Here is a 225,568-nt window from a genome sequence, read left to right on the forward strand (position 1 = left end):
GCCTTGTAGATGCTGCCTTGGGTCAGTTCCATTGCATCTGTCAGGTCGCCGATCGAGGTGGCGTGATAGCCACGCTCACAAAACACCCGAACGGCTTTATCGAGAGCTTCGTCCACGTCGAACTCACGCGGTCGGCCGGGGCCTCGGGAAGCGGATGATGGTACGGCGTTCGACATTACTCCTTATAGAAAATGAACGTTTCCAAATCAAGGGCTTTGAGCAGGTAAAGCGCCAAGCTTTCGGTCCTTTCCAAACGGCCAGCACGCCGATACGACTGTTCCCTGACGCGGGGGCGCCCTGTTCGGTCAATCATTGGCGGCGGGTCCGTCAGCTCGAACCACTATGACCCGACTTATCGGCGCGTTCGCCCCAGCCGCCTTTGCATCAAGTCGCCCCGATTGGATGGCGGAAGCCCTGATGATCAATTGTCTCAAACGATCCGTTGCGATGATATGGGGCCTTTCCGCGATCATGCTTGGCGTTACGCCCGCGCAATCACAGACGCTGCCCGATGATTTCGTGTTCCTGCGCGATATCGATCCCTCGATCCAGCAGGACATCCGCTATGCCGGCGTCAACAATTTCGTCGGCCGCAAGCTCAGCGGCTATGATAGCGCGGAATGCGTGGTGAAACGCGCGGTCGGCCTCGCACTGCAAAAGGTGCAGCGCGAACTGATGGCGCAAAACCTGTCGCTGAAAATGCTGGATTGCTATCGCCCGGCGCGGGCGTCGCGCGACATGGTGGCATGGGCGCGCGACGGCAACGAGACACCTGCGCAGAAGCGTTACAATCCATCCTTCAGCAAGGCGGATCTGTTCAAGCTCGGCTATATCGCCGAGCGCTCCGGCCACTCCACCGGCGCGGCGCTCGATCTGACGCTGGTCGATCTGCGCGCGCCGGCGTCGCCGGCATTCGATCCGAACAAAGCCTATGCAAGCTGCATCGCACCGGAAGCACAGCGCGCGCCGGAGGCCAGCGTCGACATGGGCACGGGTTACGATTGCTCCGATGCGAAGGCGCATACCGGATCGCGCGCGATTTCACCTGCGCAGCGGCGCTGGCGGGATCTCCTGACGTCGGCGATGGGCAGGCAGGGCTTTGTGAATTATTCCAAGGAATGGTGGCACTTCTCGCTGCCGGGCGTCGGCGCCACTGCGTATAATTTTCCGATCAAGCGCTGATCCGCAGGGCGGATGAGGCGAAGGCGTAATTCGCCGAGCGACGTCGGACGGTTCCTTGATCTCCTTTTCCCAACTAGGTTCCGCATCGTCTTTGCACCGAAATTGAGGGCGACATGACCAAGACAGCTCAGCTACTCAGCCCTCAGCATAACTTTGCGGTGGTGCAACTGCCGCAACGCCAGTTCCCAGGAGTCGTGATTCAGGGGGACACGCTGAACGGTTTGGTCGGGCAATTGGCTCGAATGAAATCGCTGTTGGCAGCAGGCGATCTTCAGGAACTTGCCAGCGAAATCGATGATATGAGTGATTTGCTGGCCAGTGCGTTGACGTCCTACACATTGACTTGCGCCAATAACTCGATCGGAACTCCCGTTTGGATCGACATCATGTGCCGCAGCAAGCGTTAGGGCCGATTAGCCGAAGGCGTAATCCGCCGTCTAACCATCGGCTGGCTCAATGCGCTGTGCTATTCCGCCCTACGTCTTTCTCCGCAATGACGTGAAATTCCGGCCGATCCGGCGTAAAATGATTCGCAATACCGCCCCTAGCCGGAACTGATTCATGACCGACGCCACCTCTGCCATTCATGCGGTGCTCAACCAGTCGCCACCATTCGAGGGCGTCAATCTGTTCGAGCTGGACCGGCCGCTCGTGGAAGCGGTTGCGATGAATGAGGGCTCGTTCGCCTATGTCGACCACGCCGAATTCGGTCAGCTGTGGGGCTCGGCCGAGATGGCGCAACGCGCGCGGCTGGCCAATGAGAATACGCCGAAGCTGCGGACTTTCGATGCGCGCGGCAACCGGCGTGACGAGGTCGAGTTTCATCCGGCCTATCATGAATTGATGGCACAGAGCGTTGCGGCAGGAATTCACAATTCGACATGGACGCGTGACGGCAAGTCCGCGCGCGGTGCGTCCGAAGTGGCGCGTGCGGCGAAATTCTACATGGCGGCGCAAGTCGAGACCGGACATCTCTGTCCGATCACCATGACGCGCGCTGCCGTAGGGGCATTGGCTTCGCAGCCGGATGTGCTGGCACAGGTGATGCCGATCATTGCCAGCCGCGATTACGATCCGAGCTTTGCGCCTTGGTCCGCCAAGCGCGGCATGACGCTGGGCATGGGGATGACCGAGCGGCAGGGCGGCACGGATGTGCGGACCAACATGACGCGCGCGGTGCGCGACGGCGATGCGTATCGGATCAGCGGCCACAAGTGGTTCATGTCGGCGCCGATGTGCGACGCGTTTCTGGTGCTGGCGCAGGCCGAGGACGGGTTGAGCTGTTTCTTCATGCCGCGGTTCAGGCCGGATGGTTCGCTCAATGCGCTGAACTTCCAGCGCCTGAAGGACAAGCTCGGCAATCGCTCCAATGCATCGTCGGAGGTCGAGTTCAACGATGCCTATGCGCTGCGCGTCGGCGAGGAAGGCAAGGGCATCCGCACCATCATCCAGATGGTGCAGCTGACGCGGCAGGATTGCGCCACAGCATCGGCCGGATTGATGCGCTCGGGTCTGGTCCACGCGCTGCATCACGCCAGGCATCGCAGCGTGTTCCAGAAGCATCTTGCCGATCAGCCGATGATGCAAAGTGTGCTTGCCGACATGGCCCTGCATGTCGAGGCCTCCACCGCGCTGGTGATGCGGCTGTGCCGTGCGTTCGATGTGGCACCGGAGGATGCGTCCGAGGCGGCCTATATGCGTTTCCTGACGCCGGTGGTGAAATACTGGGTCTGCAAATCGGCGCCGGGCTTCCTTTATGAGGCCATGGAATGCATGGGCGGTAACGGTTACGTCGAGGAGGGCATTCTGGCGCGGCATTATCGTGAGGCGCCGGTCAATGCGATCTGGGAAGGCTCCGGCAATGTGATGTGTCTCGATGTGCTGCGGGCGCTGTCGCGCGAAGGTGACGCATCGACCGCGGTGCTGCAGGACCTGATGCTGGAGACGCGAGGACTGCCCGGCGCGGCCGACACTGCTGCCTTCATCATTCGCACCTTGCTGCGGCCCGACAGCGAGCGTGTTGCGCGGCAGGCGGTGGAATTGCTGGCGTTGCTGGCGGCCTGCGCCGCGCTGAACATGGTGCATCCGCCCCATGCTGAATTGTTTGCGCGGACACGCCTCGATGGTGCGCGCAACGCGATCTACGGCACTGCTGCATTGACCGAAGCTCAGGGCCGGGGACTGCTCGAGCGGGCGTTGCCGCAGTGAGTGCGCTGGAGACGCCGATCACGCCCGCCGCATCGTCAGACCTGCCGCCCGCGACGAAGCCGCCGCGGGTCTGGAAATTCTGGGGCACCAGCCTCTGGGGGCTGTTCGCTTTTGCAGCGATGTTCGTCGGTCAGTTGACCGTCGTCGCCTATTACCTGCTGTTCAAGGATGCGCCACTCGACGCGACGCTGCTGATCAAGGCCATGAGCAGCGGCACGACCATCGCAGCATCGGTCATTATGGGGCTTCCGGCCGTGTGTCTGGCGCTGTGGCTGGCGACGCGCATGGCGCGGCAATCCTTTGCCGACTATCTGGGGCTACGCGGCACGTCCTGGAAAAACTACGTCATCGGCACGGTGGCGCTGATCGCGCTGGTCGGCGCCTGGGAGCTGGTCGCAAAAGGCATGGGGCGCGATTCCGCGCCGACTTTCATGCTGGAAGTGCTGAAGTCGGCCCGTGCCGACGGCGCGCTGTGGCTGCTCGTGATCGCATTCTGCGTCGGCGCGCCGATGACCGAAGAGTTCTTCGCGCGTGGCTTTCTCTATCGCGGCTGGTCGGAATCGTTCTTGCGGCCGTTTGGCGCCATCGTGGCGTCATCGCTGGTCTGGACGGCGATGCATCTGCAATACGATTGGTTCTTCTTCGTCGAGATTTTCACCATCGGCCTGCTGTTCGGCTATATGCGCTATCGTAGCCACTCGACATGGCTGACGATCTTTCTGCATGGCCTCAACAATCTGGCGGCGACTGTTCAGACGCTGCTCATCGCGAACGGTGTGATATCGCCGTAGCTATTCTGCCAGCGCAATGAATACGGGCATGGTCAGGACCGCCAGCGTGGTTTGGACGGTCAGGATCTGCGCCAACAGAGGCGCGTCGCCGCCCATCTGCCGCGCCAGAATATAGCCGTTCGAGGCCGAGGGCACCGACGCGCAGCAGACGACCACCGCGAGGTTGGCACCGGACAGGCCGAAGGCGATGCCGAGGCCCATGGCGATCAGCGGCATCACGGCGAGTTTCAAGACGACTGTCAGTGCTGCAGCCATGCCGGGCTTGTGCAGGCCTTCGAGTTGAAGGCCGGCGCCGACAATGAGCAGACCCATCGCCAGCGAACAGCGCCCGAGTGCATCGAGAAACTCGTGGGCGGGCCTGGGAACTGGCAATCCGGTCACGTTGATCGCGAGGCCGATCACGCAGGCCCAGATCAGCGGGTTCCTGGCGATGGTCAGCAGCAGCGCCGGCCACGCCATCCGTTGCGGCGAGGCGTAATGCGCGAGCACCCAGACGGCCAGAATATTCAGCAGCGGGATCATCGCCACCATGGCGACGGAGGCCAGCGTGATGCCAAGGTCGCCCCACAGATTGCCGGCGACGGACAATGCCACGAAGGTCTGCCAACGCGTGGCGCCCTGAAACAGCGACGTGAAGGCCGGCCCGTCGAGCCCGATGGCCCGTGCCAGCAACGGGCGCAGCGCCAGACACAGCGCGGACATCAGGACAACGGAGAGCAGCAGCGCACCGCCAACGCCGGCGATCGGCACCGACGCCAGATTAGCCCGCGCCAGCGTATCGACCAGCAGGGCGGGGAACAGCACGTAATAGACGAGCTGTTCCAGCCCGACCCATTCGATGTTCTGTTTCAGCAGCAGGCGCCGCAGCGCGTAGCCGAGCACGATCAGCAGGAAGACCGGGACGAGAGCGGCAAATACCGTCAGCATGGGGTCAACGAATATCCGGCGTGCGCAGCAAGGCGGCGAGGCGATCTAGCGCGCCCTGAAGAATGAAGATCGCGGCATGTTCGTCGATGACCTTGGCGCGTTTGGCGCGGCTGACATCATTGGCGATCAGTTCGCGCTCGACCGCAGATGTGGAGAGCCGCTCGTCCCAGAAGGCGATTGGCAATTCAGTCAGTTTCGAGAAGTTGCGCGCGAAGGCACGGGTCGATTGTGCCCGCGGGCCTTCGCTGCCGTCCATATTGATGGGCAGGCCAAGCACGAAGCCACAGATGTTGCGCTCGCCGGCCAGCTTGATCAGGCGCGCAGCATCCGCCTTGAAAGCGGTGCGCTCGACAGTCTCAATGCCGGTGGCGAGGCGACGGTCCGGATCGGACACCGCGACGCCGATGGTCTTGGTGCCGAGATCGAGACCGATCAGCGCGCCACGGGCGGGCAGATGTGCGGCGGCTTCGACGAGGGGAAGGATGACTGCAGGCATGGCCCCGCATAACACGCGGAGCCATCAGATCAAACGCTGCGCCGCAATTATCGGGGCGGACGGCGGCTGCGCCATTCCTCGGCGGTCATTTCCCAGATTTCCGAGGGCCAACGGCCGGAGACGTAATCGCGATCCTCGGAGGCGATCACGCGCATGCCGGACGTTTCGGAAATCCGGCGCGATGCGGTGTTGGCGATGGCCTTGATGACGCGCAACACAGGCCGCTGCAGGGTGTCGAACCAGTAATCGGTCACGGCGTCGCTGGCCTCGGTCATCAGCCCTTGTCCGTGCCAGGCGGGATCGAGCCAGAAGCCGCGGTTTTCGTCACTGCTGTCTCTGACATTGATCATACCGATCAGCTGATCCGGTGCGGTCTTCAGGCGGATCGACCAGTGCCATTCGGTGCCACGCTCCATACCTGGCAGCACGACATCGCGCAGGAAAGTGAAGGCGCCATCAGCCGGGTAGGGCCATGGCACGCGGCTGGCCAGGAAACGCACCACCTCCATCTGCGGGAAAAGCCTTTGCACGGCATCGGCATCATCCAGGCTCAGCGGGCGCAGGATCAGGCGCGGCGTCGTCAGCTCGGGAATGGCAGCGGTCATCGGTCGCGTTTCACATCGGTGGTGATTTGCGGCAAGGTAGCATCGTTCCCGCGTTTCTGCGTCTTACGTCACGAGCCCGATCTATGGACGCCCTCAGCCTGTTTGGATTGTTTGCAGTCAGCGCCATGCTGGTCTGTTACGCGCTGGAAGCGCGCAGTCCGTGGTTCACGCTGGCCTTTGCCGGCGCCTGCGGGCTCGGATCGCTCTATGGCTTCCTGCAGGGCGCCTGGCCGTTCGGGCTGGTGGAGGCGATCTGGGCCGGCGTGGCGCTGCGCAAGTGGATGCTCATCCCCCGCGCAACCGCATAGCTCGCGCGGGTGCGGCCGTGTTAGCCTGAGCATGGCTCGGCAATGATGCGCGTGCCATTTCCTCACGTTTGTCTCAAGATCGTCACTGCTTTGCCGCTGGATTCAGAGGCATTGCCGCAAGATTGTCGCAAGAATCCGGAGATCCCCCATGTGGCCCGACCGCCGACTGATCGACCTTTTCGGCACCGAATTTCCCATCGTGCAGGCGCCGATGGCCGGCGTGCAGGATGCCGACATCATGATCGGCGCAGCGGAGGGCGGCGCGCTGGCCTCGCTGCCATGCGCGATGATCTCGCCGGAGAAAGCCCGCGAGCAGATCAATATCGTGCGCCAGCGCGTCTCCGCGCCGGTCAACATGAATTACTTCTGCCACACGGCGGTGGACGCTGATCCGGCGCGCGAGGCCAACTGGCGCAAGCGGCTGTCGTCCTATTACACCGAATTCGGGCTCGATCCGAATGCAGACATCAATGCAGCCAACCGCGCGCCGTTTGACGAGGCGATGTGCGCGCTGGTGGAAGAGCTGAAGCCGAAAGTGGTCAGCTTTCACTTCGGGTTGCCGGACCCGGCGCTCTTGAAGCGCATCAAGGCAGCCGGCTGTCGGGTCATCGCCTCTGCGACCATCGTCAAGGAAGCCGTCTGGCTCGAAGAGCGTGGCGTCGACGCGGTCATCGCGCAGGGCGCGGAGGCTGGCGGTCATCGCGGCATGTTCCTGACCGAGGATATCGCAACCCAGCCCGGCCTGTTCGCGCTGCTGCCGCAGGTGGTCGATGCGGTAAAGGTGCCGGTGATCGCGGCGGGCGGCATCGCCGATGGGCGCGGAATCGCGGCAGCCTTTGCGCTCGGCGCGGCCGGTGTGCAGATTGGTACCGCCTATCTGCGTACGCCGGAATCCAAGGTGAACGGGCCGGGTCGTGCAGCCCTGGCCGGGGCGTCGGATGCCTCCACAGTCATCACCAATGTCATGACCGGCCGTCCGGCCCGGGGCGTCATCAACCGCGTGATGCGCGAGGTCGGGCCGGTCTCGCCCGATGCGCCGGCGTTCCCGCATTCGGCGACCGCGCTGGGGCCGCTGAAAGCCGCTGCCGAGAAGCTCGGACGGACCGATTTTACCAATCTCTGGGCCGGGCAATCGGTCGGAATGGGCAGCGAACGGCCTGCGGCAGAGCTGACGCGGTCGCTGGCGGCGGCCGCATTGGCGCGGATGGCTGAATTGCGGGGCTAGGGCGCCAAACAGGGCGGAGGCGTCCGCCGGTTGCGGCGCGAAACCTCCGTCTGCTATACGGCGGGCAGATTTCGCCTTGAGGCCTATATAGATGTCAGTCGACGCCGCCACCGTTCGCCGGATCGCGCACCTTGCGCGGATCGCGGTCACAGACGCCGAGGTTCCTCATCTGCAGGGCGAGCTGAACGCAATGCTGGCTTTCGTGGAGCAGCTGCAGGAAGTGAATGTCGATGGCATCGAGCCGATGACCTCGGTGATGCCGATGGAAATGAAGAAGCGCGCCGATGTCGTCACTGACGGCGAGATCGTCGACGCGGTGACGGCGAATGCGCCGGAGTCCGAAGATCATTTCTTCCTGGTGCCGAAAGTCGTCGAGTAATCGACACAGGAGACGGCCATGTGCCTGCTTTGCGACGATGAAAAGTCCTATCAGCTCTATATGGACTACCTCGACGAGATGGAGCGTCAGGGGAAGGTCAAGGACGTCGACGCGGCGATGGATGCCATCCTCGACAAGGTTCAGGCTGCTCAGGAAGCCGAGGACAAGCTCCGCCGCAGCTCGTTCAAAAAAGACGCACCTGAAAACGACAAGACGCTCTCTCCCTTCTTCTGCAGCCCGGTCAATAAATAGATGACAGATCTGACGTCGCTGACACTCGCCGAGGCGCGTGACGGCCTTGCGACCAAATCCTTCACGTCAGTTGAACTGACCGATGCGCATCTCAAGGCGATGGAAGCCGCGCGCGTGCTGAACGCCTATGTGCTGGAGACGCCGGAACAGGCACGCGCCATGGCGCAGGCGGCCGACGCGAAACTCGCCAAGGGCGAGGGCGGCTGGCTCGGGGGCGTGCCGCTGGGCATCAAGGATCTGTTCGCGACCAAGGACGTGCGCACCACCGCATGTTCGAAGATCCTCGGCAATTTCGTGCCGTCTTACGAGTCGACCGTGACCGCGCAGCTGTGGCGTGACGGTGCGGTTATGCTCGGCAAGCTCAACAATGACGAATTCGCGATGGGCTCGGCGAACGAAACCTCGTTCTTTGGTCCGGTGATCAATCCGTGGCGCCGCGAAGGCTCCGACGCCAATCTGGTGCCGGGCGGCTCGTCCGGTGGTTCGGCTTCGGCCGTTGCCGCAGGTCTTTGCCTTGGCGCCACCGCGACCGACACCGGCGGTTCGATCCGCCAGCCCGCGGCGTTCGCCGGCATCGTCGGCATGAAGCCGACCTATGGCCGCTGCTCGCGCTGGGGCACGGTCGCTTTCGCGTCCTCGCTCGACCAGGCCGGCCCGATTGCGCGCACCGTGCGCGATACCGCGATCCTGATGCGCTCGATGGCCGGCTACGATCCGAAAGACTCGACGTCCGTGGACCGCGACGTGCCTGACTACGAGGCGGCGATCGGCAAGTCCGTGAAGGGCATGAAGATCGGCATTCCCAAGGAGTATCGCATCGATGGCATGCCGGCCGAGATCGAAAAGCTTTGGTCGGAAGGCGCTGCGCAGCTCAAGGCCGCCGGTGCCGAACTCGTCGACGTGTCGTTGCCGCACACCAAATACGCGCTGCCGGCCTATTACATCGTGGCGCCCGCCGAAGCCTCGTCGAACCTCGCGCGCTATGACGGCGTGCGCTACGGCTTGCGCGTGCCCGGCCGCGGCATCAACGACATGTATGAAAATACCCGCGCTGAAGGCTTTGGTGCGGAAGTGCGCCGCCGCGTCATGATCGGGACTTACGTTCTCTCGGCCGGCTATTACGACGCCTATTATCTGCGCGCGCAGAAGGTGCGTACGCTGATCAAGCGCGACTTCGAGGAGTGCTTCGCCAAGGGCATTCACGCCATCCTGACGCCGGCGACGCCGTCGGCGGCATTCGGCATCGGCGAAAAGGGCGGCGCCGATCCGATCGAGATGTATCTCAACGACATCTTCACTGTGACGGTGAACATGGCCGGCCTGCCGGGCATCGCGGTTCCCGCCGGCAAGGATGCGCAGGGATTGCCGCTCGGATTGCAGCTGATCGGCCGTCCGTTCGATGAGGAGACGCTGTTCTCGCTCGGCGAAACCATCGAGCAGGCATCGGGGCGTTTCACGCCGCCCAAGTGGTGGGCCTGACATCATCTGCCTGGAGCTCTTGTGTGGCGCGTTTTCTTTACGCGAACCAGCAGCCACCTCGCTTGAGAACGCTTTAGGGTGTTGCGCGTTTGACGTTGCGTTTTGCGGTGCACTTGGTCATGGTTTGTCCATGAGCATGGACCGTGCATGAGCACCGACGACGGGCTTCCGCCTTCCCAACAGGTCGACCAGATTCTGGGTTCCCCGAAGCTTGCAAAGGCGATCGAGAACGATCGCTACAAGCATCTGCTGGATCATGTTCCCGTTGCGCTCGCCATCTCGCGCGGCTTGGGCAGCGAACAGCAGGTTGTCTACATCAACAGGGCCTTCGAGCAACTGATGGCAATGGCGCCGGCCGATGTCGAAGGCCAGAGCTGGACCTGCCTCGACGGCTTTCTCAACGAAGACAATCAGAGCCAGACACTCGGCGAGGCGATCCGCGACGGCGAGGATTTCATCGGCGTGTTCCGGCCGTCGCTACCGCTGGAACGGCTGGTGATCGTGCAAGCCTATGCCTCGGTGATCGAGAGCGACGACGGCATCGAGAATTTCCGGATAGCTGCTCTTGTCGATGTCGGCGGCCGCGAGCGTGCGCAGATCGAGCAATTCGAAAACCAGATACGCGACCGCGACATGCTGATGCGCGAGCTGCAGCACCGGGTGAAGAACAATCTGCAGCTCATCACGGCGCTGGTGCGGCTCGAAGCCCGCTCGGCGGCAGAAGGCGAGGCGGTGGCGCTCGCGCGGCTCGCCAGCCGTATCGATGCGCTGACGGTTTTGTACCGGACGCTGTCCGACGAGAATGCCGCAGCCGATATCGATCTCGGACAGTATCTCGCCGATATCGCCAATGCGGTGATGGCTGCCAGCGCGACGGCGGATATCACGCTCGACCTGCAGGTCGGCTATTGCCCGATGTCGATCAATATCGCGATGCCGGCGGGACTGTTGGTCAACGAGATGCTGACCAACGCGCTGAAATATGCCTTCATCGGCCGTGCCGGCGGTCAGATCAAACTGATCTGCAAGCTGGAAGGCGGCCACGTCACGGTGGTTGTCGCCGATGACGGCATCGGCCTTGGTGAAGGCCAGGAGTGGCCGTCGCCGCGCAAGCTTGGCGCGCTGATCCTGCAGACGCTCAAGGAGAATGCGCCGAACGTGAAGTTCAATGCCGAGAGCATTCGCGGGCAGGGCAGCTGGTTCACGCTGGTATTTGATGCCGCACCGGGCAGTCAGCCGAACTGAGGATTGGGGCCGCGCCATTTTGGCGCGCACCTTGTTTCACCATTCATTAGCCACGTTGCTGGCGCGATTGGTGCCGGATCGTCAGTTTGCATCGAATTGCAACGCTTTACGGTAATATCTGATTGAGATTCCGGATTGGGGACCGTCCGGACGCGGTCCGTGCCGTTTGGTGCGGCCGTCTTGTGGGATCGGTAGAGAAGTGATGAGTGCGTTGCGTTCGATCGGTGTCGTGGTCACGACCTGTGCGCTGCTGCTGGGCTGTACGTCGGTCTACAACCTTCCCGCCAACGTGCCGCTGGCCGGCGCCTCCCTCGATCCCAATCTCGACGCCGTTTTCAAGGATGCTGCCGAGCAGGACGACCTGCTGATCGGATTTTCGTTCTCCGGCGGCGGCACTCGCGCCGCGGCATTCTCGTTTGGCGTGCTGGAGGAGCTTGGCAGCATCCGCATGCGCGGTGCATCCGACACCATGCTGGAACGCATCGATTTTCTGTCCGGCGTCTCCGGCGGATCGGTGACCGCCGCCTATTTCGGCCTCAAGAAGCGCGCGGCGCTGTCGGACTTCCGTGAACGTTTCCTGCTGCAGAATGCCGAGGCCGGACTGACCACACAGTTGTCGCTAGGTACTATCGGCCGTGCCTTGGGCGGCGGCATCAATGACTCCAAGGGCTTCACCAGTTGGCTCGACGCCAACCTGTTCCAAAATGCGACTTTTGGCAGCCTGCGAAATAGCGGTTCGCCACGGGTCTGGATCAACGCCTCGGATATCTATAACCGCGTGCCGTTCGTGTTCGACAACACGGCCTTCGCCGCGATCTGCAGCGATCTCAGCAAGTATCCGCTGTCGGGCGCCGTGGCTGCGTCGGCCGCGGTGCCGCTCGCCTTTGCGCCGGCCGTGGTGCAGGCCTTCCCCGGCACATGCAACGAGCCGCTGCCGGCTTGGGTCGCGCGCGCAGCCGCGAACCGCAATGCGTCGCCGATGTTGAGTGCCTATTCCAAGGCAGTGATGCGTTACCGCGACGGCGCGGTGCCTTACATCAAGCTGATGGATGGCGGCCTGGTCGACAATTACGGCGTCTCTGCGCTGACCATCGTGCGCGAATCCTCCGAGACACCCTATGGCCCGATGACACCGCAGCAGGCGGTCCGGCTGCGCCGCGGGATATTTATGGTGGTGGATTCCAAAGTCGGTCTCTCCGGCAACTGGATCAATACGGTGGAAGGGCCTGAAGGCGTCGATCTGATCAAGGCTGCGGTGGACACCACTATGGATGCGAGCATCGGCTCCAGCTACACCGCATTCGACCGAACCATGAAGGACTGGCAATCGTCGCTGATCAAGTGGCGCTGCGGTCTGTCGGCGGCAGAGCGTGCCCGTTATGGCGCGCGGCCCGGCTGGCGCTGCACCGATCTGCAGCTCTTCGTCGGCCGGCTCGGCTTCGATCAGCTAGATCCGGCGCGTGCCGCAGTGCTCGAAGCCGTTCCGACGCGTTTCCAGCTGCCGCAGGGGCAGGTCGATGACTTGATCCTCGCCGGTCGCGAGACCTTGCGTGCCAGCTCCGTGTTCAGGGCCTTCGCTTCGGGCATCTGATCGGATAGGGGCAAATGCCCTGGAAGCGACGCTGGAAAGCCTCACTGGGGGTTTTCCCGCGCCCGCGGTCGCGGTAGAAACCGCTCCATGAACGCACCTGTCAAACCTTCGAAGCTCATCAAGGGCGCCACCGGCGACTGGGAAATGGTCATCGGTCTGGAGATCCACGCCCAGGTCAATTCTCACGCCAAGCTGTTCTCCGGTTCGTCCACGGAGTTCGGTGGCGCGCCAAACAGCCATGTGTCCCTCGTCGATGCGGCGATGCCGGGCATGCTGCCGGTCATCAACGAGGAATGCGTGAAGCAGGCCGTCCGCACCGGGCTCGGCCTGAAAGCGCAGATCAACCGGCGCTCGACCTTCGACCGCAAGAACTACTTCTATCCGGACCTGCCGCAGGGCTACCAGATCAGCCAGTACAAGTCGCCGATCGTCGGCGAGGGCGAGGTCACGATCGAACTGTCCGACGGGGAGACCATTACCGTCGGCATCGAGCGCCTGCATCTCGAACAGGATGCCGGCAAGCTGGTGCATGACCGCAATCCGTCGAGCACCTCGGTCGATCTCAACCGTTCCGGCGTCGCGCTGATGGAGATCGTCTCCAAGCCGGACATGCGTTCATCCGAGCAGGCGCAGGCCTATGTGTCGAAGCTGCGCACCATCCTGCGCTATCTCGGCACCTGCGACGGCGACATGGAGAAGGGCAACCTGCGCGCCGACTGCAACGTCTCGGTCCGCAAGCCCGGTGATGCGCTTGGCACCCGCTGCGAGATCAAGAACGTCAATTCGATCCGCTTCATCGGCCAAGCCATCGACTATGAAGCCCGGCGCCAGATCGGAATCCTCGAGGATGGCGGGGTGATCGATCAGGAGACGCGGCTCTACGATCCCAACAAGGGTGAGACCCGGTCGATGCGCTCCAAGGAAGAGGCGCATGACTACCGCTATTTCCCGGATCCCGACCTGCTGCCGCTGGAATTCAGCGAAGAGTATGTCGCCGCGCTGAAGGCCGAACTGCCGGAACTGCCGGACGAGAAGAAGGCGCGTTTCATCAGCGCGTTCGGCCTGTCGCCCTATGATGCCAGCGTGCTCGTCACTGAGCGCGAGAGCGCTGAGTTCTTCGAGACGACGCTCGCCGGGCTTGCCGACAAGGCGCGCGACGGCAAGCTCGCCGCCAACTGGGTGATCAATGAGCTGTTCGGGCGCCTCAACAAGGAAGGCCAGGACATCTCGTCGTCACCGGTGTCGGCGGCGCAGATGGCCGCCATCGTCGACCTGATCGGCGCAGGCGTGATCTCCGGCAAGATCGCCAAGGATCTGTTCGAGATCGTCTGGACGGAAGGCGGTGATCCGCGCGCGCTCGTCGAAGAGCGCGGCATGAAGCAGGTGACGGACACTGGCGCCATCGAGAAGGTGGTCGACGACATCATCGCAGCCAATCCGGACAAGGTCACGCAGGCGCAGGCGAAGCCTGCGCTGATGGGCTGGTTCGTCGGCCAGGTGATGAAGTCCTCGGGCGGTAAAGCCAATCCGCAGGTCGTCAACGACCTCCTCAAGAGCAAGCTCGGCATCTGACGATCGCTATTCGATCACGACGGCGCCGCCTCGCGCGGCGCCGTTTTCGTTTTGGTGGACCTCGCTGGCGCGTCGTAACCTGCGCGATGAACGGTCGCGCGCGCGGAATCAGATCGCGAATCGGCGTGGTGTCAGCCGACAAAAAGTGCGGTTGTGGCCAGCACCGATAAGTCGCGAACGCGTTTTCTGAAAAAATATTTTCATTGCCAAAAATACCGACTCAGAGTCCCTCGCGCCCGTTTTCAGCGCCCGACTCACGCGTGGGAGCGGCAAAAGTTTGTGTAGTTGTTTGATAGTACGAATTGCGGGCGCCCGGAAAAAATAAGTACTTTCTGCAATCTTGACATTTGTGGACGCAGCGTTTCCGGGCGTTTCTCGCGTCGCCTCGCGTGCCGGATTTCAAGTTGTGACTGGGCCCGTGGGGGAAGTGGCGCGTTGCGCTCATCAACACTTCCTTAAGCGGGAGACTGTTCTTTTGAAATCGTTGGTGTATTCGGGATGAAGTGCATTTCGATTCCCGAGTGCACGCAGCGATCAAGTCATCTCTTTATTGGAGGGCAACATGGCCAAGAAAGCTACGAAGAAGGCAGTCAAGAAGACCGTCAAGAAGGCAGCGAAGAGCGCTGTGAAGAAGACCGCGAAGAAGACCAAGAAGGTCGCCAAGAAGAAGTAACTTCTTCTGCGATCCTGCCGGCGGCAACGCCGGCGACGTCACAAGGGCCTCGGCGACGATTTGCTTCTCGAAGCGGATGTTGAGCGCAGCCCTGGTTGACGAAAGAGGGTGTCGGCGAGACATCAGGTCAAACGGCTGGATCGTGACCCGGGCAGAGCTTGCTCTTCCCGAGAACCGGTCCGGCAAAGAAGCCGGTCATTCCGTGATTGGCGTTCTTTATTCGGTGCGGATCATTGGTCCGCAATTTCATCGGTGGCTTCGGCCACATGAGATTTGATCCTGACGTGTTGCCGACGCCCTCGTTTTGCCGGTGCGGTTCATCCCCGGCGCCTGAATTCCCTAATCCCGAAAATCTTTCGTTTGCTCAAGGTGATAATGGTGCGCCGGCTCTTCTGCTAGAGTGTGCCGATGCTGCTGTTTCGCCCTTTTGAACCCCGCGACCTTGCGGCGCTCTATGCGATATCGCTCGCTACCGGCCACGCAGGTGGTGACGCGTCCCATCTCTACGAGGACGGCCAGCTCGTCGGCCACATCTACTCAGCCCCGTACGCCTCGCTCCAGCCGGATCTTGCTTTTGTCGTGGAGGACGACGACGGCGTTGGTGGTTTTGTGGTCGGCACGATCGATACGGTGATCTGGGAAAGCCGGCTTGAGCAGGTTTGGTGGCCAGGTCTGCGCCGACGATACGCCTATCCCAGCAGCGCGCCGGAAGGCTGGACGATCGATGAGCGGCGTCATGCTATGATCCATCATCCGGAGCACGCGCCAGCTGATGTTGTGCGCGACTATCCAGCGCATGTTCATCTCAACCTTCTGCCACGACTGCGGCGCCGGGGTGTGGGCGTCAGGTTGCTTGCCGTGTGGCTGGAGCTCGCGAGCACGCGGGATGCCAAGGGCATTCACGTGGGGGTCAATCACGCGAATGCGGCAGCGCTGATATTTTGGAAGCGACAAGGATTCCTTCCATTAGCCACAGCGAGCGAGACGTCACGCACCATCTGGATGGGGCGCCGCATCACTGGCTAGCGGCCATTATTGGCTGGGGCAGGTGCCTGCCTGTTCGCAGCCCTTAACGTCCATCGTCATCGACGCTGCTGCGATGGTTACGGCATCACCAAGCGGCAGGGTAAACCGAATTCCGCGAAAATGCAGAAAACCCGCATAAATACTGGGTTTCTGGCCGCGGACGGGCCGATTCAGACTTCGGCTCTTCAGATTTCGTTCATCCCGATACTTAAACTGCTCTTCAAATTTGATCGGTCATATTGATCCCAACAAGCCGGCAAACGGCGGTTGGGATTGCATCAAATCACGGACGGGAGCCGCGCTCGGTTGGGGGCGGCAAAAGCAAAAAAAGGAATGACCGATGTTTCAGGGACAGATCGATTTTGAAGCTGCGATGCCGATCGCAGAGACCGCCATCCAGGACGTGCTGTTCGAGCGCGGTCTGTACTGGGCCTCGGGCCGCTCGGGGATCGTGGACCTCGTCGCCGCGCACAAGTGGTTCAACCTCGCTGCCCTCAAGGGCCGGGTCGATGCCATTCCGATGCGCCGCGAAGTGGCCGAGATGATGTCGGATGTCGAGATCGCTGCCGCGCAGCGTGATGCCCGCGCCTGGCTGTCGACGATCCACTAATCCGACTGCGCGTTTTCGCGGTGGTTCGGCAGGCGCGATGCCCGCCGGGGAAGCGCGATGAGCCGCTACTTCTTGACGATGGTGAAGATGCCGTCGGTTTCCGGCTCCGCCACATAGCGGTTGTCCGGCGTCGAGAAGCGGATGCGCAGTTTGCGGGTCGCGTCGGCAAAGCCGATCGTCCATCCTTCATAGAGCCGCCACGCCGCGATTTCGTCCATGAGGGGGAATGTCTTGGCGCAGTCCTTGGCGACGTCGATCTGTGAGCCGCCGATGGTGCTTTCGCTCTTCAAAACGACGCGGCAGCGTTTCCTGCCCTTGACGTCCTGCAGCTCCCAGGCTCCGTAGATATCCTTGAGCATCGCCGGATCGGCCTCCTTGAGGTCCATCAGCTTGAGGGTCTGCCCCGATGCGGCAGATGAGATCGTCATCCCGGCGGCAATCACGGCGGCCCATTTCATATCGCGCACTCCCTCGCATGTTTCCAAATGTACCGTAGCCACGTCACGGCCTTGTTACGAGTATCGCGGTTGTAACCGGCATGTGCGTCCCAATGTCTGTCTCGTCGCTTGCACAGCGGGGCCGATAGGCCGCGCGACAAAAAAGGACAATGCCATGTCGACGAAGAAACTCACGCTCCCATCGATTATCCGCGCCGGCGGCCTTGCGACGCTGGTGGGTATTGCCATCGGCGCCGCCCAGCCTGCAGTTGCTGCATCGGCCCCCGTATATCCGCAATCGATCAGCGCGCCCGCTGCTGTCACATCCACCGATATCAGTGCGGCACGCAAGAACCGGCAGGTGAGGCGCACATCTCCGCGTGATGCCTATGGCAGCTATGTCGGCGGAGGCAGCTATATGGGTGGGGCAGGCGGTGTATCGCAGTCCTATCCCGGCTACGGCTACGGCGTTGGAGATAATTCGCGGAACCAGACCTGGTAGCGCCGTTATCCACGATGTGATGACCCGGCGGCGACCGCGAGCGTCGTCTGGGGAGGGGCTGCATGCCGTCGTGGAAGGTGACGACGGATCGCGAACGGCGATGATGAGCAATATTGCTCAATGCCGGACAACAAGCACCCCAGAACAGCAGAATATACGACTGCCTGCGATCTGGCGCTGCACCTACAGGGGACGGTTTCCGATGCCCCTGCGGTCTCTATGGATCTCCAAAGCTTTAGTTAGACAGGGCGCCGAAAAATCCGAGGGGTAGGCGCCACAACGGCGCTGTTGACCCTTTACGGACAGTCTGGCCACAAGCAATGATCGCATTGGCCGACACGGATGTCTGACACATGTTCACCCTCTACTATGCCGCGCACACATGTTCGCTCGCCTCGCACATCGCGCTGGAAGACGCCGGGGCGAAGTACGAACTGAAGCGGATCAACTTCAGCAAAAATGAGCAGCAGTCACCCGCCTATCTCGCGGTCAACGCAAAGGGGCGGGTTCCGGCAATGGTGACGCCACATGGCGTTCTGACTGAAACGCCAGCCATGCTGGCATTCATCGCGCAAAGCTTCCCGCAGGCGCACCTCGCGCCGCTGAGCGATCCATTTGCGTTTGCCCAGTTGCAGTCATTCAACAGCTATCTTTGCTCGACCCTTCATATCGCTCACGCCCATCGCATGCGGGGCTATCGGTGGGCGGACGAACCGTCTTCGTTTGCGGACATGCAGCGCAAAGTCCCGCAATCCGTCGGGGGCTGCTTCAAGCTGATCGAGAGCGGGATGCTGACAGGCCCCTGGGTGATGGGCGAGACCTATACGATTGCCGATCCGTATTTATTCACGCTGTCGCAGTGGATCGAGGCAGATGGCGTCGATCCGGCAAGTATTCCGCGCGTCATGGAACATCGGTCCCGCATGGCGGCACGTCCCAACGTGAAGAAAGCCATTGCCGAAGAGCTTGCTGAGTGATCGACGCCGCGCGGCGCGAGCCCCGGATTGACTATCGTCCCGGAGGCGGCACCACATCTGGCGACTTTGTACGATCGAACTGTGGCCACTGGCTGGAGACATCAGGTAGAGCGATTTCCTTGCCGGTCATGCGCTCAATGGTGATCGCATAGAGGGTTATCGCATCGAGGCGTGGAAAGAAGCCCTTCGGTTGGCCCAGGTCGCTTCTCATACTTATCCATGAGCTTTTCAAAGAAGCGCTGTTTGATCGCACGGTCTTCGACGATATCTGCCAGACCAAACGCAATGACGCTTCGATACGAAATCGATGCATCGCACTCGAAGCGACCATAAGCGTAGACTTGCCCAGGCTCATCGACCTCAAAGCAAACACGTCTGTTCTGTTCTACATTGATACGCAGATGACCGCGCGCGCCTGCATTGTGAACGAATATCTTGTCGTCCATCCACACATATAACAGCGGCAGACAATAGGGATATCCATCTGCGCCCACCGTCGCGAGGCGACCGCAAAACCCACGGTCCAATGTCTCGCGTGTGCGCTCGTCGGTCATGACCAGGTCTTTTCGCCGAAGATCCGGAGGTGCGCTCATCTGTACTCCCCAACCAAGCTGCCGATCTCGCCGGTGCATTGCAGCGCTTACGCGAGGTAATCACCTACGTTGATCAGAGCGCGAACGCAAATAAATGCGTGCGGGGGGCGCCTGATCGGGAATGGCTCGCTGCCAATCCTGCGACTCGTAAGGCCGCGTTGGAGTATCGGCGCAAGCAGGTGGAGGCAAAGCGATGCGCTTGATTCGTCTGTACGACGCTCGGCTGGTGCAGCGAGCCAGCATCAAGCTAGCGCAGAGGGCGTCGGGAATCTTTCTTTAAGGATTGCCGGGCATCATTCGCTCAAGCGGAGAGTTTGAGTACCGCTAGCAGGTAGAGACCCGCCGGAGCGACCCGGCGGGTTTTCTTTAAAGGCCCAGTCTTGGCGCCGCTAAAGCCAGGCCTCGTGTAGTAGCAGTTGCGGCGGAAAGCCGAGCAGCCCGCGCGCGCAAGATGCGTGTCGCCTCGTTCGTCCGAGCGCAGTGCGGTCAGTCGTTCTCTCCACACCTGTAGTGCTTCGGGCGTCAATCCGGTCCAATGTGTGATTTCGCCAGTGACCTTGAGCGGTGCGCTGCTGCGATACGACCGAGTGGGGTTGCCGGGAAATTTCTTGTCGGTCACGTTCGGGTCGTTCTCGAATGTCCCGGTCGGCTCTACGAGATAAACACGCGGGACTGCGCCGCTTCCGGTGAGTTCCGCCGCGATTTCAGCGGCAAGCCCGGGACCGTCCACAATGGCAGTGAAGTAGATGTGGTTCATCACCACTTCAGGACGATAGTTCGACCGGTATCCTGCGGTGAGGAAATCACCCACGCGCAAATCCGCGATTGTACCGTGAAAGAATGGTCCCACGTCCAGCACTTCGGTCATCGTCCTTATCTTGTGAGTCTGCTTCTGGTCAGTGAGCTAAGGGTGCCAACGTCCGTGACGAGGTCGATAGCTGTCGTCGCTGATCTTCAAGACATATCAGACTGCAGCGTAGAAATGGCGGTGATTGGCGGGGCTTATGGCCGCTTGGTGACGATGCGCGCAAATGAGGCAATGGCGAGTGTGCATTGAAATGTGCGCGGATAAGCGAACTCTCAGAGAAATTCACAAATTTCAATGTGATACCAGCCAGCGCTGGAATTTTCCGGGGTTTTGAAGTGCGCCCCAAGCTCATTTTCTGGGTGTAGCTAACTAAGCGGTACCAAATCTGCGTCGGCGGTGTGTGCTTTCTGTTCAACCAGAGCCAAATGGCATTCTTCGATAGGCTGACTCGACATTCCTTTGCCGCCTTGCGAGAGTTGATGCAACCGCGTTCAGGAGCGTGTCTGACTGGATAGTGATGCAAGATCGAGGTGACCCAGTGAGCACCGATCAATCATCCCCGCTTCGACCGCCGCGGCATTCGTTGTTCGTAAAATACTTCGTCACGCTGCTTATCGCTGTTGTAGTCCCGCTATTACTAGGTGCGGCGAGTGAGGCCTGGTTCGGTTACCGCGGTCAACGGGCCGCCCTCAACGAACTGTTGCAGGCCGAGTCACGCTCGGCCACCGAACGTATCCAGACTTTCATTGATGGTATTCGCGATCAGCTTTACTGGGTCGTCCAGTTGCCTTGGATGGATGGCGACGAGGAGCGCCATCGCGTTGATGCTTTACGCTTATTGCGTCAAGTTCCAGCGATATCTTCGATTACATTGGTTGACGGAATGGATAGAGAGCGCGCCTTCATCTCCCGACTGGATGTGAACCGCATAGGGCTCGGCGCCTCCATGGCGTCCGACCCGGCAGTAAAGGGCGCCCACGCCAATAAGGTCTGGTTCGGGCCCGTGCGATATGAGCGTGATTCCGAGCCCTATATGACCATCGCGGTGGCTGGCAATCGTGCTGCCGCCGGAATCGCCATTGCCGACATCAACCTGAAATTGATCCAGGAGGTGATTGCCGCAATTAAGATCGGCGTGACTGGCCATGCCTTCGTAATCGACGATTCAGGCCGGCTGATCGCTCATCCAGATATCAGCCAAGTGCTGCGCGGCAACGCCGCCTCCGAGGGCTTGGGATCGTTAAAGGCCGCCGTGACTGCAGCAAAGGGAGCCGCAGTGGTCAGCAGCGATGCCGATGGCAGGTCGGCGATTGCCACCTCGGCCAGAACAGCAAGTGTCGATTGGACAGTGATCGCGCAGCAACCAGTGACAGAAGCTTTCGCACCGATTCGCGCCGCTCTATGGCGCTCGCTCGCGCTGCTGGTTGTTGGCATGCTCTTCGCGATATCTCTCGCCTGGTGGTTGGCTCGTCGTATGTCTGGACCAATCCGTCAGCTTGAGGACGGCGTGCAACGCATTGGCGCGGGCCAATTCGAGCACCGGATCGAGATGTCTAGTGGTGATGAGCTAGAACAACTCGCCAATCGGTTCAACGATATGGCGGGAGAACTCGCGGCCTCAAAGGAAAAGTCCGAACGCATCAATCGGTTGAAGCGATTTCTGGCCCCTCAAGTGGCAGAGCTTGTCGACGATCCGGGGAACCAGGGATTGCTCGACGGACAGCGTCGCGAAGTGGTTGCCATCTTTGGCGACCTGCGAGGTTTCACGGCGTTTTCGGCTCACGCCGACCCTGAGATTATTATGGGCGTGCTTAGTGAATACTATGCGGCACTGGGATCGGTGATCAGCCGACACCAAGCGACGCTCACGGGCTTCGCCGGAGACGGATTAATGGTCTTGGTCAATGCGCCCATAGAGTGTGATGAACCCGCGCTGCGTGGTGTTCGTTTGGCTATCGATATGCAGGCGGCCGTGCAGGCGCTCATCGCTGGCTGGCGCGTCGCGGGGCACACAATCGGTTTCGGCGTCGGAATCGCGATGGGCCAGGCGACGGTGGGTACCGTTGGCTACGAAGGCCGGATCGAGTACACGGCGATCGGTAGCGTCATCAACCTAGCGTCACGCCTGTGCGGTTTGGCAGGTGACGCCCAGATTCTACTCGATCCGATTCTTGCGGGCGCAGTAGGAGGAGCCATCGAGGTCAACAGTATCGGTGAGCGGTCTATCAAGGGGTACGACAGGCCGGTCGGCGTTTTTGCGGTATCATGACGTCCGGCAAAACAATTCCGCTATGGGGCATTCGCGACGAAGCGCGATGTTCGCGCTACGTCCGCTCCGCGTTTGATAGCGCCCACATCGCGCAAGCGTCGATACGCCCCAAAATGCAAAGAGCGAAAATAGCCAGGTCATTCAATGACCCTATCAGCTCGAAGGATGACCTCTTCCGGTATCGACAAGTTCAGCAATTTTGCAGTCTTGAGGTTAAGTACCAGCTCGAACTTGGTCGGTCGTTCGACTGGCATACCAGCGGGGGCCGCGCCCTTGAATATTCCAGCTACATACTGCGCTGAGCGCCTGAACATGATCGATAAGCTTGGACCGTAACTTGCTAACGCACCGGCATCAACAAACTCGCTGATTTGATAGATTGCGGGGATTGGAACGGCGTTGGCCAGATCGACAATCTTCAGCCGAATTGGATCGGCTAGCACGAACACAACGTCACACAGTTCGTTTCCGATATCCTGAAACGCTCGCTCCAGATCGGCTGGAGTTGGCGCAACAATGGGAACGGTTGATAATCCAACGGTGTGCGCGGCTGCGCGCGACACCTCGTACAGTCCTGCGTGGGTAGGATTTGACGACATCAAGACCGCGATCTTTCTAGCAGACGGAAGAATAGTGCTGATTACATCCAAAATCTTGGTAGTGGTGTCGCCGTACATGTTGGCTAAACCGGTTATATTGCCTCCGGGCTGAGCAAAGCTTTTCACAAAACCGGACCCAATGGGATCGGTCGCTGGTGTCATCACAATCGGAATGGTCGTCGTTGCTCGCTGCGCGGCGGCTATCGCTGGTGTTGCAATGACGACAAGCACATCGGGACGAAGTGCGATGAGTTCGCTGACCAACGCAGGCAAGCGGTCATTTTGTCCCTCAGCTTGTCGCTTGTCGATAATGAGGTTTTTGCCTTCGACATAACCGAGAGTGTTCAACTCTTGTCTGAATACTTCAAACAGTTTGAGGTCGGGGCCAACTATGAAGCCGGGCGTTAGATACCCAATTCGCCAAGTTTTCCCTTGTTGTGACCATCCCAACTCCGGCCAAGCGACAGCAACACCCGCAAGAGTAGCAATGAACTCTCGTCGTCTCATGAGCTTTGCCTCAGGCACAGCCAACGGTCATGTGACAGCTTCACGTGAGACCCGCATATTTCGCTGACATCAGTTGCGAGCTTACGTTAGGTACTGGAATGCGGCTGACTGCCTTATCCAACCCCAAACCAAGATTGCCTGCAAGCAGTAACGCAACGTGACGAACTCGCGGCTCCGTCCGATCACCGAGCCTTGGACGACTTGTCGTAAGGCGTGCTGCTGTGAGACTTGACTGCGTTCCAAGGGGACGCCGCGTTTTTGTTCTGCCGATAACGAACAAGGCCAACGGATGGTCGGTGCGGGTCCGAATCAATGACCGCGGCCCGTTTCACCAAGGGGCGATGCATCGACCTGTCTCGAGTGGCACCCGAACGGCTACACCGACAGTGGCGTCACCCGCAGCCAAGAGCATTGGGCCTGTGGCAACACTGACGAGCGAGAGGGCGACGGCTGCGCTGACGATCGGGAGGGCGATGAGCTGCAGCACGGTGGCGAGGGCGTCACTGAAAACGACGAGCCGTCACTGTGCGGGATCCACGCCGACGGACTCGCCAGCGGCGACCGTAACCTGGAGTACGACCTTGGCAGCTTCGACAGGATGATGGATCAAACGAAGTCGACACAAGTCGGCAACCGGCACTGGGATGCTGGCGACTTTCCAGTGTCGGGCGGCGAATACGACAGCAGGCCGATGTCCTAACCGCGCACGGCACTCAAGCCGACCGGTCGAAGGTTGACCGTCATTGCAATCTTCGGCAACTCCGCCCCGCTGGCATCGTCGGCGGGCCCGAACCGAGTTTAGCTTCTCGTTGGACGACTTTTTGCGGTTTTCTTTTTAGCTAAACGAGGCGTACCTTGTGCGGGTACTGTGTTTCTGTGGGCTCGCATCGCGATCCTCAGTTGGTTTTCCGATTGCTCAATAGCGTCATTCAATCGCAGAATTTGCCCGAGTATCCTCGACGCCTCTAGCGCCCAGTCGGTTGAAGAGGGGCGCGAGGCGTAGTTGTGAAGAAAACGGCGAACGCTCTGCCGCACACTTATCTTGCCGTTAGCGATTTCTTCGAAAGATCTCATATCCGCAATTGTCAGCCTCTGTGATCTCTCGAAACGTCGATTTCGAAGAAAGCTAAGTGCGTCCTCAATACGCGGGGCTCGAACGTCGTCGTAGATCTCGACGAGTTCGCTTACGAGATCGTCATCAACGGAGGCGCCATCTGAAATCTGCCGCAAAAATTCGAGTAGATCTGACGGAAAAAAGTATATCTGCCGCAATGATTGTATGGCTTGTTCAATCAAAACTCGGTCTTGACGATCGTTGAAATCCAGGACCGAGACAAGTTTTGTAAAAAACTGAAGGCCTTTAAGTACGCCCGTTTCAAGCATGCTCGCTCCTCAACGCTCTAAAGAAAAGATAGGATAAAATTTAAGACCAGAAGTAGCCGCCCTTCCGGGTGCGGACATTCTCAACAAGTCGCTGTTCTGGATCGATATTGCTCGATCTTCGCTGTTGAAACGTCATGCGGATAGCAAAGCGGTGCTGCACCGCCGGGGCCGGAGTAGGCGCTCCACGATACACACGAGCGACCATTGCACATTCGATCGTCAGGATAGGCGCATAGTCGCCCGCCTGCGTGATAGGCGCTCCGACTGGCCGCGACGAGGATGGCCGCGATCGCTGCGAGAACTGCCTCTGTGGCACGCTTCTTCTCTACCATCGGGAGCTGCCTTGGAGGCGCGCTTGGTGTGGGGGCCGAAGGCGCCGTCGGTGGCGCCAAGGAGAGTGGCTGTTGCGTCTGTATTGCCTTCGTTACCGCAGGCGAGGGGGCCGCAGAGGGCGAGGAAGGCTTTGCGACGGGAGCGGGCGGGGTGATCAGCGCGACCGGGGCCGAATACGGAGCTGCTGGCACCGAAGGCTTTGGCGCGTCGTTCCGACCAAGCATGGAGGCGCCGACAATAGCGACGCTGACCAATGCAATGATTCCCTTGTCCACGTTTGCCCGCGTTTCACGTCAGTGAAGCATAGGGTGCAACCTCAGGGAATAGCCGCTCGAATGGAGTAGATCAGAGTGTGCATTGAAGTGTGCGCTGATAGACTGGATTTTGATAAAATCTAGCGATTTCAATGCATTAGAAGGGGTGATGGCGGAGCCGGAGGGATTCGAACCCTCGATACCCTTGAGAGGTATGCCGCTTTAGCAAAGCGGTGCCTTCAGCCACTCGGCCACAGCTCCATCATCGCTGCATATGCCCGACACCGCCGCCAGCCGCAAGCGCCAGTTCGCAGTCTGCAGCGCATGTTCGCAGAAATCGGACACGTCTGATGTCGATGTGTCTTTATGATCTTCAGATGCCGCGCCCGCCTGTGGTGCATTTGCGCTGGGAAAATGGCCCCCGAGGCCGTTTATCGATTGCCATCCGCCGTTGAGCGCTTGTCGGAGTTTATCGCTCCGGCAGAGCGAGGCGATTCGGCCGATGGACCAGGAAAGTCGACCAGCTACGCCGGATGCGGGTATGGATGTGTTTCCACCCGTTACAGGATGCGTCGGTGCTCTGAAATGCGGCACCAGAAATTCATTTGTTAAAACAGTTATTTGCTGGGAATGCGCGTTCACGAGTCCGTGTGATTTAAGCAACACAGCCCGGGAAACGGCCGAATGGAGGCCGCTTTGAGGCGTTCCATTGTTGCGAAGCGAGAAACCTTAGGAGATGGTCTCGGTGCGACGGAGGGGGGCATCCCGAGGTCGTCCCGTAAGGTGGTTCGTCCTGAACCTCGTCGGCACGCTTTGTGCGACGGGTTTTGAGATTCGGAGCGTTTGCGGGTTGTCAGGGATTAAGGGGACTTGTCTTCAGGGTGGCCTCCACCCCGTTGCAGAACCTTCCCTAAAGCAACTTGGAGGTTTACATGAAGACGATTAAGGGCCTTATTCTCGGCTCGACGGCAGCTCTGCTCGCCGTTGGCGGAGCTCAGGCAGCCGATCTTCCCGTCAAGGCCAAAGCGGTCGAATACGTGAAGATTTGCTCCCTCTACGGCGCGGGTTTCTACTACATCCCGGGCACCGATACCTGCATCAAGATCGGCGGCGCGATCCGTATCGACACCTCGTTCAATGCGAACGCATACGACACGCCGTTCTATCAGGGTGGCGCAGGTGGCAATAATCTTTGGACCAAGGATTATTTCGTCAGCCGCGAACGTATCAACCTGACCACCGATACGCGCACCGCCACCGAATACGGTGTCGTTCGTACCTATGCGAACATGCAGTTCGACTTCTCGCAGAACCGTGAATCGATCGCTGGCGGCTTCACCGAAGTCGACTTCGCCTTCATCCAGTTCGCAGGCTTCACCTTCGGTAAGGCTGTCTCGCAGTTCGACCCGCAGTGGGCTCTCTCGAAGCCATACATCTCGTCGGGCTTCCTGAACGGTTCGAACAACTCGACCGGTCTTCCGCAGATCGCCTACACCGCTTCGTTCGGTAACGGCGTCTCGGCCACGATCTCGCTCGAAAATGCTTCGCCCTACCGCAATGCAGGCCTCTGGAACACCAGCACCTTCATCGTTGGACCGGGCGCAGGTTCGTTCACCGGTACGTTCTACGGTACCAACTCGAACACCTTCCTGGGCAACGCCATCGGTGGCAACCATATTCCTGACGTTGTCGGCAACATCCGCCTCGACCAGGCTTGGGGCACGCTGCACTTCGGCGCTGCGATGCACGCTGCTACCCCGACCCTCTACTCGAGCAGCAACGAAACGCTCGGCCACGCTGACGACAAGTATGGCTTCGCAGTCAACGGTGCGGTTGAATTCAAGAACCTGCCCACCGGCGCTGGTGACAGCCTGAAGCTCGAAGCAACCTACGCTCAGGGCGCTGCCAAGTACGTCTTCGGTGGTACCAACGATTCGGCCGGCGGCGGTCGTTACGCGAAGGTTGATGGCAACACCATCGGCTTCGGTTACGTGCTCGACGGCGTTTACGCCACCAATGGTCAGATCACGCAGAGCGAAGCATGGTCGGTCGCTGGCTTCTACGAGCACTACTGGAACCCGGCATGGCGCACGTCGCTGTTCGGCAGCTACAGCAGCATCACCTACGGTGATGGCAATGCTCAGATGCTCGCTGCTTTCCAGGGCCTCACCGCTGGTGGCCCGGGTGCAAGCACCTCGTCGGCAGCAGCAGCTCGCGCTGGTACTTTCGTCGGCACCGGCAACTTCGACTTCGCGATTGCCCAGATCGGTACCCGTACCGCCTGGACCCCCGTCAAGAACCTGACCCTGTCGGCTGAATTCACCTACAGCCGCCTCGAACAGAACCTCAACGGCACCTACACCACCGCTACTGGCGGCATGAGTGGCAAGCCGGCTAATACGGTCCTGAACACGAGCAACCAGAACCTCTACAACGGTTCGGTTCAGATCCTGCGCTCGTTCTGATCTTGACCGCCTAACGGCGATCAACATCTGCAAGCAAAAGACCCCCGGCAGGAAACTGCCGGGGGTTTTTGCTTGCATGGATGACGTTGAGCGCGACGTCGCGCCCCCGCTGCGTCATCGCGAGGTCGCCCGGGCTTCTCGCAATGACGGCGGTGAGTTCGTGCTGTTGTTGCGTGCTATTCGACGCTGCTGCTGGCACCGCGATGCAGGTCGGCCTCGATCTGCAGTCGTGAGCCGCCACCGAAGCGTGCGCGATAGACCTGCAGGTTTTCCATGATGCGCTGGACGTAGTTGCGCGTTTCCGAGAACGGAATCGACTCGACCCAGTCGACCGGATCGACCTTCGGGTCACGTGGATCACCGTAACGTTCGATCCATTTGCGCACGCTGCCGCGGCCAGCGTTGTAACCGGCGAAGGTCATGATGTAGGAGCCGCGATAGTCTTCGAGCAGGCCACCGAGTTCGGCGGCGCCCAGCGTAGCATTGTAGACCGAGTCGCCCTTGAGGCGCGCGAGGTCATAGGTGCCACCGTGTCGCTTGGTGACGTATTGCGCCGCGCTTGGCGTCACCTGCATCAGACCATAGGCCTGGGCCGGCGACACGACGGCCGGATTGAAGGCGCTTTCCTGCCGTGCGATCGCATAGACCACGGCAGACTCGACTTCAGGTCCGATCGGGCGATAGCTCGGAATGCCCGTTGTCGGATAGGCATAGTGATCGAAGGGCAGGCCGCGATTGAGCGCTGCCTTGCCGACCAGCAATGTGCCGCGGGCATCCTTGTTCTGTTGCGCCAGCTCGGCAAGGCCGAGCACGGCTTCCGGATCGCCGTTCTCGCCGACATCGGCGAAGATCGGGATGGCGACTTCGCGCTCGTCCATGGCGTAGAGCAGTTGCACCGCGCGGACGATTTCCAGTCGATCGAGCCCACGCGCGCGGGCGGTCAATGCACCGCTGATGTCGAGCTGCTGCAGGCCGAGCTTCGCGCGCGCGAGCTGGCCGTAATAGCTGGTGGATTGCTCTGCTGCGCGCGTATAGGCGGCACGGGCTTCCTGGCTGCGGCCTGCGGCTTCTGCAGCACGGCCCTGCCAGTAACCGGCGCGGGCGAGAGCTGTCGGATTGACGCTGCCGACGCCGATACGTGCGAAGTGCTGTGCGGCGGTCGCGGGATCTTTCAGGAAGCGCAGCGCGATCCAGCCGGCGGTGAATTCCTGCTCGGTCTTGTAGATATCGCGCGCGGGCAGGGCAGCATCGCGTGCCACGAGATAGGCCGAGCGGTGTTCGCCGACGTCGAGCAACTTGCGCGCCGTGAGACGTCGCTCGATCCACCATTCGTCAAGATTGTGCAGGCGCTGCGGTTCGCGCGGCGCTGCGATCATCAGCCGCGCTGCTTCGCCGAATTTCTCTTCGCGGCGCAGCTGCTGAATGCGGCTGAACATATAGCCGGGATCGCTGTGCAGCTCCGAGGGTACCGCAGCGAGCAATGCGTTGGCGTTCGATGCCTTCTTGGTGACGCCAATGCGTGCACGGGCGAGCGCCATCTGCGCGCCGCCGAGGCGCTTGGCGGAGCGTAGTGCGGCATCTGAATCGCTGCCATAGAGCAGCATGTCCATGCGCGCCTTGTGATCACCGGGTGTGATCAGCGGACCGAACATGTCGATGGCCATGCTCTCGGTATCGCCCGATATCGGATCGCTGCGCCATGCATCACGGATCAGCCGCTCCGCGCCGGCGCGGTCGCCGCGCGCGAGCAGCGACTTGGCCAACGCGAATTTGCCCTTGGCGGAAATCGGCTTCTCGCTCTCGAAATAAGACTGGATCGCGGAGTCGTCGCGCTTGTCGTCCCACAGCGCCGCTTCGATGCGGCGTCGCAGGAAAGTCTGCGACGGCCAGCTCGGATTGGCGGCGACGAAAGCGCGGTAGCGCTCGACCGACGCGCCATTGTCGTCGCTGCGCAGATAGATCCATTCGCCGAGCTTGCGTGCCACCGGATCGCCAATCGTTTGCACGACCTGCGCGGCTTCCGAACCCTTGCGCTTGCGGATCAGCTCGATGACGTTTTCGAGCGTTTCGGCATCCGCCTGTGGGGTGGACGTTGTCGCCGCGACGGCCGCGCGGGCGACCGGCTTCTTGGCAGCCGGGGGAATGGCCGCGTGCTGGCGGGTGGCAGGCTGGATCGCAGGGGCCGGGCTTGCTGCATCCGGTGCAAGCGGCTTCGCCGGGGCAGCTACGGCCGTGGGGGCCTGTGCGGCACTGCGCGCAATGGGGCGCGCTTTCGGCAATGGAACCTTGGTGGCCGCCCAGGCCTCGACGGCCAGCACCGATACCCCGACCGCCAGCGCCAGACCGGAGCCCAAGGTCGTCCGCCGCGCAGTCGTGGTGAGGAGCAGGTGCTTCACGGCATTCCCTCGCGGCGAATCAGACAATCGCGCGCATTCCCATGATGTATTTGATTGAAACGGTGACCAAATCGTCAATTTCTGTAACCGCTTGCTCCTCTCTGCCCGGCCACGGCGGCGAAATCACGGCCAAACAGCCGGTAAACCGCGCTGAAACCGCTTCGGGCGGTCTTTCGCAGCAGCCGCAGACTCGATAAGACTTGCAGTTCAATCAATTGGTTCAAGCAGACGGCTAAAGCCGCATCGCGTTCGGAGCAGACCATGGCAGCCACCAAGACGAATTTCCGGGGGTCTTACGCAGCTCTGGTCACGCCGTTCAAAGACGGTGCGCTGGACGAGGCAGGCTTTCGCGCGCTCGTCAGCTGGCAGATTGCCGAGGGCAGCAACGGTCTCGTTCCTGTCGGCACCACGGGTGAGAGCCCGACGCTGAGCCACGAAGAGCATTACAAGGTCGTCGAATGGTGCATCGACGAAGCCAAGGGCCGCGTGCCGGTGATTGCCGGCGCGGGGTCCAATTCCACCAAGGAGGCGGTGTCGCTGGCGAAGCATGCCGAGAAGGCAGGCGCCGATGCCGTGCTGGTGGTGACGCCGTATTACAACAAGCCCACGCAAGAGGGCATGTATCAGCACTTCAAGGCGGTGAACGATGCGATCGGCATTCCGATCATCATCTACAATATTCCGCCGCGGTCGGTGGTCGATATGTCCGTCGACACCATGGCGCGCCTGTATGAGCTGAAGAACATTGCCGGCGTGAAGGATGCGACCGCGGATCTCGCGCGCGTGTCCAAGCAGCGTCACGCGATGGGACCGGATTTCATCCAGATGTCCGGCGAAGACATGACTGCGCTGGCCTATATGGCGGCCGGCGGGCACGGCTGTATTTCGGTGACGGCGAATGTTGCGCCGAAGCTGTGTGCCGAGCTGATGTCGCTGGTGCTCAAGGGCGACTATGCCGGTGCGCTCAAGGTCCAGGATCGCCTGACGCCGCTGCATGACACGATTTTCAAGGAGCCCGGCCTCGCCGGCGCCAAGCACGGTCTCGCACTGCTGGGCCGCATCAAGGAAGAAGTACGTCTGCCGCTGATGACGGTGACGCCGCCCACGGGCAAGGTGATCCGCGACGCCATGGTCTTCGCGGGCCTCATCAATTAGGCATCTGCGTCAACCGGATGTTAGGTGACCTTGGCTGCGTCATCTCTCCTTATTTGTAAGCGCGTACGGGTCGTTCGTTGAAAACAAAGAGGAATTGCAGATGCTGAAGGAATTTCGCGATTTCGCGATGAAGGGCAATGTGGTCGATCTCGCCGTCGGTGTGATCATCGGCGCAGCCTTCGGTGCGATTGTCTCGTCGATGGTGGCCGACGTCATCATGCCGATCATCGGTGCGATCACCGGCGGTCTCGATTTCTCGAATTATTTCACGGGTCTCTCGAAATCCGTTACGGCAACCAATCTGGCCGACGCCAAGAAGCAGGGCGCCGTGCTGGCCTGGGGCAGCTTCCTGACCCTGACGCTGAACTTCATCATTGTCGCCTTTGTTCTCTTCTTGGTCATCCGCTTCATGAACCAGCTGAAGCGCAACGATGCCGCCAAGCCGGCTGAACCGCCGAAGCCGACCCGCGAAGAAGAACTGCTGACCGAGATCCGCGATCTGCTCAAGAAGGCCTGAGCCCAAAGCTTGGGTCGGGCGTTCGCGGCACCTATATTCGGTCAGCACGCTGAAAGTATTGAACGATGGCCGAGAAGAACGAACGCCCGATCAAGGTGATTGCTGAAAACCGTAAGGCGCGGTTCAATTTTGCCGTCGAGGATACGGTCGAGGCGGGTATCGCCTTGACCGGGACCGAGGTGAAGTCGATCCGCAACGGCAAGAGCACCATTGCTGAGTCCTATGCCGATCCCAAGGACGGCGAGATCTGGCTGATCAACTGCAACATCCCTGAGTATCTGCAGGCCAATCGCTTCAATCACGAGCCGAAGCGGCCGCGTAAACTGCTGCTGCATCGCAAGCAGATCAACAAGCTGATGGGCGCGGTAGAACGCCAGGGCATGACCCTTGTGCCATTGAAGATGTACTTCAACGAGCGCGGCCGCGTTAAGCTGCAGCTGGCGCTGGCCAAGGGCAAGCAGCTGCACGACAAGCGTGCGAGCGAGAAGGACCGCGACTGGGGTCGCGAGAAGGGGCGTTTGCTCCGCGCGAGAGGCTGAGGCTGGGCGTCGCCCATCCCCGCAAACAAGAGGATGAGATGACGCAAGGCAACCTGCTCGAAGTCGACTGGAGCAAGATTCCGGCACCGGAAGACGACGGCGCCGCCAATCATCTGACCGGCATGACCATCCCGCCGGTCAGCCTGCGCGCTACCAACGATACCGCGGTGACGCTCTCCGAACTCGCCGGCCGCACCGTGGTGTTCGGCTATCCGCGCACAGGTGAGCCCGGCAAGATCGGGCTGGTCGATGACTGGGACATGATCCCCGGCGCGCGTGGCTGCACACCGCAAACCTGTTCGTTCCGAGATTTGTTTGCAGAGTTGAAGGTTGCTGGCGCAAAGCATGTGTTCGGTCTGTCGACGCAGAGCAACGCCTATCAGACCGAAATGGCCGGGCGCCTTCATCTACCGTTTCCGGTGTTGTCCGACGAGCAACTTGAGCTGAGCGATGCGCTCAGCCTGCCGACCATGGATGTTGCCGATCAAACGATGATCAACCGCCTGGCCATGATCATCGACGACGGCAAGATCACCCATGTGTTCTATCCGGTGTTTCCACCGGACCGGAATGCGGGCGATGTGCTGGAGTGGTTGAAGGCCAATCCGGTTTAGGCCTACGCTAAATCCGCCTTCACCCGTGCGAACACCGCCCGAAACATCTCCGGCGTCAGCACCCGCGTGTTCGTGTTGTAGCGCGAGCAGTGATAGCTGTCGTAGAGCTTGAAGCGGCCGACATCGTGGACGGCGCCGTGCGCAAAGGGCGCTGTCACGGCGCGAATGCCGAGCGTCCTCAGCATCGTGTCGTGGGCGACGCGGCCCAGCAGCACGATGGCGCGCAATCGCGGCATGGTGTCCATCGTGGCAATCAGGAACGGCCGGCAGGTGGTGATCTCGACCGGCAGAGGCTTGTTCTGGGGCGGTACGCAGCGCACGGCATTGGTGATCCGGCAATCCTGCAGCATGAGCCCGTCATCAGGACGCGCTTCATAGGTGCCGGAAGCAAAGCCGAAATCCAGCAAAGTCTCGTAGAGCAGATCGCCAGCATAGTCGCCGGTAAAGGGACGCCCGGTACGATTGGCACCCTGCACGCCGGGGGCGAGGCCCACGATCAGCAGCGCAGCATCGGAGGTGCCGAACGACGGCACGGGGCCGTTATAGCCGCCAGGATCCTTCTCGCGCACCGCCATACGGTAGTCGACGAGACGTGGGCAAAGAGGACAATCGCGCCCTGGGTCGGTGGGAGTACCGGCGGAAATCGCGGATGCGACCACCGCCGGCTGTTGTCTGCTGAGTTGTGTCTTAGTCTTCGAAATCTTCATCGCCTCGTGGCGCCATGGTGGTCGCGCGCTGCAGGAATTGCGGCGTCTGGTGACGCGGCTCGCGCGGAGCAGGGCGCTCTGCCGGATCGCGGCCGAGCTTGCTCTGCAGTTCCATGAGATCGGTAAACACGTCTGCCTGCCGGCGCAACTCGTCGGCGATCATGGGCGGCTGGCTCGAGATGGTGGAGACGACGGTGACGCGGACGCCGCGACGCTGCACGGCTTCGACAAGGGAGCGGAAGTCGCCGTCACCCGAAAACAGCACGATCTGGTCGACATGTTCGGCCAGTTCCATGGCATCGACGGCGAGCTCGATGTCCATATTGCCCTTCACCTTGCGTCGGCCGGACGCATCGATGAATTCCTTGGTGGCCTTGGTTACCACCGTATAGCCGTTGTAATCGAGCCAATCGATCAACGGCCGAATCGACGAGTATTCCTGATCCTCGATAATGGCCGTGTAATAGAAAGCCCGGACAAGGGTACCGCGGCTCTGAAATTCCTTGAGGAGGCGCTTGTAGTCGATGTCGAAGCCGAGGGTCTTGGCGGTGGCGTAGAGGTTGGCGCCGTCGATGAAGAGTGCGATCTTGTTAGATGTGAGGGACATCAAGTTTTCTCATGTGGTTTGTTGTTGTTAGCGTTTTTGGCGCGACTTCGTCGTTGCGCATTTGAATCACATTTGTCGTCCGCTCTTCGTCGGATCGGCCTTATTGACGCCACGCAATCAGCTGGTCTGGAACTGCCCGAATATGCCGATCCATCTGCCCTTGCAATGAAGCCTTTTGGTGTCGAGATATCCGCTTCTGGCCAGATGGTGCCACCGCTTCTGCGGCTTTTTCGAGGGTACCATAGTGCGGCAGAAAACCAAGCCAAGAAGGGCCTAATTCCAAATTGGTCCTTGCGAATGCCGCAAAGCCCCTATACCTACGGCACTTAATCATCATATTCGGTCCCACAACAAACGGAGCGACATTTTATGGCGCGCGTAACCGTCGAAGATTGCATCGATAAGGTCGACAACCGGTTCGACCTGGTGTTGCTGGCAGCACACCGGGCACGAATGATCTCGTCCGGTTCACAACTTACGATTGATCGCGACAACGACAAGAATCCTGTTGTTTCGCTGCGCGAAATCGCTGATCAGACCATTTCCCCGGAAGATCTCCGTGAGGAACTGGTCCATTCGCTGCAGAAGTTCGTGGAAGTCGACGAGCCAGAACCGGATACGATTCCGCTGATCGGTTCCGCCGGCGCCAGCGTCGATGCCGACGATACCGAAGTGGCCGTCGAGCGCATGACCGAAGAAGAGCTCCTCAAGGGTCTCGAAGGCCTCGCTCCGCCGGAAGAGCAGCCCGAAGAAGACGAGTAAAGCGATACACACGGTCTTTTGCTTAACCGTTTTGATTATCAGTCATCACAAAGGCCCGGACATGCGTCCGGGCCTTTGCTTTTGCAGTCCGTTTCGGGGCAAACTTAAAGTGAAGAATCCGGGTCGCTGCTGACCCGATCGAACGAGGCTAGGATGGCGACTTCGCGCCGTAATAAACGGCAGATGCAGGCTGCGAACGACACGGTCGCCGCGGTCTCGCCAGTTTCGCCTGAAGCACTGTCCGCAGAGACGCCAGCTCCGGCCAAGGTGCCGCGGACGTCCCGTGTCCGGATGATGCGGCAATACGATCTGGTGGACCGCGTCCGGGCCTATAACCCGAATACCGACGAGGATTTGCTCAACCGCGCCTATGTCTATGCCATGGTTGCCCATGGCGAGCAGACGCGGGCCTCGGGCGACCCGTATTTCTCCCACCCGCTGGAAGTGGCGGCGATCCTCACCGACCTGAAGCTCGACGACGCCACCATCGTGGCGGCGCTGCTGCACGACACGATCGAGGACACCGAGGCCACCCGGACCGAAATCGACAAGCTGTTCGGCGCCGAGATCGGCGCGCTGGTCGAGGGCCTGACCAAGCTGAAGCGGCTCGAACTGGTGTCGCGCGAAGCCAAGCAGGCCGAGAACCTGCGCAAGCTGCTGCTGGCGATCGCCGACGACGTCCGGGTCCTGCTGATCAAGCTCGCGGATCGTCTGCACAATATGCGGACGATGGAGTTCATGCCGCCGGCCTCGCGCCGCCGCATCGCCGAGGAAACCCTCGACATCTATGCGCCGCTGGCCGGCCGCATGGGTATGCAGGCGATGCGCGAGGAGCTCGAGGAACTGTCCTTCAAGGTGCTCGACCCCGATGCCTATCTGGTGGTGATGCAGCGCCTGGACTCGCTGACCGAGCGCAATCAGAACCTCATCGATATGATCGAGAGCCATCTCTCCACGAAGTTGGAGAAGAACGGCATCGCGGCGCGGGTGACCGGGCGGCGCAAGAAGCCGTTTTCGATCTGGACCAAGATGAAGCGCAAGTCGGTGGGCTTCGAGCAGCTGTCGGACATCTACGGTTTCCGCGTGGTGCTGAAGGACATGGAGGCGTGTTACCGCGCACTCGGTGTGGTGCACACGACCTGGCCCGTGGTGCCCGGCCGCTTCAAGGATTACATCTCGACGCCGAAGCAGAACGATTATCGTTCGATCCATACCACGGTGATCGGCCCCGGCAACCAGCGCGTCGAACTGCAGATCCGCACCGAGGAGATGAACAGCATCGCCGAATACGGCATCGCGGCGCATGCGTTCTACAAGGACGGCATCGGTTCGCCGACCGAAATGCTCAAGCGCGAATCCAACGCGTTTTCGTGGCTGCGCCACACCATCGGCATTCTTTCGGAGAGCACCAATCCGGAAGAATTCCTGGAGCACACCAAGCTCGAATTGTTCCACGACCAGGTGTTCTGCTTTACGCCGAAGGGCAAGCTGATCGCGCTGCCGCGCAACGCCAATGTGGTCGACTTCGCCTATGCCGTGCATACCGACGTCGGCAACAGTGCGGTGGGTTGCAAGATCAACGGCAAATTCGCGCCGCTGTCGTCCGAATTGCAGAATGGCGACGAGGTCGAAGTATTGACCTCGGCCGCACAGCAGGCGCCGCCATCCGCCTGGGAGGGCCTTGCAGTCACAGGCAAAGCGCGCGCCGCCATCCGCCGTGCGACGCGAACGGCGGTCCGTGATCAATATGCCAGCCTTGGCCGCCGCATCGTCGAGCGGCTGTTCGTGCGCGCCAAGATGGAATATTCGGATGACCAGTTGAAGGGCGCGCTACCGCGTCTGGCGCGCACGTCTATCGACGACGTGATGGCCTCGGTCGGCCGCGGCGAACTCCGCGCCGCCGACGTCGCGCGGGCAATGTATCCCGACTACAAGGAAGAGCGCATCGGCCGCTTCTCGGCCAACAACAAGAAGTCGACGGCGGACAAGGTCAGAACGCCCGATGGCGCGACACGCTTCACCTCGATCATTTCGATCGGCGGCGTCAATTCCGACCTGCCGGTGAAATTCGCTCCGAACGGTGGCGCCGTGCCGGGCGACCGCATCGTCGGCATCGTCACGCCCGGCGAGGGCATCACGATCTATCCGATCCAGTCACCGGCTTTGAAAGACTTCGAGGAAGAGCCGGAGCGTTGGGTCGATGTGCGCTGGGATATTGATGAATCCTCGCCGCAGCGTTTCCCGGCCAGACTCTTTTTGCAGAATGTCAACGAGCCCGGCAGTCTGGCGCAGATCGCTCAGGTCATCGCCGACCATGACGGCAATATCGACAATATCAGCATGCATCGCCGCTCGCCCGATTTTACCGAACAGACTATCGATCTCGGTGTCTACGACCTCAAACATCTCAGCGCGATCATCAATCAGTTGCGCGCCAAGGCCGTTGTCGCCAAGGTCGAACGCGTCAATGGGTAGCGTCTTTCCTTAAGGTCTTCTGGAATTCCGTCATGTCCTCATCCTCGCTGCGCCTCGGCGTCAACATCGATCACGTCGCGACCCTGCGCAATGCGCGGGGCGGCAAGCACCCGGATCCCGTCCGCGCTGCGCTGGAAGCCATTTCCGCGGGCGCTGATGGCATCACGGCGCATCTGCGAGAGGATCGTCGCCACATCCGCGACGCGGATATGGAGCGCCTGAAGGCGGAGATCTCCAAGCCGCTGAATTTCGAAATGGCGGCGACGCCGGACATGGTGCGGATCGCGCTGGCGGTGAAGCCTCATGCCGTCTGTCTGGTGCCGGAGCGGCGTGAGGAGCTGACCACCGAAGGCGGCCTCGATGTGGTCGGCCAGCGTGAATCGCTGGAGCCGTCGATCGCGCGCTTCACTGAAGCCGGCATACGGGTGTCGCTGTTCATTGCGGCTGATCCCAAGCAGATCGAAATGGCGGCCAAACTGAAGGCCCCCGTGATCGAACTCCACACGGGCGCCTGGTGCGACGCGATCACCGATGGCGATACGGCCAAAGCCGCCAGCGAATGGCAGCGCATTGTCGCCGGCGCCAGGCTGGCGAAATCCGCAGGCCTGGAAGTGCATGCCGGCCATGGCCTCGATTATGCCACCGCCGAGACGATCTCGGCACTGCCCGAAATCATGGAGCTGAACATCGGCTACTATATGATCGGCGAGGCACTGTTCATTGGCCTGTCCGATACGGTGCGTCTGATGCGCGCGGCGATGGATCGCGGGCGGATGCAGTCCAAGAGCGCGTCATGATCATCGGCATCGGTTCGGATCTGATCGACATTACGCGCGTCGCCAAGGTGATCGAACGCCATGGCGACCGTTTTCTCGATCGCATCTTCACCGAGGCCGAGCGCGCGAAGGCGCAGCGCCGCGCCAAGAGCGAGAGGATGGTGGTCGCGACCTATGCCAAGCGTTTCGCCGCCAAGGAGGCGTGCTCCAAGGCGCTGGGGACCGGCATCCGGCAAGGGGTCTGGTGGCGGGATATGGGGGTCATCAACCTGCCGGGTGGCAAACCCTCCATGAAACTCACCGGCGGTGCGCTGGTCCGGCTGCAGGCCATGTTACCGCCGGGGCATGACGCCCAGATCGATCTGTCGATCACGGACGATTGGCCACTGGCGCAGGCTTTCGTCATAATTTCGGCCGTCCCGTCGCCCAAATCCTGAGGCAAGCCGTGAGGGCAGGCTGGCAGCCGCACCTGAAGCGGTGCGATCGCAAGCCAGCAGGCCAAACTGGCGGGACGTGGCTTTTCGGGGCGTTCATTGCACCGTTACCAACAACCGTTTAAACCTGCCAGGATACCGAACCGACGCCAATTCTCGCTGACGCCGCTCATGGCATTTGCAGGACTTTGCCGTAATTATATGAATCTAATGCATTTTTCGTGCCGGGCGTAATGCCGCCTTGCCCCAAAATGCTACCAGCCGCGCGGCGACGCTGCGGGAATCGGGAAAGCGATGAGCGTGACATCCGGGACCAAGACTGAAAGCGGCGTCGGCGAGACCATCCGCGTTGTCATCAACGCATTGCTGATCGCGCTGGTGATCCGGACCTTCCTGTTCCAGCCTTTCAACATCCCGTCGGGCTCCATGAAGGCCACGTTGCTGGTCGGCGATTACCTGTTCGTCTCGAAATATTCCTACGGCTACAGCCACTATTCGATTCCGCTGTCGCCGAACATCTTCTCCGGCCGCGTCTTTGGCTCCGAGCCGTCGCGTGGTGACGTCGTGGTGTTCCGTCTGCCGAAGGACGACTCCACCGACTACATCAAGCGCGTGATCGGGCTGCCCGGCGACCGCGTCCAGATGAAAGAGGGGCTGCTCTACATCAACGAGAAGCCTGTGCAGCGCGAGCGCATGAGCGACTTCGTCGGCGAGGATCCGTGCGGCTCCGACGCCACGGCGCGCGTGAAGCGCTGGAAGGAAACGCTGCCAAACAATGTGACCTATGAAACGCTCGATTGCGTCGATAATGGTTTCTACGACAACACCAATGTCTACACCGTGCCGCCCGGCAACTTCTTCATGATGGGCGACAACCGCGACAATTCCACGGATAGCCGCGTGCTGTCGGCCGTCGGCTATGTGCCGTTCGAGAATCTCGTCGGCCGTGCGCAAATGATCTTCTTCTCGATCGCTGAAGGCGAACATGCTTGGCAGATCTGGCGCTGGCCGACCGCTGTGCGCTGGAATCGAATTTTTTCCATCGTGCGATGACCGACGACTCCAACAATCCCATCGATACCGCGCCGAAAACCGACGAGTTGAGCCCGACCACCGAGGCTACGCCGGAGACGGCGGCTGCTCGCAAGAAGAAGTCGCGCGCGGCAGCCAAGGCGGCCGCCGCCGAGATTGAAACGCGGATCGGTCACAGCTTCAAGGACCCGCTGCTTCTGGCGACCGCCTTCACCCATGTGTCGGCCTTGAAGTCGCAGCGCAGCCGGACCGAGAGCTATCAGCGCCTTGAATTTCTGGGCGACCACGTGCTTGGCCTCGTTGTCTCCGACATGCTGTTTCGCGCTTTCCCGAATGCGGATGAAGGCGAGTTGTCCAAGCGGCTCGCCGATCTCGTCCGCAAGGAAGCATGCGCCGATGTTGCGCGGTTGCTGGGTCTGCTCGAGGGGATCAAGCTCGGCACCGTCGGCGCAGGCGCCGGTCAGCGGTTGCGCAAGTCGGTCCTCGGCGATATCTGCGAAGCTGTGATCGGCGCGATCTTCCTCGATGGTGGCTATCCGGCTGCGGAAAGTTTTGTGCAGCGCAATTGGACCGAACGCATGCGCAAGCCGGTGCGTCCGCTGCGTGATCCGAAGACGGTGCTGCAGGAATGGGCCCAGGGCCGCGGTCTGCCGACACCGGCCTATCGGGAGGTCGAACGCTCGGGTCCGCACCACGATCCGCATTTCAAGATCGAGGTGGATGTGAAGGGTTTTGCACCGGCCGAAGGCGAGGGTGGCAGCAAGCGCGCCGCCGAGAAGGCCGCGGCGCAGGCAATGATTGCGCGTGAAGGCGTCAGCAGTGGCGGCAATGAAGGATAATGTCGTGAACGATGCTGAACCAGATCATGAGTCCGAAGGGACGCCCGTTGAAACCCGTTGCGGTTTCGTTGCGCTGATCGGCGCGCCCAATGTCGGCAAGTCGACGCTGGTCAATGCGCTGGTCGGCTCCAAAGTCACGATCGTCTCACGCAAGGTGCAGACCACGCGTGCGCTGATCCGCGGCATCGTCATCGAGAACCACGCCCAGATCATTCTGGTCGATACGCCCGGCATCTTCCTGCCGAAGCGACGTCTCGACCGGGCGATGGTCAAGACGGCATGGAGCGGCGCGCACGATGCCGACGTCGTCTGCGTGCTGCTTGATGCCAAAGCGGGCATCAATGAAGAAGCCGACGCAATCTTCGCGCAGCTCGCGAGCGTCAATCACCCGAAGATCCTCGTCATCAACAAGGTGGATATCGTCTCCAAGGAGAAGCTGCTGAAGCTGGCGCAGATGGCCAATGAGCGGCTGAAGTTCGAAGAGACCTTCATGATCTCGGCGATGACCGGTGACGGCGTCGACGACCTGCGCCGCAGGCTCGCAGCTGATGTGCCCGCCGGCCCGTATCACTATCCCGAAGATCAGATGTCGGACGCGCCGATGCGCCATCTCGCGGCGGAAATCACCCGCGAAAAGATCTTCCGTCAGTTGCATCAGGAACTGCCGTATCAATCGACGGTGGAGACTGATAGCTGGACCGAGCGCAAGGACAAGTCGGTCCGCATCGAGCAGACGATTTTCGTCGAGCGCGAAAGCCAGCGCAAGATCGTGCTCGGCAAGGGCGGTGCGACGATCAAGCAGATCGGTGCGGACTCGCGCAGGGAGCTGACCGAGATCGTGGGCGCGCCCGTGCATCTGTTCCTGTTCGTGAAGGTGCGCGAGAACTGGGGCGACGATCCCAATCGTTATCGCGAAATGGGCCTCGAATTTCCTCACGAGTGATCGAGGAGCGATGATGGAAGTGCAACCCACACGATGACCGCTCCCGCCAACCTTCCGAAGAACGTTTTCTGTTTCGAAGTGCTGCTCTACATGTCGCTGATCCTCGACGCGCTGTCGATCGCGTTTCAGGATCGCACGCCGGACCTGACGATGTCCGAGAGCACCATCATGGCAGCGAACTTCGTCGCCGCCTGCATGCTGTTGTTCTTCGTCTGGCTCGTTCGGCTCGCCGCCTATCGCCGCAAGGGCTGGCCGCGCTGGGTGCTGGTGGTGTCGCTGGCCTTTTCGGTATTGTCGCTGTTCCAGGTGCTTGGCATCTACGGGCTGCAGTTCGACAGCGCGATCGAGATCGTGTCATGCATCCTGACCGGGCTCGGGCTGTATTGCGCTTTCACCGGCGACGCGAAAACGTGGTTCAAGGCCTGATCGCATTTACTGCGGCGGCTGCCGAATTCCTGTAAACTACCCCCATGGAATGGACCGATGAAGGCATCATCCTTGGCGTGCGGCGGCATGGCGAATCCAGCGCCATCGTCGAACTGCTGACGCGTAGCCATGGCCGTCATCTCGGCCTGGTGCGCGGTGGTGCGGGGTCAAAGATGCGACCGCTGCTGCAGCCCGGCAATAGCGTGCAGGCGATATGGCGGGCGCGGCTGGACGAGCAGCTCGGCTATTACCTGATGGAAGGCACCTTGATGCGTGCCGCGACGCTGCTGGGCTCGTCTCATGCTGTCTATGGCATCACTCATCTCGCCTCGCTGGCGCGGCTGTTGCCGGAGCGCGATCCGCATGAAGACATCTACGAGACGCTGGAGCGCATCCTGGATGACTTCGATGATGTCGGCGAAGCCGCGCTCCATGTGATCCGGTTCGAGCTGGCGATGCTGACCGAACTCGGCTTCGGTCTCGATCTGGAAAATTGCGCCGCCACCGGCGTGACCTCTGACCTGATTTACGTGTCACCCAAATCTGGCAACGCAGTGTCCCGGACCGCGGGGGAACCGTATCGCGACCGGCTGATGCGGCTGCCGTCATTCCTGCGTGAGAGTGAAGACGGCCAAAACAGTATCTCCGACCGCGACTTGCAGGACGGCTTCGACCTGACCGGGCGCTTTCTGCTCCGCAATGTGCTGGAACCGCGCGGGCAAGGCCATTCCGACGCCCGCGAAGGGTTCATCAACGCGGTGACGCGGCACCTCGCGCGAATCTCATCGTCCTGAGGCAAGTTCGACATTGGCGAATGCCGGATTCGCGTCTATGTTCCGCGCATTGCGGGTTGATAGGAATATCGCATCCAGATGCTGGTTCGTCTGACCAGAGTGCAACGGCTGAGAGCAGGGTGGTTCGTCGCCCTGGTCTATCTGTTGTGCGTGCTGGCGCCGACGATCTCCCTTGCCTTGCCGGGACAGCACCAGGTTGCGCCGTGTCTGACCGGCGAAAGTCATATGACCGGCATGGTTCATGTGAACAGCAGCACGTCGGCGCACATGTATGGGGATGGTCACGCGCACGATCATTCTGTCGCGCACGCATCAGCCGCACACGTTGATGGTGACCGCGCATTGACGGCGATCGACGATGCCTCCGGTTCGCACAAGGTCCCGCACTCACCGAACGGTCCATGCTGCGGACTGATGTGCGTCTCCGCGCTGCCGGCAGTGCTGACTGACATCGTGACTCCCTCGGAGCCGACGGTCCTTCGTATCACCGAAGGCTATCGCGTGGTCACCGACAGTGCGCCCGTCCGGCTCTACCGCCCCCCTATTTCCTGATCTGATCGTATCGACGCGGTGCCGCGCCCGTTAAGGGCACGCGCACCTGTGATCCATCGTCATTTCAGGAAAATAACATGCTTGCGCAGCTTGGGGCGAAGCTCGCCGCCGTTTGTTCGGTGGCCGGGAAACTATTCGATATCAAATTGGGAATCCTTGCAGCGACGACCGCTGCCGGTATGGCGCTCGGTGGCTGCATGCCAACGACCGTACCGTTGGCCGGCGCCGACCCGGCAGATCCCGGCGCCAGGGTCGCTGGTGTCGGCTATCGCTCCACGGTGGCTCCTTACAGCAGCCTTCGGCCGGTTGCCCCGTCGTCATGGCGCGAGCAGAACGACCGCGTCGTTCCTGTGCCGAAATCTGGCCGGTAGGGGCACGTCATGTTCAACAAGCATCACATGTCGCTCACGCATGCGCATCAATTCGGTTCAAGGTCTGCCGCGGGCATCACGCTGCTGTCGGCGCTGCTGCTGGCGGGATGTGCATCGTTCTCGCCGGATCGCGGTATGGGCGTCGTCGCGGGCGTCGCAAGCGAGACCATCAACAAGGACGTGATTGCGATCCGAACACCGGATGACGCTCAGCGTGCCGATGCGACCGTCAAAGCCCTGCTGCGGCGGCCATTGACAGTCGACAGCTCGGTGCAGATCGCGCTCCTCAGCAATCGCGGCCTGCAGGCTGCGTATAATGAACTGGCGCTTGCGGAAACGGATCTCGTCGGCGACAGCCTGCCGCCCAATCCGACATTCTCGATCTCGCGCATTTCCGGGAACGGAGCGCTGGAGATCGAGCGACAGGTCGTCGGCGATATTCTCGCGCTGGCGACACTGCCGTTCCGATCCGAGATCGCCCGTCAGCGATTCCAGAAGGCGCAATTGCGTGCCGCAGAAGAGACGCTGCGGCTGGCCGCTGACGTCAGGCGCACCTACTACCGCGCCGTCGCTGCCAACGAACTTGTCGGCCTGCTGACGGACGCCAAGTCGACAGCGGAATCCACGGCGCAACTCGCGCAGAAGCTGGGTGAAACCGGGTCGCTGAACAAGCTCGATCAAGCGCGCGAGCAGGTATTCTACGCAGAGACGACCGCCGATCTCGCAACGCTCCGCCAGGAGGCCACGAGTTCGCGCGAGAGCCTGATCCGTCTGCTCGGTCTCTGGGGCGCCGATATCGGCATCAGGCTGCCGCAGAAGCTTCCGGTGCTGCCGCGTCAGCCGCTGTCGCTGCCGGGGATCGAAGTCGATGCCGTCGCACATCGTATTGACCTGCAGATCGCCCGCATTGAACTCGCCGCTCTCGCCAAGTCGCTGAACCTCACCGAAGCAAGCCGGTTCGTGACGTTGCTCGACGTCGCCGGCATCGACCGCAAGACGCGTGATCCGGAGGGAGCACCGTTCCGCGAGCGCGGCTTCGACGTGCAGTTTCAGATTCCGATCTTTGACGGTGGTGAAGTGCGCGTTCGACAGGCCGCAGAAACCTATAATCAGGCCTTCAACCTGTTGACCGAGAAGGCGGTGAATATCCGCTCCGAAGCGCGCGATGCCTTCAGGGTCTATCGCTCGACCTACGATATCGCCGGTCATTACCAGCGCGAGGTGTTGCCGCTGCGCAAGATCATCTCCGATGAGATGCAATTGCGCTTCAGCAGCATGCAGGTCGACGTATTCGCGCTGTTGACCGAGGCTCGTCAACGCATCGCAGCTTTGCGTGCAGCCATTGAAGCCAAACGCAATTTCTGGCTCGCGCAGTCTGAACTGCAGACCGCCATTAATGGCGGTGGTCGTGGCGAGTCCCAATCCGAAACGAAATCCGCGACGACCGCTCAGGCGACGAGCGGAGGAGGGCACTGAAATGGAGAAAACCATGTTGTCCCGACGAAATTTTCTCGGTACCGCCACGGCGCTTGCCAGCGCTGCTGCGGTGACCGGCCGCGTGCAGGCGGCGAGTATTCCCGAAGCACCCATAATGGACAAAGTGACGATGCAGCCGCCGCTGCATCCGTCGAGCGGGCCCGACTACAATCCGGTGGTTACGCTCAACGGCTGGACCTTGCCGTGGCGTATGAATGGCGACTGGAAGGAGTTCCATCTGGTCGCCGAGCCTGTCGAGCGCGAATTCGCCGACGGCATGAAGGCCTATCTCTGGGGCTATAATGGCCAGTCGCCCGGGCCGACGATCGAAACCGTCGAAGGCGACAAGGTTCGCATCTTCGTCACCAACAAACTGCCGGAACATACGACCGTGCATTGGCACGGCGTGATCCTGCCGAGTGGCATGGACGGCGTTGGCGGGCTGAGCCAGCCGCATATCAAGCCTGGCAAGACCTTCGTCTACGAATTCGAGATGAAGCATAGCGGCACGTTCATGTATCACCCGCATTCGGACGAGATGGTCCAGATGGCGATGGGCATGATGGGGATGATGGTCGTGCATCCCCGCGACAAGAGTTTCCGGCCTGTCGATCGCGATTTCGTCTTCATCATGAGCAGCTATCTCATCGATCCCGGCACCTATCTGCCGAAGGTCAACGAGATGACCGACTTCAACATGTGGGCATGGAACAGTCGCGTCTTTCCTGGCATCGATCCGTTGCCGGTTCGGCTCGGCGATCGCGTGCGGATACGGGTCGGCAATCTGACGATGACCAATCATCCGATCCATCTGCACGGTCACAAGTTCGCGGTCAGTTGCACGGATGGCGGATGGGTGCCTGACAGCGCGCAATGGCCGGAAGTCACCACTGACGTGCCGGTGGGCGCGATCCGCGCATTCGACTTTGTCGCCGACAATCCCGGCGATTGGGCGTTCCACTGCCACAAGTCGCATCACACCATGAATGCGATGGGTCACGACGTCAGGAACCTGATCGGCGTCTCCAAAAAGGATCTGGCGAAGGCAGTCGGCAAGCTCGCACCGGATGCGATGGTGATGGGATCCACAGGCGGCGCCATGGGCGAGATGGAGATGCCGGCGCCGGACAACACACTGCCGATGATGACGGGATCAGGTCAGTTCGGTCCGATCGAGATGGGCGGCATGTTCAGCGTCATGAAGGTGCGGGACGGACTCGCGCGCGACGATTACCGCGATCCCGGTCCTTACGATTTCCCGAAGGGCACGGTCGCATATGAGATCGAGGCGCCGCAGGGCGAAGCTCCACGACAGACGAGCGTGAAGGACAAGCCCATCAAAGGCCAGGGATCAAAGCCGATGGACATGAAGAAGGGCATGAAAATGAAGGGAATGTAAGGGACCGAACTACACATCGTCATCACAGACAACAAGCAACATGGAAACTGAAATGAACAAGACCCGGAAATACATTGGTCGCGGCCTCATGCTGGCCGCGATGTCTTACTCGGCCGCTGCTGCGGCCCACGACAAGCACGGAGGATATTCGGCTGGCGAACCCGGCGATCCCAAGAAGCCGGCGCGCGAGATCGTCGTCAGCATGAACGAGATGGATTATTCGCCTGCGGTTATTGAGGTCAAACGCGGCGAACAGATTCGCTTCGTGATCCGTAACGCGGGGACTGAAGCACATGAATTTCTGCTGGCGACCACGGCAGAGAATCTGAAGCACGGCGAAGCGATGAAGAAAAACCCCGACATGGAGCATGACGAGCCCAACGGCTTGCGTCTTGCGGCCAAGAAGTCCGGCGAAATCCTGTGGAAGTTCTCGAAGGCAGGGACGTTCGAATATTCGTGCCTGATCCCGACGCATCGTGAATTGGGGATGACCGGCAAGGTCATCGTGAAATAGCGCGATGCAAACAGCTCAATCTGAAGCAAAGGAATGCATGATGAAGACCAATGGATTTGTCGCGCTTGTAGCGTTTGTCGCGCTCTCAATGTTCGGCGTCGTGGCGGCCGCGCAGGATGCTGCCGTGCGCGGGGAAGTGAAGAAAATCGATGAAGCGGCGGGCAAGATCACGCTGAAGCACGGTCCAATCAAGAGCCTCGATATGGACGAGGGCATGACCATGGTGTTTCGCGTCAAGGACCCGGCAATGCTGAAATCGGTCAAGGTGGGCGACAAGGTGAAATTCGATGCCGGTCGCGTCGATGGTCAGATCGTCGTGACCTCTATCCAGAAAGCCAAATAGTCTCCGGAAGAGGGCGTCCAGGCGGAGCCTGGAGCCGCCATCCATCGAATCGCCTAATGGCTGTCGGAACAACATGGGCGGCCTCTCTTTACGGGAGGGCGCCCCGATATCGATGGAACTTGATCGGTGGCGCGAGATTCATTTCTTGCCCGATTCGCCGGGAGGCGCTAACCCCTCGCCATGGGAAAAAGACTGATTCCGCCGGAGCCGGCTGAAATTCACGAAGTGCAGCTGCGGGACGCGCTCGAGGAGCGCTATCTTGCTTACGCGCTATCCACGATCATGCACCGGGCGCTGCCGGATGCGCGGGACGGTTTGAAGCCGGTGCATCGCCGCATCCTCTATGGCATGCGCCTGCTGCGGCTCGATCCGGGCACGCCGTTCAAGAAATCCGCCAAGATCGTCGGCGACGTGATGGGCTCGTTCCATCCGCATGGCGACCAGTCGATCTACGACGCGCTGGTGCGCCTCGCGCAGGACTTCTCGTCGCGCTATCCGCTGGTCGACGGCCAGGGCAATTTCGGCAATATCGACGGCGATAGCGCTGCGGCCTATCGTTACACTGAAGCCCGCATGACCGACGTGGCGCGGTTGCTGCTCGAAGGCATCGACGAGGACGCGGTCGAGCTGCGCCCGAACTACGACGGCCAGACCAAAGAGCCCGCCGTGCTGCCGGGCGGTTTCCCGAACCTGTTGGCCAATGGCGCGCAGGGCATCGCGGTCGGCATGGCCACCTCGATCCCGCCGCACAATGTCGCCGAACTTTGCGACGCCGCGCTTCATCTGATCGACAAGCCCGACGCCAAATCGAAATCGCTGATGCGCTGGGTGAAGGGACCGGATTTCCCGACCGGCGGCATCATCGTCGATTCCAAGGAGAGCATTGCCGAGGCCTATACGACAGGGCGCGGTTCGTTCCGCACGCGCGCCAAGTGGCACGTTGAAGAGGGCGCGCGAGGTGCCTGGAATGTCGTCGTCACCGAGATTCCCTGGCTGGTGCAGAAGTCGCGGCTGATCGAGAAGATCGCCGAACTGCTCAACGACAAGAAGCTGCCGCTCATCGGCGATATCCGCGACGAGTCCGCCGAGGATATCCGCGTCGTCATCGAGCCGAAGACGCGCAACGTCGATGCCGGTCTGGTGATGGAGTCGCTGTTCAAGCTCACCGAGCTCGAGAGCAAGATTCCGCTGAATCTCAACGTGCTGGTAAAGGGCCGCATCCCCAAGGTGCTTGGCCTTGCCGAATGTCTGCGCGAATGGCTCGACCATCTGCGCGACGTGCTGTTGCGTCGCTCCAACTATCGCAAGGGCCAAATCGAGCATCGCCTCGAAGTGCTCGGCGGTTACCTGATCGCCTATCTCAACATCGACGAGGTGATCCGGATCATTCGCACCGAGGATGAGCCAAAGCCCGCACTGATGAAGGCATTCAGCCTCACCGAGCTGCAGGCCGAGTCGATCCTCAACATGCGGCTGCGCTCGTTGCGCAAGCTCGAAGAGTTCGAGATCCGGAAAGAGGACAAGGAGCTCCGCGCGGAGCTGAAGGCCATCCTCGCGACGCTGAAGTCCGAGACCGAGCAGTGGGCCAAGGTCGGCGAGCAGGTTCGCAAGGTGCGCGACATTTTCGGCCCCAAAACACCGCTCGGTAAACGCCGCACCGTGTTCGCGGATGCGCCGGAGCACGATCTCGCAGCGCTCGAAGAGTCGCTGGTCGAGCGGGAGCCCGTCACGGTCGTGATTTCCGAGAAGGGGTGGGTCCGCACGTTGAAGGGCCAAGTGGCAGATCTCTCCAACCTGACCTTCAAGACCGACGACAAGCTCGACAAGGCGTTCTTCGCCGAGACCACTTCGAAGCTGATGTTGCTCGCCACCAATGGCCGGTTCTATTCGCTCGACGTGTCGAAGCTGCCGGGCGGTCGCGGCCATGGCGAGCCGATCCGCCTGTTCATCGATATGGAAGGCGACGCCGCCATCGTCTCGATGTTCGTGCACAAGGGCGGCCGCAAGTTCCTGATCGCTAGCCACGACGGTCAGGGCTTCCTCGTCAACGAGGACGACTGCGTCGGCACCACCCGCAAGGGCAAGCAGGTGCTGAATGTCGAGATGCCGAATGAGGCGCGTGTGCTGACGGTGGTCGGCGAGGGCAGCGATCAGGTCGCGGTCATCGGCACCAACCACAAGATGGTGATCTTCCCGCTCGATCAGGTGCCCGAAATGGCGCGCGGCCGCGGCGTGCGTCTGCAGAAATACACGAGCGCGGGCTTGTCGGATGTCGCCACCTTCGTGGCCAAGGAAGGCCTGACCTGGAAGGATTCGTCCGACCGCGAGCATCGTCTGACCTGGAAAGAACTGGCCGACTGGCGCGGCAACCGTGCGGACGCCGGCCGTCTCGCGACCGGCCTACCGAAGTCGAACAAGTTCGGCCGGGTGATCGAGTAAGCATCGCGTCCCTAACTCTCAACATGTCGTCCTCGCGAACGCGGGGACGACATACAGAGCGTGCCGCGACGACACGCCTATCCCAGCGCCTCTTCGGTAACCCGGCTCGCCAGCACCTTGTCGATGCGGCGGCCATCGAGGTCCATGACCTCGAAACGCCAAGCGTGCGAGACGATCTCGTCGCCGACATCGGGGATCTTGCCGAATTCCTGCAACAGAAATCCTGCAAAGGTTTGATAGGGGCGCGACTGCACGGGCAGCTCGATGCCGAGCAGGGCGGCGAATTCAACCGCGGGCATCCAGCCCGAGATCAGATACGAGCCGTCCTCACGCTTGTGGAAGGCGACTTCTGCGGGACCTTCCTCGGTGTGGAAGGCGCCGACGATGGATTCCAGAATATCCGCCGACGTCACGACACCCTGGAACACGCCGTATTCGTCATGCACGAGGCCGATATGGAATGGCGAGTCACGCAGGATCGCCACCACGTCGCGCGCATCGACCGTGTCGGGAATGACCGGCGCCTCGCGCACCAGCGCACGGATGTCCGGCGTCTTGCCGCTCAAATACACATCGAGCAGGTCCTTGGCCTGCACAATGCCGATGGCGGAATCGCCGTCGCCGTCGAACACCGCAAAACGCGAATGCGAGCTGCCCGCGAGTTCGGCCTGAATGGTCTCGATAGGATCGGCAAGATCGATCATCGCCACTTCATGGCGCGGTGTCATCACGGCGCCGACGGGCAGGTCGCCGAGGCGCATCACGCCCGCGATCATTTCCTTCTCGCCGGGCTCCAATACGCCAGCAGTCTCCGCTTCAGTCACGAGCGTACGGATTTCGTCTTCGCTGACCTTCTCCTCAGCTTCGCCGCGCTGGCCGAGCAAAAACAGGATCGCCTTGCCGGAGCGGTCAAGCAGCCACACCAGAGGCAACGAGATTTTTGCGAGCAGTACCATGGCCGGCGCAACGCGCACGGCCACGGCTTCGGGATCGCGCAGCGCGATCTGCTTCGGCACAAGCTCACCGATGATCAGCGAGGCGTAAGTAATGATCGATACGACGATGCCGACGCCGAGCGTATCGGCGAGGCCTTTTGATACGCCAAGGTCAAGCAACAGTAGCGTGAGACGCTGACCTAGTGTCGCCCCGGAGAAGGCACCGGACAAGACGCCGATCAGCGTGATGCCGATTTGCACGGTGGAGAGGAACTTGCCCGGATCGGACGCCAGCGCCAGGGCGCGGCGTGAGCCTGTCACGCCTTTTTCGACCAAGGCGGCGAGGCGGGCAGGACGGGAGGATACGATCGCCAGCTCCGACATTGCGAGCAGGCCATTGACGACGATCAGGATCGCAACGATCCCGAGTTCGAGAGATAACACGCTTGTTCCTTCTGGGTGATGGGCAGGTATCATAGTCGATCTGCTGCTCTGGCGCCATGGCCGAGCATGTAGCGCGACACATGGGCTCAGACCCCTTGAAACTGAAATCGCTCGGCAGGCGACATCGAGTGTCACGACGTATTTGCTGAAGCAATCCGAGATGGTATTCTGACGCGTCGCGAGTTTGTTAGCAGAGACAGTTGTTGCCGGACGGGTGTGCCGATGACGTTCTCAGGTCGCCTGCTTCGACAATTTGATCGAAATCACGTTCAAATATCGCGCGTGTCGCCGGTTTAGGCGTCGTCGTTTGGCGGCGTTGATGTCAATGCGGCCTCTGCTGCGGACAAGCCGCTGCCCGCTGCCGATGCATTGGCTCTGACCGCGACGTCGTCGAATTTCCAGCAGGCAGTGCCACCCAAACGACCGCTGAGATGACCCGCACGTCATGCGCTGTCGTCGCGCGATGTGACCGAAAAGACGCCCGCATCACGATGATGCGACCATCGCGTGACGTTTGATTACCCCTTCGGATAGGTCGGTTGCAGCCGCATGGTACTTGCAGTGACGCGGCTCGATATTATTTCGCTTGATGTCGAATTGATATAGCGCATGATGGCTGGAACATCGGGTGTCGTGGCAGGGGGCTGGTTTTGAGGACTTCAATCAGTTTGTCTCGGTTATGTGTCGCCGGAAATGCCCTTGCGTCGTGTCTGTCGATCGTCGTCCCCGTTCTGGCGCTTCTTCTGCTCGCTGGCTGCGGCAAGAAGGAAGAGGCCGCGGCGCCGCCGGCGCCACCGGTCACGGTTGCCAATCCCGTCAAGCGAATGACAACTGACTGGGATGAATTCACCGGTCGCTTCGATGCGGTCGACCAAGTGCAGGTGCGTGCGCGGGTCACGGGCTTCATCACCAAGGTGACCTTTGTCGACGGCGCCGTCGTCAAGACCGGCGATGTGCTCTACGAGATCGATCCGCGGCAATACGAGGCGACGGCAGAGCAGGCGCAGGGGCAGCTCGACGATGCCAAGGCCAAGGTCGTTCTGGCAGAGAAAGAACTTGAGCGCGCCACAACGCTGATCAAGACTCAGGCGATCTCCGAAAACATCGTCGATCAGCGAAACCAGCAGCTCGCGGCGGCGCAGGCTGCGGTTTTGCAGGCCGAAGGCGCCTTGAAACTGGCCAAGCTCAATCTCGAATATACCAAGGTTGTTGCGCCTATCGATGGTCGCGTCAGCCGGCATCTGATCAGCGTTGGCAATCTCGTGCAGGGCAGCGACAGCGGTGCGACGGTGCTGACCTCGATCGTGTCGATGGCGCCGATCTATCTGTATTTCGACATGGACGAGTCGATCTATCAGCGGAACAGCCGGCTGTGGTTCGAGGGCAGGCGACCAAGTTCGCGGGATACGCCCAATCCGGTGCAGATAACACTGACCGGTGATACCAAGCCGTCGCGCGAAGGCAAGATGGACTTCCTCGACAATCGCCTCGATGTCGGCACTGGCACGCTCCGCGGCCGCGCCATCGTTGAAAATAAAGACCTCTCGATTCTGCCCGGCCAGTTCGCTCGCCTGCGTGTCATCGCCAGCGGCGAATATGACGCGCTGCTAGTGCCCGACACGGCTATTGCGACCGATCAGTCGCGCAAGATCGTGATGGTGGTGAAGGCCGACGACACGGTTGAAGCGCGACCGGTGGTTCTGGGGCCGCTCGATGACGGGTTGCGGGTCATCAGAGAGGGTCTGAAACCCGATGATCGGGTGATCGTTGACGGGCTGCAGCGGGCGCGGATCGGCGCCAAGGTGTCGCCAAAAATGGCGGACGCCAAGCCTGCTACTCCAGCTGCCGGCGCCAAGCCATGAATCTGGGCAGCCTGTCCGTCAATCGCCCGATCCTTGCGATGGTTCTGTCCATCGTGCTGATCATCGTCGGTGCGCTCGCTTACACCACGTTGCCGGTGTCGGAATATCCGGAAGTCGCGCCGCCCACTGTCGTGATCACAACGCAGTATCCGGGTGCGTCCGCGCAGACCGTATCCGAGACGGTGGCGACGCCGATCGAGCAGGAGATCAACGGCGTCGAGGACATGCTGTATCTGTACAGCCAGGCGACCTCGAACGGCCAGCTCAACATCACCGTCACTTTCAAACTCGGCACTGATCTCGATAAGGCGCAGGTGCTGGTGCAGAACCGCGTCGCTATCGCCCAGCCGCGTCTGCCTGAGGAAGTCCAGCGCAACGGTGTCGTGACCCGCAAGAACAGCCCCGACCTGATGATGGTCGTGTTCATGCTGTCGCCCGACGACACCTACGACCAGCTCTATATCTCCAACTATGCGCTGCGCCAGGTGCGGGACCAGTTGTTGAGGCTCAATGGTGTCGGCGATATCCAGATATTCGGTGCACGTGACTACTCGATGAGGCTGTGGCTCGATCCTGACAAGATCGCCAATCTCGGCATGACCGCGGGCGACGTCATCACCGCCATCCGCGCGCAAAACATCCAGATCGCCGGTGGCCAGATCGCGGAGCCGCCGATCTCCGACCGTGCCTTCTCGCCGAACCTGACCTTTACCGGTCGTCTCAAGGATCAGTCCGAATTCGGCAACATCGTCATCAAGGCCGGCAGCGACGGCCGTACTGTGCGATTGCACGACGTTGCGCGGATCGAACTTGGCGCGCTGTCCTACGCGACCAACAGTTTCCTTCTGAAAAAGCCGGCGGTGGCGCTCGCGGTCTCGCAGCGACCGGGATCGAATGCGCTCTCCACGGCGAAAGCCATCTCCGATACGATGGTCAAGCTGAAAGCCGATTTCCCGAAAGGTCTCGAATATAATATCGGTTATAATCCGACTGAATTCATCGCACAGTCCGTCAGCGAGCTGATCAAGACGATCTACGAGGCCATGGTGCTGGTCGTGATCGTCGTGCTGGTGTTCCTGCAGGGCTGGCGGCCGGCGATCATCCCCATCATCGCCATCCCGGTGTCGCTGGTGGGTACCTTCGCGGTCATGGCGGCGCTCGGCTTTTCGATCAACAATTTGACGCTGTTCGGGTTGGTGCTCGCTGTCGGTATCGTGGTCGACGACGCCATTGTCGTGGTGGAGAATGTCGAACGGCATCTCGCCGAAGGAAAGACCCGACGTGACGCGGCACTGCTGACCATGAACGAGGTCGGCGGTGCGCTGATCTCGATTGCGTTGGTGCTGTGCGCGGTGTTCGTGCCGACGGCGTTTATCGGCGGAATCTCCGGCCAGTTCTTCCAGCAATTCGCCGTCACCATCGCAGTGGCCACGGCGATCTCCTGCTTCTGTTCGCTGACCTTGTCGCCGGCTTTGGCCTCGATGATCCTCGAACAGCATCACGAGAAGAAGCCGCCCCCAAGCTGGAACGTGGTGGCGCGTGGCTGGAACGCGTTCACCGGTTTGTTCAATCGCGGCTTCGACCGGCTGTCGCACGCCTATGGTACCGCGGCCGGTTTTGTGATCCATCATCTGGCGCTGATGCTCGTCGTCTACGCAGCCCTGATCGGCACGGCTGGCTGGCTGATTTATGCGACGCCGCAGGGCTTCATTCCCGCACAGGATCGCGGCTATGTCATCGTCGTCGTGCAATTGCCGGGCGCGGCATCGCTCAGTCGCACCACGGAGATCGTGCGGCAGATCGAGCGCATTGCGCTTGAAGTCCCGGGCGTCGTCCGCGTGCCGTCTTTCGCCGGCTTCAACGGTGCCACGCGCACGCAGGCCTCAAATGCGGCGGCGTTGTTCCCTGTATTTGACGATGCGGAGGAGCGCGCCAAACATGGGAACACCGCGGCCAAGATCACGGCCGAATTGCGCAAGCGGTTGGCCGCTATCGAAGGCGCGGTGGTGATCGTGGTGCCGCCACCCGCGGTGCCGGGCATCGGTACCGGTGGTGGCTTCGCCATGCGCATTCTCGACAATCAGGGCAGAGGCCCTGATCTCCTCGAGAAGGCGACCGACGAACTTGTGAATGCCGCGCGCAAGGCGCCGGGCCTCACTGCGGTGTTCTCCCCTTTCAGTGCGAACACGCCGCAAGTGTTCGTCGAGATCGACCGCCAGAAGGCACAGATGCTCAACGTGCCCGTTCAGAACGTCAATGAGGCGATTCAAACCTATTTCGGTTCGGCCTATGTCAACGACTTCAATATCCTTGGCCGCACCTATCACGTCACGGCGCAGGCCGATCTGCCGTTCCGCAAGGAGCGGTCTGATCTGGCGCGGATGCAGACCCGCAATGCCGATGGCAACATGGTGCTGCTGGGCAGTGTGGTGAACTTCAGGGACACGGCAGGCCCCGACCGCGTGCCGCGCTATAACCTTTATTCCGCTTCTGAAATCCAGGGTGATACGCTGCCCGGCGTCAGCTCGACGACGGCACTCAATACCATGAAGAGGCTCGCCGACGAGACGCTGCCGAGCGGCTTCACCTTTGAATGGACCGATCTGTCCTATCAGCAGGTGACCGGCGGCAATGCGGGCCTCTACGTATTCCCCATCTGCGTGCTGTTCGTCTATCTCGTTCTGGCTGCGCAATACGGCAGTTGGTCGCTGCCCTTTGCGGTCATCCTGATCGTGCCGATGTGCCTGTTTGCGGCAACCATCGGCGTGCGGATCATGGGGCAGGACATCAATATCCTCACCCAGATCGGCTTCGTCGTGCTAGTGGGACTGGCGGCAAAGAATGCGATCCTGATCGTCGAGTTTGCCCGCGATATCGAGCAGGAAGGCCGCGAGCAGCTCGAAGCCGTGATTGAGGCTTGTCGCCTTCGTATCCGCCCGATCCTGATGACGTCCTTTGCTTTCATTCTCGGCGTGCTGCCGCTGGTGATCTCGTCGGGGTCAGGCTCGGAGATGCGTCAGGCGGTTGGTGTCGCAGTGTTCTTCGGCATGATCGGCGTCACGATCTTCGGCCTCGTTTTCACGCCGGTCTTCTACATCCTCATCCGGCGCCTGTTCCCCGGCTCCGTCGAGATCCACGCCAAGGAGCAAGGCGCGCATGGTTAAAGCGCCGCAGGATGGGTTTCGCAAAGGCTCAACCCATCCTACAAGTGTCTCATGGAAACTGCCGCACGCATTGAACTGATGAGCTGGCTGGTCGGCGAGGGTCTGACCGGCCTTCCCGAAAACGACCTGATCCGTGGCTTCTGCGAGCGCTGCCGTGCCGGCGGCATCGATGTATCCCGTGGCCTCGTCTTCATTGACACGCTGCATCCGATCTTCGAGGGCCGCGGCTTCCGCTGGAACGACACGGCCAGCAACGAGAGCGACGTGTTCGAATACGGCTCGACCGAGATCGGCGAGGCCGCCGCGAACTGGCGACGATCGGTGTTCTTCCACATGTTGGAGGAGGGGCACGACGAATTGCGGCTCGATTTGCACGCGCCCGGGATCGCCGACCGCTTCTCGATGGTCAGCAGTTTGCAGGAAGGCGGTCACCGCCACGGCGCCGTGTTCCTGCACAAATTCGGCGAGGCCGGCTCGATGGGGCAGATGGATTGCCTCTATTCGTATTGGGCTACGCGTCATGAAGACGGGTTCGACGAGCGCCAGATGTCGGCGCTGCGCGAACTGGTGCCGATGCTCGGTCTCGCCATTAAGTCGGGAGCCCAGATGGAGATCGCGCGCACGCTTGGCCGCGTCTATCTCGGCCGCGATGCCGCCGAACAGGTTCTCCGCGGCAAGATCGCGCGAGGCATCACCGAGCGTATCAATGCGGTGTTGTGGTTTTCCGACCTGCGCAACTCCACGGGGATCAGCGAGGCGATCGGACCGGACGAAATCATCCCGTTCTTGAATGACTATGCCGAAGCCTCGATCGCAGCGATCCATGATGTCGGCGGCGACGTGCTCAAACTTATCGGCGACGGCATTCTGGCGATGTTCACCGGCGACGACATGGTGAAGGCGAAGCGCAACGCCTTGCGCGCCGAACATCAGTTCCGCAAGAATATCGATAAGCTGAATGCGAAACGGTCGGCCGCGAACCGGCCGGTGACCACGGCCTATGTTGGTCTGCATGAGGGAGAGGTGTTTTACGGCAATATCGGCAGCGACGAGCGGCTCGATTTCACCGTGGTCGGCCCGTCAGTCAACGAGGTGAGCCGCATCGCGTCCATGTGCTCGTCAGTTGATCGGCCGCTGCTGACCTCGTCTGCGTTCCAGGCCGGGCTCGATGGCGCCGGTCGCAAGTATTTGGTCTCCACTGGCCGCTATGCCTTGCGCGGCATCGGCCGCGCGCAAGATCTCTACACGTTGGATCCCGAGATCGACAGCGACGAGGTCGTGCGCGGCGGCTATGAGCGCTATTTGGCGCGTTAGCTGACCGTAGTGGTTGGCTGGCGCATCGCGTAGAGTACGATAGCGATCAGGCAGGCTGCACCGAGAACGATGCCGAGCGCCAATGCGGCCTGCGGCACGATAGTGGCCGACAGGGATACGCCGATCGCGGCCCCCATCATCTGCCAGAAGCCGAGCAATGCCGAGGCGGCGCCGGCATGGGTGCCGAACGGCGACAACGCCTGCGCCGTGCCGAGCGGATTGACCACGCCCATACCCATCAGGAACACGCAGGTCGCGGCGATGAAAGTGACGACGTTGCCGTGAAAGTAGGCGGTCGCGAGCACCGCAATGCCGCCGACGAAGGCGATCAGCAGTCCATATCGAATGGCACGATCCAGTCCGAAGCGGGGGGCGAGGCGGGCGGCCAGCATGCCGGAGCCGAACACGACCAGCACGGTGCCAGCAAAGAACAGCCCGAGCGCGATCGGTGTGAAGCTGTAGCCCTCAATGAGAACGCGAGGTGCTGCGGAGAAGATCGAGAACAGCCCACCCATGATCAGGCCAACCGTGGCGGCCGGGATCAGGAAATGGCGGTTCACCGAAAGTTTGAGATAGGTTGCGCTGACGGCGAGCGGATTGAGCGGGATGCGCGTCGTGTTGTGGGTTTCGCCGAGCACCAGGATATAGCTGAGCGCCGACAACACAGCGAACGCGCCGACGAAAACAAATTCTGAACGCCATCCGAAAAAATAATCGAGTCCGCCGCCGAGCAGCGGCGAAAAGCCAGGGGCTGCGGCCTGCGCGATCATCACCAAGGTGAGTGCGCGTGCCAGTGCTGCGCCGCTGAACAGATCGCGGGCGATTGCGCGCGAAAGAACCGAAGTTGAACAGGCACCCACGGCCTGGATGGCGCGGCCGATCAGCAGCGAAGGAAGATCAGTCGAGACGCCGCACCAGATGCTGCCGATCATGAAGATAGCGAAACCGGCCAGAACCGGCATGCGACGCCCGTAACGGTCGGAGATTGGCCCGACCAGCAACTGGCCAAACGCGAAGACCAGCAAAAACACAGTGATCGATGCCGTGACGGCGGGCGTCGTCACCTTCAACGATACAGCCATCTGCGGCAGCGATGGCAGCAGAATGTTGGTAGCCAGGGTGCCCATTGAGGCCAGCCCCGCGAGGACCGCGATCTGCAGCGCGCTGGAGGATGCTTCCTGCGGCGTGGTGTCTGCCATGGCGTCTGCCGTGCGGTCGGTCATATGATGATCCTCATTTTATAAATGATGTACATCATATAAAGCGAGCTGCAAAGAGCAGGGCAGTCATGCGGTATTCCGGGAGGACGTAAGTGCCACCGCCGTGTTCGGCGGTGTTCGGGGCTGATGGATCAGTTGCCGTACAGGTAATTCGGCAGCCACAGCGTCAGGCCGGGCCAAATATACATCAGCACCATGCAGATGATGACGATGAGCATATAGGGCATCATGCCGGAGAATATCTGGTTCAGCGTCACATGCGATGGCGCGACGCCCTTCAGATAGAAGGCGGACATCGCGACGGGCGGCGACAGGAAGGCGGCCTGCAAGTTCACGAAGACGAGCACGCCCCACAGGATCGGGTCGATGCCGAAATGCTTCAGCATCGGCAGGAAGATCGGCACGAAGATCACGATGATCTCGGTCCATTCCAGCGGCCAGCCGAGAATGAAGATGATCGCCTGTGACAGGATCATGAACTGGACTGGCGTCAGGTTCAGCGACAGTACCCAGCTTTCCAGCAGCGCCTGTCCGCCGAGAATGGCGAATACCGCGGAAAAGAGCGCCGAGCCGACGAACAGCCAACACACCATAGAGGTGGTCTTGGCGGTCAGGAACACGGCTTCCTTGGTGCGCTTCCAATCCAGCGTCCGGGCCTGGAAGGCGAGCAGGAACGCGCCGGCGGCACCGACGGCGGCGGATTCCGTTGCCGTCGTGATGCCGAGCAGGATCACGGCCAATACAATAGCGGTCAGAATGCCGAGCGGCATGACGGACGATGTCAGCAGCCGCAGCACCTCGAACTGCGCGGCGCCCATGGTCCAGTAATAATAGAACAGCATCAGTGCGATGATGGCCGCTGTGAAGGCGAAGTAGGTATAGAATTCCGGCGGCGGTCCGGCATCGACCGGCGCATTCGTCGGACTGTTTTGCAGATCGGCATTGCCCATCTGCTGCAGCACTTCCGGTTCGCTCTCTTTCGCCGAGCCGGACTGGGCGGTGCCGAGTTCCTCCAGTTTTTCTTCTTCGGGTGCAGCCGTGCCGGCATCGCTGGACTGAACCCGCTCCGTAATCGTGGCGGGCGCGGGGGCGTCGGGCTGCGGATGGATGACGACATACCACCACGCGGCCCAGAGCGTGGTCAGCGCCAGGACCAGCGGCACCAAAGCAAAGCCGAGATTCTTCAAGATCGTCGTGTAGCTGATCCGCGCGCCGTCCATGGTCAGCGCCATGGCGCGCGACGGTGCCACGGCAGCCGTCAGCAGGGCCGGCAGCATTTTGTGCGAATAGGCTTGCTGCAGATCGGCGATCCACGGTCGAACGGGCACGCGTGTTTCGCTCTCGGGCAGCTTCGGCGCGATCTTCGGGTTAATGAGCGCCCAGCCGATGATGTAGACGAGATAGAGGAAGGCTAGAAAGAAGCCCGGAAACATCGCGGCGGCATAGAGCTTCACGACAGACTGTCCGGCGACGGCGGCATAGACGATGATCATCACCGAGGGCGGGATCAGGATGCCCAGCGTGCCGCCGGCCGTGATCACGCCGGACGCCAGCTTGACGTCATAGCCGGCCTTCAGCATCGGGTTGAAGGCGATCACGCCCATCAGTACGACGACAGCGCCGACGAGGCCCGAGGCGATGCCCCAGAATGTGCAGACGATCAGCGTCGCCACCGCCAGCGAGGCTGGGACGCGGCGGAAGGCGAGCTGGATCGAATAGAACATCTTGTCGACCAGCGCGCCGCGTTCCATCACATAGCCCATCAATACGAAGAGCGGGATGGAGATCAGGACGTCGTTGGTCATGGCGCCATAGGTGCGTTGGACCATCAGATCGAAGATGTGGTTGTCGGCCCAGGATTCGCCTGCGCGGTAATAGGCGAAGAAGCCGAAGAACATGCCGAGACCCATCAGCGTGAAAGCCGTGGGGAAGCCCAGCATGATGACGACAACGATGAGGCCGAGCATCAGGAGGCCGAGTGCAGGATCGCTCATTTCTGCGTCTCCCCACCCATGCCGCGCTGGCGTGCGCTTTCCTCGATCTCCTGCGCCTGTGCGATGGCATTCCTGCGCACGTCATCATCGACGTGTTCGCTATGCGCGAGTTGCTCCTCGACGACATCGATTTCGGACACGTCCTTGAGCCGGCTCGGCCACGCGCCTGTCTTCAAGCAAATAGCGGCGCGGGTGATTTCGGCCATGCCCTGCAACAACAGCAACGCGCCGGCCAGCGGGATCATCGCCTTGAAATGATAGACGGGCGGTCCGTCCGCCGTGACGTTGGAATGCTCGCGGATGCGCCAGCTGTCGCCAGCATAGTCCCAGCCCGCATAGACCAGCGCGGCAATGCCAGGCAGGAAGAACACGATGTAGAGAACGAGGTCGAGCGAGGCCTGCGTGCGCGGCCGCATCGAGCTGTATAGAAAGTCGCCGCGGACATGGCCGTTCTGCGCCAGCGTATAGGCGCCACACAGCATGAACAGCGTGCCATAGAGCATGTTCGACGCGTCAAAGATCCATGCCGTCGGCATGTTCAGCATGTAACGCTTGAACACTTCGGCGCAGACGAGGCCCATCAATCCCAAAATGAGCCAGGCCGCGGCCTTGCCGGTGAATGTGCTGATACCGTCAATGGAATGCAGGAAGCGCTCGGCAGTCATTTCATGGAGGCCAGTCTACAGGATATGTGGAGGTCGGCGATATCAGGCAACAGCAAAGCATCATCCGGGAGAAGGATCCCGGATGATGCAGGGTGCGTGTGCCTGATGGCGTCAGGTCTTCTTCTTCGCGTTCGGGCCAAAGTAATGATTATAGGCCATGCGGCGATTCACGACCGTGTCCTGCTCCCACTGCGTGGCGCGCTTGGCGAAGGCCTGCTGGGACTCGGAGATTTCCTTGAAGAGGGGATTTTCGGCCGACTTCTTGGCGACGACCTCGTCATAGACTTCGAGCTGCTTCTGCAGGATCGAGTCCGGCGTCTTGTAGAATTTGACCTTGTCCTTGCTCTGCATCTCCGCATAATCCTGCGAATAGCGGTCGATGGCCTTCCACGACATCTCCTGACCAGCGGCATCGGCGGCGCCCGCGATGATCGCCCGCAGCTTCTCGGGCAGGGCGTCATATTTGGTCTTGTTGAACAGGATTTCGAACTGCTCGGCGTTCTGGTGATAGCTCTGCAGCATGCAGGTCTTGGATACGTCGGGGAATCCGAGGATGCGGTCCGACGAAGCGTTGTTGAACTCGGCTGCATCGAGCAGGCCGCGATCCATCGCCGAGACGATTTCTCCCCCGGGCAATGCGTTCACTGCAGCACCAAGGCCGGTAAACACATCGATGGAAATGCCGACGGTGCGGAATTTCACACCCTTGAGATCGTCGGCCTTGGTCACTGGCTTCTTGAACCAGCCAAGCGGCTGCGTCGGCATCGGTCCGTATGGCAGGGATACGACATTGGCGCCGATCGACGCATAGAGCTTGGCCAGTAGCTCTTTTCCGCCACCATATTTATGCCAGGCCAGCAGCATGTTGGCGTCCATCGCATAGGCCGGGCCGGAGCCCCACAGGGCCAGCGCGGTCTGCTTTCCGTAGTGATAGACCATCACGCCATGGCCGCCGTCGAGCGTGCCTTTGGAGACCGCATCGAGCAGGCCGAAAGCCGGGACTACGGCGCCGGCCGGAAGCACCTCGATCTTGAGGTCGCCGCCGGTCATGTCGTTGACCTTCTTGGCGTAGTCGAGCGCGTATTCGTGGAAGATGTCCTTGGCCGGCCAGGTGCTCTGCCAGCGCATGCTGATCGGGCCCTGCGCCTGGGCGATTGCCGGTGCTGCTATGCTTGCGGCTGCGCCGGCTGTGGCGACTTTCAGAAAGCGGCGCCGAGACGGAGTCCTGTCCTTGGATGAAGCCATTGTGTTCTCCCCGAATGGTCGTCCTTTTGCGGACTGACCTTGTTGATTAGTGACAAGACAAAGGCTTGCTTGCAGCTTTGGCAAGAAAGTTCGCTTTGCTGCGACGCTTCGACGCGGCGTAACTACACTAACTATCCGTGCTGCGGTGCGGGGAGATCGTGAGCGCGTGCGAACTACAGATGAACTACACCAAGCCTGTTAGACTTTCGTCGGAACCCATCCGGTCACATCGCCGACCATGTCCGGCTGCCGTTCCAGCGTCACTGCGGGCGAAGTCAGGATCACCACGGCCTGCCAGGCGAAACCCGCGACGGCGAGATAGAGGCACGCCTCCGCGTGATAGAGCCCGCCGATAACGGCAGCGACGCCGGTTCCGATCGGACGGGCGCTGTAGCTCAGGATGTTGATCGCGGAGACGCGCCCGAGCAGGCTCGGCGGCGTTACCGACTGTCGCAACGTCGCCGTGGAGATCACCCACAGGATCGGGCCGACACCGAGCAGGAAGAAGCTGAGGCCAGCCAAAGCCGGCGAAGGGATCCATGTGGTCAATGCCATCACGACGGAGGCGACGAAGCCCGTGACGGGGCCAAGCGCAATCACCGTGCCGAACGGCAGCCGCTTCATCACGCGCGTCGCCAGCAGGGCGCCGATCACCATGCCGACGCCATACATTGCGAGTGTCACGCCGACGCCGGAGGCGGAGAGGCCTAGATGGCGAACCGCGTATGGCACGAATACCGCCAGCACCATGAAGGACGCGGCGCTGAAGATGAACTGCGTGATGAAGACCGGCCGCAAATACTGGTGATAACAGACGAAGGACAGACCTTCGGCGATATCCTGCATCGGCTTGCGTTGTTGGATGGTTGTGCGTGGGGGCTCGTGGATGCCCGATAGCAAGGCGACAGCGATGATCGACAGTGCTGCGGCGAAGCCAAAGGCAGGCGCGGCGCCAGTGAAGCCAACGAGCGCGCCGCCGATGGCGGGACCACTTGCAAAGGCCACGGTGCGCGCGAGTTCGATCCGCGCATTCGCCGCGCCAAGCAATTGCGGCACGACAAGCGATGGCACAAGCGACGGCGCGGCGACGCTGTAGACCACGGTGCCGCACACCGCGACGAAGCCGAGCAAAGCGAGCAGCGGCATCGTCAGCGCGCCGAACCAGATCAGCCCCAGCGTCAGCAACAGTGCGATCGCGCGCAGTGCCTCAGCTCCGGCCATCAGGGTGCGGCGCGACATGCGATCGGCTAGCAGGCCGGCGGGAATGGCGAACAGCACGAAGGGCAGGGTCAGCGCGGTCTGCAGCAATCCGGTCTGGCCTTCGCCGACGCCGAGCAACAGCACCGCGACGATCGGCGCCGCCGCCAGCGCGATCTGCTCGGCCGACTGCGCCGCGAGGTTCGACCAGGCGAGGCGGTTGAAGGTCGGGGGTAATCGGTCGGTAGGCGATTGGGTCATGGCGCTTCCTGGATTTGAAATCATCATCTCTGCTGCGGCTCAGCGCAGCCACCCGTTAACTGACAAGATGGCCCTGGTGATGAGGGCCGTCCGGCCTTCGGTTTACAGAACCGCTGCTCTGGCTGAGTTCGGTCGCTGTCGTGACAGGGCAGCGCTCTAACCAACCTGCCCAGATGCACTTGCAAATGAGTTGCAATAAGCGTGAATATCGGCCATCTTGCCGAAATGGATGCCAAATCGCCCGCTATAGCCGCCGAGCCGCTTGTGAACACCTCAAATGACGCCGTTGACCAGCCGGGCTGGCGTTCGAGCCGGGGAGATCCGTCGCTCGCGGGCATGTTCGGCTCGATCCGGACGGTCAAAAACGGCTCGTTCTGGCGCAAGCTGCTGGCGTTCATGGGCCCGGGTTACCTCGTCGCCGTCGGCTATATGGACCCCGGCAACTGGGCGACGTCGCTCGCTGGCGGCTCGAAGTTCGGTTACGCGCTGCTGACGGTGGCGCTGATCTCCAATTTGATGGCCATCGTACTGCAGTCGCTCTGCGCGCGCCTTGGCGTGGGTGCGGGGCGTGATCTGGCGCAGGCTTGCCGCGATTCCTATCCACGCGCGGTGTCATGGGCGCTGTGGCTGTCGGCGGAGATTGCGATCACCGCGACGGATTTGGCCGAAGTCATCGGCACCGCGATCGGCCTCAACCTGCTGTTCGGTATCCCGCTCGAGATCGGCGTCATCATCACGGCGCTCGACGTGTTCCTGATCCTGGCTTTGCAGGCATTCGGCTTTCGTTGGATCGAGGCCTTCGTGGTGGCGCTGCTCGGCGTCATCGCGGCGTGTTTTGCGATCCAGATTGCCATGGCTGATCCCGATTGGGGCGCGGTGATCCGCGGCTTTGCGCCGACGACCGAGATCGTCGCCAACAAGGAAATGCTCTTCCTGGCGCTCGGTATCCTCGGCGCAACGGTGATGCCGCATAATCTCTATCTGCATTCCGGCCTCGTGCAGACCCGCGGCTATGGCGAGAGTCTTTCCGAGAAGAAAGAGGCGATCAAGCTCGCGACGATCGATTCCACGATCGCGCTTTGTCTTGCGCTCACCATCAATGCATCGATCCTGATCCTGGCAGCCGCGACATTCAACAAGACCGGCAAGACCGACGTCGCCGAACTCGATCAGGCGCATGCGTTTCTGGCGCCCTTGCTGGGCTCAAGCCTCGCACCGACCTTGTTTGCCATCGCGCTGTTATGTTGTGGTCTGAACTCGACGATCACGGCAACGCTGGCGGGCCAGATCGTGATGGAAGGCTTCATCAATCTGCGCCTGGCGCCGTGGCTCCGCCGCATGATCACGCGGATGATCGCCATCGTCCCGGCCGTCGTTGTCACCATCTGGTACGGCGAGAAGGGAACAGGCCAGCTTCTGATCCTCAGTCAGGTGGTGCTCAGCCTGCAACTGCCATTTGCTGTCGTACCGCTGGTGCTGTTCACGGCGAGCCGCAGCAAGATGGGTCCGTTCGTCGCGCCGCGCTGGATCACAGCGCTTGCTGCGCTCACGGCGGTCGTCATCATCGTGCTGAATGCGAAGCTGGTGGTGGATTTCTTCGCGGGCGGCTAATCCTGCGGCTCGGGCATCGTCTCGCCCGTCGCGTCCACGCGCAGCCAGCCTGATGGCGCCAGCCGCTGCTGCGGCAGATAGCGGCCCTTGTAGTCCATCTTCTTGGAGCCATCGATCCAGTAGCCGAGATAGACGTAAGGCAGGCCGAGCCGCCTGGCGCGGGCGATATGGTCGAGGATCATGAAGGTGCCGAGCGAACGGCTTTCCTCGCCGGGCTCGAAGAACGAATAGACCATCGACAGCCCATCGCTGAGCACATCGGTCAGCGCGACCGCAAGCAGGTCCTCGCCGCGGCCGGTGATACCGGTGTCGGGACCGCGGCGGCGATATTCGATGATGCGGGTCTCGACATGCGAGTCTTCCACCATCATGGCGTAATCGAGCACGGTCATGTCGGCCATGCCGCCATGGCGATGGCGCTGGTCGAGATAGGCGCGGAACACCGAATACTGTTCGGAGGTCGGCACCGCGTTGCGCTGCTCGCCGATCACGTCGGCATTGCGCGCCATGATCTTGCGGAAGTTGCGCGACGGCTTGAACTCGTTGGCGATGACGCGGACGGAGACGCAGGCGCGGCATTGGTCGCAGGCCGGGCGGTAGGCGATCGACTGGCTGCGCCGGAAACCGCCATGGGTGAGCAGGTCGTTGAGATCGCCGGCCTTGTCGCCGACCAGATGGGTGAAAACTTTCCGTTCGTGCCGGCCCGGCAGATAGGGACACGGCGACGGCGCCGTCAGGTAGAATTGCGGAGTGTCGCGGGAGTGCTGGGTCACGGGTTGCCGTCGGTCTCCGAAGCAGTTTGGTGTAGCATCGCGCCAGCCGGGCAAACGGTCAATCGCTTTGCCCGGCCAAGTTGGCGTCATTCGCGGCTGTTAGTAGGCGCGGCCGGGCGGCTGGGCGTAAGCGGCGCGGACCACGGAATTATTCACCACCACGGTTCCCAGCACGAGGTCGTGCAGCAACTGACGGCGGCCGTTGAGCAGGCCGACCACCAGCACCAGCGGCGTGAGCAGCGACACCGAGGCCCAGAACAAGACCGCGTGTGCGGCGCCGAGTACGAAGTAGCCGGGCGTGCCTGAGAAGGTGCGCATCTGCAGGTCCATCATCCTCATGCCGACGGTGGCCGAATGCGGCCCGCCCAGCGACATGCCGTAATAGACGACCGGCCAGATCACCGTCGCCGGTGAGATCAGCCAGAATAGCGCCCAGCCGAGGCCGAGGGTGACGACGCCGAATACTGCGATGAAGATCACCGCGAGCACGATCGGAATCGACAGCACTACGAGATCGATCAGGAAGGCGACGACGCGCCGCATCAACACGCCGCGGAACAAATCCGGCTGCGCATAGGGGTCGAAGGCATGGGCGCGGGGCGGGGTACCGGCACTGCGCCAGGTGTCGCCTTGCCAGCTTCCGTTGTTAGGGCCGCCAGCATTCGGGCCGGTATCAGACATGACGCATCCCTCCGTTTGCATCCTCACGGTCCATCACATGGATATCACCAGACCGCGCAACAAGTGCGCGGAATCGTTACAGACTGTCCATGACGTAAATCAGGCGTGGATGTAAATCAGGCCAGGGCCGAGCGCGGATGCGCTCAGCGCGCAGCCTTGATGCGTTCCGCGGCATGCGGCGCGAAATAGGTCAGCACGCCATCGGCGCCGGCGCGCTTGAAGCCGAGCAGGCTTTCCATGATGGCGCGGTCGCCATCGATCCAGCCGTTGTTCGCAGCGGCCATGATCATCGCGTATTCGCCGGACACCTGATAGGCGAAGGTCGGAACCGCGAACGTGTCCTTCACGCGGCGCACAATATCCAGATAGGGCATGCCCGGCTTGACCATGACCATGTCGGCGCCTTCGGCGAGATCGAGTTCGACCTCGCGCAGCGCCTCGTCGGAATTGGCGCTGTCCATCTGATAGGTACGCTTGTCGCCAGTCAGCGTCTTGGCCGAGCCAATGGCGTCGCGGAACGGTCCGTAGAAGGCCGAGGCATATTTCGCGGCATAGGCCATGATCTGCACGTCGAGGAATCCCGCTTCGTCCAGCGCCTCGCGGATCGCACCGACACGGCCGTCCATCATGTCCGATGGCGCAATGATATCGCAGCCGGCTTCGGCCTGGACCAGCGCCTGCTGGACCAGCACGGCGACGGTCTCGTCGTTGAGGATCTTGCCGTTCTGGATCAGCCCGTCATGACCGTGGCTTGTGAACGGATCGAGTGCCACGTCGCAGAGCACGCCGAGATCCGGAAACTCCTTTTTGATGGCGCGGACGGACTGGCAAACCAGATTGTTGGTGTTGCAGGCCTCGGTGCCCATCTCGTCGCGCAGCGACGGGTCGGTATAGGGAAACAGCGCGATGCAGGGGATGTCCAGCTTCATGGCGCGCTCGGCATCACGCACCGCCTGATCGACACTGAGGCGCTCCACGCCGGGCATCGAGGCGATCGGGGCGCGCTGGTTGTCGCCGTCGATCACGAACAGCGGCCAGATCAGATCGTCGGTGGTCAGCACGTTCTCGCGCACCAGCCGGCGGGCCCATTCGGACTTGCGGTTGCGGCGGGGGCGGGTGGTCAGGCCGAGAGAAGGGGTATCGTAAGCGGTCGGGCGGGGGGCGTGGTCGCGCAATTCGATAGGGCGCCCGAACTTGATTGCCATAATACCGTCTCTCCCGCGGGCCTTCGTGCGGTCGAAAGCCCCTTAAATTTGACCTGTTCTAAGTCTAGCATCTTGATGTCCCGGCGTCACCGCGATCATGCACGTCGTGCACGCATGACGTATTGGGCTGGGTCATTGATTTTGCAGGCCCAAAGGCTCACAAAAAGCCCCCATGAATCGCCTGAACCGTCACCTTAACGTCCAGTTCCCACCCGTGAGATCGCATTCGCATGTCTGAGCAGATGCCGCGCGACCTCGGGTCGAGAGACCCCACGTCGCGGGACCATGCCATGTCGGTTGCGGCGATCTCGTCCGGACGCATCGAATCCGACGAGAACATCTGGACCCGGCGTCTGGTCCTGTTCCTGCGCGTGATGGCCGTCGTCTCGATGATGCAGGGCCTCTATCACTGGGCGCAAGTCACCGGCTTTGTTGGCACCGAGGATGAGGCCTTCGAGGTCCAGACCATGGGCTGGCAGACCGCCACGGTCTATTTCGCCGTCATCGAACTGGTGAGCGCCGTCGGCCTCTGGCTCGCGACGCCGTGGGGCGCTGTTGTCTGGCTGACGACCGTGGTGTCCATGGCGGTCATCGAGCTGATGTTTCCGACCATCTATGGCGGCAACCTTCTGATCGTCGGCGTGCAGGCTGCGTTTCTCGCGGGCTACCTTGCGCTGGCATGGATGGCGGCGCGCGAACGGCCGCCATAGGCTCAAGACGTCAAGCAGAAGCCTCGCAGAAGGCCCTGTATTCAGGGAGGTCATTTTGAACCAGCTTTATTCCGGCGGCACCGCCGGCAGCATCATTGTCAGCGCCATTGCCCGCTATGGCGACCGGCCCGCGCTCGCGGACGGCAATGTCCGCTGGAGCTACCGCGAATTCGGCGACGTGGTCGCGCGCTTTATCAGCCTGTTCCGCAGCCTTGGCCTGAAGAAGGGCGATGCGCTGTCCATTCTCTCCGGCAACCGCGCCGAGAGCTGGGCCGCGATTTCCGCCGCTGCCGTGATGGGCCTGCGCTACACGCCGCTGCATCCGATGGCCGCTGAGGACGATCACGCCTTCATTCTTGAGGACGCCGAGATCTCCGCGCTGATCGTGGAGGCCGGAAAATTCGCCGCGCGCGGCCTCGCGCTGCGCGGCCGCGTGCCGGGCCTGAAACACCTGCTGTCCTTCGGCGCGCTCGATGGCGCGCGCGATCTCCTGGCCGAGCTGCCGAACGTCACGCCGGCGCCGCTGGTCGACGAGAGCAGCACCGGCGATATCTGCTGGCTGGCTTATACCGGCGGCACCACGGGCCGTTCCAAGGGCGTGATGCTGCCGCATCGCGTGATCGTGGCGATGGCGCTGGCGATCTATGCGGACTGGGACTGGCCGGCCGATATCCGCTATCTCGCCGCGACACCGATCAGCCACGCTGCCGGCATCACGCTGTTTCCGGTGATGCTGCGCGGCGGCTTCGCGCGGCTGGTGCAGGGCTTCGATGCGGAGACCTATTGCCGCGTGGTGCATGAGGAGAAGATTACCGCGACCTTCCTGGTGCCGACTCTGATCTATGCGCTGATCGACGCTCCGGATTTGCGCGCCAAATACGACATGTCGTCATTGCAGATGATCGTTTATGGCGCGGCGCCGATGTCGCCGGACCGGCTGCGCGAGGGCGTCGGCATTTTCGGCCAAGTGTTCGTGCAGCTCTACGGCCAGACCGAAGCGCCGCAGATCATCACCACCATGCGCAAGATCGATCACGACGACAGCAAGCCTGGCCGTCTCGGTTCCTGCGGCCGCGCCAATCCGATGGTCGAGGTCAAATTGTTCGACGCCGAGATGCGCGAAGTTGCGACAGGGGAGCCCGGCGAGATCTGCGTGCGCGGCTCGCTGGTGATGGATGGTTACTGGAAACGGCCGGACGCCACCGAAGACGCGTTCCGCGGTGGCTGGCTGCACACCGGCGATGTCGCCGTGAAGGATGCGGACGGCTTCTTCTATATCGTCGATCGCACCAAGGACATGATCATCTCCGGTGGTTTCAACATCTATCCGCGTGAAGTCGAAGATGCCTTGATGGCGCATCATGCGGTGGCGTCTGCCGCGGTGATCGGCATTCCCGATGCGAAGTGGGGCGAGGCGGTGAAAGCCTTTGTCGTGCTGAAAGCCGGCGCGAATAATTCCGCGGAGGAACTGCAGGCGCATGTGAAAGACAAGCGCGGCGCGCCGTGGTCGCCGAAGACCATCGATTTCGTCAGCGAGATCCCCGTGACGGGCCTCGGCAAGATCGATCGCAAGGCTTTGCGCGCGCCATATTGGGAAGGACGAACGCGCGGAGTTGCGTAAAATTGTCGAATTAATTTTCGGGGCGTTGGCGGTAAGACTTCAGTCACCCTAACGCCCCGGTTATGAGTCTTACGCGAGTGTTTCGAATTTTACGCAAGCTGTTCCGCTATGTGACAGATCGGGCGGACAAAGCTGGAACATGGGCTCTGCAGCGTGAATCAAACCTTGCGAAAACCCCTTGTTTCACCGGCTTAATCTCAGATTCACTGTCTCAAATTCATGATCTCTTTATTGTCTTATTTAAGCGGTTCTTCAAACGCGCCCCCTTAAGTTGGCCCTATCAGACGGGACACAAGTTTCGTCGAATAAGTCGATAAAAACGACAACAGGGGTAGTGTCATGATGAAGACCGTTGCGACGGTGGAAAGCGTCGATCTCGTTCCGGGCCAGGCGCCGGTTCAGCCGCTTTATCTGGAAGCCTTGACGTTGGTGGAGCGTCTGCATCGTCGTCTGCTCGACGTCATCAAGGACGAATTCGATCGTCGCGGTCGCGCTGATATCAATTCGGTGCAGGCACTGCTGCTCTACAATATCGGCGACAAGGAACTGACCGCCGGCGAGCTGCGCACCCGCGGTTACTATCTCGGCTCCAACGTGTCCTATAACCTGAAGAAGCTCGTCGAACTCGGCTTCCTCGATCATCAGCGCTCGCGCGTTGATCGTCGCTCGGTTCGCATTCGTCTGACGGCGCAGGGCCAGGAAATCCGCCACATCGTCGACGCGCTGTATCAGAAGCACGTCAAGACGGTCGAGCAGGTCGGCGGCATCTCCAACGAGGAATTCGCGACCCTCAACAAGTCGCTGCATCGCCTCGAGCGCTTCTGGACCGACCAGATCCTGTATCGTCTCTGAGAATTCTGAAGGGAGAGGTCAAGGCGCATCTGCGGGGAATGCACCTCCGCAAGGTGTTCCGGTCATCAAGGCCGGTCACGCGTCTCCCTTCCATGTTGCCTTCATCATCAACACGCCGGCCAACGGCGGATGTCTCCACTTTCATCGGCCCTGCTGGAAACGGCGGGCCGATTTGTCTTTGGGCAGTATGCGGATCGAAGATATTGCCGATCCTCCCGGCTAGGTGAATGCATCGTTTGCAGAGAAATCCCGAACAGGTGAGGGCAAGGACCATGCCCTCGGAAATGCCAGTTTGAGGAGAGAACGGCTTTGCCGGAAGCAGGGGCTTAATTTCGAGCAGCACTCATCGGAAAAGCCGCTCGCTCATCCATACAGCGCGCGACGCTTCTGAGAATTAATGGTCCTGAAGCCGATCCATTGCGCGTCACGGCAACAGCATGTTGTCCGTAAGAGCTGGTTAGCCGAAAGGCCCGATTCGCCTTCACCTAAAAATTTCTTGTGACTACAGGCCAACTCTAGGTAGTGTGGACGATTATCGTTTGTGGGGGCGAACATGGTGCCATCTGATGTAGATGCAGCGGTAATTGCCGCAAACTCCAGAGATGTTATCGAACAGAACTGTGGCTCTAATGATGTTCTGGGTCACGAGTTCTGGGAAGTATGGGTCAAGGACCAGTTTGGACAAATGGCTACCCGCTTTGTCGAGGTAGAGGGTGACAAAGTCGTACGTGTTTATCCAGTATTTGAGCAGCTCGTTTTTAGACTTAACACTCTTCATGGCGAAGCCCAGCTGCGGCGAGAAATCGCCAAGCGAGAGCACGAATTGAAGCGGATAACCGTTTTGGGAAGCCTGATTTGCGCCTTTGGCGGCTTTGCAGCGACGCTCGGTATGTTCATTTACCTCACGGTGCAGGGTGGAGAAAATGCTTTTTGGCCATCAATAATCATGGCCGCGAGTGTGGTCGTAACCTGCGGGACATACCTTTTTGGAAAATTCGTGATGGTTGATCCCGCAGCCCTGGGCGGCATACCAAACAGGTGCACAGCGGGAGTAACTCCAGTTTAGAAGGGAGTGCACCTCTCCAGAATACTCCGGCCCTAAACTCCGCTGTGTCGTCGTCGTGTATTTCCTTGATCAACAACACGCTGGCTAGCGGCGATGCTTCGGCCTCGACCAGCCCGCTGGCAACGGCAAGCTGACTTGCTATTCCGCTCTTGAAATTGCTTCTCCCTGATGGAACCAGTTCCATTCTTGCGGCTTATCGCTTCGTCAGAAGGGATCAAGCCATGCTGATCGAACGCGGTCTGAAAGTGATGAATGTCGAGGCGGTGGGCGACGCCTATGCCATCGCTGCGAACTACCTGCGCAAGTCCGGCGCGATCCCCGATACTTATCTCACCAACGATCGGCTGCTCGAAATCATCGTCCGGATGTTTCATCGCGGCGAAGACAACAAGCTTCGCCTTGCAAACAGAGCGATCGCGCAATTCCAGGCTGCACGGGCTGAAGCCGCGTAGCCGGTTTTCTGATGTCCAACGGGGAAAATGACGACATGCAGATTGCCATCGACCGCATCATGCACACCTATGACCTGATGATGAGCCGCACCCAGGCGGCATCGGACGAAGCTCGCACCAAGGTGACCGATTACGTGCAGTCGCTGTTCGATGGTGGCGAGAAAGATCCGCACCGGCTGACGGTGTTCGGATTGACCTATTTGCGTGAGCTTGATGGCAGCAACGATCCGGTGAAGGCTGGATTTACCGGGCTTTGAAGGCTTCGTCGCCATAGGGTGGGGCGAGACAAGCCCGCGCATGACGGCGTTTGGTTTGAGCGCGCGCGTCACGTGATTTCCAATTCAACTGTCAAACAGCCACGGCTCCTCAGACATGCGTCATCACCCCCATTGTTTGCGGCGCGGGGGCGCCGTCGTGTTTCGCATTCCCCCCCCCTGAAAGAGGGCGTGCGGAACGCCGGGTGCCCGTTGCACCCTTGGGCCTGATGCGAATGCGGTCTTCCGCAATTGTGAGTGCATCAGGACTTTCGGAAGCGTCAGGCAAGTGCCCAGCGTTCCGCCTGCGGTGTTTTCGGTTGCTTGCGCGTTGCCATGGCGAACGATCCGATCACCAAAATTACAGTCCCAGGGCGAATGGGACAGGGTGCCTCAAGCGAGTAAGCCGAACGCGTTTTGACTTGGTCGTCCGTCACACTGTCCAGGGATCTTTCCATCTCAAGGTCGGCCGTCTCCTTGCCAGTGGCAGTGCTGGCGCAGATCCGTCCTGCCCGAAGACAGACGCCACCCATGAACCGCGTGACGCCGCATCTCCGGCGTCCACCGCATCCCACCCCGCGAACGTGACGATCGCGATCGCCCCTCTCGGTGGGGCAGGACGAAGGGGAATATAATCAAGAAAGGGATGTTGTCAACGGAAGATAGGAAAAAATGTTTAGCGACGTTATCTCGCCGCCCCACACTCGTCATTCCGGGGCGGGACCGGCGCCGGAGGCGACGGGACCGAACCCGGAATCTCAGCGTGGGAGTCTCCGTAGAGCCAAACACTCCGGGATTCCGGGTTCGCACTACAGCGGCTCCGCCGCTTTCGTACGCCCCGGAATGACGAGCGGCGCGCGCGGCGCGTTCATCCTACGCGTGCTCATCGAAGCGCTGTCATTGCGGCCTGCAACCTCGAACTATCGCTCCACAAGATGCGCGCGCGAGACGGCAGGTTCAAACCGATCGGCGAAATACTGCGTTTCGTTGGCCACCCGTCCTTCGTGGAACTCCATGATGCTCACCGCGTAGGAGGGTATGCCGTCATAGGTCAGGATGAATTCGGTGACCCATAATTCGCCGCTGCCGACAATCCGCCGAACCGTAAAACGTTTCTCGTTTGGCTGGACAAGTCGGCTCATCTGAATGTTGTGCCGACCGCGGATGCGTTCCCCCGATTGGGGATAATAAAGCATCGCATCCTCATGGTAGATGTCATGTTCGATATCGAAATCGTTCGCGTCCGATGCAGTCCAATGACGCTCCAGGGCGGCCCGTACATCGTCCATCTCAACCTCCTGCGATAGGCCTCAGGTTGGCGGCTTGGCTTGGTGCAGAGGGGAAGGGGACCGAACCTCTCCACAATTGCAGTCAGTCGCCTTTCCGGCAAACTAACATGGAAAAGCCCTCGGGGATTCTCTTGTTCGCTGTATCATCGCGATTGATGGGGTTTCCGAGCAATAATCCTCGCAGAATACTCTCACGCCGACGGCCTGCAGATAGGGCCAGGGACAATTATTACCAAGGAAACGCCCATGCTCACGCTTCATCATCTCAACGACTCGCGCTCGCAGCGGATCATCTGGCTGCTGGAAGAACTCGGCGCGCCCTATGATCTGACAACCTATCAGCGCGATGCGCAGACGCGGCTGGCGCCACCGGAGCTGGAAGCGGTGCATCCACTCGGAAAGTCGCCTGTGATCGTCGATGGCGATGTGACCATCGCGGAGTCCGCAGCGGTCGTCGACTACGTCATCCGCCGTTATGGCAAGGGCGCGATGCGGCCCTCGGAGGGAAGCGCGGAGTACGAGGCCTATCTCGAATGGCTGCATTATGCCGAGGGCTCGGCGATGCTGCCGCTGATGCTCAATCTCTACGTGTCTCGCCTGAAGGAGGCCGGGGCGCCGCTGCAGCCGCGGATCGACAGCGAAATGGCTCGGCATCTCGGCTATGCCGACCGTGCCCTGAAGGGGCGGCAGTTCTTCGTTGGCGATAGCCTGACCGGCGCGGACATCCAGATGAGCTTCGTGGCCGAGGTCGCCGGCAGCTTCAACCGGCTGGCGGCTTATCCCGACCTGGCCGCCTGGATCGGCCGGATGCATGTCCGCCCGGCGTTCCAGCGCAGCGTCGAGAAGGGCGGGGCATACCGGCTGGCGAAATAGGGGATTCGGCTTCACTAAGGCGATCGGCATGTGCAATCGCCGCATTTGCCGCTGCTGCCTAAATATCGCGCCCCGAAGCGCAAAACCTTGGCCCCGCCAGCCAGATATGGTATTCGGGGCACCGTTTCCTGATCGCCACTCGTGACCGTCCGCACGCTGAATGAAGGCCGCGGCGGTGGAGATATTGCCCTATGACCACTTCGGCCAAAACCGGCTCCGCGCCCGACTCGTTCTTCTCCGCCACGCTTGCTCAGGCCGATCCTGAGATTGCCGAGGCGATCAAGGGTGAACTCGGTCGCCAGCGTCACGAGATCGAGTTGATCGCGTCGGAAAACATCGTCAGCAAGGCGGTGATGGAAGCGCAGGGCTCGGTGATGACCAACAAATATGCCGAGGGCTATCCGGGCGCGCGCTATTACGGCGGCTGCGAATTCGTCGACGTCGCCGAGACGCTGGCGATCGAGCGTGCCAAGAAGCTGTTCGGCGCTCAGTTCGCCAATGTGCAGCCCAATTCCGGCAGCCAGATGAACCAGGCGGTGTTCCTGGCGCTGCTGCAGCCGGGCGATACCTTCATGGGTCTCGACCTCGCAGCCGGCGGCCATCTCACCCACGGCTCGCCCGTCAACATGTCCGGTAAGTGGTTCAAGCCGGTGCACTACACCGTGCGCAAGGACGACCAGCTGCTCGACATGGACGCGATCGCCAAGCAGGCCGAAGAAGTGAAGCCGAAGCTGATCATCGCCGGCGGCTCGGCCTATTCGCGGAGCTGGGACTTCAAGCGCTTCCGCGAGATCGCCGACAGCGTGGGCGCGTATCTGCTGGTCGACATGGCGCATTTCGCAGGCCTCGTCGCCGGTGGCGTCCATGCCTCGCCGGTGCCGCATGCCCATGTCACCACGACGACGACGCACAAGTCGCTGCGCGGTCCGCGCGGCGGCCTGATCCTCACCAATGACGAGGCGCTGCACAAGAAGCTGAACTCGGCGATCTTCCCGGGTCTGCAGGGCGGCCCGCTGATGCATGTCATCGCGGCGAAGGCCGTGGCCTTCAAGGAAGCGCTGCAGCCGGACTTCAAGGTCTATGCGAAGAATGTCGTCGAGAACGCCAAGGCACTCGCCGAGACGCTGCGCGCGCAGGGCTACGACATTGTCTCGGGCGGCACCGATAACCATCTGATGCTCGTTGACCTCCGGCCGAAGGGCCTGAAGGGCAACGTCTCGGAGAAGGCGCTGGTTCGCGCCGGCATCACCTGCAACAAGAACGGCGTGCCGTTCGATCCGGAAAAGCCGTGGATCACCTCGGGTATCCGTCTCGGCACGCCCGCCGCGACCACGCGCGGTTTCGGCATTGCAGAATTCAAGGCAACCGGCGAGATGATCGCCGAAGTGCTGAGCGCGGTGGCGCAGTCCGGCGACGGCAGCGCGCCGCTGGTCGAAGCGGCCGTGAAGGACAAGGTCAAGGCGCTGACGGATCGTTTCCCGATCTATCAGTAAAGCCTGCTACCAAGTGGAGGCCTGCGCGGTCAGAAGGTCGCGCAGGAACGGATCTTTGGAAGGTTGTTGGGAATGCGCTGTCCGAACTGCAATAGCCTCGATACGCAGGTGAAGGACTCGCGTCCCGCGGAAGATTCCGCCGTGATCCGCAGGCGGCGCGTCTGCGTCACCTGTAATTTCCGCTTCACCACCTTCGAGCGCGTGCAGCTGCGCGAGCTCACGGTGATCAAGCGCAACGGCCGCCGGGTGCCGTTCGATCGCGACAAGCTGGTGCGCTCGCTCTCGATCAGCCTGCGCAAGCGGCCGGTCGATCCGGAGCGGGTGGAGACCATGGTCTCGGCCATTGTGCGCGAACTGGAAAGCGGCGGCGAGGCGGAGATTTCGTCGGAGACCATCGGCGAGATCGTGATGGAGCATCTGCGCGGGCTCGACGATGTCGCCTATGTGCGCTTCGCCTCGGTCTATCGCAACTTTCGCGAGGCCAAGGATTTCGAGGCGGTGCTCGGTGAGTTGAATTCCGAGGATGACGACCGGCCGGTGGTCGTCCGAAAATGATCTTCCGGATCCTGGAAGATCAATACGCGCAGAAATCTGCTGATGCCAAAGCAACCGACCTGCGCTTCATGCAGCTGGCGCTGACGCTCGGCCGGCGCGGGCAGGGCCGGACCTGGCCCAATCCCGCGGTCGGGGCGGTCATCGTGAAGGACGGTGTGATCATCGGCCGTGGCTGGACCCAGCCCGGCGGTCGTCCCCATGCCGAGCCGGTGGCGCTCGCGCGGGCCGGCGAAGCGGCACGCGGCGCGACGCTCTATGTGACGCTGGAGCCATGCTCGCATTTCGGCAAGTCGCCGCCTTGCGCGGACGCCATCGTCGCTGCGGGCATCGCGCGCGTGGTGGCTGCCATCGAGGATCCCAATCCGGAGGTTGCGGGGCAGGGCCATGCGCGGCTGCGCGCAGCGGGCATCAGGGTCGATGTCGGCCTGTGTGCCGAGCAAGCTGCGCGCGACCACGCCGGGCATTTCCGCCGCGTGCGCGACAAGCGTCCGCATGTTGTGTTGAAGCTGGCAGTGTCGCCGGACGACAAGATCGCCGCGGCCGGTCACAGGCCCGTCGCCGTCACCGGCGAGATGGTGCGGTCGCGCGTGCATCTGCTCCGTGCGCAATGCGACGCCGTGCTGGTCGGCATGGGCACGGTCATTGCTGACGATCCTGAACTGACCTGTCGCTTGCCAGGCATGATGAAGCGCTCGCCGGTGCGCGTGGTGCTCGACCGTGCGCTGCGCATGTCCGGTAACAGCAAGCTTGTGCATTCGGCGCGCATAACGCCGCTCTGGGTGATGACCTCCAGCCTGTCGGAAGCGCCCGCCGCGATGGCGCTGGGCGCTGCCGGCACGCAGGTGCTGCGCGTGCCGACCACGATCGCGCCGCCGCCAGGGCTGGATTTGCTCGCCGTGCTGCATAGTTTGTCGGAGAAGGGCATTACGAAGCTGCTGGTCGAAGGCGGATCGAAAGTCGCGTCGTCTTTCGTGGCTGCGGGTCTCGTCGACGAGGTCTGGCTGTTTCGCGGCCCCAAGGAGATCGGCGAGGGTGGCATCGCCGCGCTGGATGCATTGCCGCTATCGGCGATCACCGGGTCGCCTGACTTCGTGCAGCGTGCTAGCGAGACCATCGAGAATGACACCCTGACCATCTACGAAAGAAGCTAATGTTCACCGGCATTGTCACCGATATCGGCGAGATCGAGAGCCTGCAGCAAATCGCACAGGGCCAGTTGCACCGGCTGCGGATTCTCTGCGACTACGACCAGACCACCATTGCCGATGGTGCGTCGATCGCCTGCAACGGCGTCTGCCTCACGGTGGTCGGCTCCGGTGTCGCCAGCGGCAAAACCTGGTTCGACGTGGACGCCGCTGCCGAGACGCTGGGCATGACCACGGCGAAGCACTGGAAGGTGGGCAGCCGGCTCAACCTCGAGCGCGCGCTGAAGATCGGCGATGAACTCGGCGGCCATATTGTCGCCGGCCATGCCGATGGCATCGCGACCATCGTGTCGCGTGAGAACCTGCCGGACATGGCGCGGATCACCTTCCGCACCACGCGCGAGTTGGCACGGTTCATCGCCACCAAGGGCTCGATCACGCTGGATGGCGTGTCGCTGACGGTGAATACCGTCGATGACGTGCAATTCGCCGTGCTGATCATTCCGCACACGCTGAGCGTCACCACGCTGGGCAAGGCGTGGAATGAAGGCAGCGAGGTCAATATCGAGGTCGACCTGATGGCCCGCTATGCGGCGCGGCTGAGTGAAATGAAATAATTCGAGGCTCGATCAGCCCCTATCAGCCCTTGGCATATGGCGCCGCTGCGCCTAAAACCCTGCGCAATCAACCAATTCTCGCAAATTTGACGGAATACCGATGGCAGACGCGCGACGCGCTCATTTGCAGGACCAGACCGATATCACGGGCGCGCGCGTCCTGATCGTCGAGGCGCGGTTCTATGACGACATTCAGGATGCGTTGCTGGAAGGCGCGATCGTTGAGCTGAAGGCGGCTGGCGTGACCTTTGACGTGCTGACGGTACCCGGCGCACTGGAAATTCCTTCGACCATCGCGATTGCGGTCGATGCTGCCGCGAAAAGCGGCAAGCCTTATGAAGCGGCAATCGCGCTCGGCTGCGTGGTACGTGGTGAGACGTTTCATTTCGAGATCGTCTCGATGGAGTCGTCGCGCGGGTTGATGGATCTGTCGGTCGATCTGCGTCTGCCTCTCGGCAACGGGATCATCACCGTGGATACCGACGAGCAGGCCTGGGCGCGTGCGCGCGCCGGTGAATTGAACAAGGGCGGCGATGCGGCCCGTGCGGCACTGTCCGTGCTGCGCATCAAGCGCCGTCTGGCGAAGGCCTGAGCCGATGTCTGAGAAGAAAACGGCTGACAAGAAATCGTCCGACAAGAAAGCCGACCTCAAGAAGCCGGTCCCCAAGGGTGATCGCAAGGCCAACCGCCGCGGTGCCGCGCGTCTCGCCGCGGTGCAGGCGCTGTATCAGATGGATGTGGGCGGCGCTGGCATCAACGACGTCTTCGCCGAGTTCGAGAGTTTCTGGCTCGGCAGCGAGATCGAGGGTGACCAGTATCTCCCCGCCGAAGAGGCGTTCTTCCGCGATGTCGTGTCCGGCGTGGTGCGCGACCAGAACAAGCTCGATCCGCTGATCGACGAGGCGCTCTCCAGGGGCTGGCCACTGCAGCGTATCGAGGCGATCCTGCGCGCGGTGATGCGCGCGGGCGCCTATGAGCTGGAACATCGCAAGGACATTCCAGCGCGTGTCGTGGTGTCGGAATATGTCGACGTCGCGCATGCCTTTGTCGAAGGCGACGAGACCGGCATGGTCAATGCGGTGCTCGACCAGATCGCCCGGCAATTCCGCGCGGAAGAGTTTTCGCGCGCAGGACACTGACCATGTCAGCCGGGTCCAACGCATCCGGCGAAGACTCCCTGATCGCGCGCTACTTCAAGCCATTGGTGCGCGATCCCGGCGCGTTCGGCCTGACCGACGACGCCGCGGTGCTGAAGGCTGACGGCGAGGACATCGTCGTCAATACCGACGCCATTGTCGAAGGCGTGCATTTTCTCCCTAACGATCCCCCGGACACCATCGCGCGCAAGGCGTTGCGGGTGAACCTGTCAGACCTTGCCGCCAAGGGCGCGGTGCCGGCCGGCTTTGTGCTGACGCTGGCGCTGCGGACACATGATGAGGCTTGGCTCACCGAATTCGCGCGTGGACTTGGCGAAGACATCGCGACATTCGGCTGCGCGCTGCTTGGCGGCGATACAGTCTCGACGCCGGGGCCGCTGATGGTCTCAGTCACCGCCTTCGGACGCGTTCCGGTGGGCAAGATGGTCCGGCGTCACGGCGCGGCAGCGGGGGACCGCGTCGTCGTGAGTGGCACGATCGGCGATGCCGCGCTTGGCCTGGCGGTGCTGAAGAGTGGCGCGGTGGCCACGGCGCTGGCTGATGACAACAACGCGCGTGACGCGCTCGTGACACGCTATCGGGTGCCGCAGCCGCGCAACGCGCTGGCATTGGCGGTGCGCGATTTCGCGACGGCGTCGATGGATGTCTCCGACGGATTGGCCGGCGATCTCGCCAAGCTCTGCGCCGTTTCGGGGGTGTCCGCTGTCATCGATGCATCGGCTATTCCGCTGTCGGATCCGGCGGCAGCACTGCTGGATCGCGGCGTGATCGGTCTTGAAGCGGTTGTTGCCGGCGGCGACGACTACGAAGTCCTCTGCACCATCCCCGAGAATCGCACGACCGGTTTCGTGCAGGCCGCGCAACAGGCGGGCGTGCGGGTCGCGGTCATCGGGGCGATTGTTGCAGGTGCGTCATCGCCGCGCTTCGTCGACCAGGCGGGCAGGGACATCGTGTTGAAGCGCCTGTCCTACAGTCACTTCTGAGACTTTAGTACAGGTCGCTCAGGCCGAGGCGATCTCCCCTATATCTCCTCCAAAATTCCCGCTTTAGTCGCGTGACCGGCGTTGCACGCCGATACCGATTTTGCCATGCTCATCAAACGAGAGGCCGTCCTCACGTGCTGGGCAGGCCTCCTTTTTATGCGCCAAATAACAAGGCGCCGGGCAGGAAGGACTGAGGCAGATTCCATGACAGCATTGTGGGTGATCGTGCTCTGCGGGGCACTGTCGATCGTTTACGCGATCTGGGCGACGAGTTCTGTGTTGAAGGCCGATGCGGGTAACGCACGGATGCAGGAAATTGCAGAGGCTGTGCGGGAGGGCGCACAGGCCTATCTGAAGCGACAATATCTCACCATCGGCATCGTTGGCGTCGTGATCTTCGCGCTGCTGGCTTACTTCCTCGGCATGCTCGTTGCCTTCGGCTTCCTGATCGGTGCCGTGTTGTCGGGCGCAGCCGGCTTCATCGGCATGAACGTCTCGGTGCGCGCCAATGTCCGTACCGCGCAGGCGGCGACGATCTCGCTGGCCGGTGGCCTCGAACTCGCCTTCAAAGCCGGTGCCATCACCGGCATGCTGGTGGCGGGTCTGGCGCTGCTCGGTGTTACCATCTACTTCGCTTATCTCACGCACTTCCTGGGCCTCGCTGCCAACAGCCGCACCGTGATCGATGCGCTGGTGGCACTCGGCTTCGGCGCGTCGCTGATCTCGATCTTCGCGCGTCTCGGCGGCGGCATCTTCACAAAGGGCGCTGACGTCGGCGGTGATCTCGTCGGCAAGGTCGAAGCCGGCATTCCCGAGGACGATCCGCGCAACCCGGCAACGATCGCCGACAATGTGGGCGACAATGTCGGCGACTGCGCCGGCATGGCCGCCGACCTGTTCGAGACCTATGCGGTGACCGCGGTCGCCACCATGGTTCTGGCCGCGATCTTCTTCGCGAGTTCGCCATTGCTGGTCAACATGATGACGCTGCCGCTCGCCATTGGCGGCATCTGCATCCTGACCTCGATTGCCGGCACGTTCTTCGTCAAGCTCGGTGCCAGCCAGTCGATCATGGGCGCGCTGTATAAGGGCCTGATCGCCACCGGCGTGTTGTCACTGTTCGGCGTTGCCGCCGTGATCTACTGGCTGATCGGTTTCGGTCCGCTGGCAGGCGTGAAGTATACGGGTCTGGCGCTGTTCGAATGCGGCGTCGCCGGCCTCGTCGTCACGGCGCTGATCATCGTGATCACCGAATACTACACCGGCACCGACTATCGGCCGGTGAAGTCCATTGCGCAGTCGTCGGTCACCGGTCACGGCACCAATGTGATCCAGGGTCTGGCGATCTCGATGGAGTCGACAGCGGGTCCTGCGATCGTCATTATCGCCGGCATTCTCGTCACCTACAGCCTCGCGGGTCTGTTCGGTATCGCGATTGCCACCACGACGATGCTTGCGCTGGCCGGCATGATCGTAGCGCTCGATGCCTTCGGTCCGGTCACCGACAATGCCGGCGGCATTGCCGAAATGGCTGGTCTGCCGAAGGAAGTCCGCAAGGCCACCGACGCGCTCGACGCGGTGGGCAACACCACCAAGGCGGTCACCAAGGGGTATGCCATCGGTTCGGCGGGCCTGGGCGCACTGGTGCTGTTCGCGGCTTACAATGAAGACCTCAAATTCTTCATCGCCAATGCCGCGAAGTATCCGTACTTCAAAGATGTGCTGCCGGACTTCTCGCTGAACAATCCCTATGTGGTGGTCGGTCTGCTGTTCGGCGGCCTGCTGCCATATCTGTTTGGCGCGATGGGCATGACGGCCGTTGGCCGCGCGGCCAGCGCCATTGTCGAGGAAGTGCGTCGTCAGTTCCGCGAGAAGCCGGGCATCATGCAGGGCACCGACAAGCCGGATTACGGCCGCGCGGTGGATCTGCTGACCAAGGCAGCGATCAAGGAAATGATCATCCCGTCGCTGCTTCCGGTGCTGTCGCCCATCGTGGTGTACTTCATCATCTACACGATTGCCGGCGGCGGCGCGGTCGGCAAGTCGGCGGCATTCTCCGCGGTCGGCGCCATGCTGCTCGGCGTGATTGTCACGGGTCTGTTCGTGGCGATCTCGATGACCTCGGGCGGCGGCGCCTGGGACAATGCCAAGAAGTATATCGAGGACGGCCACTTCGGCGGCAAGGGCTCCGATGCTCATAAGGCTGCGGTGACCGGCGACACCGTCGGCGATCCCTACAAGGACACGGCAGGTCCCGCGGTGAACCCGATGATCAAGATCACCAACATCGTGGCGCTGTTGTTGCTGGCGATCCTGGCGCACTAGACGGCCACGATGCCGAATGCAAAAATCCCGCGGCGCAAGCCGCGGGATTTTTCGTCGTCCGTTTGATCAGGTAGGACCACATGCAGCCGTTGCCCCATGGTCGGGTTCGTTTTCGTCACTGTTTCGCAGCCATCGCGCTGTTTGTTGCTTGCGGCGCACCGGCCTCTGCGGCCGAACAATGCCCGGTCTCCGAGGCCGCTATCACGAAAGCGGGCGGTTTTCCCCAGGCTGTCACCGCTGCCATGAACACCGAGTTCAGCTGCGAAGGTGCATACCGGATCCTCGAACTCTGCCAGCTCGGCTCGTCCGGCGATAATGCGCTGTCCGACATTGTGCTGTCGAAATGCGAGCCGCGCTTCCTGCCCAAGGCAGTTGCCGCCACGAAGGCTGCCTATGAGAAGGCACGCGCCAAGTGCAACAAGATCGCGGAGAAGAACGAGGGTTCGATGTATCAGGGGCAGGCTGCCGTCTGCATCGCGCGCTCCGGGCGGGATTTCGCGCGGAAATACGGGACGAAGAGCTAGGGGTACTGTCGGCCACGGCGCGTTAGCGTAGACGACACAGAAAAGCCCCGCGATGTGATCGCGGGGCTTTTTGTTGGCATGGTCCGGCTTACGCCGCCTTGCTCTTCCTGCCGTCCTGGATCGCCTGCCAGATGCGCTCGGAGGTCAAGGGCATGTCGATATGGGTGACGCCGTAGTCGCTGAGCGCATCGACGACCGCATTGACGATGGTGCAGAGCGAGCCGGCGCAGCCGGCTTCGCCGCAGCCTTTGGTGCCCAGCGGGTTGGTGGTTGCAGGCGAGGGATGATCGCCGACCAGCATCAGCGGAATGTCGCCGGCGCGGGGCATCGCATAGTCCATGAAGGAGCCGGTGATCGGCTGGCCCGAGGCGTCGTAGCTGACTTTCTCCATCAGCGCCTGGCCGATGCCCTGGGCGACGCCACCATGCAACTGGCCGGCGACGATCATCGGATTGACGATGGTGCCGAAGTCGTTGACCGCGGCGTAATTGACGATGGTCAGCACGCCGGTGTCGGGATCGATCTCGACTTCGGCAACATGACAGCCGTTCGGGAAGGTCGAAGGCACATCCGATGAGGTGTGGTCGACGTCGAGCGAGGAGGGCACGCCGTCCGGCATCTTGCCCTCGCGCACACGCTGCGACAGTTCCATGATGTCGATGGAGCGGTCGGTGCCGGCAATGGTGAAACGGCCGGCCTTGAATTCGATATCGGCTTCGGAGGCTTCCATCAGATGCGCGGCCGCGACCTTGCCCTTGGTGATGACGAGGTCCGAGGCTTCGACGATGGCCTGGCCCGATGCGGTGATCGAGCGCGAGCCGCCGGTGCCGTTGCCCATGCGGACGAGATCGCTGTCGTTCTGCTCGAGCCGGATGGCGTCGAACGGCACGCCAAGCTGCGCCGACAGCACCTGTGCGAAAGGCGTGGCGTGGCCCTGGCCATAATCCAGCGTGCCGGTGGTCAGCGTCACGGTGCCGTCTTCGCCAAACGTAAGTTTACCGAGCTCGCCCGATGGCGGCGCGGTGACTTCGAGATAGGAGCCGACAGCGATGCCGCGCAGCTTGCCGTTTTTACGGCTGTCCTTCTTGCGCTTGGCGAAGCCCGCATGATCGGAAATTTCCAGCGCCTTGTCGAACACGCCCTGGAAGTCGCCGCTGTCATAGGTGACGCCGGAGGCTGCCGCGAAGGGTAGCTGCGACGGCTTGATGAAGTTACGCTTGCGCAGTGTGAAGCGGTCGATGCCCATCTCGTCGGCTGCGCGGTCGATCAGCCGCTCCATGAAGTAGTTGGCTTCGGGGCGGCCGGCGCCGCGATAGGCGCCCATCAGCGTGGTGTTGGTGAGCACGCATTTGATGTCCACCGACAGTAGCGGCGTCTTGTAGACGCTGGCGAGGTTCTTGCCGGTATTGAGCGACAGCGGGCTTGGCGACACGCCGGTGATATAGGCGCCGAGATTGCCGTAGCCTTTCAGGCGCACGGCGAGGAACTTGCCGTCCTTGTCGAGGGCGAGTTCGGCATGGATGTCCTGAGCGCGGCCGTGGCTGTCGGAGAGGAAGCTGGAGGAGCGCTCGTCGAGCCATTTCACCGGCTTGCCCAGTTCCTTCGCGGCATGCAGCAGACAGATATATTCGGGATAGCTGATGTTCTTCATGCCGAACGATCCGCCGACATTGCCGGTGAGGATACGGACCTTGTCCGGCGCGACGTTGAGCTGCTTGGCCAGCGTATTGCGGTTGCCGGCGACGCCCTGGGTTGGGACCTGGATCACGTAGCGGCTGCCGGATTTTTCGTAAGTCGCGAGCGCGCAGCGTGGTTCCATCGAGACCACCGCGACGCGCGTGTTCTCGATGTCGAGCTTCGTGACATGTGCAGCAGAGGCGAATGCGGCTTCCACAGCTGCGGTGTCGCCATAGTGATAGTCGAGCGCGACATTGTTCGGGATGTGATCGTAGAGAACAGGCGCGCCGGGCCTGGTGGCGGCCTCGCAATCGGTGACGGCGGGCAGGGCGTCGATGTCGAGGACGACGGCTTCGGCAGCATCGCGTGCCTGCGCTGCGGTCTCCGCCACGACGAAGGCGACGGGATCGCCGACGTAGCGCACCTTGTCGGTCATCAAAGCATGGCGATTGGTCTGGAACAGTGGGGTGCCGTCCTGGCTCTTGAGCGGCAAGCCGCAGGTGAAGGGGCCATAATTGGCGGCTTCGAGATCCCGGCCGGTCCAGACGCCACGGACACCGGGCATCGCCTTGGTGGCCTCGGTGTCGATGCCGCGGATCACCCCATGGGCATGGGGACTGCGGACGATCCAGGCATAAAGCTGGCCGGGCAGGTTCATATCGTCGGTGTATTTACCTTTGCCACGGACGAGGGTGTCATCTTCCTTGCGCCGCACCGGCTGGCCGACCCCGTATTTCTGCATGGTGATGGCGTTGTCGACGGGCGAGCCGGTAAAATCTTGCATGGTGAATCCGTCAAATGTGGATGATTTCAGGATTTGGCGCGGTCTGGCGCCTCTGCGGCCCCCCTCAGATAAGGCAGCGTTAGCTGTACGACAACGCACGATTGGGCATGGGGCTGCGCCAAGGTTGCGCTGATCCTGTGCCCTGCTAAACTTTCCGTGAAAGAATATTTCCATCTCGGCCGGAGCGGTCGCGGAAAGACAGATTGAATGGATGATGACACGCGGCTTCGCGGCGGCCATGAAGTGGACAACGCTCGGCCGGGCGAGGGTGTGCAGGGATTGGTTGCTGCAATGGCCGACGGCGCGCGCGAAGCCGCATGCGCCAACACCTATGCCGCGCTCGATCTCGGAACCAATAATTGTCGCCTGCTGATCGCCTGTCCCACGGGCGACAGTTTTCGCGTGGTCGATTCGTTTTCACGGATCATCCGGCTGGGCGAGGGCGTCTCGACATCCGGCGTGATCAGCGACGCCGCGATTGCCCGGGCGATCTCGGCACTCAGCATCTGCCGCGACAAGATTCGTGCCCGCGACGCGCAGCGGCTGCGGCTGATCGCAACGGAAGCCTGCCGGGCAGCATCTAATTCGGATGCTTTTCTCAATCAGGTGGCGCGCGAGACCGGCATCACGCTGGAGATCATCGACCGCGAGACCGAAGCGGCCCTGGCCGTGATCGGCTGCTCGCCGCTGATCGATCCGCAGGGCCGCGGCGCCATCCTGTTTGATATCGGCGGCGGCTCGTCGGAACTGGTGCGCATCGAGCGTGATCCCACCGATCCCTTGGGCAAACCGCTGATCAAGGCGTGGATGTCGATCCCGCTTGGCGTCGTGACGCTGGCTGAAAAATTCGGCGGCAAGCACGTGACCCGGGACAGCTACACGCAGATGATCGCGGAGGTCGCCAGACATGTGGCGCCGTTCGCCGCCGAACATGCCGGCGATCTCGACGGCATGCATATGCTCGGCACCTCGGGCACAGTGACCACGCTGGCCGGCGTCTATCAGGGCCTTGCGCGCTACGATCGCCGCCGCATCGACGGCATCTGGCTCAGCAATGCCGAGCTCGACGAGACCATCGCCAGGCTGCTCGACATGACCTATGCGGAACGTGCCGCCAACCAGTGTATCGGCCCGGACCGCGCCGATCTCGTCCTGTGCGGCTGCGCCATTCTGGACGCTATCCGTAACGCGTTCCCGCTGCCGCGGTTGCGCGTGGCGGATCGGGGGCTGCGGGAGGGCATGCTGGTGGAAATGATGCGCGAGGACGGCGCGATCCGCGCCTCCTGAGCCTGATTTCCCCGATTCAGAGCGATATTCGGGTTTCCCGTCATGCCGTGCTAAGGGAGACGCGAATAGCTGAAAGCAAGCACGAGACCATGGCCAAAGACACCACCGGACGCCTGCGGATCCAGGTCAAGAGCGCCGGCAGAATGAAACTGTCGTCGAAGCTCTGGCTCGACCGCCAGCTCAATGACCCCTATGTGCAGCAGGCCAAGAAGGACGGCCTGCGCTCGCGCGCGGCCTACAAGATCATCGAGATCGACGACAAGTACCGCTTCCTCAAGCCCGGCCTGTCGGTGGTCGATCTCGGCGCTGCGCCCGGCGGCTGGAGCCAGATCGCGGCGCGGCGCGTCGGCTCGGCCGAGGGCAAAGGGCAGGTGGTCGCCATTGATCTGCTGGAAATGCCGGAGATCGTCGGCGTGACCTTCGCCCAGATGGACTTTCTCGACAATGATGCGCCCGACAGATTGAAGGCGATGATGGGCGGTCTCGCCGATGTGGTGATGTCCGACATGGCGGCCAACACCACCGGTCATCGTAAGACCGATCAGTTGCGCATCGTCGGCCTCGTCGAAGATGCTGCGGCCTTCGCCGCCGACGTGCTCAAGCCTGGCGGCACCTTCGTCGCCAAGGTGTTCCAGAGCGGCGCCGACGCCACGCTGATGACCCAGCTGAAGCGTGACTTCGCGACGGTGAAACATGTGAAGCCGGCCGCGAGCCGCAAGGACTCGTCGGAGCGCTATGTGCTGGCGATGGGCTTTCGCGGCGTGGCAGGTGATCACCGGCTTGGTGAACACGACAACTGATCGGGCAGTTGTTCACTTCGTGCTCTCGCATTTCGGCGACAGCATCGGCACGTTTGGCCATGACCAGTTTCGCCACGATCCATCACGCTCGACACAGGCCGGCGGTGGTTTAACGGGTGCCGGATCGGTCTGCTCTTTGGCGTCCTGCGCGGTCACCTGCTCAACGGGCGCGGGCTTCGGCGGAAAGCGCCTGTTCACGTAGCCGAATGAGATGACGCCGGCGATGATCGTGAGGACGATCGTCGCGATGCCGATGACCCATTGCGAGCGCGTCACAACTCACCCCAGCTTTTGATCCCTGGCATCCGCGGTGCCTTCGCTGGCCGCCTTGACGGCGGCTTTTGCCTCGCCCTTGCGGCTGGCGATATCGATCACCTTGCGGCCGGAGATTTCATGGCCGGCGTCGTCCGGCATCTGCCAGAAGAACCAGGCCGAGGCTGCCGAGATCACGGACACCACGAGGAAGGCCGGCGCAAAATCGGCCGCGGACAATTCGGTCATGCCGCGCATCAGCATGGTGGATTCCACCGAGAACGCACCGATCGCGACGCCGGCGGAGATCGACAGCTGCTGGTTGACGCTGACCAGCGTGGTGGCGCGGCTCATCTGTGCCGTCTCCACTTCGGCATAGGCAACCGTGTTGATGGCGGTGAATTCGAGCGAGCGGAAGAAGCCGCCGACCACCAGGATAATCAGGATCAGCATCAGCGGCGTGGTCACCGTGAACAGTGCGCAGGCGGCGAGGAACACCGAACTCACCACGGCGTTGACGGTCATCACATTACGGAAGCCGAAGGCGCGGATGATGCGCGCCGCGAGCGTCTTCATGCCCATCGCGCCCACCGCCGAGCCGAAGGTCACCATGCCCGACTGAAACGGCGACAGGCCGAAGCCGACCTGCATCAACAGCGGCAGCAGGAACGGCAATGCGCCGATGCCGAGCCGGAACAGAAAGCCGCCGATGATGGCGGCGCGCAAGGTCACCAGCCGCATCAGCGAGAAATCCAGCACCGGGGATGCCGTGCGCCGGGCGTGGATCACATAGAGGGTCATCGACACCGTGCCGATGCCGACCAGTGCGGCGACGATTGGCCACGGCAGCAGATTAAGGCCCGCGACCGAGAGGCCGAATGCGATTCCGGCGAGGCCGACGCCGGCCAGCACCAGACCCAGCAGATCGAAGCGCTCCGGATCCTCCGAGCGGATCGGATCGATGAAGCGCAGCGCCAGATAGATGCCGAGGCAGCCGATCGGAAGGTTGATCAGGAAGATCCAGTGCCAGGAGAAGTAGGTGGTGATGAAACCGCCCAGCGGCGGTCCGATCACCGGGCCGATCAGTGCCGGCACCGTCATCCACGCCATGGCACTGACGAGCGCGCTCTTGTCGATGGAACGCAGGAGCACGAGGCGTCCCACCGGCGTCATCATGGCGCCGCCGAGGCCCTGGATGATGCGGGCGATGACGAAATGCGTGACCGATTGCGACAGTGCGCAGCCGATCGAGCCGATCATGAACACGCCAATAGCGATGGAGAAAACAGCGCGTGCGCCGAAGCGGTCGGCGGTCCAGCCGGATGCCGGAATGAAAACCGCGAGCGAGAGCAGATAGGAGGTGATCGCCAGTTTCAGCGTCAGCGGGCTGGTACCGATATCGGCGGCGATGGCCGGCAGTGACGTCGCGATTACCGTGGAGTCCATGTTTTCCATGAACAAAGCGGATGCGACGATCAGCGGGATCAGGCGTTCTTTGGTCATGAAATGATTGACGATTCTTATGAGTGCCCAAGCTGCGGGCGCTTTAACATCCTGCCGAAGCGCGGGCTATTGTGTGAAGCCGAATACCTCCTAAATCATCCGTGACTGCGCCCGCCCGGCTGAAGGCCGAAAACGCCTAAAATGCCTGTGCATGGCTGCCAAACGCTTTGATTTCGTACAGCAGCATGCTATCGACCACCGCCAATCCTACTTATGGGTTCAGATTCGACGACGGTGTCCTGCACCGCCGTCGAATTGGTGCATCCAGAGGTTTCTACCGCGATCCCGAGGTCGCCGCATGGAGTTGGCAATGGCAGTCGTTCAGAAGATCCGCGAAGCTTACACGTTCGATGACGTTCTGCTGAAGCCCGGCCTGTCGGACATCCTGCCTTCCGACGCCGATATCCGCTCCCACGCCACCCGTGCCATTCCGCTCAATATTCCGATCATCGCCTCGGCGATGGATACCGTCACCGAGGCCCGCATGGCGATTGCCATGGCGCAGGCCGGCGGTCTCGGCGTGATCCACCGCAACTTCGATCCGGAAGGCCAGGCCGCGCAGGTTCGGCAGGTCAAGAAGTACGAATCCGGCATGGTGGTAAATCCGCTCACCATCGGTCCCGACGCCAAGCTGGCCGAAGCGCTGGCGCTGATGAGCGAGCACGGCTTCTCCGGCATTCCCGTCGTCACCGGCGCGAGCAAGGACGTTCCCGGCAAGCTGGTCGGTATTCTCACCAATCGCGACGTGCGCTTCGCCAGCAATCCGAACCAGAAAATTTCCGAACTGATGACGCACGAGAATCTCGTGACTGTGCGTGAAGGCGTCAGCCAGGATGAAGCCAAGCGCATGCTGCACAAGCATCGCATCGAGAAGCTGCTCGTCGTCGACGATCAGTATCGTTGCGTTGGCCTGATCACCGTGAAGGACATGGACAAGGCCGTCGCGCATCCGCTGGCCAGCAAGGATGCGCAGGGCCGTCTGCGCGTAGCTGCCGCAACCACTGTGGGCGAGGGCGGTTTCGAGCGCACCGAGCGTCTGATCGATGCGGGCGTCGATGTCGTCGTCGTCGACACCGCGCATGGCCATTCGATGCGCGTACTGGAAGCCGTGACGCGCATCAAGAAGATTTCGAACTCCGTGCAGGTGATTGCCGGCAATATCGCCACCACCGAAGGTGCGCAGGCGCTGATCGATGCGGGCGCGGATGCGATCAAGGTCGGCATCGGTCCGGGCTCGATCTGCACCACGCGCATTGTCGCCGGCGTTGGCGTGCCGCAGCTCACCGCGATCATGGATGCGGTGGAAGCCGCGAAGAAGCACAACATTCCGATCATTGCCGACGGCGGCATCAAATTCTCGGGCGATCTCGCCAAGGCGCTCGCTGCCGGTGCCGACATCGCGATGGTCGGCTCGTTGCTCGCGGGCACCGACGAGACCCCCGGCGAAGTGTTCCTGTGGCAGGGCCGTTCCTACAAGGCCTATCGCGGCATGGGCTCGGTGGGCGCCATGGCGCGCGGCTCGGCGGATCGCTACTTCCAACAGGACATCAAGGATACGCTGAAGCTGGTGCCGGAAGGCATTGAGGGCCAGGTGCCCTATAAGGGCCCGGTGGCCAATGTGATGCATCAGCTTGCCGGTGGCCTGCGCGCCGCCATGGGCTATGTGGGCGCCAAGACGCTGACCGAATTCCACGACAAGGCAGAATTCGTCCGCATCACCAGCGCCGGACTGCGCGAAAGCCACGTGCATGACGTGACGATTACCCGCGAAAGCCCGAATTACCCGGGCGGTGCTTAACTATACCGGGCAGTATTGCGGTGCCACATAGGCATCGCTGCCTAAATTGAGCCCCACAGATCGGCGAAAACGCGCTATTGTTCGCGCGTCACGTGCGCTGTCGGCCATGGATGTCCCGATATGGATTTCCAGGGCCGGACGAACCCGGCGGCGGAGCTTGGCTCCGCGTCGCGTTGTGATGCTCATTTTCGACAATGACCTCGTCACGCGTCGAAGTAACACCCGCAGAAAAGAACGTTGGATACTATGGCCATTGAATGGACGGACGAACGCATTGCGGCTCTCGACACTGCGCAACTGAAAAACCTGCGTGAGAACGCCACACGCCGCGAGGTCACGGCGCTGGTTGAGCTTTGCACCACCGAGCTCGCCAAGCGTAATGCCGACAAGCCGCGCAGGATCGGCCAGCCGCGCAGCGAGGCCAAGCAGTTCGAGCACGACATGTCGGCGGAACTCGCCACCGTCGGCAAGGCAATGGCCGAGAAATACGATCTCTCCGAAGCGACCGCCAAGGCGAAGTCCGAAGGCGTGAAGGGCTTCAAGGCGCACAAGCTGCTCGGCTCCGATGGCCATGCCAAGCTCGGCGGCATGCAGCGCGACGGCTCGGTCGCCGTCGATCGCTACATCTCCTATCGCCGCGGCACGGATATCGCGTCGCTCAGTGTGTTCCTGCTCAAGGACCAGCCGATCGAGACGCATGAGTTTCAGGTGATCGCACCGCTGACGATGCTCGACGGTGGCAAGCCGGTGGCTGAAATCCGCCCGACGGCAACGGCGGCGCAGAAGCAGTCGGCCGATGGCGGTCTGTCCTTCAAGGATCTCGACAGTGCAGCTGCAGCATTCGACAAGGTGCTGGCGAAACTCACCGCCTGATATTTGCCGGTTTACGTTTTGAATGCGGCGCGCGATCATCGCGCGCCGCATTTTTTTGCGATCAAGAACAACAAACGGAGAAGTCCCATGTCAGCAGCCAAACGCGTCGTTCTCGCATCGCGTCCGCACGGCGAGCCCGGCCCATCGAATTTCCGCGTTGAGGATTATGCCGTGCCGACGCCAGGCGCAGGCGAGGTGCTGCTGCGCACGATCTGGCTGTCGCTCGATCCCTATATGCGTGGGCGCATGAGTGACGGCCCGTCCTATGCCGCGCCGGTGCCGGTGGATGGCGTGATGGAAGGCGGCACCGTGTGCGAGGTGATCGCCTCGAACAATCCGGGTTTTGCCAAGGGCGATATCGTGCTGGCCCATGCCGGCTGGCAGACCCATGCGATCTCCGACGGCAAGGGCCTGCGCAAGCTCGATCCGAAACTGGCGCCGATCTCGACCGCCGTCGGCATTCTCGGCATGCCGGGCATGACCGCCTATACCGGCCTGCTTGCCATTGGAAATCCGCAGGCCGGCGAAACCGTGGTCGTGGCCGCGGCGTCAGGTGCTGTGGGCTCTGCAGTCGGCCAGATAGCGAAGATCAAGGGCGCGCGTGCCATCGGTATCGCGGGCGGTGCCGACAAGTGCCGCTATGTGAAGGAAGAACTCGGCTTCGACGAGTGCCTCGATCATCGCGATCCGGATTTTCCGGCGAAGCTCAAGGCCGCGTGCCCCAACGGCATCGATGTGTATTTCGAGAATGTCGGCGGCGCCGTGTTCGAGGCGGTGTTTCCGCTGCTGAACTTCTTCGCGCGCATTCCGGTATGCGGACTGATCGCACAGTACAACGATACGACGTCAGAGGCGCCCAAATGGGCCGGCGCGATGATGCGCAACGTGCTCACCAAACGCCTCAACTTCCGCGGCTTTATCGTGCGCGACTTCGCATCGATGCATGGCGATTTCCTGCGCGACATGTCGCAATGGGTGCGCGAGGGCAAGGTGAAGTACAAGGAACACGTCACTGAAGGTCTCGACAATGCACCGACGGCGTTCATGGGGCTGCTCAAAGGCGCGAACTTCGGCAAGCAGCTCGTGCGGGTCGGCGCGGACAAGGCGTAAGGCGGATACGCCTTCAAGCTGTCATCACTGCGGGCGCACTGTGCCGTCCGCATTGATGACGGTGAACAGATCGATGTCGGTCTGGCCCGGTGCGCGGCTGTGACGAACTTTAAAGCCGCTGGGCTGGAAACTGTATTCGACGAGCCCGACCTCCTTGACACCGATCGTCTCCTGCTTGTCCTCGGGACGAATGATGAAACTGCTCGAGGGCGCCCAGATGTGCCTGACGCCGCGCCATGTGTAGTCGCGCCGCTGGTGGACGTGACCGCAGGCGACGAGCCGCAGATCGACAGGGTCAAGCAGATCGATGAGACGGCGGCGCGCTGGCATCGGGACATAGCGGATCGACGTCGCGGCTAGTTCCGGATCGTCCGGGCTATTCAGAAATAGCGGTTTGTGGATGAACAGCGCCAGCGGTCGTCCGTTCAGACCCGCCAGTTGCGAGGCGAGCCAGTCGAACTGCTCCTCTTCGCAGGCGAGCCCGCTATTCATGATCAACGAGTTCAGACCGATGAAACACCAGCCAGCCGCGTTGAAGCGCCAGTGGTCGTGTCCAAAGACCGAAACGAATGCCTGCCGGCTTGGCTCGGAAATCAGTTGGGATGGCGGCGGGGCGACCAGAGTCGAGTTGTCGCCGATGTCGTGATTGCCCGGCAGATAGCGGCAGGCGACGGGAAGGGCGTCATGCTGTGATCTGGCGAAGGCCAGGTCATCGGGATGGCCCGGGCCATCGAAGGCAAGATCGCCACTATTGATGACGAGGTCCGGCTTTGCCGCGTCGATGAACGCGCTGACGCGCTGGAAATTCGAGACGAATTGCGGAAAGCGGGCGCCGAGATGTGTATCGGTGATCTGGATCAGGCGGAATTCGGACATGGCGGGAACTCCTCTAAAGGGGAGTTTAACCGTTCCGGATGTCAGCCGGATGGCTCGCGCGGCCGAAAGTCAGATCACGCGATACCTGATCGCATAGCCATCCTCGGTGCGGGTTGGCTTGCCCGCACGGGCTGAGGCGATCACCTGATCCACCAGATGCCACGGGCTGAATTCAGCCGAGTGACTCGGGCTTGCGGCCAGCCGCAGCTTGAAGATCAGCGGTGCTTCGCCGGGCACGTTCACGATCATCACACGCTGCGCAGTGCGAAATTTCAGCGGCACCGTGCCCTTGAGAATGCTCTCGCCCTTGCTCGTGAAAGTCGGGCCTTCGCTGATGGCGGCGAGCGCCTGGTTGCGGTCGGTATGCAATTCGATCTGCGTGGCTTCCGCGATGATCTTCGCCGCGACCGCGTCGGGCAGGCGGATTTCGAATTCGACGGCGGGTCGGGTCGGATTGATGCCGAGATAGCCCAGTGCCGTGTGGCGCATGTCGGTGGCGGCGAAGGCGAGGAGGCCCAGCACGGCCAGCGCCGCGACGCCGTGGTGGACCACATCATGGACCGAGCGATACCGGGCCCGGAAATAGAGATTCAGCAGGATGGCCACCGCGAGCGCCGCGGCGGCGCCGGCCAGCGCCGACATCGTGAGGCCGGCCCAGCTGTCCGGGTCGCCGGGCGTCAGCATCGCAAAGAGGGCATCGAGATAGGCCATGGCAGGGCTCACGGGCAGAACTCTTGAGGCTGGCGCGCCGCCGGGCAGCGCCTGCAAATGGGTGTCGAAGGCGGCCCAGCGGGTTCAATGGAACCTGCATGGAACCGATATGGAACTCTTGGGCCGGTTAATCGTCATGTTCCAAGGGGCGGGTCTGTAGCGCGAGCGGGGTGCCGCGCGGCTCTGAATTCCCGGGCTGAGGAAATTTCGATGTCGATTCAATGGGTTTTGTTGCCGGTCTTTGTGTTGGTGGCCATCACGCTGGGCGCCTTTTTCTGGACAGGGCGGCGCGGCGGCGTGTTAAGCCGCAACGATGCCGGCGACCTGCCGAATACCGCTCCGCAGCTCGATCTGCTGTTCTATGCGCTGATCGCCATCGGCTTGCCGCTTCGCAAGATCGATCTGGTGCTGGTCTGCCTGTCCTGGGTGTTCGTGATCGCCCGGTTCGTGGGCGCTGGATTTGTCGCCAATAGCCGGGGATCGCAGGCCTGGCTCGCCAGCGCGCTTGTGTTGTTGGCGATGTGGTTCTACTTCGCGCTACGGATGCTTCTCCTGATCTGATCGGGGGTGGCGTCGCGCCTCTCTCCGTTGAAAGATTGCCATGACTCCCGCCGCACGCCTCTCCGCCGCGATCGAAGTGATCGAGGTCATCGACACCCAGCGTGTCCCCGCCGCCAAGGCGCTGAAGGAATGGGGCACCGCGCACCGCTTCGCCGGCTCCGGCGACCGGGCCGGGATTTCCGGGTTGGTCTGGGACGTGCTGCGGCGACGCGCCTCCAGTGCCTGGATCATGGACGACGACACGTCGCGGGCGCGGTTGCTCGGCATGCTCAAGGCCGAGCGCAGGATGGATGTCGATACGATTGCCGCGCTCTGTGACGGCAGCGGTTTTGCGCCGGCGCCGCTGTCTGACGCGGAGCGCTCGGCGCTGGCGTCGCGCACTGTCGCGGATGCACCGGCGCATATTGCCGGCGATTATCCGGAATGGCTCGATGGCCAGCTTGCCGATGTGTTCGGCGACGATCGCGTGGCGGAAGCCACCGCCATGGCCAGCCGCGCGCCGCTCGACCTGCGCGTCAACACGCTGAAGGCCAAGCGCGACAAGGTGCTGGGCTCGCTGCGCCATCTCGGCGCCACCGAGACGCCGTGGTCGCCGCTGGGGCTGCGGATCGAGCTCGGTGCCGATGCGCGCAATCCCGGCATCCATGCCGAGGAGGATTTCATCAAGGGTGGCATCGAAGTGCAGGACGAGGGTTCGCAGCTTGCGGCCCTGCTGTCCGGCGCCAAGCCGGGCGAGCAGGTGATCGACCTCTGCGCCGGGGCCGGCGGCAAGACGCTGGCGCTGGCGGCGATGATGCAGGGCAAGGGCCGGCTGATCGCCACCGATGCCGACAAGCGCCAGCTGGCACCGATCCACGAGCGGCTGTCGCGCGCCGGCATCCACAATGCCGATATCCGCACGCCCAAGGGCCCGGACGATACGCTCAGCGACATCCACAACTCCGCAGACCTCGTGCTGATCGACGCGCCATGCACCGGCACCGGCACCTGGCGTCGCAATCCCGACGCCAAATGGCGGATGCGGCCGGGCGCCCTCGAGGTCCGGATCAAGGACCAGGCCGAGGTCCTCGACCGTGCGGTGGCGCTGGTGAAGCCGGGCGGCCGGATCGCTTATGTGACCTGTTCGGTACTTCCCCAGGAAAACCGCGACCAGATCCGCGCCTTTACCGCCCGACAGCCGGAGTTTTCGGTGGTCCCGCCGGCGCAGGTGATGTCGGTGCTGTGGGACAAGGCCGAGGATTTCGCGGCGGCGACGTATCAGAGCCCCGAGGGCTTGCTGATGACCCCGCGGCGGACCGGAACGGATGGGTTTTTCGTGTCGGTCATGACACGCAAAAAGGCATAGTTTTCGGCAGGACAATGCGAATTCCGGCATTGCGAGGCCGGCATGAGTCGCGTAATTCCTCGCTATGACAGCCCCCAGCAAAACATCCGTTTCGCCCGCCGATCCGTCACCCAATGTGGCCGCGGCGCATGACAAGATTCTGATCGTCGATTTCGGCTCTCAGGTGACGCAGCTGATCGCGCGGCGCGTCCGCGAGGAGGGTGTCTATTCCGAGATCGTGCCGTTCAACAAGGCTGAGGCCGCCTTCGCCGAGATGAAGCCGAAGGCCGTGATCCTGTCCGGCGGTCCCGCTTCAGTGCTTGACGATAACGCACCGTCCGCGCCGCTGTCGATCCTCACCGCCGGCGTTCCGGTACTCGGCATCTGCTACGGCGAACAGACCATGGCGCAGCAGCTCGGCGGCACCGTCGAAGCTGGGCACCATCGCGAATTCGGCCGCGCCGCCATCGAGATCACCGACACCTGCGCACTGTTCGACGGTGTGTGGGAAGTGGGCGGCAAATACGATGTCTGGATGAGTCATGGCGACCGCGTCACCAAGATGCCCGACGGCTTTCGCGCGGTCGCGAAAGCTCCGGGCTCGCCGATCTCGATCATCGCTGACGATGTCCGCAAGTTCTATGCGATGCAGTTCCACCCGGAAGTCGCGCATACGCCCGACGGCGCAAAGCTCATCCGTAACTTCGTCCGCAACATCGCCGGCTTCACCGGCGACTGGACCATGCGCGCCTTCCGCGAGGAAGCGATCGAGAAGATCCGCGCGCAGGTCGGCAAGGGCCGGGTGATCTGCGGTCTGTCAGGCGGCGTCGACAGCGCAGTGGCTGCCGTGCTGATCCATGAAGCGATCGGCGACCAGCTCACTTGCGTGTTCGTCGATCACGGCATGCTGCGCAAGGACGAGGGCAAGACCGTCGTCGACATGTTCCGCGGCCACTACAATATCCCGCTCGTGCATGTGGATGCAGCGAAGACATTTTTGGGCGAGCTCGAAGGCGTCACCGATCCCGAAGTGAAGCGCAAGACCATCGGCCGGCTGTTCATCGACGTGTTCGATGCGGAAGCGAAGAAAATCGGCGGCGCGGATTTCCTCGCGCAGGGTACGCTGTATCCCGACGTGATCGAGAGCGTCTCCTTCACCGGCGGTCCGTCAGTGACCATCAAGTCGCATCACAATGTCGGCGGGCTTCCCGCGCGCATGAACATGAAACTGGTCGAGCCGCTGCGCGAGCTGTTCAAGGACGAGGTGCGCGACCTAGGCCGCGAACTCGGTCTGCCCGACATCTTCGTCGGCCGCCATCCGTTCCCCGGACCAGGTCTCGCGATCCGCTGCCCCGGCGAGATCACGCGTGAGAAGCTCGACATCCTCAGGGAAGCCGACGCCGTCTATATCGACCAGATCCGCAAGGCCGGCCTCTACGACACCATCTGGCAGGCCTTTGCCGTGCTGCTGCCGGTGAAGACCGTCGGCGTGATGGGCGACGGCCGCACCTATGAATACGTCGTCGGCCTGCGCGCCGTGACCTCCACCGACGGCATGACCGCCGACTTCTATGCTTTCGACATGAAGTTCCTCGGCGAAACCGGGACGCGCATCATCAACGAGGTGAAGGGCGTCAATCGCGTGGTGTATGATATCACGAGCAAGCCGCCTGGGACGATCGAGTGGGAGTGATTCACGTCCGGCAAGCCGGGTAAGCGGTGGTTACCATCACCCCGGTCCGGGAAGCATGCCTGCGGTCCAAGTTCGGCCGTTGAACCCTGAATTTAAAGGGCTATTTTTACCGCAATGCAGTATCTTGTCAGTCGGCTGGGATTGACGTACTCGAAGCCGAATTCGCCTTTAGACCGGTTTTAACAATAACGGTTGGTGGCGCTGCGTTTCAGCGTCAACCACCTCATGACGTTGGGATGACGATGAGCCTCTATTCAGATTACCTCGCTGAGATCGAAAGCCGGAAAGCTCAGAACCTCGCTCCCAAGCCGATCGACGACGGCGCGCTCACCGGCGAAATCATCGCCCTCATCAAGGACAATGGCAGCGAATACCGCGCCGATGCCCTGAAATTCTTCATCTACAACACGCTGCCGGGCACCACGAGCGCCGCGGGCGTGAAGGCGGCCTTCCTGAAGGAGATCATCCTCGGCAAGGCGATCGTCCCTGAAATTACCCCGACCTTCGCGCTGGAACTACTGTCGCACATGAAGGGCGGCCCCTCGATCGGCGTGCTGCTCGACGTGACGCTCGGCAATGATGCCGGGCTGGCGAAGCAGGCTGGTGAAGTTCTGAAGACCCAGTTCTTCCTCTACGATGCCGACATGTTCCGGCTGCGCGATGCTTTCAAGGCAGGGAATGCCGTCGCCAAGGGCGTGCTCGAGAGCTATGCCAAGGCCGAGTTCTTCACCAAGCTCCCAGACGTCACGGACGAGATCAAGGTCGTGACCTATGTCGCCGCCGAAGGCGATATCTCGACCGACCTTCTGTCACCCGGCAACCAGGCGCATTCGCGCTCGGACCGTGAGCTGCACGGCCAGTGCATGATGACGCCGCAGGCGCAGCAGGAAATCGTGGCGCTGCAGAAGCAGCACCCCGACAAGCGCGTGATGATGATCGCCGAAAAGGGCACGATGGGCGTGGGCTCGTCGCGCATGTCGGGCGTCAACAACGTGGCGCTGTGGACCGGCAAGCAGTCCAGCCCTTATGTGCCCTTCGTCAACTTCGCGCCGATCGTCGCGGGCACCAATGGCATCTCGCCGATTTTTGCGACCACCGTCGACGTCACCGGCGGCATCGGCGTCAATCTCAAGAACTGGGTCAAGAAACTCGACGCGGACGGCAAGCCGATCCTGAACAACGACGGAAACCCGGTCCTCGAGCAGAAATTTGCGGTCGACACCGGCACCGTCCTGACGCTCGATGCCAAGGGCAAGAAGCTGCGCGACGAGAACGGCAAGGAACTGGTCGATGTCGCTGCCGCCTTCACGCCGCAGAAGATGGAGTTCATGAAGGCCGGCAGCTCCTATGCCATCGTGTTCGGCAAGAAGCTGCAGACCTTCGCCGCCGAAACGCTGGGCGTCGAGCCGACACCGGTGTTCGCGCCGAACAAGGAGATCTCGGTCGATGGCCAGGGCCTGACCGCGGTCGAGAAGATCTTCAACCGCAACGCCGTGGGCGTGCTCGGCGGCAAGGTGCTGCATGCGGGCTCGGACGTGCGCGTCAAGGTCAACATCGTCGGCTCGCAGGACACGACCGGCCTGATGACCGCGCAGGAGCTGGAAGCGATGGCGGCCACCGTCATCTCGCCGATCGTCGATGGCGCCTATCAGTCGGGCTGCCACACGGCGTCGGTGTGGGACAAGAAGGCGCAGGTCAACATTCCGAAGCTGATGAGCTTCATGAACAATTTCGGTGTGATCACCGCGCGCGATCCCAAGGGCAGCTACCATGCGATGACCGACGTCATCCACAAGGTGCTTAACGACATCACCGTCGATGACTGGGCGATCATCATCGGCGGCGACAGCCACACCCGCATGTCCAAGGGCGTGGCTTTCGGTGCCGATTCCGGCACCGTGGCGCTCGCGCTGGCGACCGGCGAGGCGACGATGCCGATCCCGCAATCGGTCAAGGTGACGTTCAAGGGTGCAATGCAGCCGCATATGGACTTCCGCGACGTGGTCCATGCGACCCAGGCGCAGATGCTCAAGCAATGCGGCGACAACGTTTTCCAGGGCCGGATCATCGAGGTCCATCTCGGCACGCTGCTCGCCGACCAGGCCTTCACCTTCACCGACTGGACGGCCGAGATGAAGGCCAAGGCGTCGATCTGCATTTCGCAGGACGACACGCTGATCGAGTCGCTGGAGATCGCCAAGTCGCGCATCCAGATCATGATCGACAAGGGCATGGAGAATGCGGGGGGCACGCTGAAGGGCCTGATCGCCAAGGCGGATGCGCGCATCGCTGAAATCCGCTCGGGCGAGAAGCCGGCACTGACCCCCGACGCCAATGCGAAATACTTCGCCGAAGTCGTCGTTGATCTCGATATCATCGACGAGCCGATGATCGCCGATCCCGACGTGAACAACGCCGATGTGTCCAGGCGCTACACCCACGACACGATCCGTCCGATTTCTTATTACGGCGGCACCAAGAAGGTGGACCTCGGCTTCGTGGGCTCGTGCATGGTGCACAAGGGCGACATGAAGATCGTCGCCCAGATGCTCAAGAACATCGAGAAGGCCGAAGGCAAGGTCGCGTTCAACGCGCCGCTGGTTGTCGCAGCACCCACCTACAACATCATCGACGAGTTGAAGGCCGAGGGTGACTGGGAAATCCTGCAGAAGTATTCCGGCTTCGAATTCGACGATGTGAAGCCGAAGACCGCGAACCGCACCTCATACGAGAACATCCTGTATCTCGAGCGTCCGGGCTGCAATCTGTGCATGGGCAACCAGGAAAAGGCGGAGAAGGGCGATACCGTTCTCGCCACCTCGACCCGTCTGTTCCAGGGCCGCGTCGTGGAAGACACCGCCGAGAAGAAGGGTGAATCGCTTCTCGCCTCGACCCCGGTCGTGGTGCTGTCGGCGATCCTTGGTCGCACGCCGAGCGCCGAGGAATATAAGGCCGCCGTCGAAGGCATCGACCTGACCAAGTTCGCCCCGCCGAAGACTGCTTCGATGGGGGCCTCCGTCTTTTACTAGGGCGGAGAACCAGAGCCGTTCAAAAATCGGCGTTGGCAGGTGAACACCTGCCGCGCCGCGGGGCTGGTAGGCGAGCGGGCATCCTGTACGAGGCCGATACCGTTTGTATCGACTATATCCGCAAGGTGGGCCTTTACGACGCCAACTGGCTGGCCTTTGCCATGCTGCTGCCGGTGAAGACCGTCGGCGTGATGGCGACGGCTGCACCGGCGCGCAACCTAGCGTGAGAACACTGCAGCGAGGGAGACTGCGATCTCCTTCACCTGCGTCGCCGCGAGATCGCGAGACTGGGTGTGCCGTTCGTCGCCAAATTCCTGATACTCAACGGCGATAGTTTCGATCGCGTCCTGGGCGACCCCTAGATAGCGAGCACATGTGGCGATGTGGGGGTCCAGATGATTCCAGCCGCCCCGTAAGCCGTTCGCGGCAAAGCCGAACTCACCACGTGCGCTCAATACGACAAGTCTCTTGCCCGACAGAACGGGCTCTAGCGGCCAGTCACCGCGACTCAGATCGAATGAAAATGTCCGGCCAACGCGCACGACCTGATCGAACCATGCCTTGAGAGCGCTGGGCATGCCGTAATTGTACATTGGCGTGCCCAAGACGAGGATGTCCGCCGCCGACAGTTCGTCAATCGCAGCGTCCGACCATGAAAGCCTGTCGCGCATGGCCATGTCTCGCTGTTCTGCGGGAGTGAACGCAGCAGCAATCCACTCCTCGGTTACATGCGGTGGAGGATCGATCGCCAAGTCTCGGCGGATGACTTGGTCATCAGGTCTTGCTGCAAGCCATGTGTCGATAAAGGTCTGCGAGAGGGTACGGCTGATGGAACGGCTGCGGCGCGCACTGGCGTCGAGGTGTAAGATTGAAGGCATGAGTTTATATTATCCATGTTGGCTACAACCAACTATGCATGCCCTTTAAATAGCTCACAAAGTCGAATACATCACGCGATAGATGAGTTATGCTCATCTATAAAAGGTGAGATGGATGACAGGTCGACTACCGCCATTGAGCGCGCTTCGCGCCTTTGAAGCTGCGGCACGCCACAGCAGCTTCAAGCGCGCCGCCGCGGAGCTTGGCGTCACTCCGACGGCAATCAGTCATCACATTCGGTTGCTGGAGGCGGATGTCGGCAAGCAATTGTTCTTGCGCCAGGCGAGGACCGTCGCATTGACGGCTGATGGAGACAATCTTTTCCGGCCGTTGACCGAAGCCTTCAGGTCGATGGGGGAAGCTGTAGTCGCCGTGCGACGGCGTCCGGCCCGTAAAATTGCGACGCTGTCCGCCACGTCAGCATTTACAGCGCGGCTGCTTCTGCCGCACGTTTCAGCGTTCCGCGATCTCAATGAAGGCTGGGATCTTCGCCTGCTCGCGAGCGACCAGCCCGTTAATTTGGAGGCTCGCGAAGCTGATGCCGCTATCCGATACGGCGCGGAATCTTCTTCAGAGCTTACATCGCTTCCTCTACTGGCGGACAAATACGCGCCGGTGTGCAGCCCAAAGCTGGATCTGCGGAGACCAGAAGACCTTGCGCGAGCTTCGCTCATTCATTTTGATTGGCGGTTCGCGTCTAAGAAGCGGACGTTGCCGACATGGCGGCTGTGGGCTGCGCGCGCAGGGGTAAGTTCAATAGACCCCGAGAGTGGGATTGCTTTCAACGACGAAAGCGCAGCGATTCAAGCCGCCGTTGCGGGACAAGGCGTTGGCTTGTTGAGTTTGACGCTCGTCGAGGCAGAGTTAGCCTCGCGCACTCTCGTGCAGCCATTCGGACCTTCCCTCGACGGCCGACGTTATGATTTGGTTTTTCCAACCCACGCCGAATCCTCGCCTGCCGTGGTCGCTCTGCATCGTTGGCTTGTCAGCAGCCTGACACTGAATGCTGCGGCGGCTCTAAGCCGGTAAGGCGCACCGTCAAGTGATCATGGTGACGCACAACGGACAACTGACGGTTCGGTTGACGGGAGTCCTCAAGGTAGCGAAAATTCTTACGCAAGAAAATCAACAGGTTGCCGTCGATGAGAACAATCGAATGAAGTGACGGGGCAAACGGCTGTTCCAAAAATGGCATCTCTGACATAACTCCGCAGCAATCTGCATTCCGCTCACATTCTGGCCTGAGAGGGTCCCGATGCGCGCCTGCCTTGTCCGCCTGCTGTCTGTTCTTGGTCTCCTTGCTTCAGCTTCCCTTGCGATGGCGCAGAGCATGCCTGCCGACGCGCCGAATGCGCGCGATCATGCCGTGCTCAGCCGTTATGCCGGATCGTGGCTCGTCGCCCAGGATGTGAAGAACTTCGATCAGGTCGGCATTCCCTCCGGAGACACTGACGTCGTCAAGCTTGAGGGGCGGGTGACGCGGCTGTTCTATCTCGCGCCCGCCGGCAAGGCGGTGCTCGAAGTGCAGCGCAACTATGAGCAGGCGCTTGAGCGCGCCGGTGCATCGAAGCTGGATGCGTGTGCCGACGACTGCGGTCGGCGGAATTTCAAACCGCTGCGCGACCTGCCTGGCAATCCGCAGCTGGCCAAGGTGTCGCTGGAAGGCTGGACCCCGATCACGCTGTTGCAGCAATGGCAGGAGACCGGCGGCGAGCGCTATTGGTACGGAACGTTGAATGCATCCGGCACCATGCTGCATGTGGCGGTCCTCTCAGCGAAGCCTGGCACCATCGCGCTTGCCAGTAAGTACATCGCCACAGTCGTGGAGATCGTCGAACCGAAGGCGATGGATAGCGGCAAGGTGACTGTGGATGCGGCAGCGCTCGCAAAGGGCCTGCAGGCTGAGGGTAGGGTGGCCCTCTACGGACTGTTCTTCGACACCGGTAAGGCGACCATCAAGCCCGAGTCCAAACCGCAACTCGACGAGATGGTGCGCGTGCTGCAAGCCAATGCCGGCGCAAACGTGTTCATCGTCGGCCATACCGACAATCAGGGTACGCTGGATGCGAACCTCGCGCTGTCGAAGGCGCGCGCGCAGGCGGTGATCGATGACCTGACGCGCAGCTACAAGATCGATGGCAAGCGCCTGTCCGCATCCGGCGTGGCGAACTACGCGCCGCTTGCCAGCAATGCCAATGAAAATGGCCGCGCCCGCAACCGCCGCGTCGAGATGGTGTTGCAATAGGTCTGTAAAACCGCCGGCCCGAGGTGTTCGTTGGGCGGTGCCATTCCCCGGATCCGCTTAGCGATACGCCGCCCTGGCGTGATCACACGTGAAAATGCGACATGCTGCGGCTGTATCTCTCTCCTCTCAGGCGTCCAGGAAGGTTAGGCAATGGGCGACGAACGTCTCGGCGTACTGGAACAACGCACCGTGCCCCGAGTCCGGGTACAGGATCAGCTGCGCGTTCTTCATTGCCTTGAACATATTGTACGCATTGATGCTGGGAAACATCGTGTCGTCGCTGCCGTGCACGATAAGCGCAGGCTGCCCTATGGCGCGGAGCGTCGCCTCGCCCTCGTCTTTACGCGCGCACCAGCCGATGATCGCCTTGGCCTGAGGCTCGCTAACATCGTTGCCGCTGTCCGGATCGCGACCTTGCCTGCGCGCCGTTGCGCGAGCGACGAAGGCGCGTCCGGCGCGCTGGCTCGCTTCCGAAGACGTGAAGAATAGCGGCAGTCGCACATCTGGTGCGCCGCGCGAAAAGGCTTCCTCCACCACGGCCAGTAGATGTTCCTCGCCACCGCGCGGCGCGGCGCCGGCGACGATGACCTTGCGGATCAGGCTGGGTTGCCGCACGGCGAGCACCTGGGCGAGCATGCCGCCAAGCGAGAAACCGAGCAGATCCACCTGCTCAAGGCCGAGCCTGCTGATGAATGTCTCGGCGTCCGACGCCATCTGTTCCACCGTGTCGGGCGTCGTGCCGGTCGAGGTGCCCACGCCGAGATTGTTAAAGACGATGACCGGCCGCGTTGCCGCCAGAGCGTTCACCACCGCCGGGTCCCAGGAATCGATGGTCCCGGTGAAGTGCTGCAACAGAACGAGCGTCGTTCCGGTAGTGGGGCCAAGACGCCTGAACGCGAAGCGTGTATCGCCCATGTCGAGGTATTCGGTTTTTGTCGTTTCGAGTGACATGATAGGTCCTTTGTGAGGTGCGAAGTCTGGCGGCGAAGTTGCTTCGGGAATGTCGACCGCGGATCTACATGGTGAGGACGATGCGGTGGCGGGGCTACTATTGCGTCAGTTCAAGCCGTCCCGGTGCGACAGGCCGAATAGCGATGTATTTTGTCGATTGGCTCGACATGGCAGCTCCGTTAAAAATCCGCGAGAGAGCTACCAGCCAGCTCCCGGAACCGACAGGACGTAGATGCCATCATTCAGGCCATGGAGATGGCGGAACATGACCGGCACACCTATTTGAGGTTGCGCGTAGCCGTCGTGGAGAAAGCATGAAGATTGGTCTGGTTCTTTGCCCGAGTTTTCAACCCATCTGCTTCGGGGCAGTCGCAGCGTTCGATGTGGCCAACAAGCAAGCCGGGAAGAAGCTGTACGACACGCGTGTCCTCTCGGAAGAGGGAGGGCTAGTCGCTTCGTCGTCGGGCATGCAGGTTATGACGGACGCTTTCGGCGAAGAGTCCTACGACACCTTGATCGTTGCTGCAGGGCTCGAGATTCCGACGTCGTCGCCTGGGCTGGTCCGGCTTCTTCGGGCGGCTGCCCGCGACGCACGACGCGTCGCGGGCATCTGCCTGGGCTCGTTTGTTCTCGGAGACGCCGGATTGCTAAACGGCCGACGCGCAACGACGCATTGGCGCTATGCACGGGCGTTGCAGGACCGGTTTCCCAGCTGCCGTGTCGACATGGACAAGATCTTTCTCGCGGATGGTCCGATCTGGACGTCTGCAGGCATGACGGCGGGAACGGACCTCGTCGTCGGCATCATCGAGCGCGACCACGGCTCCGAGGTCGCCCGTTCGGTCGCGAAGGGCATGGTCATGTACCATCGACGTTCCGGCGGGCAGTCCCAGCACTCGACCTTGCTCGATCTGAGCGCGAACGAAGACAGGGTTCAGCGCGCGCTGAACTACGCGCGCCAGAACCTTGCTGAAAGCCTGACGATCGACGATCTGGCGCGTGCCGCAAGCCTCAGTCCCCGGCAGTTCACCCGATTGTTCCGGTCGGAAACCGGCACGACGCCGGCGAAGGCAGTCGAAGCATTGAGGGTCGAGGCCGCAAGGCTCTTGCTGGAACAGAGCCGACAGCCGATAGAGGTGATCGCCCGCGAGGTGGGGTTCGCGAACAGGGAGCGGATGCGCCTGGCGTTCACCCGCGTGCACGGCGAGGTTCCCAGAGCCATCCGCAATGACGCCGGTCCCCTCGCCACGCTGTAGCGGCGATGTCTAGCTGAGCCGGATGTTGGAGAGATCGATCGAAACAACAAGTGGATCAGTGTTGAAGCTGCCGTCCGGTTGACGGGCAAAAATCCGCCGCTTCGTCGGGAATTTAATGCCGGAGACCTCTTGGTAATCCGCGATGAAGTGCGCGCCGGGCGTGTCCCCAGCGATCTCGACGTCATAATCGTGGCGCTTCAGCAGCCCATCGCCGTCGAAGTAAAGAGTCTGTACCGCGCTGTGCGTGGCGATCTCCGTGGGAAAACGGACAGCAAGACGGCGCCAGTCCCCGCTATCGGTCTGCCAGGGCTCCAGCTCTTCCGTCTCGACGCCGGGCCAGGCGAGCAGAAACGGCATTGTTAGATAGGTCCACATGGCGCAGCCGGCGAAGTAGGCAAGCTGCAGTTCTGTCCATGGGGTTTGCAGCGTATGGCCGGAGAAGCTTGCGCGCGGCTGAACTAGTTCTTCGAGAACGCTGCCGTCACTGGCTTCCAGGACCACGCGATCGGGGGCGAAGCGCGAGCGCCGACTACCTGCGCCGAACGGGGCATGCGATGCCCATTCCGTCTTGAGACCCACCGTGACGGTGGTGCGCTCGAGGGTTTGTGGATGTCCTTTCAAAGGCCATAAGACGCCTCCCTGCACCAGGTCGGCGGAGACCTGCTCGAACTGCCGCCAGCGCTGGAGGCCTCCATGAGCTTCGATGGCAAGTTCTTTAAGTCGTGTCATGATGTGCTTCCAGTGGGGCCGCGCGAAATGGCGAGGCTTCTGTTGCTGGAGGCTACGCGGTTGGTCGCGCCCGCTGAACGCCGTAGATGCCTTGATTTCGGCCACGGCCTTCAAGCTGACGAGGTCCTGCGATCTCTGGCGGTCGAGGGTACTTTGGAGGGCTCTCGGGGGAAATGGAGCGGGAGAAATAGAGGGAAACTCTGAAGGCTGGGCGTCCGCTAGCGAGCGAGGGGCCAATCTCACCGTCCATACGGCTGCTGCCCGCGAGAAAAATGCCCGCATGTGTCGGGAAGCCCGCCCGTCATGCGTCCTCGGGAGACGAAGAGCCGAGAGAGACGATGCGGAAGACTATCGTCGTGACCCATGTCACGCTGGATAGCGTCATGTATTCGCCGGGAGTCTGCCTATGAACCCTACCATTACCGCCTTTGAACGGTCGCCCGATCGCGGCAGGGGATTGGCCCGGGACATGCGCGTTCGCTGGGCGCTCGAAGAAGTGGGGCAGCCTTACGACGTTCGACTTCTTTCGTTCGATGAGATGAAGGGACCTCCGCATCAGGCGCGTCATCCTTTCGGGCAGATTCCGACCTACGAGGAAGGGGATCTTGTCCTGTTCGAGTCAGGAGCGATCGTGTTCCATATCGCAGAGGGCCATGCAGGCCTGCTGCCAGATGATGCGAACGCCCGGGCACGGGCAGTCACGTGGATGTTTGCCGCACTCAATACGGTCGAACCGCCGATCGTCGATCTCCTCATCGTCACGCTCCTGGAACGCGACAAGACCTGGTATGAGCAGCGTCTGGCGATGGTCAAGGACCGCATCCGCGGGCGGCTGGGCGAACTTTCCAAGCACCTTGGCAATGCCGACTGGCTCGACGGTGCGTTCAGTGCCGGTGACCTGCTGATGGTGTCGGTGCTACTCAGGTTGGGGGCGTCCGGCCTACTGGATGAATATCCCAACCTCTTCGCCTATGTCGCCCGCGGCGAAGCCCGGCCTGCCTACAAGCGCGCTTTCGCCGCTCAATTGGCGGTTTTCACCGCTGCGTCGGGCGGCTGACAGGAATCCCTCAGGGCGGCTTTCTAGGACCGCTACGGCGGCGCCGGCCGGTTTATCGAATTTACTTCCCGCGGCGCTATAAAATAGTTGAACAATCGTTCCTGAATTGCTATCTCGCCGGTTATGGCCAGACCACGGGAATTCGACACGGACGCCGCGCTCGACGACGCGATCAATGTCTTTAGCGGACATGGATATGAGGGCAGTTCGGCCCAGATGCTCGTCGATGCAATGGGGATCGGGCGACAGAGCCTTTACGCAGCCTTTGGCGACAAGTGGCAGCTTTATTGCGCCGCCGTACGTCGCTATGGAATGGGCGAATGTGCTGCACATATCGACGCGCTCCGAAGCGGACCGCGCGCAATCGACGGCATCGGCGCGATGTTGCGCCGTGTCGTGAAAACAGCCGATCGGCCGTGTCTTGGCGTTGGCTCGATCTATGAATTCGGCGTGTCCGAATCCGACCTCCAGGAGATCAATGGACTGCTGGCGAAAAGCTTGCGAGCTGCCATCGCAGCGCGCATTCGCGATGCGCAGTGTGAAGGCGATGTCGCTGCTGGTCTCGACCCGGAAGCAACCTCGGAATTTCTGATCGCGAACATCGCCGGCATTCGCGTCGCGGGACGGGGCGGCGCTGCACGCGCGGCTCTGGCAAGGCTGTCCGACATGGCCATGAGGGCGCTGCGATAGTCCCTTTTTTTGGAAAATTCAGGAACGAACGTTCAACAAAGGAGCAAGTGATGAGGGCTGTTGTGATGACCGGAACGGGCGGTCGCGAGGTGCTGGACTATGTCGAACGTCCGTCGCCTCTCGCTGGACCGGGCGAGGCATTGGTCGAGGTTGCCTTTGCGGGGGTGAACTTCATGGACATCGGCGTGCGCCAGGGCATGGCCTGGACTGAGGTTCCGAATCCCAAGATTTTGGGGGTCGAGGGTATGGGGCGCGTGCTGGCGGTCGGGGATGGTGTCGATGGCATCAGGCCCGGCCAGCGTGTCGCCTGGGTTTATGCGCCGGGAAGTTATGCGGAGCGGATCGCGATCCCTGTCACGTCGCTGGTACCGGTCTCTGACGCGATCGATGATCGCACCGCTGCGTCGGTGATGATGCAGGGGCTCACTGCCAGCCATTTCGCCACGGACTTCTATCCGCTGCAGCGCGGCGACATCGCTTTCGTCCATGCGGCGGCGGGCGGCGTGGGGCTGCTGCTGACCCAGATCATCAAATTGCGCGGCGGCCATGTCATCGGACGTGTGTCGTCGCAGGAGAAGGTCGCTGCAGCTAGGGAGGCTGGCGCCGACCATGTGATCATCGATACTGAAGGCCGGTTCGCCGAGGAGACCCTACGCCTGACCGATGGTCAGGGCGTGCACGTCGTCTATGATGGTTCCGGGCCGACGACCTTCCAGGGCTCGCTCGATGTGCTGCGTCGGTCGGGTACGTTCTGCTGGTATGGCCCGGTGCTTGGTGGGCCGGGACCGCTCGACATCATGAGCCTGCCGAAGAGCATCAAGATCGGCTATGCGACCTTCTTCGATCATATCCACACGCCCGAACTGCTGCGCGCGCGTTCGGAGGGGCTGTTCAACTGGATCGCGACGGGAGAGCTCAAGCTCCACATCGGCGGAGAGTACCGCCTAGCGGACGCAGCGAAGGCTCACGCTGACATGGAAAACCGCAAGACGACCGGCAAGCTGCTGCTGGTCCCATGAAGCCCGAGTATCGGGTTTTGTGGCTCGGCTGAAGTGTTCGGGGCACATACGTCAGTCCGGGCTGATATGCGTCAGTCCGGGCTGACTGCATTGAGCGAACTTGCGACATGCAGTTGCCGAATGCAGCCCGGCTGTTGTGTTTGATGTGTCCGGCCACCTCGCATGTTACGACCAACTTACTTGCCGCCTTACCGGAGCCCGCCTTCATGTCCGACGCACCTGCACAGAACCAAGTCCCCACCGCCGCCGAGAGCGATCCCGAGACGCTCGGCTGGATGAAAGGCTTTCCGCCAGCGCCGGACAAACTCATCCAATTCCACGACGGCTCGTTCCGCAACTTCCCCGAATTGCGCTGGGCCTGGAGCAATGTGCGCTCGCTGGTGCCCACGGTGAATGTCTGGCGCGGCGCGAGTGGTGCATCCGTGCTGCCGCGCGCGGAGCGCGATATCGGCGGGTCGAAATCGACGACCATGGATGGCCGGCCGATGACCTTCGCAAAGATGTTCGACGAGACCTACGCCGATGGCATCGCGGTGTTGCACAGGGGCAAGCTGATTTACGAGCGCTATGCCGGCGCGCTGAAGCCGCACAAGCCGCATATCGCGATGTCAGTGACCAAGTCCTTCACTGGCACGCTGGCCGGCATGCTGGTCGCGGAAGGCAAGATCGATCCGCAGGCACCGGTGACTGATTATGTGCCGGAGTTGAAGGCCACGGCCTTCGGAGATGCGCGCGTGCATGAAGTCATGGATATGACCACGGGGCTGAAATACACCGAGGTCTATACGGACAAGAATTCCGATGTGTGGGGGCTGCGGCGCGCCAATGGCATGGCGCCAATCCCTCCGGACTATGAAGGCGCGAGCGATATCTTCGCCTTTCTCTGCACGCAGCAGAAGCAGGGCGAGCACGGCAAGGCTTTCGCCTACAAGACCGTCAATACCGACACGCTCGCCTGGATTATCCGGCGCGCCAGCGGCATGACGCTGTCCGATCTCTTGTCCGAGCGCATCTGGGCGCCGATGGGGGCGGAAGAGGATGCGCATTATCACGTCGACCGCATCGGCACCGAGAGCGGCGGCGGTGGGTTGTCGACGACGCTGCGCGATCTCGCGCGCTTCGGCGAGGTGATGCGCAATCACGGCCGCTTCAACGGCCGCCAGATCGTGCCTAGCGCAGTGGTCGAGGACATCGAACGCGGCGCTGACCCCGAGAAGTTCAAGCCGGCCGGCTACGCCACGCTGCCCGGCGCGTCCTATCGCAACCAGTGGTGGGTGACCCACAATGAGCACGGCGCCTATATGGCGCGCGGCGTCTACGGGCAGGGCCTCTATATCGATCCGAAGGCCGAGATGGTGATCGCGCGCTATGCCTCGCATCCGGTCGCCGGCAATGCCGCCAATGATCCGGTGACGCTGCCGGCCTATATGGCGCTGGCGAAGGAGCTGATGGCGGAAGGCTGATTGATCGGGTTCCCACAAAGGGAACCTGATCGGGAACCTAAGAAGGCGTCGCGCGTATCCTTCGCGGCCGACACATCCCGTCGGGGCCATGCGGATCTGAACTCGATGATCAAGCCTTTGCGCGCTGCCTCGTGGCTGCGCCGTTCCAGCGTTGCGGTGATGCTGTGTTCGGCCGCCATCGCATCATCGCCAAGCCTTGCCCAGGAAGCGGCGCCCCGCAGTCAGAAACCGGCCAGTGACAACAGGATCAATCTCGATCCGCGGACCAATGGCGCAAATCTGGTCCACGGCAATTATTGCGGCCTCGGCTCGCGGCCGGGCAAGTCGCCGATCGACGCGCTCGATGTTGCCTGCATGCATCATGACGCATGTACGCCGGCAAGCGGCATTCCCGACTGTGACTGCAATATCCAACTGCGCGAGGAAGCCGCCGCGGTTGCGAGCGACCCCAAACAACCCTCGGACCTGCAGATCATGGCGTCGATGATCGCGTCAGCCGCAGCCGTGATGATCTGCAAGCCGATCATCAACCGGGCTGCAGCGCCTCCGGCTCCTGCGCGTCCGGGTAACGTGCCTCCGGCCGACATCCCCACGGCCAACGTACCAGCGGCTAACGTACCCGCTGCGAGCACTCCGACGGCTAACGTCCCGACCACGGCCCCGGCGACGCCGGTGTCGATCGTGCCTCCAGCCGTTGCCCCCGCGGCTGCGGCGCCTGAAGCTGCGACCGCCGCACCGATGGACATTGCGCCTGTGGCGGTGGCTCCAGCCACAGAAGCTCCCGCCAACGGAGCTCCAGTGAATGACGCGCCTGCGTCCAGCGGTCCTCTTCCGATAGCCCCGGCGCCGCGGGCTCCGTGATCGCCTTGAGCAGCGCTGGATCCGCGATCAGCTCTTGCACCTCCTGATTTTTCCGGCTCAATCGTCATAGTGATTTGCGCCTCGCCGTCGGCGAGGCCGATGGCGGAGCAGGGCGCGCATGAAGTTATCTGTCGCAAGTTTCGTGACATCCGCAGTCCTGTTGGGCTCGGCAGCGTTCGGCTCTGCGGCGATAGCCGCCGATCCGATCCGTGTTGGTGCGGTGCTGCCATTCTCCGGCGGTGTCGAGTTGTATGGCCAACAGGCCAAGCTCGGCCTCGATCTTGCTGCCAGGGAGATCAACGCGGCAGGCGGCATTCTCGGCCGGCCGCTTGAGGTCATCTATGTCGATGACAAGACCCGGCCGGCCTCCGCCGAGAGCGCGATGCGGTCGGTGATCGACAGCGGCGTCGTTGCGGTTGTCGGCCCTGTCACCTCGGCCAACTTCAATGCGATCAGGCCGCTCGCCGAGAGCACGAAGACGCCGCTGCTCTATGCGACGAATTTCGAAGGCGGCAAATGCAGCCGCTATGTCTTCTCCTTCAGCACGGTACCGAACCAGGATCTCGGCCAGTTGCTGCCCTATATGAACGAGGCCGTCGGCAACACCTACTTCCTGCTCGGCGCCGACCGGGTCTGGCCGCACCAGATGTTCGATATCGCCAGGCCGCTGATCGCAAAGCTCGGCGGCACCATCGTCGGCACGCAATACACGCTGGGCACCGAGACGGATTTCACGCCGCTGATCAAGCAGGTGGCGGCGGCAAAGCCGAAGGTGCTGCTGTTCGCGCTGAAGGGCGACGGCATGGATTTCATCCGGCAGGCCGACGATCAGGGATTGTTCAAGGAGACGACGGTTGCGTTTCTGGGATTGTCCGAGATCGACGTCGGCATCTTCAAGGGCAAAGGCCAGAACATGATCACGGTGGTGCCGTCGCTGGCGACCAGCGACGCGCCGGAGATGAAGGCGTTCGTCGCCAGGGTGCGGGCCTCAGCCGGCAATGACGTGCTGGTGTCGAACTATGTCATGACCCATTACAACACGCTGATCGCGCTCAAGGCTGCGATCGAGACGGCGGGCCGTGTCGACAAGGAAGCGATCGTGGATGCGCTGGCAGGGCTCACCATCCCGTCGCCGACAGGTCCTGTCACCATCGATACGAACCACTATGCAACAATGAACATGTTCATCGCCAAAACGCAGGGGCAGAGGCTCGTCCCCGTCCGCGGGCTCGGCGCGATCGCGCCGCAGCCGGGTTGCATATTGGCTGGTCGCTGATCGCGCGGGCGTGACGGCAACGGGCTGGCGCGCGCTGCAGGAGATTGCTTAAGTTCGCCGCAATGCAATTGGGAATACGTGGAGACGACAACAGATGGCAAAGGTGCGCTGTATCACCGAGATGGGCATGGGCGTCGACGTCCATGGCCGCGACGCCACCAAGGCTGCGAAGCGCGCGGTGTCGGATGCGATCCGCCATTCCAGCGTTGGCTTCTTTCGGATGGTCGGCAAGACGCCGCATGACATGTTTGTCGATGTGACCGTCGCGGTGCCGAATCCGGACGACGTCGACACGGCGGCCGTCGCGAAGGAATTGCCCTACGGCACAGTGACCGTGACCGCAGTCAAAGGCGGCCTCGACATTCCCGCCGAGAGCGGCGGCGACGGCATCCTCATTGCCAATGCAGCGGTGCTGGTGAGCCTCGACGACGGCAAGTAAACTAGCCGCCTCGGACGAGGCCCGCACTTCCCGCGATCTCGACGATTCTCTTCCATTCATTTTGCACTTGACCAATCCATAGCTCGTTGGTTATTGATTTAATCGATAACTGACAGGTTATGGATGGCGATGCCGAACACCTTTGATGTGCTCTTCAAGACGCTCGCCGATCCGACCCGGCGTGCGATCTTCGAGCGGCTTTGCCGTGACGGAGAGCAGACCGTCGCGGCGCTGACTGCCCAGGCCGGCGTCTCGCAACCGGCCGTCTCCAAGCATCTCGGCGTGCTGAAGCAGGCGGGGCTGGTGCTCGATCGTCACAGCGGCCGTCAGACACATTATCGATCGCAACCGGCGGCCCTGGCGCCGCTGCTCGACTGGACCAGCCAGATGGCCGGGTTCTGGGAGAGCCGGTTCGACGATCTCGAACAACTACTGAAGAGGATGGACAATTGACCGATACAGCATCCGAAACGCGTTCTGTCGTCGTTGAGCGGGAATTTGGCCATGCGCCGGAAAAGATCTGGCGTGCGCTGACCCAGCCGCTTCTGATCGCCGAGTGGCTCATGAAGAACGATTTCAAGCCCGTTATCGGGCATCGTTTTGATCTGAGCGCGAACTGGGGCGAGGTCGCCTGTCGGGTTACGGAAGTCGAGGCGAACCAAAAGCTCGCTTACACATGGGAGGCCTTGGGTCTCGAGAGTGTCGTGACCTGGACCCTTACGCCTTCGAACAACGGGACACTGCTGCGGATGGAGCAGATCGGCTTCCGGCCGGATCAGGAGCAGGCCTATCAGGGCGCCAAGTTCGGATGGCCGCGATTCCTGGCGTCGATGGAGCAGCTTCTGGCGCGACTGGACTGAATTCGGCCGACACAGAATCTCACGCCACTTCTGCATTGCTATGAGGTCACTCAACATGAGCCTATGGATCAGATACGCACACCGCTGGCTGTCGCTGGCCTTTACCGTGACGGTCATCGCCAATTTCGCTGTCCGCGGATTTGGCGAGCCGCCAGCCTGGGTGACCTTCTCGCCGCTGCCACCGCTGTTTCTGTTGATGTTCAGCGGTCTCTATATGTTCGTGCTGCCCTATGCCGCAAAGTGGCGTAGAGCAACGCAGGGCAGTGGACGGATGAACGCGTGAATTGGAATGCGCATGGATATTTTTGATCGTCTCAAATCAGCTGCGGCCGATGACTGGTCCAGCTATGTCGATCATGGTTTCGTCCGCCAACTCGGCGCCGGCACGCTGCCGGAGCCGGCGTTTCGCACCTACCTCGTGCAGGACTATCTGTTCCTGATCCAGTTCGCGCGCGCCTATGCGCTGGCGACCTACAAGAGCCGGACCCTCGATGACATGAAGGCGGCCCAAGGCGGTCTTGCCTCTATCCTCGGCGAGATGGATTTGCACGTGAAGCTGTGTGGGCGCTGGGGTTTGTCGCCTGCCGATATCGAGGCCGCGCCCGAGCTGCAGGCGACGGTAGCCTATACGCGCTTCGTACTGGATTGCGGCGCTGCCGGCGATCTGCTCGACCTGCATGTGGCGCTGGCGCCATGCGTGATCGGTTATGCCGAGATCGGCAAGAAGCTTGCGCCTGACGGTGCCGACGCGCTCGGCGATCATCCGTATCGCGAATGGATCGGCGAATATGCCGGCGCGGCCTATCAGGACATCGCAGTGAAAGCGCGCCGCCATCTCGACGATCTCGCCGCGCGCGCGATGACCGAGCGGCGCTTTGTCGAACTCGCAAAACTGTTCGGTCAGGCATCGCGCCTGGAATCTGACTTCTGGCAGATGGGGCTGGACGCGCGCTAGTGCGGCGCGCGGCGATCAGGACAGAGCATGGCACCCGTTAAAGTCGATCCCGCGAATGTGCGCGAGTTCAAGACCGCCGACGCCTTCTATAAATGGCTCGGCAAGAACCACGACAAGGCCGGCGAGGTCTGGATCAAGGTTCACAAGCTAAAATCCGGCCTCGCATCGATCACGCCGAAAGAGGCAATCGACGTCGTGCTGTGCTGGGGCTGGATTGACGGCATCCGCAAGGGACTGGACGAAACTAGCTTCCTGCAGCGCTACACGCCGCGCGGCCGGAAGAGCGTCTGGAGCCAGATCAATGTCGACAATGTTGCGCGCCTCGTCACAGAAGAGCGCATGACCGGGCATGGCCTTGTCCATGTGGAGGCGGCGAAAGCCGACGGCCGTTGGGACCGCGCCTATCGCGTCAAGGCGTCGGAGCTTCCCGCTGACCTGCAGGCGGCGATCGACGCCGAGCCAAAAGCGAAAGCGATGCTGGCGAAACTCAGCGCGCAGAACCGCTTCGCTTTGGCGTTCCGGGTGAACAACCTGAAGACCGAGGCCGGCCGCAAGAAGAAGATCGCGTCCTTCGTGGAGATGCTCAAGAAGGGCGAGACGGTCCATCCGCAAACCAGGAAGTGAAGTGGCGTCGCTCGTTGCTTTTCACGTCCGCTTAGGCCGCCTGATCGCCCGTACCTTGCCGCTGTCACCGCCGCCGCAGAAAAACTGATCGGCGCCATCGGATTCGAGACCGGACACGCCCACGCCGGCAGGCATCTCCAGCATCTCCAGCGCTTCTCCCGTCTGCGGATTAATGCGCCTCACGTCACTCTCATCGTTTTCCCAGGTGCCGTGCCAGAGTTCGCCATCGACCCAGGTCACGCCGGTGACGAAACGGTTGCTTTCGATGGTGCGCAGGATGGCCCCTGTCTCGGGATCGATCTGGTGGATCTTGCGCTCGCGATAATGTCCCACCCAGAGCGTACCTTCGGCCCAGGCCATTCCGGAGTCGCCGCCGCCGCCGGGTGCCGGGATGGTGGCGAGTACGCGGCCGGTGGCCGGATCGATCTTCTGGATGCGATCCTCGGCGATCTGAAACAGGTGCTTGCCATCGAAGGCGGTGCCAGCATGGGCTGCGATCTGGATGGCGCGCGTCGTCTGGCCGCTCGTGGGATCGAGGGCGTTGAGTTTGTCGCCAGATGCGAACCAGACGTGCTGGCCGTCAAAGGTAACGCCGCCCACACTTTTGACGCCCTCGAAGGGGCCATATTCGCGGATGATGACGGCTGCTGATTTGGTCATGCGAGTCTCCTTAGTGATATGCGACGACCCTAGTGATCCGGCAGCGGAGGAGGGAGTAACAACATCGTCGCGAGTCCGGGCAGGGATGGTGACGTCCAGCGGCGTGCGCGACCGCGGCCGAGCGGCTGCACCTTGTTGTTGGTAGCCAGCGTTTCGAGCGTTCGCTGAACGCTGCGCTGGCTCGCTCCGAGTGCCAGCGCGAGCGCCGAACTCGACCAGCTTTCGCCGTCGGCCAGAAGGGCGAGTACGGCAGCGTGTTCTTCCTCGACAGGTCGCGCCAGCACGACGATCTCGCGCGCCATGCGCGGCGTCAGTACGAAACCAAGCCTGGTCGCATTCACGTCTGCCAGAGGCGCAAGCATCTTGCGCAGGCGTCCCATCTCGACACGAAGCCGCGCGCGATGCGAGACATCGGCGTGTCTGGCGCGGAAGGCGCGCGCCAGCAGTGTTTCCCGCGTGACGTCCGCCGGCCATGCCTCGCCGAGCGCGCGTGCGAGTATGAACAACACCGGACGCGTAGCCAGCGACAGCTCGATCTTTCGGTGGCGGACGACATGTCGGCAGGCATCGATGACGATGGCTTTCGATTTCTGCAAATCCTCGACTTCGTCGAGCAGTAGTGGTCGTTCGTCACCGCGCGCGATCAGGCGCGCTGCGGGCGCGTTGAGGAGTCGGGATGCGCTGTCGACTTCGGCCGTCAGCGCGGGAATGCCGGCAAAGCGTGCGGCATGCTGCGCGTCGGCGAGGGCCGCACGTGCGGTTCTCGCATGGAGCCGCCGCATCGCAATGCCCATGACGACCAGTGCATGCGCCGTCCTCAAGGCGGGCGGGAAGGGCGCCGGATCGAGGGCGCCGAGCTTTCGCTCGGCTTCGTCCAGGCGCCCGATGAGCAGAAGTCGCCTGACATCGAGATAACCGCCGTATGCCGCATTCACATGGTCGCCGTGGGCGTCGAGTGTCAGCCGTGCGGCGTCGAGCGCCTTGCTGGGCCAATGGAGATCGCGCGAGACGAGGGCGATCTCGGCCTCGGCGACGATGCACCGCGCACGCGCCACCGGTTCCTTGGCACCGAAGGCGCGTGCGGCCCGTTTCACGAGATCCTTCGCGCGTGCGAAATCGCCGAGCTGGGCCATTGCGATGCCGCGCAGTGCGAGCGCTGGCGGGTCGTCGCGCAATGCAACGCGCTTCAAGGCACCGAGCGGGTCACCCGCCGCAAGCGCATGTCCTGCGGCGGTGATCAGGGAGTCCATTCAAATCCCGCCACACTTGTCACTCCCATCCGTCCATTGCCGGATCCTAATCTACCTCACGACGATTAACCGGCAAGTCATGTCGGTAACGCATGACGATGGACGAAAGTGGAGAGAAGACCATGACGACACCGATGAAAACACCACCGATTGTATCACCGCAGGCATGGGAGTCCGCGCGAACGGACATGCTCGTGAAGGAGAAGGCTGTGATGCGCGCGCGCGATACGCTGGCGGCCGAGCGCCGGAGGATGCCGTGGATGGTGGTGGAGAAGGCGTATGCGTTCGAAGGGCCCGATGGCAAAGCCAGCTTGCTCGACCTGTTCGACGGCCGCCGTCAGTTGATCGTCTACCGCGCCTTCTTCGAACCCGGTGTGTTCGGCTGGCCCGATCACGCCTGCCGCGGCTGTTCGCTGGGCGCCGATCAGGTTGCCCACCTCGCGCATCTGAATGCCCGCGACACCACCCTCGTCTACGCCTCGCGGGCACCGCAGGCGGACATCGCGCGCCTGAAGGCGCGGATGGGCTGGGAGATGCCCTGGGTCACCATCACGGACAGTTTCGACGCTGACTTCGGCGTCGACGAGTGGCACGGCCACAACGTGTTTTTCCGCAACGGCGATCGCGTGTTCCGCACCTATTTCATTAACAGCCGCGGCGACGAGGCGATGGGGACCACCTGGAGCTATCTCGACACGACGCCGCTCGGCCGTCAGGAGGTCTGGGAGGATTCGCCCGAAGGCTATCCGCAGACTCCGACCTACAAATGGTGGAACTGGCACGACAACTATGTCGCTGGCGCTGCACCCGACAAGAAATGGGTCGAGGTCTCGGCCGCCGGAGAGGCCACGTTCCGGAAGACCGATGAGTAGCGCCATCGACGACGTCGATCGTGCGAAGGCCTATCACTGGACAATGGGTCGCCTTGCGCCGGCCGCCGACTGGCTATGCCTTGCGGCTGCACCCGCCTTCGCGCTGATGGCGCTGCTGGCGGGTGTGCTCGATAGCAGTTCGCCGGACCTGCTCTGTTCAACGTCGCGTTCATCGCCGTGGAGCGGAATGGTGGTGATGTATGCCCTGATGAGTTTGTTCCATACCGTGCCCTGGCTCAGGCTGATATCCGGCCGATGCCACCAATAGCAGTGGCGGACGTGACGATTGTCGCGCGCTTCAGGCGCGCGACAACTTCTCAAACCGTTTGATCAGCCGCTCGCGCTTGAGGCGCGACAGGCGTTGAATCCAGAACATGCCGTTGAGTTGATCGATCTCGTGCTGATGGCAGACCGCACGCAGGCCGTCGGACTCTTCTGTTTGCATATTGCCGTCGAGATCCCGATAGCTGATCCGGATGCGGGCATGGCGCTGGATGTCGTCATTCACACCGGGCATCGAGACGCTGCCTTCCTGATGCATGATCAGTTCGGACGAGGCCCATGTGATCTCCGGATTCACATAGGTCCTGGCGCCATCGCCGAGATCGAGCACGACGACGCGCAGGGAAAGGCCGATATGCGGCGCGGTGATGCCGATGCCCGGCGCGGCATGCATGGTGTCGCGCAGATTGTCGGCGAGCGCGCGCAGCGCATCGCCGAACACCGTGACAGGTGCGGCCGGCTGCGCGAGTCGCGGGTCGGGATAGCGGACGATCGGGCGGATGGTCATTCGGGCAGCCCCGCGGCTTTCAGGGCGGCGGCATAGGTTTGCGCCATCGACTCCACGGGGACGGGGATGCGCGCAAAGAAAGCGGAGACTGTTAGCTCCGGCTCGATGGTGAGCAGTTCCTCGACCACCTGCGCCGCGCGTTCGTGCGCGCCGGTTTTGACGAGCGCCACGGCGAGCGCGCGGAGTGCGACGGCGAAACGTCGGTTCTGCAGCAGCGCCTTGTCCGCCCAAGCGATCGCCTCGGAATAATTTTCGTCGATGATCGCCGCGATCGCCAGCGCACCGGAAACGAACCAGCCGTGCGGATCGAGCGGGTTGAGACGCCTTGCGCGATCGAGCAGGGCGCGGCCGGCCTGCTGCTGGCCGCGCATGGTCTCGATCCAGCCGGCCAGTGCAAGTGCGGTGGCGGAGTTGGGATTGATCGCGAGTGAGCGGCTGAACAATTCGATGGCCGCATCCTTGGCGGTCTGCGTCTCTGCAAGATTCCAGATCGCGAAGGCAGCCATCCAGAGGATCTGCGGATCGTTCGGCATCCGCTCGATGGCGCGTTGCGCGAGCGCGAGACCCTCGGCGCGATGGGCATCGTCAGCACTGATCCAGCCCTGGAAGTGACGCTGCGCATGGCAATAGGCCGCCGCCGCCATCGCCGGCGCATAGGTTGGATCCAGCACAAGCGCCTGATGCAGGCAATCCAGCGCGGCGGTCATGCTCTCCGGCGTGAAGTCGTGTTCGTAACCTGAGGCGCGCAGCAGCAGATCATAGGCATCCGGCTTGTTCGGTCGGCTGTGCCTGTGCCGTTCGATCTCGGCGATGCGCAGTGTCGGCTCGATGGCAGCCACGGCGCGTTCAGTGATGCGGTCCTGCAGGTCGAACACGTCGCTGCGGTCACCATCGAAACGGTCGGCCCACAGATGTGCACCTGAGCGCGCATCGATCAGTTGCGCGATGATACGCAGCCGTTCGCCGACACGGCGGACGCTGCCTTCCAGCACATAATTGACGCCGAGCGTGCGGCCGACCTCGCGAATGTCGACCGGCTTGTTCTTGTAAGTGAAGGACGAATTGCGCGCGATCACAAACAGGCCACTGCAACGCGACAGGTCGGTGATGATCTCCTCGGCGATGCCGTCGCCAAAATAATCCTGCTCGGGGTCGGCGCTCATATTGGTGAAGGGCAGCACCGCGATCGAGAGTCCTTCGGGATCGGCGGTAGCGGGCTGGAGTGCAGTTGCAGGCGCCGTCACTACGAGTGGAGAGGGGGTGTCGGTCTGTTCGATGACCTCGCCGACGAAACGAAACCCCTTCCGCGGCAAGGTGCGGATCAGCCGCTGCTGCTCGCCACTGTCGCCGACGGCGGTGCGGGCCGCGTTGACCCGGCTGCTGAGCGTCGCCTCGGACACGATGCGGCCATGCCAGACTTCGGCCAGCAGATCGTCACGGCTGACGACCTTGTCCCGCGCGCGGATCAGGAATTCCAGCACGTCGAACACCTGCGGTTCCACCGCCACCGTGTCCGTGCCCCGCCGCAGCTCCCGCCGGTCAGTGTCGAGGACGAATTCGTCGAACCGGAACAGCAAGATAGGGGGTCCAATACCTGTTGTCGCGCCAAGGCCTTGTGCGCAGGAACGTCCCCTAGCACACCCCGTCTCAACGACAAATCATGGCGTTCTGAAGAGAAAACCCACGGATTCTTCAAGCGGCGATGCCGGCGCGGGGGCATGGTCCGTGCATCGACGGCCGCAGCCGTCATTGCCCGGAGAGCGCACCATGACGAACGACAGTCCCAATAGCCCCCACCTCAATCGCCGCAGCCTGCTGGGCGCGGCCATCATGGGCCTGGCAGCGGCGCCGTTCGCAGGCATTGGCCCGGCGGCGGCGCAGGCCGCGAAGGCCGGCAAGCAGCTCCCCGCCGTCAAGCGCGGCACGCATACGTCGTTCAAGCCGCTGAAGCAAATCAATGCTGGCGACCTCAGTGTTGCCTATGCCGAGGACGGTCCGACCAACGGCCCCGTTGTGCTGCTGCTGCACGGCTGGCCCTATGACATCTACAGCTATGTGGATGTCGCGCCGCTGCTGGCCTCCGCCGGCTACCGCGTCATCATCCCTTATCTGCGCGGCTATGGCGGGACGCGCTTCCTGTCCGATGCGACGGTGCGCAATGGCCAGCCGGCGGCACTGGCCACCGACATCATCAATTTCATAGACGCGTTGAAGATCGAGAAGGCCGTGGTCGGCGGCTACGACTGGGGTGGCCGCACGGCCGACATTCTCGCCGCGATCTGGCCCGAGCGGGTCAAGGCGCTGGTCGCTGTCAGCGGCTATCTGATCGGCAGCCAGGAGGGCAACCGGATGCCGCTGCCGCCGAAGGCGGAGCTGGAATGGTGGTACCAGTTCTACTTCACCACGGAGCGTGGCCGGCTGGGCTATGACAAGTACCGGCACGACTTCGCCAAGCTGATCTGGAAGCTGGCCTCGCCGAAGTGGAATTTCGACGACGCCACCTATGACCGCTCGGCCAAGGCGTTCGAGAATCCCGATCACGTCGCCATCACCATCCATAACTATCGCTGGCGGCTCGAACTCGCCCAGGGCGAGGCGAAATATGATGAGCTGGAGAAGCGGCTGGCGCAGGGACCCGTGATCACGGTGCCGACCATCACCATGGAAGGTGATGCCAACGGCGCGCCGCATCCCGATCCCAAGGCCTATGCGAAGAAGTTCACCGGCAAGTACGAGCATCGCACGGTGAACGGCGGCATCGGTCACAACCTGCCGCAGGAAGCGCCGCGTGAATTCGCCCAGGCGATCATTGATGCCGACGCGATGGCGCGCTGAAGGAGATCCGCGATGCGATGGATTCTTGCAGCGAGCCTCGCGGCAGGTGTGGTGTCATCCGGGGTATTGGCGGCCTTTGCCGCCAACACGGCCAATCCCGCCAACCTGTCGCCGATCTACGGCGTCGGCCTTTCCGACGGCTACCGCAAATGGGAACTGATCGCGCCCGCGCAGGAGGCTGAGCCTCTGAATGAGCTGCGCGCCGTGGTGGGCAACGACATCGCCATCAAAGCCTACCAGGATGGCAAGCTGCCGTTTCCCGATGGCACGGTGCTGGTGAAGCTGGCCTGGAAGCACACCCAGTCGCCGGAATTCGAATCCGCCTCGATCCCCGGCGCCGCGACCACGGTGCAGGTGATGGTGAAGGATTCGAAGAAATATGCCGCGTCAGGCGGCTGGGGCTTCGGCCGCTTCATCGACGGCAAGCCGGTCGATCAGGCGCAGCATGAGACCTGCTTTGCGTGTCACGAGGCGCGCGTGAAGGAGCGGGATTACGTGTTCACGAAGTGGGCGCCGTAAGCGCCCCCTTCACGAAACGCCGACCTCGGCCAGAAACGCCGTCAGGAAAGCCTCGGTCCGCGCGTGGCGTTCCTGCGCCATGCGGCGGCCGGTGGCGGTGTTGAAGCCTTCCGCGAGCGTCAGCAGTTTTGCCGGAAGATGATCGATCGCAAAATTACGATCGTCGAATGGGCGATGGCGTGCTGCCGGGTCTTCCGGATCGTATAGGTAGGATTGCATCCGCCCCGCGGTGTAGAAACAGCGTGCGATGCCGACGGCGCCGATGGCATCGAGTCGATCCGCATCCTGCAGGATCTGCGCCTCGATCGTTTCAGGTGCGATCTTCGCCGAGAAACTATGCGCCGCGATGGCATGGGCAACGCGGTCCAGCCGCTCGGTCGTCCAGCCGAACGGGGCGAGCAGTGTCATCGCGCGTTCGGCGGCGAGGCGCGAGGCACTGGCGCGGAGCGGTGAGCTCTTCTCGACAGCGACGCAGTCGTGAAGCAGCGTCGCCGCCGCCAGGATTTCGAGATCGCCGCCCTCGACTTCCTGGATGGTGCGGACATTGGACCAGACGCGCGCCAGATGCGCGACGTCATGCGAGCCGTCGTCGGTCTTGACGTGATGCAGAAGCGAAGAGGCCAGCGTTTCGAACGGAGCGAAGGCGGCAGCGATAGCGGTGATCTCGGTCATGGCGTCGTTGTTAGAGGGACCGGACGAATTTGCCAACGCCACAAGCGCGCCGCAGTTGGCGATTAGTCAGCCGCCATCGTCATTTCAACAGGATGTGTGCTTCGATGGATTTCGCCCAGGTGACAACGCCAGCTCGCTTTGTTTCCCGGGAGAAGTTTATCCATGCCTGCCCACATCACTGTATCCGATCTGTCTGTCGCGACGCCTGACGGCCGTTCGCTTTTCACCAGCCTCAATCTCAGTTTCGGCGCCGAGCGCACTGGCCTGGTCGGCCGTAACGGTGTCGGGAAATCCACGCTGCTGCGCGTGATGTCCGGCGATTTCGCACCTCGTCCGAGCAGTGTGAGTGTCCACGGCCGGCTCGCTGTGTTGCAGCAGGCGCTGCAGCTTCGTCCTAGCGAGACAGTCGCCGATCTGTTCGGCGTCACCGATGCGCTCGATCTTCTCGCCCGCGCGGAAGCCGGCACGGCCACAGCCGAAGAGCTTGCTCTGGCCGACTGGGATCTCGAAGCACGAGTGGCCCAGTCTCTCGGGCGCGTTGGACTCGACGTTAGCCATGATACTGCACTGTCAGTGCTCTCCGGCGGCCAGCGGACGCGCGTCGCGCTGGCGGCGCTGGTCTTTGCCGATCCCGATTTTCTGCTGCTCGATGAGCCGACCAACAATCTCGACCGTGACAGCCGACGGGCGGTTATCGATCTGCTCGCCGGCTGGCGTGCGGGAGCCATTGTCGTCAGCCATGATCGCGAATTGCTCGATACGATGGATGCCATCATTGAACTGTCATCGCTCGGTGCCACGCGTTACGGCGGCAACTGGACGCATTATCGCGAGTGCAAGACGCGCGAGCTTGTAGCGGCGCAACGCGATCTGTCAGATGCGGAAAAACATATCGATGATCTTGCGCGGCGGGCACAGGCGACGGCCGAGCGTCAAGCGCGTCGGGATCGGGCAGGGCGTATCAAAAGTGCAAAAGGCGGCGCGCCGCGGATCGCGCTTGGCGGCATGAAGGACCGCAGCGAGGATACAGGCGGCGAGCAGACGCGGCTGGCAGAGCGTCAGCAGTCCCGGGCAGAGGATGCGCTGGCTGTTGCGCGGGAGCAGATCGAAATCCTGCAGCCGTTGTCCGTTGTAGTTTCGCCGACAGCGCTTGCGGCTCGCAGGGTGGTTCTGCAGATGGACGATGTGAGCTTCAGTTATGCAGCAGAGGCGCCGATCATCCGCAATCTGTCTTTCGTCATCACTGGTCCGGAACGTGTCGCGGTGACCGGTCCGAACGGCTCCGGCAAGACGACGCTGCTAGGCCTCGTCACCGGCGCGATGCAGCCGATGACGGGTGCGGTACGGATGATGGTCGACTTCGCCATGCTCGACCAGCAGGTTAGTCTGCTCGATCCGTCGCGGACGATCCGCGATAATTTCCGGCGGCTTCATCCCCGAGCCGACGAGAATGGCTGCCGCGCAGCATTGGCGCGATTCATGTTTCGCGCCGATGCTGCGCTTCAGATGGTCGGCACGTTGAGTGGAGGACAGATGCTGCGCGCCGGTCTCGCTTGCGTCATGGGCGGCGTGTCGCCGCCGCCTTTGCTGATCCTCGATGAGCCGACCAATCATCTCGACGTCGATTCCATCGAAGCCGTGGAAACCGGCCTGCGGGCCTATGACGGTGCGCTCGTGATCGTCAGCCATGACGAGACGTTTCTGGAGAATGTCGGGATCACGCGGCGACTGGAATTATAGCTGACGGCGATTCAGTGTCGCGGCGGCTATCGCTTCAGCAGCTCATACACCACCGGATCGTCCGCACAGGCCTTGAAGCCGCATTCGAGCAAGGTCGAGGCGACGTTCGCGGCCGTCAGGCCGATCACGAGCCAGACGGCAACATGCGCGATGACACTGGGCGCGGAGTGAGCGGCGGGGGCCTTCTCGAATTGCCGGTCGAACAGCAGCACCAGCGACAACAGAACGATGGCCGCGATGAAGCCGATCAGTGCCCAGGTGTAATAGTGATAGCCAAACAGCGCCGTGCCATAGCCGGCGTCGCCGGGCATGATGTGCAGCAGCACTTGCCGCGTCGAGACGATGGTGCCGACGATGGCTGCAAGCAGTGACAGTGCGTAATGGCTCGGACGCGGGCCGAAGCGGATGTTGAGGATCGGACCTATGGCGAGTAGTGCGAACATGATCCGCTGCAACAGGCATAGCGGGCAGGGCAGTTCGCCGAGCAGTAGTTGTGCAGCAAAGGCGCCGGCAAGCAGGGCCGCAAGGGCGGAGAGCGCGAGGACGTTGAGGGCAATAGCGCGCTGTGAAGTCATGGTGGCCTCAGAACGACAATTTCAGCGCGTCGGTGGCGTGGTGCAGAAAGGTTGCCACGCAGGCGATGAGCACAACGGCGAACAGAGAGAATGCAAGGCTGCGGCTGCCATACCATGCGACGAGCATCGTGATGAGGATCGCCAGAAAGAGTGCGGTGAATTCCATGGTCGCTCCGGCGCTGAATGGGTCCGGTATCTTACGTCAGATTCGCGGGCCGCCTGTCGCGTATCATCTGCGTCAGTCGACGGTCTCCGTCGCGGTTGCGCCTGTCTTGCCGGTGTAGTTGGCCACGGCATCGCGAAAAGCATGGACTTCGCTGTTCAGGGCGATCAGCCGTTCTGGCGTCATGCCGGCCGCGGCGAACAACGTCTCACCAAGGCAGCGGGATTTTTCGCGCAGACCCATGCCTTTGGCAGTGAGGCTGACGACGACCTGCCGCTCATCTTCCGGATTGCGCTTGCGCGCGACGAAGCCAGCCTGTTCGAGCCGCTTCACCAGCGGTGTGACCGTGCTCGATTCCAGCGCCAACCGGTCGGCGATGCCACCAACGCTCTGTGCGCCGCCCTCCCACAATGTGCTCAGTACGAGATATTGCGGGTAGGTGATCTCCAGCGCGTCGAGCAGCGGCTTGTAGGCCCGGCCGATGGCCATGCTGGCACTGTAGAGCGAAAAACAGAGCTGGTGATCCAGCGGAATGTCGGCGGGCACCATGGCAATTCTCCTCACGTCAATATCACAATAATGTATATCGCGATAAATAATGCTGGACAAGATGAGTGATCCAGCCAGATAAGAATATCGCGATATTAGTTATCGCAATATGTAATGCGGCCGAGTTCATTCGCCATGTCGGTTGAGGAAGCCCGGTCCCAGCTTCGATGGAGATTAACATGACCATTCAACAGGGAACCGCCGGTCTGCAGGCTGTGGCAGCCGGAGATCTCGTACGTTATTACCTCGTCCGCGGCATCGTGGCGGTGGCCTGGGTGGCGGCTGCCGTCGCGGTCGGCACCTCCAATCCGGCAGCAGCGGCTGTGCTGCTGGTCAGCTATCCCGCCTGGGACGCGCTGGCGAATTGGTTCGATGCCAATGGCAGCGGCGGGCTTTTGGCCAATCCGTCACAGGCACTGAATGTCGTCGTCAGCCTTTTTGCTGCGCTAGCTGTCGCCGTTGCTTTGCGGTCGGGGATGAACGCCGTGCTCGCCGTGTTCGGCGTGTGGGCTGCGCTGGCAGGTCTGGCGCAACTCGTCACCGGCATTCGCCGTTGGCGCAAATTTGGCGCGCAATGGGCGATGATCCTGAGTGGAGCGCAGTCGATCCTGGCCGGGGCGGTGTTTGTGCATAGTGCCGGCGGTGCGGCAGTGCCGGCGATCACGGATATCGCGCCTTATGCCGGCTTCGGCGCCTTCTATTTCCTGGTGTCGGCGCTGTGGCTGATCTTCGCAAACCGCAGGCGCACGGCCTGAGATCTGGAGGACAAGCCGATGATGCCGGCCAGCATCATCGGTGGCCTCTGTGGATGATCGCGGATTTGCTGTCAGCCGCCGCTGCCCGATCTGCTAGTCAGGTCAGAACGGCGATCACTCCTGGCAGGCACGGCGACATCTCATGGCCATCACCATCTACGGCATCAAGAATTGCGACACGATGAAGAAGGCGCGCGCCTGGCTCGATAGCCACGATGTCGCCTACAGCTTCCATGACTACAAGGCCGAGGGCATCGACAAGGCGCGGCTGCAGCGCTGGGCCAAGGAGGTCGGCTGGGAGATGCTGCTCAATCGCGCCGGCACCACGTTCCGCAAGCTCGATGACGCTGCCAAGGAAGGTCTGAACGAGAGTAAGGCAATCGCGCTGATGCTTGAGCAGCCCTCGATGATCAAGCGGCCTGTGCTCGATCTTGGCAGCAAGCTCGTGGTCGGCTTCAAGCCGGAGATTTACGCAAAAGACGTAAAATAGCGATCAGTCGATCTCGACGACGTCGCCGGCCGCGAGCCGGTGCGGCGCACGATAGGACAGGCTGCGATCGATCACCGCCCGGAGTTTCGGCACCGGCACGCTGTGATGGCCGCGCATCAGGTTGCGGATCTCGAAGCCACCGTCCTCGCTGATCGTCTTGAGCGACGCGATGATGTGGGTGACGCCGTCACCCGATGAGAACGGCATCAGCATCCGCTCATAGGCGACAACACGACCGTTGACATCGTCGATCATCGAGACGGTGTAAGTCGGCAGTTCGCGCTCGATACATTCATGATAGGCCGGCAGCACGACAGGACCGAGGATCGGGCCGAGATAGTCGTCGAGATAGCGGCCCTTGCCGGTGGTACCATAGGCGCTCGCCATGCGGGTGCCGTTGCTGTCGATGATGAGCCGCGGCGGTGCCGTGCTGTGATCAACAATGTAGTCGACGAGATCGGGGCGTTCGTCGTCCATCCGATCCGGGTGATAGTTGGCGATATCGGGCAGGGCCTGTTGCGGCGCATAGAGCCGTAGCCAGCAGTTCAGCAGATCGCGCTGCCGAATGGACTTCACCACGGACGCGTCGGCGCTCTGGAAGTCCACGGCAACGATCCCCCTGATATCGATCGAGGGGGAGTATGAGTACAGCGAGCAAATAATCAATGAACGCGGGAAGTCGCCTCGCAATACAATTAACGAGCGATTTTCAAAGCTCCTTGCGGCGCAAACAGGTGGCGCGATCTGCGCGGTAGACCGGTCGCAGGCGGACCCTGCTTTCTGCATGCGCAGGGAGCTAACTGCCTACGACTAAGGGCGAAGTCAGTGCGACAGGCGGTCCACCCAATTCTGCCGCATTGCACCTTGCGTTCGCCGTCGCGTTGACGGCATATTCGCGCCACTCGATGTGGCCGCGCGGGGATGACTTTCAGTTTTCCCCGAAATGCGGCTGCGCAAAAAGTTGGCCACTGGCGAAGACACGCGCCGGGAAGGTCGATGGGGGAAATTTGCTTGACCGATGAGTTCATTCTCGAAACCAACGGATTGACCAAGGAATTTGCGGGCTTTTTCGCAGTCCGCGATGTCAGTCTCAAAGTTCGCCGGGGCACCATTCACGCATTGATCGGCCCTAACGGGGCCGGCAAGACGACGTGTTTCAATCTGCTGACCAAGTTCATGCAGCCGTCCGCCGGCCAGATTTTTTACAAGGGCAAGGATATCACCGCGACGGCGCCCGCCGACGTGGCGCGCCTTGGCCTGGTACGTTCGTTCCAGATCTCCGCGGTGTTTCCGCATCTGACGGCGCTGGAGAATGTGCGTGTTGCACTGCAGCGTCAGCATGGATCGTCGTTCGACTTCTGGCGCTCCAAGAGCGTGCTGGATCAGTACAATCAACGCGCCGCTGAACTGCTCGACGACGTCGGCCTCAGCGAATTTGCGAATACGCCCGCGGTGGAAATGCCTTATGGCCGCAAGCGGGCCTTGGAGATCGCCACCACGCTGGCGCTCGATCCCGAGATGATGCTGCTCGACGAGCCGATGGCCGGCATGGGCCACGAGGACATCGACAAGATCGCCGCGCTGATCAAGCGCATCTCGGCGAAGTACACCATCCTGATGGTCGAACATAACCTCAGCGTCGTGTCCAACCTGTCGGACATCATTACCGTTCTGACTCGCGGAAAGGTTCTTGCGGAAGGCAGCTATGCCGACCTCACCAAGGACGAGCGCGTCAAGGAAGCTTATCTGGGAGCCGGGCATGGCTGAGATCACAATGGCTGCACCGGCAAAAACTGCAGCGACAGGCAATCCCGTTCTCACCATCGAGAATCTGGAAGCGTGGTACGGCGAGTCCCACATTCTCCACGGCATCAACTTCAATGTGAAGCCAGGCGAAGTCGTCACGCTGCTCGGCCGCAACGGCGCCGGCAAGACCACGACGCTGAAGTCCATCATGGGCATCATCGGCAAGCGCACCGGCTCGATAAAGTTCGAAGGCAACGAGATCATCAAGACCTCGTCGGACAAGATCGCGAAGCAGGGCATCGCATTCTGTCCGGAAGAACGTGGCATCTTCTCCAGCCTCGACGTGAAAGAGAACCTGATGCTGCCGCCGACGATCCGGCCGGGCGGGTTGTCGCTGGATCAGATCTTCGAGCTGTTTCCAAACTTGAAAGAGCGTCTCAACAGCCAAGGGACAAAACTCTCCGGCGGTGAGCAGCAGATGCTGGCGATCGGGCGCATTCTGCGCACCGGTGCGCGCTTCCTGATGCTGGACGAGCCGACCGAAGGTCTGGCGCCCGTCATCATCCAGCAGATCGGCCACACCATTGCGCGGCTCAAGTCGGAGGGCTTCACCATCCTGCTGGTCGAACAGAACTTCCGTTTCGCCGCCACGGTGGCGGATCGTTACTACATCGTCGAGCACGGCAAGATCATCGATGGCTTCGCCAATTCCGAGCTCTCGGCGAATATGGACAAGCTGCATACGTATCTCGGCGTCTAATATCGAATAACGGACCGAGCCAACGGTCCGACGATAGACACAACCATCAATACGGGTAGGGAGCACAGAATGAAAAAAGCCGTTTCGACGTCGCTGCTGGGTTTTGCGTTGATGATGAGCGCAAGCTCGTTTGCGTTCGCCCAGGACAAGACCGCCAAGATCGGCGTGTTGAACGACCAGTCGGGTCTTTATGCCGACGTGACCGGTCCGGGTTCGGTGGTCGCGGCCCAAATGGCCGTCGAGGACTCCGGGCTCTTGGCCAAGGGCTGGAAGATCGACGTCGTGATCGGCGATCACCAGAACAAGCCCGACGTCGGCTCCAACATCGCGCGTCAATGGTTCGACGTCGACAAGGTCGATGCCATTGTCGATGTGCCGACGTCGTCGGTGGGCCTTGTGGTCAACAATATCGTCAAGGAAAAGAACGGCGTCTATCTGAATTCGGGATCAGGCACCTCCGATCTCTCCAACGCACAGTGTTCGCCCAACACCATTCACTGGGCTTACGACACCTTTCAGCTCGCCAACGGCACCGGCTCGGCGATGGTCAAGAACGGTGGTGACACCTGGTTCTTCCTGACGGCGGATTATGCTTTCGGCACCGCGCTGGAGCGCGATACCACCAACGCTGTCACTGCGAAGGGTGGCAAGATCATCGGCAGCGTCCGGCCGCCGCTCAACACGGCGGACTTTTCGTCGTTCCTGCTGCAGGCGCAAGCGTCCAAGGCCAAGGTGATCGGCCTCGCCAATGCCGGCGGCGATACTATCAACTCGATCAAGCAGGCGTCGGAATTCGGTATCATCAAGGGCGGGCAGAAATTGGCTGGCCTCTTGATGTTCATTACCGACGTCCATGCGCTCGGACTGCCGGTCGCCAATGGTCTGAGCTTTACCGAGACGTTCTATTGGGATCTCAACGACGGCACGCGCGGGTTCTCCAAGCGCTTCCAGGCGCGCATGAAGAACAAGAACATGCCGACCACCGTGCAGGCTGGCGTTTATTCGTCCCTAATCCATTACTTCAAGACGCTCGATGCCATGGGCGGCAACTCCCATGACGGGTTGAAGATCGTCAATGCGATGAAGGCGGCTCCGACCGATGACATCATCTTCGGCAAGGGCACGATCCAGCCGAACGGCCGCAAGCTGCACCCAGCCTATCTGTTTGAGGTCAAGAAGCCCGAAGAGTCGAAGGGACCATGGGACTACTACAAGCTGGTGGCGACGATCCCTGCCGATCAGGCCTTCACGCCGCTCGACAAGAGCGCTTGTCCGCTTTTGAAGAAGACCTAATTTAGAAGCCCGTCGTCCAAATCATTGAGAGGAAGTCATGAAAAACAAGATTTCGACCGCACTTCTCGGCACGGCGCTTTCGCTGGCCATGGCGGGCATCGCCATGGCGCAGGACAAGACCGTCAAGATCGGCTCGCTGAGCGATCAGTCCGGCCTTTACGCCGATCTCGGCGGGCCGGGCTCGACGCTCGCTGCCCAGATGGCGGCCGAGGATTCCGGTCTGATGGCCAAGGGCTGGAAGATCGACATCATCTCCGGCGATCACCAGAACAAGCCGGATATCGGCTCCAACATCGCGCGGCAGTGGTTCGACGTCGACAAGGTCGACACCATCGTCGACGTGCCGAATTCCGGTGTCGCGCTGGCGGTGAACAACATCGTCAAGGAGAAGAACGGCGTCTACATCAATTCGGGCGCCGCGACGTCGGATCTCACCAATGCGCAGTGTTCGCCGAACACCGTGCACTGGACCTACGACACCTACATGCTCGCCCATTCGACCGGGCAGGCGATGGTGAAGGCCGGCGGCGACAGCTGGTTCTTCCTCACGGCCGACTATGCCTTCGGAGCCGCGCTGGAGCGTGATACGACCGAGGTCGTCAAGGCCAATGGCGGCAAGGTCGTCGGCGGCGTCAAGCATCCGCTCAACACCGCGGACTTCTCGTCCTTCCTGCTGCAGGCGCAGTCGTCGAAAGCCAAGGTCATCGGTCTGGCCAACGCCGGCGGCGACACCACCAACTCGATCAAGCAGGCGGCTGAATTCGGCATTTCCAAGGGCGGTCAGAAGCTCGCGGCATTGCTGCTGTTCATCACGGACGTCAAGGCGATCGGTCTCGAAACCGCGCAGGGCCTCAGCTTCACCGAGACCTTCTACTGGGACCTGAACGACAAGACCCGCGAATTCTCCAAGAAGTTCGCGGCGCGCATGAAGAACGGCGCTCCGCCGTCGATGGTGCAGGCCGGCGTGTATGCGGGTCTGATCCACTACTTCAAGGCGCTGGAAGCGCTCGGCAGCAATCCACATGATGGCGCCAAGGTCGTCGCCAAGATGAAGGAATTGCCAACCGACGATCCGCTGTTCGGGCAGGGCAAGATCGAAGCCAATGGCCGCAAGATTCACCCAGGCTATTTGTTCGAAGTGAAGAAGCCGTCGGAATCGAAGGCGCCGTGGGATTTCTACAAGCTTGCGGGTACAGTGCCGGCCGATCAGGCCTTTACACCGATCGAGAAGAGCACCTGCGCGCTGCTGAAGAAATAAGATCGTTGGCCCGGCGGCGCCGCGCTGCCGGGCCAAGACTTTCCTGCGATAAAAGTTGAGAACATCATGTCGATCAATCTACAGGCCCTGTCTGCGCAATTGCTGGTCGGACTCATCAACGGCTCGTTCTATGCGCTGTTAAGTCTCGGCCTCGCCGTGATTTTCGGCATGCTGAACATCATCAATTTCGCCCATGGTGCCGTCTATATGATGGGCGCGTTTGCGGCATACTTCCTGCTCAATCTGGCCGGCATCGGCTACTGGCCGGCGCTGATTCTGGCGCCGCTGGCGGTCGGCCTGTTCGGCATGGTGATGGAACGCACCATGCTGAAATGGATCGCCAATCTCGACCATCTCTATGGCCTGCTGCTGACCTTCGGTCTGGCGCTGATCATCCAGGGCGTGTTCCAGAATTATTTCGGCTCGTCGGGTCTGCCTTACGCGATCCCGGATGCGCTCAAGGGCGGCATGAATCTCGGCTTCATGTTCCTGCCGATCTATCGCGGCTGGGTCGTCATCTTCTCGCTGGTGATCTGTATCGCGACCTGGTTCCTGATCGAGCGTACGCGGCTCGGCGCATACCTGCGCGCCGCGACGGAAAATCCGACGCTGGTCCGCGCCTTCGGCATCAACGTGCCACTGATGATCACGCTGACCTACGGTCTTGGCGTCGGTCTCGCGGCACTCGCCGGCGTGTTGTCGGCGCCGATTAACCAGGTTCGCCCGCTGATGGGCGCCGACCTGATCATCGTCGTGTTCGCGGTCGTCGTGATCGGCGGCATGGGCTCGATCATGGGCTCTATCATCACCGGTTTCGCCCTCGGCATCATCGAGGGTCTGACCAAGTATTTTTACCCCGAGGCCTCCAACACCGTCGTCTTCGTGCTGATGGTGCTGGTGCTCCTTGTGAAACCTTCCGGACTGACGGGACGGGCTGCCTGATATGACAACGATCACTGAAAACGCCATTCCGTCACCCCGTCGCGCCGTCAAAGACGAGATGGTCGCCTTTGCGATCATGACCGCGCTGTTGCTGGTCGTGCCGCTCACTGGCGTCTATCCGTTCTTCGTGATGCAGGCGCTGTGCTTCGCGCTGCTCGCCTGCGCCTTCAACCTCCTGATCGGCTACGGTGGTTTGCTGTCCTTTGGCCATGCGATGTTCCTGGGCACCGCCGGCTACTGCACGGCGCATGCGCTCAAAGTGTGGGGTCTCACACCCGAACTCGGCATTGTTGTCGGTGTGGTCGCGGCGGCCGCGCTCAGTGTCATCACCGGCCTGATCGCCATTCGCCGTCAGGGCATCTACTTCGCCATGATCACGCTGGCGCTGTCGCAGCTCTTATACTTCGTCTATCTGCAGACGCCGTTCACCCATGGTGAAGACGGTATCCAGGGCATTCCGCAAGGCATGCTGTTCGGCCTGTTCAATCTGTCGAAGCCGATCACGCTGTATTACGTGATCCTCGCCGGCTTCACGCTGGGCTTCCTGATCATCTACCGCGCCATCAACTCGCCATTCGGCGAGGTGCTCAAGGCGATCCGTGAGAACGAGCCGCGTGCGGTATCGCTCGGCTACAAGACCGACCAGTACAAGCTGCTGGCCTATATCCTGTCCGGCACGCTGGCGGGCTTCGCCGGTGCGCTGAAGGTGTTTGTGGCGCAGAACGCTTCGCTTACCGACGTGCACTGGAGCATGTCCGGTGAAATCGTGCTCATCACGCTGGTCGGCGGCCTCGGCACGCTGTTCGGGCCGGTGGTGGGCGCCTTCGTGATCATCGCCATGCAGCAGTATCTCGCCGGCTTTGGCCAGTGGGTGACGGTGATTCAGGGCGTGATCTTCGTGGTCTGCGTGCTGACCTTCCGCCGCGGTGTCATCGGCGAAATCGCGCATTACTTCAAGCGGTCGCTCTAAATCCGTGCACTGCCTCAGGAAAAGCAGGGTGTCATAAAGCGGTGGATGATCGCGCCTAAAAGGTGCGCGATTGCCCGTCTTGACCGGAAATGCTTTATGACAGCCGTGTGACACAGGGCCGCCCGGTGGTGGCCCCGCGGGACTATGTTCGCCATCCGGCGGTCCGGTCGCTGCGTTTTCCTGACAGTTGGATGAGATGATGCTGCGCTGGTTCCGGTCCTTTCTGCCCCGGGAGGAAAGGTTTTTTGACCTGTTCGCCCGCCATTCAGTGACCGTGGTCGAGGGCGCCAAGGCTCTGGCGGGGATGCTGGAAGGTGGCGACGAGACACCGGTCTACTGCCAGCGCGTCAACCAGTTCGAGAACGACGCCGACGCCATCACCCGCGAGGTGCTGACCGCCGTCCGCCGTACCTTCATCACGCCGTTCGACCGCGTTGACATCAAGAATCTGATCACGGCGATGGACGATTCCATCGACCAGATGCAGCAGACGGCCAAGGCCGTGATGCTGTTCGAGGTGCGCCAGTTCGAGCCGCCGATGCGCGAGATCGGGATCCTCTTGGTCGAGTGCGCCAACCTTGTCGGTCGCGCCGTGCCGCTGATGAGCGCCATCGGCGACAATGTCGGCCTGCTCACCGCGATCACGGAAGAGGTCGGCAAGCTCGAGGGCCGCGTCGACGATCTGCACGACATCGGGCTCAAGGAGCTCTTTCTCAAGCATCGCGACGCCAACACCATGGATTTCGTGGTCGGCGCCGAGATCTACAAGCACCTTGAAAAGGTGGCCGACCGCTTCGACGACGTCGCGAACGAGATCAACAGCATCGTCATCGAACAAGTATAAGGCAGGGCCATCAGGTGGACGCCACGCTCGCCTTTCCGGTGCTGATCGGCCTCATCGCCATCGCACTGCTGTTCGACTTTCTCAACGGCCTGCATGATGCCGCCAATTCGATCGCGACGATCGTCTCGACGCGCGTGCTGCGGCCGCAATATGCGGTGTTGTGGGCGGCATTCTTCAACTTCATCGCCTTCCTAGTGTTCGGTCTACATGTCGCCAACACCATCGGCACCGGGATCATCGAGCCCAGCGTCATCGATCCCGCGGTGATCTTCGCAGCACTCATGGGTGCCATCGTCTGGAACGTGATCACCTGGGGCCTCGGCATTCCCTCGAGCTCGTCGCATGCGCTGATCGGCGGTTTGCTGGGAGCAGGTGTTGCCAAGGCAGGTCTCTCTGCGGCCTTGTGGACCGGACTGTCCAAGGCGCTGCTGGCCATTGTGCTGTCGCCGCTGGTGGGCTTCCTGCTGGCGCTGGTGCTGGTGGCCATCGTGTCATGGGCCTCGGTGCGCTCGACGCCTTTCGCCGTGGACCGCGCCTTCCGCATTCTGCAGTTCGTCTCGGCTTCGCTCTATTCGCTCGGCCATGGCGGCAACGACGCGCAAAAGACCATGGGCATCATCGCGGTGCTGCTGTACTCGCAGGGCCACCTCGGCACTGAGTTCTCGGTGCCGTTCTGGGTCGTGCTGTCATGTCAGGCGGCGATGGCGCTGGGTACGCTGATGGGCGGCTGGCGCATCGTTCGCACCATGGGCCTGCGCATCACCAAACTCACGCCGATGCAGGGCTTCTGCGCCGAGACCGGCGGCGCGGCGACGCTGTTCGCAGCGACGTTCCTCGGTGTTCCCGTCTCGACCACGCATACCATCACCGGCGCGATCGTCGGCGTCGGTGCGGCACGTCGCGTGTCAGCGGTGCGCTGGAACGTGGCGAGTTCGATCGTCTATGCCTGGGTGATCACGATCCCGGCCGCGGCGATCGTCGCCGCAGCCACCTACTGGATCGTGAAGCTGCTCCATCTCAGCTTTATCTGACGCAGGTCAGGACACCAGCTTCAGCCCGGCAATACCCGCCACGATCAGCCCGATACAGGTGATCCGCGCCACCGTCGCCGGGTCGCCGAACAGGTACATGCCCAGCGCCGCGGTGCCGACCGCGCCGATGCCGGTCCACACCGCATAGGCGGTTCCCATCGGCAGTTCCTTGAGGGCGAGGGCGAGCATGCCGACGGACGCGGTCATGCTGATCAGGGTCAGGACGGAGGGGACGAGGCGGGTGAAGCCTTCGGTATATTTGAGCCCGACGGCCCAGCCGACTTCAAGCAGACCCGCAACGAACAACAATAGCCAAGCCATGGGATGACCCCTGTAAACAGGCAGGGCCGTCCCTGCGGATGATGATGATTTGGAGGTCGTCCTCGCAGGGGTTATATGGGACCCACGCAGCCGGATCGCAACGCGGCCGATGGTCGCCACTTCGGCCAGTTTCCCGCCCAAAATCCCTTGATTGCGCCCGTTTTCCCTGCCACAGGCACGTTTATGTCCGATATCGCCCTTTCCGCCGACTCAGCCGCGCGTTCCCCGCTTGCCACTGAGGTCGCCCGCCGCCGCACTTTCGCGATCATCTCGCATCCCGACGCCGGCAAGACTACGCTGACCGAAAAGCTGCTGCTGTTCGGCGGCGCCATCAATCTGGCCGGGCAGGTGAAGGCCAAGGGCGAGCGCCGCAACACGCGTTCCGACTGGATGAAGATCGAGCGCGACCGCGGCATCTCGGTGGTCACCTCGGTGATGACCTTCGAATTCCAGGGTCACGTTTTCAACCTCTTGGACACGCCGGGCCACGAGGACTTCTCGGAGGACACCTATCGCACGCTCACCGCGGTCGACTCGGCCGTGATGGTGATCGACGCCGCCAAGGGCATCGAGGCGCGGACGCTGAAGCTGATCGAGGTTTGTCGTCTCCGCGACATCCCGATCATCACCTTCGTCAACAAGATGGACCGCGAGAGCCGCGATGTGTTTGATCTCCTGGACGAGATCGAGAAGACGCTGGCGCTCGACACCACGCCGATCAACTGGCCGGTCGGCCGCGGCCGCGATTTCATGGGCACCTATGACATCGAGACCGGCGGCATTCGTTTGCTGGAAGGCGGCGGCGCCAAAACGGGGGCGGCCGAGAAGATCAAGATTGCCGATCTCGCCGGCCGCAACGCTAATCTCGATGCTTCTGAGATCGCCGACGAACTCGAACTGGTAAAGGAAGCCTCAAAACCGTTCGACCTGCAGTCGTTCCGCGAAGGCCACATGACGCCGGTCTATTTCGGCAGCGCGCTGCGCAATTTCGGTGTCGGCGATCTGCTCGAAGGTCTCGGCCGTTTCGCGCCTCCACCGCGCGCGCAGGAGAGCAATGTCCGCAAGGTCGAGGCCGACGAGCCCCGGATGTCGGCCTTCGTGTTCAAGATCCAGGCGAACATGGATCCCAACCACCGCGACCGCATTGCCTTTGCGCGGCTGTGCTCCGGCAAGCTGACGCGCGGCATGAAGGCCAAGCTGGTGCGCACCGGCAAGAACATGTCGCTGTCATCACCGCAGTTCTTCTTCGCGCAGGACCGCGCCATTGCGGACGAAGCCTATGCAGGCGACGTGGTCGGCATTCCCAATCATGGTACGCTGCGCATTGGCGATACGCTGACCGACGGCGAGGACATCACCTTCATCGGCGTGCCATCCTTCGCGCCGGAAATCGTTCGCCGCGTGCGCCTCGGCGATGCGATGAAGGCCAAGAAGCTGAAAGAGGCTTTGCAGCAGATGTCGGAAGAGGGCGTCGTGCAGGTGTTCCGCCCGCGCGACGGCGCACCGGCTTTGGTCGGCGTCGTCGGCCCGCTGCAGCTCGACGTGCTGAAGGCGCGGCTGGACGCGGAATATCAGTTGCCGGTGAGTTTCGAAGTCTCGGAATTCTCGCTGGCGCGCTGGATCTCGTCAGAAGACAAGAAGAAGCTCGAGACTTTCATGTCCAATAACAATTCCGGCGTCGCGGATGATGTCGACGGCGATCCGGTGTTCCTGGCTAAGAACGACTTCTATCTGAACTATACGAAGGAACGCGCAGAGGGGATTGTGTTCTCGGATATCAAGGACGTGAAGAAGCAGGGGTGAGTGCTTGCGCGTTGGGCGGCCGTCTCCCTACCGAGCGAGGACGACCCGCCGGGTCGCTCCGGCGGATCTTGACCTGCTAGCGGTACGCAATACATGAACCGCTTGAGAAAACCGTATCGCTGAACTCTTAAAAAAGGATTCCTGCGTGCGACCTTAAGGTACAGCCTTAGGTACGAGATTCCACGATCCTCTTGATATTCGCCAGCCCCAGTTCCGCTTCCTCATCGATCCGCGCAATCATTTCCGCCGTTGGTGCCTTCGGCCGCGCTGGGTTGCGCACCGTACGCGTAAATTTCGTGCCGCCGTCGACCTCGGCGCACACATACTGCACGACAATCGGGCCGGTGACGCTCATATGCGTCAGGCCGATCCAGAGCCGCGGACGTTCGCAGGCGATCACCAGCCAGTCCAGCGCCACCGGGCCCGACCGCGTCGACCAGTGTTCGTGAAACGTGTCGCCGAAGCGCATCGGGCGATCCTCGCACTCGATGTCGTGCGAGGACGGCAGCCATTGCGGCCATGACCGGGGATTGGTGACGTAATCGAACACGACTTCGGGCGCAGCCGCGATCACGATGGAATGGCTGCGCTCGAACGGATGCGTCGATACGGTCGTGGTCATCCGGCATTTCCCTTGTCGTGTACGTATTCCATGCGCCGTGCGATGCGGCCGCTATGTCGGCAACGACTCGCCGGTCCGCTCGCGCACGATATAGTCGGCATACCAGTCCGGCCAGTTCTCGTCATGCTGGCCGCCAGTGCGTTTCTCGTGCTCACCATGCGCGGCCGCCGCCCGTCGCAAGGCGGCTGCAAGGTCAGCAGAGGAGTTGAACGTCGTGGCGCTGGCATCGACACGTCCGGGCAGTCGCGCGGTGATCTCCTGAAACAGCCAGCCGTTGCCGTCCGGGTCGCTGAATGATGCGAAGGAGCGATAGCTGGCGCGCGCGGGATCCGGGCCATTCACTCGAAGCCGCCCGAACAAATAGGGTTGGTCCGGCCCAACATTGACATCTCCGGCGTGGAAGGCGTTGCTCACCTTGACGCCGCGGCCGAGCAGGTCCGCACGGGCGGCTTCGATGTCGGAGACGATCAGATACAGACCTTGCGCCGAGCCGGGCGTCGCGGCAGTGACGTTCTTGCCGAAGATGACCGAGCAATCCGAACCCGGCGGTGTGAACTGGATCACGCGATAGTCGTCGCCGACCACGAAGTCGGCGTCGAGCCTCCAGCCAAGATTTGCGTAAAAACTCTTGGCCGTGTCGACATTCGACACGGGAATGACGACGATTTCGAGCTTCATGGTGACGGACGTATCACGATGCACCTGGGGACTGCTCATGTCAGGTCTCCTGAGGTTGGGGTGTGACGACGACGTGTGGTGCCGGGCTGCGCGCAGGCGCAACAATGTCTGCAATCGGTCGTTTGGCCGGCGTTCCGTTTGTTGGTCTGCTCTTGCGGTTGTGACCCATCCCGATCTTGATGATGCCACACGCCTGTATCATTTCAGGTGAGGGCGCATTTGCAAGGGTGTCCGAATGACACGGAACCTTACGTTGCTGTTGATCGCCGGCGTTCTGATGGCATTCGCTGGCCAGGCGGAGGCGCGGCGGCTTCGCGCGGGCGATGCAGTGCCCTTTTCGCACAGGCCGTGCAGCGTTCTTGATGGCGAGCCGTGCACACCGTCAACCTGCAGCGTGTTCGATCACGGGCCGTGCATTCCCGAAATCGATTATCCGATCGGGCAAAACCTGCAGGTCACGGTGCTGAGCGTGCCGCCGGGTGATCAGCAGGCTCTCTACCGCCGACCCGATCATGATCTCGATACGATCGGCGACCTGTTCGCAGCCTTGCGGTCGTGCTGGTCGCCGCCCGCGACGGACGTTGCGCGTGCAGGGATGCAGATGTCGGTGATGTTCTCGTTCAACACGGCGGGCAGGCCAATCGCGCCGCCGCGCGTAACATTCGCGAGCAAGGATGCGCCGCAGGACACGCGCGGCACCTATCTCAAGGCCATCGACGGTTCGCTCGATGGCTGCCTGCCGCTGAAGCTGACCAAGGGTCTTGGCGGCGCGATCGCCGGGCGGCCGATCATGATCCGCTATGTCGATAACCGGGAGCTGGAGAAGCAGTCCGGGAAGTAGCGTGTGGCGTGAACCGCTGCGCCACCCGCCGCGACGAAGGGGAAACCACTCCGGAGGCGGCGATGCTGAAACGCAGGCTCGTGTTGATTGCGACGATGGTTGGCGCTGTCGGTGCGCTCACCGGCGGCAGCGCCTTGCTGCTCTGGCCTGAAGCCGACAACTGGACCGAGGAAGCCAAGGCCTGCGTCGGCGACAAGTATGTCGGGTTCTGGCAGGACAACGGCAAGTATTCGTTCAAGATGGATTTCGAGAACAACTGCGCCCGCAAGATCGCCTGCGGCATCGACGTCACGGTAACCAACGCCAAGGGCTCGGTGAAGGACCACGGCACGGTGATCATCCCCGCGCGCGGCCAAACGCCGAGCGAGGCGAGCTACAGCATCCCGACCTCGTCGTCGTCCGGCATGGCGCAAACCGCGCGAAACTGCCGGTTCGTGTGAGGTGACTTGCTTAATCTCTCCCCGCCTAGCGAAACTTCGCTTCGCGCGGGAGCGGGGAGAGGTTAGACCTCAATCGATCCTGATCTTCGCCGCCTTGATCACCTCAGCCCACAGCGCTTTCTCGTCGGCGATGCGCTTGCGGAGCTGATCGGGCGTGGTTGGTGACGGCGTGATGAGCTGCAGCTTCAGCCTCTCGACGACGGCGGGCTCGGCCAGCGTCTCCGTCACTTCCGCATTGATCGTCGCCACCACATCCTTCGGCAATCCGCCCGGACCGACCAGCGCATTCCAGGCGTCGGACTGCACGTCGATGCCGCTCTCGGTCAGCGTCGGGACATCCGGCAGGAACGGCGAGCGCTTCGCGGTGGTGACGGCGAGGATCTTCACGGCGCCGGTGGAGAGCTGCGGCGTCACGCCGATGGCGGGCAGGCACGCGACCTGCACATCGCCGCGGATCAGCGCGGTGGTTGCGGCGGGCGACGATGGATAGGGAATGTGCACCATATTGGCGCCGGCCTTCTGCGCGATCGCTTCCATGCAGAGCTGCGAGAGCGTGCCGACGCCGATCGAGCCGTAGCCGAGGCCCTTCGGATCGGCTTTGGACTTGGCGAGGAATTCTGCGACGGTGTTGACGCCGAGGCTGGTCGGCACCGCGAGCACGCTCGGGAGCTGCGTCAGCAGAGTGATCGGCGCGATGTCGGTGTCGGGATTGTAGGGCAGCTTCGCAAACAGCAGCGTGTTGATGGCGAGCGGGCCGCCGAGCGAGATGCCGATGGTCGAACCGTCGGGAGTGGATTTGGCGATAGCGTCGGTGCCGATATTGCCGGAGGCGCCGGGCTTATTCTCCACCACGAAATTGGTGCCGGGATGCCGCGCCTGCAGACTGTCAGCGAGCACGCGGCCGACGATGTCGGGGCTCGCGCCGGCGCCGAACGGCACGATGATGCGAACAAGCTTGGGCGGCCAGACGGGCGCCTGCGCGTGCGCCGCGAAAGGCAGCGCGACGAACAGCAGCGCTGCGAGCGCAAGGCGAAAGCGGGCAGGTGTCGTGTCGTTTCGCAGCATTGCGTGCGTCCCCTGAAAAGTGATACCCGGAAACCATCTGACCGGCGCCAAAGGCGGCTAAAATCCGCTGGCCGGGCGGGACCATAGTGGGAATTTCAGGGCGGGCAACCCATCCGGCACGCAACCGCCCGGGCGAGAGGACTGAACATCATGGGACTGATCGTGATGATCCTCGGCCTCGTGCTGTTTCTCGGCATTCACCTGTTCATCACCAGGCGCGAGGCGCGGGCAGAGCTGATCGCCCGCCTCGGTGAGAGCGGCTACAAGCTCGGCTTTGCGCTGATCTCCGCCGTCGGTCTCGCGCTGATTATCTGGGGCTTCGCGCAATATCGCGCGACCGGCTGGATCAATGTCTGGACGCCGCCGCTGGCGATGAAGCACATCACCGTCGCGCTGATGCTGCCGGCGGTGATCATGGTCGCCGCGGCCTATATCCGCGGTCGCATCTACACCACGCTTAAACATCCGATGCTCGCCGGCATCAAGCTGTGGGCCGCCGCGCATCTGCTCGCCAATGGCGATCTCGGCTCGATCATCCTGTTCGGATCGTTCCTGGCCTGGGCGGTGATCGATCGCATTTCGCTGAAGCACCGCGCCGATGCCGGCGGTCCGCCGATCCCGGTGGGCGGTCCGATGAATGACGCGATTGCGGTCGCGGTCGGCATCGTGGCCTATATCGCTTTGGGTTTCGCCTTCCATCCGGTGGTGATCGGCGTTCCCGTGTTCGGAGCTTAAGGTCATGTCAGTTCAGTCGGCCATCAGGCGCAAGACCGCACCGGATATTCTCGCGCGCAAGAACGGTGAGCCGATCGTGATGCTCACCTCGTATCATGCGCATACGGCCTCGCTGGTCGATCGCTATTGCGACGTGATCCTGGTCGGCGACTCGCTCGGCAATGTGATGCACGGTTTCGAGACCACGATCCCCGTAACGCTCGAGATGATGATCCTGCAGGGCCACGCGGTGATGCGCGGCTCCAAGCAGTCGCTGGTCGTGGTCGACATGCCGTTCGGATCCTATGAAGCCTCGAAGGAACAGGCGTTTCATTCCGCCGCGCGCATCCTGAAAGAGACCCATTGCGGCGCGGTGAAGCTGGAAGGCGGGGCGCGCATGGCCGAGACGATTGCCTTCCTCACCGAGCGCAGCATCCCGGTGATGGCGCATATCGGCCTGACGCCGCAGTCGATCGCCGCGCTCGGTTCGTTCCGCTCGCAGGGCAAGGAAGAAGCCGAAGCGATCTCGCGCGGTGAGAATGTGCCGGGTCCGATCCAGAACGATGCGATTGCAGTGGCGCAGGCCGGCGCGTTCTCGGTGGTGATCGAAGCGGTGGCTGAACCGCTCGCGCGAAAGATCACCGAGACGATTCCGATCCCGACGATCGGTATCGGCGCGAGCCCAGCTTGTGACGGTCAGGTATTGGTGCTCGAAGACATGCTCGGCCTATCGGCGCGGGTGCCGAAATTCGTCAAGCGCTATGGCAATCTCGGACCCATGATCGAGGCGGCCATCGAGGGTTACGCAACGGACGTGCGCTCGCGCGCGTTTCCGGGACCGGAACATGTCTATGGCGGCAAGCCGAAGGGCTGACGCAAGTTTGACGCAAGACGGCCGCAGGATTTTCGCAGGAATTTTGCGGTTCGGCTGGGGTTGAAAGAGCAGGGGCAATGCGAAGGATGTTGATGATGAAGGCCTTGAAATTCCTGAGCTTTGTCGCCATTTTGGCGCTGCTTCCCGCGGTTTCCTACGCCGATCCGGCCAAAAAGGAGCGCAAGCCCCATTATCGCGTCGAGGAGCCGCGCCCGGTCGTCGGCCCGCTCAACGACACCCGCGGCAATGCGGCGCTGGGCGGCAACAACGCCAACTCAGCCTTCGGCGACAACAGCGCCGGGTCCAATGCCAATGGCCGCACCAGCGGCGGCGCTGGCGGCATGAACTGACGCGCTCAAAAGGCACCGGTTCGAAATTAAGCATTTCGGGATAACGCTTTGATCGCGCTGGCTTTGCCTTGCCAGCGCCATAACGCTAGGGTATCGCCGCCGCCATGCCGGGGCGCATATGCCCGGCGCCGCTCGGGGTGAGCGCGGCCCATCGGGGACAGGATACCTTTAAGTGTCTGAATTATTTAATGAAGTCGACGAAGACCTGCGTCGCGAGCAGCTCAAGAAGATCTGGGAGAAGTATTCGCTCCTGATCATCGCGGTCGCGATTCTGATCGTGGTCGGCGTCGGCGGCTGGCGTGGCTACAGCTATCTCGAGGCCAAGAAGGCCGCCGTGGCCGGTGCGGCGTTCGACCGTGCGGTCGAGCTTGCTGAGCAGAACAAGCATGCCGAGGCGGAAGCTGCCTTCACCAAACTCGCTGCCGAGGCGCCGTCGGGCTACCGCACGCTGGCCCGTCTGCGCGCCGCTGCTGAGGCTGCCGCACGCGATCCGCAGGCCGCCGTAAAACTCTATGACGACATTATTGCTGACCGCACCGTTCCAGCACCCGAGCAGGATTTGGCGCGCATCCGCGCCGGCAGTCTGCTGCTGGAGACCACGCCCTATGAGGCGATGCAGACGCGCCTGGAGCCGGCGACGACCAATACCAGCACCTATCGTCATTCGGCGCGTGAACTGCTGGCGCTGTCGGCATGGAAGGCCAACAACGCCGTGGCGACGCGGCAGTGGCTGGACATGATGTCCAACGATGCGGAGACGCCGGCGAGCCTGCGCACCCGTGCCGAAGCGTTGCAGGCGCTGTTGCCGCCGGCCGCGAAAAGCTGAGCAAAACAAGAGCCGAATTAAAGCTGACCTGAAGCCGATCGTTCAGATCACGAGTTGAGTGAGAAGTCGTCCATGCGCCCGATGCAACGCCTCGTTTCCGCCGCCGTCCTGATCGCGCTGTCCAGCGCGCTCTCGGGCTGCGGCAGCATGACCGGCTGGGACCCGTCCGACATGCTCGACTTCCTAGACACCAAGAAGAAGCTGCCGGGCGACCGCAAGCCGGTGTTCCCTGACGGCGTCCCCGGTCTTGAGCAGGGCGTGCCGCGGGATCTCTACAAGGAGAATGCCGAGCGTCAGCGTGCGCAGGAGGCCGCGCCGCCGCCGGTTGCGGCAGCACCGCCGCCCGCTGAACCCAAGGGCCGGAAGTCGAAGAGCCGCGCCGCGGCCGCTCCGAGCGCCGCTCCCGCCGATCCCGATGCCGCACCGGTCGAGGAAGGCAGCACGGCTGCCGCGCCGCCTCCGCCGCAAGGCAAGAAGGTCGCTCGCCGTCGCAGCACCACCGCGCCGCCGCCGGATGAGCCGGCAGCAGCCACGGCCGCGCCTGCCCAGCAGGGCACCACTCCATTCCCGGCACCAGTGCCGTCGGGTAGTTTCTCGCGCTAGAGATCGCGTTTCGATCTGATCGCAACGCGGTCTCTAGATTCTTGTTTTGCGCGTTTTCTTCACGCGAACCGGCAACCACTTCGCTGGAAAACGCTGTCGTATCGCGCGCCCTCTCATTGACAGGCTGTCCGTAAAGGGCGCACGGATCACCCATGTCTTCACTTCAAGCACCTTATACAATTGCCATCATCGGACGCCCCAATGTCGGCAAGTCCACGCTGTTCAACCGTCTGGTCGGGCAGAAGCTTGCGCTGGTCGATGACACCCCCGGTGTCACCCGCGACCGCCGTGAGGGCGAGGGTAAGCTTGGCGATCTCGAATTCACGCTGGTGGATACTGCTGGCCTCGACGAAGGCCCGAAGGGCTCGCTGACCGCGCGGATGCAGGAACAGACCGAGACGGCGATCGCGCTCGCCGACGCGCTGTTCTTCGTCATCGACGCGCGCGCGGGTCTGACGCCGAACGACCGCGCCTTTGCGGATTTCGCACGCCGCGCCAACAAGCCTGTGCTGCTGCTCGCCAACAAGAGCGAAGGCAAGCACGGCGAGGTCGGCGCCATGGAGTCTTACGCACTCGGCCTCGGCGATCCCATCCAGATCTCAGCCGAACACGGCGAGGGCCTCGGCGAACTCTACGATGCACTGCGCGTGCTGATGCCGGAGCCGGTCGAAGAGCCCGAAGAATTCGACGATGACGATGTCATCATTCCTGAAGAAGAGATCGAGACGCGGCCGATCCGCGTCGCCATCGTCGGTCGCCCCAATGCCGGCAAGTCGACCACCATCAACTATCTGCTCGGCGAAGAGCGCCTGCTGACCTCGCCGGAGGCCGGCACCACGCGCGACAGCATTTCGGTTGAGCTCAACTACAAGGGCCGCGACTTCCGCATCTTCGATACCGCCGGCCTGCGTCGCCGTTCGCGTATCGAAGAGAAGCTGGAGAAGCTCTCTGTTGCCGATACGCTGCGCGCGGTGCGTTTCGCCGAAGTCGTCGTGCTGATGATGGACTCGCAGAACAAGTTTGAGGAGCAGGATCTGCGCATCGCCGACCTGATCGAGCGCGAAGGTCGCGCGCTGGTAATCGCGGTCAACAAATGGGATCTGGTCGAGAAGCAGGGCGGCCAGATCGGTCAATTGCGCACCGATGCCGATCACTGGCTGCCGCAGGTTCGGGGTGTGCCCATCGTCGCGATCTCCGGCCTGATGGGTGAGGGCGTCGAACGCCTGATGAAGGCGATCGAAGACTCCTACTCGATCTGGAATCGCCGTATTCCGACGGCTGGCCTCAATCGCTGGTTCGAGGACGCAATCGGCAACAATCCGCCGCCAGCTGTTTCAGGTCGCCGCCTCAAGCTGAACTACGTCACCCAGGCGAAAGCACGTCCACCGAGCTTCATCGTGTTCTGCTCGCGCGCCGATGCCGTACCGACGAGCTATCTGCGCTATCTCACCAATACGCTACGCGAAGCCTTCAACCTGCCGGGCACGCCGATCCGCATCACGTTGCGCGAGAAGGCCAACCCGTTCGCACACAAGCGCAAGCGGCCGAACTGATCGGCCAGCAAGGGACGCTGGATCGCGGTGCACGCGATCCAGCGTTTTTGTTTTGTGTCCTATCGTTCGCCGCTGAGCCCGAACGGATTGGCGTGCTTCTGCGCAGGCGGACGCGCTGATTTGCGCCATGGCAGGATCATCGACACCCGGTCGCGATAGCGGCGATAGTCGTCACCGAACAACTCGACCAGATCGCGTTCTTCCAGAAAGATTCCGACGAAGATGTAGGCGGTCGTGACGGCCGCGAACAGCAGATGCCCGACTGTCATGAGCGGCGTCGCCCAGAAGGCGATGATGAAGCCGAGATAGATCGGATGGCGCACAAGCTTGTAGTAGAGCGGCGTGCGAAACACCGGCGCAGATGGTTTCTGGTCAGACAGATTCTGCACCACCTGCTGCACGCCGAACAGCTCGAAATGGTTGATCAGGAAGGTGCTGGTGAAGACGAGGACCCATCCGACCAGGGAAAGCCCTGTCATGGCCATGGCCAGTTGTGGAGTGTTGATCTGCCAGACGATCGCCGGCATCGGGCGCCACTGCCAGAACAGCAGCAGAAGGCTCAGGCTCGCGAACAGCACATAGGTGCTGCGCTCGACCGAAGCCGGGACATATTGCGTCCACCACTGCTTGAACGACTTTCGCGCCATGACGCTGTGCTGGATTGCAAACAGCGACATCAGAGCGAGATTGACGAGCACAGATTCCAGCCACGGAACCTGCGTTCCGGCGTTGATGTCTTTTGGTACCATCATTCCGTCGACGAAACCGATGGCATAGAGGATCGTGACGAAGAAGATCGCGTAGGACGTGAGCCCGTAGATGAGTGCAATGAGGCGGGTCATGGAGCTATCCTTTGCTGGTTGTCTTGTCGATTTAAACCAAGCGTTTCCTCAGACGATGCCTCCGGGAGGACCCGCGCGTGCTTCGAGTTGCTTGGCGCGCGGCTGCCTAGGGAGGAGGGATGCCTCGGCCACGCGCATGGTCGGCCGCATGATCGGCGCTAGCGGAATGGCATCGGGCCGCAGCTGACAGCGCGCGGGCTGATCACGGCGGATTTGTGTCGCATCGCGGGCTTGTGTCGCATCGTGATTGGGCAAGCTGCCAGAGCAGGCACTCAGGGCGCCGATGGCGACGAGGACGCCGGCCGTCAGGATTCGCATGCGGAAGCTCACCATTTGTCGGATCACACGCATGATGGTGTCCCGGCGAAGCGTATCGGTCTGCGCGCGATGGTTGTCGAAGGCGATCGAGTCATCTGGGGGACGACGAATCGGATCCGGTTGACCCCGCGACACTTGAATCGACTCGCGTGCGGTATCGCTGTCTTGCAGATCGCGCTGCGCATGTTTGCTGAAGAAGCGGTGCGGGTCGGTTCGAAGCGGACTCTCAAGGAACTCGGCCACCGCGGCGCGTGATAATCCTGCCTTGGATAGCGAGCTGTCGTCGATGCGGATCAGCCGCGCAATGGCGCGCCGCATCAACAGTGCTGCAATCAAGCGGAAGCTACGATCGGCGGCTTTGGACAGCCGTTTCTTGATCATCATCGTCTCCATCGGATACAATGCGACGCTACATGCCGCGCATGGTTGGGGCTGCTAACGACGGTCGGAGGTTCAGGACCTCGCATGATCGAGACACCGCCATCATTTGCAGCGACGCCGGATATTGATCGCGGTGGGGATTTGCTTGCGGATATGCTGCGGTCGATCCGGCTTAGCGGATCGGTATTTCTCAACGCCAGCCTGACCGAGCCCTTCGGCCTCATCAGTCCGAAGCACTTCGACGAGCGCACGCCGATGGCGCATTTGCGCCATGTCAGCATTTTTCATTTGATTGCGGCAGGCGAATGCACCGTCGAACTCGCCAGCGGTGAGCGAGGCACCATTGCCGCGGGCGACATTCTGCTGATGCCGTTCGCCGACACGCACAGGTTCTACAGCGGCGACGACGCGGAGATGTGTTCCGCGATGGAACTGGTGCGTGCCGGTCCACTGTCCGGCATGTGGACGATCGAGCATGGCGGCGGAGGGCGGGAGACCCGCATGGTCTGCGGCTTCATCGAATCGTCGGAGCTACTGCACTCTCCGGTATTTCGAACCCTGCCGCCGATGCTGATCGATCGCGCCGGCGACGACAAAGTGAGTGCGGTTCTCGCCACGACGGTGCGCGAAATTCTCTCACTGACCGAAGATGCGACGCCTGGCAGCGAGATCATGCTTGGCCGGTTGATGGAGCTGCTGTTCGTCGAGGTGCTGCGTCGCTACGCTGCGGGATTGCCGCCCAGCGCGCATGGCTGGTTTGCGGCACTGAATGATCCCGTGCTCGGACGCGCGATGTGGCATGTCCACGGAAATCCTGGTCATCGCTGGACGGTTGACGATCTGGCCCGCGAATGCGGCACGTCGCGCACGGTGCTCGCCGAACGCTTCAACGAGGTGTTGGGCCAGGCGCCGATCGAATATGTGACCAGCTGGCGGATGCAATTGGCAGCGGAGCGCATGCGAACGGGTGCGGACAGCCTTGCCGTCATCGCCAGCGATGTCGGCTACGACTCCGAAGCGGCCTTCAATCGCGCGTTCAAGCGCGTCACCGGCGTCGCGCCGGGGCGCTGGCGCGACGGCGCGAAATCGGCGAAGCCTTATCCGAGGCCCATGCGCAGGGGCTAACCTCGTCCTGCTTCAGCGCATCCGAATTGTCGCGAAGTGCCGGCGCAGGATATTCCGACACTCAGGCCGCAGCCACGATGACGTGCGCCTGAATCTTGGCAGCAATCTCGCCGTTGCCATGTCTGCGCGCAATTTCAGATGCGGCATAGTCGGTTGCAGCTTCCAGTTTTCCTGCGTCCCTGGCCTCGATTTCGTTGCGCAGAACAGTTCCCTGACAATACGCCACGGCCGGAAGGCGCGGCGAGGATGCACGGCTTTGTTCGGCCCTCGTTTCGATCGTCACGTTGGAAAAACCTGCGTCCTCCAGCTCGCGACGGATCAGTGCCGTATCGTGGTAGCCGTGCGGCGTGCGTGCCAGAAAGCGCGGCGGATCGTCCGGGAAAATATACGCGAGAGCATTCGTCACATCGGCAGCAAATACATTGTCCTCGATGCGATCCCACACATTGAACAAGAGATGTCCTCCGGGCTTCAGAACTCGCTTTGCTTCGTGGTAGGCAGATGTGCGGTCGGGAAAGAACATCGCGCCGAACTGACAACACACGAGATCAAAGGCCGCATTTTCAAACGGGAGCGCCAGAGCGTCCGCTTGCTGCCATGTGATGCGATTGTCCGGAGCTTGTCGCGACGCGGCGTAGTCGAGCATCGGCTGGTTGAGGTCGGTTACAATATAGCTTGCGCGTGGGGATAATCTTGGCGCCAACGCGCGGGTAACAACACCGGTGCCCGCGGCGATTTCCAGAACGGCGCCAGGCGCGAAAGACGCTGCGCGTTGTGCGAGATCTGCGGCGTAGGGCTCGAAGATCAACGGCACCATATAGCGGTCGTAGTTTTCCGGAATCGAGCCAGCGAATAACTTGTCCGTTTCCAGCATTGCTATCACCCGTCGTCCGTTTGATGGCGTGCGAGACTAGCATGTATTGTCGGCGTCGTCCCGAAGGGCGAGAGCCGAGCCAGGGCCATTGCGTTTGGCTGAACGTCAGTGATTCAGATTCCCAAACCGGGAGCGCGAACGATGCGGCTGCCCTGATGATGGACAGCTTCATTGTTCGCGCGCATCAGCTTGGACATGAATCATCAGGACCAGACACAGACGATCTGGCTGTAACTCGTAGCGACAGCTACTTCAGCGCATCCGAGACCAGCCTGAATTTCTGGATGCGCTTTCCGGTGTCGACTTCGGCTGTGTAGACGTTGCCCTTGGCGTCCACCGCCATGGCGTGAATCCAGTGGAACTGGCCGGCCTGACGGCCGTTGCGGCCGAAGGTGCCAACGACCTTGCCGTCGTCGCGGTTGATGACGCGGATCTCGTTGTTCTCGCCATCCGCCGTCAGTAGCCAGGTCTGCTTCGGATCGGGCCAGACCGCGAGATCCCACACCGCGCCGTTGCCGAGCGTGGCCTTCTCGTAGAACCATTCCTTCACGAAGCTGCCGTCCTTCTTGAACACCTGCACGCGGTTGTTGATGCGGTCGCAGACATAGACAAGGCCGTCATTGGCGAGCTTCACGCAATGCACGGGATTGCCGAACTGCTGTGCCACCGGCGCGTTCGGATCATAAGCCGCTTGCTTGTCGTCATTCGGCTTGTTGCCATAGGCGCCCCAGTGCCGCTTGTAGGCGCCGGTGGTGGCATCGAACACGATGACGCGGCGATTGCCGTAGCCGTCGGCGACATAGATCTCGTTGGCATCCTTGTCGATGGCGGTCTCGGCGGGCTTGCCGAGCTGCGTGGTGTCGTTGCTGCCCTTGCTCGGTGCGATCTTGCCGATCTGCATGACGAACTTGCCGTCGGTCGTGAATTTCAGGATTGCATTGTCGTTGTCGAGATTGCCACCGACCCAGACGAAGCCGTCGTCGCTGACCTCGATGCCATGCTCGCGGCCGACCCATTCATAGCCTTCGCCAGGCCCGCCCCATGAGCGCAACAGATTGCCGGCGGCGTCGAATTCCAGCACCGGCGGCGCGGAGACGCAGCATTTCGAGCGTGGCGGATTGAGAGCGGCGCCTTTCTCGTCATCGGTCAGCGAGCGCGGGCGATGGATCACCCAGACATGGCCGTCCTTGTCGGTGGTGATGCCGCCGACCTGGCCGAGGATCCAGTTGTTCGGCAGCGGCTTCGGCCAGGAAGCATCGACCTCGAAGCGGGGGATGTCGGCGGCGCGCGCGAGGGAAAGTGTTGCGAGGGTGAATGTTGCAGCAAGCGCGACCGAACGCAGGCGTGACGCCATGATGACCTCCCTATGTGATGCGGGTTAGTCCCGCTTGGGAGGAAGTCTAGCCGGGATGGAACGAAGTGCAATGTGCGCGGTGCGGTGGCGATGCAGCACTCTGACTTGTCGTCACCCGGCCTGACCGGGTGATCCAGTACATACCGCGCGACCTGAGTTTACTGGATCGCCCGGTCCAAGCGCGCAAGTGCGCGCCAGGCCGGGCGATGACAGTGAGAGTGTGTTGCCTACGCCGGCGGATGAAAGCCCATCACCTTGCCGGTCTTGTAGTCAACGAATTTTCCGGTCTCCGTCCAGGACGGCAGGCACAGTGGCACGATGGCTTCTGCGGCCTGTGCGGGGGTATCGAGTGTTTCGGGATCCTCACCGGGCATCACGATGGCGCGCATGTGGGTGCGGATCGGGCCGGGATTGAACAGGTTCACACGCAGCGGCGTTGTTGCGGTCTCATTGGCCCAGACACGGACTAGCGTTTCCAGCGCAGCCTTGGAGACGGCATAGGGGCCGCGATAGGCGGAGGCCTTGTTGGCGGTGCCGGATGTGAGGAACACGGCGCGGCCGGCATCGGACTGCTGCAGCAGCGGCTCCATGCAGCGGATGAGCTGGAAGTTCGCCGTGAGGTTCGCGGCCATGGTGTCGTTCCAGGCCTTCAGCTCGATATGGCCGAGCGGCGACGACGGGCCGGCAACGCCGGCATTGCCGACCAGAATATCGAGCTTGCCGTGGCGCTCATTGAGCGCGGCGCCGAGCCGCGACAGGCCGTCGAGGTCGGTGATGTTCAGCGGCACCAGCGTGGCGCTGCTGCCCTCGGCGCGGATCGCATCGTCGAGTTCTTCGAGGCCGCCCTGGGTACGCGCCACGGCGACGATGTGCGCGCCGGCCTTGGCCAGCGCCAGCGCAGTGGCATAGCCGATGCCGCGCGAGGCGCCGGTGACGAGGGCGATGCGGGAGGCGAGGGGAAGGGTCATGGCGCGGCTCATAAATCTCAGGCGTCGTCCCCGCGAAGGCGGGGATCCATACACGGGAGGGTTATGATGCGGAAAGGTGGTTGTGTCTAATCCAGAGCGAAACAAATTAGATCGTGGCTATGGATCCCCGCTTTCGCGGGGATGACACCCGATAAGACTGCGATCAGCTCGCTTCGGCCAGCAGCGAGAGCTGCCGCGGGGCGTCGATCTCGCTCATGTCGGTGAGCGGGGTCGGGTAGTCGCCGGTGAAGCAGTGGTCGGCGAATTTCGGATGAGCGGGGTCGCGGCCGGGTTCGCCCATGGCGCGGTAGATGCCGTCGACCGAGACGAAGGCCAGCGAGTCCGCGCCGATCAGGTCGCGCATTTCTTCCAGCGTATGCGTGGCGGCGAGAAGGCCGGCGCGGTCCGGGGTGTCGATGCCGTAATAATCCGGATGGGTGATCGGCGGCGAGGCGATGCGGAAGTGAACTTCCTTGGCGCCGGCGTCGCGCATCATCTTGACGATCTTCTTCGAGGTGGTGCCGCGCACCAGACTGTCGTCGATCAGCACGATGCGCTTGCCTTCGATGGCGGCGCGGTTGGCCGAATGTTTCATGCGCACGCCGAGCTCGCGCACGCTCTGGGTCGGCTGGATAAAGGTGCGGCCGACATAGTGGTTGCGGATGATGCCGAGTTCGAACGGCACGCCCGAGGCGCGGGAATAGCCGATTGCGGCAGGCACGCCGGAATCCGGCACCGGTACGACCACATCGGCTTCCACATGGGTCTCGCGGGCGAGCTGCTCGCCCATCGCCTTGCGGGTGTCGTAGACCGAGCGGCCGGCGACGATCGAATCCGGGCGCGCGAAGTAGATATATTCGAAGATGCAGGGGCGCGGCGGCTGCGGCGCGAACGGCTTGTGGCTCTGCGCGCCGTTCTCGTCGAACACGATGACTTCGCCGGGCTCGATGTCGCGGATGTATTTGGCGCCGATGATGTCGAGCGCGCAGGTTTCGGAGGCGAGGATCGGGGCGCCGTCGAGTTCACCCAGCACCAGCGGGCGGATGCCGAGCGGGTCGCGCGCGCCGACCAGTTTCTTGTTGGTCAGCGACACCAGCGCATAGGCGCCTTCGATGGCGCGCAGGGCTTCGATGTAACGGTCGATGAAACGGTTGCGCTTGGAATGCGCGACGAGGTGCAGGATGACCTCGGTGTCGGTGGTCGACTGCATCATCGCGCCGTTTTTCACGAGCTCGCGGCGCAGAGTGAGACCGTTGGTGAGGTTGCCGTTATGGGCGACCGCAAAACCACCGGCATTGAGTTCGGCGAACAGCGGCTGGACGTTACGGAGAATGGTTTCGCCCGTGGTGGAGTAGCGGGTGTGGCCGACGGCAGCGGTGCCGGGCAGGCGTTCGATCACTTCGCGGCGGGAGAAGGTGTCGCCGACGAGGCCGAGGCGGCGTTCGGAGTGGAAGCGCTTGCCGTCGAAGGCGACGATGCCGGCGGCTTCCTGTCCGCGATGCTGGAGGGCGTGGAGGCCGAGCGCGGTAATCGCCGCCGCATCGGGATGTCCGTAAATACCGAACACGCCGCATTTTTCGCGAAGCATGTCGCCGTCGAGATCAGGATTGCGCATAGTGGTGCTCGCGTCGTCGGAAGGGCTCTGCATCGGATCCATCGCGCCTTTCAGGTGTCGCGAGAAACTAAGAACGCCTAGCGTCCCGCCGGTTTGCCATCGATCAGCTTTTTCAGGCTGTCGCGGGCAGGTTTGGAATAGCCATCCGCGGCGCCGGGCGCTGCGGGCTCGGCGTCGGTCGTATCCTCATCGGGTTTGTTTTTCTTGAACCTCTTCAAGATGGTGTTTTCAGGGTCATCCGGCAAGAGCGCCATCAGCCAATCGCCGGTTCCTTGCAGAACAACGCGCGATTTTGCACCCGTGACCCAGTCCGGACGCTGCTTGTCCGGCACCAGCCATGAGAAGAACAGGAAGGCGACGACCACGATCAGCAGGCCGCGGGCGAGGCCGAACAGGAAGCCCAGGGTGCGGTCCAGCGCGCCGATGCGCGAATCCAGGATCATGTCGGAGATGCGGACGGTGATGATCGAAACCACGATCAGCGTGCCGATGAACACGCCGGCCACCACCACGATGCTGGCGACGGTATCGTTGTTGAAATAAGTTTTAGCGGTCGGAAGCAGCTTCTGGAAAGCAAACAGGGTGACTAGCGCCGCCGCGCCCCAGGCCGCGATCGACAGGATCTCGCGCATGAAGCCGCGGACCATGGCCAAGAGGCCAGAGATCAGCATGACGCCGAGCAGGACAAGGTCGAGAATCGTGATCGGCATCGGCTGGTCAGGTCCGCTCGTGAATCAAAAACCGCGAATCGGCACAGGCTGCCGTTTCAGGTGACGGTGATATGGCACGTCTCGCAAGGCCGGAAAACCGCTATCGGCCGCAGGAGCACCCCAGATCACACCATTGTTCCGCTTTCGGCAGAGTGCCTTAACGGAGCGTGTTGCACATCTGCGCAGTCTGTCGCGCGCGCATTCTATAGCGGCCGCGGCAGCGCAGGTCACGTCGCTGTCAGCCGTCTTGGCGCTTGAATCGCGCCGGTACGGTATTTTTCTCGGCATCTGTGCTTTTGCTGTTGTCGCGCGTGGGTTTGACGCCGCGCGCAGCGATATCGGCGACCAGCGAAGTCAGGCCGCCGATGGTATTGAGGGACAGTCCGGCATCGCCACCGGGGTCGCCGCGCGCCGATTCCGGCAGCACTGCGCGGCCGAAGCCGAGTTTTGCCGCCTCTTTCAGCCGTGCCGACGTCTGCGCCACCGGGCGCACCGCGCCGGACAGCGAGATCTCACCGAAATAGACCGCGTCCGGCGGCAGCGGGGCGTTGCAGAGCGACGACACCAGCGCCGCCGCCGCGGCCATGTCGGCGGCGGGCTCGTTGATGCGCAGGCCCCCAGCAACGTTGAAATAGACGTCGTAGCCCGACAGCTTGACCCCGCAATGGGCCTCCAGCACCGCCAGCACCATCGACAGCCTCGATGAATCCCAGCCCACCACCGCACGGCGCGGGGTGCCCAGCGTGGTCGGCGCAACCAGAGCCTGCAGTTCCACCAGCACCGGGCGGGTGCCCTCCATGCCGGCGAAGACGGCGGTGCCCGGCGAGCCGAGATCGCGATCGGACAGGAACAGCTCGGAGGGGTTGGAGACCTCGCGCAGGCCGAGCCCCGTCATCTCGAATACGCCGATCTCGTCGGTCGGGCCGAAGCGGTTCTTCACCGCGCGCAGGATACGGAACTGCTGCGAGCCTTCGCCCTCGAAGGACATCACGGCGTCGACCATATGCTCGACGACGCGCGGCCCGGCGATCTGGCCGTCCTTGGTGACATGGCCGACCAGGATGATGGTGGCACCGGATTTCTTGGCGAAGCGAATGAGCGCCTGCGCGGAGGCGCGGACCTGGGTCACGGTGCCCGGCGCGGATTCCACCGTGTCGGTCCACATGGTCTGGATCGAGTCGATCACGATCAGCCGCGGCACCGTGCCTTCGGACAGTGTGGCGACGATGTCCTCGACCGAGGTTTCAGACGCGAGCTGCACCGAGGCGTCCGCGAGGCCCAAACGCGACGCGCGCAGCCGCACCTGCGCCACCGCTTCTTCGCCGGAGATGTAGACCACGCGGTGGCCGGCACGCGCCATCAGGCTGGTGGCCTGCGTCAGCAAGGTCGATTTACCGATGCCGGGATCGCCGCCGATCAGGAGCACCGAGCCGCGTACGAAGCCGCCGCCGGTGACGCGGTCGAGCTCGCCCATCCCCGATGGAATGCGCGGCGCGTCTGCGCTCTGGCCGGTCAGGCTTTCGAGATTGAAGGTGCGCCCCTTGCGCTTGGAGCGCGCGCTGACCGGAATCGTGGTGACGCCGGTGGTGTCCTCCTCGGCCAGCGAATTCCACTCGCCGCAGGCGTCGCACTTGCCCTGCCACTTGTTATAGGCGGCACCGCAATTCTGGCAGACGAAGGAGAGGAGGTTCTTGGCCATTGGCGGAAGGAATCGCGGCTGTGGGTGTTTTTGGTTTGTTCTCTTGGTCTACGCGGTTGAACGGGGCATTTGCAAGTTTCTTCTCGAAGGGTTTGCCAGCCTCGCCGGGTGGGACGCATCGACGGGCACGTGGGCAAGGTCTATTCGGTTGCCAAAATTCCGACGCGCGAGAGCTGGTCGGCAATGTCGGCCTGGATCGCCTTTGCCGCGGCGATGCCGGAGGTGCAGCCTCTGCAGTGGTCCTTCTTCAGCTTGGTGATTGCTTACGCTCGGTAGACGCGCCGCGAGCAGAATCCAGATGCAAGCAGTGGTGAGCAATCGAGGCTGCTCGACCAACCAGCTTAGCCGCAGTCCAGCGCTTCGCGAGTCTAATTCATTCCGCGCAGGAGCTCGTGTGGAACTGCACGTGCGACGAATCCTTCATTAACCTCGGCCCGATAGCCTCACCGCAGTGACGTCAGCGTGAGGTGTGCCGTGCGTATTTTGATGATCGTGCTGGGTGCAGCGACGCTGGCGACGCCGGTACTTGCCTCTGATTACCGCGATGCGCGCTATCGCGCCGGCACCGCGCACTATCCCATCACGATGGATACCGGCATTCGCGCGCCGCCGCCGCTTTACTATGTGGAAGCGCCGCCGCGTTATGTGCGGGATCTGAGAACGGGCGAACCGGGCCAATGGGTGGTTCGCCAGCCGAGTGTGTTCGAGCATATCTTCGGGCTGCCTCGCTACGGCTATTAGGATAGTCCGCGGGGACCGATTGATCTCACGCTGTGCTCGGCTGTGAATCCCAACGCAGTGCAATGTGTCTGCCTTGGCATGCTCGTATGTTGCCGTCATCAAATCTTAAGCACGTTCATCAAGGTAAATATCAGGACCGCGTTGACCGGTGGTGGTGCTTGGCTAAGTGTCGCGCATCAGAGCGATACGAATTCATTTCAAACAAGCTCGCCACGGGGTCTCATCATGACAAAACTGATTGCTGCTGCGATGTTCGCCACTGTCGCCGGAATGACGATGCCCAATGCGGCCTCGGCGGGTTGCTATAACTGCTACACACCGCCGCCGTGCCAGACCTGCTATCAGCAGCAGGTGGTGCCGCCGCAGTATCGCACCGTCGAAGAGACTGTCATGGTCGCTCCCGGCCGCACCGTCGCGCGTCGCACGCCGGCCCAGTATGAAACGGTGATGGTGCCGAAGACCGTGATGGTCGCGCCTGCGCGCGTCGATTACGAGCGGATCCCGGCACAATATGCCACCCAGCAGCGCGTCCAGATGGTTGCTCCGGCGCAGGTCTATTACGCACCGGTGCAGCAGGGCTGCTCGACCTGCAATCGCGGCTTCAACTTCGGCTCAAGCTACGGATACGGCTACTAAGCCGCGAATAGCTCAGATTTTCAGGACTGCGATCGGCCGCCTCTGGGCGGCCGATTTGCGTTGGTGGGAGGCCGCCGGTGGCGGCGGAAATGGTGCTTCCGGAGCTGTGGCCGATGTCGCGCTTCGTTGCAGCAGCGGCGCGGCCCACCTGATCGCTGTTTGAAACGCGGTGGTCATCTCCCTGCGGTGATGACCTCTGCGCACAACTCGCCGTCAGCAGTTTCAAATGAACCTGCCGCATCCAGGTCCAATTCGGAGAGCGGGACGGGCCGACCGAATAGATAGCCCTGGACGAGGTCTACGCCCGCAGCCTGCAGATATTCAAATTGCTCTTCGGTCTCGACGCCCTCGGCCGTCGTTGCGATGTCAAGACCGCGAGCCAGTGCAAGCACCGAGGACACCACCGCTGCGCAATCGCGGCGATTGGGAGCGCCTTGTGCGAAGGACTTGTCGATCTTGATCCTGTCGAACGGGAAATTGGTCAGATAACTCGCCGTTGAATAACCAGTGCCAAAATCATCGAGCGCCATGGAGATGCCGAGATTCTTCAGCTGCCGTATCGTCCCGAGATGTGCCGTCGCGTTCTCGAGAAGAGCCGTCTCCGTAATTTCCAACTCCAGCCGTTCAGGCGAAAGACCCGTCTCCATCAGGGTATCCAGCATGACGTCGAGCAATTTTCCCTTGCTGACTTGAACCGCAGAGATGTTGACCGTGATCTTGAGGTGAGCCGGCCACGACGCTGCATCCGTGCAAGCCTGGCGCAGGATCCACTCGCCAAGAGGAAGGATCAGCCCCGTCGCTTCCGCGAGCGGAATAAATTGATCGGGAGCGATGAGTCCTTTCGACGGATGCCGCCAGCGGACCAGCGCCTCGGCGCCGCGGATCTGCCGCGTCTTGGCGTCAACCACCGGCTGATAGTGCACCTCGAATTCGTTTCGCGCGATCGCGTCCCGCAGGTCGTTTGCCAATATCTTCTGCGAGTGGGCAGCCTCGATCATTTCGGACTGGAACAGGCGGAAATCGTTTCGCCCGCCCGTCTTGGCGTCGTAGAGCGCGAGATCCGCTTTTCTCAACAGGTCCTCGGGATCGACGCCCTGTTCCGGAGCGAGGGCAATTCCGATGCTGGTCCCGATGCTGGCCTGGTGGCCGTTGAGATCAAATGGCTGAGCAATGGCATCGATGATCCTGAGGGCAAGCACGATTGCCCCCTCCTGCGGATTGGGGCCGCTGTCCTGGATGATCGCAAACTCGTCACCGCCGAGGCGGGCCAGTACATCGGTTTCGCGAGTCGATGATTTCAGCCGTTGAGCGAACTCAACAAGCAAACGATCCCCGGCGGGATGTCCCAGCGTGTCGTTGACGGTCTTGAATCTATCGAGGTCGAGCATGACCACGGCAAAGCCACCGTCATGACGTCCAAGGCGCTTGCTCGCCTCCTCAAGTTTTTCGGTAAACAGTGTTCGGTTGGCAAGTCCCGTGAGCGCATCGTGACGCGCCAGGTGAACGATCTCGGCCTCTGCGCGCCGCCGTTCGGTGATATCTTCGTGCGTCGCAACCCAACCGCCGTCCTTCATCGGCTGTCGGGTGACGAGTATCAATCGCCCATCTGCAAGTTCATCGACCCTGGCCGAGCTTGAATCTGTCGAATGCTGACCCAGTTCAGCTATCTTTTTCCTGATGGCTGGTTCGCTCGTCCCGCCCTTGAGAATGCCACGAGAGACGCGATCGGCGATGATAGCCTCGTGAGGCGTCCCGACTTTCAGCAAAGCTGCAGGCAACTGGTATAATTCCGCATAACGATCATTCCAGACAACGAGCCGTTTCGCCCCGTCGAACATGCAGAGACCCTGCGACATGTTGCTCAGCGCAATGTCGAAGCGTTCGTTCGTCTGCTCCAGCTCCACGGCTTTCGTTGCCAGCAATTGCTCCCTGTGTTTTTGCGCAGTGACATCTTCATGCGTCGCCAGCCACCCCTCGTTCGGCATCAGATGGCGCGTCATCGAAATGAGGCGCCCGTCGACAAGCTCCTGGACCTCTTTCTCCAGTTTCAGCTTGACGTCGACAAGGACGTCCGCAGCCATTTCGCAATTTGTCCTCTGCGCCCGGCGGTATTCAATGATTTGCCGCAGCGTCGTTCCTGGCTTCACCTGTTCTTCGCTGAGGTGATAGATTTCCGCATAGCGCGCATTTGAAAGAATGATCCTCTGTTCCCCATCAAACAGCGAAAGACCCTGCGACATGTTGTTCATCGCGGCGTCGAAACGCATGTTGATCCGCTCGAGTTCAGCGGCTTTATCAGTCAATAATCGCTGTGCGCGCTTTTGCTCGGTGATGTCTTCATGTGTTGCGACCCATCCGCCATCTGCAATTGGCCTGCGTTGAATTAAAATCACGCGACCGTCGGCAGACATAAAAATCTGCTTTTGCTTCGTCGGAATCTCCTGAAGATCCCCGTCGATGGACAAATCGTGCTTTCCGCGATCTTTGAGGGCCTGCAGCATGCGAAACAAGGGTGTTCCAGGCCTGACGAGTTCTTCCGGGAAACCGTACATCTCGCGGAAGCGGCCATTCGAAACCACCAGATTCTTGTTCGCGTCAAACAAGCAGAGCCCTAGCGACATGTTGCTCAAGGCAGCATCGAACTGCATGTTCGTTCGTTCCAGGATCCTTGTTTTCACGGCAAGACTATTTGTCTGGCGCACGATCCGAAACGTGCCGAACAAGATGACGGCAACGATCATGGCGACGAGCGGGCCCACCATGTAAAGGTGCTGGCGCCACGGTCCCAGCACCTCGCTGCGGGCGTATGTGATGACCAAGACCAGCGGCAGTCCGGGAACAGCCTTGTATCCCGCGAGGCGCGCGATGCCGTCGATAACGCCTATCGTCTCGTAGGAGCCCGCTTCCGACTTTGGCAGATATTCGGAGACGAGGGGGCTATCCGCGAAAGATTTTCCGATGGCTCCCTTTCTCGCGGGCACCCGCGCAAGAACGCGCCCCGTGCCCGCGCGATGCAACAACAGCACGGATCCGCCCTTGCCGACATCAATCGCACGATAGACCTGCGTGAAATGGGTCGGGTCGAGCGGCGCAGTTACAACTCCTGCGAAGCTGCCGTCGGCATTGCTTAGTCGGCGCGACGCCGCCGTCAACCATTTGTCGGTGATAGCCGAGGGATAGGGTGGCGCAATAAACAGCCGGCCATCGGCCTGATCGCGTTGAGCCGTGAAGTGCAACATGTCGGCGATATTGCTTCGCGGCGGCGTGCCATCGTAGGAATGCGCCAGAAGGTTACCGGCGGCGTCCGTCCAGCCGACGGCAACGACGATCGATGAGGCTTTCTTGAGAAGACGCAAGGCGGTATTTGCGGCTTCTGGCGTTGCATACTTTCCGGAAAGGCTATCTTCGCGAATTCTCTCGGCCTCGAGCAGTGTTCGATCGATACTCTCAAAGGTCAGCGCCGTGTGTTCGGCGAGAATCTCGGCGATGTTCAGCGCCGTTCTTTTTGCCTCAGAGAGGGCCGCATGATGGCGCGCCTGCAGATCCACCAAAAACACAACGATGATCGACGTCGCAAAGAAGACGCCGAGCACCACCAATGAAAATCCTGGCAGCCGGGCCAGTCTTCCATAGAACGCGCGCATGAAGCGTCCACGTAGTCGTTACAAATGAAACAAATGTAATTCCGGATTTCAGCGTGGATGACGAACCTTAATAATATGTTGGAAAGATTGGCATTACTGTAGGGGGCGAGGCAAAGGATTATGTTGCACTGCGCACGTTGGACATGCGGATTCGCGCGATACTAATACCTGTTGCTGGTTGATCGCCTTCTATGAACATCAGTCGCACGTACTTGTAAGTAATAGATACAACTTTAAAAAGCGCCAGTTTCCAACCGCCTGCTGTTTGGTAATCTCCTGTTGGCGCTTTTCGGACCCGAGACGATGTCCTGTTTGAGCCTGCAATTCGCGGGATAGCGGACATACTTACCGTGATTTGTGAGTACACGCCCTAGATCAGCCTCAGCCCCGACAGCACCATGCTTGCGCCCGCCAGGAGCATGATCCCGTCCATGACCAGGCGGAACGTCTCCACGCTCAGTTTCAGCACGTAGCGTTTGGCGATGAACGAGCCGGCCATCAGCGAGGCGCCGGCGATCAGGCCTTTCACAAGCACGTCGAGACCGAGCGCGCCAAACCGCTGGAAGGTGACAGACTTGCTGAGATACAGGCCGAGCGAACTCGCGGCTTCGGTAGCGAGGAAGGCGCCCTTGGCGAGGCCGTAAAACAGAAACAGCGGCACGCTAAGTGGGCCGCTGGAGACGACGATGCCGGTCAGATAGCCGATGATCGCGCCGCCAAGAGCGAGTTGCCACAGGCTGATGGTGAAGGAGCGCCGCGCCAGCCAGTGGCGCAGCGGCACCATGGCAATGAAGAACAGTCCGATGGTGAGATCGACCACATGCGACGGCAGCACCAGCAGCGTGCGGGCGCCCAGGGCTGCAGCTGGAATGCCGGTGAGCGAATAGGCGGCGGTGGCGCGCCAGTCGACCTCGCGCCACCAGGCGAGGATGCGCGACAGGTTGGCCATTACGGCGGCTACCGCCATGATCGGCACGGCTTCCTTCGGCCCGAACTGCCAGACCAGCACAGGCATCAGCATGATCGACGAGCCGGTGCCGACGATCCCGGAAATGGTGCCGGCGATCAGGCCGACCGTGCAGACGAAGATGAAGTTCACGGCGCGACTCCCCAAGGGCGGGACGTTACAAGAGCCGTCCAATCGTGTAGGTGCAACCGATCCGATGGGAGAGGGCGATGCCAGTCACAAGAATTGTTACCGGAGATTGGGCGCGGGGCCGCGAGATCGAGGTCATCGAGGCCGTGCAATCGGCGATGCTGGCGGCGCTCAAAATTCCCGACTGGGACCGCGACGTAACGGTTGACACCTATAGCGAGACCCACCGCATCGTGCCGACCGGGCGCTCGCAACGCTTCACGCGGGTTGAGATCACGATGTTCGCCGGCCGCTCCATCGAGGCCAAGCGCAGCCTCTACAAGGCGATCGTGCAGAACCTTGCGGCGCTCGGCGTTCCGGAACTCGAGATCAAGATCGTGCTGAACGAGCAGCCGCTGGAGAACTGGGGCGTGCGCGGCGGCCTGCCGGCCTCCGAGGTCGAACTCAGTTTCAAGGTCGATGTTTGACCGCGCTCTTGCGCTGACGTTCACCGTGCGATGGGGCATTCATGGCGTTTAGAGATCAAGCCGGATCAGCACATCATTCAGCCGGAATGACGAGGCTGGGCCAGCAGTGCAATGGCCGCTCCGTGCATAGATGCACACCTCGACGTCATAGAGCATGTCACAATCCGTTTGGATAAAACTCGCTGGCAGATCCGATGCATACGAACGACGCGACAGGATTCGATTGAAACTTCCCTGTGCCTTCTGCATCGGTTGCAAGGCGCTTCCGTTCACGGCGGGATCCTGCGCGTCGAAATAATAGACCGGCTTGTCGCCCGCGAGCCGTTCGCGACCCGGGAGCATGAAATAGGGCAGCTCATAGAGCGCCAGACTGCACATCGCGGGATCATGGCGCAGCTTGGATGCGAGCTGCGCTGCGCCGACGCCGCGCCACCACTGTTGCGGCATGTCTCCGGTGCAGGCGAGTGTGACCGAGACGATCGTCCAGATTGCAGCGAGCAGTGGAAGCATCCAGCGACGCAACGCTCGCCGCCGGCGTAGCAGCAGCATGGTCAAGTCCATCGAGCCGAGCGCAGCGATGATGATGAATATTGCCACCGAGAGAAAGATGAAGCGCTGTTCCTTATGTCCGATCAGACTGTGGAACACGAAATTCGACAGCGCCATCGCGAGCAGGAGGGGCGCACGTTTCCAGCCCAATGCGATGGTCAGCACCAGCAGCGGCGCCGCCAGCGACCACATCGTCCGAAGACCGCCGAAATAGGCCAGCAACGGATCGGTGCCGAAGGAGTCGGCGCGACCGTGCAGCAGATTTTGCTTTACGTTGGCGATCACCCACGCGAATGGCACGGCCCCATGCAGGGCATCGATGATGCCACTGCCGATCAGCACAACCGCGCCGCCGATCGTCACAGGCAGCAGCCGCTGCCAGTGCCGCCAGCACGCGCCGATCACCAGCACCGCGATGGCAGGCGCAAACTGGAAACGACAGACGAAAGCGAGCGCAAGCAACGCACCGGCGCCGAGCAATTGTTGGCGCGACGGCATCGCCTGCGTGAGCAACCAGGCCGCTGGGAGAATCATCGCCGTTGCCAGCGGCTCGCCGAGAGTGTGAGGCGCAAAAAGAAGGAACTCGAACCAGATCGCCGTGACGAAGCCTGCAATCCATGCATGAAGGCGCGAAATACGCAGCCCGAATCCCCAGGCGCTTGCAACGATCGATAGCGATGCCAGTACGGCCAGCAGCCGCGACGCAACGAACTGGCCAAATCCGCCAGGTACCAGCCAATCACCGAGCGCGACCGGCGCTGCCAGCAGGGTCGGAACCGTCCAGGCCCGGATGCCGTAGCGCCATTCCCAGGAGATGAAGGAATCATGGCCAAGTATCCGCCATGCTGGCTCGATGAACTGATAGATTTCGTCGGGCATAAGGACGTTCGGCCAGAAGGCCAGTGGTATCCGCAATGCCGCCGCCAGCATGAGCAGCCACAGCAGAACCGGCCGTGGCCTGATCGCCTGAGCCTCGACCGTGTCGCTGCGCCTCCGCGCGGAACGCGTAATCATGGCTGAAGGCGCGCGCGACATCTGTTCTTCAGTCATGCCGAGGTCAATGGGTGATGTGCCAACTGTACCGACAGAGGTGTTAAGTTATTGTCGCTGACGATGTCGCGCCGAGTTGTGCGGTCGGCCGGACGTGACGACAATTGCCGCCGCCGTTGTCTACGAGGTTGCTCCGTGATCGCCCTTGTAGACCCGCAGGTAGCGTCGGCCGAGGTTGGTCAGCACCTCATAGGCGATGGTGCCGTAATGATGCGCGAGTTCGTCGACGGTGATGCCGTCGCCAATCAGCGTCGCCAGATGGCCGCGGCGCGCGGCGTTGTGGGGCAGGTCGGTGATATCCACCGCAAGCAGGTCCATGGAGATGCGGCCGGCGATCTGGCAGCGCTGGCCGGCGATAATCACCTCGGCGCCGCGGGTGCCGTCGCTGCTGCCAGCAGCGCGGAAGTAACCATCGGCATAGCCTGCCGCGATGATTGCGAGCTTGGTCGGACGCCGCGCGATCCAGGTGGCGCCATAGCCGACGCTGTCGCCGCGTTCGACGCTGCGGGTCTGCAGGATGCGGACCTTGAGATCGACCACGGGTGCCATCGGGTTGTCGGCTTCCGGCGTCGGATTGACGCCGTAGAGCGCAGCGCCCGGACGCGTCAGATCGAACTGATAGGCTGCGCCGAGATAGATGCCCGATGAATTCGCGAGGGATGCCGGCACGCCGGAGAACAGCGAGGAAGCCTCGCGGAAACTGGAATATTGCCGGGCGTTCATCGGATTATGCAGTTGTTCGGCGCAGGCGAGGTGGCTCATCACCAGCGTGAAGCCGTGATCGCCCGAGCCGAGGCGCGGGATCAGGCCCTGGACGTCAACCAGGCCGAGGCCGAGCCGGTTCATGCCGGTGTCGATATGCACGGCCGCACCGCCCTTCCAGCCGGTGCGGCGGCAAAACATGTCCCATTCGGCGAGTTCGTTGAGATCGCCGATCACGGGCTGCACATTGATGGCGGCCAGCGCATCGCCGGAATTCGGCGGGAAGCCGTTCAGCAGATAGATCGCAGCGTCAGGCGCAGCGGCGCGCGCGGCGCGGGCCTCGTCGAAAGTGGCGATGAAGAAGGTCTTGCAGCCGGCTTTCGCCAGCGCGCTCACCACGGGGGTGACGCCGCAGCCATAGGCGTCGGCCTTCACCGCCGCGCCGCATTCGGCAGGCACGCCGTGTTTTTCGAGCTTGCGCCAGTTGGCGACGATGGCGTCGAGATCGATGGTCAGGATGCCACTGGCGTCTGCGGGCAACTCCGTCGCGGCTGGAGCTGTCAGTTTCGGGTCGGAGACGCTGGTCATCGAATTGTCCTGGCACACAGATCAGGCGGTGCGATTGCGCGATGGGATCACGCGATCGATCTTCTGCGCCGCACAATAAGCGCGCGTCAGACCCGGTTCAACCGCACGCGCATCACTCCTCGGGGGCGCGGAACTGGGAGCCACCGGCGAGATCGCTGAAGCGGGTGAACTGGCCTTCGAACTGCAGGTCGACGGTGCCGGTAGGGCCGTGACGCTGCTTGGCAATGATGACTTCGGCCTTGCCATGCGCAAGATCCATATCGAGTTGCCATTTCTCGTGTTCGGGCGTGCCGGTTCGCGGCTCCTTAGCCTGCAGGTAGTATTCCTCACGATAGACGAAGACCACCACGTCGGCGTCCTGCTCGATCGATCCGGATTCACGCAAGTCGGACAGCTGCGGATGCTTGTCTTCGCGATTTTCGACCTGACGCGAGAGCTGCGACAGCGCCACCACCGGGCAGTTCAATTCCTTCGCCAGCGCCTTGAGGCTGGTGGTGATCTCGGTGACTTCCTGCACGCGGTTGTCGGAGCGCTTGCCCGAGCCCTGCAGCAGCTGGATATAGTCCACCATGATGACGTCGAGGCCCTTTTGCCGCTTCAGGCGGCGGGCTCGGGCGGTGAGCTGCGAGATCGACAGACCACCGGTTTCGTCGACGTAAAGCGGCAGGTTCTGCAGCTTGATAGTGTAGTCGCGGATCTTGTCGAATTCGCTCTGGGTGATGCCGCCGCGGCGGATCGCACTCGATGAAATTTCGGTCTGCTCGGCGAGAATACGCGTGGCCAGCTGTTCGGCCGACATTTCGCAGGAGAAGAAGCCGACGACGCCACCATTGATGGTCTTCATGCTGCCGTCGGGCTGCACTTCGGACTGATAGGCGGCGGCGATATTGTAGGCGATGTTGGTGGCGAGCGATGTCTTGCCCATACCGGGACGTCCGGCGAGCACGAGAAGATCCGAGCGCTGCAGGCCGCCCATGCGGGCATCAAGGTCGCGCAGACCAGTGGAAATGCCCGAGAGTTTACCTTCGCGTTGATAGGCGTTGGCGGCCATGTCGAGGGCGGTGGTCATCGCCTGCGAGAAGCGCTGGAAGCCGCCGTCATAGCGGCCGGCTTCGGCCAGCTCGTACAGCCGGCGCTCGGCGTCCTCGATCTGGGCGCGGGGGGCGAAGTCCACCGGTGCGTCATAAGCGACGTTGACCATGTCCTCGCCGACATTGATCAGCTGGCGGCGGATCGCCAGTTCGTAGATCGTGCGGCCGTAATCCTGCGCATTGATGATGGTGGTGGCTTCGGCGGCGAGGCGGGCGAGATATTGGCCCACGGTCATGCCGCCCAGGTCCGTGTCGGTCGGCAGGAATGTCTTCAGCGTCACCGGGGTGGCGATCTTGCCGGCGCGCACGATGGCGGCGGCCGTCTCGAAGATCGTCTGGTGGATCGGTTCGAAGAAATGCTCGGCCTTGAGGAAGTCCGAGACCCGGTAGAAGGCGTCGTTATTGACCAGGATAGCGCCCAGCACGCCCTGTTCCGCCTCGATATTGTGCGGTGCCGACCGATAGGCCGGGGTGCCCGCCTCGGGAGTGAGCTTGAGAACGTTCGAATCGAATGCGGCCATGGTCTGTATTGGGTCTTCTGAATTGGGCGGATGAGCGGCGTCGTGACGCGCGGCGTTGGACTAAGCGCTTCGTCTGCGGCGAACGAAAGGATGCGGTCAGGCTTTATGCACGATTCCCACATCGGGCCGGCGGGATTTACGGCCGAGCCAAGCATTGCGCTTGACGCTTTGGCCGCAGCAAGGGGAGGGGTCTGAATCATTGCTTAAGGAACCCGGAAAAATTGCCACGTGCCCATGAACCGGATGGCGATCTCTCGCACTTATAAGAGAGCCAGCCGTTGGCAGGCACGGCAATGCCGGAACCCCATGGGGAGCCGGGCGTTGGCTTCAAGCGAATAAGAGGCGAAGGATAGATCCATGGGCCAGCGTCACCCGCATCCCGATGCCGGAACCCAAACTGCCGGAACTGACGGTTCTGCGTGGTTGTCCACACTGATCGACACATTCGAGCGCACCGCGCAGCTTGAAAATGTCCCATGCGATACGAAAGCGCTCTCCGCCGCCAAAGCGCGGCTCCAGCGCCCCGCCATTTTGCGGCCACGGCCTGTCTTGCGCCGCCGGCAGGCGACGCTCCTATTCCAGCACTAGACCCAGCCTATTCGCCGGCAATCTGCAGACGTGGTTGCTGGGTCCGTTCTCTGGCCCGAAGCCGCTCTTCCTCCTGACCAATATAATCCCGCGTGAATGGCACCACGTCCTGACGTTTGGTGAGCTGGATCTGGAAGTTCATCACATTCTGCATGCGAAACGACATTTCGGATGCTGCCAGATAGAACTCCCACATCCGCGCGAAGCGCTCGTCATAGAGTCGTACGGCTTCCTCGCGTCGTGCCATGAAGCGCTCGCGCCATGCCTTGAGCGTCTCGGCATAATGCAGCCGCAGGATCTCGATGTCGGAAACCAGCAACCCGGCCCGTTCGATCGCCGGGAGAACTTCTGACAGGGCAGGAATGTAGCCCCCGGGGAAAATGTACTTGGCGACCCATGGATTGGTGATACCGGGTCCCTCAGGGCGGCCGATGGAGTGCAGCACCATGACGCCGTCCTCGGTCAGGAGTTCAGCGCATCGCTTGAAGTAGGTGTCGTAATGGTCGACGCCGACATGTTCGAACATGCCGACGGAGACGATGCGGTGGAATGGACCGGGGATGTCGCGATAGTCCTCAAGCAGGAATTTCGCGCGGTCTTTGAGGTTTTTCTCGCCGGCCCGGGCATTGGCGACCTGCAGCTGTTCGGTGGACAGCGTAACGCCGGTGACATTGGCGCCGGTCATTTCTGCCAGATAGAGCCCAAGCCCGCCCCAGCCCGAGCCAATATCGAGCACGCGCTGGCCTTTTTCGATGAGCATCTTGGCTGCGAGGTGTCGTTTCTTGGCGAGCTGGGCGTCGTCGAGTGTCGAATCCGGCCCCTCGAAATAGGCGCAGCTATATTGCTTGTCCGCATCGAGAAACAAGGAGTAGAGCCGGGCGTCCAGATCGTAGTGATGGGCAACGTTGTTGCGCGAGCGCTTGCGGAGATTGAACTGCTGGGCGTGGCGCAGGATATAGCGGAGCCACCATTGCAGCTTGGCCCAGCGGGGCGCCATGTCGGGCTGGTTCAGGGCGATGGCGAGGAGGTCGGCGATGGTGCCGCGCTCCATCACCAGGAGCCCGTCCATGAATATCTCGCCAAGTGCCAGTTCGGGGTCGAGAAGTAGTCGGCGTTGGGCAGCTTTGGTAACGAAACGCGCGGATACCGGAGGGCCGGAGCCATCTCCGAAGGTGAGTTGTTGCCCCGAGGCGGTTGTGAAGGTTATTGCCCCTCGGCGAATGTACTGACTCAGGAAGAAACGCAACAGACGGTCCATGGAATTCACCCCAATGATCCGATCACGCGCAAGCCGAACCACCAGCGTAACTTCCCGCTGTGCACGAGATCAACTGTCTCCCTAGCTCTCGGGTAGATGATAGTAGCGGCGCACCGCCTGTGCCAATGCGCACGCTGCAATGCCGCCATCCCGATTGTTCCGATCACATCGTTGCGATATGTCGATGCTTCCATTCACGTCACAATCGGATACAAGGTGATCCGCGTGATTAAGCTAGCCACATCAGGAGATTGAAATGTTGAGCCGAGCGCTCAGTTTAGCGACGGTGATGCTCCTGATTAGCTTCGCGGCAGTCCCGGCACAGGCCCAAAACCTCGAAGCCGGAAAATCACCTTCCCAGATTTTCGCGGGCGGCTGTGCCGTTTGCCACAAAAGTCCGCGCGGGCTGTTGAAGACGGTGGCGCCCGGTGCGCTGCCGGCTTTCTTGCGCCAGCACTACACGACCAGCACCGACATGGCAGCGTCGCTGGCCGCTTATGTCGTGTCCAACGGGGCTGCCGACCGCCGTCCTGCCGGGGATAACCTGACGCGTCGGGGCCGTGAGCTCACGACCGAGCAGAAGCCGGCCCCGGCCGATGCCAAGCCCGGTGCTGCGCCGCCGCCCGAGGCAACGCCGCCCGGCCGTCGGCTGCGTCCGCAGGAAGCCGCGAAGCCCGAGGCCGATGTTGCGCCAGCTCAGGCCGAGCCCGGCACGCGCCAGGGCCGCAATGCCAAGCGGCAGGCACGCCCGGCAACTGAAAATCCCGAAGCCAAACCGGATGTAGCCAAGCCCGCGGACGCGCCGTCGCCTGCTGCCGCAGAAGCGGAGCGTCCTGCGCAGAAGCAGAAGCTCGGCAAGAAGGGGCGGCGCCATCAGGAAGAGCCGCCGAAGGCCGAACCTGTGAAGGACGAGTCCAAGGTCGAACCCAAGACTGAGCCGAAGGCTGAACCCAAGTCTGAGCCAAAGGCTGAGCCACGGCCGGAGCCGGCCAAGACCGAGCCTGCGAAGCCCGCTGAGGAGAGCAAGCCAGAGGCGAAGCCCGAATCCAAGCCTGAGACGCCGGCACTTCGTCCGGATCCCGTTCCGTCAGTCACGCCGGCACCGAAGGCGCCTGAAGGGGAAAGCCGTCCGGCGTCAGCCGAGCCGGCGCCCCCTGCGCCGGCAGCCCCCGCGTCTCCGCCCACAGCAGCGCCGACCCCGGCACCTGCAGCTCCAACACCTCCACCAGCCGCACCACCGCCGGCGGCGGTTGCGCCTCCTGCAACTCCACCAGCGCCCGCGCCGGCCCCTGCGGCACCTTCGCCGGCTCCTGCCGCGCCGCCACCACCGCCTCCGGCGTCTGCTGCACCACCGGCGCCTCCGGCCTCGTCAGGCCCGCCGGTGCCGCCGATCTCGCAGTAGAACATCGGTCGCGGTTCGAACGACCGAACAAAAAAGCCCGGCCAGATTGGCCGGGCTTTTCTCGTTTGAGCAGAAGCTCCGTCGGGCGTGGATTTAGCCGTTGTCTTCTTCGGCATTGCCCTGTGCGTCCGGATCGAAGAACTCACCGGCGGCGGCGAGAGCCTCGGCGGCTGCGTCCTGATCTTCCTGGCGGCTCGAGATGTCTTCGCCGCGGTTGATGCGCTCGGCTTCATCGGCCGAACGGGCAACGGTGACGCTGACGCTGACTTCGACTTCCGGATGCACGGCGATCGAGATCTTGTGCTGGCCGATGGTCTTGATCGGCGCGTCGAGCAGCACCTGGCTGCGGGCGAAGGTGACGCCGTCGGCTTCGAAGGTGGCGATGATGTCGCGCACCGACACCGAACCGAACAGCTGGCCGGTTTCCGACGCCTGACGGATGATGACGACGTTGCGGCCGTTGATCTTCTCGGCAACCGTGGTGGCTTCCGCCTTGGCCTTGATGTTGTTGGCTTCGAGGTCAGCCTTCATGCCGTCGTACTTGGCGCGGTTGTCGGCGGTGGCGCGCAGCGCCTTGCCACGCTTCAGCAGAAAGTTGCGGCCGTAACCGTCCTTGACGCGGACGACTTCGCCCATCTGGCCGAGTTTGGCAACGCGCTCCAACAGAATGACTTCCATAATCGATCTCCTTTGAGTTTTGAATGAGTAGTGGGTGAGGTGAAGTTGTCAGGCCACCGTCGACGGCGGCGGCCTGCGTGCGAGAAAACGTTGTCGAAATCCGAAGAAGGCATCGGCGAGGCCGAGGCCCACCATGGTGAGGATCGGCCAGCCGAGGACGAGCACCATGGCGTAGGTCAGGCCCAGCACCATCACGCGGCTTTTCATGCCCATGGTCAGCGTATGCAGCGCGGCGAAGCCGGTGAGAGCATAGGCCATCATCAGTGCCGAGGTGACGATCTGCGAAAAGATGCCGATGATGCCGCCCATGAAGGACAGCGCGATAGCCAGACACAGCGCGACCATTGTCATCGGCGGCAGTGCTGCGGATTTCAGCTCCGGCCACGGCCGATTCAACCGGCCCGATGTCACGATGATGCGGCCGGCGAGCCAGAGATTGAGCGTCAGCGTCATGATCGCGACGATGGCGGCGGCAGCCGGCGCGATCGTCACCAGCGCATTGATGATCTGTTCGGAGTCGCCGGCGCCGCCGCGCGATCCCAGGATGCGGGTCAAAGCGCGCCGCAGCGCCGAGACGATGGTGTCGCCATCGGTGCCGAGAGTCAGCAGTGCACCCATGGTGGTGAATGCGGCGAAACCTGCGGTCCACAGCAGCATGCGGCCGACCGGATACCATTCGACCACGGGAGGCGTTGCGGGGGCGCCGTTCACGCCGGGCACTTCTGCCGTCACTGGACGGCCAAGCAACGCGAGATGGCCAAGCCACCAGGCGGGCAGCGCCACGGTGAAGACGAAAGCGGCGAGATAGGGCATGCCGAACAGCAGGCCGAGCGAGGTACCGGCCGCGATGCCGCCGATGGCAGCGGTGACCGGACCCCAGCCGAGAGCGGCCACCATCAAGGGCAGCGGCGCGAGATAGAACAGCAAAAGGGAAATCAACGCGCCCGAAATGATCGAAGCGAACATCAGCGCTGAGGCAGCGCCGGCGGCAAACGCGATGAGAAGACTTGCGATCATCAGCTGTCCCGCCCCCTTTGAGCGGTTAGAGGCACTTGCCCCAACCATCGGCGACCGGACGACCCGGAAGCCTTATGAGAAATAGAAACGACCGGCGGCAAGAGGCCGCCGGTCGAAAACCGCCTTAGCGGATAACGTAGGGGAGCAGGCCGAGGAAACGCGAGCGCTTGATGGCGCGGGCGAGTTCACGCTGCTTCTTGGCGGAGACGGCAGTGATGCGGCTCGGCACGATCTTGCCGCGCTCGGAAACGTAACGCATCAGCAGCTTGGAATCCTTGTAGTCGATCTTCGGCGCGTTCGGACCCGTGAACGGGCAGGTCTTGCGACGGCGGAAAAACGGACGACGTGCACCAGCTTCAGCCATTATTCTTACTCCTCAACCGATGCTGCTTCGTCGTCGCGCGGGCGACGCGGACCACGATCACCACGGAAGCCACCGCCTTCACGATCGCCACGGAAACCACCGCCTTCGCGGTCGCCACGGAAGCCACCGCCACGGTCGTCGCGTTCACGATCGCGATCGGCCTTGCGCATCATGGCCGACGGACCTTCTTCGTGTTCTTCGACACGAACGGTCAGATAACGGATAACGTCTTCGCTGATCCGCTGCTGGCGCTCGACTTCGGTAACGGCCGCCGACGGAGCGTCGATGTTCAGGAGCACGAAGTGCGCCTTGCGATTCTTGTTCATGCGATAGGTCAGGGAGCGCACGCCCCAATTTTCCATCTTCACGACCTTGCCGCCGAGACCCTCGACGATGCCCGTAAACTGGGTGGTGAGGTCTTCGACCTGCTGTGCGCTCGCATCCTGACGTGCGAGAAATACATGCTCATAAAGAGGCATGGCTGTCCTTTCCAAGGTTAGCGCGTTTCCCGGCGGCAAGCCCTTCGAACCCTTATGGAAAGGACTCGATATCGCTCAGAAGGCGGGAGCACGGGACGACGGACCGACTGGCCCTATCTCAACAAACCTGTGTGTGATTTTGCTGTGACCGTCCGTTCAGCTCCCGGCCGGGATCTGCGGATCGGGGCCTTATACGGATTTTTGGGGCAATGGCAAGCGAAACAGGGGCAAATGCCGGGATTCCGGGGAAGGGCGGGAACCCGGATTTTGGGTTCTTCCTGGGTGCTGCAACTTGACATTCCAGGTCATGCCAGTGTCTTACGGCGCACGTTTGCACGACTTTAAGCCAAAAAACATGACGGGGCGTCAATGACCGCAGCATTTACATTTCCGGGGCAGGGTTCCCAGGCTGTCGGCATGGGCAAGGCGCTGGCGGATGCATTTCCCGCGGCCAAGGCCGTGTTCGACGAGGTCGATTCGGCCCTGAGCGAGAAGCTCACCGGCATTATCTGGGATGGCCCGGCCGAAACCCTGCAATTGACTGAAAATGCCCAGCCGGCGCTGATGGCGGTGTCGCTGGCGACCATGCGGGTGCTTGAGGCCGAAGCGGGGATCTCGCTCGCCCGGGACGCCGCTTTCGTAGCTGGCCACTCGCTCGGCGAGTATTCGGCGCTCGCAGCCGCCGGAAGCCTCTCGGTGACCGATGCGGCCCGCCTGCTGCGGACCCGCGGTCTGGCCATGCAGAAGGCCGTGCCGGTGGGCGTCGGCGCCATGGCCGCGTTGCTTGGGCTCGATTACGAAACCGCCGTGGCTGTGGCTGCAGAAGCCGCTCAGAGCGAAGTCTGCCATGCTGCCAATGATAATGGCGGCGGTCAGGTGGTGGTGTCCGGCAACAAGGCTGCGGTCGAACGCGCGCTGGAGATCGCCAAGACCAAGGGCGCCAAGCGCGCGATGTTGCTGCCGGTGTCGGCGCCGTTCCATTGCAGCCTGATGCAGCCCGCCGCAGACGTGATGGCGGAGGCACTGGCCAAGGTCACGATCAACAAGCCAGTGGTGCCTCTGGTGTCCAACGTGCTGGCCGCGCCGATCTCGGATCCGGATGAAATCCGCCGCCGCCTGGTCGAGCAGGTCACCGGCACCGTGCGCTGGCGTGAATGCGTGTCCTATATGGCAGGCCAGGGCGTGACGCGTTTCCTTGAGGTCGGCTCCGGCAAGGTGCTGAGCGGGCTCGTCAAACGCATTGCCGAAGGCGCCGTCGGCGTCGCCGTCGGTGGACCCAATGACATCGCCGCCGCCAAGGATGCGCTCGCAGCAGCGCGTTCGGCGTAAGCGGCCAGAGGAGAAGACAAGATGTTTGATTTGACAGGCAAGACGGCGCTGGTGACCGGCGCGACTGGTGGCATCGGCGAAGCCATCGCCACGGCTTTGCATGCGCAGGGCGCGACGGTGGCACTGTCCGGAACGCGCAAGGCGGTTCTGGAAACGCTGGCCGCGAAGCTCGGCGATCGCACGCATGTGCTGCCGTGCAATCTTTCCAACGCCGCTGAGGTCGAAGAATTGGTGCCGTCAGCCGAGAAAGCCATGGGCCAGCTCGACATCCTCGTCAGCAATGCCGGGATCACCCGCGATAATCTGTTCGTCCAGTTGAAGGACGAAGACTGGGATGACGTGATCAACGTCAATCTGACTGCGACCTTCCGCCTCGCACGCGCCGCGACCAAGCTGATGATGCGCAAGCGCTTCGGCCGCATCATCGCCATCACTTCGGTGGTCGGCGTCACCGGAAATCCCGGGCAGGGGAATTACACCGCGGCGAAAGCCGGCCTGATCGGCATGATGAAGACACTGGGTGCGGAATACGCCAAGCGCAATGTGACGGCCAATTGCATTGCACCCGGTTTCATCGCAACGCCGATGACCGATGTGCTGAACGACAAGCAGCGCGAAACGATTCTGACCAAGGTGCCGGCAGGGCGTCTCGGCTCGCCGGAAGATATTGCGGCAGCAGCGGTCTATCTGAGCTCAAATGAGGCGGCTTACGTCACCGGACAGACGATTCATGTCAATGGCGGCATGGCCATGATCTAAGCGTCGGGGAACCCCAACGCCGTGATTTAATTGAGGTTTGGACGGCCGTGGAGCTATGTGGCCAAGCCAAATGAAGTATGGTAACCGAAGCCTCTACGGTGGGGCAAAGAAGGCCATTGCAGGAATTTGAAACCCTGTATATTGGCGGGGACGAGCCTGCCGTTTTCGCGAGGCTCCGTCCGGGACGACGGGGTCAATCCTTAAGACGCGCAACTGTGCAAGGTTTAACGAGTTAAACGCTCCACGATGGCTCGTATCGTCTGCGGACGGGCCCAATGTAACAATTACGAGGTTGAACGATGAGCGAGATTGGCGAGCGAGTGAAGAAGATCGTGGTTGAACACCTTGGTGTTGAACCCGAGAAGGTGGTCGATGCCGCGAGCTTCATCGATGATCTCGGCGCTGACAGCCTCGACACGGTCGAGCTCGTGATGGCGTTCGAAGAAGAGTTCGGCTGCGAGATTCCGGACGACGCCGCCGAGACGATTCTGACCGTCGGCGACGCAACCAAGTTTCTCGAGAAGAACGCAAAGAGCTGACGCCTTCGCGCGACACATTTTGAAGCCGGCCGGATTGCGTTTGTGCGATCCACCGGCTTCTTGCTGTGAAGCGCAGGTATTTGCTCAAGACGCATTGACTCAAAGATGGGCGGCTCAAGCATGGGCCGTGGAGGTACGACAATGAGGCGGGTGGTCGTCACAGGCCTTGGCATGGTGTCGCCACTTGGCTGCGGCGTCGAGCCGACCTGGAAGCGCATCCTCAACGGTGAGAGCGGCGCAAAACGCATCGATACATTCGATGTGTCTGATCTCACCAGCCAGATCGCCTGCGTGATTCCCCGCGGCGACGGCACGGGCGGCACCTTCAATCCCGACCAATGGATGGAGCCGAAAGACCAGCGAAAGGTCGACGACTTCATCATCTATGCGATGTGCGCCGCCAAGCAGGCGCTCGACGATGCCAATTGGCACCCCGACAATGAAGACGATCGCTGCGCCACCGGCGTGATGATCGGCTCCGGCATCGGCGGTCTGTCTGGCATTGCCGATACCGCATTGCTTCTGAAAGAACGTGGCCCGCGCAAAGTGTCGCCGTTCTTCATTCCCGGCCGATTGATCAATCTCGCTTCGGGCTATGTCTCGATCGAGCACGGCCTCAAGGGCCCCAATCACTCCGTCGTCACGGCATGTTCGACCGGCGCGCACGCGATCGGCGATGCCAGCCGTCTGATCGCGCTCGGCGATGCCGATGTCATGGTCGCCGGCGGCACCGAGTCGCCGATCAGCCGTTTGGCGATGGCCGGCTTCGCGGCAGCACGCGCGCTGTCGACCAATTTCAACGAAGCGCCCGAGAAGGCGTCGCGCCCTTACGACAAGGACCGCGATGGCTTTGTCATGGGCGAGGGCGCCGGCGTCGTCGTGCTCGAAGAGTATGAACACGCCAAAGCGCGCGGCGCGCGCATCTACGCCGAGATCATCGGCTACGGTATGTCTGGTGATGCCTACCACATCACCTCACCGACGCCCGATGGCGATGGTGCGTTCCGCAGCATGAACGCTGCGATGAAGCGCGCCGGCATTGCCGCGGCCGACATCGACTACATCAATGCGCACGGCACCTCGACGCCGCTTGGCGACGAGATCGAACTCGGCGCGGTTCAGCGCCTGCTCGGCAATGCCGCGTCGAAAGTGTCGATGTCGTCGACGAAGTCGTCGATCGGCCACCTGCTCGGTGCGGCCGGTGCGGTCGAAGCCATCTTCTGTGTGCTTGCGATTCGGGATAACATCGCGCCGCCGACGATCAATCTCGACAATCCGTCGGTGGAAACCGCGATCGATCTTGTCGCGTTGACCCCGCGCAAGCGCGAGATCAATATTGCCTTGTCGAATTCATTCGGTTTCGGCGGTACTAATGCGTCCGTGATCCTGCAGCGCGTGGCTGGCTAGAGAACCTCCACCGTTTCGCCGTATTCCGCGCAAATTCCTACACTGGGCGTATGCTATTGACGGGGATCGTGTTTGTCCCCGTCACGATTGAACCGACAGGATCAGGTACTATCGATGAGTGAGAGGCCGCCCATTTCGCCGAGGAGCCCGCGTGCCGCGCTGGAGCCGGAGCAGGTTCCGCCGCCGCCGAAGCGTTCCGATCATGCGCGCAATCCGCTCGTGGTTGCCGGCAATGCCATCATCACCATCATTATCGTCGCGATGCTCGGTGCAGGTGGCGCCTATGTCTATGGTCGCCAGGCGCTGGAAGCGCCGGGACCGCTGCAGGAAGAGAAGGTCGTAAATATCCCCGCGCGTGCGGGCAAGGGCGACATCGCTGAAGCGTTGCTGCGCGAAGGCGTGATCTCCACCAATCGCTGGGTTTTCATCGGCGCCGTGTTTGCGCTGAAGGCCAGTTCCGAGCTGAAGCCCGGCGAATATCTGTTCCAGAAGAACGCCAATCTGCGCGACGTCATCGGGACCATCGTCGAAGGCAAGGTCGTGCAACACTCTATCACCATTCCCGAAGGCCTGACCTCCGAGCAGATCGTCGCGCGTTTGACCGATAACGACATCTTCACCGGCTCGATCCGTGAAATGCCGCGCGAAGGCACGTTGTTGCCCGAGACCTACAAATTCCCCCGTGGCACGCCGCGCGACCAGGTGATCCAGCGCATGCAGCAATTGCAGAAGCGCGTGCTGGCCGAAGTCTGGGAGCGCCGTAACGCCGACATTCCGGCGAAGACGCCGGAGCAACTGGTGACGCTCGCCTCGATCGTCGAGAAGGAAACCGGCCGCGCCGACGAGCGCAGCCGCGTGGCCGCCGTGTTCGCCAACCGTCTGCGCCAGAAGATGAAGCTGCAGTCCGATCCGACGATCATCTATGGCATCGTTGGCGGCAAGGGCACGCTCGGCCGTCCGATCAAGCGCAGCGAGATCCAGCAGCCGTCGCCTTACAACACCTATGTGGTGGAAGGCCTGCCGCCGGGCCCGATCGCCAATCCAGGCCGTGCGTCGCTCGAGGCGACCGCCAATCCGGCACGCACCCGCGACCTGTTCTTCGTGGCCGATGGCACCGGCGGTCACGCCTTCACCGAAACCTACGACGCGCACCAGAAGAACGTCAGCAAGCTGCGCGCCCTCGAGAAGGCCGTCCAGAACGACGCCGTCGAGCCGCCGGAAGAGGCTGCTGCTGCGCCTACCGGAGCGGCTACGGATCCTGCCGCCGCGACGGGTACAAGCCCGGCCAGGCCCGCACCGGCCAAGCAGCGCGCCCGCACGGCTCCTGCGCCCGTCGCGCCGGCTCGTCAGGGCGCTGCGCAGTCGACGGGTACACCGCCGGTTGTTCAGCAATAGGCCGTACCACCAAGCCTGCGCTGGCTTCTGCTTCGAATTCCCCTTGGCCTGAAAAGGCCCTAACCTGAGCCGGTTCGCGCCTTGCGAATCTTACTCGTATTCTTTGGAGACGTTCCGCGATGGCGTTGTCGAGCATGACCGGCTTTGCGCGAAGCCACGGCACCAGCGGGCCTTACAGCTTCGAGTGGGAGCTGAAGTCCGTCAACGCCAAGGGCTTCGACTTGCGCTTCCGGATGCCCCCGGGCTTCGACGAAGTCGAGGCGGTCGCCCGCAAGCGCGCCACTGAAGTGCTGTCGCGCGGCACGGTTTACGCGAACCTCACCGTGAAGCGCAGCAATGCGGCTTCGACCGTGCGGATCAACGAAGAGGTGCTGAATTCGGTGCTGCGTATTGCCGCCGAATTGGCCAGCAAGATTGATGCTGTCGCGCCGAGCGTCGACGGCCTGATGAATATCAAGGGCGTGATCGAAGTGGTCGAGCCCGAGACGGATGAGGCTGAGGACAAGGCGGCGAAGGCTGCTGTCGCTGCAGCGTTCGAGGAGGCGCTGATCGCGCTGGTCGCGATGCGCAAGCGCGAGGGCACGACGCTCGGCGAACTCCTGTCCCAGCGTCTGAGCGAGATCGAGGCGCTATCTCAAAAGGCCGAGGTCGCACCCGGCCGCAAGCCCGAGGCGATCCGTGCCCGGCTCGCCGAACAGATCGCGACGCTGCTGGAAGCGTCGGATCGTTTCGATAGTGATCGGCTGAACCAGGAAGCGCTGATGATGGCGACCAAGGCCGATATCCGCGAAGAGCTCGACCGCATCGCGTCGCACATTTCGCAGTCGCGCGAGATGATCAAGAAAGGCGGTCCGGTGGGACGGCGGCTGGATTTCCTGTCGCAGGAGTTCAACCGCGAGGTTAACACCTGCTGCTCGAAATCCAACGACCTGGAATTGACCAGCACCGGCCTCGAAATGAAGAACGTGGTCGAGCAATTCCGTGAACAGGTACAGAATCTGGAGTGACCATGTCCGGGGGCAGCCGAAATTCTCAAGAAGCTGGCTTTGACGGAGTCGAGCGGCGCGGGCTGATGTTCGTGCTGTCATCGCCATCCGGCGCCGGCAAGACGACGCTGACGCGGCTGCTGATCGACCGGATGCCGGGACTGCAACTGTCGGTCTCGGCCACGACGCGCCCGATGCGGCCCGGCGAGGTTGACGGCAAGGACTACATCTTCGTCGACAAGCCGCGCTTCGAGAAGATGGCCAAGGGCAATGAACTGCTCGAATGGGCTACGGTGTTCGATAACCGCTACGGCACGCCGCGTGCGCCGGTGGAAGCCGCGCTCTCGGCCGGCAATGACGTGCTGTTCGATATCGACTGGCAGGGTACGCAGCAATTGCGCGAGAAGGCCCGGGCCGACGTCGTCAGCGTCTTTATCCTGCCGCCCTCAGCAGCCGATCTGGAAAAGCGTCTGCATACGCGTGCGCAGGATTCCGACGAAGTGATCCGCGGGCGCATGAGCCGTGCCAGCCATGAGATGAGCCACTGGGCCGAATACGACTACATTGTCATCAACCACAATGTAGAGGAGGCCTATAGCGAGGTGCAGTCGATCCTCAAGGCCGAGCGCCTGAAGCGTGAGCGCCGTACCGGACTGACATCTTTCGTGCGCGGATTGCAGCAAGAACTCGAAGGCTAATACCATGCAGGCATTGTTCTGGAATGAGCGCACGCAGCAGCTCAGCGATGGTGCACGGCTGTTCGATCCGCTCGCGCTGACATGGCGTGATGATGCGGTGGAGCAGGGCGGTGAAGCTGTGACGGCTTCCGAGGCGTTGCTGCGACTTGCAGTAACGCGCAAGCTGCGCTGTGTGCCCATCGGCATCATTGGGCCGCGAGACGCGACACAAGCGCAATACGATCTCGCCGAACAGATGGGCGCGGCATTGGCGCGCCATGGCCTGCAACTGTTGTGCGGCGGGAAGAACGGCGTGATGGAAGCGGCGTGCAAGGGCCATGCACAGGAGGGCGGCATGCCCGTCGGCCTGTTGCCCGATGAGGAGTGGCACGCAGCCAATCCCTATGTTGCGATCCCCATCGCAACGGGCATCGGCCCCGCTCGGAATGCCATTATCGCGCGCGCATGTCTGGTGCTAGTCGCGATTGGCGGAGGTGTCGGGACACTCTCGGAGATGGCGCTCGGACTACAATTCAATCGTCTGGTGCTGGCGATGGTCGATGCGCCTGAGGTGAATACTGTCGAGCGGGTCGCTGATGTCGACGGCGTCATCGCTCGCATCGCAGCACGCCTTCTCGCAAATGCATAACTTTGCCGCCCTGTCATAAAACTGATATGCCGCCGTTATACTGAGGCGCAGACTTCAGCATCACATTTGACAGGGGACATGGCTCGTGCCGTTCGTCGCGATCGCCTATCTGATTTTTCTCGCGGCGCCAGTCCTGTTGTTGTTCGTCGGCTCTTTTGGAGAAGTCTGGAGCGGCACGCTTCTGCCGTCGGGTTTCACCTGGCGCTGGTATCAGGAAGTCGCGGGCGACCCGAGCTTTCGCCGCGCTTTCACCACCAGCCTGAAGATCGTCGCGACCACTTGCATCCTCAACATCCTGATCGGGCTGCCGCTGGCTTACGCCATTCATGCCGGCGCGCGGGGTGGTGTGCGGCTCGCGGCGCGGATAGTCACGCTAATGCCGATTGCCGTGCCCGAGCTGGTTCTCGCTTTCGGCTTCATCCTCGTCTTCTCGTCGGACGCATTGCCATGGCTCGGCAGTTTCTGGCTACTGGCGGCGGGGCATCTCGTGTTGACGCTGCCCTATACGGTGACGGCTCTTGTTGCCGATATGGATCAGCTCGGGCTCGCCGAATATGAGCACGCGGCCGCAACGCTCGGCGCGTCGTTTCCGGCACGCATGTGGGACGTCACGCTGCCGCAGCTACATACGAGCCTGCTATCCTGCATGCTGACAGTGGCGGCGCTGTCGATCGGCGAATTTCAGTTATCCAATCTGGTCTCTGGCTTTCTGTCGCGCACCTATCCTGTGGTGCTGCTGCAGGCATTCTACGGCGCGACGGGCTTTGCCTGCGCAGCCACCGTCGTATTGCTTGGGCTTGCGATGATCGCATCGCTGACCAGCGGGCTGACGGCGCGGGTCACCGGCCGGCGTAAAGTGGGGGCAGGCGCGTGACGCTGCGATACGATCAAGTGAGCTACAGGTATCCCGGCACGAGCACTGGCGTGTTCGACATTGCCCTGGAGATTGGCCGCGGCGAATTGCTGGCGATCATCGGCGCGTCGGGATCGGGCAAGTCGACGATTTTGAAACTGCTGGCGGGCTTCCTCAAGCCTGACACCGGGCGCATCCTGATCGATGGCAAGGACGTCGGCGCGTCATTGCCCGAGGCGCGTCGTCTGGGTGTCGTGTTTCAGAACTATGCGTTGTTCCCGCATATGTGTCTCTGGGAAAACATCGCCTATCCACTGAAGGTGCGCGGTATCGCCAAACAGGTTCGGCGCGCGCGTGCCATCGAGATGCTGGGACGTGTCGGCATGGGCAAGCGCGCGGAAGACTATCCAGCCGAATTGTCCGGAGGTCAGCAACAGCGCGTCGCGCTGGCGCGTGCGCTGGTGTTCGAGCCGCAAGGTCTTCTGCTCGATGAGCCGCTATCGGCGCTCGATGCGGGACTGCGGCTGGAAATGCGCGACGAAATTCTGCGCGTGCAGCGTCAGGCCGGCATTGCGACACTGCTGGTGACGCATGATCAGGAAGAGGCGCTGTCGATCGCCGACAAGGTCGTGATGATGCGCGACGGCCGCATCGTGCAAGTCGGGACGCCACGCGAATTGTATGAGACGCCCGCCGATGCCAGTGTCGCGGCATTTGTCGGTCAATCCAACCTGTGGTCCGGCAGCGTCTCCGGCGATGGCATGGTGACAACGCCGATTGGCGCGCTGGCCTGTAACACGCAGGGCAAGAGTGTTGGTGCGAAGGTCACTGTGTTCGTGCGGCCCGAGCGCGTCGAGCCGATCACCGGGCCGGTCGATGCGAGTAATCCCTGCTGCTTCGCGGGCAGCATGTCGGCCGACCGCTATCTCGGTCCTGTCAGGCGGATCGATATGGCCGTCGCCGGCGGGGCCATCCGTCTCGAAACCCATCTGCGCGGGCCGATCACCGGCGTGACGATCCCGCACGATGCCATCCGCCTTCTTCCCCCGACCTCATAAAGGAGATCGACATGAACCGACGCAAGTTTCTGAGCGGCGTTGCCGCAGCTTCCCTCGCCATTGCCATTAGCCCAACCGCATGGGCCTTCGAAGGTGCCGAACTCTATGCCAGCGAGAAGACGCTGTACGAAGCCGCGCGCAAGGAGGGCCTCGTGGTGTCGTTCGATACCGGACCGACCTGGGCCAACTGGGCTAACCAGTTCAAGGCTTTCCAGAAGCGCTACCCGGGCGTCGAGATGGTCTATAACGACCTCGGTTCGGCTGCGACCGTCGTTGCCCTCGACAAGGCGCGCAATCGTCCGCAGGCCGATACGGCCTATTACTTTGCGGCGTCTGCGCTCGATGCAGCAAAGGCCGGCGTGGTCGATGGCTTCAAGCCGGTCAATTTCGACAAGCTTGCCGAGCCGCTTCGCGAGGCCGATGGCCGCTGGTTCACCATCCACACGCTCAGCGTGGCCTTCCTGGTCAACACCAAGCTGGTCAAGAACGTGCCGGAGAGCTGGGCCGATCTGCTCAAGCCTGAATACAAGAATGCAATCGTGTATCAGGATCCGCGCTCGACCGGGCAGGGCCAGGTCGTTGCCTTCGCCGCAGCCTTCGGCAATGGCGGCAGCATGGACAATGTCGCGCCGGGCATCGACTATCTGGGCAAGCTGACCAAGGCCGGCAATGTGCTGCGCACTGTCGGTACCACGCCTTACGCACAGTTCCTGAAGGGTGAGATTCCAATCTGGATCGGCTACGAGAACGATGGCCTGAAAGCCAAGTTCACCGACGGTCTCGGCGATGGCGTGTCCGTCGTGATTCCGAAGGAAGCGTCGGCCGCCGCGCCATACGCGATCTCGCTGGTGAAGAACGGTCCGAACCCGAATGCCGGCAAGCTCTGGCTCAACTTCATCATGAGCGAAGAAGGCCAGAAGATCTTCGCCGAGGGCTATGTGCGTCCGGCTGTGCCCGGTGTCAGCCTGCCGCCGAGCGTTGCCGACAAGATGCCGGCCGCGCCGCAGGTGCAGGCGATGGATATAGCCAAGGCCACCGCGAAGAAGGCCGAGATCGATGCCGGCTGGGCCAAGGCCGTTCTCGGTCAGTAAACTGAATTAACGAGCAATCCCCGCGTCAGCGCGGGGATTGCCTCTTTCGTCATCCAGCAACAAGGACCACGATGAGCGCGCGCGTTCCGACATCCATGCTCGCCGCCTTTGCCGTTCCCGGCAGCGTGGTGCTGGGACTGTTCTTCCTGATCCCCGTCTGTGCGGTGCTCGTCGGCGCCTTCGCGGACGGCGGCAGCGCCTTCAGCCGCCTGGCGAGCGATCCGGTGTTCTGGAACGGTCTGCGCGGCACGATGGTGCTGGGCACCGTGGCACCGCTGTTTTCGCTTGTCGTCGGCTTCTGCGTAGCGCTTGCATTGGTGCGGTTCGCGCCGGGCCTACGGACGGCAGCGCTTATCGCGATTTCGCTGCCGCTGACATTTTCGGGGCTGATCGTCGCCTACGGTTTTATCCTGCTGCTCGGCCGCGCCGGCTTCGTGACATTGTTGCTGGCTAAGCTCGGCTTCGATCCCGCGGTGATCGGCGGTTTCATCTTCTCACCGGTAGGACTGGGACTGGCCTACTCCTACTATCTGGTGCCGCGCGTCGTGTTGATCGTGCTGCCGGCGATTAGCAATTTCGATCGCAACCAGATGCTCGCCTCGCGCTCGCTCGGTGCGGGGAGTTTCCGTACGTTGATCGAGGTGATGTTGCCGCAGATATTGCCGAGCCTGATCGCGGCTTATTGTCTGACCGCCGCCGTTGCTGTTGGCGCTTATGGCACGGCGCTGGCACTGGCCGGCACGCAGGTGAATATCCTGCCGCTGGTGCTCTACAGCAAGATCTCGGAGACGGGGACTGATTTGCCGGCCGCATCCGCAGCATCGATCGTGCTGGTGGCGATCTGCGCCATCGTCGTATCGATCGGTGAGGCAATGCGACCGCAGCGCAAGGCGTAGCGAGACGGCCGTAAGCTCACTGCTTGCTGGCCGTCCATCGGCCGCTGCAGCCATTCGACATTTGCATCGAACCGCCGCCACCGCGGCCGGACAGGCGGCCGGTCATGACCGCGCTCACGCTGCCGCTGCTGCCGACCCCTTGCAATGTACCGCTCGGACTAATGCTGCCGCCTCCGCCAACGCTCCCACCGGAGATCGTCAATGTGCTGCTGGCGGTCTTGCCCGCACACACCGACGATTGCCCGATGAATGCGATCAGCCAGGTGCCATCGAATCTGGCGGCGCTGCCGCCGCCGTCACCAGAGTCGCGGCGGGCCGGAGCTGCACGCTGCTCGGATCGCTCGCGGCGGGCTGGCTTGGCGGCAGGCGGTTCGGAGGACGAGCCGGACAGCGACTTGTTGTCATTGCCGAGGCTGCCGCCGGTCGCGCCCTGACTCCATGCGTGGCTGCCGCCGAGTGCGATGATGAGCAGACAGGGGAGGATGACGGATTTCATGATGACCTGCGGGGTGTCATGGGCGGTTACTGCTTGCTCGCGACCCAGCGGCCCGAACATCCATCGGATCGCTGGAAAACTCCCGAACCGGTACGGCCGGAGAGGCGACCCTGGCTGGTGACGCGGATGCCGCTGTAATTTCCGCTTCCACGCACTGCCCCGTTGGCACCTACCGCGGCGCTGCCGTCTTTGCCGATCATCCTTCCGTTGGCCACGACGAAGTTTTCCGTGAATGTGTCGGAACAGCCGGAGGTGCCTGCGCTCGATATCGACCAGGCGCCGTCGAAATTTCCGCCGCCTCCCGCCCCCTCACCACGGTTGCGCGAGGTGGTTTGACGGCGCGGCGCGCGGCGCTCGGAGCTTTCGCCTTGGGCAGGCGCCGCCGATCGGGACTCGGGGGAGGAGCCCGACAGCGTCTTGCTGTCGTTGCCAAGGCTGCCACCTGTTGCGCCCTGTGCCAGAGCTGCGTCTTCCGAAAATGTCAGAATGGCCAAACCAAACAGAAGTACAGATCGAAAAATCATGTTCAATAACTTTCAAAAACAGATTGAAGTTACAATTTCGCGTCAGGCCCCATCGTGGCGTTGGCGCAGATGGCGCCGACGATCGGACATGATTTTCCTGTCTTGGTGCATTGATCGATGGCCGCATCGCGCGCTTGCGCAAGCGTGGGCCGCGCGACAAGCGACCAGTTACCGCCGAGAGCTGCGAAGGCGCCGCAATTCGCTCCGTAAAACGACAGTTCGAGCGGGCAGGGAGCCGTGCCGCATTGGGCGCGTGCCTTGGTTACGGCTGACTTGCGGGACGGTTGATCCCACGACATGCCCCATTTCTTGTTCTTGATGTCGTAGACGATCGAGCCCCATTGCTTCTGGTCGCTCGCGCTGCGCAAACGCTGCAGCAGGCCCTCGGTCGCCTCTCCCGTTGGTGGCATGCCGCCCTTGACCTGGAAATCGCGGATCGCCACCGCGATGCCATTCTTGCTGTTCAGCGGTTCGGGATCGAAATTCAGCTCATAAAGTCGGTCGCTGATTTCCGTAAGCTTGACCGGGTCGGTGATCAGCAGCTTGTCGAAGTCGATCCGCGGTGCATCGGGAAGGCGTGCTTCCTGCACAGGCTTCTGCGGCACGACGAGTGGCACGGGTGCGGGAGGAGCGACGAAGTAGAATGTGCCATCGATCGGCGATGACGACACCCATGGCTGTTGCGAGCCACCAGTGGCGCGCTTCACTGCAAGGCCGACCTGATTGAAGGTCTGGAAGATATCGAGACCGGCTTGGCGCACAGTGGTCGCCAGTGCCTTGGTATAGGGGCTGTTACCATCGCTGCCGTCCTGCGCCACGCTGCCGGGCTGGGTCGCGTAGGAAATCAGCGTTCCTTCCGGTGCGCGCATCTGGGCGAGGCCGCCCTCAGAGGCACGCAGGCCACGCGACCCGAACGGATTGTTCCGGCAGGCATCGAGAATGACCATGTTGAGGCGCGTGCCGGAGCCCTGCATCTGGCGTAGCACCAGATTAATATCGACCATCTGGAAATCGACATCCGCCTCGCGGGTCGGATTGGCATTCACGGGCACGAGGTAGTTGGAACCGCTGACCTGCACGCCGTGGCCCGCGTAATAGAATAGAGCAACGTCAGCGCCTTGAACCTGCCGTCCAAAATTCTGCACGGCGAGATCGAGTGCGCTTTTGTCCAGATCCAATTGCGCAGTGCCGCCGATCAGCGTGAAGCCGAGACCGCTCAGCGTCTCCGCCATCAGCTTCGCGTCGTTCTTCGGATTATCGAGGCGGGTGATGTTCTGGTAGCCGGAATTTCCGACCACAAGCGCGATGCGCTTCTCGGCCAATGCAGCGCTGGCCGAGAGCAGCAACGTCAGGGCCATCAGCGCGGCAATTCGCGCAAGCGACCTGACCGGTTGGACGAAATGGTCCATCAATCCCATCCTGCAATGGGACATATCCTAGCCCGGATCGCATGAAGCGCAATCCGGGCCAGAGCCTGAGTGCAGCCTAATTCAGTTGGTCAGCATGATCCGGCCGACGACCTTCCCGGCGCGAAGTTCATCGATCCACTTCTGGGCATCGCCCATCGGCTCCGCCTTCATCGGCGTCGGCTTGAGCTTGCCGGCGCGGGCCAGAGCCATCAGCTCCTTGGCTTCCTCAAGCGTGCCGACCATGAAGCCCTCGATGGTCATGCGCTTGTAGATCCATTGCACCATGGGCAGGCTGAACTCGCCACCCATCAGGCCGGACACCACGATCTTGCCACCGCGCGCCACTGTGGCCACCGCGAAGTTCATGGATTTGTCGTTGCCGGCAAAGTCGACTACGCCGTCGAAGCCGCCGTCGTTTTCCTTCACCATGCGCCTAGCGACATCGGGCTCGGAAGGGTCATAGGCGAAGGCCGCGCCGTTCTTCAGCGCGGCTTCGCGTGCCGCCGGGTTGAGATCGGCCACCGAGATCGGTTGCTTGAACATCGCCTGCGCCAGCGCGAGGCCCGCCATGCCGACGCCGCCAAGACCGACCAGCAGCAGGTTGCGCTGTCGTGGGCGGTCGACGAGACGCTTGAGCGCGCCATAGGCGGTGATGCCCGAGCACATCAGTGTCGCCGCCATGTTGATCGGCAGAGGATCGTAATCGAGCAGATACTTCTCGTCCGGTACCAGTACATGCGTTGCGAAGCCGCCGTCGAGTGCTACCCCGAGGAAGCGGTTCTTGGTGCAAAGGTTCTCATCGCCGGCGAGACAATCGCGGCACTTGCCGCAGCCGATCCATGGGAAGACGGCCTTCTTCGTACCGATCAGCGATCGATCGCCATCGGGACCGACTTCATCGACAATCCCCGCGATCTCGTGGCCAAGGGTGAATGGCAGCGTCATGCCGCGCGTGGTGTCGAGCTTCTTGCCGCCGCCGAGATCCGCGTAGCCGTCCTGGATGTGCAGGTCGGAATGACAAAGTCCGCAGCACTCGATGCGGACCAGCACTTCCTTGCCCTGCGGCTTCGGCGTGTCGACGATGGTTTCGCAGAGCGGAGCGTCGAATTTCACCAGAGACTGGCGTTTCATAAGAGCCATTTTTGTTTTCCCTAGACTTCGTTGCATCCTAGCAATCACAGGATGGGGGCGAGTTCAAGGGTGCGAAAGAGCGCCAGGTTTGCACCTTCTTGCCGACGTCGCGGTCGTCTTGAGAGGCTCACGTCGCGCGCATGCGGGCCCGGGCTGCGCGGCGAATACTAAGCCTTCTAAGGCGCGACCGTGCGGGGGAGATTTGTTCTGGCACGGGCTCGACCACCGCCTGCAGCGGGCGCGCATAGTCGAGGATCAGGCCGGGCGTCCATGCCATTGCTTCGGCGCGGCGTCGCAATACGCTTGCAACCCACAATTCGGGCGTGGCCACGGCCTGAAAAAATGCGCGCCACAGCGGTCGAGCAATTGCGGCTGGTGAGGTTGTAGGTCGTATCAACGCGGTAGGTGCGCCAGAAGTGGCGGACGCGAACGCGGTCGATGCGCGTGAAACGGATATGTTCGGTGGCTTCGCACCATCCTTCTGCTTCCTCGGCATAGCTCGGCTGGAAACGGCCGGGCAGGTCGTTCTCGACACCGGCATGTGGGGCGCGGGTGCGCTGATCGGCCCGGTCTTCGCCGGCGCTGCGATGCAGGGACTGACGCATGGGCTGCCGCTGTTCGTGGCACTCGCCTGCACATGTTTTATGTGGGCTGCTCTCAAGAGCCCGGCGCAGGACATCAAGGCGTCGGAGTAACGCTCTTTGCTTTCCTGAGCTCGGACAATTCGCGCGCCATAGCAACGAAGCCGGACACCGGGACTGTCTCTGCGCGTCGTGTGACATCGACATCCGCGGCGGCGGCTAGCCGTTCCGGATCGACGCCGAGCGATTTCAGGCTCTGCCGCAGCATCTTGCGGCGTTGGTTGAAGGCTGCGGCCGCGACCTGTTCCAGCAGCCGACGCTCGCAGGCCTCGGGCTCCGCACGGGGAACGAGGCGCACGACCGATGACGTCACTTTCGGGGGGGGCGTGAAGGCGGCCGGCGAGATGTCGAACAGGATTTTGGTTTCGGCGCGCCAGTTCGACAGCACGCCAAGCCGGCCATAGGCTTCATCATCTTCGATGGCGACGATGCGTTCGGCGACCTCGCGCTGGAACATCAGCACCATCATGTCGTACCAGGGCGGCCACGGCTCGGTGCACAGCCAGTCGATCAGGAGCTGCGTGCCGATATTATAGGGCAGGTTGGCGACGATCTTGGCGCGCTCGCCTGATAGCATCGGGCGCGGATCGAAGGTCTGGGCGTCGCCGATGACGATCTCGAGCCGACCAGGATAGTGCGAGGCGATTTCCTTGAGCGGGCCGAGTGCGCGCTCGTCACGCTCGACGGCGATGACGCGCCTGGCGCCCGTCGCCAGCAATGCACGGGTGAGGCCGCCGGGGCCGGGACCAACCTCGATGACTGTGCAATCTTCCAGCGGACCGGCGGCGCGTGCGATGCGTGCGGTGAGATTGAGATCGAGCAGAAAATTTTGGCCGAGCGATTTGCGTGCCTGCAGATCGAAACGCTTGATGACGTCACGCAGCGGCGGCAGATCGTCGATCGTGCTCATGTGGATTGCGTCGCGGCCATGCGGGCCGCGAGTTTGAGCGCCGCAATCAGGCTCGACGGATTGGCGTTGCCGGTGCCGGCGATGTCGAATGCAGTGCCGTGATCGGGCGAGGTGCGGATGAAGGGCAGGCCGAGCGTGACGTTGACGCCCTCATCGAAGGCGATGGTTTTGATCGGGATCAGCGCCTGATCGTGATACATGCAGATCGCGCAATCATAAGTCGCACGGGCTGCCGGATGGAACATGGTGTCGGAGGGCAAAGGCCCGCGTGCATCGATGCCTTCGTTCTGCAACACGGTGACCGCGTGCATGATGAAGGCCTGCTCCTCGTCTCCCATCGAACCATCTTCGCCGGCATGCGGGTTGAGGCCAGCAATGGCCAGTCGCGGTCGCTTGATGCCGAAACGGGCCTTCATGTCGTTGACCACGATGCGCGCGGTGGCGGTGATCAGCGGGCCGCTCAGTTGGGCAATGGCATCACGCAGCGAGACATGGATCGTGACCGGCACCACGGCCAGTTCGGGCGACCACAGCAGCATCACCGGCAGCGGGACCTTTCCGTCGCGGGCGGCAAGCTCGGCGAGAAATTCGGTGTGGCCTGGGTGAGTGAAACCTGCGCGATAGAGCACGCTCTTGGCGATCGGATTGGTCACGACGGCGCTCGCGCGGCCGGCCTCCACATCCGCGACGGCCTGACGGATCGAGGCGATAGCTGCGGGCGCGCTGGAGGCGTCAGGACGACGCGGAGGCGCGGTGACGGTCTGCCCGATCGACACCACCGGCAATGCGTCAGGAAACGTCTCAGTGGCACTGGCAGGCGTTGCATCGGCCAGCGCGATGTCGAGGCCGAGCGTCCTGGCACGTTCCGCCATGAAATCACGGTCGCCAAGCAGATAGAACGGGGGCAGGTCGAGCTCGTGTCGGCGCAGCCAAGCGGCAATGGCAATGTCCGGGCCGATGCCGGCCGGTTCGCCCAATGTCAGCGCAAGAGGTTTGGTCATGGTGCCGCCCTAAGCCAGTCGCGGCCTAAGCCGGATCGGAACTAGCGATATTCGATCATCGCCGCCTTGCGCAAATCTTGCAGATAGGATTTCGACTTCGCCTCGAATTTGTCGGCGAACATCTTTTCGCGGACTTCGCGCTTCTTTGGCGTATCGACCTTGGTCGGCTTGCGAGCGCACAACGCGACCATTTCGACGCCCTGGCGGGTCACTTCCGGAGGCGTGAGACGTCCGATCGGGGTCTTGTCGAGCAGTTCTCGCAGCGACGGCGGCAGATCGGCGGAGGTCTTAACCACGGTGTCGCGGATGGTCGCATTCTGCATCGACTTGAAAGTGCGGTTGGCGTCTTCGCAGCTCTGAATACGCTCGCGCAGCCCTTCGGCTTCCTTGTGCCGCGCTTCCATCATACCGGATGCCGCACCGCGCGGCACGACGAGCACGACGGGCCGCATCTGATATTCGAATGCTTCGGTCGTGGCGTCGCCGCCCGCGCTCTGGACGGCTGTATCGACTTCCTTTTCGCCGACCTGCAGGCTTTGTTTGAAGCGCCCGCGGACGATCGCGTTCCAGACCATGTCGGCCTTCAAACGGCTTTTCAGCGTGTCCGGGCGGATGCCTTTGGACGCCAGCGACTGCACCAGCTGATCCGGCGTGAGGCGCATGCGCGAGCTCATGTTCTGAAATGCACCGTCGACTTCCGAGGCACCGGGCTCGACGCTGTATTTCTTGCCTTCCTTGATCTTCACCTTTTCGCTGATCAATTCGTCGATCACGTCCTGTCGGCTATTCGTTTTCGAACCCGACAGCGCATTCAACTTGGTGCGCTGTTCGATATCGAAATTGGTGATGGGCTCGCCATTGACCATGACGGCAACGGACTGCGCGCGGGCAGGCGATCCCGCGCAAATGAGAAGAGTGACCGCCGTCGCCAACGTGGCTTGCAGAACGCGTCCGGAAATCATCGTACCCATCATTGTTAAAACCGCGGTGTCAAAGCTCTCTTGAAAGCAGAATTCGCATACATCGCGATGGAAAACGGAGATTTCACGGCACAAAGGACCGATTAGTAAGTGCCGCCGGTTCCGCTCGCAGACGTGGTATTGCCAATTGTCCGCAGGCCTATCTGGAACATAACAGTATGGCTCAGAACGGGCGGCGTGCTCAGATTACTCACGTAGTTGTAGGACGTGACATAATTGACGCCGAGCACGAAACAATCGTCCACATAGCCTGCGCCGACCGTGTACTGGTTGATCTTGTTGGCCTCGAGATCCCAGCGCGCGCCACCGGTGACCACCCAGTTTGATGCCAATTTGATCGAGCCGGTGCCAAGGAGGCCTTCGCGGCGGGTGAGGTAGCCCAATTCCGCCTGCGGTGCGTAATTGCCATACATCAGGCTGACCGACCAGCGGTCGAAGCTCGCGCGACCCTCCGCCTCGAAGCGCGAGATGTTGCCGGTCGCCTCGTCGATCCGCGCGCGGGTGCTAACCGTATAAGTGCGGTTCGGCGAATAGGCGAGGCTGGCGACATAGTCGGAGCGCGAGGTGGCCAGTCCCGAGTTGACGCCGGTGTTGGTCGTATCGGCGACTGCGAACGAGTTCAGGCCGAACAGCTGGTAGGACTGACCGAACAAGACTTTGACGGAGCCGCCACGATCGAACTGTGTGGTGGCCTGCACGCCTACGTTGGCGCGGCCGCCGCCTTCGACACGGTCGTAACCGGAGAACTTGTTGACGCTGAACAGATTGCTCGCGTCAAAGCTCATGCTCTGCGCGTCTTCATTCGGCAACTTACCGGCGTAGGTTTCGTTCGGACGAATGATGACCTGAGCGATGGGTTCGAGTGTCGTGGTGCCCCACGGCTGAACGTTGATGAACGGATAGCGATATTCGAGGCCTACGGTCGGCATCACCCGCAGCGCGGTCGTGTCGCCGGTCGGCAGGAAGTTGGACACGCCGGGCTGGTTCGAGATCGAGGCATCGATCGCATCGACGCGCAGGATCGCGAACGGCGTGAAGATCTGACCGAACGAGTCCGTGTAAGAACGGCGCCACTGCGCTTCGCCGGTCACACGGGTATAGGTACCCGGAATGCCGTTCATCAGGCAGTTGGCTGGCGTTCGTGCAGCGGTATCTGCGGAAAGCAGGTTACAGGCGCTCAAGCCGGTCAATGGATCGACCTTGGCATTGATCGGCGTGAATGAGGCCTGATCACGGCTCAGGCTGGTCATATTGAATTTGTAACTGAACTCGCCGCCCAGAATGTTCTGGTTGAGGACGTTGTTGTAATCGATCACCGGGTGAATGACCGGGACTTGGCTCTGGCTGCCGGAGAAGCTCAGGTAATAGATCGTGCGTGCATCGAAGAAGCTACGCTTGCCGACGCCTGTCAGATAGAGCTGCGAAACGGCTTCCGTCTGCAGATTCAAAAACGAGGCATAGGGATCCCGGTACATCGACAGCCGGTAGTCCTGCAGGAAGTTGTAATCGCTGAGTGCAACCGCGTCCCAGCCCCAGACCCATTTGTCGTTCAGCGCGAACTGGCCTTTGGACTCGACTCCGCCGCGCCAGTCTTTGTCGCCGACCGTGTTGGCGAAGGCGCTACGATCCTGCTGATTGATGCCATAGGCACGGATCTGGTAGGCGCCATCCATCAGGCGCTGCCGGAACTCTCCTTGCATCAACAGGCCCTGCTTGCTGGTGTAGCGTGGCGAGATGGTTGCATCGTAGTCAGGCGCGATCGCCCAATAGAACGGCGTTTCAATGCCGAAGCCTGTATTTGTGTTCTGCGTGAAGCCCGGCATCAGGAAGCCGGTCTTGCGCTTCACCGTCGGATCGGGCGTCGAAAAATACGGGATATAAGCGAGGGGGACGCCGAAGAACTCGATCCGGGCGTCCTCGAAATACATCATCTTTTCGGTCTGGTCGTGGATGACGCGGGCACCCTTGACCTGCCACAGCGGCGGCTTCTTCGGATCTTCCTTGCAGGCGGCGCAGGCGGTGTAGACGCCGTTCTGGAACACGGTGTAGTTGCCGGCGGTACGCTCGGCGCGTGTCGCGGCCATGCGAGTCGCATCCGCGGTATCGACACGGAGCGAATCCACGAAACCGTCGCGGTAGTCGTCGCTGAGGTCGAGCAGGTTGGCATAGGTGATCTTGCCGTCGGCGTCCGTCATTCGGACATTGCCTTCGGCATGCAGGCGCTTGGTCTTCTGGTCGTAGATGACCTTGTCGGCCTCGACCGAGGTGCCGTTGTAATACATCTGCACGCTGCCGACGGCGGCGACGCGCGAGTTATTATAGTCGTAATTGACCTCGGTGGCCTGCACCAGCATCTGCCCGGTCTGGGCCGCCGGCGGCGGCTTCGGCCGGGTGGCCGGGCGGTTATAGGTGAAGCTCTGGGCATGGACAGGTGTCGTCGTAGCGGCGCCAAGCGTCACGGCGACACACATCATAGTTGCGGCGATCGACGCAATCGCGCGAGACGCACTTCCGCAATCTGCACAAATGTGCAGTTTCGAGATCATTTTCCGCGCGCGGAGGGCGGCAAAACCAGCCACTACCCGTCCTCCAGGTACAACAAGGCCAAAAAGCCGGTGAGGCCGCCCACACACACAGGCAGCCACGCCGCAGCAATCGGATGCATCAACTCAGCCTTGCTCAAATCTTCCGTAACTTTCGACAGAACGTAGAGCAGAAAGCCTGCGCCCACGCCACTCAAAACCATCTTCTGGACACCGCCCATCCGAAAGAACCTCAGGCTCACGGAAGCGGCCAGCATCACCATCGCAACCAGCAAAAAAGGCTGTGCGATAAGCTTATGATACTGCAAGCGATACCCCGCCGTCGCGAAACCCGAACTCTCGGAGGATTTGATATACGAAGGAAGTTGCCAAAATGACACTGTTTCGGGGGTCGAAAAACTGTTTCTGACCTGCAATGGGGTGAGGGTCGTGGCCAGGTACATGCTGTCCTGCTCAACGACAGGCGAATCGAGGGTGTAACGGCGCACCCCCTTGAACAGCCAGCGGCCGGGCTCAAGCGATGCCTCGCGCGCTTCGATCCGTTCCTTGAACTGGGATTCGGTGTCGAACCGGAACACCGTTAGCCCGGTCAGGCGCACGCCCTGTTGCTCGCTGCGGGCAGCATTGATGATGGATTGGCCCTCGCGATTGACCTGGTTGATCCAGAAGCCGGAAGCGTCCTGGACGCCGCCGCCCGGCGCATCGCCGAACATCTGGGCCTCCATTCGCTTCGATTCCTCGCGCAGATTGGCCGACAGGGGATTGTAGCCCACGGTCGCCAGCACGCCCAGGATGAGGGCGCTGGCCAGTGCAGGGGAAATAAATTGCCAGGCCGAGACGCCGGCGGCGCGGGCGACCACCAGTTCGAGCCGCCGCGACAGCGCGAGATAACAGGTCATGGCGCCGATCAGGATGCAAAACGGCATCATCTTCTCAAGCAACTGCGGCACCCGGTACAGCGACGTCTGCGCCACCATCAGAGCGGAGGCCGAGGCCAGCCCGGAGGTGCGCCTGACCATCTCGATGTAGTCGACCAGCACCAGCAGCATGAAGATACTGGTGAACACGCCCAGGGCTGCCACCAGGAAGCGACCGGCGAAATACCTGCCGATGGTGTTGGTGATCATGCTCATGCGGCGGCTGGCCGTCGAAAGAGGCGCAACAACCGCTCGTTGGATTTGTTGATAGCTTCCACCAGCTTCGCCGGCGGTTCCACCACGATCCCGGCTGAGATGATCCAGAAGCTGGCGCCGATCGCTGTCGCCAGCAGGGCATATTGGAGCGGTGCGGCGAAGTCCGATTTCGCTGCAACGACGGAGCAGGCAAAGCCCGCCATGCGCAGGCCGAACACCGCGGCAATCGCGCTACCCATCGAGAAGTTGCGGCTCTGCCGCGTAGTCCGTGGCGAGCCCAGGAATGCAAAGGTCAAGGCGGCAAAGGCCAGCGGATAGATCGGCGCCATCAAGCGGTCGTGCATCTCGGCGCTGAACTGCCGCGGCACCTGCTTGTAAAGCGGGTCATCCACAGGCGGCACCATCAATTCCCAGAGATACCGTTCACGAATTCCGTAGGTGACGTCCTGGCTGCGATTGGAGAACTTCGACATATCGAAAGCATAGCGGCCGAACGCTACCATGGCGGGGTCGGTCTTGCCTGTCTCGAAACGCTGCAGATTGCCGTCTTCCAGAATCAGGAACGAACCATCCTTGTTCTTCAGCACCGTGCCATGATCCGCGATGATGGTGACGCGTTCTTTGGGATCGCGACGATCGTCAACGAAAATCCCGACCAGTAATCCGCCGGGCTGACGCTCCCGGACGCGGATAGTCAGGTTCTGGTCGAGCTGCGCGAAGCGGCCTGGCTGCAGGATATTCGCCAGCACGTCGGCTGTGATCTCGGCGTCCCAGCGCTTCAGCCGGCGCATCCCATCCGGCGCCAGATATGAACCGATGAAAGCCACGAGCAGCGATACGACCATCGTTGCGAACAGGAAGGGACGAAACAGCCGTCGCGGCGACAGGCCGGCGGCATTCATCACGATGATTTCGGAGTCGGTCGCGAGCTTGGTCAGGGTGTGCGACACCGCGATCATCAGGGCGATCGGAGCAATGATCAGAACGAGAACGGGAATCGCAAGGCTGGTGACGCCGAGGAAGGTCAGAATGGTCTGACCCTGGCTCGTCATCAGGTCGATTCCGCGCAACGCTTGCGTGATCCAGATCACGCCCGTCAGGCTGACCAGAACCACCGCAAATGACGCCAGCGTCGTGCGGAAAATATACCTGTCGATAGACCCCATCGGTCCGATCAATCCCCGTTCCGGCCGTTAAAGCCGCCCGCATACCCAATCCCGCAAGGGGACCCCCGAGGACATGCCACGATCTTCACAAGCCCACTGTCTCACTTAGCATCCCTTTGATTGGTCAACAAAATGGCCGGGGAATGGCTCGCTCAAGATATGGTTAATTATGTGCCCGATGTGTCCCTTGGGCCACTGAAATGCTTCGCAACTCGCGTGGCGGCGAGGAACCGGGCCAGTCGGTAGGGGCCCATTCGTTGGCAAGGCCGTCACCTAAGGCCAGAGTCGACACATTCGGACACAGGCAACGCCCGAATCATGGGCTACGGACGGTCTGGTTTCCCTCCGGAGAGACACAAGAAACTATCGATCCTTGGCGGTTTCGGTCAGAACCTGTCTTGACGGTTCACGCTGCGACGACAACAAAACACTTGAACCCGCCGCACCGACCGGATTCCGCGCCGACCCCTGCGACAGCCCTGATCTCCTGGAGGAATTTGCCATGTCCGACGCCGTCAAAGTCGGCTTCGTCCCGTTTGCCACTGCTGCGCGCGGTGCTCTTGTGGTGTTCTGCGACGAAACGCTGAAATTTGGTCCTGCCGCGACCAAGGCTCTCGGGGACGCCGCGGCAACTGTGAAGCGCGCGGCTACAACCAGCAAGTTCAAGGGGAAGAGTGCATCGACGCTCGACATCCTGGCCCCGGATGGCATCAAGGCGTCGCGTCTCATCGTGATCGGCACCGGCAAGCCGGCCGATCTGAAGGAGACCGATCTGCTGAAATTTGGCGGCGTGCTCGCCGGCAAGGTCGGCGGCAGTAGTGATGCAGTGACCGTGATCGCCGAACTCGCTTCGGGGGCCATGACAGCTGAACAAGCTGCATCGGTTGCCTCGGGCGCGTTGCTGCGCGCCTACAAATTCGATCGCTACAAGACCAAGAAGAAGGATGCCGACGAGGCGTCCGGCAACGTCGCGGTTTCGTTGGCCGTCAGCGACGTCGCCGCGGCCAAGAAGGCCTTTGCGCCGGGCAATCATATCGTCAACGGCGTCGTGCTGGCCCGCGAACTCGTGAATGAGCCGCCGAACGTCCTGTTTCCCGCCGAATTCGCGCGCCGCGCAGGTGAGTTAAAGAAGCTCGGCGTCACGGTCGAAGTGCTCGACGTCAAGGCGATGACCAAGCTTGGCATGGGCGCGCTGCTCGGCGTGTCCCAGGGGTCTGTGCGTCCCGGCCGTATGGTGGTGATGCGCTGGAACGGTGGCAAGAAGGGCGAGCAGCCCGTCGCCTTTGTCGGCAAGGGCGTGACCTTTGATACTGGTGGCATCTCGATCAAGCCGGCCGGCAGCATGGAAGACATGAAGGGCGATATGGGCGGCGCAGCCTGCGTTGTTGGCCTGATGCATGCGCTCGCGGGCCGCAAGGCCAAGGTCAATGTGGTTGGAGCCATCGGCATCGTCGAAAACATGCCGGATGGCAACGCGCAGCGTCCGGGCGACATCGTGACGTCGATGTCCGGTCAGACCATCGAAATCATCAACACCGACGCTGAAGGCCGCCTCGTACTGGCCGATGTGCTCTGGTATGTGGCGAAGAAATTCAAGCCGAAATTCATGGTCGATCTAGCGACGCTGACCGGTGCGATCATGGTCGCGCTCGGTACCGAATATGCCGGCATGTTCTCCAACAATGACGAACTCGCAGAGCGTCTGTCCACCGTCGGACAGGCCACCGGCGAACGTGTCTGGCGGATGCCGCTTGGTCCGGAATACGACAAGCAGATCGACTCGCAATTTGCCGACATGAAGAACACCGGCACGCGCAATGGTGGCTCGATAACCGCGGCGCAGTTCCTGCAGCGCTTCGTCGACGATACGCCGTGGGCGCATCTCGATATCGCCGGGACCGCCATGGGCGCACCGAAGACCGAGATCAATCAGAGTTGGGGCTCGGGCTATGGCGTCCGGCTGCTGGATCGACTGGTTGCCGACTATTACGAGGCGAAGAAGTAGCCTGACACGATGACTGAGGTTCTGTTCTATCACCTGCAGAACATGACGCTGGAGAGCGTGCTGCCGCCGCTGCTTGAGAAGTCGCTCGAGCGCGGCTGGCGTGTCGTCGTGCAAGCCACGTCAGAAGAACGCGCCGATGCGCTCGATGCGCATCTGTGGACCTATCGTGACGATTCATTTCTGCCGCACGCCACTTGGCGTGTGGCAGACGCTGCGGATCAGCCGATCATTCTCGCAATCGAAGAGGGCAATCCCAATCGTGCCCAGGTCCGGTTCCTTGTGGACAGCGCGGCGGTGCCGGCGGATGCCGACGGCTATGAGCGTATGGTGCTGGTATTTAACGGCGATGATGCCGATGCGCTCGCTGCAGCGCGAGCAGCCTGGACTGATTGTAAGGCGAGGGGCTTTACCGCCACTTACTGGCAGACCGATGAACGCGGTCGGTGGCAGCGCAAGAATTAGCTGGCGATTGGCGATCTGCTGCAATTAATGATAATTGTAGATTTCCTCACCGGTATCCACCGCTGTGTCATGGTGGTGCCGCAAATGAATGATGTTACAGGCGCTTATCGCGTGTCTTGGGGTTGCGTAATCGTGCGACATGAAAAGCTTCATCGAAACGGTCTGCTCGTGCTGCTGCTTGCTGCGCCATTGCTTGCTGGCTGCGCTGGCGTGGGTGGTGACGCATTCTCCACGGATCTGCTGTCCAAAGATGCCGACTGGTTCTCCAAACCGGGTCGCGTATTCATCAAGAATGTTTCGATCGAGACGCCGCCGCTGTCGCCTGAGCAGGCCGTCAGTCCGCAGGATCTCATCAGCGCTGACGGTGCGTGCCCGGGCATGGCGCCGCGTGATGCCAACGCGCTTGCCGATGGGTCCGCAGGTGCGCCAGTTCAAACTGGCGTCGTGGCGCTCGGCCATACCGAATGCGACGTGGCGCGTGGTGCAGGCGCCCCCGACAATGTCAGCCTCTCGACCAGCCCGCGCGGCGATCGCGTTGCCGTGCTGACCTATCTGCGCGGTCCGCGTGCGGGCATCTATACGTTTACCGCCGGTCGTCTGACCGTGGTCGAACGCGGTCCGGAAGTTGAGCAGCCGAAGACCGCGCGTCCGAAGGCCAAGAAGCGCGCCGCGACCTGATCCTTTCGTGATGATGTCGAAGTAAGCGACGGCTGCGTTTCAGCCGTTCGCTTCTTCATGCAGAGAACTCGCGCTCAGCCATTGCTCTTCGGCGCGTTGCAATGCGTCCGCCGCAGCGGCCCGCGCTTTGGTGAGTTGCGTGGCCTGCTTCGGATCCTTCTTGAACAGGTCGGGCAATGCGAGCGCGGTATCGATCTTGGCAATGATGGCGGTGATCCGCTCCATCTCGGATTCTGCCTCGGCGACCTGCTGCTTGAGCGGGATCTTCTTTTCTTTAGGCTTCGCCAGTTTTTCGCGGTCCGTGTTTGTGCGGTCGCGTGTCGGCGCGCGCATGCCGCGGGCTTGCATGACGACTTTGCGATAGTCGTCGAGGTCGCCGTCGAAATTGGTGACGGTGCGGTCAGCCACGACCCAGAGCTGGTCTGCGCAGGCCTCGATCAAATAGCGATCATGCGAGACCATGATCACTGCGCCGGGGAATTCGTTGATCGCCTCGGCCAGCGCTGCGCGGCTGTCGATATCGAGATGGTTGGTCGGTTCGTCCAGGATGATCATGTTCGGACCGTAGAAAGTCGCGAGCCCCAGCAGCAGTCGCGCCTTCTCGCCGCCGGACAGGCTTTTTACGATCGTATCCGCGGCCTTGCCGGAAAAGCCGATATTGCCGGCACGGGCGCGGATCTTCGATTCCGGCATGTCCGGCATTAGCTTGCGCACATGATCGTAGACGGAGTTGTCCATCACCAGCTCGTCGAGCTGATGCTGGGCAAAGTAAGCAATCGACAGTTTGTCGGCGCGCGTGATCGATCCTGAAAATGGCTTCAGCCTGTTCGCCAGCAGCTTGACCAGCGTCGACTTGCCGTTGCCGTTGGAGCCGAGCAGGGCAATGCGATCCTCGGTATCGATGCGGAGTGTCACCTGATTGAGTACCGGCTTGCCGGGCTCATAGCCGACCGACACATTGTCCACCGCGAGAATCGGCGGCGACAGGATCTTCTCGGGCGCAGGGAAGACGATCTCGCGCACGTCTTGCGTTACCAGCGCCGAGATTGGCTTCATGCGCTCAAGCATCTTTACGCGCGATTGTGCCTGACGTGCCTTGGAGGCCTTGGCCTTGAAGCGATCGACGAAGTCCTGCAGCCGCTTGCGCTCGGCTTCCTGACGCTTGACGTTCTTGGCGTCGAGCGCCTCCTTGTTGGCGCGGAACTCTTCGTAATTTGAGTAAGTCCCGCGATAATGCACGAGCTTGCCGCGGTCGAGATGCAGGATCTCGTTCACTGACGTATCGAGCAGGTCGCGGTCATGGCTGATGACGATGACCGTGCGCGGATAGTTGGCGAGATGATCCTCGAGCCACAGCGTGCCTTCGAGATCGAGATAGTTGGTCGGTTCGTCCAGCAGCAACAGGTCCGGCGCCGAGAACAACGTGGCCGCAAGCGCGACGCGCATGCGCCAGCCGCCGGAGAATTCGGAACAGGAGCGCAACTGGGCTTCAGCCGAAAAGCCAAGGCCGCTCAGGATCGCCGCGGCGCGAGCGGGCGCGGAATGCGCATCGATATCGACAAGGCGGGTCTGAATGTCGGAAATGCGCTCCGGATCGGAGGCAGTCTCGGCTTCCTTCAGCAGCGCGTCGCGCTCGAGATCGGCTTTCAAGACGACGGAGATCAAGCTTTCGGGGCCGTCCGGCGCCTCCTGGGCGAGGCTGCCAATACGCCAGCGGGGCGGGATCGAGATACTCCCGGTTTCTGTGGCCAGATCGCCGCGAATGGCGTGAAAAAGTGTTGATTTACCGACGCCGTTGCGGCCGACGAAACCCACGCGGGCTCCCGGCGCAATCTGTACCGTGCTCTCGTCAATGAGCAGGCGTCCGGCGATCCGGATCGAAATGTCTGTGATGGAAAGCATGCGGGGTTGTCACCGCTGCGACGCACAAAGGCAACCCCGATTTGGTCGCCAACGGCGCGTAGAAGATCAATTCTGCTGTTAACGGCTGCCGGTGTTTTCATCCTGCTGCCGCATCCGGTCGATCAGCATCTGCAGATGGGAGGGCAGGGCATCGTCCGGGCCGACATCCCGGCGCAGCCGTTCGCCGATGGCATTGCAAATCGCCACGCTGGTGGTGCGGTCGATGTGCTCTTCGCCATTATTGATGAACTGGTTCTGCATTGTCTTTCCGGCGCTCGTGGCAGTTGAATGACACTAAGGCAAGTCGTGCGGGCCGAAATTGTTTCAAGATTTATGGATTTGAGGCTGTTTGAGTCAAAATTCGATGAATCGTCTATGGATCTGCCAAGAAAAAGCCCGGCCGAGGGAACGGCCGGGCGGTATTTTACTGTTAGTGGAGCGTCAGTAGCAGCGATTGACCAGTCGCCAACGCGGTCCCCACGGGGTCGGAACGACCCGGCGGACGAGACATCCGCCGCCGCCATAGCCGTAAACCGGCCCGCCGACGAAGCGTGGTCCGCCCCAGCCGCGATGCCAGCCGCCGCCATGCCAGCCACCGCCGTGCCATCCGCCGTGGCCGCCCCAGGCGGAAGCCGAGGTCGGAGCCAGCGCCGCGGCGCCCAATGAGGCCGCTGCAACCAAAGTCAGTGCGATCTTGCGGAACATTCTCATCTCCTCTGGTACGGCGCGTGTTGCGCCTGCTGTGAACATGGCGCCGGGGGCAAATGCTGTTGGCCGGGGTCATTGCAGGCAGTCTAGGAGGGGAAAGCTGAACCGGATCGCGCCAGCCATGTCAGGAATGGTTCATGTGGATGACATCTCGGTAATTTCGGCACTGGATTGGCCAAAAAGGGGCCTGCGACATTTAGACGGATCGCTTGCCGTTCCCGGATGGCGTCGATATAAGCCGCCATCTTCCAGCGACTGTTATTCAAGGATAAATCATGGCTATCGAGCGTACCTTTTCGATTCTGAAGCCCGACGCGACCGAGCGCAATCTGACCGGTGCGATCAACGCGCTGATCGAAAAGGCCGGCCTGCGGATCGTCGCGCAGAAGCGCATCCGCATGACCCGCGAACAGGCCGGCACTTTCTACGCCGTTCACAAGGAACGCCCTTTCTTCGGCGAACTGGTGGACTTCATGACCTCGGGTCCGGTTGTCGTGCAGGTGCTGGAAGGCGAGAACGCTGTTCTCAAGCATCGTGACGTGATGGGCGCGACTGATCCGTCGAAGGCTGCCGATGGCACCATCCGCAAGCTTCACGCCAAGTCGATCGGCGAGAACTCGGTGCACGGTTCGGACGCTCCGGAAACTGCCGCGATCGAAATCGCGCAGTTCTTCTCGGGCAACGAGATCGTCGGCTAAACTTCCAGCCGAATTGACGACCGGTCGGCGCGCGGGGGCGCGCCGACCTTTCCAATCAAAACGAACAAACAAAGGGGCGCGCTGTGGACTGGTTGCTGCATATTCTCGATCCGGCGACGATCAAGTCGGTTTTCGTTCAGTTTCAGGTCGAAATGCAGCAGCCCGCATTCTGGGTAGCTGTTGGCAAGATCATCTGGATCAACGTTCTGCTGTCCGGCGACAACGCCCTCGTGATCGCATTGGCCTGCCGCGGCCTTGAGCCGAAGCAGCGTATGTGGGGCATGATCCTCGGTGCCGCTGCAGCCGTGATCCTGCGTATCATTTTCACCGGCATCGTCGCCACATTGATGGAACTGCCCTATCTCAAGCTGGTGGGTGGTCTCGCGCTGATCGTGATCGCGGCCAAGCTGCTGGTTCCCGAGCAGGAAGAAGAGGACGGCGTGAAGGCCGCCTCGCATCTGTGGGCCGCCGTGCAGATCGTTGTCGTCGCCGATATCGTCATGAGCCTCGACAACGTCATTGCCGTGGCCGCCGCTGCCAACGGTAGCGTGCCGCTGCTGATCCTGGGTCTCGCCATCAGCGTCCCGCTGATCGTCGCCGGCGCGGCGCTGATCATGGCGCTGCTGACCCGTCTGCCCGTTCTGGTCTGGCTCGGTGCGGCCCTGCTGGGCTGGGTCGCCGGCGAAGTGATCGCGACGGATCCTGCGGTCCTGCCGCTGATGCACAGCTTCTTCAGCGGTTCGGTCGGCACTGGCCTCGACAGCCTGATGTCATCGCTTGGCCTTGGCGTTCGTTTCGCCAATGGGGGTCATGGTGGCGAGATCGTCTGCGGTCTGATTGGTGTCGCTGTGGTGCTCGCTGTCGGAACGCTGTGGCGCCGTCGCAGCATGGCAGGGCACGCCGAGCAGACGGCCTAACTCAATGAAAACGCAGAGCGGGCGAGAGGCATTTGCCTTTCGCTCGCTCTTTTGTTTCTGGAATCTGGTGGTTTCTAGAACTTGAATTCGACGCCCAGCGTTCCCTGATGGGACTGCGAATAGGCGCGGAACTTTCCATCATAATTGAGATAGAGACGCGCGGTGTTGCTCAGGCTCAGCGACGCTGATGCGCCGGCGTCTGCACCGTACTGGCTTTCGCCGATCCCCTGAACGGTGATGCTCTCGGAACCGAGGCTGACCGTGACGTTGCTGAAGCGCTGATGCACGTTGTCGACGAATTTGGCATAGCCCGACAGGTCCAGAATCTTCTGGTCAAAGATCCAGTAACGGCCGACTTCTGCGCCGAGCAGAATACGCGCGCGCTCGGCTGATGCGCCGCTTGCGTTGACAGGATTGAGGCCGCCATGCTCCTGCATCGCGCCGGTTGTCGCGCGGGTGTATTCGAAGGCCGCCTTGGGCACGATCCGTGCCTGTTCGTAACTCCAGTAATAGCTCAGCTCGGTGAGCGCGCCATCGATCCGCGCATTATAGCCGGCGCTCGCGAGCCCCAGGCCCGTGTCGCGGCGCGAGTTGATGTCGCCGAAGCCGTGTACCAATGCGATTGCCCAGGTCCATGCACCTTGGTCGACCGACGCATTGACGCCGATCTGCGTGAGGTCGAGCGTCGCTGATTGCAGCGCCAGCGGAACATCGATCGTGGTGTGGCTCTGGTCAACCGACAGCCCGACATTGACGCCCGGCATCAGCTGCGCGCCGATTCCGGCGACCCCGCCGACAGTCCGGCGCTTGTCGCCGACAAAGTCCCCGATCAAGCTGGTGTGAGCGCCGACACCATAGAACTCGGCCCAGCTACGGAAGCGGGGCGTCTCGGTGGTTTCCGATGCGCCGCCACCGCCGGGATTGGTGCGCGACGCGCGGTTGAAGCCGTAGCTCGCCTGATCGCCGAGGCGCCGCAGGAACTGGCTACCGAGATCGCCAATGGCAATACCTGCGGATTGCCCGGCATTGAAGTCGGTCGATGAGGGCACCGGTGCGGCTGCTGGCGGCGGTGTCGTCGGTGGCGGCGTGGTAGGCGGTGGTGCGACCTGGGCAGATGCGAGCGAAGGCACAACGACAAGCGCGACGGCAAGGCCGAGTACAATGGTCCGACGATGCCGGCTGGCAGCCGGGATCCTGTCCGTTCGAGCGTATCGCGATGGATCGCGCATTATGACTCTTTTCGAAATAGCTGCAGCAGGGCCGCTTGATTGCGGCAGAGCATACGCGATCCCTTCGGCGTTGCCGCTGCGCATTGAGCGCCTCCGGTGGCGATTGACGCGTATTGTTGTGCGATTGCCACAGCGGATTCGTGTCGCTTTTCATCACGTTATGACCATTCGCGCAGGCCGGGCCGGCGATGTTTCAATCCGGCACGTCTGCTCATGGATCCGGTCAGCGGCTTTCGATAGGTACGCTTGAACGCGGTCGGCGTTGCGGCCGATGGTATCAAAACCTCGGCTGCAAAAAGCCAAAGACTTGCGTAGTCAAAAATTTCATGTTGGAATTCTTGCGCAATCGGATTGAGGCCGTTCGACTGTGCGTTTTGTGAGCAGGACATTCAGCAGACACCGGGAAGCCCGCTTGTGGCGTGGTACGCATGATGCGTGGCCGCGTCTTTTTTGTATCTAGATTGGGAGACAGACGATGCAGAAGGGCACCGTCAAATGGTTCAACCCCACCAAGGGGTATGGCTTCATCAAGCCGACTGTCGGCGACAAGGATGTCTTCGTGCACATCTCCGCCGTCGAGCGCGCGGGCCTCAGCACCCTCAATGAAAACCAGACCATCGAATACGAGCTGGTGGAAAATCGCGGCAAGGCGTCTGCCGAGAATCTCAAGATCTCATAACTGAGTCTTGCTGTGCCGGCCCTGACATACGGGCCGGCCGACTGATGTAACTCCGGCGCAAGCCGGGCCTTTTGTAGCTCCGGTGCGGATCGCGCCGAGCGGGCGAGGCTATGGCTGCATCATCGCTTCTTTGGCTTCTTCGCCTTTTTGGCCGTTTTCTTGGTGGGTACAGCCTTCTTGGGGACCTTGTCCTTCTCGGCGTTCTGAGCCTTCATCGCTTGCGCTGCTTCTGCGATCTGAAGTGCTTCAACGGCCTTACGCATCGATCGCGCATAGCTATCGGCGGCATTATCGGCGGACATCTGAAGGCGCTTGGCGGCGGCCATGCCTTGCTCCGCCGCGTCCTTCGCCAGTTGCTTGAAACGGTCCTTGGCGGTCTTGTCCTTGGCCTTGGCGGCCAGGCCCGCATAGCGATCGCGTTGTGCCTTGACGGCTGCCATCAGTGTCTTGTTTTGCTGCTTAGCAGTCTGCCGGATGATCACACCCAGATCGGCGCCCGTCATTCTTCATTTCCTTAAGTGACAGCCAGAATAGTCAATTGTTTCAATTATGCAGTTGCCATGGAGGCATTGCAATCGTCGCAGCTTGTGGCGCTTGCCGGCGTACTGGACGAGATGAGTTCATTGTCCGATGTCGTAAGCACAGATCGGGTTTCTTTACCGTAAAGATACTCGGCAATTGCGCTTGCGTGGCGGAATCATGATACCGCGAGACGTCCCGTCCGGCGCAGCCAGGTCTGGCCTGTCGATATGCGGTGCCAGATTGGCTGGCGTGTGGAGCATCCTGCGATGACGGTGCCGGCGAGATCGCGTTTCCGGATTGGCTTTAGGACGTCGATCATTGCCTTGTTCGTCGGCGTCGTCCTGACGGTCGGTCTTGCGCTGGTTTATCTCAGCTTCAGCCGGGTGAATACGATCATCCGGACGGCGGCTTCATCGTATCTCAGTGTGGTCGCGCAATCGGCGACCGATCGCATCGATGCGCAGCTCAAGAGCGTTCACGACAATCTGGATATCCTGCGCGGTATCACATCGGTCCAGTCCGCGGAGCTCAAGAATAACCCGCGGCTGAACATCCTGCTGGCGTCGATGCTGCGCAACAACAAGCAGCTCTTCAGCCTGTATATGGGGTATGAGGACGGCTCGTTCCTGGAAATGGACCTCATCGACCGAACGGGAGCTGGGGTGAAAGCGCGCTTCGGGGCGCCGGACGGGGCCAGATTTCGCCTGTTCACGATCGTGAAGGCAGGCGATTTTGGGCCGCTTCAGACCACGACCGCCTATCTCGACGATGCGCTGCAGCCTTTGGCAAGTCTGCCCGGACCGGTCGATTTCGATCCTCGCGTTCGGCCGTGGTATCGCGGCGCCTTCGAGCCCAATGCGAGTCTGCTGACCGAGCCCTATATTTTCTATCAGACCGGCGACATTGGCTATACGCTGCGGATGCCAATCGTGGAGGGGCAGCGGGGTGTTGTGGCCGGCGATATCCTGCTCGGTGAAGCCGAGGCCATGCTGCGCAAGCAGCAGCTCGGGCATTCGGGCGTGGCCTACCTGTTTGATGATGCCGACCGGGTGCTGGCGCATCCCGAGATGTCCCGGTGGCTTGAAGCCACGAGCGTGCCGAGCAAACTGTCGGAGCTGCCACGACTGAGCGATGTCGATACGATCGGCGCGACTGCGGCCATCAAGGCGTGGCGCGAGACCGGAGTTGAGCAACAGTTCTTTGATGACAGCACAGCGCGTGCCTATGCGGCCGCATTCAGGCCCGTAGAGATGGCTGGATCGGCCAATCTTCGTGTTGGCTTCTTCGCGCCACTCGATGAGTTCTATGCCGAGATCGAGCAAGAAAAGCGCACGCTCTTCATTCTCGCATTTTGTTTCGTGCTCGCGGCCATACCGATTGCATTCTGGATCGGCAACAAGCTGTCGCTCTCCCTGCGGATTTTGGCGCGCGAGGTCGACCGCATCCAGAACTTCCGGTTCTCGTCGATGCCGCAACTGCGTTCGCCGATCCGCGAAATCGACGATCTCGGCCGATCGGTCTTCACCATGCGCACACTGGTGCAGACATTCTCGAATTTCGTCCCTAAGCGTCTGGTTCAGCAACTGGTCGAAACCGGCACGGCCATGCAATTGGGCGGCGAGCGCCGCGAAGCGACAATCCTGTTCACGGATGTCGAGAATTTTACAGGCATGACCGAGAACGAGGATCCGACGCGGGTGATGCTCTACACGTCGCGCTATTTCGCTGCGATTTCGGACGTCATTGCTACGCATCAGGGCACGGTCGATAAATATATAGGCGATGCGGTTATGGGGTTGTGGAACGCACCCATCGAGCACACCGACCATGTCGCGCAGGCTTGCGCCGCCGTGCTCGATTGCGTCGAAGCCAATCGCAAGCTCAACGAGGAATTCGAGCGAGAGGGCTGGCCGGTCTATAAGACCCGGTTTGGCCTGCATGTGGGTGATGTCATGATCGGCAATATCGGGTCGCCCGACCGCATGAACTACACGGCGCTCGGCGCGACCGTAAATCTTGCGTCGCGGCTCGAGACGCTGAACAAGGACTACGGAACCAGCGTCCTGGTCAGCGAAGCCGTCAAGGAGCGGGTGGACTCATTGTTTCTTTTCCGCAGCGTCGCCCGGATCAAGCCGAAAGGCTTTGCCGCCGAAGTGCAGATCTATGAGTTGCTCGGCGCGCGAGACCAGCATTCCGTCGTTGCGTCTGATCGCCACGCCAATTTCCCTGTTTGATCGATGGGGGCCGCGCTATAGTAGGCGTATGGCAACCCATAGAGACAAGTTGCGGAGATGACCGAGGTGATACCCGTGCGGCGGGGGCGCCCTCGATCGGTCGAAACCGAGGATGCGATCCTGGACAGCGCCTATCGCATGATGGCAGCGCAGGGGCTCGCTGCGACGACCATCGATGCGATTGCGCGGGATTCCGGCGTCTCCAAGATGACGATCTATAAATGGTGGCCGTCGCGCGAAGCGGTACTGATCGACGCATTTCTGCGGCAGGCGTCCACCATGCTGCCGCTTTCCGAGAACGGCGATCCGTTCATGCGCATCACGAAACATGCCGCCGCCTATGCCGTGGCGCTGAACAGCGATTTCGGCAAGGTACAGCTCGCTGTCATCGCCGAATGCATCTCGCGGACCGGTTCAGCGAAGATCTTCTCAGAGCGCTACCTTGGTATCCGCCGGGACATATCGCTGGCGATTATCAAGGACGGTCAGAAGGACGGCAGCATCGTTGCTTCGGAGCCGGCCGGCGATCTCTATGACCGGATCTATGGCACGCTATTTTATGAGTATGTCTTTGGATTTCGGCCGCTGACAGCCGACTATGCGCGCAAACTCGTTAAATCCGTGTTGTCGGGGCAATAGTCAGATGCCGTCTTGCCGCGCGCGACGAAACCAGCGCCAGGTTTCGCGCGTGACGGCCCGATAACCCCGACCGCGATGCGTGATGCGTTCGTCGATGATGGCATTGAGCTTCGGCAATGCGTGGAAGGGCACCGACGGATAGGCGTGATGTTCGACATGGAATGGCATATTCCAGGTGAACCACTTCGTCAGCCTATCGGTATAGGTCGTGCGGGTGTTCTCATAGGCACTGCGGGTGCGCTCGCAGCCGGTGTGCTCCGCATAGAGATATGGCCGCAGGAATAGCTGGCCCACATAGAGCGGGACGAGCCAGCACCACAGCAGCATCGTGCTGGAGAACGCGATGGAAGCGATCAGCAGCGCGAGATAGACGAGGGCATAGATGCGTGCCTCGCGCACCACCATGCTCTGCTTGGATTCCGGGATCCACGGTGCCACGGCTTGTCCGGTCACGGCACGCCGGACCAGCAGGCGGATCCGGTTGGTCAATTGCACGATGCCGCTATAGGCGATCGCGAGTCTGGTGTCCGATGACGGGATGGTCGCTGTGACGAGCTCCGGGTCGCGGTCTGGATCCTGCGTGAAGCGGTGATGGTCCCAGTGAAACAGCGCATAGTGTTCATAGGGCAGAACGATCATCAGCGACGAAATATGGCCGAGGGCCTCGTTCAGCCGCCGGCTGGTGAACACAGTCTTGTGCGCGGCCTCGTGCACCGCCATGAACAGGAAGGCGATGAGATAGCCCTGGATGATTATCAGCGGAGTCGTCCACGCCACGCCGTAGCGGGTCGCAACCTGCCAGATCAGTGTTCCAACCAAAGCGATCAAGGCATAATGGATGATCGAGCGAATGAGCCCCGGAAGATTGGCGCGAACCGACAGGTCCTTCAGCTGTGCAGGTGTTAGAGCGCGGGTTTCGATCTTGCCATGGCCAACTGCATCCATCGTCATCGGTTCGTTCCGTTCTCGGTTCAGGCGTCGGCGGCAAGCAGCGCAGAGACCTTCGCGTTGATGAAGGCCGCATCGGCGGGAATCTTGACGGGATTGCCGGCGCGGTGTCCGTGCAGCGAGGGGATCGGACACGGTTCGGCTGCGCGTGCGTTGGTCAGAAGAGAGAGTTCGTCTTCGTTGTCGTCGACCTGAAAATAATTGTCGGTCTGCCCAGGCATCAGCAGAACGCGTGCCTTGATAGCAGCCATGGCTTTCCGGAAGTCGCCACCGAATGCATCGCAGCGGCTGATATCGCCGTTTTGCCAGGTCCAGAGTTGAGCGAGCAGATTGTTGGCGTCACGGTGCGCGAACGCGACATCCCACGATCGGGTCAGATAGTCTTCCAGTGAGGTGAAACCGGCCTCACGCCAGAGCTCATCGCGGTAGAAGCCATGCGACATCGCCCAGCCGGCATAGACGCGCCCCATGGCGCGAAGACCGGCAGACGGCTTCGAGACGAAACGGCCGCCGACAAAGGCCGGATCGGTCGTCAGAGCAGCCCGCACGCTTTCGAGAAATACGGTGTTGAACGGCGAACATCGGGCGCTGCCGCAGACCACTGCCGCGCGTGCCACCATGTCCGGATAGCGGGCGGCCCAGTGATAGGCCTGCATGCCACCCATCGACCAGCCATAGACGAGTGCCAGACGCGCGACGCCGAATTGCTCGGTCAGGAGGCGGTGCTGGATCGAGATCGCGTCGTGATAACTGATGTTCGGATAGGGGGCGCCACCGAGAGCTTCCAGCGAATTCGATGGCGATGACGACAGCCCGTTTCCGAACAGATTGGGGATGACGATAAAGTAGCGCTCGGGATCGAGGGCCGCTCCGGGCGCGATCAGCCACTCGGTGTCGTAATGCTGCGCGGCGAACGACGTTGGATAGAGGATGACATTGTCCCTGGCAGCATTGAGCGTGCCGTAGGTCTTGTAGGCAAGCTGCAGGCGCGGGTGACGCTGGCCGGATTGCAGCAGCACGTCACCCGCCTCGAAGATCTGGTAGTCGCTCGGCGTATTCATGCTGCAGCTCCGGAAGGTCCGTTGACGCCTGCCGAGGGTGCGACAAGCGATCCGCTCGACAAAATTTAATAACTGTACCATTGGTATATTAATTGACGAAGAGCGCAATGCCGAAACTTCGGCATTGCCGCCTGAATAGCATGCAGCTGGTCGCCGCGCGCTGGTGGCTCGGCGACATCTTGGTTTTGTATTCGAAACGTACAAGAGACTTGCGGCCCGTTAGTCTATTCACTGGCCTGTCATCGGCGCAGAGGCGGAAAGCGGCCAGGTTAAGCCGCTGTGAATTCGAAGTCGCGCTTGCCCGCAACCCACTCAAAGGAGTCTGGATCATGGGAACCATCACCACCAAAGACGGCACGGAAATTTTCTACAAGGATTGGGGCACCGGACAACCGATCGTGTTTCATCACGGCTGGCCGCTGAGTGCGGACGACTGGGATAACCAGATGATGTTCTTCCTCAATCATGGGTATCGCGTCATTGCGCACGACCGCCGTGGCCATGGACGCTCCAGCCAGACCGCGACAGGCAACGAGATGGACACCTATGCCGCCGACGTCGCCGAACTCACCGACAAACTTGATCTGAAGGATGCCGTCCATATCGGCCATTCCACCGGTGGCGGTGAAGTCGCGCGTTACGTCGCGCGGGCCAAGAAGGGGCGCGTCGCCAAGGCGGTGCTGGTCAGTGCCGTGCCGCCGATCATGCTCAAGACCGAGAACAACCCGGGCGGCCTGCCGCTCGAAGTGTTCGACGGTTTCCGTGCTGCTCTGGTGGCCAATCGCGCGCAGTTCTATGTCGATGTGCCGGCCGGTCCGTTTTACGGTTTCAACCGGCCGGGCGCGAAGGTCTATCAGGGCGTGATCGACAACTGGTGGCGGCAGGGCATGATCGGCGGCGCCAAGGCGCACTATGATTGCATCAAGGCGTTCTCGGAAACCGACTTCACCGAAGATCTGAAGGTGATCGACGTGCCGGTGCTGGTTTTGCACGGCGATGATGACCAGATCGTGCCTTACGCCGACTCTGCACCATTGACGGTGAAGCTGCTCAAGAACGGCACGCTGAAGACCTATCCGGGCTTCCCGCACGGCATGCTGACCACCCATGCCGACGTGCTCAATCCGGACCTGCTGGCGTTCATCAAGAGCTGATGCACGTACCAGAAGCCCGGCAAGGCAATGCCTTGCCGGGCTTCTTTATTTTGTGCGCCTCTGACCTATCCGGCACACACGCGCCTCGTGGCTCCCACGGATTTATGGCCTCATGTGCACACGCCGGAAGCCGCGGCAAAAAAGGCGGCGCGATCCGCTGCACAAGCGACTCTGCCTGCGGTCCGGCGGACCATACGTCGCATCATCAAACTGTTGCCCAGAAGCACTTCTTGCGCCAAACTGCAACCTCTGATTGATTTTCAGGTTTGGCCACAATGGCTTGGTGTCGGCGTGATGGCGCCTGATGCGCAGCCAGTCGTGGCGAAAGTCATTGGGAGGGGACGTTGGATCGCGACGATTTGGAATCTCGCAAAGATATCGTCTCGACGACCTCGCAGGCGCTGTCCACTCAGCTCGAGAAAATCATTACGCGTAAGGATTCGAGTTTCGTGCCGCCTGCCAGCCGTGCGCGTCGAAGTGCACGTGCGCGGTCGGACAAGCGGTTCGAGATGCGGAAGGAATTGTTGGAGGCGCCGCGCAGCGATCCCAATGCGTTCGAGCGCATGATTGGCGAGAGCGATCTGCTCTCCATCAACTTTCTGGATCGGGGCAGGCGGGCAGCCGACGCGGTGTGCCGCATCAAGGTCCCGAGCAATGGCGGCGCCTGGTATGGCACAGGTTTTCTGGTCGGCCCTCGATTGTTGCTCACCAATCATCACGTTCTAGGGGACGCCGACGAGGCCAGTCAGTGCGAAGCCGAGTTCGGCTACGAGCACGACCTCGATGGCGTCTTGCGCGAAGGCGTCAGTTTCAACCTGCGGCCTCACGAGATTTTCTACACCAACTCCGAACTGGACATCACCTTCATTGCCGTGACGCCACTCTCTGACAGTGGCGTACCGATCGAGCGTTATGGGCGGCTTCCTCTGCTTCCGCTATCGGGCAAAGTGGTGGATGGCGAGTGGGTTACCATCATCCAGCATCCCGGCAGCGAGCCGAAACAGATCGCGATCCGGTCGAGCCAGATCGTCAAGCTGGATGCGAAAACGTCGGCCGGGATCGACATAAACAAATTCATCCATTACTCGACCGATACCGAGCCAGGCTCATCTGGGGCGCCGGTCCTCAATGATCAGTGGCAGGTCCTCGCTTTGCATCACAAGGCGGTCCCCGCGCCGACGAAGCTGCGAAATCCGGCCAAAGAGCCGGTCTGGATTGCCAACGAAGGTATTCGGGTCAGCGCCATCTATGTACAGCTCGAGCGCGAACGTTTCGAGATTGCGCAGGCTGGACTGGTGCTCGATAGACTCGAGAAGGCATTGGGTCTACCACCTATGTCGCAGAGCATGGCGCCGGGCGAAACCATGCTGGAAGCCGACCGCAAGCCGTTGCCGGCAAAGCGGTGGACGAATGTCAAAGGCTACGACGAGGAATTCCTGACCGAGAAGATCGCGCTGTCGCGAATTTACGCTCCGCTTCTCGCCAAGAAGCTGGTTGCGCCGCTGCTCGGCAGGTCGGCGGGCCATGAACTCGACTACCATCATTTTTCCACGGTGATTCACGCCAAGCGAAAATTTCCGCTGATCACCGCCGTGAATATCGACGGCAATAAGCTCGTTCATCCGGGACCGCGCAAGGATACCTGGCGACGCGACGGGCGGATTGCTGACGAATATCAGCCTGCCGGCAATTTCTACGAGAAGGCCAAAGGCGACGACGCGGTCCAGTTCAGTCGCGGCCATCAGGTTCGTTTGCTGGACCCTTGCTGGAGCGCGGCGCCCAAGGCGGCTGCAGCCTTGGCCGAGTCGAAACTCGCATCCGAAGACACGTTCCACTACACCAATGCGGCGCCGCAGGTGCAGAAGTACAACGACATCGACTGGGGCAATCTGGAGGACTATCTCCTCAACAAGGCGCAGACTTCCGAGAAGAAGCTGACGATCTTCACCGGCCCGATCTATCGGCCCGACGATCCTGTTTACGGCAAGAGCCGCGAGAGCGGGCCCTGGCAAATTCCGCTGTCGTTCTGGAAGGTAGCGGTTTTGCAGAAAACCGACAGCAGGATCGCGGCGGCCGCCTTTGTGGTAGGGCAGACGGAATACGTGCAAGCCCTGTACGAAGCCAAGGTGTTCTCGGGATTGAAGCCGTACACTCTTGATGAGATGCGGAAACGGCGGATCCAGACCACCATCACGGCGATCGAAAACGAAACCGGTCTGGATTTTTCGGCGGTGAAGGATTTCGACGCACACGGGTCGCTCGAGGCGACCCGCCAGACACGCTGGATCAATGATCTCGGCGATATCATTATCTGACGGAGCACGATGCAAGGTCGCGGCAAGGTCTTTGGCGACCAATGAGATCGCTGCGGCGATGCGATTGCAGCGCCGCGCTCGCTCTTAAAAGCGCGTCAGATCACGGTCGGCGAGATCAGCGTGTCATCGAGGCTGGCGCTGGCGCCGGTACTGGTGGTGCAGGTGTCGCCGGTGATGCAGACGCTGTTGGTGGCCAACAGTCGTAACGCCTGCGGATAGATCTTGTGCTCGATGTCGAGCACGCGCGCGGCGAGGGTGTCGGGGGTGTCGTCATCGGCCACGGCCACGGCTCCCTGCATCACGATCGGACCGGCATCGGTCTCCGGAATGACGAAATGCACCGTGGCGCCGGAAATCTTGACGCCGGCGTGCAGCGCCTGGCCGTGCGGATCGAGGCCGGGGAAGGACGGCAGCAGCGACGGGTGGATGTTCAGCATCCGACCGTACCAGTGTCGCACGAATTCCGCTGTGAACAGGCGCATGAAGCCGCCGAGGCAGATCAGCTCGATCTTGTGCTCGTCGAGGGCCGCCTGCAGCAGCTTCTCGAAGCCGGCGCGATCCTTGCCAAACGGCTTGCTCTCGATCACCAGCGTCTTGACGCCATTGGCCTGCGCAGTGGCAAGGCCGGGAGCATCGCCCCTGTTGGAAATCACCAGCGCAATCTCGGCCGGGAAACCATCTGCTGCGGCGGCCTCGATCAGCGCGGTCATGTTCGACCCGCGGCCGGAAATCAGGATGGCGACGCGGCGCATCACGGCCTCACAGTTTGAGTTCGAGATGCCCGTCATAGACGACGCGCTCGTCGCCCTTAGCTTCGATGACGTCGCCGAGCAGCGACACGGTCTCGCCGCTCTCGCGCAGGATGTCCATCACCTGCTGCACGGCTTCGCGCTTGACGATGGCGATCATGCCGACGCCGCAGTTGAAGGTGCGCAGCAGTTCGAGTTCGGCGATATCGCCTTCCTTTGCCAGCCACTTGAACACCGGCAGGACGGTGAGGGCGGGCAGGTCGATGCGAACGCCGAGGTTCTTTGGCAGTACACGCGGGATGTTGTCGGTGAAGCCGCCGCCAGTGATATGGGCGAGGCCCTTCACAGCGCCGGTTTCGCGGATCGCGCGCAAGCAGGATTTCACATAGAGCCGGGTTGGGGTCAGCAGCGCACCGCCAAGCGTCATCACCGGCGAGAACGGTGCCTTGTCGGCGTAAGAGAGGCCCGTGCGCTCGACAATCTTGCGGACCAGCGAGAAGCCGTTGGAGTGGACACCGGACGATGCCATGCCGATGACGGCATCGCCCACATCGATGTCCTTGGTCGGCAGCAGCATGCCGCGCTCGGCAGCGCCGACCGAGAAGCCTGCGAGGTCATAGTCGCCATCTTTATACAGGCCGGGCATCTCGGCGGTCTCCCCGCCGATCAGCGCGCAGCCCGATTCACGGCAGCCCTCTGCGATGCCAGCGACGATCGAAGCGGTGGCTTCTGGGTCGAGCTTGCCGCAGGCGAAGTAATCGAGAAAGAACAGCGGCTCGGCGCCCTGGACCACAAGGTCGTTGACCGACATGGCGACGAGATCGATGCCGATGCCGTTATGGATGCCGGCTTCGATAGCGATCTTGACCTTGGTGCCAACGCCGTCGGTGGCGGCGACGAGAACCGGATCCTTGAAGCCGGCGGCCTTGAGGTCGAACAGCCCGCCGAAGCCGCCGATCTCGGCGTCAGCGCCGGCGCGGGCGGTTGCGCGAACCATCGGCTTGATGAGGTCCACCAAACGGTTGCCGGCATCGATATCGACGCCCGCATCCGCGTAAGTGAGGCCTTTTTTCTTGTCGGTCATGCCGGGTATCCTGGCGAAGCTGCTAAACTGTGTATTTTCGGCTGGTTACGTCGGAATCCCCGCCTGCGCAATGGCTCGTAAACGCTATCCCGATTACTATGTAGGCGGTAAGCCGGTCGGAGCCCCCGAGCTCGGATTGCGAAACAGGCCGGAGCCGGGAAGCGCCGCGTGAGTATCCCCAATTTCATCACCCTCGGGCGCATCCTGCTGGTGCCCGTGATCGTCTGGGCGATTGCGTCGAGCCAGATGGAGATCGCCTTTGCAATCTTCGTGATCGCCGGGGTCAGCGATGCAATCGACGGTTTCCTGGCCAAGCGCTTCAACATGGCCAGTGAACTCGGTGCGCTGCTCGATCCCCTGGCCGACAAGGCGCTGCTGGTCTCGATCTATGTATCCCTGGGGATATGGGGGGCAGTGCCGCGTTGGATCGTGATTCTGGTGGTGTCGCGGGATATCATGATCGTGAGCGCCGTCATTGTGTCGTGGTTGTTCGGCAAACCGATCCCGATGAAGCCGCTGATGGTGTCGAAGCTGAATACGGTGGCTCAGGTGGCGTTCGCGGCCTTGGTTCTCGCCTCCCTCGGATTTGGTTTCAAATCCTCGCCTTATGATTTGATTTTAATGGGTTTTGTGACCGTTCTGACGTTGCTCTCCGTGTCCTTCTATCTTGTCGAGTGGATGCGACACATGAGCACCATCGAGTCCGGCCAAGACCCCAGGTAGCGCGTATTCGTAACGTTCACCGGCGCAGCCGGTATGGAGTATTTGCGTGGTCGCCCGCGTCCAACCCCGTCAATTGGCGTTCGCGCTGCCTCATGCGGAGAGCCTGTCCCGCGACAACTTCCTTGAGGGCCCGGCCAATGCCGAGGCGCTGGGGCTGATCGATCGCTGGCCGGACTGGCCCAACCGGGTCATGCTGCTTGTCGGCCCGGAGGGGGCCGGCAAGAGCCATCTGGCGGCGATCTGGGCCGAGGAGGCCGGGGCGCGCTCCACCATGGCACACAGCCTGATGGCCGCGACGGTTCCGGCTGAGCTGGTGACCAACGCACTAGTGGTGGAGGATCTCAATGCCGGTGCCTTCGATGAGCGGGCGCTGTTCCACCTTCTGAATCTGGCGCGTCAGGAGAACGCCTATGTGCTGATCACGGCACGGGTCGCCCCCGCCGCGATGGAGGTCGAGTTGCGCGATTTGCGGTCGCGGCTCCGTGCGATTCCAGTGGTCAATCTGCTGCCCCCGGATGACGGGTTGTTTCGGGCGCTGATCGTGAAGTTTTGCGCCGATCGCCAGCTCAGCATCGACGAGAGCGTGGTCAGCTATGTGGCCAGCCGCATCGAGCGGTCATTCGCCGCCGCCCGCCATACGGTGGAATTGCTGGATAGCGAGGCGCTCCGGCTTGGGCGCCCGGTGACCCGCGCATTGGCCGCGGAACTGCTGCGCGACGCCTGACTTAGCCTTGGACGTCAAACGCGGCGCGCAAACCGTGCCTTGACGACGCAGCAGGCAGGTTCCTCAATGTCATCGAAACGTCACGCAACTGACGCAATGTCCGCTGTGATTTGCCGGCACTATAGCGCTGCTTGAACTGGATGGATTGCTGTCTCATGGATTCCGCGGAAGAGATTGTTATTGAAGAGAAAAAGGGCGAAGCGAAACCTGCAGAGGTGGTCGCATCAGGCCCCGAGCGCTTCATCAATCGCGAACTGTCCTGGCTGCACTTCAATCGCCGTGTTCTCGAGGAGTCGGTCAATCCGGGCCATCCGGCGCTGGAGCGCGTCCGCTTCCTGTCGATTTCCGCAAACAACCTTGATGAATTCTTCATGGTCCGCGTCGCCGGTATCAAGGCGCAGGTCCGTGAGGGAATCACCGAGCGCAGCCCGGACGGCCTGACCCCCGCCGAGCAACTGGTGCTGATCAACAGCGCGGTCTCCAAGCTCGGCAGCGACCAGCAGGCGATCTGGCGCGACCAGCGCGGCATGCTGGCCGATGTCGGAATCGTGCTGCTCGACGGCAAGGAGGTCAGCAAGGCCGACCGGACCTGGATCGAGGATCATTTCCTCCACAACATTTTCCCGCTGCTGACGCCGCTGGCGATCGATCCGGCGCATCCGTTCCCGTTCATCCCGAGCCTCGGTTTCACCATCGCGCTGCATCTGTCGCGGGTGTCCGATGGCAAGACGATGAACGCACTCATCCGTATGCCCGGCAAGATCGATCGCTTCATCCGCCTGCCGACCCCCGGTAAGGACGGCGCGGTCCGTCTGATCACGCTGGAACAGGCCACGGGCCTGTTCATCGCGCGTCTGTTCCCGGGTTACACCGTGCAGGGGCAGGGTGCCTTCCGCATCATCCGCGACAGTGAACTCGAAGTCGAAGAAGAGGCCGAGGATCTGGTCCGGCTGTTCGAGACTGCGCTGAAGCGTCGCCGCAGAGGGTCGGTGATCCGCCTCGAAATCGAAGCTAGCATGCCGGCAGAACTCCGCGCCTTCGTGCAGCGCGCGTTGGCAACCTCGGATGACGAAATCCTGCTGGTCGACGGCATTCTCGCCATGAACGAGGTCTCGCAGCTCACGCGACTCGATCGGCCCGATCTCGAATTCGTGCCTTATGTGCCGCGTCATCCGGAACGTGTCCGCGATCATGGCGGCGATATCTTTGCCGCGATCCGTCAGAAGGACCTGATTGTCCATCATCCCTATGAATCATTCGACGTTGTCGTGCAGTTCCTGCAGCAGGCCGCGCGCGATCCGGATGTGGTGGCGATCAAGCAGACTCTGTATCGCACCTCCAACAACTCGCCGATCGTCCGCACGCTCGTCGAGGCCGCCGAAGCCGGCAAGTCGGTGACGGCGCTCGTCGAGCTGCGTGCGCGGTTCGACGAAGAGGCCAATATCCGCTGGGCGCGCGATCTCGAACGCGCCGGTGTCCAGGTGGTCTATGGCTTCCTGGAATTGAAGACCCACGCCAAGCTGTCGCTGGTGGTGCGCCGCGAGGGCGGCTCGCTCACGACCTATGTGCACACCGGCACCGGCAACTATCATCCGGTCACAGCGCGCATCTACACCGATCTGTCATATTTCACATCCGACCCGATCATCGGTCGCGATGCTGCACGCGTCTTCAACTACATCACCGGCTATGCCGAGCCGAGCGACATCGAGAAGATGGCCGTATCGCCGCTGACCTTGCGCGGACGCATGCTCGAACACATCCGCGGCGAAGCGGCATTCGCCCGCAGCGGCAAGCCGGGGGCGATCTGGCTCAAGATGAATTCGCTGGTCGATCCGGAAATCATCGACGCGCTCTATGAAGCGTCGAATGCCGGCGTGTCGGTCGAACTGGTCGTGCGTGGCATCTGCTGCCTGCGGCCGGGCGTGCCCGGCCTGTCCGAGAACATTCGCGTGAAGTCGATCATCGGCCGCTTCCTCGAACATGGTCGAATCTACTGCTTCGGTATGGGCAATGGCCTCCCGAGCCCGAAGGCGGCGGTATATATCTCGTCGGCTGACATGATGCCGCGCAATCTGGATCGCCGCGTCGAGGTTCTGTGTCCGCTGCAGAACCCCACCGTGCACACTCAGGTGCTTGAGCAGATTATGGTGGCCAATCTCAAGGATACGGAACAGAGCTGGCAATTGTTGCCGGACGGGTCGTCAACGCGTATGAAGGCAGCGAAGGGCGAGGAACCCTTCAACGTGCACAATTACTTCATGACGAATCCGAGTCTGTCTGGCCGTGGAAAGTCGCTTGAGAAATCATCCCCGCGCCGGCTCACCCGCCGTTCGGAGCGTCACCAATCCTCGTAAGGAACCAGCAGCGTGGTAGCGCGTGCCAATCAACGCGCGACCAGCGTCGCCGTCATCGATATTGGTTCCAACTCGGTGCGTCTCGTTGTCTACGAGTCGCTGACGCGAAGCCTTGTCACGCTCTTCAATGAAAAGGCGCTGTGCGGTCTCGGCCGCGAAGTGCAGAGCACTGGACTGCTGGCCAAGGATGCCGTCGACAAGGCGCTGACGGCGCTTCGGCGCTTCCGTGCATTGTGCAGGGTCATGAAGGTCGGTCGCGTCTACGCGATCGCGACCGCTGCGGCGCGCGATGCGAGCAATGGACCTGCCTTCATCGCAGCAGCCGAGAAAATCTGCGGCTGCGAGATCCAGATCATATCGGGGCCGCGCGAGGCGAAGCTCTCTGCGCTGGGCGTGATTTCAGGCGTGCACAAGCCGGATGGCCTGGTTGGCGATCTCGGGGGCGGTTCGCTCGAATTGATCGATGTTAAAGGCAATGCGGTCCGCCAGGGCGTAACGCTGCCGCTCGGTAGTCTCGCACTGCAGGACGCCTCACAGAAATCACCGAAGAAGGCAGAGCGCATCGTCAAGCTGGCGCTGGCTGACGTAGCGCAGCTCAGGACGGGAGTGGGTCGCAATTTCTATGCAGTCGGCGGCACTTGGCGTGCATTGGCGCGGCTGCACATCATCCAGAGCGGCTACCCGCTACGCGTGATGCATGGCTATTCGATCCCGGCGAACGAGGCGCTGGACTTCGTGCGCCGCTTGCGCCGGCTGGCAACAGCCAACATTCTCGCCAACATCGAAGCCATCGCCGAACAGCGCCAGCCGCTGCTGGTCTACGCGGCGCTCGTGCTTGAATATGTCATTCGCACCGCCAAGCCGAAGACTATCGTATTCTCGACCTATGGCGTCCGCGAAGGCTTGCTGTACGAAATGCTGCCGCAAGCGCAGCGCATGCAAGATGGTCTGGTCGGTGCCGCGCAGACCATGAACCAGTTGTTGTCGCGTTCGGCCCGCCACGCGCAGGAGCTGAGCGACTGGAGTGATCGGTTCGCCCGTGTCGCCAAGCTCAAAGAGACCGACGAGGATCGTCGGCTACGCCGGGTGGCGTGTCTGTTGTCCGATATCGGCTGGCGCGTCCACCCGGATCATCGCGGCGAGCAGACGCTCAGTCTGATCACGAACGGCAATTTCGGCTCGGTCGATCATCACGGTCGCGCATTCCTCGCGCTCTGCGTGTACTACCGCTACGCAGGATTCGGCGCCGAGAACGAGCCCCCGGAGCTGGTTCGTGCGCTTGTCTCGCCGGCACAGGTCGAACGCGCTCGTTTGCTCGGCGCGCTGTTCAGGGTCGCGCATCTCATTTCTGCGGCGCGCCCGGGCGTACTGCCCGCCACGCATTTCGCCACCAAGGATCGTAAGATGATGCTCGTCTTCGAGCATCGCATGGTCGATCTCGTCGCCGACCGCGTCGGCAGTCGCTTCAAGCAGCTGGCGCGACTGGTCGGGAAGTCCGGTTCGATCGTCAGGCGATAGCCACCGCCGCTCATTCCGAATGATACTACTGATTGCAGCGCGGCGTGACTCTCGGTTGCCGTGCGTATACTATTTTCCGGTGCGGCCGTTTTGGTCCACGCGGCAAGTACATACGATTTCCGGACCGGGAGAGTCGAAATGTCAGCCCTTCTGATCAACCTTATCGTTCAACTGATTGGCGGCGCGATTGGCGGAAATGTTGCCGGCGGTGCATCGAAGTCTGTCGATCTTGGTACAATCGGCAACACGATCGCAGGTGCAATAGGTGGCGGCGTTGGCGGTCAAATTCTCGGAATGCTGATTCCTATGCTGTCAAACGCATCGGCGACCACCGATATCGGTTCGCTGATCGGTCAGGTGGCCGGAGGCGGTGTCGCAGGTGCGGTGCTGACGGCAATCGTGGGAGCCATCAAGAACAGATCGGCGGCGTAAAGCGATCGTCATTGCGTCTCGCAGGGCGAGGCACGTTATGTCTCGCCCGCTGTGTTCGCGGTAGGCAACTAGCGCGGTACCTTGGATGACACAGCCTACGCGCGGTCGACCCGGATCACCCGGCCTTTTTCCATCGCCAATGCAAGGCGGCCATGCTTGAGCGCCAGGGCGGCCTCGCCGAACAGCTCACGCCGCCAGCCGTGCAGGGCGCCGACGTCGGC

224 protein-coding genes and 1 tRNA gene (2 of these 225 cut by a window edge) are annotated in these 225,568 nt (G+C 61.8%); 141 read left to right on the top strand and 84 right to left on the bottom strand.

The genetic code is table 11. The features are described from left to right. Nucleotides 1–116, bottom strand: the 5' end (the start) of a protein-coding gene (locus AB8A33_RS10205) for a TetR/AcrR family transcriptional regulator (protein WP_439092596.1). 442 nt of this gene lie to the left of the window's left edge; the window shows 116 of its 558 coding nt (coding positions 1–116); its start codon is at nt 114–116; its stop codon lies off the left edge, out of view. A 331-nt stretch (nt 117–447) separates the two neighbouring features. Between AB8A33_RS10205 and AB8A33_RS10210 the strand changes: the two genes are divergently transcribed. The 4 genes from AB8A33_RS10210 to AB8A33_RS10225 all read left to right on the top strand — a co-directional run bounded on the left by AB8A33_RS10210 (nt 448) and on the right by AB8A33_RS10225 (nt 4,181). Continuing rightward, nucleotides 448–1,182 carry a M15 family metallopeptidase gene (locus AB8A33_RS10210; protein ID WP_439095901.1) on the top strand — a complete coding sequence of 245 codons (735 nt, stop codon included), beginning with the start codon at nt 448–450 and terminating at the stop codon, nt 1,180–1,182. 113 nt (nt 1,183–1,295) lie between these two features. After that, entirely contained in the window at nt 1,296–1,589 is a 294-nt protein-coding gene (locus tag AB8A33_RS10215) for a DUF6959 family protein (RefSeq protein ID WP_439092597.1), read from the top strand. Between the two features lie 154 nt (nt 1,590–1,743). Continuing rightward, the gene (locus AB8A33_RS10220; RefSeq protein ID WP_439092598.1) at nt 1,744–3,390 is read left to right on the top strand and encodes an acyl-CoA dehydrogenase family protein; all 1,647 of its coding nucleotides are present in this window, start codon (nt 1,744–1,746) and stop codon (nt 3,388–3,390) included. Beyond that, on the top strand, nt 3,387–4,181 hold the full coding sequence (locus AB8A33_RS10225; RefSeq protein WP_439092600.1) for a lysostaphin resistance A-like protein: 795 nt from the start codon (nt 3,387–3,389) through the stop codon (nt 4,179–4,181). The genes AB8A33_RS10220 and AB8A33_RS10225 overlap by 4 nt, the downstream gene beginning before the upstream one ends. On the opposite strand, the gene AB8A33_RS10230 is transcribed toward AB8A33_RS10225, so the two are convergent. From AB8A33_RS10230 to AB8A33_RS10240, 3 genes are read right to left on the bottom strand one after another with little or no spacing between them, the layout of a single operon-like run. Further along, on the bottom strand, nt 4,182–5,108 hold the full coding sequence (locus AB8A33_RS10230) for an AEC family transporter (RefSeq protein ID WP_439092602.1): 927 nt from the start codon (nt 5,106–5,108) through the stop codon (nt 4,182–4,184). It abuts the gene before it with no gap. A 4-nt stretch (nt 5,109–5,112) separates the two neighbouring features. Then, nucleotides 5,113–5,604, bottom strand: a complete 492-nt coding sequence (ruvX, locus tag AB8A33_RS10235; RefSeq protein WP_068732426.1) for a Holliday junction resolvase RuvX — start codon at nt 5,602–5,604, stop codon at nt 5,113–5,115. A 47-nt stretch (nt 5,605–5,651) separates the two neighbouring features. Next, complete coding sequence (locus tag AB8A33_RS10240) at nt 5,652–6,209, bottom strand: GNAT family N-acetyltransferase (protein WP_439092603.1); 558 nt, start codon at nt 6,207–6,209, stop codon at nt 5,652–5,654. An 83-nt stretch (nt 6,210–6,292) separates the two neighbouring features. Here AB8A33_RS10240 and AB8A33_RS10245 point away from each other — a divergent pair, with 83 nt between their 5' ends. The 10 genes from AB8A33_RS10245 (at nt 6,293) to AB8A33_RS10290 (ending at nt 16,569) form a co-directional block, all read left to right on the top strand. Beyond that, entirely contained in the window at nt 6,293–6,517 is a 225-nt protein-coding gene (locus AB8A33_RS10245; RefSeq protein WP_068732430.1) for a hypothetical protein, read from the top strand. A 148-nt stretch (nt 6,518–6,665) separates the two neighbouring features. Beyond that, nucleotides 6,666–7,742, top strand: a complete 1,077-nt coding sequence (locus AB8A33_RS10250; protein WP_439092604.1) for an NAD(P)H-dependent flavin oxidoreductase — start codon at nt 6,666–6,668, stop codon at nt 7,740–7,742. A 91-nt stretch (nt 7,743–7,833) separates the two neighbouring features. Further along, nucleotides 7,834–8,121, top strand: a complete 288-nt coding sequence (gene gatC, locus AB8A33_RS10255) for an Asp-tRNA(Asn)/Glu-tRNA(Gln) amidotransferase subunit GatC (protein ID WP_439092605.1) — start codon at nt 7,834–7,836, stop codon at nt 8,119–8,121. Nucleotides 8,122–8,139: 18 nt separating this feature from the next. After that, nucleotides 8,140–8,373 (top strand): hypothetical protein, encoded by a 234-nt coding sequence (locus AB8A33_RS10260; RefSeq protein ID WP_439092606.1) that lies wholly within the window; start codon nt 8,140–8,142, stop codon nt 8,371–8,373. Further along, nucleotides 8,374–9,852 carry an Asp-tRNA(Asn)/Glu-tRNA(Gln) amidotransferase subunit GatA gene (gene gatA, locus AB8A33_RS10265; RefSeq protein ID WP_439092607.1) on the top strand — a complete coding sequence of 493 codons (1,479 nt, stop codon included), beginning with the start codon at nt 8,374–8,376 and terminating at the stop codon, nt 9,850–9,852. Between the two features lie 147 nt (nt 9,853–9,999). After that, nucleotides 10,000–11,097, top strand: a complete 1,098-nt coding sequence (locus AB8A33_RS10270; protein WP_439092609.1) for a sensor histidine kinase — start codon at nt 10,000–10,002, stop codon at nt 11,095–11,097. A gap of 202 nt (nt 11,098–11,299) precedes the next feature. After that, entirely contained in the window at nt 11,300–12,688 is a 1,389-nt protein-coding gene (locus AB8A33_RS10275) for a patatin-like phospholipase family protein (RefSeq protein ID WP_439092610.1), read from the top strand. 87 nt (nt 12,689–12,775) lie between these two features. Continuing rightward, complete coding sequence (gene gatB / locus AB8A33_RS10280; RefSeq protein WP_439092612.1) at nt 12,776–14,260, top strand: Asp-tRNA(Asn)/Glu-tRNA(Gln) amidotransferase subunit GatB; 1,485 nt, start codon at nt 12,776–12,778, stop codon at nt 14,258–14,260. A 1,081-nt stretch (nt 14,261–15,341) separates the two neighbouring features. After that, the gene (locus tag AB8A33_RS10285; RefSeq protein ID WP_439092613.1) at nt 15,342–15,959 is read left to right on the top strand and encodes a GNAT family N-acetyltransferase; all 618 of its coding nucleotides are present in this window, start codon (nt 15,342–15,344) and stop codon (nt 15,957–15,959) included. Nucleotides 15,960–16,299: 340 nt separating this feature from the next. Then, nucleotides 16,300–16,569 carry a hypothetical protein gene (locus tag AB8A33_RS10290; protein ID WP_439084776.1) on the top strand — a complete coding sequence of 90 codons (270 nt, stop codon included), beginning with the start codon at nt 16,300–16,302 and terminating at the stop codon, nt 16,567–16,569. A 65-nt stretch (nt 16,570–16,634) separates the two neighbouring features. Here the strand turns inward: AB8A33_RS10290 and AB8A33_RS10295 are convergent, their stop codons facing one another. Beyond that, entirely contained in the window at nt 16,635–17,027 is a 393-nt protein-coding gene (locus AB8A33_RS10295) for an AprI/Inh family metalloprotease inhibitor (protein ID WP_439092614.1), read from the bottom strand. A gap of 154 nt (nt 17,028–17,181) precedes the next feature. On the opposite strand from AB8A33_RS10295, the gene AB8A33_RS10300 reads away from it, so the two are divergent. Continuing rightward, nucleotides 17,182–17,508 (top strand): hypothetical protein, encoded by a 327-nt coding sequence (locus tag AB8A33_RS10300; protein ID WP_439092615.1) that lies wholly within the window; start codon nt 17,182–17,184, stop codon nt 17,506–17,508. 353 nt (nt 17,509–17,861) lie between these two features. After that, nucleotides 17,862–18,485 (top strand): glutathione S-transferase family protein, encoded by a 624-nt coding sequence (locus AB8A33_RS10305; RefSeq protein ID WP_439092616.1) that lies wholly within the window; start codon nt 17,862–17,864, stop codon nt 18,483–18,485. Between the two features lie 134 nt (nt 18,486–18,619). On the opposite strand, the gene AB8A33_RS10310 is transcribed toward AB8A33_RS10305, so the two are convergent. Both AB8A33_RS10310 and arr read right to left on the bottom strand, forming a co-directional pair. Continuing rightward, on the bottom strand, nt 18,620–19,078 hold the full coding sequence (locus tag AB8A33_RS10310; protein ID WP_439092617.1) for a pyridoxamine 5'-phosphate oxidase family protein: 459 nt from the start codon (nt 19,076–19,078) through the stop codon (nt 18,620–18,622). 301 nt (nt 19,079–19,379) lie between these two features. Then, complete coding sequence (gene arr, locus AB8A33_RS10315; RefSeq protein ID WP_439092619.1) at nt 19,380–19,946, bottom strand: NAD(+)--rifampin ADP-ribosyltransferase; 567 nt, start codon at nt 19,944–19,946, stop codon at nt 19,380–19,382. 478 nt (nt 19,947–20,424) lie between these two features. Here arr and AB8A33_RS10320 point away from each other — a divergent pair, with 478 nt between their 5' ends. Further along, nucleotides 20,425–22,155 carry a cache domain-containing protein gene (locus AB8A33_RS10320; protein ID WP_439092620.1) on the top strand — a complete coding sequence of 577 codons (1,731 nt, stop codon included), beginning with the start codon at nt 20,425–20,427 and terminating at the stop codon, nt 22,153–22,155. Between the two features lie 137 nt (nt 22,156–22,292). On the opposite strand, the gene AB8A33_RS10325 is transcribed toward AB8A33_RS10320, so the two are convergent. The 3 genes from AB8A33_RS10325 to AB8A33_RS10335 form a co-directional block, all read right to left on the bottom strand. Beyond that, nucleotides 22,293–23,261: an ABC transporter substrate-binding protein gene (locus AB8A33_RS10325; RefSeq protein WP_439092622.1), complete on the bottom strand. Its 969-nt coding sequence runs from the start codon at nt 23,259–23,261 to the stop codon at nt 22,293–22,295. A 798-nt stretch (nt 23,262–24,059) separates the two neighbouring features. Next, nucleotides 24,060–24,644 (bottom strand): hypothetical protein, encoded by a 585-nt coding sequence (locus AB8A33_RS10330; RefSeq protein WP_439092623.1) that lies wholly within the window; start codon nt 24,642–24,644, stop codon nt 24,060–24,062. Nucleotides 24,645–25,401: 757 nt separating this feature from the next. Then, a tRNA-Ser gene (locus tag AB8A33_RS10335) sits at nt 25,402–25,492 on the bottom strand. 671 nt (nt 25,493–26,163) lie between these two features. Between AB8A33_RS10335 and AB8A33_RS10340 the strand changes: the two genes are divergently transcribed. Then, nucleotides 26,164–27,696: a porin gene (locus tag AB8A33_RS10340; protein WP_439092625.1), complete on the top strand. Its 1,533-nt coding sequence runs from the start codon at nt 26,164–26,166 to the stop codon at nt 27,694–27,696. Nucleotides 27,697–27,872: 176 nt separating this feature from the next. Here AB8A33_RS10340 and AB8A33_RS10345 read toward each other — a convergent pair whose 3' ends face one another. Then, a complete protein-coding gene (locus AB8A33_RS10345) occupies nt 27,873–30,092 on the bottom strand; it encodes a lytic transglycosylase domain-containing protein (RefSeq protein WP_439092626.1) in 2,220 nt (739 codons plus the stop codon). 74 nt (nt 30,093–30,166) lie between these two features. Further along, the gene (locus tag AB8A33_RS10350; protein ID WP_439092627.1) at nt 30,167–30,364 is read right to left on the bottom strand and encodes a hypothetical protein; all 198 of its coding nucleotides are present in this window, start codon (nt 30,362–30,364) and stop codon (nt 30,167–30,169) included. Between AB8A33_RS10350 and dapA the strand changes: the two genes are divergently transcribed. From dapA to AB8A33_RS10370, 4 genes are all read left to right on the top strand, one after another. Continuing rightward, the gene (gene dapA, locus AB8A33_RS10355) at nt 30,354–31,247 is read left to right on the top strand and encodes a 4-hydroxy-tetrahydrodipicolinate synthase (protein ID WP_439092628.1); all 894 of its coding nucleotides are present in this window, start codon (nt 30,354–30,356) and stop codon (nt 31,245–31,247) included. The genes AB8A33_RS10350 and dapA overlap by 11 nt on opposite strands. Nucleotides 31,248–31,347: 100 nt before the next feature. Then, complete coding sequence (mscL, locus tag AB8A33_RS10360) at nt 31,348–31,764, top strand: large conductance mechanosensitive channel protein MscL (protein ID WP_175368489.1); 417 nt, start codon at nt 31,348–31,350, stop codon at nt 31,762–31,764. Between the two features lie 65 nt (nt 31,765–31,829). Continuing rightward, a complete protein-coding gene (smpB, locus tag AB8A33_RS10365; protein WP_092144287.1) occupies nt 31,830–32,303 on the top strand; it encodes an SsrA-binding protein SmpB in 474 nt (157 codons plus the stop codon). Between the two features lie 38 nt (nt 32,304–32,341). Continuing rightward, nucleotides 32,342–32,917, top strand: a complete 576-nt coding sequence (locus AB8A33_RS10370; protein ID WP_439092629.1) for a peroxiredoxin — start codon at nt 32,342–32,344, stop codon at nt 32,915–32,917. A gap of 2 nt (nt 32,918–32,919) precedes the next feature. Here AB8A33_RS10370 and AB8A33_RS10375 read toward each other — a convergent pair whose 3' ends face one another. Together AB8A33_RS10375 and AB8A33_RS10380 are read right to left on the bottom strand one after the other, a co-directional pair. Next, nucleotides 32,920–33,624, bottom strand: coding sequence for a uracil-DNA glycosylase (locus tag AB8A33_RS10375; RefSeq protein WP_439092630.1), 705 nt, complete (start codon nt 33,622–33,624; stop codon nt 32,920–32,922). Next, nucleotides 33,605–34,231, bottom strand: a complete 627-nt coding sequence (locus tag AB8A33_RS10380) for a LabA-like NYN domain-containing protein (protein WP_068732474.1) — start codon at nt 34,229–34,231, stop codon at nt 33,605–33,607. The genes AB8A33_RS10375 and AB8A33_RS10380 overlap by 20 nt, the downstream gene beginning before the upstream one ends. Nucleotides 34,232–34,600: 369 nt before the next feature. Here AB8A33_RS10380 and rpoZ point away from each other — a divergent pair, with 369 nt between their 5' ends. From rpoZ to parC, 16 genes are all read left to right on the top strand, one after another. Beyond that, complete coding sequence (gene rpoZ / locus AB8A33_RS10385; RefSeq protein ID WP_068732476.1) at nt 34,601–34,993, top strand: DNA-directed RNA polymerase subunit omega; 393 nt, start codon at nt 34,601–34,603, stop codon at nt 34,991–34,993. 153 nt (nt 34,994–35,146) lie between these two features. Further along, complete coding sequence (locus tag AB8A33_RS10390) at nt 35,147–37,468, top strand: RelA/SpoT family protein (protein WP_439092631.1); 2,322 nt, start codon at nt 35,147–35,149, stop codon at nt 37,466–37,468. 32 nt (nt 37,469–37,500) lie between these two features. Next, nucleotides 37,501–38,265 carry a pyridoxine 5'-phosphate synthase gene (locus AB8A33_RS10395; RefSeq protein WP_439092633.1) on the top strand — a complete coding sequence of 255 codons (765 nt, stop codon included), beginning with the start codon at nt 37,501–37,503 and terminating at the stop codon, nt 38,263–38,265. Then, nucleotides 38,262–38,681 (top strand): holo-ACP synthase, encoded by a 420-nt coding sequence (acpS, locus tag AB8A33_RS10400; RefSeq protein ID WP_439092634.1) that lies wholly within the window; start codon nt 38,262–38,264, stop codon nt 38,679–38,681. Before AB8A33_RS10395 ends, acpS begins: the two co-directional genes overlap by 4 nt. Nucleotides 38,682–38,972: 291 nt before the next feature. Beyond that, complete coding sequence (gene lepB / locus AB8A33_RS10405) at nt 38,973–39,731, top strand: signal peptidase I (protein WP_089264616.1); 759 nt, start codon at nt 38,973–38,975, stop codon at nt 39,729–39,731. Further along, nucleotides 39,668–40,549 carry a ribonuclease III gene (gene rnc, locus AB8A33_RS10410; protein WP_439092635.1) on the top strand — a complete coding sequence of 294 codons (882 nt, stop codon included), beginning with the start codon at nt 39,668–39,670 and terminating at the stop codon, nt 40,547–40,549. The genes lepB and rnc overlap by 64 nt, the downstream gene beginning before the upstream one ends. Beyond that, nucleotides 40,539–41,492, top strand: a complete 954-nt coding sequence (era, locus tag AB8A33_RS10415) for a GTPase Era (protein WP_315842610.1) — start codon at nt 40,539–40,541, stop codon at nt 41,490–41,492. Before rnc ends, era begins: the two co-directional genes overlap by 11 nt. Nucleotides 41,493–41,525: 33 nt before the next feature. Beyond that, nucleotides 41,526–41,918: a hypothetical protein gene (locus AB8A33_RS10420; RefSeq protein ID WP_439092636.1), complete on the top strand. Its 393-nt coding sequence runs from the start codon at nt 41,526–41,528 to the stop codon at nt 41,916–41,918. A gap of 44 nt (nt 41,919–41,962) precedes the next feature. After that, on the top strand, nt 41,963–42,712 hold the full coding sequence (gene recO / locus AB8A33_RS10425; protein ID WP_089263820.1) for a DNA repair protein RecO: 750 nt from the start codon (nt 41,963–41,965) through the stop codon (nt 42,710–42,712). Nucleotides 42,713–42,790: 78 nt separating this feature from the next. After that, nucleotides 42,791–43,264 (top strand): hypothetical protein, encoded by a 474-nt coding sequence (locus AB8A33_RS10430; RefSeq protein ID WP_439092637.1) that lies wholly within the window; start codon nt 42,791–42,793, stop codon nt 43,262–43,264. Between the two features lie 77 nt (nt 43,265–43,341). After that, nucleotides 43,342–43,635: a hypothetical protein gene (locus tag AB8A33_RS10435; RefSeq protein WP_439092638.1), complete on the top strand. Its 294-nt coding sequence runs from the start codon at nt 43,342–43,344 to the stop codon at nt 43,633–43,635. Nucleotides 43,636–43,662: 27 nt separating this feature from the next. Beyond that, complete coding sequence (locus tag AB8A33_RS10440) at nt 43,663–45,111, top strand: TolC family protein (protein WP_439095902.1); 1,449 nt, start codon at nt 43,663–43,665, stop codon at nt 45,109–45,111. A 13-nt stretch (nt 45,112–45,124) separates the two neighbouring features. Further along, nucleotides 45,125–46,510 carry a multicopper oxidase family protein gene (locus AB8A33_RS10445; RefSeq protein WP_439092639.1) on the top strand — a complete coding sequence of 462 codons (1,386 nt, stop codon included), beginning with the start codon at nt 45,125–45,127 and terminating at the stop codon, nt 46,508–46,510. A gap of 52 nt (nt 46,511–46,562) precedes the next feature. After that, nucleotides 46,563–47,024 carry a cupredoxin domain-containing protein gene (locus AB8A33_RS10450; RefSeq protein WP_439092640.1) on the top strand — a complete coding sequence of 154 codons (462 nt, stop codon included), beginning with the start codon at nt 46,563–46,565 and terminating at the stop codon, nt 47,022–47,024. Between the two features lie 40 nt (nt 47,025–47,064). Further along, entirely contained in the window at nt 47,065–47,367 is a 303-nt protein-coding gene (locus AB8A33_RS10455; protein ID WP_439092641.1) for a copper-binding protein, read from the top strand. 180 nt (nt 47,368–47,547) lie between these two features. Continuing rightward, entirely contained in the window at nt 47,548–49,806 is a 2,259-nt protein-coding gene (gene parC / locus AB8A33_RS10460; protein ID WP_439092642.1) for a DNA topoisomerase IV subunit A, read from the top strand. A gap of 77 nt (nt 49,807–49,883) precedes the next feature. Here parC and AB8A33_RS10465 read toward each other — a convergent pair whose 3' ends face one another. Then, nucleotides 49,884–51,185: a hemolysin family protein gene (locus AB8A33_RS10465; RefSeq protein ID WP_439092643.1), complete on the bottom strand. Its 1,302-nt coding sequence runs from the start codon at nt 51,183–51,185 to the stop codon at nt 49,884–49,886. 668 nt (nt 51,186–51,853) lie between these two features. Between AB8A33_RS10465 and AB8A33_RS10470 the strand changes: the two genes are divergently transcribed. The 3 genes from AB8A33_RS10470 to AB8A33_RS10480 are packed head-to-tail and all read left to right on the top strand — an operon-like array spanning nt 51,854 to nt 57,525. After that, complete coding sequence (locus AB8A33_RS10470) at nt 51,854–53,047, top strand: efflux RND transporter periplasmic adaptor subunit (RefSeq protein ID WP_439092645.1); 1,194 nt, start codon at nt 51,854–51,856, stop codon at nt 53,045–53,047. After that, on the top strand, nt 53,044–56,211 hold the full coding sequence (locus AB8A33_RS10475; RefSeq protein WP_439092646.1) for an efflux RND transporter permease subunit: 3,168 nt from the start codon (nt 53,044–53,046) through the stop codon (nt 56,209–56,211). Before AB8A33_RS10470 ends, AB8A33_RS10475 begins: the two co-directional genes overlap by 4 nt. A gap of 51 nt (nt 56,212–56,262) precedes the next feature. Continuing rightward, entirely contained in the window at nt 56,263–57,525 is a 1,263-nt protein-coding gene (locus AB8A33_RS10480; protein ID WP_439092647.1) for an adenylate/guanylate cyclase domain-containing protein, read from the top strand. Here AB8A33_RS10480 and AB8A33_RS10485 read toward each other — a convergent pair. The 5 genes from AB8A33_RS10485 to AB8A33_RS10505 all read right to left on the bottom strand — a co-directional run bounded on the left by AB8A33_RS10485 (nt 57,522) and on the right by AB8A33_RS10505 (nt 64,107). Continuing rightward, nucleotides 57,522–58,748 (bottom strand): multidrug effflux MFS transporter, encoded by a 1,227-nt coding sequence (locus AB8A33_RS10485; protein WP_439092648.1) that lies wholly within the window; start codon nt 58,746–58,748, stop codon nt 57,522–57,524. The genes AB8A33_RS10480 and AB8A33_RS10485 overlap by 4 nt on opposite strands. Before the next feature lie 128 nt (nt 58,749–58,876). After that, nucleotides 58,877–60,739, bottom strand: coding sequence for a TRAP transporter large permease (locus AB8A33_RS10490; RefSeq protein WP_439092649.1), 1,863 nt, complete (start codon nt 60,737–60,739; stop codon nt 58,877–58,879). Beyond that, nucleotides 60,736–61,404 (bottom strand): TRAP transporter small permease subunit, encoded by a 669-nt coding sequence (locus AB8A33_RS10495; RefSeq protein WP_439092650.1) that lies wholly within the window; start codon nt 61,402–61,404, stop codon nt 60,736–60,738. The genes AB8A33_RS10490 and AB8A33_RS10495 overlap by 4 nt, the downstream gene beginning before the upstream one ends. A 111-nt stretch (nt 61,405–61,515) precedes the next feature. After that, complete coding sequence (locus AB8A33_RS10500; protein WP_439092651.1) at nt 61,516–62,649, bottom strand: TRAP transporter substrate-binding protein; 1,134 nt, start codon at nt 62,647–62,649, stop codon at nt 61,516–61,518. Between the two features lie 198 nt (nt 62,650–62,847). Continuing rightward, on the bottom strand, nt 62,848–64,107 hold the full coding sequence (locus AB8A33_RS10505; RefSeq protein WP_439092652.1) for an MFS transporter: 1,260 nt from the start codon (nt 64,105–64,107) through the stop codon (nt 62,848–62,850). A 225-nt stretch (nt 64,108–64,332) separates the two neighbouring features. Here AB8A33_RS10505 and AB8A33_RS10510 point away from each other — a divergent pair, with 225 nt between their 5' ends. Beyond that, complete coding sequence (locus AB8A33_RS10510; RefSeq protein ID WP_439095903.1) at nt 64,333–65,718, top strand: Nramp family divalent metal transporter; 1,386 nt, start codon at nt 64,333–64,335, stop codon at nt 65,716–65,718. Here the strand turns inward: AB8A33_RS10510 and AB8A33_RS10515 are convergent. From AB8A33_RS10515 to hemB, 3 genes are all read right to left on the bottom strand, one after another. Beyond that, complete coding sequence (locus AB8A33_RS10515; protein WP_439092653.1) at nt 65,715–66,491, bottom strand: arginyltransferase; 777 nt, start codon at nt 66,489–66,491, stop codon at nt 65,715–65,717. The two genes, AB8A33_RS10510 and AB8A33_RS10515, sit on opposite strands and share 4 nt — an antisense overlap. A 99-nt stretch (nt 66,492–66,590) precedes the next feature. Further along, nucleotides 66,591–67,172 carry an RDD family protein gene (locus tag AB8A33_RS10520; RefSeq protein ID WP_093761440.1) on the bottom strand — a complete coding sequence of 194 codons (582 nt, stop codon included), beginning with the start codon at nt 67,170–67,172 and terminating at the stop codon, nt 66,591–66,593. Nucleotides 67,173–67,315: 143 nt separating this feature from the next. Further along, entirely contained in the window at nt 67,316–68,377 is a 1,062-nt protein-coding gene (gene hemB, locus AB8A33_RS10525) for a porphobilinogen synthase (RefSeq protein WP_439092654.1), read from the bottom strand. Nucleotides 68,378–68,607: 230 nt separating this feature from the next. Here hemB and AB8A33_RS10530 point away from each other — a divergent pair, with 230 nt between their 5' ends. The 6 genes from AB8A33_RS10530 (at nt 68,608) to AB8A33_RS10555 (ending at nt 73,335) form a co-directional block, all read left to right on the top strand. After that, a complete protein-coding gene (locus tag AB8A33_RS10530) occupies nt 68,608–69,087 on the top strand; it encodes a DUF6163 family protein (RefSeq protein WP_439092655.1) in 480 nt (159 codons plus the stop codon). A gap of 55 nt (nt 69,088–69,142) precedes the next feature. Further along, nucleotides 69,143–70,708: an AMP-binding protein gene (locus tag AB8A33_RS10535; RefSeq protein WP_439092656.1), complete on the top strand. Its 1,566-nt coding sequence runs from the start codon at nt 69,143–69,145 to the stop codon at nt 70,706–70,708. A 339-nt stretch (nt 70,709–71,047) separates the two neighbouring features. After that, complete coding sequence (gene ldtR, locus AB8A33_RS10540; RefSeq protein ID WP_068732529.1) at nt 71,048–71,560, top strand: transcriptional regulator LdtR; 513 nt, start codon at nt 71,048–71,050, stop codon at nt 71,558–71,560. 553 nt (nt 71,561–72,113) lie between these two features. Next, nucleotides 72,114–72,626: a hypothetical protein gene (locus AB8A33_RS10545; RefSeq protein WP_439092657.1), complete on the top strand. Its 513-nt coding sequence runs from the start codon at nt 72,114–72,116 to the stop codon at nt 72,624–72,626. A 221-nt stretch (nt 72,627–72,847) separates the two neighbouring features. Then, nucleotides 72,848–73,078 carry a hypothetical protein gene (locus AB8A33_RS10550; protein ID WP_439092658.1) on the top strand — a complete coding sequence of 77 codons (231 nt, stop codon included), beginning with the start codon at nt 72,848–72,850 and terminating at the stop codon, nt 73,076–73,078. A gap of 35 nt (nt 73,079–73,113) precedes the next feature. Then, nucleotides 73,114–73,335 carry a hypothetical protein gene (locus AB8A33_RS10555; RefSeq protein WP_068732570.1) on the top strand — a complete coding sequence of 74 codons (222 nt, stop codon included), beginning with the start codon at nt 73,114–73,116 and terminating at the stop codon, nt 73,333–73,335. A 917-nt stretch (nt 73,336–74,252) separates the two neighbouring features. On the opposite strand, the gene AB8A33_RS10560 is transcribed toward AB8A33_RS10555, so the two are convergent. Beyond that, nucleotides 74,253–74,621: a nuclear transport factor 2 family protein gene (locus tag AB8A33_RS10560; RefSeq protein ID WP_439092659.1), complete on the bottom strand. Its 369-nt coding sequence runs from the start codon at nt 74,619–74,621 to the stop codon at nt 74,253–74,255. Between the two features lie 246 nt (nt 74,622–74,867). On the opposite strand from AB8A33_RS10560, the gene AB8A33_RS10565 reads away from it, so the two are divergent. The 10 genes from AB8A33_RS10565 (at nt 74,868) to AB8A33_RS10610 (ending at nt 84,293) form a co-directional block, all read left to right on the top strand. Next, a complete protein-coding gene (locus tag AB8A33_RS10565; protein ID WP_439092660.1) occupies nt 74,868–75,494 on the top strand; it encodes a glutathione S-transferase family protein in 627 nt (208 codons plus the stop codon). Nucleotides 75,495–75,685: 191 nt separating this feature from the next. Beyond that, complete coding sequence (gene glyA / locus AB8A33_RS10570) at nt 75,686–76,987, top strand: serine hydroxymethyltransferase (protein WP_439092662.1); 1,302 nt, start codon at nt 75,686–75,688, stop codon at nt 76,985–76,987. A 72-nt stretch (nt 76,988–77,059) separates the two neighbouring features. Further along, nucleotides 77,060–77,542 (top strand): transcriptional regulator NrdR, encoded by a 483-nt coding sequence (gene nrdR, locus AB8A33_RS10575; RefSeq protein WP_439092663.1) that lies wholly within the window; start codon nt 77,060–77,062, stop codon nt 77,540–77,542. Then, entirely contained in the window at nt 77,539–78,693 is a 1,155-nt protein-coding gene (gene ribD, locus AB8A33_RS10580) for a bifunctional diaminohydroxyphosphoribosylaminopyrimidine deaminase/5-amino-6-(5-phosphoribosylamino)uracil reductase RibD (RefSeq protein ID WP_439092664.1), read from the top strand. The genes nrdR and ribD overlap by 4 nt, the downstream gene beginning before the upstream one ends. Further along, the gene (locus AB8A33_RS10585) at nt 78,693–79,304 is read left to right on the top strand and encodes a riboflavin synthase (protein ID WP_439092665.1); all 612 of its coding nucleotides are present in this window, start codon (nt 78,693–78,695) and stop codon (nt 79,302–79,304) included. The genes ribD and AB8A33_RS10585 overlap by 1 nt, the downstream gene beginning before the upstream one ends. A 100-nt stretch (nt 79,305–79,404) precedes the next feature. Further along, nucleotides 79,405–79,896, top strand: a complete 492-nt coding sequence (gene ribH, locus AB8A33_RS10590; protein WP_439092667.1) for a 6,7-dimethyl-8-ribityllumazine synthase — start codon at nt 79,405–79,407, stop codon at nt 79,894–79,896. A gap of 4 nt (nt 79,897–79,900) precedes the next feature. Next, on the top strand, nt 79,901–80,443 hold the full coding sequence (gene nusB, locus AB8A33_RS10595; protein ID WP_439092669.1) for a transcription antitermination factor NusB: 543 nt from the start codon (nt 79,901–79,903) through the stop codon (nt 80,441–80,443). A gap of 2 nt (nt 80,444–80,445) precedes the next feature. Continuing rightward, the gene (gene thiL, locus AB8A33_RS10600; protein ID WP_439092671.1) at nt 80,446–81,444 is read left to right on the top strand and encodes a thiamine-phosphate kinase; all 999 of its coding nucleotides are present in this window, start codon (nt 80,446–80,448) and stop codon (nt 81,442–81,444) included. A gap of 204 nt (nt 81,445–81,648) precedes the next feature. After that, entirely contained in the window at nt 81,649–83,769 is a 2,121-nt protein-coding gene (locus AB8A33_RS10605; protein WP_439092672.1) for a sodium-translocating pyrophosphatase, read from the top strand. 80 nt (nt 83,770–83,849) lie between these two features. Further along, entirely contained in the window at nt 83,850–84,293 is a 444-nt protein-coding gene (locus tag AB8A33_RS10610) for a hypothetical protein (RefSeq protein ID WP_439092673.1), read from the top strand. Nucleotides 84,294–84,381: 88 nt separating this feature from the next. Here AB8A33_RS10610 and AB8A33_RS10615 read toward each other — a convergent pair whose 3' ends face one another. Next, the gene (locus AB8A33_RS10615; RefSeq protein ID WP_439092674.1) at nt 84,382–86,754 is read right to left on the bottom strand and encodes a xanthine dehydrogenase family protein molybdopterin-binding subunit; all 2,373 of its coding nucleotides are present in this window, start codon (nt 86,752–86,754) and stop codon (nt 84,382–84,384) included. A 207-nt stretch (nt 86,755–86,961) separates the two neighbouring features. On the opposite strand from AB8A33_RS10615, the gene AB8A33_RS10620 reads away from it, so the two are divergent. Beyond that, complete coding sequence (locus tag AB8A33_RS10620; protein ID WP_439092675.1) at nt 86,962–88,041, top strand: Ppx/GppA phosphatase family protein; 1,080 nt, start codon at nt 86,962–86,964, stop codon at nt 88,039–88,041. Between the two features lie 89 nt (nt 88,042–88,130). Beyond that, nucleotides 88,131–88,841 (top strand): RlmE family RNA methyltransferase, encoded by a 711-nt coding sequence (locus AB8A33_RS10625; RefSeq protein WP_068730972.1) that lies wholly within the window; start codon nt 88,131–88,133, stop codon nt 88,839–88,841. Nucleotides 88,842–88,853: 12 nt separating this feature from the next. On the opposite strand, the gene AB8A33_RS10630 is transcribed toward AB8A33_RS10625, so the two are convergent. Then, complete coding sequence (locus AB8A33_RS10630) at nt 88,854–89,117, bottom strand: hypothetical protein (protein WP_439092676.1); 264 nt, start codon at nt 89,115–89,117, stop codon at nt 88,854–88,856. 3 nt (nt 89,118–89,120) lie between these two features. Next, a complete protein-coding gene (locus AB8A33_RS10635) occupies nt 89,121–90,596 on the bottom strand; it encodes an MFS transporter (RefSeq protein ID WP_439092677.1) in 1,476 nt (491 codons plus the stop codon). A 310-nt stretch (nt 90,597–90,906) separates the two neighbouring features. Here AB8A33_RS10635 and guaB point away from each other — a divergent pair, with 310 nt between their 5' ends. From guaB to AB8A33_RS10650, 3 genes are all read left to right on the top strand, one after another. After that, the gene (gene guaB / locus AB8A33_RS10640; RefSeq protein ID WP_089263865.1) at nt 90,907–92,394 is read left to right on the top strand and encodes an IMP dehydrogenase; all 1,488 of its coding nucleotides are present in this window, start codon (nt 90,907–90,909) and stop codon (nt 92,392–92,394) included. Nucleotides 92,395–92,640: 246 nt separating this feature from the next. Continuing rightward, nucleotides 92,641–93,267: a hypothetical protein gene (locus tag AB8A33_RS10645; RefSeq protein WP_439092678.1), complete on the top strand. Its 627-nt coding sequence runs from the start codon at nt 92,641–92,643 to the stop codon at nt 93,265–93,267. 87 nt (nt 93,268–93,354) lie between these two features. Further along, a complete protein-coding gene (locus AB8A33_RS10650) occupies nt 93,355–94,377 on the top strand; it encodes an NADP-dependent oxidoreductase (RefSeq protein WP_439092679.1) in 1,023 nt (340 codons plus the stop codon). 24 nt (nt 94,378–94,401) lie between these two features. Here the strand turns inward: AB8A33_RS10650 and AB8A33_RS10655 are convergent, their stop codons facing one another. Together AB8A33_RS10655 and AB8A33_RS10660 are read right to left on the bottom strand one after the other, a co-directional pair. Beyond that, nucleotides 94,402–95,253: a metallophosphoesterase family protein gene (locus tag AB8A33_RS10655; protein ID WP_439092680.1), complete on the bottom strand. Its 852-nt coding sequence runs from the start codon at nt 95,251–95,253 to the stop codon at nt 94,402–94,404. 69 nt (nt 95,254–95,322) lie between these two features. Continuing rightward, nucleotides 95,323–95,976 (bottom strand): acriflavin resistance protein, encoded by a 654-nt coding sequence (locus AB8A33_RS10660; protein WP_439092682.1) that lies wholly within the window; start codon nt 95,974–95,976, stop codon nt 95,323–95,325. A gap of 198 nt (nt 95,977–96,174) precedes the next feature. Between AB8A33_RS10660 and AB8A33_RS10665 the strand changes: the two genes are divergently transcribed. The 5 genes from AB8A33_RS10665 to AB8A33_RS10685 all read left to right on the top strand — a co-directional run bounded on the left by AB8A33_RS10665 (nt 96,175) and on the right by AB8A33_RS10685 (nt 102,798). Then, nucleotides 96,175–96,525 (top strand): hypothetical protein, encoded by a 351-nt coding sequence (locus AB8A33_RS10665; RefSeq protein WP_439092683.1) that lies wholly within the window; start codon nt 96,175–96,177, stop codon nt 96,523–96,525. Between the two features lie 40 nt (nt 96,526–96,565). After that, a complete protein-coding gene (locus tag AB8A33_RS10670) occupies nt 96,566–97,870 on the top strand; it encodes an RsmB/NOP family class I SAM-dependent RNA methyltransferase (protein ID WP_439092685.1) in 1,305 nt (434 codons plus the stop codon). A gap of 64 nt (nt 97,871–97,934) precedes the next feature. Beyond that, complete coding sequence (guaA, locus tag AB8A33_RS10675) at nt 97,935–99,542, top strand: glutamine-hydrolyzing GMP synthase (RefSeq protein WP_439092686.1); 1,608 nt, start codon at nt 97,935–97,937, stop codon at nt 99,540–99,542. Nucleotides 99,543–99,784: 242 nt separating this feature from the next. Beyond that, nucleotides 99,785–102,571 carry a bifunctional aconitate hydratase 2/2-methylisocitrate dehydratase gene (locus tag AB8A33_RS10680; RefSeq protein ID WP_439092688.1) on the top strand — a complete coding sequence of 929 codons (2,787 nt, stop codon included), beginning with the start codon at nt 99,785–99,787 and terminating at the stop codon, nt 102,569–102,571. Nucleotides 102,572–102,603: 32 nt separating this feature from the next. Then, on the top strand, nt 102,604–102,798 hold the full coding sequence (locus AB8A33_RS10685; protein ID WP_439096094.1) for a hypothetical protein: 195 nt from the start codon (nt 102,604–102,606) through the stop codon (nt 102,796–102,798). On the opposite strand, the gene AB8A33_RS10690 is transcribed toward AB8A33_RS10685, so the two are convergent. Then, nucleotides 102,790–103,449: an FMN-dependent NADH-azoreductase gene (locus AB8A33_RS10690; RefSeq protein ID WP_439092689.1), complete on the bottom strand. Its 660-nt coding sequence runs from the start codon at nt 103,447–103,449 to the stop codon at nt 102,790–102,792. The genes AB8A33_RS10685 and AB8A33_RS10690 overlap by 9 nt on opposite strands. Before the next feature lie 115 nt (nt 103,450–103,564). On the opposite strand from AB8A33_RS10690, the gene AB8A33_RS10695 reads away from it, so the two are divergent. After that, nucleotides 103,565–104,479, top strand: a complete 915-nt coding sequence (locus AB8A33_RS10695; RefSeq protein ID WP_439092690.1) for a LysR substrate-binding domain-containing protein — start codon at nt 103,565–103,567, stop codon at nt 104,477–104,479. Between the two features lie 301 nt (nt 104,480–104,780). After that, a complete protein-coding gene (locus tag AB8A33_RS10700) occupies nt 104,781–105,695 on the top strand; it encodes an OmpA family protein (protein ID WP_439092692.1) in 915 nt (304 codons plus the stop codon). A 126-nt stretch (nt 105,696–105,821) separates the two neighbouring features. Here the strand turns inward: AB8A33_RS10700 and AB8A33_RS10705 are convergent, their stop codons facing one another. Next, a complete protein-coding gene (locus AB8A33_RS10705) occupies nt 105,822–106,646 on the bottom strand; it encodes an alpha/beta fold hydrolase (RefSeq protein WP_439092693.1) in 825 nt (274 codons plus the stop codon). 314 nt (nt 106,647–106,960) lie between these two features. On the opposite strand from AB8A33_RS10705, the gene AB8A33_RS10710 reads away from it, so the two are divergent. Further along, on the top strand, nt 106,961–107,902 hold the full coding sequence (locus AB8A33_RS10710) for a GlxA family transcriptional regulator (RefSeq protein ID WP_439092694.1): 942 nt from the start codon (nt 106,961–106,963) through the stop codon (nt 107,900–107,902). 9 nt (nt 107,903–107,911) lie between these two features. Here the strand turns inward: AB8A33_RS10710 and AB8A33_RS10715 are convergent, their stop codons facing one another. Further along, nucleotides 107,912–108,631 (bottom strand): hypothetical protein, encoded by a 720-nt coding sequence (locus tag AB8A33_RS10715; RefSeq protein ID WP_439095904.1) that lies wholly within the window; start codon nt 108,629–108,631, stop codon nt 107,912–107,914. 406 nt (nt 108,632–109,037) lie between these two features. Between AB8A33_RS10715 and AB8A33_RS10720 the strand changes: the two genes are divergently transcribed. The 12 genes from AB8A33_RS10720 (at nt 109,038) to AB8A33_RS10775 (ending at nt 117,875) form a co-directional block, all read left to right on the top strand. Continuing rightward, the gene (locus AB8A33_RS10720; RefSeq protein ID WP_439092695.1) at nt 109,038–109,688 is read left to right on the top strand and encodes a glutathione S-transferase family protein; all 651 of its coding nucleotides are present in this window, start codon (nt 109,038–109,040) and stop codon (nt 109,686–109,688) included. 123 nt (nt 109,689–109,811) lie between these two features. After that, entirely contained in the window at nt 109,812–110,378 is a 567-nt protein-coding gene (locus AB8A33_RS10725; protein WP_439092697.1) for a TetR/AcrR family transcriptional regulator, read from the top strand. A 50-nt stretch (nt 110,379–110,428) separates the two neighbouring features. After that, on the top strand, nt 110,429–111,397 hold the full coding sequence (locus AB8A33_RS10730) for a quinone oxidoreductase family protein (RefSeq protein WP_439092698.1): 969 nt from the start codon (nt 110,429–110,431) through the stop codon (nt 111,395–111,397). Nucleotides 111,398–111,603: 206 nt separating this feature from the next. Then, nucleotides 111,604–112,860: a serine hydrolase domain-containing protein gene (locus AB8A33_RS10735; protein WP_439092699.1), complete on the top strand. Its 1,257-nt coding sequence runs from the start codon at nt 111,604–111,606 to the stop codon at nt 112,858–112,860. 105 nt (nt 112,861–112,965) lie between these two features. Next, nucleotides 112,966–113,721 carry a hypothetical protein gene (locus AB8A33_RS10740; protein ID WP_439092701.1) on the top strand — a complete coding sequence of 252 codons (756 nt, stop codon included), beginning with the start codon at nt 112,966–112,968 and terminating at the stop codon, nt 113,719–113,721. Between the two features lie 118 nt (nt 113,722–113,839). Next, the gene (locus tag AB8A33_RS10745) at nt 113,840–114,997 is read left to right on the top strand and encodes a substrate-binding protein (protein ID WP_439092702.1); all 1,158 of its coding nucleotides are present in this window, start codon (nt 113,840–113,842) and stop codon (nt 114,995–114,997) included. Between the two features lie 94 nt (nt 114,998–115,091). Further along, entirely contained in the window at nt 115,092–115,436 is a 345-nt protein-coding gene (locus tag AB8A33_RS10750) for a Lin0512 family protein (protein WP_439084913.1), read from the top strand. Between the two features lie 129 nt (nt 115,437–115,565). Next, nucleotides 115,566–115,889: an ArsR/SmtB family transcription factor gene (locus tag AB8A33_RS10755; protein ID WP_439095905.1), complete on the top strand. Its 324-nt coding sequence runs from the start codon at nt 115,566–115,568 to the stop codon at nt 115,887–115,889. Then, complete coding sequence (locus tag AB8A33_RS10760) at nt 115,886–116,296, top strand: SRPBCC family protein (RefSeq protein WP_439092704.1); 411 nt, start codon at nt 115,886–115,888, stop codon at nt 116,294–116,296. Before AB8A33_RS10755 ends, AB8A33_RS10760 begins: the two co-directional genes overlap by 4 nt. 55 nt (nt 116,297–116,351) lie before the next feature. Next, entirely contained in the window at nt 116,352–116,579 is a 228-nt protein-coding gene (locus AB8A33_RS10765; protein WP_439083330.1) for a hypothetical protein, read from the top strand. A 12-nt stretch (nt 116,580–116,591) separates the two neighbouring features. After that, complete coding sequence (locus AB8A33_RS10770) at nt 116,592–117,251, top strand: TenA family protein (RefSeq protein ID WP_439092706.1); 660 nt, start codon at nt 116,592–116,594, stop codon at nt 117,249–117,251. A 27-nt stretch (nt 117,252–117,278) separates the two neighbouring features. Continuing rightward, nucleotides 117,279–117,875: a YdeI/OmpD-associated family protein gene (locus AB8A33_RS10775; protein ID WP_439092707.1), complete on the top strand. Its 597-nt coding sequence runs from the start codon at nt 117,279–117,281 to the stop codon at nt 117,873–117,875. A gap of 21 nt (nt 117,876–117,896) precedes the next feature. Here AB8A33_RS10775 and AB8A33_RS10780 read toward each other — a convergent pair whose 3' ends face one another. Together AB8A33_RS10780 and AB8A33_RS10785 are read right to left on the bottom strand one after the other, a co-directional pair. Next, nucleotides 117,897–118,535, bottom strand: a complete 639-nt coding sequence (locus AB8A33_RS10780; protein ID WP_439092708.1) for a Vgb family protein — start codon at nt 118,533–118,535, stop codon at nt 117,897–117,899. A gap of 29 nt (nt 118,536–118,564) precedes the next feature. Beyond that, nucleotides 118,565–119,785 (bottom strand): helix-turn-helix domain-containing protein, encoded by a 1,221-nt coding sequence (locus tag AB8A33_RS10785; protein WP_439092710.1) that lies wholly within the window; start codon nt 119,783–119,785, stop codon nt 118,565–118,567. Nucleotides 119,786–119,907: 122 nt separating this feature from the next. Between AB8A33_RS10785 and AB8A33_RS10790 the strand changes: the two genes are divergently transcribed. Next, nucleotides 119,908–120,657 (top strand): DUF899 domain-containing protein, encoded by a 750-nt coding sequence (locus AB8A33_RS10790; RefSeq protein WP_439092711.1) that lies wholly within the window; start codon nt 119,908–119,910, stop codon nt 120,655–120,657. A 43-nt stretch (nt 120,658–120,700) separates the two neighbouring features. Further along, complete coding sequence (locus AB8A33_RS10795) at nt 120,701–120,925, top strand: hypothetical protein (RefSeq protein WP_439095906.1); 225 nt, start codon at nt 120,701–120,703, stop codon at nt 120,923–120,925. Nucleotides 120,926–120,955: 30 nt separating this feature from the next. Here the strand turns inward: AB8A33_RS10795 and AB8A33_RS10800 are convergent, their stop codons facing one another. Continuing rightward, nucleotides 120,956–121,447: a peptide deformylase gene (locus tag AB8A33_RS10800; RefSeq protein WP_439092712.1), complete on the bottom strand. Its 492-nt coding sequence runs from the start codon at nt 121,445–121,447 to the stop codon at nt 120,956–120,958. After that, nucleotides 121,444–123,024 (bottom strand): winged helix-turn-helix domain-containing protein, encoded by a 1,581-nt coding sequence (locus AB8A33_RS10805; RefSeq protein ID WP_439092713.1) that lies wholly within the window; start codon nt 123,022–123,024, stop codon nt 121,444–121,446. Before AB8A33_RS10805 ends, AB8A33_RS10800 begins: the two co-directional genes overlap by 4 nt. Nucleotides 123,025–123,214: 190 nt before the next feature. On the opposite strand from AB8A33_RS10805, the gene AB8A33_RS10810 reads away from it, so the two are divergent. Beyond that, nucleotides 123,215–124,282: an alpha/beta fold hydrolase gene (locus tag AB8A33_RS10810; RefSeq protein WP_439092714.1), complete on the top strand. Its 1,068-nt coding sequence runs from the start codon at nt 123,215–123,217 to the stop codon at nt 124,280–124,282. A gap of 12 nt (nt 124,283–124,294) precedes the next feature. After that, nucleotides 124,295–124,801, top strand: coding sequence for a cytochrome P460 family protein (locus AB8A33_RS10815; RefSeq protein WP_439092715.1), 507 nt, complete (start codon nt 124,295–124,297; stop codon nt 124,799–124,801). A gap of 9 nt (nt 124,802–124,810) precedes the next feature. On the opposite strand, the gene AB8A33_RS10820 is transcribed toward AB8A33_RS10815, so the two are convergent. Beyond that, nucleotides 124,811–125,473 carry an HD domain-containing protein gene (locus AB8A33_RS10820; RefSeq protein ID WP_439092716.1) on the bottom strand — a complete coding sequence of 221 codons (663 nt, stop codon included), beginning with the start codon at nt 125,471–125,473 and terminating at the stop codon, nt 124,811–124,813. A gap of 162 nt (nt 125,474–125,635) precedes the next feature. Here AB8A33_RS10820 and AB8A33_RS10825 point away from each other — a divergent pair, with 162 nt between their 5' ends. After that, on the top strand, nt 125,636–127,213 hold the full coding sequence (locus tag AB8A33_RS10825) for an ABC-F family ATP-binding cassette domain-containing protein (protein WP_439092717.1): 1,578 nt from the start codon (nt 125,636–125,638) through the stop codon (nt 127,211–127,213). A 26-nt stretch (nt 127,214–127,239) separates the two neighbouring features. On the opposite strand, the gene AB8A33_RS10830 is transcribed toward AB8A33_RS10825, so the two are convergent. The 3 genes from AB8A33_RS10830 to AB8A33_RS10840 form a co-directional block, all read right to left on the bottom strand. After that, on the bottom strand, nt 127,240–127,788 hold the full coding sequence (locus tag AB8A33_RS10830; protein ID WP_439092718.1) for a disulfide bond formation protein B: 549 nt from the start codon (nt 127,786–127,788) through the stop codon (nt 127,240–127,242). A gap of 7 nt (nt 127,789–127,795) precedes the next feature. After that, nucleotides 127,796–127,954 (bottom strand): DUF5993 family protein, encoded by a 159-nt coding sequence (locus AB8A33_RS10835; RefSeq protein WP_439092719.1) that lies wholly within the window; start codon nt 127,952–127,954, stop codon nt 127,796–127,798. Between the two features lie 72 nt (nt 127,955–128,026). Further along, on the bottom strand, nt 128,027–128,500 hold the full coding sequence (locus AB8A33_RS10840; protein ID WP_439092721.1) for a MarR family winged helix-turn-helix transcriptional regulator: 474 nt from the start codon (nt 128,498–128,500) through the stop codon (nt 128,027–128,029). Nucleotides 128,501–128,679: 179 nt separating this feature from the next. Between AB8A33_RS10840 and AB8A33_RS10845 the strand changes: the two genes are divergently transcribed. Continuing rightward, a complete protein-coding gene (locus tag AB8A33_RS10845; RefSeq protein ID WP_439092722.1) occupies nt 128,680–129,255 on the top strand; it encodes a DUF308 domain-containing protein in 576 nt (191 codons plus the stop codon). Nucleotides 129,256–129,397: 142 nt separating this feature from the next. Beyond that, a complete protein-coding gene (locus AB8A33_RS10850; protein ID WP_439092724.1) occupies nt 129,398–129,745 on the top strand; it encodes an ArsC family reductase in 348 nt (115 codons plus the stop codon). A gap of 3 nt (nt 129,746–129,748) precedes the next feature. Here AB8A33_RS10850 and AB8A33_RS10855 read toward each other — a convergent pair whose 3' ends face one another. Further along, nucleotides 129,749–130,351, bottom strand: coding sequence for a hypothetical protein (locus tag AB8A33_RS10855; protein WP_439092725.1), 603 nt, complete (start codon nt 130,349–130,351; stop codon nt 129,749–129,751). A gap of 405 nt (nt 130,352–130,756) precedes the next feature. Here AB8A33_RS10855 and AB8A33_RS10860 point away from each other — a divergent pair, with 405 nt between their 5' ends. From AB8A33_RS10860 to AB8A33_RS10895, 8 genes are all read left to right on the top strand, one after another. Beyond that, nucleotides 130,757–131,512 carry an ABC transporter ATP-binding protein gene (locus tag AB8A33_RS10860; RefSeq protein ID WP_089263895.1) on the top strand — a complete coding sequence of 252 codons (756 nt, stop codon included), beginning with the start codon at nt 130,757–130,759 and terminating at the stop codon, nt 131,510–131,512. A gap of 7 nt (nt 131,513–131,519) precedes the next feature. Then, the gene (locus AB8A33_RS10865; protein ID WP_439095907.1) at nt 131,520–132,251 is read left to right on the top strand and encodes an ABC transporter ATP-binding protein; all 732 of its coding nucleotides are present in this window, start codon (nt 131,520–131,522) and stop codon (nt 132,249–132,251) included. A gap of 69 nt (nt 132,252–132,320) precedes the next feature. After that, nucleotides 132,321–133,544, top strand: a complete 1,224-nt coding sequence (locus tag AB8A33_RS10870; RefSeq protein WP_439092726.1) for an ABC transporter substrate-binding protein — start codon at nt 132,321–132,323, stop codon at nt 133,542–133,544. Nucleotides 133,545–133,581: 37 nt separating this feature from the next. Continuing rightward, nucleotides 133,582–134,802 (top strand): ABC transporter substrate-binding protein, encoded by a 1,221-nt coding sequence (locus tag AB8A33_RS10875; RefSeq protein ID WP_439092727.1) that lies wholly within the window; start codon nt 133,582–133,584, stop codon nt 134,800–134,802. A 66-nt stretch (nt 134,803–134,868) separates the two neighbouring features. After that, the gene (locus AB8A33_RS10880; protein WP_439092729.1) at nt 134,869–135,744 is read left to right on the top strand and encodes a branched-chain amino acid ABC transporter permease; all 876 of its coding nucleotides are present in this window, start codon (nt 134,869–134,871) and stop codon (nt 135,742–135,744) included. Between the two features lies 1 nt (nt 135,745). Continuing rightward, nucleotides 135,746–136,714, top strand: coding sequence for a branched-chain amino acid ABC transporter permease (locus AB8A33_RS10885; RefSeq protein WP_439092730.1), 969 nt, complete (start codon nt 135,746–135,748; stop codon nt 136,712–136,714). 199 nt (nt 136,715–136,913) lie between these two features. Next, nucleotides 136,914–137,558, top strand: a complete 645-nt coding sequence (locus tag AB8A33_RS10890; protein ID WP_439092731.1) for a DUF47 domain-containing protein — start codon at nt 136,914–136,916, stop codon at nt 137,556–137,558. A gap of 14 nt (nt 137,559–137,572) precedes the next feature. Beyond that, the gene (locus AB8A33_RS10895) at nt 137,573–138,589 is read left to right on the top strand and encodes an inorganic phosphate transporter (RefSeq protein WP_175366181.1); all 1,017 of its coding nucleotides are present in this window, start codon (nt 137,573–137,575) and stop codon (nt 138,587–138,589) included. 6 nt (nt 138,590–138,595) lie between these two features. Here the strand turns inward: AB8A33_RS10895 and sugE are convergent, their stop codons facing one another. Beyond that, nucleotides 138,596–138,910: a quaternary ammonium compound efflux SMR transporter SugE gene (sugE, locus tag AB8A33_RS10900; protein WP_093758260.1), complete on the bottom strand. Its 315-nt coding sequence runs from the start codon at nt 138,908–138,910 to the stop codon at nt 138,596–138,598. A 183-nt stretch (nt 138,911–139,093) separates the two neighbouring features. On the opposite strand from sugE, the gene AB8A33_RS10905 reads away from it, so the two are divergent. Next, nucleotides 139,094–140,713 (top strand): peptide chain release factor 3, encoded by a 1,620-nt coding sequence (locus tag AB8A33_RS10905; protein ID WP_439092732.1) that lies wholly within the window; start codon nt 139,094–139,096, stop codon nt 140,711–140,713. 166 nt (nt 140,714–140,879) lie between these two features. Here AB8A33_RS10905 and AB8A33_RS10910 read toward each other — a convergent pair whose 3' ends face one another. Together AB8A33_RS10910 and AB8A33_RS10915 are read right to left on the bottom strand one after the other, a co-directional pair. Next, complete coding sequence (locus AB8A33_RS10910) at nt 140,880–141,335, bottom strand: SRPBCC family protein (protein WP_439092733.1); 456 nt, start codon at nt 141,333–141,335, stop codon at nt 140,880–140,882. A 51-nt stretch (nt 141,336–141,386) separates the two neighbouring features. After that, nucleotides 141,387–142,052: a VOC family protein gene (locus AB8A33_RS10915; protein ID WP_439092735.1), complete on the bottom strand. Its 666-nt coding sequence runs from the start codon at nt 142,050–142,052 to the stop codon at nt 141,387–141,389. 196 nt (nt 142,053–142,248) lie between these two features. On the opposite strand from AB8A33_RS10915, the gene AB8A33_RS10920 reads away from it, so the two are divergent. Further along, complete coding sequence (locus AB8A33_RS10920) at nt 142,249–142,854, top strand: hypothetical protein (protein WP_439092736.1); 606 nt, start codon at nt 142,249–142,251, stop codon at nt 142,852–142,854. A gap of 62 nt (nt 142,855–142,916) precedes the next feature. Next, complete coding sequence (locus AB8A33_RS10925) at nt 142,917–143,294, top strand: hypothetical protein (RefSeq protein WP_439092738.1); 378 nt, start codon at nt 142,917–142,919, stop codon at nt 143,292–143,294. 69 nt (nt 143,295–143,363) lie between these two features. On the opposite strand, the gene AB8A33_RS10930 is transcribed toward AB8A33_RS10925, so the two are convergent. After that, nucleotides 143,364–144,359 carry a Bug family tripartite tricarboxylate transporter substrate binding protein gene (locus AB8A33_RS10930; protein WP_439092740.1) on the bottom strand — a complete coding sequence of 332 codons (996 nt, stop codon included), beginning with the start codon at nt 144,357–144,359 and terminating at the stop codon, nt 143,364–143,366. A 150-nt stretch (nt 144,360–144,509) separates the two neighbouring features. Here AB8A33_RS10930 and AB8A33_RS10935 point away from each other — a divergent pair, with 150 nt between their 5' ends. The 6 genes from AB8A33_RS10935 (at nt 144,510) to der (ending at nt 149,279) form a co-directional block, all read left to right on the top strand. Next, entirely contained in the window at nt 144,510–145,094 is a 585-nt protein-coding gene (locus AB8A33_RS10935) for an NnrU family protein (protein WP_439092741.1), read from the top strand. 4 nt (nt 145,095–145,098) lie between these two features. Next, entirely contained in the window at nt 145,099–145,947 is an 849-nt protein-coding gene (panB, locus tag AB8A33_RS10940) for a 3-methyl-2-oxobutanoate hydroxymethyltransferase (RefSeq protein ID WP_439092742.1), read from the top strand. Nucleotides 145,948–146,039: 92 nt separating this feature from the next. After that, nucleotides 146,040–146,297 (top strand): hypothetical protein, encoded by a 258-nt coding sequence (locus AB8A33_RS10945; protein ID WP_439092743.1) that lies wholly within the window; start codon nt 146,040–146,042, stop codon nt 146,295–146,297. A 172-nt stretch (nt 146,298–146,469) separates the two neighbouring features. After that, on the top strand, nt 146,470–147,123 hold the full coding sequence (locus tag AB8A33_RS10950; protein WP_439092745.1) for a tetratricopeptide repeat protein: 654 nt from the start codon (nt 146,470–146,472) through the stop codon (nt 147,121–147,123). A 72-nt stretch (nt 147,124–147,195) separates the two neighbouring features. Further along, nucleotides 147,196–147,726 (top strand): hypothetical protein, encoded by a 531-nt coding sequence (locus tag AB8A33_RS10955; protein WP_439092746.1) that lies wholly within the window; start codon nt 147,196–147,198, stop codon nt 147,724–147,726. Between the two features lie 152 nt (nt 147,727–147,878). Continuing rightward, nucleotides 147,879–149,279: a ribosome biogenesis GTPase Der gene (gene der, locus AB8A33_RS10960; protein ID WP_439092747.1), complete on the top strand. Its 1,401-nt coding sequence runs from the start codon at nt 147,879–147,881 to the stop codon at nt 149,277–149,279. A 59-nt stretch (nt 149,280–149,338) separates the two neighbouring features. Here der and mddA read toward each other — a convergent pair whose 3' ends face one another. Beyond that, nucleotides 149,339–150,121, bottom strand: a complete 783-nt coding sequence (gene mddA, locus AB8A33_RS10965; RefSeq protein WP_439092748.1) for a methanethiol S-methyltransferase — start codon at nt 150,119–150,121, stop codon at nt 149,339–149,341. Nucleotides 150,122–150,169: 48 nt separating this feature from the next. Beyond that, nucleotides 150,170–150,820 carry a hypothetical protein gene (locus tag AB8A33_RS10970; RefSeq protein WP_439092749.1) on the bottom strand — a complete coding sequence of 217 codons (651 nt, stop codon included), beginning with the start codon at nt 150,818–150,820 and terminating at the stop codon, nt 150,170–150,172. A gap of 84 nt (nt 150,821–150,904) precedes the next feature. Between AB8A33_RS10970 and AB8A33_RS10975 the strand changes: the two genes are divergently transcribed. Further along, on the top strand, nt 150,905–151,945 hold the full coding sequence (locus AB8A33_RS10975; RefSeq protein WP_439092750.1) for an AraC family transcriptional regulator: 1,041 nt from the start codon (nt 150,905–150,907) through the stop codon (nt 151,943–151,945). A 61-nt stretch (nt 151,946–152,006) separates the two neighbouring features. Here AB8A33_RS10975 and AB8A33_RS10980 read toward each other — a convergent pair whose 3' ends face one another. From AB8A33_RS10980 to radA, 6 genes are all read right to left on the bottom strand, one after another. Continuing rightward, complete coding sequence (locus AB8A33_RS10980) at nt 152,007–152,819, bottom strand: class I SAM-dependent methyltransferase (RefSeq protein WP_439092751.1); 813 nt, start codon at nt 152,817–152,819, stop codon at nt 152,007–152,009. Between the two features lie 247 nt (nt 152,820–153,066). Continuing rightward, nucleotides 153,067–154,173 carry a hypothetical protein gene (locus AB8A33_RS10985; RefSeq protein WP_439092752.1) on the bottom strand — a complete coding sequence of 369 codons (1,107 nt, stop codon included), beginning with the start codon at nt 154,171–154,173 and terminating at the stop codon, nt 153,067–153,069. Nucleotides 154,174–154,400: 227 nt separating this feature from the next. Then, a complete protein-coding gene (locus AB8A33_RS10990; protein WP_439092754.1) occupies nt 154,401–155,141 on the bottom strand; it encodes an SDR family NAD(P)-dependent oxidoreductase in 741 nt (246 codons plus the stop codon). Between the two features lie 163 nt (nt 155,142–155,304). Beyond that, on the bottom strand, nt 155,305–156,798 hold the full coding sequence (gene purF / locus AB8A33_RS10995) for an amidophosphoribosyltransferase (protein WP_439092755.1): 1,494 nt from the start codon (nt 156,796–156,798) through the stop codon (nt 155,305–155,307). Nucleotides 156,799–156,833: 35 nt separating this feature from the next. After that, on the bottom strand, nt 156,834–157,466 hold the full coding sequence (locus AB8A33_RS11000) for a CvpA family protein (RefSeq protein WP_068731040.1): 633 nt from the start codon (nt 157,464–157,466) through the stop codon (nt 156,834–156,836). Between the two features lie 238 nt (nt 157,467–157,704). Then, nucleotides 157,705–159,165: a DNA repair protein RadA gene (gene radA / locus AB8A33_RS11005; RefSeq protein WP_439092757.1), complete on the bottom strand. Its 1,461-nt coding sequence runs from the start codon at nt 159,163–159,165 to the stop codon at nt 157,705–157,707. A gap of 129 nt (nt 159,166–159,294) precedes the next feature. Here radA and AB8A33_RS11010 point away from each other — a divergent pair, with 129 nt between their 5' ends. From AB8A33_RS11010 to AB8A33_RS11020, 3 genes are all read left to right on the top strand, one after another. Beyond that, nucleotides 159,295–159,441: a hypothetical protein gene (locus AB8A33_RS11010; protein ID WP_439092758.1), complete on the top strand. Its 147-nt coding sequence runs from the start codon at nt 159,295–159,297 to the stop codon at nt 159,439–159,441. Nucleotides 159,442–159,639: 198 nt separating this feature from the next. Further along, nucleotides 159,640–159,906 carry a hypothetical protein gene (locus AB8A33_RS11015; protein WP_439092759.1) on the top strand — a complete coding sequence of 89 codons (267 nt, stop codon included), beginning with the start codon at nt 159,640–159,642 and terminating at the stop codon, nt 159,904–159,906. Nucleotides 159,907–160,182: 276 nt separating this feature from the next. Then, nucleotides 160,183–160,542, top strand: coding sequence for a hypothetical protein (locus tag AB8A33_RS11020; protein WP_439095908.1), 360 nt, complete (start codon nt 160,183–160,185; stop codon nt 160,540–160,542). A gap of 173 nt (nt 160,543–160,715) precedes the next feature. Here AB8A33_RS11020 and AB8A33_RS11025 read toward each other — a convergent pair whose 3' ends face one another. Beyond that, complete coding sequence (locus AB8A33_RS11025) at nt 160,716–164,186, bottom strand: bifunctional diguanylate cyclase/phosphodiesterase (RefSeq protein WP_439092760.1); 3,471 nt, start codon at nt 164,184–164,186, stop codon at nt 160,716–160,718. Nucleotides 164,187–164,556: 370 nt separating this feature from the next. After that, nucleotides 164,557–165,285 carry a sulfite exporter TauE/SafE family protein gene (locus AB8A33_RS11030; protein WP_439092761.1) on the bottom strand — a complete coding sequence of 243 codons (729 nt, stop codon included), beginning with the start codon at nt 165,283–165,285 and terminating at the stop codon, nt 164,557–164,559. Between the two features lie 77 nt (nt 165,286–165,362). On the opposite strand from AB8A33_RS11030, the gene AB8A33_RS11035 reads away from it, so the two are divergent. After that, complete coding sequence (locus AB8A33_RS11035) at nt 165,363–165,749, top strand: tautomerase family protein (protein WP_439092762.1); 387 nt, start codon at nt 165,363–165,365, stop codon at nt 165,747–165,749. 48 nt (nt 165,750–165,797) lie between these two features. On the opposite strand, the gene AB8A33_RS11040 is transcribed toward AB8A33_RS11035, so the two are convergent. The 4 genes from AB8A33_RS11040 to AB8A33_RS11055 form a co-directional block, all read right to left on the bottom strand. Beyond that, complete coding sequence (locus AB8A33_RS11040; RefSeq protein ID WP_439092763.1) at nt 165,798–167,348, bottom strand: 4-amino-4-deoxy-L-arabinose transferase; 1,551 nt, start codon at nt 167,346–167,348, stop codon at nt 165,798–165,800. Nucleotides 167,349–167,468: 120 nt separating this feature from the next. Then, nucleotides 167,469–168,638 (bottom strand): alanine racemase, encoded by a 1,170-nt coding sequence (gene alr / locus AB8A33_RS11045; protein WP_439092764.1) that lies wholly within the window; start codon nt 168,636–168,638, stop codon nt 167,469–167,471. 112 nt (nt 168,639–168,750) lie between these two features. Beyond that, a complete protein-coding gene (locus AB8A33_RS11050; protein ID WP_439092765.1) occupies nt 168,751–170,250 on the bottom strand; it encodes a replicative DNA helicase in 1,500 nt (499 codons plus the stop codon). Between the two features lie 595 nt (nt 170,251–170,845). Then, nucleotides 170,846–172,096 carry a class I SAM-dependent methyltransferase gene (locus AB8A33_RS11055; RefSeq protein WP_439092766.1) on the bottom strand — a complete coding sequence of 417 codons (1,251 nt, stop codon included), beginning with the start codon at nt 172,094–172,096 and terminating at the stop codon, nt 170,846–170,848. 289 nt (nt 172,097–172,385) lie between these two features. Here AB8A33_RS11055 and AB8A33_RS11060 point away from each other — a divergent pair, with 289 nt between their 5' ends. Beyond that, entirely contained in the window at nt 172,386–173,498 is a 1,113-nt protein-coding gene (locus AB8A33_RS11060; protein WP_439092767.1) for a hypothetical protein, read from the top strand. Between the two features lie 93 nt (nt 173,499–173,591). Here the strand turns inward: AB8A33_RS11060 and rplI are convergent, their stop codons facing one another. From rplI to rpsF, 4 genes are all read right to left on the bottom strand, one after another. Then, on the bottom strand, nt 173,592–174,176 hold the full coding sequence (gene rplI / locus AB8A33_RS11065) for a 50S ribosomal protein L9 (protein ID WP_116662429.1): 585 nt from the start codon (nt 174,174–174,176) through the stop codon (nt 173,592–173,594). 48 nt (nt 174,177–174,224) lie between these two features. Further along, complete coding sequence (locus AB8A33_RS11070; RefSeq protein ID WP_439092769.1) at nt 174,225–175,193, bottom strand: hypothetical protein; 969 nt, start codon at nt 175,191–175,193, stop codon at nt 174,225–174,227. 124 nt (nt 175,194–175,317) lie between these two features. Continuing rightward, nucleotides 175,318–175,557 (bottom strand): 30S ribosomal protein S18, encoded by a 240-nt coding sequence (rpsR, locus tag AB8A33_RS11075; protein ID WP_002711478.1) that lies wholly within the window; start codon nt 175,555–175,557, stop codon nt 175,318–175,320. A 5-nt stretch (nt 175,558–175,562) separates the two neighbouring features. Next, nucleotides 175,563–176,036 carry a 30S ribosomal protein S6 gene (gene rpsF / locus AB8A33_RS11080; RefSeq protein WP_439092770.1) on the bottom strand — a complete coding sequence of 158 codons (474 nt, stop codon included), beginning with the start codon at nt 176,034–176,036 and terminating at the stop codon, nt 175,563–175,565. Nucleotides 176,037–176,405: 369 nt separating this feature from the next. On the opposite strand from rpsF, the gene fabD reads away from it, so the two are divergent. The 12 genes from fabD (at nt 176,406) to AB8A33_RS11140 (ending at nt 187,675) form a co-directional block, all read left to right on the top strand. Beyond that, nucleotides 176,406–177,365, top strand: coding sequence for an ACP S-malonyltransferase (gene fabD / locus AB8A33_RS11085; RefSeq protein ID WP_439092772.1), 960 nt, complete (start codon nt 176,406–176,408; stop codon nt 177,363–177,365). Between the two features lie 21 nt (nt 177,366–177,386). Next, the gene (gene fabG / locus AB8A33_RS11090) at nt 177,387–178,124 is read left to right on the top strand and encodes a 3-oxoacyl-[acyl-carrier-protein] reductase (RefSeq protein WP_089263936.1); all 738 of its coding nucleotides are present in this window, start codon (nt 177,387–177,389) and stop codon (nt 178,122–178,124) included. A gap of 299 nt (nt 178,125–178,423) precedes the next feature. Further along, nucleotides 178,424–178,663 (top strand): acyl carrier protein, encoded by a 240-nt coding sequence (locus AB8A33_RS11095; protein WP_006020277.1) that lies wholly within the window; start codon nt 178,424–178,426, stop codon nt 178,661–178,663. Nucleotides 178,664–178,804: 141 nt separating this feature from the next. After that, nucleotides 178,805–180,070 (top strand): beta-ketoacyl-ACP synthase II, encoded by a 1,266-nt coding sequence (gene fabF / locus AB8A33_RS11100; RefSeq protein ID WP_315842482.1) that lies wholly within the window; start codon nt 178,805–178,807, stop codon nt 180,068–180,070. A 114-nt stretch (nt 180,071–180,184) separates the two neighbouring features. Continuing rightward, entirely contained in the window at nt 180,185–181,465 is a 1,281-nt protein-coding gene (gene mltG / locus AB8A33_RS11105) for an endolytic transglycosylase MltG (protein WP_439092774.1), read from the top strand. Between the two features lie 119 nt (nt 181,466–181,584). Beyond that, the gene (locus tag AB8A33_RS11110; RefSeq protein WP_439092776.1) at nt 181,585–182,472 is read left to right on the top strand and encodes a YicC/YloC family endoribonuclease; all 888 of its coding nucleotides are present in this window, start codon (nt 181,585–181,587) and stop codon (nt 182,470–182,472) included. Between the two features lie 2 nt (nt 182,473–182,474). Then, nucleotides 182,475–183,149, top strand: a complete 675-nt coding sequence (gene gmk / locus AB8A33_RS11115; protein WP_093758293.1) for a guanylate kinase — start codon at nt 182,475–182,477, stop codon at nt 183,147–183,149. 4 nt (nt 183,150–183,153) lie between these two features. After that, nucleotides 183,154–183,777 (top strand): TIGR00725 family protein, encoded by a 624-nt coding sequence (locus AB8A33_RS11120; protein WP_439092778.1) that lies wholly within the window; start codon nt 183,154–183,156, stop codon nt 183,775–183,777. A gap of 85 nt (nt 183,778–183,862) precedes the next feature. After that, complete coding sequence (locus AB8A33_RS11125; protein ID WP_116662420.1) at nt 183,863–184,651, top strand: ABC transporter permease; 789 nt, start codon at nt 183,863–183,865, stop codon at nt 184,649–184,651. Between the two features lie 50 nt (nt 184,652–184,701). Beyond that, on the top strand, nt 184,702–185,688 hold the full coding sequence (locus AB8A33_RS11130) for an ABC transporter ATP-binding protein (RefSeq protein ID WP_439092779.1): 987 nt from the start codon (nt 184,702–184,704) through the stop codon (nt 185,686–185,688). 11 nt (nt 185,689–185,699) lie between these two features. Then, the gene (locus AB8A33_RS11135) at nt 185,700–186,779 is read left to right on the top strand and encodes an extracellular solute-binding protein (RefSeq protein WP_439092780.1); all 1,080 of its coding nucleotides are present in this window, start codon (nt 185,700–185,702) and stop codon (nt 186,777–186,779) included. A 71-nt stretch (nt 186,780–186,850) separates the two neighbouring features. After that, a complete protein-coding gene (locus AB8A33_RS11140; RefSeq protein ID WP_439092781.1) occupies nt 186,851–187,675 on the top strand; it encodes an ABC transporter permease in 825 nt (274 codons plus the stop codon). 16 nt (nt 187,676–187,691) lie between these two features. Here the strand turns inward: AB8A33_RS11140 and AB8A33_RS11145 are convergent, their stop codons facing one another. From AB8A33_RS11145 to AB8A33_RS11160, 4 genes are all read right to left on the bottom strand, one after another. Then, a complete protein-coding gene (locus tag AB8A33_RS11145) occupies nt 187,692–188,171 on the bottom strand; it encodes a hypothetical protein (protein ID WP_439092782.1) in 480 nt (159 codons plus the stop codon). A gap of 26 nt (nt 188,172–188,197) precedes the next feature. Continuing rightward, entirely contained in the window at nt 188,198–188,695 is a 498-nt protein-coding gene (locus tag AB8A33_RS11150; protein ID WP_439095909.1) for a hypothetical protein, read from the bottom strand. 29 nt (nt 188,696–188,724) lie between these two features. After that, on the bottom strand, nt 188,725–190,104 hold the full coding sequence (locus tag AB8A33_RS11155) for a caspase family protein (RefSeq protein WP_439092784.1): 1,380 nt from the start codon (nt 190,102–190,104) through the stop codon (nt 188,725–188,727). An 81-nt stretch (nt 190,105–190,185) separates the two neighbouring features. Then, the gene (locus AB8A33_RS11160; protein ID WP_439092785.1) at nt 190,186–191,244 is read right to left on the bottom strand and encodes an alcohol dehydrogenase; all 1,059 of its coding nucleotides are present in this window, start codon (nt 191,242–191,244) and stop codon (nt 190,186–190,188) included. A gap of 407 nt (nt 191,245–191,651) precedes the next feature. Between AB8A33_RS11160 and AB8A33_RS11165 the strand changes: the two genes are divergently transcribed. Then, the gene (locus tag AB8A33_RS11165) at nt 191,652–191,930 is read left to right on the top strand and encodes a hypothetical protein (RefSeq protein ID WP_439092786.1); all 279 of its coding nucleotides are present in this window, start codon (nt 191,652–191,654) and stop codon (nt 191,928–191,930) included. On the opposite strand, the gene rsmA is transcribed toward AB8A33_RS11165, so the two are convergent. From rsmA to lptF, 6 genes are all read right to left on the bottom strand, one after another. Next, nucleotides 191,914–192,786: a 16S rRNA (adenine(1518)-N(6)/adenine(1519)-N(6))-dimethyltransferase RsmA gene (gene rsmA, locus AB8A33_RS11170; RefSeq protein ID WP_439092787.1), complete on the bottom strand. Its 873-nt coding sequence runs from the start codon at nt 192,784–192,786 to the stop codon at nt 191,914–191,916. The genes AB8A33_RS11165 and rsmA overlap by 17 nt on opposite strands. After that, on the bottom strand, nt 192,783–193,787 hold the full coding sequence (gene pdxA / locus AB8A33_RS11175; protein ID WP_439092788.1) for a 4-hydroxythreonine-4-phosphate dehydrogenase PdxA: 1,005 nt from the start codon (nt 193,785–193,787) through the stop codon (nt 192,783–192,785). The genes rsmA and pdxA overlap by 4 nt, the downstream gene beginning before the upstream one ends. 41 nt (nt 193,788–193,828) lie before the next feature. Continuing rightward, the gene (locus tag AB8A33_RS11180) at nt 193,829–194,758 is read right to left on the bottom strand and encodes a SurA N-terminal domain-containing protein (RefSeq protein WP_439095910.1); all 930 of its coding nucleotides are present in this window, start codon (nt 194,756–194,758) and stop codon (nt 193,829–193,831) included. A 92-nt stretch (nt 194,759–194,850) separates the two neighbouring features. Beyond that, nucleotides 194,851–197,241, bottom strand: coding sequence for an LPS-assembly protein LptD (locus tag AB8A33_RS11185; protein ID WP_439092789.1), 2,391 nt, complete (start codon nt 197,239–197,241; stop codon nt 194,851–194,853). Between the two features lie 104 nt (nt 197,242–197,345). After that, complete coding sequence (lptG, locus tag AB8A33_RS11190) at nt 197,346–198,443, bottom strand: LPS export ABC transporter permease LptG (RefSeq protein ID WP_439092790.1); 1,098 nt, start codon at nt 198,441–198,443, stop codon at nt 197,346–197,348. Further along, nucleotides 198,440–199,609, bottom strand: coding sequence for an LPS export ABC transporter permease LptF (gene lptF / locus AB8A33_RS11195; RefSeq protein WP_439092791.1), 1,170 nt, complete (start codon nt 199,607–199,609; stop codon nt 198,440–198,442). The genes lptG and lptF overlap by 4 nt, the downstream gene beginning before the upstream one ends. A 502-nt stretch (nt 199,610–200,111) precedes the next feature. On the opposite strand from lptF, the gene AB8A33_RS11200 reads away from it, so the two are divergent. From AB8A33_RS11200 to AB8A33_RS11210, 3 genes are all read left to right on the top strand, one after another. Next, nucleotides 200,112–201,614: a leucyl aminopeptidase gene (locus AB8A33_RS11200; protein ID WP_439092793.1), complete on the top strand. Its 1,503-nt coding sequence runs from the start codon at nt 200,112–200,114 to the stop codon at nt 201,612–201,614. A 9-nt stretch (nt 201,615–201,623) separates the two neighbouring features. Beyond that, on the top strand, nt 201,624–202,076 hold the full coding sequence (locus AB8A33_RS11205; protein ID WP_439092794.1) for a DNA polymerase III subunit chi: 453 nt from the start codon (nt 201,624–201,626) through the stop codon (nt 202,074–202,076). Nucleotides 202,077–202,160: 84 nt separating this feature from the next. Beyond that, on the top strand, nt 202,161–202,754 hold the full coding sequence (locus AB8A33_RS11210; RefSeq protein WP_439092795.1) for a hypothetical protein: 594 nt from the start codon (nt 202,161–202,163) through the stop codon (nt 202,752–202,754). A gap of 39 nt (nt 202,755–202,793) precedes the next feature. Here AB8A33_RS11210 and AB8A33_RS11215 read toward each other — a convergent pair whose 3' ends face one another. The 3 genes from AB8A33_RS11215 to AB8A33_RS11225 form a co-directional block, all read right to left on the bottom strand. Beyond that, nucleotides 202,794–204,656, bottom strand: coding sequence for an ABC-F family ATP-binding cassette domain-containing protein (locus AB8A33_RS11215; protein ID WP_439092796.1), 1,863 nt, complete (start codon nt 204,654–204,656; stop codon nt 202,794–202,796). Nucleotides 204,657–204,734: 78 nt separating this feature from the next. Then, the gene (locus AB8A33_RS11220) at nt 204,735–204,917 is read right to left on the bottom strand and encodes a hypothetical protein (RefSeq protein ID WP_439084976.1); all 183 of its coding nucleotides are present in this window, start codon (nt 204,915–204,917) and stop codon (nt 204,735–204,737) included. Between the two features lie 180 nt (nt 204,918–205,097). Beyond that, nucleotides 205,098–205,361, bottom strand: a complete 264-nt coding sequence (locus AB8A33_RS11225; RefSeq protein ID WP_068731077.1) for a sulfur globule protein precursor — start codon at nt 205,359–205,361, stop codon at nt 205,098–205,100. Between the two features lie 278 nt (nt 205,362–205,639). On the opposite strand from AB8A33_RS11225, the gene ndk reads away from it, so the two are divergent. Both ndk and AB8A33_RS11235 read left to right on the top strand, forming a co-directional pair. Then, complete coding sequence (ndk, locus tag AB8A33_RS11230; RefSeq protein ID WP_068731078.1) at nt 205,640–206,062, top strand: nucleoside-diphosphate kinase; 423 nt, start codon at nt 205,640–205,642, stop codon at nt 206,060–206,062. 83 nt (nt 206,063–206,145) lie between these two features. After that, entirely contained in the window at nt 206,146–206,979 is an 834-nt protein-coding gene (locus AB8A33_RS11235) for a TerC family protein (RefSeq protein WP_439092797.1), read from the top strand. A 74-nt stretch (nt 206,980–207,053) separates the two neighbouring features. On the opposite strand, the gene AB8A33_RS11240 is transcribed toward AB8A33_RS11235, so the two are convergent. Next, nucleotides 207,054–208,208 carry an autotransporter outer membrane beta-barrel domain-containing protein gene (locus tag AB8A33_RS11240; protein ID WP_439092798.1) on the bottom strand — a complete coding sequence of 385 codons (1,155 nt, stop codon included), beginning with the start codon at nt 208,206–208,208 and terminating at the stop codon, nt 207,054–207,056. Nucleotides 208,209–208,366: 158 nt separating this feature from the next. Continuing rightward, a complete protein-coding gene (locus AB8A33_RS11245) occupies nt 208,367–208,597 on the bottom strand; it encodes a hypothetical protein (protein ID WP_439092799.1) in 231 nt (76 codons plus the stop codon). An 86-nt stretch (nt 208,598–208,683) separates the two neighbouring features. Between AB8A33_RS11245 and AB8A33_RS11250 the strand changes: the two genes are divergently transcribed. Beyond that, on the top strand, nt 208,684–208,887 hold the full coding sequence (locus AB8A33_RS11250) for a cold-shock protein (RefSeq protein ID WP_315842460.1): 204 nt from the start codon (nt 208,684–208,686) through the stop codon (nt 208,885–208,887). A 119-nt stretch (nt 208,888–209,006) separates the two neighbouring features. On the opposite strand, the gene AB8A33_RS11255 is transcribed toward AB8A33_RS11250, so the two are convergent. Further along, nucleotides 209,007–209,390: a hypothetical protein gene (locus tag AB8A33_RS11255; RefSeq protein ID WP_439092800.1), complete on the bottom strand. Its 384-nt coding sequence runs from the start codon at nt 209,388–209,390 to the stop codon at nt 209,007–209,009. 285 nt (nt 209,391–209,675) lie between these two features. On the opposite strand from AB8A33_RS11255, the gene AB8A33_RS11260 reads away from it, so the two are divergent. Both AB8A33_RS11260 and AB8A33_RS11265 read left to right on the top strand, forming a co-directional pair. Beyond that, nucleotides 209,676–211,643, top strand: coding sequence for an adenylate/guanylate cyclase domain-containing protein (locus tag AB8A33_RS11260; protein WP_439092801.1), 1,968 nt, complete (start codon nt 209,676–209,678; stop codon nt 211,641–211,643). 57 nt (nt 211,644–211,700) lie between these two features. Further along, nucleotides 211,701–212,282, top strand: coding sequence for a TetR/AcrR family transcriptional regulator (locus AB8A33_RS11265; protein ID WP_439092802.1), 582 nt, complete (start codon nt 211,701–211,703; stop codon nt 212,280–212,282). On the opposite strand, the gene AB8A33_RS11270 is transcribed toward AB8A33_RS11265, so the two are convergent. Together AB8A33_RS11270 and AB8A33_RS11275 are read right to left on the bottom strand one after the other, a co-directional pair. Continuing rightward, nucleotides 212,283–213,233, bottom strand: a complete 951-nt coding sequence (locus AB8A33_RS11270) for a fatty acid desaturase (RefSeq protein WP_439092804.1) — start codon at nt 213,231–213,233, stop codon at nt 212,283–212,285. 20 nt (nt 213,234–213,253) lie between these two features. Beyond that, nucleotides 213,254–214,291, bottom strand: a complete 1,038-nt coding sequence (locus tag AB8A33_RS11275) for an alpha/beta fold hydrolase (RefSeq protein WP_439092805.1) — start codon at nt 214,289–214,291, stop codon at nt 213,254–213,256. Nucleotides 214,292–214,620: 329 nt separating this feature from the next. On the opposite strand from AB8A33_RS11275, the gene AB8A33_RS11280 reads away from it, so the two are divergent. Both AB8A33_RS11280 and AB8A33_RS11285 read left to right on the top strand, forming a co-directional pair. Further along, entirely contained in the window at nt 214,621–215,445 is an 825-nt protein-coding gene (locus AB8A33_RS11280) for an alpha/beta fold hydrolase (RefSeq protein WP_439092806.1), read from the top strand. Between the two features lie 359 nt (nt 215,446–215,804). Beyond that, nucleotides 215,805–217,760, top strand: coding sequence for a DNA/RNA non-specific endonuclease (locus AB8A33_RS11285; RefSeq protein ID WP_439092808.1), 1,956 nt, complete (start codon nt 215,805–215,807; stop codon nt 217,758–217,760). Nucleotides 217,761–217,855: 95 nt separating this feature from the next. On the opposite strand, the gene purN is transcribed toward AB8A33_RS11285, so the two are convergent. Both purN and purM read right to left on the bottom strand, forming a co-directional pair. After that, nucleotides 217,856–218,512, bottom strand: a complete 657-nt coding sequence (purN, locus tag AB8A33_RS11290) for a phosphoribosylglycinamide formyltransferase (protein WP_439092809.1) — start codon at nt 218,510–218,512, stop codon at nt 217,856–217,858. Nucleotides 218,513–218,519: 7 nt separating this feature from the next. Further along, the gene (gene purM, locus AB8A33_RS11295) at nt 218,520–219,593 is read right to left on the bottom strand and encodes a phosphoribosylformylglycinamidine cyclo-ligase (RefSeq protein ID WP_439092810.1); all 1,074 of its coding nucleotides are present in this window, start codon (nt 219,591–219,593) and stop codon (nt 218,520–218,522) included. A gap of 168 nt (nt 219,594–219,761) precedes the next feature. Here purM and AB8A33_RS11300 point away from each other — a divergent pair, with 168 nt between their 5' ends. The 5 genes from AB8A33_RS11300 (at nt 219,762) to AB8A33_RS11320 (ending at nt 225,347) form a co-directional block, all read left to right on the top strand. Then, nucleotides 219,762–220,316: a CDP-alcohol phosphatidyltransferase family protein gene (locus AB8A33_RS11300; RefSeq protein WP_439092811.1), complete on the top strand. Its 555-nt coding sequence runs from the start codon at nt 219,762–219,764 to the stop codon at nt 220,314–220,316. 46 nt (nt 220,317–220,362) lie between these two features. Beyond that, nucleotides 220,363–221,040: a chromosomal replication initiator DnaA gene (locus tag AB8A33_RS11305; RefSeq protein WP_439092812.1), complete on the top strand. Its 678-nt coding sequence runs from the start codon at nt 220,363–220,365 to the stop codon at nt 221,038–221,040. A gap of 155 nt (nt 221,041–221,195) precedes the next feature. Continuing rightward, nucleotides 221,196–223,397: an RNA degradosome polyphosphate kinase gene (locus tag AB8A33_RS11310; RefSeq protein ID WP_439092813.1), complete on the top strand. Its 2,202-nt coding sequence runs from the start codon at nt 221,196–221,198 to the stop codon at nt 223,395–223,397. Between the two features lie 12 nt (nt 223,398–223,409). Further along, on the top strand, nt 223,410–224,915 hold the full coding sequence (ppx, locus tag AB8A33_RS11315) for an exopolyphosphatase (RefSeq protein WP_439092814.1): 1,506 nt from the start codon (nt 223,410–223,412) through the stop codon (nt 224,913–224,915). A 138-nt stretch (nt 224,916–225,053) separates the two neighbouring features. After that, nucleotides 225,054–225,347 carry a hypothetical protein gene (locus tag AB8A33_RS11320; protein ID WP_089263970.1) on the top strand — a complete coding sequence of 98 codons (294 nt, stop codon included), beginning with the start codon at nt 225,054–225,056 and terminating at the stop codon, nt 225,345–225,347. 95 nt (nt 225,348–225,442) lie between these two features. Here the strand turns inward: AB8A33_RS11320 and rnd are convergent, their stop codons facing one another. After that, nucleotides 225,443–225,568, bottom strand: partial view of a ribonuclease D gene (gene rnd, locus AB8A33_RS11325; RefSeq protein ID WP_439092816.1) — the 3' end only. Its footprint extends 1,023 nt past the window's final position; only the last 126 of its 1,149 coding nucleotides appear in the window; its start codon lies off the right edge, out of view; its stop codon occupies nt 225,443–225,445.

This window comes from Tardiphaga sp. 813_E8_N1_3 (genome assembly GCF_051811025.1).
GTDB lineage: Bacteria > Pseudomonadota > Alphaproteobacteria > Rhizobiales > Xanthobacteraceae > Tardiphaga.

Excerpts from the sequence above, each read along its gene's own strand:
- AB8A33_RS10210 (WP_439095901.1), top strand. The coding sequence starts at position 448 with ATGATATGGGGCCTTTCCGCGATCATGCTTGGCGTTACGCCCGCGCAA.
- AB8A33_RS10215 (WP_439092597.1), top strand. The coding sequence starts at position 1,296 with ATGACCAAGACAGCTCAGCTACTCAGCCCTCAGCATAACTTTGCGGTG.
- AB8A33_RS10220 (WP_439092598.1), top strand. The coding sequence starts at position 1,744 with ATGACCGACGCCACCTCTGCCATTCATGCGGTGCTCAACCAGTCGCCA.
- AB8A33_RS10230 (WP_439092602.1), bottom strand. The coding sequence starts at position 5,108 with ATGCTGACGGTATTTGCCGCTCTCGTCCCGGTCTTCCTGCTGATCGTG.
- ruvX (WP_068732426.1), bottom strand. The coding sequence starts at position 5,604 with ATGCCTGCAGTCATCCTTCCCCTCGTCGAAGCCGCCGCACATCTGCCC.
- AB8A33_RS10240 (WP_439092603.1), bottom strand. The coding sequence starts at position 6,209 with ATGACCGCTGCCATTCCCGAGCTGACGACGCCGCGCCTGATCCTGCGC.
- AB8A33_RS10245 (WP_068732430.1), top strand. The coding sequence starts at position 6,293 with ATGGACGCCCTCAGCCTGTTTGGATTGTTTGCAGTCAGCGCCATGCTG.
- AB8A33_RS10250 (WP_439092604.1), top strand. The coding sequence starts at position 6,666 with ATGTGGCCCGACCGCCGACTGATCGACCTTTTCGGCACCGAATTTCCC.
- gatC (WP_439092605.1), top strand. The coding sequence starts at position 7,834 with ATGTCAGTCGACGCCGCCACCGTTCGCCGGATCGCGCACCTTGCGCGG.
- AB8A33_RS10260 (WP_439092606.1), top strand. The coding sequence starts at position 8,140 with ATGTGCCTGCTTTGCGACGATGAAAAGTCCTATCAGCTCTATATGGAC.
- gatA (WP_439092607.1), top strand. The coding sequence starts at position 8,374 with ATGACAGATCTGACGTCGCTGACACTCGCCGAGGCGCGTGACGGCCTT.
- AB8A33_RS10270 (WP_439092609.1), top strand. The coding sequence starts at position 10,000 with ATGAGCACCGACGACGGGCTTCCGCCTTCCCAACAGGTCGACCAGATT.
- AB8A33_RS10275 (WP_439092610.1), top strand. The coding sequence starts at position 11,300 with ATGAGTGCGTTGCGTTCGATCGGTGTCGTGGTCACGACCTGTGCGCTG.
- gatB (WP_439092612.1), top strand. The coding sequence starts at position 12,776 with ATGAACGCACCTGTCAAACCTTCGAAGCTCATCAAGGGCGCCACCGGC.
- AB8A33_RS10285 (WP_439092613.1), top strand. The coding sequence starts at position 15,342 with ATGCTGCTGTTTCGCCCTTTTGAACCCCGCGACCTTGCGGCGCTCTAT.
- AB8A33_RS10290 (WP_439084776.1), top strand. The coding sequence starts at position 16,300 with ATGTTTCAGGGACAGATCGATTTTGAAGCTGCGATGCCGATCGCAGAG.
- AB8A33_RS10295 (WP_439092614.1), bottom strand. The coding sequence starts at position 17,027 with ATGAAATGGGCCGCCGTGATTGCCGCCGGGATGACGATCTCATCTGCC.
- AB8A33_RS10300 (WP_439092615.1), top strand. The coding sequence starts at position 17,182 with ATGTCGACGAAGAAACTCACGCTCCCATCGATTATCCGCGCCGGCGGC.
- AB8A33_RS10305 (WP_439092616.1), top strand. The coding sequence starts at position 17,862 with ATGTTCACCCTCTACTATGCCGCGCACACATGTTCGCTCGCCTCGCAC.
- AB8A33_RS10310 (WP_439092617.1), bottom strand. The coding sequence starts at position 19,078 with ATGAGCGCACCTCCGGATCTTCGGCGAAAAGACCTGGTCATGACCGAC.
- arr (WP_439092619.1), bottom strand. The coding sequence starts at position 19,946 with ATGACCGAAGTGCTGGACGTGGGACCATTCTTTCACGGTACAATCGCG.
- AB8A33_RS10325 (WP_439092622.1), bottom strand. The coding sequence starts at position 23,261 with ATGAGACGACGAGAGTTCATTGCTACTCTTGCGGGTGTTGCTGTCGCT.
- AB8A33_RS10330 (WP_439092623.1), bottom strand. The coding sequence starts at position 24,644 with ATGCTTGAAACGGGCGTACTTAAAGGCCTTCAGTTTTTTACAAAACTT.
- AB8A33_RS10340 (WP_439092625.1), top strand. The coding sequence starts at position 26,164 with ATGAAGACGATTAAGGGCCTTATTCTCGGCTCGACGGCAGCTCTGCTC.
- dapA (WP_439092628.1), top strand. The coding sequence starts at position 30,354 with ATGGCAGCCACCAAGACGAATTTCCGGGGGTCTTACGCAGCTCTGGTC.
- mscL (WP_175368489.1), top strand. The coding sequence starts at position 31,348 with ATGCTGAAGGAATTTCGCGATTTCGCGATGAAGGGCAATGTGGTCGAT.
- smpB (WP_092144287.1), top strand. The coding sequence starts at position 31,830 with ATGGCCGAGAAGAACGAACGCCCGATCAAGGTGATTGCTGAAAACCGT.
- AB8A33_RS10370 (WP_439092629.1), top strand. The coding sequence starts at position 32,342 with ATGACGCAAGGCAACCTGCTCGAAGTCGACTGGAGCAAGATTCCGGCA.
- AB8A33_RS10375 (WP_439092630.1), bottom strand. The coding sequence starts at position 33,624 with ATGAAGATTTCGAAGACTAAGACACAACTCAGCAGACAACAGCCGGCG.
- AB8A33_RS10380 (WP_068732474.1), bottom strand. The coding sequence starts at position 34,231 with ATGTCCCTCACATCTAACAAGATCGCACTCTTCATCGACGGCGCCAAC.
- rpoZ (WP_068732476.1), top strand. The coding sequence starts at position 34,601 with ATGGCGCGCGTAACCGTCGAAGATTGCATCGATAAGGTCGACAACCGG.
- AB8A33_RS10390 (WP_439092631.1), top strand. The coding sequence starts at position 35,147 with ATGGCGACTTCGCGCCGTAATAAACGGCAGATGCAGGCTGCGAACGAC.
- AB8A33_RS10395 (WP_439092633.1), top strand. The coding sequence starts at position 37,501 with ATGTCCTCATCCTCGCTGCGCCTCGGCGTCAACATCGATCACGTCGCG.
- acpS (WP_439092634.1), top strand. The coding sequence starts at position 38,262 with ATGATCATCGGCATCGGTTCGGATCTGATCGACATTACGCGCGTCGCC.
- lepB (WP_089264616.1), top strand. The coding sequence starts at position 38,973 with ATGAGCGTGACATCCGGGACCAAGACTGAAAGCGGCGTCGGCGAGACC.
- era (WP_315842610.1), top strand. The coding sequence starts at position 40,539 with ATGAAGGATAATGTCGTGAACGATGCTGAACCAGATCATGAGTCCGAA.
- AB8A33_RS10420 (WP_439092636.1), top strand. The coding sequence starts at position 41,526 with ATGACCGCTCCCGCCAACCTTCCGAAGAACGTTTTCTGTTTCGAAGTG.
- recO (WP_089263820.1), top strand. The coding sequence starts at position 41,963 with ATGGAATGGACCGATGAAGGCATCATCCTTGGCGTGCGGCGGCATGGC.
- AB8A33_RS10430 (WP_439092637.1), top strand. The coding sequence starts at position 42,791 with ATGCTGGTTCGTCTGACCAGAGTGCAACGGCTGAGAGCAGGGTGGTTC.
- AB8A33_RS10435 (WP_439092638.1), top strand. The coding sequence starts at position 43,342 with ATGCTTGCGCAGCTTGGGGCGAAGCTCGCCGCCGTTTGTTCGGTGGCC.
- AB8A33_RS10440 (WP_439095902.1), top strand. The coding sequence starts at position 43,663 with ATGTCGCTCACGCATGCGCATCAATTCGGTTCAAGGTCTGCCGCGGGC.
- AB8A33_RS10445 (WP_439092639.1), top strand. The coding sequence starts at position 45,125 with ATGTTGTCCCGACGAAATTTTCTCGGTACCGCCACGGCGCTTGCCAGC.
- AB8A33_RS10450 (WP_439092640.1), top strand. The coding sequence starts at position 46,563 with ATGAACAAGACCCGGAAATACATTGGTCGCGGCCTCATGCTGGCCGCG.
- AB8A33_RS10455 (WP_439092641.1), top strand. The coding sequence starts at position 47,065 with ATGAAGACCAATGGATTTGTCGCGCTTGTAGCGTTTGTCGCGCTCTCA.
- parC (WP_439092642.1), top strand. The coding sequence starts at position 47,548 with ATGGGAAAAAGACTGATTCCGCCGGAGCCGGCTGAAATTCACGAAGTG.
- AB8A33_RS10475 (WP_439092646.1), top strand. The coding sequence starts at position 53,044 with ATGAATCTGGGCAGCCTGTCCGTCAATCGCCCGATCCTTGCGATGGTT.
- AB8A33_RS10480 (WP_439092647.1), top strand. The coding sequence starts at position 56,263 with ATGGAAACTGCCGCACGCATTGAACTGATGAGCTGGCTGGTCGGCGAG.
- AB8A33_RS10485 (WP_439092648.1), bottom strand. The coding sequence starts at position 58,748 with ATGACCGACCGCACGGCAGACGCCATGGCAGACACCACGCCGCAGGAA.
- AB8A33_RS10490 (WP_439092649.1), bottom strand. The coding sequence starts at position 60,739 with ATGAGCGATCCTGCACTCGGCCTCCTGATGCTCGGCCTCATCGTTGTC.
- AB8A33_RS10495 (WP_439092650.1), bottom strand. The coding sequence starts at position 61,404 with ATGACTGCCGAGCGCTTCCTGCATTCCATTGACGGTATCAGCACATTC.
- AB8A33_RS10500 (WP_439092651.1), bottom strand. The coding sequence starts at position 62,649 with ATGGCTTCATCCAAGGACAGGACTCCGTCTCGGCGCCGCTTTCTGAAA.
- AB8A33_RS10505 (WP_439092652.1), bottom strand. The coding sequence starts at position 64,107 with ATGACCCAATCGCCTACCGACCGATTACCCCCGACCTTCAACCGCCTC.
- AB8A33_RS10510 (WP_439095903.1), top strand. The coding sequence starts at position 64,333 with ATGGATGCCAAATCGCCCGCTATAGCCGCCGAGCCGCTTGTGAACACC.
- AB8A33_RS10520 (WP_093761440.1), bottom strand. The coding sequence starts at position 67,172 with ATGTCTGATACCGGCCCGAATGCTGGCGGCCCTAACAACGGAAGCTGG.
- hemB (WP_439092654.1), bottom strand. The coding sequence starts at position 68,377 with ATGGCAATCAAGTTCGGGCGCCCTATCGAATTGCGCGACCACGCCCCC.
- AB8A33_RS10530 (WP_439092655.1), top strand. The coding sequence starts at position 68,608 with ATGTCTGAGCAGATGCCGCGCGACCTCGGGTCGAGAGACCCCACGTCG.
- ldtR (WP_068732529.1), top strand. The coding sequence starts at position 71,048 with ATGATGAAGACCGTTGCGACGGTGGAAAGCGTCGATCTCGTTCCGGGC.
- AB8A33_RS10545 (WP_439092657.1), top strand. The coding sequence starts at position 72,114 with ATGGTGCCATCTGATGTAGATGCAGCGGTAATTGCCGCAAACTCCAGA.
- AB8A33_RS10550 (WP_439092658.1), top strand. The coding sequence starts at position 72,848 with ATGCTGATCGAACGCGGTCTGAAAGTGATGAATGTCGAGGCGGTGGGC.
- AB8A33_RS10555 (WP_068732570.1), top strand. The coding sequence starts at position 73,114 with ATGCAGATTGCCATCGACCGCATCATGCACACCTATGACCTGATGATG.
- AB8A33_RS10560 (WP_439092659.1), bottom strand. The coding sequence starts at position 74,621 with ATGGACGATGTACGGGCCGCCCTGGAGCGTCATTGGACTGCATCGGAC.
- AB8A33_RS10565 (WP_439092660.1), top strand. The coding sequence starts at position 74,868 with ATGCTCACGCTTCATCATCTCAACGACTCGCGCTCGCAGCGGATCATC.
- glyA (WP_439092662.1), top strand. The coding sequence starts at position 75,686 with ATGACCACTTCGGCCAAAACCGGCTCCGCGCCCGACTCGTTCTTCTCC.
- nrdR (WP_439092663.1), top strand. The coding sequence starts at position 77,060 with ATGCGCTGTCCGAACTGCAATAGCCTCGATACGCAGGTGAAGGACTCG.
- ribD (WP_439092664.1), top strand. The coding sequence starts at position 77,539 with ATGATCTTCCGGATCCTGGAAGATCAATACGCGCAGAAATCTGCTGAT.
- AB8A33_RS10585 (WP_439092665.1), top strand. The coding sequence starts at position 78,693 with ATGTTCACCGGCATTGTCACCGATATCGGCGAGATCGAGAGCCTGCAG.
- ribH (WP_439092667.1), top strand. The coding sequence starts at position 79,405 with ATGGCAGACGCGCGACGCGCTCATTTGCAGGACCAGACCGATATCACG.
- nusB (WP_439092669.1), top strand. The coding sequence starts at position 79,901 with ATGTCTGAGAAGAAAACGGCTGACAAGAAATCGTCCGACAAGAAAGCC.
- thiL (WP_439092671.1), top strand. The coding sequence starts at position 80,446 with ATGTCAGCCGGGTCCAACGCATCCGGCGAAGACTCCCTGATCGCGCGC.
- AB8A33_RS10605 (WP_439092672.1), top strand. The coding sequence starts at position 81,649 with ATGACAGCATTGTGGGTGATCGTGCTCTGCGGGGCACTGTCGATCGTT.
- AB8A33_RS10610 (WP_439092673.1), top strand. The coding sequence starts at position 83,850 with ATGCAGCCGTTGCCCCATGGTCGGGTTCGTTTTCGTCACTGTTTCGCA.
- AB8A33_RS10615 (WP_439092674.1), bottom strand. The coding sequence starts at position 86,754 with ATGCAAGATTTTACCGGCTCGCCCGTCGACAACGCCATCACCATGCAG.
- AB8A33_RS10620 (WP_439092675.1), top strand. The coding sequence starts at position 86,962 with ATGGATGATGACACGCGGCTTCGCGGCGGCCATGAAGTGGACAACGCT.
- AB8A33_RS10625 (WP_068730972.1), top strand. The coding sequence starts at position 88,131 with ATGGCCAAAGACACCACCGGACGCCTGCGGATCCAGGTCAAGAGCGCC.
- AB8A33_RS10635 (WP_439092677.1), bottom strand. The coding sequence starts at position 90,596 with ATGACCAAAGAACGCCTGATCCCGCTGATCGTCGCATCCGCTTTGTTC.
- guaB (WP_089263865.1), top strand. The coding sequence starts at position 90,907 with ATGGCAGTCGTTCAGAAGATCCGCGAAGCTTACACGTTCGATGACGTT.
- AB8A33_RS10645 (WP_439092678.1), top strand. The coding sequence starts at position 92,641 with ATGGCCATTGAATGGACGGACGAACGCATTGCGGCTCTCGACACTGCG.
- AB8A33_RS10650 (WP_439092679.1), top strand. The coding sequence starts at position 93,355 with ATGTCAGCAGCCAAACGCGTCGTTCTCGCATCGCGTCCGCACGGCGAG.
- AB8A33_RS10655 (WP_439092680.1), bottom strand. The coding sequence starts at position 95,253 with ATGTCCGAATTCCGCCTGATCCAGATCACCGATACACATCTCGGCGCC.
- AB8A33_RS10665 (WP_439092683.1), top strand. The coding sequence starts at position 96,175 with ATGTCGATTCAATGGGTTTTGTTGCCGGTCTTTGTGTTGGTGGCCATC.
- AB8A33_RS10670 (WP_439092685.1), top strand. The coding sequence starts at position 96,566 with ATGACTCCCGCCGCACGCCTCTCCGCCGCGATCGAAGTGATCGAGGTC.
- guaA (WP_439092686.1), top strand. The coding sequence starts at position 97,935 with ATGACAGCCCCCAGCAAAACATCCGTTTCGCCCGCCGATCCGTCACCC.
- AB8A33_RS10680 (WP_439092688.1), top strand. The coding sequence starts at position 99,785 with ATGAGCCTCTATTCAGATTACCTCGCTGAGATCGAAAGCCGGAAAGCT.
- AB8A33_RS10690 (WP_439092689.1), bottom strand. The coding sequence starts at position 103,449 with ATGCCTTCAATCTTACACCTCGACGCCAGTGCGCGCCGCAGCCGTTCC.
- AB8A33_RS10695 (WP_439092690.1), top strand. The coding sequence starts at position 103,565 with ATGACAGGTCGACTACCGCCATTGAGCGCGCTTCGCGCCTTTGAAGCT.
- AB8A33_RS10700 (WP_439092692.1), top strand. The coding sequence starts at position 104,781 with ATGCCTGCCGACGCGCCGAATGCGCGCGATCATGCCGTGCTCAGCCGT.
- AB8A33_RS10705 (WP_439092693.1), bottom strand. The coding sequence starts at position 106,646 with ATGTCACTCGAAACGACAAAAACCGAATACCTCGACATGGGCGATACA.
- AB8A33_RS10710 (WP_439092694.1), top strand. The coding sequence starts at position 106,961 with ATGAAGATTGGTCTGGTTCTTTGCCCGAGTTTTCAACCCATCTGCTTC.
- AB8A33_RS10715 (WP_439095904.1), bottom strand. The coding sequence starts at position 108,631 with ATGACACGACTTAAAGAACTTGCCATCGAAGCTCATGGAGGCCTCCAG.
- AB8A33_RS10720 (WP_439092695.1), top strand. The coding sequence starts at position 109,038 with ATGAACCCTACCATTACCGCCTTTGAACGGTCGCCCGATCGCGGCAGG.
- AB8A33_RS10725 (WP_439092697.1), top strand. The coding sequence starts at position 109,812 with ATGGCCAGACCACGGGAATTCGACACGGACGCCGCGCTCGACGACGCG.
- AB8A33_RS10730 (WP_439092698.1), top strand. The coding sequence starts at position 110,429 with ATGAGGGCTGTTGTGATGACCGGAACGGGCGGTCGCGAGGTGCTGGAC.
- AB8A33_RS10735 (WP_439092699.1), top strand. The coding sequence starts at position 111,604 with ATGTCCGACGCACCTGCACAGAACCAAGTCCCCACCGCCGCCGAGAGC.
- AB8A33_RS10740 (WP_439092701.1), top strand. The coding sequence starts at position 112,966 with ATGATCAAGCCTTTGCGCGCTGCCTCGTGGCTGCGCCGTTCCAGCGTT.
- AB8A33_RS10745 (WP_439092702.1), top strand. The coding sequence starts at position 113,840 with ATGAAGTTATCTGTCGCAAGTTTCGTGACATCCGCAGTCCTGTTGGGC.
- AB8A33_RS10750 (WP_439084913.1), top strand. The coding sequence starts at position 115,092 with ATGGCAAAGGTGCGCTGTATCACCGAGATGGGCATGGGCGTCGACGTC.
- AB8A33_RS10755 (WP_439095905.1), top strand. The coding sequence starts at position 115,566 with ATGCCGAACACCTTTGATGTGCTCTTCAAGACGCTCGCCGATCCGACC.
- AB8A33_RS10765 (WP_439083330.1), top strand. The coding sequence starts at position 116,352 with ATGAGCCTATGGATCAGATACGCACACCGCTGGCTGTCGCTGGCCTTT.
- AB8A33_RS10770 (WP_439092706.1), top strand. The coding sequence starts at position 116,592 with ATGGATATTTTTGATCGTCTCAAATCAGCTGCGGCCGATGACTGGTCC.
- AB8A33_RS10775 (WP_439092707.1), top strand. The coding sequence starts at position 117,279 with ATGGCACCCGTTAAAGTCGATCCCGCGAATGTGCGCGAGTTCAAGACC.
- AB8A33_RS10780 (WP_439092708.1), bottom strand. The coding sequence starts at position 118,535 with ATGACCAAATCAGCAGCCGTCATCATCCGCGAATATGGCCCCTTCGAG.
- AB8A33_RS10785 (WP_439092710.1), bottom strand. The coding sequence starts at position 119,785 with ATGGACTCCCTGATCACCGCCGCAGGACATGCGCTTGCGGCGGGTGAC.
- AB8A33_RS10790 (WP_439092711.1), top strand. The coding sequence starts at position 119,908 with ATGACGACACCGATGAAAACACCACCGATTGTATCACCGCAGGCATGG.
- AB8A33_RS10795 (WP_439095906.1), top strand. The coding sequence starts at position 120,701 with ATGGGTCGCCTTGCGCCGGCCGCCGACTGGCTATGCCTTGCGGCTGCA.
- AB8A33_RS10800 (WP_439092712.1), bottom strand. The coding sequence starts at position 121,447 with ATGACCATCCGCCCGATCGTCCGCTATCCCGACCCGCGACTCGCGCAG.
- AB8A33_RS10810 (WP_439092714.1), top strand. The coding sequence starts at position 123,215 with ATGACGAACGACAGTCCCAATAGCCCCCACCTCAATCGCCGCAGCCTG.
- AB8A33_RS10815 (WP_439092715.1), top strand. The coding sequence starts at position 124,295 with ATGCGATGGATTCTTGCAGCGAGCCTCGCGGCAGGTGTGGTGTCATCC.
- AB8A33_RS10820 (WP_439092716.1), bottom strand. The coding sequence starts at position 125,473 with ATGACCGAGATCACCGCTATCGCTGCCGCCTTCGCTCCGTTCGAAACG.
- AB8A33_RS10825 (WP_439092717.1), top strand. The coding sequence starts at position 125,636 with ATGCCTGCCCACATCACTGTATCCGATCTGTCTGTCGCGACGCCTGAC.
- AB8A33_RS10830 (WP_439092718.1), bottom strand. The coding sequence starts at position 127,788 with ATGACTTCACAGCGCGCTATTGCCCTCAACGTCCTCGCGCTCTCCGCC.
- AB8A33_RS10835 (WP_439092719.1), bottom strand. The coding sequence starts at position 127,954 with ATGGAATTCACCGCACTCTTTCTGGCGATCCTCATCACGATGCTCGTC.
- AB8A33_RS10840 (WP_439092721.1), bottom strand. The coding sequence starts at position 128,500 with ATGGTGCCCGCCGACATTCCGCTGGATCACCAGCTCTGTTTTTCGCTC.
- AB8A33_RS10845 (WP_439092722.1), top strand. The coding sequence starts at position 128,680 with ATGACCATTCAACAGGGAACCGCCGGTCTGCAGGCTGTGGCAGCCGGA.
- AB8A33_RS10850 (WP_439092724.1), top strand. The coding sequence starts at position 129,398 with ATGGCCATCACCATCTACGGCATCAAGAATTGCGACACGATGAAGAAG.
- AB8A33_RS10865 (WP_439095907.1), top strand. The coding sequence starts at position 131,520 with ATGGCTGCACCGGCAAAAACTGCAGCGACAGGCAATCCCGTTCTCACC.
- AB8A33_RS10870 (WP_439092726.1), top strand. The coding sequence starts at position 132,321 with ATGAAAAAAGCCGTTTCGACGTCGCTGCTGGGTTTTGCGTTGATGATG.
- AB8A33_RS10875 (WP_439092727.1), top strand. The coding sequence starts at position 133,582 with ATGAAAAACAAGATTTCGACCGCACTTCTCGGCACGGCGCTTTCGCTG.
- AB8A33_RS10880 (WP_439092729.1), top strand. The coding sequence starts at position 134,869 with ATGTCGATCAATCTACAGGCCCTGTCTGCGCAATTGCTGGTCGGACTC.
- AB8A33_RS10885 (WP_439092730.1), top strand. The coding sequence starts at position 135,746 with ATGACAACGATCACTGAAAACGCCATTCCGTCACCCCGTCGCGCCGTC.
- AB8A33_RS10890 (WP_439092731.1), top strand. The coding sequence starts at position 136,914 with ATGCTGCGCTGGTTCCGGTCCTTTCTGCCCCGGGAGGAAAGGTTTTTT.
- sugE (WP_093758260.1), bottom strand. The coding sequence starts at position 138,910 with ATGGCTTGGCTATTGTTGTTCGTTGCGGGTCTGCTTGAAGTCGGCTGG.
- AB8A33_RS10905 (WP_439092732.1), top strand. The coding sequence starts at position 139,094 with ATGTCCGATATCGCCCTTTCCGCCGACTCAGCCGCGCGTTCCCCGCTT.
- AB8A33_RS10910 (WP_439092733.1), bottom strand. The coding sequence starts at position 141,335 with ATGACCACGACCGTATCGACGCATCCGTTCGAGCGCAGCCATTCCATC.
- AB8A33_RS10915 (WP_439092735.1), bottom strand. The coding sequence starts at position 142,052 with ATGAGCAGTCCCCAGGTGCATCGTGATACGTCCGTCACCATGAAGCTC.
- AB8A33_RS10920 (WP_439092736.1), top strand. The coding sequence starts at position 142,249 with ATGACACGGAACCTTACGTTGCTGTTGATCGCCGGCGTTCTGATGGCA.
- AB8A33_RS10925 (WP_439092738.1), top strand. The coding sequence starts at position 142,917 with ATGCTGAAACGCAGGCTCGTGTTGATTGCGACGATGGTTGGCGCTGTC.
- AB8A33_RS10930 (WP_439092740.1), bottom strand. The coding sequence starts at position 144,359 with ATGCTGCGAAACGACACGACACCTGCCCGCTTTCGCCTTGCGCTCGCA.
- AB8A33_RS10935 (WP_439092741.1), top strand. The coding sequence starts at position 144,510 with ATGGGACTGATCGTGATGATCCTCGGCCTCGTGCTGTTTCTCGGCATT.
- panB (WP_439092742.1), top strand. The coding sequence starts at position 145,099 with ATGTCAGTTCAGTCGGCCATCAGGCGCAAGACCGCACCGGATATTCTC.
- AB8A33_RS10945 (WP_439092743.1), top strand. The coding sequence starts at position 146,040 with ATGATGAAGGCCTTGAAATTCCTGAGCTTTGTCGCCATTTTGGCGCTG.
- AB8A33_RS10955 (WP_439092746.1), top strand. The coding sequence starts at position 147,196 with ATGCGCCCGATGCAACGCCTCGTTTCCGCCGCCGTCCTGATCGCGCTG.
- der (WP_439092747.1), top strand. The coding sequence starts at position 147,879 with ATGTCTTCACTTCAAGCACCTTATACAATTGCCATCATCGGACGCCCC.
- mddA (WP_439092748.1), bottom strand. The coding sequence starts at position 150,121 with ATGACCCGCCTCATTGCACTCATCTACGGGCTCACGTCCTACGCGATC.
- AB8A33_RS10970 (WP_439092749.1), bottom strand. The coding sequence starts at position 150,820 with ATGATCAAGAAACGGCTGTCCAAAGCCGCCGATCGTAGCTTCCGCTTG.
- AB8A33_RS10975 (WP_439092750.1), top strand. The coding sequence starts at position 150,905 with ATGATCGAGACACCGCCATCATTTGCAGCGACGCCGGATATTGATCGC.
- AB8A33_RS10980 (WP_439092751.1), bottom strand. The coding sequence starts at position 152,819 with ATGCTGGAAACGGACAAGTTATTCGCTGGCTCGATTCCGGAAAACTAC.
- AB8A33_RS10985 (WP_439092752.1), bottom strand. The coding sequence starts at position 154,173 with ATGGCGTCACGCCTGCGTTCGGTCGCGCTTGCTGCAACATTCACCCTC.
- AB8A33_RS10990 (WP_439092754.1), bottom strand. The coding sequence starts at position 155,141 with ATGACCCTTCCCCTCGCCTCCCGCATCGCCCTCGTCACCGGCGCCTCG.
- purF (WP_439092755.1), bottom strand. The coding sequence starts at position 156,798 with ATGGATCCGATGCAGAGCCCTTCCGACGACGCGAGCACCACTATGCGC.
- AB8A33_RS11000 (WP_068731040.1), bottom strand. The coding sequence starts at position 157,466 with ATGCCGATCACGATTCTCGACCTTGTCCTGCTCGGCGTCATGCTGATC.
- radA (WP_439092757.1), bottom strand. The coding sequence starts at position 159,165 with ATGGCCAAGAACCTCCTCTCCTTCGTCTGCCAGAATTGCGGTGCCGCC.
- AB8A33_RS11020 (WP_439095908.1), top strand. The coding sequence starts at position 160,183 with ATGCCCAATGCGGCCTCGGCGGGTTGCTATAACTGCTACACACCGCCG.
- AB8A33_RS11025 (WP_439092760.1), bottom strand. The coding sequence starts at position 164,186 with ATGCGCGCGTTCTATGGAAGACTGGCCCGGCTGCCAGGATTTTCATTG.
- AB8A33_RS11035 (WP_439092762.1), top strand. The coding sequence starts at position 165,363 with ATGCCAGTCACAAGAATTGTTACCGGAGATTGGGCGCGGGGCCGCGAG.
- AB8A33_RS11040 (WP_439092763.1), bottom strand. The coding sequence starts at position 167,348 with ATGACTGAAGAACAGATGTCGCGCGCGCCTTCAGCCATGATTACGCGT.
- alr (WP_439092764.1), bottom strand. The coding sequence starts at position 168,638 with ATGACCAGCGTCTCCGACCCGAAACTGACAGCTCCAGCCGCGACGGAG.
- AB8A33_RS11050 (WP_439092765.1), bottom strand. The coding sequence starts at position 170,250 with ATGGCCGCATTCGATTCGAACGTTCTCAAGCTCACTCCCGAGGCGGGC.
- AB8A33_RS11055 (WP_439092766.1), bottom strand. The coding sequence starts at position 172,096 with ATGGACCGTCTGTTGCGTTTCTTCCTGAGTCAGTACATTCGCCGAGGG.
- AB8A33_RS11060 (WP_439092767.1), top strand. The coding sequence starts at position 172,386 with ATGCTCCTGATTAGCTTCGCGGCAGTCCCGGCACAGGCCCAAAACCTC.
- rplI (WP_116662429.1), bottom strand. The coding sequence starts at position 174,176 with ATGGAAGTCATTCTGTTGGAGCGCGTTGCCAAACTCGGCCAGATGGGC.
- AB8A33_RS11070 (WP_439092769.1), bottom strand. The coding sequence starts at position 175,193 with ATGATCGCAAGTCTTCTCATCGCGTTTGCCGCCGGCGCTGCCTCAGCG.
- rpsR (WP_002711478.1), bottom strand. The coding sequence starts at position 175,557 with ATGGCTGAAGCTGGTGCACGTCGTCCGTTTTTCCGCCGTCGCAAGACC.
- rpsF (WP_439092770.1), bottom strand. The coding sequence starts at position 176,036 with ATGCCTCTTTATGAGCATGTATTTCTCGCACGTCAGGATGCGAGCGCA.
- fabD (WP_439092772.1), top strand. The coding sequence starts at position 176,406 with ATGACCGCAGCATTTACATTTCCGGGGCAGGGTTCCCAGGCTGTCGGC.
- fabG (WP_089263936.1), top strand. The coding sequence starts at position 177,387 with ATGTTTGATTTGACAGGCAAGACGGCGCTGGTGACCGGCGCGACTGGT.
- AB8A33_RS11095 (WP_006020277.1), top strand. The coding sequence starts at position 178,424 with ATGAGCGAGATTGGCGAGCGAGTGAAGAAGATCGTGGTTGAACACCTT.
- fabF (WP_315842482.1), top strand. The coding sequence starts at position 178,805 with ATGAGGCGGGTGGTCGTCACAGGCCTTGGCATGGTGTCGCCACTTGGC.
- mltG (WP_439092774.1), top strand. The coding sequence starts at position 180,185 with ATGAGTGAGAGGCCGCCCATTTCGCCGAGGAGCCCGCGTGCCGCGCTG.
- AB8A33_RS11110 (WP_439092776.1), top strand. The coding sequence starts at position 181,585 with ATGGCGTTGTCGAGCATGACCGGCTTTGCGCGAAGCCACGGCACCAGC.
- gmk (WP_093758293.1), top strand. The coding sequence starts at position 182,475 with ATGTCCGGGGGCAGCCGAAATTCTCAAGAAGCTGGCTTTGACGGAGTC.
- AB8A33_RS11120 (WP_439092778.1), top strand. The coding sequence starts at position 183,154 with ATGCAGGCATTGTTCTGGAATGAGCGCACGCAGCAGCTCAGCGATGGT.
- AB8A33_RS11135 (WP_439092780.1), top strand. The coding sequence starts at position 185,700 with ATGAACCGACGCAAGTTTCTGAGCGGCGTTGCCGCAGCTTCCCTCGCC.
- AB8A33_RS11140 (WP_439092781.1), top strand. The coding sequence starts at position 186,851 with ATGAGCGCGCGCGTTCCGACATCCATGCTCGCCGCCTTTGCCGTTCCC.
- AB8A33_RS11145 (WP_439092782.1), bottom strand. The coding sequence starts at position 188,171 with ATGAAATCCGTCATCCTCCCCTGTCTGCTCATCATCGCACTCGGCGGC.
- AB8A33_RS11150 (WP_439095909.1), bottom strand. The coding sequence starts at position 188,695 with ATGATTTTTCGATCTGTACTTCTGTTTGGTTTGGCCATTCTGACATTT.
- AB8A33_RS11155 (WP_439092784.1), bottom strand. The coding sequence starts at position 190,104 with ATGGACCATTTCGTCCAACCGGTCAGGTCGCTTGCGCGAATTGCCGCG.
- AB8A33_RS11160 (WP_439092785.1), bottom strand. The coding sequence starts at position 191,244 with ATGGCTCTTATGAAACGCCAGTCTCTGGTGAAATTCGACGCTCCGCTC.
- rsmA (WP_439092787.1), bottom strand. The coding sequence starts at position 192,786 with ATGAGCACGATCGACGATCTGCCGCCGCTGCGTGACGTCATCAAGCGT.
- pdxA (WP_439092788.1), bottom strand. The coding sequence starts at position 193,787 with ATGACCAAACCTCTTGCGCTGACATTGGGCGAACCGGCCGGCATCGGC.
- AB8A33_RS11180 (WP_439095910.1), bottom strand. The coding sequence starts at position 194,758 with ATGGGTACGATGATTTCCGGACGCGTTCTGCAAGCCACGTTGGCGACG.
- AB8A33_RS11185 (WP_439092789.1), bottom strand. The coding sequence starts at position 197,241 with ATGATGTGTGTCGCCGTGACGCTTGGCGCCGCTACGACGACACCTGTC.
- lptG (WP_439092790.1), bottom strand. The coding sequence starts at position 198,443 with ATGAGCATGATCACCAACACCATCGGCAGGTATTTCGCCGGTCGCTTC.
- lptF (WP_439092791.1), bottom strand. The coding sequence starts at position 199,609 with ATGGGGTCTATCGACAGGTATATTTTCCGCACGACGCTGGCGTCATTT.
- AB8A33_RS11200 (WP_439092793.1), top strand. The coding sequence starts at position 200,112 with ATGTCCGACGCCGTCAAAGTCGGCTTCGTCCCGTTTGCCACTGCTGCG.
- AB8A33_RS11205 (WP_439092794.1), top strand. The coding sequence starts at position 201,624 with ATGACTGAGGTTCTGTTCTATCACCTGCAGAACATGACGCTGGAGAGC.
- AB8A33_RS11210 (WP_439092795.1), top strand. The coding sequence starts at position 202,161 with ATGAATGATGTTACAGGCGCTTATCGCGTGTCTTGGGGTTGCGTAATC.
- AB8A33_RS11215 (WP_439092796.1), bottom strand. The coding sequence starts at position 204,656 with ATGCTTTCCATCACAGACATTTCGATCCGGATCGCCGGACGCCTGCTC.
- AB8A33_RS11220 (WP_439084976.1), bottom strand. The coding sequence starts at position 204,917 with ATGCAGAACCAGTTCATCAATAATGGCGAAGAGCACATCGACCGCACC.
- AB8A33_RS11225 (WP_068731077.1), bottom strand. The coding sequence starts at position 205,361 with ATGTTCCGCAAGATCGCACTGACTTTGGTTGCAGCGGCCTCATTGGGC.
- ndk (WP_068731078.1), top strand. The coding sequence starts at position 205,640 with ATGGCTATCGAGCGTACCTTTTCGATTCTGAAGCCCGACGCGACCGAG.
- AB8A33_RS11240 (WP_439092798.1), bottom strand. The coding sequence starts at position 208,208 with ATGCGCGATCCATCGCGATACGCTCGAACGGACAGGATCCCGGCTGCC.
- AB8A33_RS11245 (WP_439092799.1), bottom strand. The coding sequence starts at position 208,597 with ATGTCCTGCTCACAAAACGCACAGTCGAACGGCCTCAATCCGATTGCG.
- AB8A33_RS11250 (WP_315842460.1), top strand. The coding sequence starts at position 208,684 with ATGCAGAAGGGCACCGTCAAATGGTTCAACCCCACCAAGGGGTATGGC.
- AB8A33_RS11255 (WP_439092800.1), bottom strand. The coding sequence starts at position 209,390 with ATGACGGGCGCCGATCTGGGTGTGATCATCCGGCAGACTGCTAAGCAG.
- AB8A33_RS11260 (WP_439092801.1), top strand. The coding sequence starts at position 209,676 with ATGACGGTGCCGGCGAGATCGCGTTTCCGGATTGGCTTTAGGACGTCG.
- AB8A33_RS11265 (WP_439092802.1), top strand. The coding sequence starts at position 211,701 with ATGACCGAGGTGATACCCGTGCGGCGGGGGCGCCCTCGATCGGTCGAA.
- AB8A33_RS11270 (WP_439092804.1), bottom strand. The coding sequence starts at position 213,233 with ATGACGATGGATGCAGTTGGCCATGGCAAGATCGAAACCCGCGCTCTA.
- AB8A33_RS11275 (WP_439092805.1), bottom strand. The coding sequence starts at position 214,291 with ATGAATACGCCGAGCGACTACCAGATCTTCGAGGCGGGTGACGTGCTG.
- AB8A33_RS11280 (WP_439092806.1), top strand. The coding sequence starts at position 214,621 with ATGGGAACCATCACCACCAAAGACGGCACGGAAATTTTCTACAAGGAT.
- purN (WP_439092809.1), bottom strand. The coding sequence starts at position 218,512 with ATGCGCCGCGTCGCCATCCTGATTTCCGGCCGCGGGTCGAACATGACC.
- purM (WP_439092810.1), bottom strand. The coding sequence starts at position 219,593 with ATGACCGACAAGAAAAAAGGCCTCACTTACGCGGATGCGGGCGTCGAT.
- AB8A33_RS11310 (WP_439092813.1), top strand. The coding sequence starts at position 221,196 with ATGGATTCCGCGGAAGAGATTGTTATTGAAGAGAAAAAGGGCGAAGCG.
- AB8A33_RS11320 (WP_089263970.1), top strand. The coding sequence starts at position 225,054 with ATGTCAGCCCTTCTGATCAACCTTATCGTTCAACTGATTGGCGGCGCG.